Source organism: Streptomyces sp. NBC_01689, assembly GCF_036250675.1.
Lineage (GTDB): Bacteria > Actinomycetota > Actinomycetes > Streptomycetales > Streptomycetaceae > Streptomyces.
The window spans coordinates 8494931-8725616 of the sequence record NZ_CP109592.1 but is presented as its reverse complement, the minus strand read 5'-3'; the positions used below and the strand labels follow the sequence as shown (position 1 = coordinate 8725616).

The following is a 230686-nucleotide window of genomic DNA, read 5'->3' as shown; positions in this document are numbered from 1 at the left end:
GTCCAGGACGTCGGTGATCCGGAACTCGTCCCCCAACGCCTCCTGGACGACCCGGGTGAGAGCCGCGCGCTGCTCGGCGGACCCCGCTCTCGTCGGCTCGGCATGATCGACGACACGAAGGTCCACGACGGAAGCCATCAGACAGACGGTCCCCGTGCATGCCGCCCCCATCACGATCATGTGCCGCAGGCGCCACAGACCCCATGAAGGCGGTGATCCGGCGAGAGCGCGCATCGAGAACGCCCCGAGGACGACGCCCGAGGCGGCCCCCAGGACGTTGGCGACCAAGTCGCTCGTGTCGCAGTAGCGCCCGATTCCCGGCACGAGGGCCTGAAGGCCCTCCACACCGCAGCTGAGGAGGACAGGTGCAGCCAGCGCCGGGACCATGCGCCTGACGGCGAGCACACCGAAGAATCCTATGGGCACGAACATGAGGATGTTCATGCGTCCCTGGGTCACCCGCAGGGGTTCCCACAGGTCCCGGCTGACGATGCAGCTCATCTCGCCGGTAGCACCCGTCTTGACCCACAGCGTCAGAAGCAACGTGGCTGCGGTGGAGGCGGCCCAGGCCGCATAGATCCATGGACGGTCCGAGCGCCGGCGCAGCAGAGATCCGAGAGTGGTGAACACGGCCATGGAGAAGAAGGCAACAAATGAGACATATGGAATATGTCTCCCAAAAACGAGGTGGAGCAACTGGCTGCCTTTCAGAGGTGCCGTGGGACGCTCGCTATCTGAGCAGGACGACGGTGAGCGGGTGGTGAGCCGAAAACCTCACATTCCGCTCACGCATCGACCCGGGGCCGGGTGACGGGAGGCATCAGTTCGCAGGGAGGCGGCATGCCGACGTACAGGACTCGCCGCCCCCGTCGACCCACCGAGCCCGCGCGGAGACGACGGCACGTCCCCGGGCAGGTCCCACCGCACATGCGGAATCACCGCTCCTCGCTGAAGGCCCCCGCGTCCAGGCGATACCGGCGACGGCGGTCACCACCGCAATTCGACACCGGAGTCCGGGACGGATCAGCGGACCCGGCCCGCCACCCGTCGCGGACACCGCAGGCAGTTCGGGCACGCGTATCCGGGGAATCAGGCGCGTGAGCGGCGTCACCGCGCTCGTTCCTCACTTTCCCGTAGCCCGGAGATAGCGTTCTTGCGAACTGGTGGGTCCATGACGCCGTTGCCGGTGTCCGGCAGGAGACCGGTGCACAGCCCCCGGCTCCGAACGCTCACCTCCGGCTCACATCCGATCCGGATACTGAGGCACAACGACATCGGTGAGTGGAGGAAAGTGGACGGGACGCGTCCTGGGATCGCGGTGCGGAAGTTCGTCTCGGCCTGCTTCCTGCGTTCGGCATGCCCGAACCGGCTGATGTCCGTCCGTGGCGGCGGCGAAGCGTCGCGGGTGGCCACGAACCATCGGATCCGCGGTAGTCGATGGCGCCGGAGCCGGCGAGGGATGACCTCCCCCGGCCTCTGGACGGCCGCTCGGCGCGGCAGCCTGCGTCTGCGGCTGACTGCTGTCTTCGGCCTCATGTTCTTCCTCGCCGGCTCGGCCGTACTCGCGGCCACCGCTCTGCTTGTCGTCCGCTATCTGCACTGGGACCAACCGGCGGTTTCGCCCGAGGCCGCGTCGAGGCTCTATCCCGTGGTATCACCGGAGCACAGAGCTGCGCTGAAAGCACTTCTGAACGAGGACCGCGCCGTTGATCCGGTTCTCCTGCACGGTGACGTGTGGTGGCTGCTCAGGTGGGGGTCGGTGATCGTCATTAGCGTCGGGATAGCGGCGACAGCGGCCGGTTGGTGCGTGTCGGGACGGCTCCTTCGGCCGCTCAACGAGATCACGCGTACTGCGGAACAGGTGGCTGGGCGCACCCTGCACCAGCGCATCGCTCTCTCCGCCCCGCCCGGCGAGGTGAAGACTCTCGCGGATTCCTTCGACCGCATGCTGGAACGGCTCGACGAGTCGTTCGCCGGACAGGGGCGGTTCGTCGCCAATGCCGCGCACGAGCTCAAGACACCCCTCGCGCTCAACCGCACCCTCGTCGAAGTGGCCATGAACCGCCGTGACGCCACGGAATCCCTGCGTAACCTCGGTGAGAACCTGCTCAAGGTCAACGCTCGTCACGAACGCCTCATCGATGCCCTCCTCGCGCTCGCCCGTTCGGACAGCGGCACCATGGAGTGCCTGCCCACCGACCTCGGCCGCCTGGCCGAGACGGTCCTCGCCCACGCCGCGGAATCGGCCCGGGAAGCCGGTATCACCGTGTCCAGCGATCTCGATGCCGCACCACTGCAAGGGGACCCGACCCTGCTGGAACAGCTCACGCGGAATCTCGTCGACAACGCCATCCGCTACAACCACCACGGCGGCACCGTCCACGTCACCACCCGCCTCGGGCCCGACGCGGCAGTGCTGGTCGTCACCAACACAGGGCCGTCCATCGCTCCGAGCGAGGTGCCCACTCTCTTCCAGCCCTTCCGCCGACTCACCGACCGCGTCGATTCCGCCAAGGGAAGCGGCCTGGGCCTGTCCATCGTCCAGGCCATCGCCCATACCCACGGCGGTGAGGCCAGGGCCGACCCGCGCCCGAAGGGCGGTCTGGACCTCACCGTCACTCTCCCCCTTTCGCATCCCGGACCGGGAAGAGCGGCGCGCCCCCGTACCCCGGTTCGGCTCGCGGCACAGCGGCCGGGGTCAGACACTCGGCTCGTTCAATCAGGTGGGACAGACACGTGAGCCCGGAGCCGGCAAGCGGAGATCTACGCTGCGGTCACGCGGCCGTCAGCGTCTGCTCGGCCCAGATCGTCTTGCCCACGTCCTCATAGCGCATCCCCCAGCGATCGGCGAGGGAGGCGATGAGGAACACTCCGCGGCCGTCTTCATCTTGCAAGCGGGCGTGACGTAGACGCACGTGAAGTCCAGTGGGGGCGTGCCCCGAAGACATGCGCTTCCCGTCTGATGCTGAGCGCGGAAGACACCCGGGACATCACCACGACCCCGGACTCAGCGGATGCGGTAGCCCACTCCGCTGAGGGTCTCCACAACGCCCGGCTCGCCGAGCTTGCGCCGCAAGCTGCGGACAGTGACCCGCACGATCGTGGTGAAGGGGTCGATGTTCTCGTCCCACACGCGCTCCAGCAACTGCTCGGCCGAGACCGGGCCGCCTCGTGCCAGCAGCAGTTCCTCCAGGACCGCGAACTCCTTCCGCGACAACGGTACGTAGCGTCCGTCGCGGGAGGTCTCTCGCAGGTACGGGTCGAGACGGATTCCCGCGCGCTCGAGAACCGGCGGGGCCGACGGCCGCGCCCGGCGGCCCAGTGTCCTGATACGGGCCACCAGCTCAGCGAAAGCGAAGGGCTTGACCAGGTAGTCGTCCGCTCCCAGGCGGAGACCGGCAACGCGTTCGGCGACCGTCGTCGACACGGTCAGCATGAGAATCTTGATCTCGGCGCCCTCCGAAGCGGTGCGCTGGCACACTTCGTCACCGTGCAGTTTCGGAAGGTCCCGGTCCAGCACCATCACGTCGTAATCGTTGATCGCCAGCCGCTCCAGGGCCGCCTCACCGTCATGAACGACATCCACCGCGAACGCCTCCTGCCGCAGCCCCTCGGCTATGGCGCCCGCGAGCAGTTCCTCGTCCTCCACGACCAGCACCCGCACCCTGCATCTCTCCCATCAGCCGTTTCCGTGCAATCCGCTCGACAGCAGTCGCCGTACGCGTGTTCACCGACGACGGCACGAAGCCCTGCCCTCGCCCCTGCGGACCAGCCGGACGACGGTGCGGCCTGGGACGTACACGGATTTCCGCGAAGCGTCGGCTTCCGTGGAGCGTCCAAGTCCGCCGCTCGGCCGTCGCCAGGCCCAGTAGAGGGCATGGGCGTCCGGCTGCGGTTCCGACAGCTTCCTGACGGACACTATGCCTCGCCCGCCGTGAGGAGAATGTGAGCCCTGAAGCTCACCACCGCCTCACGGGGGCCGCTGTGTAGTTCGCAGCATGAGCATGAAGTACCGACGCAGCCGACGTCGCCGGGCAGGGAGGCGGCACGGAATGCCCGCCGTCCCCTGCCTCGCGATCATGGGACTGAGCCTCGCCGGGGTGTTCGCTGTCACCGCGGGGAACACATCAGAGCCGGATGGCACCCCGACACACGGTGTTCGGCTCACGCCGAACACGACCACCTCGACACGTTCACCTGAGCCGAGCCGATCGGTGCCACCACTCCCCCGCCGCGGAGCGGCGTCACCCAGGCCCCCGTGGATACCGCGGCACGGGGCCGGCACGTTCACGGCCGCCTCCGGCTCATCAGAGGTCGTCGGGCACGGCAGACCACTGAGGTACGTCGTACAGGCGGAGGCGGGCAGTGGACTCACCGCGGCCTCCGTGGCCACCGAGGTCGAACGCATACTCGCCGACCAGCGGGGCTGGACAACAAGTGGAGTCGCGTTCCAGCGCGTGGCACAGCCGCCGTACGACTTCCGGATACGGGCGGCGACCCCCGACACCGCGGATGCCGAGTGCGCCGCCTACGGTCTGGACACCCACGGTGAGCTGAACTGCAACGTCGCGCGGACCGTCGTGGTGAACATAAAGCGCTGGATCCTGCTCAGCCCGCAGTACAAGGGGCGGCCTGCCGATTATCACGCGTTGATCATCAACCACGAGGTCGGTCACTTCCTCGGGCGTGATCACCAGGGATGTCCGGGGCCGGGCATGCGGGCTCCCGTGATGATGCAGCAGATCAAGGGCCTGCATGGGTGTGTCGCCAACCCCTGGCCCTACGACGGCGAGGGAACCCTTGTCACCGGTCCGCCTGCTTCGCCCTGACTTCGAGGCCGCCGCAGGGCTGGCGCAGCGATGGCGTCGAACGCGCACGATCGGTGTGTCCGCCGGGCACAACTTTCGACTCGAGTCTCCCGGCGGGACCTCGGCACGCCCATCCCGTGACCGGCAAGGGTGCTCCGGCTCTCCGCCACCGCAGAGGCTGCCCGGGGTAGCTCGATGAAGCCCACGTTGCCCCCTCGACGCGCATGCAGGAGAGCAGGCGGGAGGGTCAAGTGGTGAGGGTCGCGAGGTCGGTGACGGTATAGGCGAGGTCGAAGTGGAAGCCCTTGCCGACCTGCTGGACGGGGAGATCAGCGAGTTCCTCGCCGTGAGCGGCGAGGAAGGCAAGATCGGCGGTACCGACCCAAGCATCGCTCACAGCGGGGTCGTCCAGCACGGCCATGACTAGTTCGTGGACGGCGGGCTTGTCGTGCCGGCCGGCTCTCAAGTCGGGGAAGTGCCGTAGGTTGACCAGCGGACGCGCCATGAGAGCGGTGGGGTCGGGGACGGGCTGCCGGAGGGTGACCGCGGCTTCGGCGATGCGCTGACCGGCCGACGAGGCAGTGGCCGCGAACTGCCCGCCGGGGCCGAGGACGGGGGTCCCGGGGCCGCCCACGGAGTAGGCGCGGGTCTGGTGGACCGCACCGAGCTTCTTGGGGAAACCCTGGACCCAGCCGCGGGCCATGGCGGAGTCGTTGTCGACATAGATGTAGGGGCACCAAGACACGGGGGTGCTCTCATGGTGGGCATCCAGGGTGACGAAGAACTCACGGTACTGGGAGCGCGCGGGGTCGAGGTACTCCAGATGGGTGGAGGAATACTGCCAGTCGATGAACATCGCGACGCCGCGCCCGCCGGAGACCGGGTCGGGGGTCAGGCCCTCGGGCAGAGTCGCCGCGGCCGCGTCCGGGCTGGTGAAGAACTCCACGGCGACCACGGTACCGGCGTAGTGCCAAGGCGGGGCGGGCGCCAGGTTCGCGATACCGCGGGGCGAGAGGGGGACGGTGTAGCCCTTCATGACACGCGCTCCTTCACGAGGGACGACAACAGTGCGGACGTCGACCGAGGCGGCACAACACGGACCGCTCTCCTCAGACCGCTCGCCCACCCTCCAGTTCGGCGAGCGATGGACCGTGGCCTGTCTCAAAGATCCTCTACGCGAGACGTCATGTCCTGTCGGCACAGAATCACTCGGCACCGACCTCCGGAAACGAGATTGCCGTCAATGATCCGCCGCGCAATACCTCCCGGCGGGCGGGACGCGCACCGGACGGGTCCCACTTGTTCACGTCCGCTCGTGGCGCGGGCTGCCCGGTGACCGTGTGCCTCACGAGACGTGCCCCCCGTACCGTCCACATGGAGCACTGCGGGCCTGTAGTCGTGGCCGAGCTGAGTACTGGACCGGAGGGCGGAGTTGCTGGTCCAGAGCGAGTCAGGTTGCGGCCGTCGGGTTCGCTGATGCGGCGGCGCGGCGGTGTTCGGCGTTGATGCGCTGTGCTTCTTCGAGCTGGTCTTGGAGGATGACGATGCGGCAGGCGGCCTCGATGGGTGTGCCCTGATCGACGAGTTCGCGGGCGCGGGCGGCGATGCGCAGCTGGTAGCGGGAGTAGCGGCGGTGGCCGCCGGCGGACCGCAGTGGGGTGATGAGGCGGGCTTCGCCGATGGCGCGGAGGAAGCCCTGGGTGGTGCCGAGCAGCTCGGCGGCCCGGCCCATCGTGTAGGCGGGGTAGTCGTCGTCATCGAGCCGGCCGAACGAATCGTCTGCTGTCATCGCACCTCTCTGTGGAACGCGTCGAGGGGCCCCGGCGCTCGTTGCGCCAGGGCCCCGAAGGAACTGCTACACCATCTGCCGGCCCTGATACTGCACCGGCCTTCTGTTTCCGCGAGCCCGACGGGACTGCTGTCGGGGGCGCGGGGATCGCGGTTGCTCGACCGGAGACCACCTCACTATCGATGTCCTGCGGTACCCGGGATCTACACTCACGCCCGGGCGATCCTGATGGCGCTCGGCCCCTCCGTTCTTTCCCTCTGGGATCGATCACTTACCGAACGGGACTGCGTACTGCTGGTGATGCGAACCGCACGGTGGCCTGTTACAGCGCCACTCTTCGGCAGCCAGCCCCGTCGCCCGTCCTGCATCTGCTCCGGCTCAGAACCCCACTGCCGAACCTCTCGGTGCGCGCGCCCGCAGCCGACGCCTTCACCGAGGTACTGCCTACCGACTTCACTGCTGGGTACCACGAACTGCACTTACGGGTGGTGCTAATGCGGTCCTGCTCACGGCGGCCCCTGATCACTGCGGCCACCCGGTCCGGTCGTCAGTCCCGTCGCCGTCGTGCAACAAACCTGGCTCCGAAACTCCACCACCGCACCGTCCTGCACCCGGCAGTTCATGTCTGCCGGGTCCTGCTGTCCTCTTGGCTACGAGAGAAACCATAGCCAAGCCACAACCCAATGTCTACTCTGGCCAACATAGATTTCCGTATGGCCCACGAGAAGGTAATCGAGCCCGAACGCCTCGGCTGTTCCCCCGGCGCCGCCGAGGCGCAACCCAGGGAGCAGTTCCAGCCGCGCCGAGTTCGGGTCGCCACCCTCACCAGCCGTCGTACCCCGTGGACGCGACAGGACGGGCTGCCGGGCGCCCGCGCGCCGGATGCCACCGTCCGATCCCGACGTTGCCGCGACGACGGTCGTCCTGACCCCGACGCAGGCGCTCGCCATCGCCACGCCCGTGCCCTCTGGCCACTGCCGCGACTGTGCCGACGCCCGTCGAGCTGTCGAGCTGTCGAGCTGTCGAGCTGTCGAGCTGCCGAAGGGGGCTCGGGCACTGAAACCGTCGCGGCAAGAGCCGAGGTCGGCAGCCCGGACAAACTGCGGCCGCGAGCGTGCGAGCGGATGGCGGGCCGGCGGTCGTCCTTTCTGCTGCGCGAGTTCCCGCACCGTGACGAGATCTGGGGCCCCGGCTCCCCGTGGACGCCCGCGCTGGCGCGAGAGCTTTTCGACCAGACAGGGTGGAACGGCATCCTGACCCTGTCCGACAGCCGTGCCTACTTCGAGCTCTGCTACGCGCTCGCCCTCGCCACGTCCGCGCTGTTCGCGCTGGGGTGGCGGACCCGCGTCCTGTCCGTGCTCTTCGCCGTCGTGGTGATCTCCTTCCACGCCCGGGCGATCTTCATGACGGACGGGGGCGACAACCTCCTCCTGCTGATGGCCATCTACCTCGCCTTCACCGCGTGTGGCCGGCGCTGGTCCCTGGACACACGCAGGGCCCGGCGGAAAGCAGCTCGTACCGGCACCCCGGCACGGCTCTCCACTTCGTCCTGAACCTCCGGCTCTTCCAGCCCTGGCCCGCGCCGTCCCACCTCGTGGACCAGCACACGATCCTGATCGCGGTCGCCGGCTACATGACGGTGCTCCTGCAAGTGGCCTTCCCGTTCGTGCTGTTCGGCAGGCTGAAGTACCCCGTTCTCGCCATGCTGCTGGGCATGCACCTCGGCATCGCGGTGCTCATGGGACTGCCCCTCTTCTCCGGCGCGATGATCATCGCGGACGCCGCGTTCCTCCCCGACCGCTTCTACACCTCCCTGCCGTACCTGTGGCAACGCGTGGCGAAGAGGCACGAGACCAGGGGTAGCCAGCGGCGGCCCGGCGGGTTGCGCCCAAGGAAGCCACTCTGCTCACGGCTGTTCCTTCGCGCGGCCTGCTGAGGCCTGCTGGGTGTCCGCGCCGGAGCTGACGCGCCGTTGGGTCACCTGAGGGCCGTGCCAGTCCAGGCACATGACGGTGGCATCGTCGTCGAGCCGACCCTCTGCAGCCTCCCGGACCGCGGATGTCAGCATCAACGCCGTCTCCCGTGGATGCAGCCCCCGAGTGCGCTCCAGCAGGGCGGGAACGTCGACCCTCTCCCCATGCCGTTCGACCATGCCGTCGGTGAACATGAGCAGACGGTCGCCAGGGCGCAGGTCGATCTCCTGAACACGGTAGGGAAGGGTGGCGAACTCGGACAGTCCGAAGGGGTGATCCACTTCGCAGGTGATCACCTCCACAGCTCCCTCGCGCATGCGCAGTGGCCAGGGGTGTCCGGCGTTGACGAGATGGGCCCGGCCGGTGTGGAGATCGATGCGCAGCAGTTGCCCAGTGGCGTGTCCGTGGTCGTGTTGGACGAGTGCCTGGTCGGCGCGGTGGGCTTGTTCGGCCAGGCCTGCTCCTGCACGACGGGCGCCGCGCAGGGCGCTGACCAGGACCGTGGCAGCGAGTGCGGCATTGAGGTTGTGACCCATCGGATCGGTCACCGACACGTGCAGTGTGTCCCGGTCCAGGGTGTAGTCGAAAGTGTCGCCGCTGAGGTCTTCGGAGGGCTCCAGGCTGCCGCACAGCGTGAACTGCGCGGCCTCGCACGACAGCGACGAAGGAAGCAGCTGATACTGGATCTCCGCTGCCAGGGTGGGTGGTCTGGAGCGTTTGCCCCAGGTGTAGAAGTCGGTGAAACGCCCGTTGGCGATCACGATGTAGGCCAGGACATGGGCCGCCTCCCGGACCTCGTCGAGGACGTCCTCGCCGGGATCGTCCGGCACGAGCAGTTCCAGCAGCCCGATCGCGTCCCCCCGGTTGGTGACCGGCACGATCACCCGCTGACTCTGTCCGGCCGCCTCCCGGTACAACCGCTGCGTACGGATCACCTCCTCGTAGACACTGCCGAACAAAGGAATCCGCTCCACCCCCCGCCCCTCCTCCGCAGGGGCGGTCGACAGCCGCGCCACCGCCCTCCCCGTCAGGTCCACGATGAGGAAACAGACCTTCGTGGCCTCGAAACGCCGCCGTAGGTCCTCCGCGATCACATCAACCGCGTCCACCGGCGCCGCCGTCTCCGCGGCCGTCAGCAACCGGGGAAGCCCACTCGGCCCACCACTCACGACCACAGTCCCACCCGTCCCGCCTGGCATCCCGAGAATCGCCGCACCGCGCGCCGGTACGCGAAAAGCAACCATAAGTGATGATAGAAGCGCTATGCGGCCAGAGAGGCGGGTTTGTTCCCCGCATCCGCACACAGACACGGCCCTCACGAATGGTCCCGTCAGGAACCCGACGACGCGCCGACCATCTGTCGTGGCGTGGGCCCCACTTCCTGTCCACGCGTCTGCGGCGTTTCAGGCGGCGGCAGGCTCGGGGCGGCGCAGTTCTGCCTGGCCGAAGAGGAGGGCGTAGCCGTCGGGAAGCTGGTGCAGGATGCGGGCGAGCAGGTCGGCTCCGGTGAGGCGGGCGACGGTGACGAGGACGGCGCCGGTGTCCCAGCGGGCTGTCGCCGGGGTGGCGCCGGTGCGGGCGGCCAGATCCTTGACGAAGCCCCAGCCCGTGAGCGGCTCGATGTCCGGCACGGAGGCGGCGAGAGCGAGGGCGGCCTCCACCGGCAGGCACTGTGCCAGGTCGACGCGTTCGTCGCCGGTCAGTTGGCGTCCGAGTGCGGCGAGGACGTGGTGGATGGTTTCTGCGGCGCGTTCGCGGGTGGGATAGGCGCCTTCGTAGCGTACGCGTTCCAGCATCTCCTCGAACGTCATGGACGCCTGAGAGGGGTTCGCTCGAGGCTGGTCGTACATGGCTGCGCGTGCCTTTCTGCGGTAAGGGTGCGGACGGGCGAGAGGTCAGGTGGCGTCGGTGGGGCCGAAGAGGAGGTCGTAGCCGGGGGGCAGCTGGAGGAGGACTTCGCGGGTGAGGTCATCGCCCGCGGTGGAGGCTGCTGTGGACAGGACGGCGCCGATGTCCCACAGGGCCGTCTTCTCGGTGGCGCCTTCGATCCAGGCGGCGGTCGCGCGGACGAATCGTTCGGGCGAGAGGGGTTCTGCGGCCTGGAGGGGGTTGAGGAGGATCAGGGCGTAGGTTTCCGGGAGGCGGGCAGCGAGCTCGGCGCGCACGGTTCCCACCAGGTGTGCGCCAAGCAGCGCCAGGATGACGCGGGCGACCCGGTCGGCTTCCTCCGTGGTCGCGTACTCGCCGCGTTCCTGGACGTTGGCCAGGAACGAATCCCTGCGTATCGGCATCACGTCACCTCCGGTGACGGGGCGAAGGGGTGCGGAGGGCAGGTGCCGGAAGGGGAAACTCGGCTCTCCCGCCCTCCGCGAGGCTGAGAAGGGTTCAGCCGGTGATCTGCTTGGTGCCGGATCCGGCGGTGATGCTGACCTTGCGGGGCTTGGCCCGCTCCGCGATCGGGATGCGCAGGGTCAGGACACCCGCGTCGTAGTCGGCCTGAATGCGCTCGGTGTCGAGGGTGTCCGCGAGGACGATCTGGCGGGAGAACACGCCCAGCGGCCTCTCGGACAGCTCCACCTTCACGGCGTCGGCCTTGGCGACCGGGCGGCGCTCTGCCTTCACGGTCAGCATGTTCCGCTCGACGTCGATGTCGATCGCCTCGGGGCTCACACCGGGCAGGTCGAAAGCGATCACGTATTCGTCGCCGTCGCGGTAGGCGTCCATCGGCATCACCGACGGCTTCGACCAGGTCCCGGACGTACCCGACAGCTGCTGGACGATGCGGTCCATCTCGCGGAACGGGTCGGTGCGCATCAACATCGCGAAACACCTCCAGTTGGTTCAGGCAGAAACTGCCAATGCGCTTCAACGTGCATCCGTTGTAACATGTCATCGAAACGATGACAAGCAGGGAGTCATCTGGAGGACGACAGATCGACGGAGAGCCCTCATGAGTGAAGCTGCTGCCACCCCGGCCGCATCCGTCTCCTTCCATGCCGCCGCAGCGGCACTGGAAGCCATCAACCAATCCGTGACGAACGCGCAGCGGTCATCCGCCCGGACGCCGGACGCCGCAGAGTCATCCACCGCCGACACCGGCCCGGAGCCGGCCCTTTCGGCGCTCCTGATGCTGCGGGAGATCCGCGAGCAACTCGCGGGCTGGGAAAGCGGACTGATCGAAACCGCCCGCGGACAGGGCGCCAGCTGGGCCGATCTCGCCGGCCCCCTCGGGGTCGCCAGCCGACAGGCCGCCGAACGCCGCTACCTGCGGCTACGCCCCGGCACACCCGGCTCCACCGGAGAAGAACGGGTCCAGGCCACCCGCGACACCCGCGCCGCCGAACGCACCGTCACCGCCTGGGCCCGCGACAACGCCGCAGACCTGCGCCGCCTCGCCGGACAGATCACCGCCCTCACCGACCTGCCCGCCAGCGCCGACCACGCACTCGGCGCACTGAACCAGGCCCTCGCCCACAACGACCCCGCCCGCCTCGTAGGCCCCCTCACCGCAACCCGAGCCCACCTGAAGCCCGAGACCGGCAACCTCGCAGAACGCATCGACGCCCTCACCCGACGCACCCAAGAACTCCGCCAGGACACACACGACCAGCGCAACACCTAGCCAGCGGGCGAAACGATCCGATGCCTGCCGACAACGGCACATGGGCTCAAGCCGGCGAGAGGAGAGGGGGCTTCGTCCAGCCGACAGGGGCCACTCAGAGGCACGACGCACGGAAATCTTTTCACCCGCGCCCGCACCAAGCGCCGACGCCGCACTGCAGCCCGCCGAAGGCATCCTCCGCCGCAACGCGGACAACGTTCAGCCATGGGCACCTCCGCGCCCCACCGATGAACGCCCAGCCGCAGGTGCGCTGCGGCGAGCCGAGGGCCCGAAGTCAGGGAGAGGTCCGGCCTCTCAGCTCCGCACCGCGGCCGATTCCGCGTCGCGCTCCGCGACACCGAGTACATCCAGACCCGCAGCTACTGCCGACCGGAAGACAGGCCGGGCACCACGACCGACTGAGAGCACTGCGCAGCCGGTGTTCCCCCGGCCGGCGCTGCGCGCGGGAGCGTGCCCTGCCGTCCCCGTCACCACGCCCACTGGGCCTGGTCGGGGGATCACCGTGTTCGGTTCCCAGGCGAGCCAGGAGGGTGCGGGCGGTGACGAGGACGCGGTCGAGGTCTTTCTGGGTCAGCGGCCGCCGCAAGGGGTGGGCGCAGGCGTTGCGGACTTCCTGGAGGTCGTCGATCCGCTGGACGCGGATGCGGGTCAGGGTGTGCGAGTAGGGACAGGTGCTCGACCCTTCGGCCGGATCAAGCCAGTCCAAGCAGCTACCGTCGGTAGGTGAAGAACAAGCTGAAGCCCGTTGCGGATTGCCGTGATCTGCAGGTCAGGGCGCGACTACGGCTTTTCCGGTCACGCGGCCATGGCGAGGGTGCGCATGTGGGCGACGGCCTGGACCGCGTGGGTGGAGGCCATCGCCGTGCCGCCGGCAATGCGGTTGCTGATCAGCTCGCTCAACGGGCCTCCCCGCCACCCCAAACCGACATGCGCGGTGCCGGGTCAGGACCCACGGCCACCGCATGATCTCCCGGGGCACAGCCCTCGGCGACCAAGCGGTGGCCGTTTCGCCATCTGCCTGCCCGGCTTCGGCTACGACCTATGGGGTCGGAGCCTCAGAAGGTCAGGCTCCAGCGCCGGAGATGGCCCGGGTCCCAGGAGCTGTAGATGCCCGGGGTGCCGTCGGTGACACGCAGCTTCCAGGTGCCGACCTTCGTGACCGCCGAGGCGTCGACCGTGTAGGTCTCGTGCAGCTCGGGCACGGGCTCCCAGCCCGGTCCCCAGGGCTTGACGGGAATGACGGTGCCGTCCGGGCCGATCAGGTCGATGATCATGAAGTTGCTGAACGGGTGGTCGAGGTCGACCGCGACCTTGAGGTCACTCGGGGCATGGCCTGGCTTCCCCTGGACGATCAGCGGGGACTCTGCCTTGCTCTCGAAGGGGATCAGATAGGTGCTGGGGTTGACGAAGAAGCGCCCGCCGGATTCAAGAGAGGTCCAGGTGAACGAGAGCTTCCGGGTGTCCCCGACCGCGTTCCTGACGACGATGACCGTCTTGTAGTCGCCGGCCTTCTTGGGCGTGCCGGTGATCAGGCCGGTGGTGTGGTTGATCGACAGGCCGAGGGGGAGCTTCTTGGCGGAGTAGGTCAGCGGCCCCGGCCGGGTGCTGGAGGCGCTGAACTGGCGGCTGACCGGCTGGCCGACAGCCACCGGCTCGGTCGGCGGCGGCTCCACGGCGATGTGGTTGACGAAACGGTTTCCGACGTTGACCGCCGCCCAGGCGTTGGCAACGGCCTCGTAGGCGTCGCTTTGCGAGCCGTAGAGGTCGGCGGCGGCCTGGAGCGTCGCGGTCCGGGCGCCCGCGTAGTCGCTGGTGCTGGTCATGTAGACGGTGAGAGCGCGGTACATCACGTCGGCTGCGGCGGTCCGTCCTATCCCCGCCACCGGCAGCTTGTCGTATGTGGGGCTGTCGTAGTCCACACCGTTGATGGTCTTCTGCCCACTGCCCTCGGCAAGCAGGTAGAAGAAATGGTCGCCCACCCCCGCCACCATGTGTGGTTCTTGCGACTTCGCCTGCGGCGTCCAGTAGTCCAGCGGCGCGTAGCCGACGGAGCTGATGCCGGCCTTGGAGGGACGGTCCATGTAGCGGATGGGCTTGCCGTCGCCGTGCAGGTTGTCGAGCTCGGCCATCGTGTAGTCGGGCACGTCGTTCGGGTTGCCGGCGTAGAACTCGACGGCGGCGGCCATCATGTCGCTGATCGCCTCGTTGAGGCCCGGAGATTCACCGAAGTCGCCCAGACCGGCTGTGGAGGAGGTGACTCCATGCGTCATCTCGTGCGCGGCGATGTCCAGGGACGTCACCGGATGCTGGCCGTCCGCGCCGTCACCGTAGCTCATGCAGAAGCAGCCGTCCTGCCAGTTGGCGTTGGCGAGGGGGACCCCTTGCTGCGATTCGTAGTGGACTCGGGAGGAGCTGCCGCGGCCGTCGTCGGCTATGCCCTTGCGGCCGAAGCGGTCGTTGTAGAAGTCCCACGTCGTTTGCGCGCCGTATGCCGCGTCCACCGCCGCGGTCTGGGGATTCGCCACCGTCCCGTCGCCCCAGACATCGTTGTCAGCAGTGAACAGAACCCCGTTGGAGTTGACGCTCGAGTCGAGTGTCCGATGGCCACCGTGCTCCGGGTCGATCAGGGCGTAGGTGCCGTCATCCTGGCGAGTGGAACCGATCGTGACCTGCCCGCTGTAGAGGCTGTTGCCCTGTGCGGACTCGACGTGTTCGGAGTTCTCAAGGGTGGTTCCGTTCACGGCGTCGGTCACGACGTGACGTTCGCTCGGGGATCCGTCCTGCTGCACGCCGGTGACGACGGTCTCCCAGGCCAGCTTCGGCCGGCCGTCCATCATCCAGACGACCTGTCTGGGGGCCGTATGCGAACCCGCTCTGCGGGTGCCCTTCGAAGTCGCCTTGCTCAGAGCCGACTTCTTCGCCGTGGCGGCGGGCACCTTGGCCGTGGTCGTCGGCAGGGTCAGGCTCGTCTTGGTTGCGTAGGTGACGGTGTGGGTCCCTTGCCTCTGATGGACCACCAGGTCACCGCCGATCACGGGCAGACCGGCGTAGGTTCGCTCGTAGCGGGTGTGAACCGTCCCGTCGGCGTCCCGGATCACGTCCTTCGGGATCAGTTTCTCGTGGGGGCCGAGATTCAGTGAACGGGCGGTGTCCGGTGCCGCGTCGGCCGCCGCGTCGAGCAGTTGCCGACGCTGTCCGGGCGACAGGTGAACATTCCTGGCCTCAGGCCTGGTTGTCGCTCTGATCTGCGGGAGCGCTCCCACTTTCCGAGTGTTCCCGGATGCGTTGGGAGTGGACTCGGTGCCTGCCGAGGCGGGCAGGGCCGAGAACGCGAGTGCTGCGGTCGTGATCACCACGGTCGCGGCCAGACGCCGTCTGCGTCGGTGCGAACCCTGTGGGGACGCAGCCCTGTTGCTGGAGGAATTCAATCCCGGGTCCTTCCGTTCGGCCGTCTGTCGACGTCGACGGCCGTCGATACAAGGAGGCCGGAGGCCACGGTGCCTCCGACTGCGGTTGCAGCGGGAGTGATCGTGACAGCAGGAACTGCCTCTACAAAAGATTCGTATGGATCATGAACAGATCTTTACCTAGCGGGCTTCGATCATTTTCGATCAGTTTCAGATGTGATGTCAGTCCTGTCTGACGTCTTGTCCGACGTCCTGTCCGTCAGGCGACGGCTCGAACTGCCGCTTCCCTCGAGCCATGCACGAGCCCTCTCAAGGTCTGCCCGTAATTGCTGGTCAGGGGCAAGGTGCTCGTGCCGTGGCAGGAGTCGTCAGGATGTCGGGCCACCCCGAAAACACCCCCAGCGGCCTCTCTGTCCGAGGGTCTCCACTGCGCGTACGCCGCCGGGGCGTGGCAGTGCGACACCTACAAGATCCACAAGCACGCCGTCCGCGCCATCGCCGCCGGGCACCGGATGACACCGACGTTCATGGCCGCCCCGCGGACCGGCATCGGCTCCGGCCTCCACTTCCCCAACTCCCTCTGGCACGACAACCAGCCCTCCTACCAGACAGACGTCGGCGCAGACCTCCCCGACGTCCTCCAACAGTCCCTCGACGCACTCCCCGAGATGGCACCCCTCTACGCCCCTATCCCAACTCCTGCAAGCGCCACACCCCGCACTCCTTCGCCCCCGTCAACTGGCCAACAGCGGCTCCCTCAGCGACTTCACCGGGCAGACCAAGGCGCGCATCGAACCGTGGGACTCCGGCAACCCCGAAGTTCCCGTCCGACGCGCGTCGTCCGCCTACGACGACGTCAGCCTCGGCGGAACGAGCATCTCCTACAGCTCACAGGGCACGACGCCCTCCCTCGCCGTGGGCAGCAGTGTCGCAGCCGCAGGTGGCACCAACCACGCGCATGGACGGACGTCCATGCGGTGATCGGGACCTGCTCGCGGGCCATCTACCGGCGACCGGCGGTAGGGATCTCGCGGGTGTCGCCCGTGCCGGAGCTCTTCGTGGGGCGGCCACGAGGGCCGTTGTCAGAGGCGATTGGCAAGATTGCGGCCATGGATGTCACTCCTGTCACTCCGCCACGCCCGATCGACGTTGTCGCGGTCTTTCCCCAACTGGCCCCGCTGGCCCGCACGGCGACCCGCCTGCACCCCCGTCCTGGGGCGCCGACGTGGCACGACAGCTCGGTCGGCGGGCCGCTGCTGTGGCCCGCCCAGGAGCCGTGGCCGTACTGCGAGGAACCGCATGTGGCGGACGGCGTCAACCCGGCCCGGTCCCCGGCGGATCTGCGGCTGGAACGACGGATCTTCGCCGCCTCGCACGGCCGGGACCTGACCTCGGAGGAACGGGAGACTCTCGAGCGGATCCGGCCTCCTCAGACGTATCCGGTGAGGCCGGCGGTCCAGTCGTACGACGGCCCCATGGCAATGCTGCCCGTCGCGCAACTGTACGCACGGGATGTGCCCGATCTGAGCCCACCGGAGGGCAAGGACCTGCTGCAGGTTCTGTGGTGCCCCTTCGATCACCCGATCATGCCCAGGACCCTGCTCTTCTGGCGTTCGGCAGCCGCCGTCACCGACATCCTCGACACGCCCCCCGAGCCGCCCGCAGTGCAGTTCGACGGCTATCTACCGGAACCGTGCGTGCTCGAACCGGAGCGGATCACCGAGTACCCCGACCATCTGGAGCTGAGCGAAGAACTGCAGGAGCAGCTCAAGCAGTGGAGTGTGCCGCAGGCAGCAGACGAAGACATGGACCCGGACACGTACTACGACTGTGTGCTGTCCAACGCACCCGGCTGGAAGGTCGGCGGCTGGCCCGCTTGGAACTCCACCGACCCCAGCCCGCAGCCCTGCTCCGAGTGCGGCACCGGCCTGGAGGTCCTGATGACCGTCGCCACGTTCGAGGAAGGGGACGACACCGGGAACAGCTGGTCTCCGTACCCCCACCCAGGTGCTGGACCGTACCCCGGCCACCGCGGCTACAACGCGACCGGGGTCCAGATAGGCAGCGGCTACCGGCAGCATCTGTTCGTCTGCCCGGCGAAGCCCGAGCATCCGCACGTCGAGTTGATGACGTAGGCCGTCCGCAATGTGCAGCCGGGGTTCACGGTGCGGGCATGCCGTGACACGGGGTGGCCGCGAGGCTACGGGTCGCGGCCAACCGACGGATTTCGTCGACCTGCTAGAACGTGGCCTCCACCGCGTGGATATCCCGCGCAGGTGAGCCCGCGTTCGCTTCCACGAGGGTCGGTGGACGAACGCAGGCACTGCATACGGCGGGTTGCCGCGCCCGACCGGGTGGTGACAGCTTCAGATTCCCAAGGGTGCCGCTGCCTCTCAAGAGGGCCTCTGTGCACGGCATTTGGACGGCCAGCGGCTGGGATTCAGCCGCTGTACACCCTGATTCAACGTTGCGACAGGAGAGTTCGACCTTGTGTCTACTTCTCATTCGCGTGTCGGCCTCGCGTCCGTATGCGCTGCGTCTTTGACGTTCTCGGGACTTGTTTTCACGGGGGTGCTCGCCGCGCAGCCGGCGGCCGCCGCGGACCCCGCCGGCTATCAGAACGTTCGGATCAACGAGGTCACCTCGTCGAACAACGACACGGTGGAGCTGTTCAACGCCGGATCAGCCACGGTGAGCATCAGCGGCTGGAAGATGTCCGACGACAGCTTCTCCGCGCAGTCCTTCAGCCCGTCCTCGACCACGATCCCTGCCGGGGGTTTCGTCACCTTCAACTCGCCCAAGGGACTCGGTGACTCGGACAAGCTGGTCCTCTACACGTCCGACGGCACGGTGGTCGACCGTGTCGAGTGGGCCACCGACAAGGCGAAGCCCGCGATGGCACGGTGCGGCGGCGACGGGACCGGGGCGTGGGTGACCACGACGGCGGCGTCGTTCGGGTCTGCGAACGCTGCGGGGTGCCCGTCGTCGGTGCCGGCGGCCAGTCAGGTGCGGATCAATGAGGTCACCTCGAACGGCTCGGATACCGTCGAGCTGCACAACGGCGGCGCCGGCGCAGTCAGTATCGGGTCGTGGAAGTATGTCGACGGCGACACCGGCCACTCCGCGGCGAGCGTCTCGTCGTCCTCGCCGAGCGCGACCAGCATCCCCGCGGGCGGCTACGCCACGTTCAACTCCAGCCTGGGCCTGGGTGACAACGACTCGCTGTTCCTGCTGGACAACAACGGCAACACGATCGACTCGGTGGCTTGGGCGACCGACGGCGCCAAGCCGTCCACCGAACGGTGCGCCGATGCCACCGGATGGTTCCAGACCGCCACGACTGCCACCCTCGGCAGCGTCAACTCCTGCTCCGGCTCCGGTGGGAACCCCGGCGACCCCGGTAACCCGGGTGGCGGCGGGGGCCACCTGCTGGGCGGCGGCGGCTCTCTCACCAAGAACTGCGCCCCCGAGGCTCCCTCCGGTTCGGGTTCGAAACCGTCGGGCACTCTGACGTGGCCGGGCGGTCTGGACGTCACGATCGCCGACAACGTCTGCGCGTTCACCACGTCCACCGGCCCCGAGGGCCGTGACCTGAGCGGGCTGGCGTTCGACCCGGCCAACCCGTCCGTGCTGTGGGCGGCGAAGAACAAGAACTGGCTGTACAAGCTGGTCAAGAGCAACGGCAAGTGGATACCGGACCCGTCGTGGAGCGCGACCGGCAAGCAGATCCGCTTCCTGGGCGGCTCCGGCGAGCCGGACTCCGAGGGCCTCACCGTCGGCGCGAACGGCCACATCTACGTCACCTCCGAGCGCGACAACGCCAAGAACACGGTCCCCAAGGACACGATCATGGAGTTCGACCCGGCCGCGTCCGGTTCGACCCTCATCCCGGTCCGCCAGTGGGACATGACCTCGCAGTTCCCCCAGCTCGACACCGGGAACAAGGACGACGCCAACCTGGGCTTCGAGGGCGTCGGTTACGTCCCGGACAGCTGGCTGACGGCGAACAGCTGGATCGACCCGCTCACCCACGCCGCCTACAACCCGGCGAACTACCCATCGCACGGCTCGGGCCTGTTCTTCGCCGGCCTGGAGTGGGACGGCACGCTGCACGTCTACGGCCTCAACTCCGACGGCTCGTTCACCACGTTCGGCACGATCACCACCGGTCAGCGCTCCGTGATGGACGTGTCCTTCGACGCCGCAACCCAGCGCATCGTCGCCAGCTGCGACAACACCTGCGGTGAGACGCACACCCTCATGAAGATCAACGCCAGTGGCGCGATCGTTCCCGACGTCACTTACACCAACCCCGCCGTCATGCCGACTGACAACCTGGAGGGCTTCGCCCTCGCCCCGGCCTCCACCTGCGTCAACGGCTTCCGTGAAGCCGTCTGGAGCGACGACGGCATCTACGGCTTCGGCTCCGGAAGCTCCTCCTACGGACACGCCGTCTACAGCGGCACCTTCCCCTGCTGACCCAGATCGGTCCGCACCCCCGCTGACACGGCTCCCGGAACGCAGACCGGGCAGGGTCCACGCCGCGCAGTGAGCGCACCAAGGCCACCCCCGCGGCCACAGAACGGGGCGGCCTCCACCCGGAGGCCGCCCCGTTCCGCGCTCTCGTCCTGCTACGGGGCGCAGGATCCTGCCGGGCGCCGTGTTCGGGCCGATCCTGGCCACCAGCACCATCGGCTCGGCCGGCATCATCCAGCAGATGCTCACCGGCACCATGCCCGGCGTCCCCCGCATCGACCTGGAGATCGTCGACGTCCGCGACCTCGCCGACATCCACTTCCGCGCCATGACCTCCCCCAAGGCCGCGGGTGAACACTTCCTCGTCACAGGTGAGTTCGCCTGGATGCTGGACATGGCCCGCGCCCTGAAGGAGGAGCTGGGCGAGGGCGGCGAACGGGTCTCCACCCAGGAGATCCCCGACGACGTGGTGTGCGCCATTCCCGCCATGGGTGAGATCGCCCCCGCCCTGGGGCGCCGTGACCGGCACAGCGGACGGCCTCGACTTGGGCGTCGGTGATGCGGGGGACGCCTGCCACTACGCGATCGGTACCTCATCCGCAGGCGTCACCGAGACTCACCGCACCCGCATCACCCGCGACTGCGCGCTCGCGGCGGCGCACACCCTGCCGGATGCGGGCACCCAGCCCGCCTTCATCTGCGTCTCCGGACGCAAGGCCGACAGCACCGAGCGGGGCTTCGTGATGTGGGCACGGGTCAGGGGCGCAGCTCACAACGCATTTCTCGCCCTTCCGATGCGCGCCCATGTGCTGCGGCCCGGCTACATCCGACTCCTCGACGACGCCCGCGCCTCCTCCGCGCCGGCGCGGGCCTTCTACGCGGCGACGAGCCCGCTCTTTCCGGTACTGCGCCGGGCCCTCCCCGACCGGGCCACCTCCACCACGGCCATCGAACGCGCGGCGATCGTCCTCGGCCGGCCCGAGAACATGGAGTCCACCATCGCGAGCAGCCGCGACATCAACCGGCTTGCCGGGATGTGACTTCGCGGCTGCTCGCGATGGTGGACTCCATGTTGCCTCGACAGCGGCGATGAGCGGCTTGTGCACCCTGGGCCCGGGTCGGTCCGGCGAGCCTCCGGTCGGCCACGACGGACACACCGTCGGTCAGAGGCCCGGCCGGACACAACGACGGCGACATGCCTGCCCTGCGACTCCTCCATGCCGGGGCCTCGCGGCGTTCACCCTCCTTGTGGCAGTGCTGCCGTCGGCAGCACTGCCACAAGGACCTCTATGTCAGATCGTGTCCGCGTCGACGACGAAGCGGTAACGCACGTCGCCTTGCAGCAGGCGCTCGTACGCCTCGTTGATCTGCTCGGCACGGATCAGCTCGATCTCGGCACCGAAGCCGTGCTGGGCACAGAAGTCCAGCATCTCCTGAGTCTCCGCGATGCCGCCGATCGCTGAACCGGCGAGGGACTTTCGGCCGATGATCACGGAGAAGAGGTTGAGGGAGATCGGCTCCTCGGGGATGCCCACGTTCACCAGGGCGCCGTCGGTCTTCAGCAGGGACAGGTAGGCGCCGAAGTCGAGTGGCGCCGAGACAGTGGAGAGGACAAGGTCGAAGGTGCCCTTCAGATCCTCGAAGGTCCGCGGGTCGCTGGTGGCGCGGTAGTGGTCCGCTCCCAGCTTCAGGCCGTCGTCCTGCTTGCGCAGGGACTGCGAGAGGACGGTCACTTCGGCGCCGAGGGAATGGGCGATTTTCACGGCCAGGTGGCCGAGGCCGCCCATGCCCAGGACTGCCACCTTCACGCCGGGGCCGGCTCCGAAGTGCCGCAGTGGTGAGTAGGTGGTGATACCGGCGCACAGCAGCGGTGCGGCGATGTCGAGGGAGAGTGCGTCGGGGATGCGGACCACGTAGTTCTCGTCGACGACAATGGCCCGGGAGTAGCCGCCGTAGGTGGGTCGGCCGTCCTTCCCGATCGCGTTGTACGTGCCGACCATCCCGCCACCCGTGCAGTACTGCTCGTTGCCGGCCTTGCAGTTCTCGCAGGTGCGGCAGGAGTCGACCATGCAGCCGACGCCCACTCGGTCGCCCGCCCGGAACTTGGTGACGCCGGGGCCGACCTCGGAGACGATGCCGGCGATCTCGTGGCCCGGCACCATCGGGAAGATGGACTTGCCCCAGCCCTCGTCGACCTGGTGGATGTCGGAGTGGCAGATGCCGACGTACTTGACAGCGATCTGTATGTCGAACTCGCCCACTGCACGACGTTCGATGGTGGTGCGCTCCAGCCGAGACTTGGGAGCGAGCGCGGCATAGGCCGTTGTGGTGGTAGTCATCTGAGATTCCCTGGATTTTAGAGGTTGCCGACAGCCGAATGGCGCGAGATCTGGTCACGGCTACGCCGATCCGGCGGCCGGGTGGAACAGAGCAATGGAGAAGCGGCAGCACGTGGCACCTCGGCCGGGCCCGGAGCCGTACGTGCGCTCGATACGTTTTCAGTGCCGCTCTTGCGAAGCTTCCGCTTACAGGTCCGTTGCGGCGAGTGACAGTTCCCACAGCCGCTCGGCGGCCTCCGGGTCGACCGCATACGGGGCCACGCCGCCGGGAGACTTCCCCACGGCCTCGGCCGACAGCTTCTCCCCCTCGTTGTTGTCCTCGAAATAGCGGCCGCCGATTCCGTCCAGCTGGGGTGAGGTCGCGACCAGGACGCTCGTGGCGGCGCCCTGAGCGACCGACTTGAACCGGAACGGCGCGCCCTGGAAGGTGCCGAATTCCCCGGCCGCCGCGGCTTCGCGCAGTTGTGCAAGTTGTTCCGGCTCCATGTGGCGAGTCAGGTTCGTCCCCAGGATGACGCCGGGGTGGACGGCGTTGGCGGTGATCCCCTCGGCTGCCCAGCGGTTCGTCGCCCCGACCGCGAAGAGGACGTTGGCCGTCTTGGACTGTCCGTAACCGAGTCGCGGGTCGTAGGGGCGGGAGGTGAAGTTGATGTCGTCGAACTCGACGGGTGAGGCATGGTGGCCTCGGGAGCTCAGCGACACGATGCGCGCGTCGCCGGCTGCCGCAAGCCCGTCGTGAAGGCCGAGCGCCAGCGCGAAGTGGCCGAGATGGTTGGCCGCGAACTGCAGCTCCCAGCCATCCGGCGTGCGATCGAGGGTAGGCAGCTGCATCACGCCGGCGTTGTTGACGAGGATGTGCAGGGGCCCCGTCCAGGCGCTCGTGAAGGCGGCGATCGACTCCTTGTCGGTGAGGTCGACGCGGCCGACATGGACGGCGTCGTTGCCGGTGGCCTCACGTATGCCGGCCGCCGCCCGCTCCCCGGCGTCCGTGTCGCGGACCGCGAGGGTCACCGACGCGCCGGCACCCGCGAGAGCGCGCGCGGTCTCGGTGCCGAGACCCGACGCGGCGCCGGTGACGACGGCGCGCTTGCCGGAAAGGTCAATACCTGCGACGACCTCGGCGGCCGTCGACTCTTCCCCGAAGGGGGTGCGGATGTACTGGGGTACTGGGTGAATGTCATGACCTCACGTCCTAGTCAGTCGGGTAATCAGGGAGGTGAATCTCGGCAGATTCGGGTTCGGATTGCCTCTCGGCGGCTCTGGCAGAGGGATGCCAATTCGCCGGAGGGACGAGGGCTTAAGCCAGCGACCGAAGAGTTCTAATCCCACCGATCGGATCCGTTACGCGACCGTAATTCCGGCCGGCTATCGAGTCCGGTCATCGCCGGATCCACGTGGCGAACGGTGCGCCACACGTGGCGTGAGTTTGTTTTGGCCCCAGTAGGAGGCCATACCTAATACACATGAGGAAACGGGTCTTACCCGTTTATCCGCCGACAGAAGAAAATGCTTTCGGAGCAACTTCCTGACGCACACAATTGGAGAATTTCCGCGCTCGGAGGTCGGCTGCCGATCAGTCGGGGCCCGGGGCTGCGTCGGTCACCCCCGGCAGGGGATCCGTCTGAAGGCCGGCATGGACACGCACAACGTCCCGGACATCTCCGAAGCATCCACGTGGCGCACGCTCGGGCCTGCCTGAAGTGGGTCGAGCGCATGGGCCGGAGCCGTCGCGGCGACGTCATGACCGCCGGGCACCGGCGAGAACATCGCGGCGGCCGCCGGAGGCGGTGGTCGGAGCACCATGCGGTGACTCGGGTACGAGGAAGAAGGTGAGCGCCATCGAGAGCAGGCCGATTCCGGCCGAGCCGAAGAACAGGAGCCGAGCCGAAGAACAAGAGGTGCCAGTCGGCGTGCTGGGCGACCAGGGCCGCGGCGGGCAGTCCGAGTGCGCTGCCCAAGCCGGTGGAGGAGCTCATGAGTACCGTGGCCGTTCCGAGCTTCTCGCGCGGCAGCCTGTCGCGCATGATGCCGATACCGAGGGAACGGCGCTGGTGGCGAAGCCCTGGAGGGCCCTGCCCGCGATCATGGTGACCAGGTCGTCGGTGAAGGCGCACAGCAGTGAGGCGGCCGTCGCGACGCGCTCGCGCAGAGCGGGCGTTCCGGGCGCCGCTACGGCCTTTCGGTCCCGTCCCCCGCGGCCGGCCCTGCCGGACACGTCCCGGACCGGGGCGGCCGGGCCGGTTGGCCTGGTGGGCCCGGTTGGAGGGTTACCGCTCCGGGGTCGGTTCCCGGGGTCCGGCAGGCTGTGCAGGACGTCGAGACCCTCCCCGTCCGCCTCACCGGCCCGCGCCGCGAAGTGGGATTCGACCGGCGTCTCCAGCCCGAGGTGTCGCTCGACGGGGAGTGAGGAGCAACTGCCCCGGACAGAGCCGTGGTACGTGCCGGTGGGTGATCAGGCGGACGGCGGGAGCGGGCCCCCGGTGAGCCGGTCTCACCCGGTTTTCGGACGGAGCCGTGCCGCGACGCCGGCGCCCGCGAGGGAGAGCGCCGCCAGCGGGAGGAGGACGGCCGTGAAGGCGCCCTTCGCGCCGCCGAGGGCGGCGAAGGCGGTGCCCGCGGCGGCGACGAGGACGACGCTGGACAGGGCGTCGGAGACCTGGAGCGCGGCGGAGTTGGCACCGGCCTCGGAGGGCGGCGAGAGCTTGAAGAGGATGACACTCAGGGAGGAGATGACCAGGCCCGCGCCCAGGCCGCCCACCGCCCACGCGGCGGCCGCGCTCCAGGCGGGGGCGGAGTCCAGGAGCGGCAGGGCGGCACCGGCGATCGCGGCGGCCATGAGGAAGGTGCCGAGGACGACCATGCGCTCGCGGTGGGCCTCGAAGCGGGGGCGACCCTGGATCCAGGAGCCGATGCCCCAGGTGACGCCGCCGCCTGCCAGGGAGAGCCCGGCGAGCGTCGGGGACATGTGCCGCTGCGTGACGAGCATCAGCGGGACGAAGCTCTCCGCGCCCAGGAACGTGCCGGAGGCCACACCGCGCAGCAGCACCACGGACGGCAGTCCACGGGCCGCGCGGAAGGTGCCGGGGGGCAGCAGTCTCAGCGCGGCCGGGACGACGAGCGCGGCGCCCGCCGCCGCGAAGAGCAGCGACAGCGGACGCAGGTCCTGTCCGGCGTACTGGAGCAGTCCGGCGCCGGCGGAGACGGCGAGAGCCAGGCCCAGCCGACGGCGGTCGGGGGCCGCGCGGTCGTCCGGAGGCCGCTGCAGGGACGCGCGGCGCAGCGCGGGCAGGCCGACGAGCAGGGGGAGCACGACGAGCACGGGGATGGCGAGGAAGACCCAGCGCCAGCCGAACTGCTCGGTGACCGTGCCGGCCACGAGCGGGCCGATTATGGAGGGCAGCACCCAGGACGCGGCGAAGGCGGCCATCACGGCGGGCCGCAGGCGTTCGGGGTAGGCGAGGCCGACGACGACGTACAGGGCGACGATGACGAGCCCGCCGCCGATGCCCTGCACGGCGCGTCCCAGCACGAACGGCCACATGGACTGGGCGGTGCCGGAGACGACCAGTCCGGCGGCGAAGGCGCCGATGCCGGTGACCAGCGGCGCCAGTGGGCCGGTGCGGTCTGACCACTGGCCGCTGACGACCATCGCGAACAGCGAGGTGGTGAAGTACCCGGAGAAGGCGAAGGCGTACAGCGGCAGCCCGTCCAGCTCACGCGCGGCGACGGGCATCGCCGTGCCGACGGCGGTGGCTTCGAAGGCGATGAGCAGGACGACCGAGACCATCGCGAGGGTCAGCGCGCGGTAGCGGCCGCCCAGAACGGTGTCGGTGCCGGTGTCCTGGGCGGCGAGGGGCATGCCTGCACGGCCGGATACCGGCTCGGTTTCTACGGTGGTCACCACGAAAGGGTAAGGGGTCAATCGGGCCCTTACTCCTGGCAGGCCGGTCGGCCTCCCGGCCGGAAGACCGCACTTCACGGCCTGTGGGCCCCCTTCTTTGCGGGGTGATCCCCGTCACGCGGCAGACGGGTGGCCCAGCGCCGACTCGGGATCGCGGTACGGGCACCGGGAGCGCGGCGAGAGGCCTGTCGGGCAGGGCCTCGCTCCCGCCCCGACCGCCCTGCCCAGGAGGGCGGACGGGGACGAGAACGCCGAACGGACGCCTGCACCCGGACCGCGCTCCTGCACGCGGCCCGATCGGCCACACGTGTCCACCGGCGACGTCGCCGGACCCGTGAAGGGATCAGGAGCGGTTGGTCCAGTCCCAGTTGCGACGGGAGTACTGCAGGGTGAAACCGGCCCGGAGCAGGTTCTGGTACGACGAGTTGTGCGTGCCCGGCGGCTCGTCGAACGTCTCCACGACGAGCGTCCGGCAGCCCGCGTCCTTCGCCGCGCGCACCCTGGCCGCGATCAGGGCGGACTGGGCGCCGCGTCCACGGGCCGCGGGCATGGTGCAGCCCGCGAAGAGGCTCCCCACCTCACCGGCGACGCGCAGGGTCGCCATCGCGACGACGGTGCCGGCCTCACGGACCGCGAAGGTGTGCCAACCGGGTCGGCCGACCGAGGCGGCCGCCATCTCCTGCGTGCCCTGAGCGGGCATGCCCATGGCCGGCGGCAGTACCGCGGCCCATTCGGCGGCATCGGACCGGTCCACCGGTCCCACCGTGAGGCCTTCGTCCAGCTCCGCACGCGCGGCGGCGACCAGAGCCGACTCGACGTCGACGGCGAGCTTGCGGATGGAATGGCTGCCCTCGATGCCGAGCTTCTCGCAGATGAACGGCCAGTCCTCGGGGATCACCGAAGGGGCCAGCTGGATCGTGGCGCGCGGGACGTCACGCTCGCGGTAGAAGGCGATGACCTGTTCCATGAGGTCGAGGGTCACGGGTTCGTCGAAGCCGAACCCGAGGGCCTTGTTCCAGTAGTTGCTGGGGTCGTCGCGCATGGCCAGCACGACTCCGCCGCCCAGCCTTGTCGCGGCCAGTCCCCAGGTGGAACGGGCGGGTTCGGCGACCCCCGCCTCGTACTCGTACATCTCCTCGGCCTCGGTCTTCTCGAGGATTTCGGGGGAGATCTCCGACGTCATGGCGTGTCCTTCGCGTCGTGGGTGGGTGGGGAGGTCCGGCGATGCCGCCGGGCGGGTCCCCCGGTGGTGTGCGTCGACCGGGGCGGCATCGCGGGCTGCCCGCCCGCGTACCGCCTCCTGACCGTGCACGAAGTCGAGGACGGCCGTGGCGAACAGGGCCGGTTCCTCGATGTGCCCGAAGTGACCGCTGCCGCTCAGTTCGCACAAGCGGGCGTCCGGGAGCGCGTCGTGCATCTGCCGCGCCCACTTCGGCGGGCAGATGAAGTCGTGGGCGCCGACGATCACGAGCGCCGGGGTGCCGATCGCGCCGAGTCTGTCGCGTACGTCCCAGTCGGCCGGGAGCCGGTTCGGGTCGTGGGTACCGCGCAGTCGCGGGCTCCCACCCGTCCGGCCCGCCGTCTCACAGTGGTCGGCGAAGTAGGCGGGCAGGATCGCGCGCAGGTAGGCGGCATAGCCGTCGTGGTCGGTGACCTTCCGTGTCCTGGTCACGTTGACCTCGTCCCAGACCCGACGGGCCTCGGCCGCCTCCGGGCGGTCCGCCCGGCGCCGCGCGAAGGCCGCCATCTCCCGGGTGGCGGTCTCCCTCAGTTCGCGGCCGTTCAGGGGTGCGGTGTCGTAGAGGACCAGGCCGTCGAGACGCTCCGGGTGATCCAGAGCGAACTGGAGGCCGACGAAGCCGCCGTGCGAATGGCCCAGGAAGTACGCTGTCGGAGCGCCGAGGTCGTCCAGGACGGCCGCCGCGAAGCCCGCGTACCGGGACATCGAGTAGTCGCCGTCGGGCAGCAGGTCGCTGTCACCGGAGCCGACGGGGTCGATGTGGACCATCGTCATCCGGCTTTCGAGATCGGGCATACGGAGGTACTCAGGGTGCACTCCGGGGCCGCCCGAGTGCACGAGACACACGGGCCCGGCGCCGGCGACCCGGTACACCTGGCGCACCCCGTCGACGACGAGTGTGCGCGGGGCGGCCCTGCCGGTCTGTGCCGGCGTCTCACGTGGGGAGCGGTGGTTCGGTGCGTTCGGTGCTTTCACACCCACGAGATGCGGCGGGTTCCGGGAAAGTTCGAAGGAGGAGGAAAATTTCTTCAGCGGCCGCGCGGATGGTGCAGGCGGATCCTTCCGAACCGGCCCTTCTCCATGAAGTGCACCCAGACCACGCCCGGCGGGCAGTGGAACGGATCCTCCGGAGGGCTGATCAGGGCCGCCTCCCAGATCACCACGTCCCGGCTCGCCACCACGTTCAGCAGCTCGTGGCGGACGCCGTCGGACAGGTCCCGGTCCATGGAGCCGGGGAGGTAGTCGATGCCCGTGCGCTTGCCGGTCGGCCAGGCGATGTCGGTGCGAGGCGACCACCACTCCGCGAGGGCCGAGGCGAGCCGGCCGTCGTGGGCCGACGCCATGGTCGTCTCGGCGATCCTGCGGTGCAACGCCGTCAGCGCGGCGGCATCGTCGTAGGTACGCTCCGCCTGGGCCAGCAGCGCCTCGGCCAGCTTCTTCCGTGCCTGGCTGAGCCGACTGCGCACGGTTCCGACGGGCGTGCCGCACAGCGCCGCGATGTCCTCGTAGGACGTGGCGGAGGTGAAGTACCGCAACATCGCGACCAGTCGCAACGGGGGCGAAAGATCCTCCAACGCGGTCCAGACCCAGTCTCGCAGCGCATGCCGCTCAAGGACTTCGGCGGGGTCCGGCGGACCGTCCTGCCGGCGCTCGGCGAGCACGGTCGCGGGGTCGGCCACCAGGAGGTCCGACCCGGTGCGCAGCCGGGCGCGGCACAGGTTGCGCACCACCGTCCGCAGCCACGGGCCGACGGCGTCGGGGTCCCGTACGTCGCCTATGCGTCGCAGCGCGACGAGCGCCGCTTCCTGTACGGCGTCCTCGGCGTCCGGGCCATGGCCCAGCACCGCGAGCGCCACCGCGTACATGCCGGCCCGGTGCCTGGCGAGCAGGAGACCGAGGGACCCCGCGTCTCCCGCGCACGCCGCGTGCACCAGTTCGGAGTCGCGCGGCCCCGCGTCGGCCAGAAGATCGGTCATGGTCCGACGTCAGCCCTGCGCCCGCGGGCACGGTGAGGGCCGATGCATCGCCCGTGTCCGAATCACACGCAAATAATACCCGGGGCCGCGCCCTGGCCCTCAGGGCCCCGACGGGACCGCGGAGGGCAGGGGGGCCGGGCCGGTGGGGGCGGGGGTGGGGGTGGGGCTGGAGTGCTGGGCGGGGGGTGCCGGGTGGGGGCGGTGCGGGGTGGTGGAGGACAGGAGGAGGGCGAAGGCGGCCGCGGCCGCCGCGGCGGCGGTGACGGCGGTGCCGATGGTCAGCATCCGCCGGACCCGGCGTGTGCCCCAGGTTCTTCCGGCGGGCGGGCGGGCCGGTGACAGGTCGTGGCTGCTGATGAGCTGCCCGCGCGCTTCCAACGCGGCGCGCAGCCGTTCCTCGATCGGTGCGGGAGTGTTCATCGGTCCACCTCCAAGAGCTTTTCCAGGGTGGCGAGCGCACGGCTCGCGGTGGACTTGACGGTGCCGCGGGAGATGCCGAGGGTCTCGGCGATCTGCGCCTCGGTCAGGTCGGACCAGTAACGCAGGACCAGGACTTCGCGCTGGCGGGCGGTGAGCCGGGCCAGGGCGTCGAAGACCTGCCGGTGTTCCTCGGCGAGCAGCAGCGGTTCGTCGACCGGTGCCCCTGGTCCCTGGTGGGGCGGGGTGTACGTGCGCGCGGTGCGCCGGCGGCGCAGGACCGAGCGGGCGGCGTTGACCACCGCGGTGTGGAGGTAGGCGTGCGCGTCCTGGAGGTCGTCCAGGCGTTCGCCGTGCCGGCGGCAGACGGCGGCGAAGGCGTCCTGGACGACGTCCTCGGCGGTGTGCAGGTCGTCCACCAGGAAGGTCGCCAGGCGGACCATGTCGAGCCGACGCGTCCGGTACAGGTCGGCGAGTGTGGGGGCATCGTCCTCGCCGTCCCGGCCGGCCACCGGACGCGGGTGTCCGAATCGTCGGCCGGTGTACGGCGTGCCCGCTGCCGGGGACGGGGTGGTCCGGGCGCGGCGCAGTAACCGGGCCCACCAGGGCAGGGCAAGGGTGAGCTGCATCGTCCTCGTTCGGATCAGGGGTACGGCGGGGCCGGCACTGGTACGGCCCCGCCGTCCTCGTGGTCGGTGGCTCAGCGGCCGGTGGTACCCGGGTAGGGCTTGCCGTTCTCGTCACCGGGAACGGGGACCGGGTTCCCGTGGCCGGAGCCGTGCGTGCCCGGGGTGGAGGGGACCGGCTTCGGGTAGGGCTTGCCGTTCTCGTCACCGGGAACCGGGACCGGGTCACCGTGGCCGGAGCCGTGCGTGCCCGGGGTGGAGGGGACCGGCTTCGGGTAGGCCGGTGCCGACTTGGCCGGGTGCGCGTGGGCGGCGGTGGCCGCCTGGGCGGCGAAACCGCCGCCCACCACGAGGGCGAGGCCGGCGGCCGGTCCCCACACCCAGGCGCGCAGGGGCTGGTTCGGCTTCTTCACGCGGGCATGCCGCATACAGACCACTCCAAGGAGTTCTTGAGACACGTTGACAGGCCGGGCAGCTCCGGGACCGCAACTGCCGTCCCGGAAACCGCCCTTCACCCCACCAGACGTGCGGCCCTCACCGAGGTTGTCGCCACCCGTGAGGAAAGTTCGGGACCCGTCACGGGCGGACGGTCGCGGGGTGCTGCCGCCTGGCTTGCCGGAGCGCCACCGCGGCCGGCCCTGATCGGTACGGGACGAGCCTCAGAGGGTGTGGGGCGGTGTGCGTCCGTCGGCGAGCGCCTGCTCGGTGCGCCGGGACGCGTACATCTGCGGGAAGAGCTGCCGGACTCCGGTGGTGTTCAGGATGCGTTCCAGGAACGGGGGCGGGTTGTCGAGGTGCAGCCGTATGTGTCGCGCGGTGGTCTTGCGGTGGATCGTCAGCAGGGTGGAGAGGCCCATGGAGTCGCAGAACCGGAGTTCCGCGCAGTCGAGGTGCAGGTCGGTCAAGTCCGGCTGCCCCGCGAGGCATCGGTCGGTGTGCTGGAGGAGTTCGTCGCTGGTCTCGTAGTCGAGTTCACCGACGAGGTGGAGGTGTGCGGTGCCCGGGCCGGCTTCAGCGGTGAGGGTGAAGGAGGGGTGGGGCAGGGCGGTCATGCGGGTGCTCCGGGGTGTGTGCCGGCTGGTGCGGGTGCGTTGTCCAGGGCCCGGCGGGCCTGGTCGATCAGCCGGGTGGATCGGGGGAAGTCCTTGAGTTCGGTTGCCAGGGTGTTCAGGGCGGGGTGCAGGGACCGGGCGGGGACGTGGCGTGCGCTGAGGATGCCTGCGGTCCAGGTGATGAACGTGGTGAAGAGGTCGTCGTCATCGGTGTAGAGGGCGACGGTCAGGAACTCGACGATGTGCGCGATGTCCTCAGCGGTGCGTTCGCGCTGGTGCGCGGTGTAGGCGGCCATCGCGGGGAAGCCGGCCTCGAGCTGTGTGAGGACTTCCTTGACCAGTTGTCCCTGGGACCGGGCCACGAGGGTGTACTCCTGGTCGGCCAGGTGGGGCAGGTCGTCGATCTGCTGCCGGCCGGTGGCGAGGTCGGGGGCGGGGATGCCGTCGGCGAGTCGCCGGGCCGCGGCGCGTGCGTCCGGGGCCCAGGCGTTGGCCCCGAGCAGACGGGCGTAGCGGCCGTCGGTCCCGAAGGCGGCCCCGCCCACGAGAACGGGTACGCCGATGGCCTGGCAGGCGGTGATCGCGGCGTGGGCGGCGGGCAGTCGGCTGGGTATCGAGGAGGAGAGCGCGACCGCGTCCGCACCGCTGTTGTGGAGGTGGGCGATGAGGTGGGGAGTGGGTACCTGGGCGCCGAGGAAGTCGACCTGCCAGCCGCGCAGGGTGAGGACCTCGGCGAGGAGGCGGGCGGGCAGGGCGTGCCATTCCTGGTCCACGCAGGCCACGGTGACGCGGCTCCGGGTGGGCGGGGTGCGGGTGGCGGGGTGGTGGGCGAGGGCGGCGATGATGCGTTCGGTGATGGCGCTCGCCGCGTGTTCCTGCGCCACGCTCATACGGTTGGCCGCCCACTCCGTGCCGACTCTCGCCTGTACGGGGGCGATGACGTCCAGCAGGATCGCTTCCGCGCTCAGGCCGTCCTCCAGGGCGGCGAAGACGACGTCCGCGGCCCGGTATTCGTCACGGCCGGTCACGGCGGTCCAGAGCAGGCCTCGCAGGGCCTGGGTGCCGACGGTGTCGGGGCCGTGCCCTGTCACGCGGTGTACCTGCCTCGGGTGTGGCCGTCCACGGCGCTGAGCCGGGTCGTGCGGGGGGCGCTGATCGCGACGACGGCCATGTCGTCGTGGCCGGCGTCGCGCAGCCACTGGGAGGCGAGCATCTGGATGTGCTCGACGACGGCCTCCGCGGGCATGTCGGCGCACTCCGAGAGGGCTCGTTTCAGGCGCTCTTCGCCGAACAGCTCGTCGCCGCGCGGTCCGCCGCGGGCCTCGGTGAATCCATCGGTGTAGAGCAGGCAGGTCTCGCCCGGTCGCAGGACGACGTCGGCGGAGTGCACCGCGATCGTCCGGAGGGCTCCGATCAGGGTCCCGTGGGTGGGAACCTCCTCGACGCCGCCCCCCGCACGGACCACCAGGGGCACGGGGTGGCCCGCCGAGGTGAGGCGCAGCCGCACGTGGTCGTCGGTGCGTTGCACCGAGGCCATCACCATGGTCGCGAAGCGGGCGTGGTGGGAGGTCAGGAGCGCGCCGTTGAGGAGCTCGAGCATCCGCCCGTGATCGTCGGCCATCGGCAGGAGCGCCTGCAGGGTGTTGCGGATCTTGCCGGTCAGGACCGCCGCGTCCAGGCCCTTGCCGCACACGTCGCCCAGGACCACCAGCGACGCGTCGGCCGGGGTGCTGCCGGGGTGGACGTCGTAGAAGTCGCCGCCCACCCGCTCCCTGGCTCCGGCCGGCCGGTAGCCGCCGGCGATCTCCACCCCGTTGAGCCGTCGCAGTCGCGGGGGCAGCAGATCGCGCATCAGGGTCTGCGTTATGGCGCTCTGCTCGCTGTAGAGGAGGGCCGCGGACAGGGCCGCGCCGGCGCGGGCGGCGAACAGCCGGGCGAAGATCTCCTCGTTCTCGCTGAACGCGGCGTGGTCCGCCACGCGCAGCAGGATCAGCGCCCCGGCGGGCACGCCGTGGCCGGGCAGAGGGGTCACGACGACGGACCCGATCGTTCCGCCGAAACCGTCCGGGACGATCCAGTCGGGCAGTGTCGTGGGGTCGATCCAGCGTGAGGCCACCGGGGGGAACCCCTGCAGCGCCTCGCTGAGGCCCGGGACGAGGGACGGGTCGGCCGTGATCAGGGCGCGGGTGACGTCCTGGCCCGCGATCGCGGTCGCGACGGGCATCTTCCTGCGGGACGACGGGGTGACGACGATCGCCACGTCCGCGAGATGTTCGGCGGCCAGCTGCGCGGTGGCGGCCATGCACCGCTCGGTGTTCAACGAGGCGAGCAGGACATTGGACGCCTCCGCGAGGAATCGGGTGCGTTCGCGCTCGGTGGCGAGCGCGTCCTCGGCGAGCCGCCGGTCGGTGTCGTCGACCAGCCACCACACCACGTTTCCGCCCTGGTCCCGGGTGGGGTGCGCCACGAAGCTGCGCTCCGCGATCCGCCCCGACACCGGGGCGAGGACCTCGACGTCCTGGTGGCCGCGGGCCGCCCGCGCGGGTACGAGCACGTCCTGGTGGGCGTCCGCCAGCCACCTCGGAGCCGCGTCCGACATGCCGGCTCCCGGTACCGCGCCGTCCAGCAGGAGGGAGGCGGCGGGGTTGACTTCCACGACGCCGCCCGCCGCGTCGGCCACGATCACGGGGCAGGGGGCCAGAGCCCACAGGCCGGACGTACGGTGCTGCTCGGTTCCGGTCACGCGGATGCCCTCGGTAGAGGCCATGAAGAGGGCCCGCCCGGGGCGAACCGCACCACCTTTCCCACTGGAGAAATACTTGCCTTGCGGCAAGCATCGACCAGGCACGTCATCGATGGCAACCCACCCCCGCGGGCGACCTGCCCCGGGGGGTGTGCAGCGAGGCGTCACTCACAGCGCGGATTCGAAACCTTCACAGGACGGTCATAGGTCCGGCGTCCGGGAGTGAGCGGGCCGGCCGTGCCAGTCCAGGCACATCACCAGGGAGTCGTCCACGGCCGGGCTGGAGCCGCGGTACCCGAGCAGCTCCTCCAGCATCGCTCGGGGCACCTGCGAGGCGGGCAGCAGACGGGTATGGGTGATGGACGCGGCCAGCGCGCGCAGGCTGTACTTCTCACCACCCGGAGACAGTGCGTCGTAGACGCCGTCGCTGATGAACAGCAGACGGTCCCCCGGTTCGACGTGGAAGTGCTGGGCGACGTAGACGGTGTCCTCGAACATGCCCAGCGGCAACTGCGCTTCCAGCTCGATGGCCTCGATCGTTCCTCTGCGCACCCGCCATACGCGCGGTGAACCCGCGTCGATGATCTCCACGTCCCCGGTCGGGAGGTGGAACCGGAGCAGCAGCGTCGACAGGTACTGGCTTCCCCGGTGCTGCCCGTAGACGGCCTGGTCGGCCAGATAGGCCTGATCGGCCAGGTCCAGGCCGGCTCTGCGGGCATTGCGCAGGGCGTTGATCCCGAGGTTCGTCAGCAGCGCGGCGTCGATTCCCTCGCCCATGCCGTTGCTGACGGTCACATACAGGTCATCGGTCGAGGCCGACCAGTCGAAACTGTCGCCGAAGATCGCGTACGCGGGTTCCAGCTGGGCGCCGAGGCTGTACTCGGGCCGGGCGCACGAACGTCCCGGCAGCAGCTGCCACTGCATCTCGGCGGCCAGGGTCAGCCGCTCCGCCCGGCGCGCCTGCAGGAACAGATCGGTGTCCCGCTCGGCGACGACCACCTCGTGCGCCAGCGCGTCGGCGCACTCCTGGAGATCCTCCATGACGTCCTTCGCGATGCCGTCCTCGCCCTCCCCCGTGACCGGCAGGGTGACGCTCAGGATTCCCAGCCGGTCCCCCCGGACGCTGACCGGCAGGTGAGCCGTCACCGTGGACGCCGGTCCGTCGTACACGCAGTACGGTTCCTGGGCGCCGAACGCGCGGCCCGGAGCACCGGCGTGAGCGGAGACCGGTGGGCGGGTGGTGGGCAGTATCCCCACGGGCTGCAGCTTCGTCATGGCGTAGTCGGCCATCAACAGCTCCACCCTCCGGGCTTGATGGCGGCGCTCGATCAGGCGGCGGATCACGTCAAAAATCTCATGGGGCGCGGCCTCGCGCAGGGAACGCTCGACCGTGCTGGGTCTGTCCACCGGTGCCGGTCCTTCTTTCCTTGACATATCTTCATCTGTGCGACTGTCCGTATCGACCAGCCGGAACGAGCACAAGAGGCTCACGCGGGAGTGTCACATGCGCAAGGCCCCCAGCTCCCTCCACCAGCACGCCTCCCCCGCCCTGCCCGAGATCGGCCTTGTCCTCGAACTGCTCGAGATCGCCTGGGAGCGTGGCCGCGGCACGCTCAGCACCGCGCCGCTCTCCACCGCTCAGACCCGCGTGATGTACATCATCGAGCGCGAACCCGGCATCAATCTGAGCACGCTGGGCCGCCACCTCTCGGCAGCCGCGCCGTCCGTCACCCGCCTCTGCGACCGCCTCCAGGCAGCCGGATATCTCCGCCGGACCCCACGCCCCGAGGACCGCCGCGAGATGCAGCTGGAACTCACCGACAGCGGTGTCGCGCACCTGCGCAAGCTGAGGCTCCGCCGGGAACAGGTGCTCCACCAGGCCATGAACCGCATGACCCCCGACGCGCAGCACGCCCTCGTCACCGGACTGAGCGCACTGTGCGACGCCGTCGGCGAACCCGCCCTCACGATCGACCGCGAGGAATCCGCCTGAGCCGCGGCCGTCAAGACCGCGGCCGTCGAACCGGCCTTACGGCTGAGACGACGGGCCCTACGGATTCGGTCGGGGAAATCCGGATGCGCTCGGGTCCGGAATGAACTCACCACCGAATGACGCCTGAGCGCATGCCTTCAAGTCACGGGCGTCGGCGAGTCGTTGTCGCTCGTGCCGATCTCGACTCGGCCCAGGATTCACTGCGCCCGGCCTCGGTCGGTTCTCGCCGGTTCCACGTCCGCCGGGCCCGCGGGCCCGGCGGACGGCCCTCCCTCTCACGCAGGCGACGCGGACCCGTCGCCGGGCGCCACCGGCCCGTCGCGCGGGGCACCCTGCTGTGACCATCCGAAGAGTCACTCGTTTGACGGATCGGCGTGACAGGGCGCCAGCTCCTTCGGAAGGCATTCGTTCCATGCCCCTCCTACCGTTTCCCCGTACCGTCCGCCGCGGCAGGACCACCGGACTCGACCGGGCCGAGGCAGCCCTGGTCGAGGAGTACAGCGACCTGGTGCGGCTCGCGTATCTGACGCTGCCGTCGTCGCTGAGCCGGCACCGGCGCATTCTCGTGGCGCACTCCCTGGTGCAGCGGTCGCTGCCGGGCGCCGTGCGCGGACGTCCCGGCACCGTGGTCCCGGCGCCGCGTGGGGCGGCGCGCCAGTCCGTCGCGGAGAAGGACCGCCTGCGCGGCCGCGTCGTGCGCTCCGCCCTGGCGCACGGCCGGTCGCCGCGCGGCTGGCCCCGCGGGATGCCCCCGCCCCGTACGGTCCTTCCCACGCTGCCCGTCGTCTGGGGGCTGCGGCTCTTCCCGCGCGCGGGCGGGGTCGAGGAGATCGCCCTGAGCCAGGCCCTGGCGGGTACGACGGCCGCGGGCCGCGCGGCGTTCGTGCTGCGCCGGGTGGACGGGCTCGCCGACGCGGCGGTGGAGGACCTGTTGCGCGCTGCGGGCGTCCCCGACCCCGAGGGCGCCCTGCGGTCGGCGAACCGCCTGGACGAGTCGGCGGGCGCGGCGGCGCGGGCCCTGCTCACCTCGCGGGAGTTCGACGCCTGCTCGGTACAGACCCGGCCCACCGACCTGCTGCGCCGCCGACGCCGGGTGCGGTTCCTGTGGGCCGCGCTGACCGCCGCCGCGATCACCGGGACGATGCTGACGGTGACCGGCCGGATGGCGTCGCCGTCCCGGCCGGTCACCGACTCCCGTACCGTTGCGGGACTTCCCCGCCCCGACGACCTGGTGCGCACCGCCGGGGACGTCTGGGCCGACACCTCCCGGGTCGACCTCACCGCGTGGCCCGCGCGGGGCGCCCGCGCGGACGACCGGGAACTGCTGGGCAGGGCCCTGTCCTCATGGGCGCGCCCCGGACGCGCGCTGCGGGTCACCTTGACGCCCGGCACCCCCACGGACCCTCCGCCGCGCTCACCCCAGCTCCTCTACGCCGGGAACGTCGACGGCGACGCCGTGGTGCTCCTGTACGACGGCCGGCGGGTGGTGCGCTACAGCGAGCCGCTCACCGGCCCCGGGCACGGTGCGCTCGCCCTGTCCCGTGCCGACGACGCGGACGTGACGACCGGCGCCGCGCTGGTCGTCCACCGGGGTGCCCGTGGCGCGCGGTATCTCCTCGCGCCCTGGGTCGCCGAGGCGGACACCCGGGACCTGGCGCGCCCCGACTCCCCCGCACGGCCGGTCGGCGTGGCCCGGGACGGGGTCACCGTGCCCGTGCCCACCCCCACGGGGAAGGCGGCCTGTGGCACCCGTCCCGTGCTCCAACTGCGGTCCTCCGCACGGATCGTGGAGAAGCACGCGTTCCTGCTGACCGACCTGGGCGAGTTGTCACCGGTGCATCTCACGTACACCCCGCTGCCGGGGCACGGGAGCCCTCCCGCCCGGCAGCCCCGCGAGGCGACCGGCGGCCCTGCGCTGCTCGCCTGGGCCCATCTGGCCTGCGGGCTGGAGGAGTTGCGGGGCACGGGTGTCCGGGCGGTGAACGCCTGGGACTTCGCCGAGCAGGAGCTGCCGGAGCGGGGCGGACACGCGGTGTGGACCTGCGCGCGGGCGTCGACCTGGCGCGGGCCCGGTGACGTGCGGCTGGTGCTGCGCGCTCCGGCCGCCTCCCCCTCGGCCCCCGCCGAGGTGGTCGGCACGGCACGGTCCACCGCGGCCTGCAGCCGGTTCGGCCAGCATGTGGTGGCCGACGTCCACTGGCGTGCGCGCAGCGGTCACTGGTACGTGCTGGCGGCCGGCAGCCGGGCGGTCACGCGGATCGACGTGACCGGCGAGGTGACGGCCCGGCAGCGGGGCCGGACCCTCGCCGTCCGCGCGCCGAGGGACTCCCGGCTCCGGGTGTCGGCCCGTCTGGACAACGGCACTTCGCTCGACCCCGTCGGCGACGCCGGCCGCTGACGCCGACCGACGACAGGGGCCGCACCCCGAGCATGACGCTGTCTGCTGTCTGCTGTCTGCTGTCTGCCGTCCGCGGACGGCAGACAGCAGACAGCAGGAGCGTCGGCGGCAGACAGGGGGAAGCGAGGGCGGCGGAAACCTGGTCCGCCGGCCCGCCTTCCGCGTCGCTCAGTCCTCCTCCGCGGAGGGGACGACCACGAGGAAGGCGTCCGACTTCAGGTCCATCACCACGGTGGCCGGCTGGCCCTCGGTACGGCGTCGGGCGGCGTACTCCTCCGCCGTCCAGGATCCGCGGGGGGATCCTGCGGGAAATCGCTCCAGCACCTTCGCGCTCATGACGGCGGACACCTCCTGCTCCGGCTTCCGACTCGGACCGCCGAGTCGCCTGGAATTCACTTGCCCGTGATTTCCGCGCACATGTCCGCGAAGAACGGGGCGAGTTCGGCGGGACGGGGACGGACGTGCCGGGTGCGGCGGCCCCGTCTCACACGCCGACACGCTCCTCGGCCCTGGGCAGCGGGTCGGTCTCGCGGCTCAGCCGCCCCGGCCACCAGGCACGTCGTCCGATGTCCCGGACGAGCGCCGGCACCAGCAGCGAGCGGACGACCAGCGTGTCCAGCAGGACGCCGAAGGCGACGATGAAGGCGATCTGCACCAGGAAGGCCAGCGGGATGACGCCGAGGGCGGCGAAGGTCGCGGCGAGCACCACGCCCGCCGAGGTGATCACCCCGCCCGTGCTGACGAGCCCGCGCAGCACCCCCTGACGCACACCGTGCCGCAGCGACTCCTCCCTCACCCGGGACATGAGGAAGATGTTGTAATCCACGCCGAGGGCCACCAGGAACACGAAGCCGTACAGCGGGACGGACGCGTCGGTGCCCGTGAAGCCGAAGACATGACGGAAGACGAGCGAGGAGATCCCCAGGGTGGCGAGGAAGTTGAGCGCGACGGTGGCCACGAGCAGCACCGGCATCACCAGCGAGCGCAGCAGGCCGACCAGGATCACCAGGATGATGGCGAGCACCACGGGCACGATGAGCGTGCGGTCGTGTTCGGCGGTCCGCCGGGTGTCGTACTGCTGCGCCGTGTAGCCCCCGACGAGCGCGTCGGCGCCCGCCACCGCGTGCACGGCGTCGCGCAGTCGCGCCACGGTGTCCGCGGCCGCGGCACTGTCGGCGGGGGCCCGCAGGGTGGCGTCGACGCGTACCCGGCCGTCGACGACCTGGGCCGCTCCCCCGCCCGGGCGCCCGGACGCCGTGACCGCGACGGCGGAGGCGATCCCGTCGGTGGCGCGTGCCGCCGCGGTGACCTGGGCGACGCGGTCCGCGTTCGCGATGATCACGGCGGGGTTCCCGGAGCCGCCCGGGAAATGCCGTCCGAGGGTCTCCTGCGCGGTGACGGACGGCGCGTCGTCGACGAAGATCTCGTCGAGCGGAACGCCCTTCGCGTTGAGCGTGGGTGCCAAGGCCGCGCAGGCGATGAGCGCCGCCAGGGCGATCGCCCACACCTTGCGCGGCGCGCGGTCGACCAGGTCCGCGACCCGGTTCCAGACGCCGCCGGCCCGCGCGCCCTCCGAGGTCCGGGGCCCGGCCGGCCAGTAGGCGGCGCGCCCTAGCAGGACCAGGACGGCCGGCAGGAACGTCAGGGAGCTCAGTACGGCGCACACGACGCCGATGGCGCCCACCGGTCCGAGCGCCCGGTTGTTCGTCAGGTCGCTGAGCAGCAGGGCCAGCAGGCCGAGGGCGACGGTTCCCGCGCTGGCGACGATGGCGCCCCAAGACCGCCGCAGGGCCGCCAGGACGGCCGTGAACCGGTCGGTGTGCAGGGCGAGTTCCTCGCGGTAGCGGGCGGTCAGCAGCAGCGCGTAGTCGGTGGCGGCGCCGATCACCAGGATGGAGAGGATGCCCTGCACCTGGCCGTCGACGCGCACGACCTCGTGGTCGGCGAGCGCGTAGACGACGGCGCAGGCGAGGCCGAGCGCGAAGACCGCGCCGAGGATGATGACGAAGGGCAGCAGCACGCTGCGGTAGACGAGGAGCAGGATCACCAGCACGGTGACGAGGGCCACCGCGAGCAGCAGTCCGTCGATCCCGGCGAACGCGTCGGCGAGGTCCGCCTGGCTGGCCGCGGGCCCCGCCGTCCGGACGGTCGTGCCCGGCACGCGCTCGGCGGCCGAACGGATCCGGTCGAGGGCGTCGGGCAGCCGCTCGCCCAGGTCGGGCCTCAGCTGGACGACACCCTCCAGCGCCTCGCCGTCCCGTGACGAAAGTGCGGGGGACGGCTCGCCGACCACCCCCGGGGCACCGGTGAGCGAGGCGAGCGCCCTGGTCGCGGCGTCCCGCCGGGCGTCGGTGACCGGGCCGCCGCCGTCCACGGTCCAGACGACGATCGCGGGCAGCGTCTCGGCCTGCCGGAAGGCGCGCTGCCGGGCGACCACCTCGGTGGACTCGGCGCTGCGCGGCAGGAAGGCGGCCTGGTCGTTGGTGGAGACCTCGCCGAGGCGGCCGGCGTAGGGACCGAGGGTTCCTCCGATGCCGAGCCAGGCGACGAGCAGGACGACGGGGATCAGCCACAGGGCCCGTCGTGGGGTGAGGGACATCGCTCTCCAGGTGTCACGGTGTCTCGTGAGGTAGTTATCTCAACAAACAAGAATCTCAATCATTGAAATACATGAGCCGGATGGTAGACCATCCGGCCCCGGCTGCCCTTCCCGTCCCGGCGCCCGGCCGGATGCACCGAGGTACGAGGCGGGACACGGGCCGGGCACGGCCCGGCCTCGGGACACGCCCTCCCGGCCCGGGCTCAGCGGCCCGGTGACCGCACGGTGGAGAGTTCCTCGTTCAACTCGCAGAGGAAGCGGAGCACCACGGACAGCTCCTCCTCGCCGAAACGGTCGCGCACCCGCTCGGTGACCTCGGCGAGCGGCCGGAAGTGGGCGCGTGCCACCGTCCTGGCCTCGGCGACGTAGTGGAGGTGGACCACCCGGCGGTCCGGGCTCTCCCTGACCCGCCGGATGTGGCCCGCGCGTTCGAGCCGGTCGAGGCAGGCCGTGACGGCCCCCGAGGTGAGCCCGAGATGGTCGCGCAGCCGGCCCGGGGTGAGCGGCTGCGGCGCGTCGAGGATCGCGGCCAGCGCCTGCACGTCGGTCGCGTGCAGACCGTGTTCACCGGCGAAGGCGTGGACCAGACGGTTGATCTCCCCGTTCATCCGGCGCAGCTGTACCGCGAAGGCCTGGAGTCCGGTCGCGTCGGCGCGCCCGCTTCCCGCGCCGCCCCCGGGCCGCGGGTCACCCGCTCGGTCGTCACCGTCGTCTCGTCTGGCCACGCGATCAGCCTATAGAAGTGCGCCGTCCGCCCCCTCCCGCATCCCCGGTCGCCGGAAAGACCGTTTCCGCGCATCCGCCGTCACCGCCCGCGTGGAAGGCATGACGAGGGGAGTACGGAAAGGGGGGCGACGCGGCGAACGACGGAGGGACCCATGAGCGAGAGCGACACCGGCCTGCGATGTCTGGTGACCGGTGCCACGGGCTACATCGGCGGGCGGCTGGTCTCCGAGCTGCTGGCGGAGGGGCACCGGGTGCGGTGCCTCGCCCGTTCCCCCGCCAAGCTGCGCGACTACCCGTGGGCGGGCGAGGCGGAGGTCGTGCAGGGTGACGTCCTGGACGCCGACTCGGTGGCGGAGGCGCTGCGGGACATGGACGTCGCGTACTACCTCGTCCACGCCCTCGGCACGGGCCACGACTTCGAGGCGACCGACCGGCGGGCGGCGCGCATCTTCGGTGAGCGGGCCCGCGCGGCCGGCGTCCGGCGGATCGTCTACCTGGGCGGGCTCACCCCGCGGCACGTACCGGAGCGGGAACTCTCCCCGCATCTCAGGTCGCGTACCGAGGTCGGCCGCATCCTGCTGCACTCCGGTGTCCCGACCACGGTGTTGCGCGCCGCGGTGATCATCGGCTCCGGTTCGGCCTCCTTCGAGATGCTGCGCTATCTCACGGAGCGGTTGCCGGTGATGGTGACCCCCAGCTGGGTGCACACCCGTATCCAGCCGATGGGAGTACGGGACGTGCTGCGCACCCTGGTCGGCAGCGCCCGGATGCCCGCGGAGGTCAACCGCACCTTCGACATCGGCGGTCCCGAGATCCTGACGTACCTGGAGATGATGCGGCGGTACGCCACCATCGCCGGGCTGCCCCGCCGGCTCATCTTCCCGGTGCCGGTGCTCACCCCCCGGCTGTCCAGTCACTGGGTCGGCCTGGTCACCCCGGTCCCCGCGTCCATCGCGCGCCCCCTCACCGAGTCGCTGCGGCACGAGGTCGTGTGCCACGAAAACGACATCGTCCGGTACGTGCCCGATCCGCCCGGCCGTCCGATCGGCTTCGACGACGCGGTCGCCCTGGCGCTGCAACGCGTCCGGGACGCCCAGGTCACCACTCGGTGGTCGTCGGCCTCGGTGCCCGGCGCGCCGAGCGATCCGCTCCCCACCGACCCCGACTGGGCGGGCGGCAGTCTCTACACCGACCATCGCGAACTGGCCGTGGACGCGCCGCGCGAGGCGCTGTGGCGGGTGATCGAGGGCATCGGCGGCGACAACGGCTGGTACTCCTTCCCGCTCGCCTGGGCCGTCCGCGGCTGGCTGGACCGCATGGTGGGCGGTGTCGGCCTGCGGCGCGGACGACGCGACGCGACCCGGCTGCGGGCGGGCGACTCGCTCGACTTCTGGCGGGTCGAGGAGATCGAGCCGGGTCATCTGCTGCGGCTGCGCGCGGAGATGCGGCTGCCGGGCCTGGCCTGGCTGGAGATGTACGCCGAAGAGGGCCGCGACGGCGGCTCGCGGTACCGGCAGCGGGCCATGTTCCATCCGCACGGGCTGCTGGGACACGCCTACTGGTGGACCGTCTCGCCGTTCCACGCCGTCGTCTTCGGCGGAATGGCCCGCAACATCGCCAAGGCCGCCGTCAAACACGCGGCCGAGAGTGTCCCCGCGAAGAAGCCGGAATCCGCCTCCACCCTCTGACCCCGCCCACGTCCGCCCCGGACCGCTCCCGCGGTGCCCGGAACCGGTCGCTCCCGCGGTCGGCGCATCCGCGGGAGCCCGCCGGGCGGAAGCGGGAGTCGCCGTACCCCTCGCGGCCGTCGCCCCAGTGGCCGCCCGCACCCGTCAGTCCAGCCGATCCCGGAGCCACACCATGAACGTCTCGGTCGTCCTGTTCACCTCGGACCTGCGTCTGCACGATCATCCGGCGCTGCGCGCGGCCCACGAAGGATCGGCCGCGCTCGTGCCGCTGTTCGTGCGCGACGACGCCGTCGCGGCGGCCGGGTTCACCGCTCCCAACCGGATGGCCTTCCTCGCGGACTGTCTGGCGGACCTCGACGCCGGGCTGCGGGAGCGGGGCGGCCGGCTGGTGGTGCGCTCCGGCGACGTGGCCGCCGAGGTGTGCAAGGTGGTCGCCGAGGCGGACGCCGACGAGGTGCACATGGCCGCGGGCGTCAGCGCCTACGCGCGCCGCCGTGAGGACCGGCTGCGCGCGGCCCTGGAGGCCGAGGGATGCCGGCTGCACGTCCACGACACCGTGATCACCGCGCTGGCGCCGGGTGCCGTCACCCCGGCCTCGTCGGACCACTTCGCGGTCTTCACCCCGTACTTCCGCCAGTGGTCGGGGCAGTCGCTGCGCGCCGCGGTCGGCGCGCCGCGGACGATCCGGGTGCCGGACGGGGTCGGTTCGGAGCCGCTCCCCTCCCGCGAGGCCCTGTCCGGGGTCTCCGGGGGACTGGCCCGGGGCGGCGAGACGGAGGCCCGCAAGAGACTCGACTCCTGGCTGCGGAGCGGTATCGCGTCGTACGAGGACCGGCACGACGACCTGCCCGGCGACGCCACCTCCCGGTTCTCGCCGCACCTGCACTTCGGCTCGCTCTCCCCGGTCGAGCTGGTGCACCGCGCCCGCGGTGCGGGCGGCGCGGGCGCCGAGGCCTTCGTACGGCAGCTGGCCTGGCGGGACTTCCACCACCAGGTGCTCGCCGCGCGGCCGGACGCGGCGGTGGCCGACTACCGCACCCGGCACGACCACTGGCGCCCGGAGAGCGAGGCACGGGAGGACATCGCCGCGTGGAAGGAGGGTCGCACCGGCTATCCCGTGGTCGACGCGGCGATGCGGCAACTGCGCCACGAGGGCTGGATGCACAACCGGGGACGGCTGCTGACGGCGAGCTTCCTCACCAAGACCCTGTACGTGGACTGGCGGGTCGGGGCCCGGCACTTCCTGGACCTGCTGGTGGACGGCGACGTCGCCAACAACCAGCTCAACTGGCAGTGGATGGCCGGGACGGGCACGGACACCCGGCCCAACCGGGTCCTCAACCCCGTGATCCAGGCGAAGCGTTACGATCCGGACGGATCGTACGTCCGGCGGTGGGTGCCCGAACTGGAGGGGCTCGCGGGCGCCGCCGTGCACGAGCCGTGGAAGCTGCGGGGGCTGGACCGCGCCGCCTACGACTACCCTGACCCGGTGGTCGAACTTCCGGACGGGCTGGCCCGCTTCAAGGAGGCCCGGGGCCGTGGCTGAAGGAAGTCACCAGGGATTTTACAATCCATAGAGATTTCTTCCACGAACGCGTGCGTACTGGTGGGCGTCAGAATCACTCGTCACCGGATCCACTCGCACCGGATTCACCAGGCGGCCCGACGGAGCTCCCCCGCTCCGCGCCGCCGCCCCGCCAGGAGGCTCGATGCGCATTGCACGGAACGCAGGAACGCTCTTCGTGGCGGGTGCGTTGACCTTGACGCTCGCCGCGCTCGCGTATCCTGCCGTGATCGGTGTGCAGACCACGTCCAGCGCCCCGAACCGCGTGATCGCCAACACGTCGACGGGCCCGCTCACCGAGGCGGACCGGGACTTCGTCGTCAAGGTGCGGGCGGCGGGACTCTGGGAGTACCCGGTCGGGCAGCTCGCGCTCCAGAAGGGCACCATCCCCGCGGTCAGAACCGCCGGCCAGCACCTGATCAAGGGCCACGCCGCACTGGACGACACCGACCGCAAGGTCGCCGCCCAGCTCGGCATCACCATCCCCAACAAGCCGTCTCCGCAGCAGCAGGGCTTCGTCGCGACCCTCAGCGGTGACACCGGCAAGAAGTTCGACACGGACTTCGCCAACATCCTGCGGCTGACCCACGGAACGATCTTCCTGACCGTCGCAAAGATCAGGTCCACCACGGAGAACTCTCTGGTGCGTCAGCTGGCGGACCAGGCCAACGACACCGTGCTCGACCACATCACGGTGATGGAGAAGACCGGACTGGTCGACTTCGGCCAGCTGGTGTTCCAGGAGACCACCCCGCCGAAGCTGCCCGCCCAGAACGTCACGCCGCCCCCTCCCGCGCCGGGCGAGCCGACCGTCGTCCTCACCCCGCCCGCGGGGAGTGCGGTGTCCCCCTCACCCACGGTGGGGTGAACCGGCCCGGTCGCCCCGGCCCCGGAGGTCAGCCTCCCGGGACCGGGGCGCCCTCGTCGTAGAGGCCCCCGAGGCAGCCGAGGGCGTCCCGCAGCCCCGAAGGACGGAGCATCCCGCGCAGCGGGCGCCCGGCCCAGCCGGGGCCGCCCAGCACGACGGCCGGATGATTACGGGCGCCCTTGACGCCCCAGTGGGTGCCGGCCACGTGCCGGGCGAGCGGGACATCGGCGGTCGAGCGGGTCTGGGCCCACAGCACGACGGCCGTGGGGCCCAGTCGCCGGACCGCCGCGGTCAGCGCCTCGGTGGGCACCGCCGCCCCGAACATCCTGGCGGGCAGCCCCAGTTCGGCCAGGCCCGCGTGCAGCGCCTGCAACGGCAGGCTGTGCTGCTCGCCGGGGACGCAGGCCAGCACCACCGGACCCGGGCCACTGGCGGGGGCGTCGGGCCGCGCGGGCATCGTCGCCCGGTGGAGGGTCCGGGAGATGTGCCAGGACAGCAGATGCTCCACCTCCACGTAACGGTCGCCGGAGGACTCCCACTTGCGTCCCACCGCGTGCAGGGTGGGCACCATCACCTCGTCCCACGCGACGACCAGGCCGTGCCGTTCCACGAGCGAGGCAAGCTGGTCGTCCATCGCGGGCGCGTCGAGGCGCACGGCGGCGCGCGCGAGTCCTCTGCACTCCTGCCGGACGTCCCCGAGCGGGAGCGCGCCGGCCGCCCGCGAACGCTGCCGGCCGAGCACGCGCCCGGTCCCGACGGACGGGTCGGGCACGTACGGTATCCGTTCCACGCCCTTCCGCGCGGTCCTGGCCGCCTCGGCCGGCGGCACCCCGGCGGAGGTCAGCCGGCACATCTCCTCCAGCATCGCCACGTCCTGCGGCGTCCAGCGGCGGTGCCGCCCGTCGGAGCGGACCGCGGGACCCACCCCGTACCGCCGGTCCCAGGAGCGCAGCGTGGTGGGCGACACCCCGAGCCGACGCGCCAGCGCCCCCGTGGTGACACCCGCCGCGGCGGGCCGCGCGGCCGGTGGTGACGACTCTGTCGGTCGGTCCTCGCCCATGCCGCGACTATACGACGCAGAAACGATGCAAGTTGTCCCGGAAGTTCCGCGGTTCCCACGATGGAGGCCACGGCGCGCCGCACCGGTCGCGCCCCGTGACCCCCGACCGACCCGAGGAGCCGAGGTCATGGCCGCAGAACCGCTCGCCGCGGGGCGCCCCTCGGCGTGGGAGGCCGGGTCCGGACCGCTCACCGACGCCGAGATCGCGCGGGGGCTCGCGGCAGGTGACGAGCGCTGTCTGACCGCCGCGTACCACCGCTGGGGAAAGCTGGTGCACACCATGGCCCGGCGTTCCCTGGGTGACTCCCGGGAGGCCGAGGACGTCACCCAGCAGGTGTTCCTGGCCGCCTGGCAGGGCGCGCCCGGCTACCGTCCGGAGCGCGGCGCCCTGGCCGGCTGGCTGGTCGGCATCAGCCGCCGCAAGATCGCCGACGCGCTGTCCGCACGTACCCGCCGCGGCGAGCTGGTCGCGGCCGCCGGAGGCCTGCTCGGTCCGGCCGACGACACCCGCGCCCGCCCCGAGGCCGCCGCGCTCGACCGCGTCCTCGTCCGGCACGGACTCGCCGGACTGCCGGCGCCCCAGCGCCGGGTGCTGCATCTCGCGTTCTACGAGGACCTCACCCAGACCCAGATCGCGCAGCGCACCGGCTGGCCGCTGGGCACGGTCAAGAGCCACTGCCGGCGCGGTCTGCACCAGCTGCGCCGCTGTCTGCGGACACGGGCCGACGGATGAGGGCGGGCGGCCGCCGCCCGCCCCTGGACCCCGCCGGCCCCCGTCCCGAGCGGACACCCGGCCGCCGCACCGCGGATTTTCCCGCCGCGGGCCAATCCGCCGCCGGACCTGATCCGGATCAGTCCCGTACCGATCACCCCGCTTGGAGGACGAACCCGTGAAGGAAGCCGTGGAAATCGGCAGGAACCCGGCGACGGAACCCGGTCTGCCGGACCTGATGGCCGACGTCGCCCGAGGCGACCAGGAGGCTTTCGCCGCGGTCTACGACATCGTGGCGGGGCCGGTGCTCGGCATCGTGCGCAGGGTGCTGCGCGACCGGGCCCAGTCGGAGGAGGTGGCCCAGGAGGTCCTGGTCGAGGTGTGGCGGACCGCCGCCCGCTACCGGCCCGAACGCGGGTCGGTGATGAACTGGGTGCTCACCCTCGCCCACCAGCGGGCGGTCGACCGGGTGCGCTCGGCCGAGGCCTCGGCGGCGCGTGAGCACAAGGCGGCCCTCCTCGACCGGACGCCCGAGTTCGACGAGGTGACCGAACAGGTCGAGGCACGGCTGGAGAGGGAACAGGTACGGCGCTGCCTGCGGACGCTGACGGAGCTGCAGCGTCAGTCCGTCACCCTCGCCTACTACCGCGGCCTGACCTACCGGGAGGTGGCGGAGCTGCTGACGCTTCCGCTCGGCACGGTCAAGACCCGTCTGCGCGACGGTCTGATCCGCCTCCGTGACTGCTTGGGGGTCACCGCATGACCACGTCCGACCTGCACACCCTGACGGGTGCGTACGCGCTGCACGCCCTCGACGCGGACGAGCGCGGCCGGTTCGAGCGGCACGCCGCCGACTGCGAGGCCTGCGCCCAGGAGGTCCGTGAACTGACCGCCACGGCGGCACGGCTGGGCCTGGCCGAGACCGTCGTCACCGCACCCGAGCTCAAGACCCGGGTCATGCGGCACATCACCACGGTCCGGCAGGAGGCCCCCCGCACCGCGGCCCCTGCGCCCCCCGTTCCGGTGCTGCGGCGCGTACGCCGTCCCCGTGGGCTGTCGCGCTGGGCGCTGGCCGCCTGTGTGGCCGCCGCGGCGGCGTTCGGCGGCACGGCGGTGTGGCAGCACGACCGGGCGCAGGAGGCCCGCGGCCAGGCGAGGGAGGCCGAGCGGCGCACCGCCGACCTGACCGCGGTGCTGGGTGCCCCGGACGCGAAGAGCCGCACCGCGAAACTGGCGGGCGGCGCCACCGGCACGGTGGTCGTCTCCGCCGGCCGCGACGAGGCCGTCTTCCTCTCCTCGGGGATGGCGAAGCCGCCGCGCGGCAAGGTCTACCAGCTGTGGTTCGACGACGCGGGCACCATGCGTTCCGCCGGTCTGATGGACCCGCACCGCACCAGCGAGGTGGTCCTGCTGGACGGAAAGCTGGCCGAGGCGTCGGGGATGGGCATCACGGTGGAACCGGCGGGCGGTTCGCCCCGGCCGACCTCGGCCCCGCTGGCGGTGCTGGCCTTCCCCGCCTGACGGGTCCGGCCTTCCCTGGTCGTGTCCGCAAGGTCTCGTCTGACCGGCGGGCGGATGAGACCTTGTGGACACGGCCTGGGGCCGCTCCGCACGGCGCGAAGGACGGGTGGTCCGCTCCCGGGGGAGCGGACCACCCGTCCTTCGCCGGCCCCGGGAGCCTGCCGCGCGCCTACGCGCCATCCCCGGGCCCTTGTCCCCCGTCCCCGTCGCGCCCGTCCATGACGCCGACGCCCGGGTGGGCCCGTACCGCCCGGGCGGCCCCGTACCGCCCGGGCGCGCTCTTGTCAGCCCTGCCGCTTGGGTGGCAGCGGGAAGAAACCGCTGGTCCGCGCCGTGTACTCGGCGAACCCCGGGCGCCCCGACAGATGCTTCTCGAGCAGTGGCTTCCCGCTGCCGTTGATCAGCAGGTAGCTCATCACCAGCGGCGAGACGACCGACACCGCGGCCGCCGCGCCCGAGTCGCAGGCGAGCAGGAACAGGCCCCACCACACACAGAAGTCGCCGAAATAGTTGGGATGCCGGGTCCAGCTCCACAGGCCCCGGTCCATCACCCGGCCGCGGTTCGCGGGATCGGCCTTGAACCGGGCCAGCTGGGCGTCGCCCACCGCCTCGAAGAACAGCCCCACCGCCCACAGCGCGGCGCCCGCAAGGGTGAGGCCCGTCGGTCCGGCGGAGACGTACTGCGCCGCCTGCACGGGCAACGACACCAGCCACACCAGGGCCCCTTGCAGGAGGTAGACCATGCGCAGGGCGTACAGGTTGCGGTTGCCGGGTGCTCTGCCGAGCATCGCCTCGTACCGCGGGTCCTCGCCGTGCCCACGGCCCCGCCGTGCGATGTGCAGGGCCAGCCGCAGCCCCCACAGCGAGGTCAGTACCGTCACCAGGATCCGCCGGCTCTCGTCGCCCTCGCCCGCGGAGGCCAGGAAGGACACCACGGCGACCGCCGTGAACCCGATCCCCCAGGCGACGTCGACGATCCGGTGCACGCCCTTGCGCACGGCGACCGCGAAGGTGACGAGCATGACGGCGAACGCCGCGGCCGCCGCCAGGCCGAGGTTCTGGGCGAACGCTCCCCACGGGAAGCCGCTCATCGTCCGTCCACCCCCGTGTACCAGTGGCCGGGCACCGCGGGCATGCCGCTGCTGCCGCCGGGAGCGGGCCGCACGCACAGGATCTGGTCCACGCCCATGCGCCGCTCCTCGAAGGCGAGCGCCCCGCCGACCAGGTACAGCCGCCACACCCTGGCCGTCTCGGCGCCCACCAGCCGCACGAAGTCGTCCCAGCGGTCCTCCAGCGTGCGGTGCCAGGCCGCGACGGTACGGACGTAGTGTTCCCGCAGCGACTCCACGGACCGCACCTCCAGACCCGCGCTCTCAAGCAGCCCGACGGTGTCGCCGAGCGGCCTCATGTGCATGTCCGGGGCGATGTACGCCTCGATGAAGGCACCGCCGCCGGGGGCCACCGGCCCGCGCGACATCTGCTGGACGAGGACGCGCCCCCGCGGACGGACGAAACGGTGCAGGGACGCGGCGAACGCCGGGTACTCGGCGTCCCCCACGTGCTCGCCCATCTCGATCGCGGTGACGGCCTCGTACGCGCCGCCCGCGATGTCCCGGTAGTCCTGGCAGACCACGTCGACCTGGTGTTCGAGACCTCGCTCGCGCACCTGCTCCCGTACGTACGCGGCCTGTTCCCGGGCCAATGTGACCGCCGTGACCTGGGCCTTGTACTGCTCCGCCGCGTACAGCGTGAGCGAGCCCCAGCCGCAGCCGATGTCGAGGAGCCGGGCACCCGGGACGAGACCGAGCTTGCGGCAGATCAGCTCCAGCTTGGCCCGCTGTGCGTCGGCGGGACCGAAGTCCGGCTCCTCACCGGTCCAGTAGCCGCACGAGTAGGCCATGGTCTCGTCGAGGAGCAGCCGGTAGAACGCGTTCGACAGGTCGTAGTGGTGGCTGATGGCGGCCCGGTCCCGGGCCCTGCTGTGCAGCCCGCCGCGCAGCCGCGCCTGCGAGGCGGGGGCCGGGGGCCTCGGACCCACGGCCCCGAGGCGCAGCGCGGTGCCTGCGGCGCGGACCCGGTCGGCGGCGGTGAGCCGGGGCGCGTGCAGGCTGCGCTCCCGGACGGCGCCCCACATGGCGCGCAGACCCGCGGCGAGGTCGCCCTCGACGTCGATCTCCCCGGTGACATAGGCCTGGGCCACGCCCAGTTCGCCGGGCTGCCAGAGGAGCCGCCGCAGCGCGCGGCGTGTGCGGACGACGACCACCGGGCCGTCCTCGGGGCCGGTCTCGCTGCCGTCCCACGCGCGCAGCCGCAACGGCAGGGGGCCGCCGAGCGCCTCCTCGGCCAGCGCGGCGAGCTGGTGGGCGGCACCGGTACGGGCGGGGCGGGCGGGGGTCACGGGGGTCACGGGGCGGAGTCCTCCTTCGTGAACAGATACTGCTGGACGTCCAGGTAGCCGGAGCGGAATCCCGCTTCGGAGTAGGCGAGGTAGAAGGTCCACATACGGCGGAAGGTCGCGTCGAAACCGAGCGCCCCGACCTCGTCGGCACGCTCGGTGAAGCGTTCGCGCCACAGCCGCAGGGTCTCCGCGTAGTGCGCGCCGAAGGGGTCACGGCGGGTGGTCCGCAGCCGGGTGTGCTCGCGGGTCACCTGCTCGACGGCCTCCACGGAGGGCAGCAGGCCGCCGGGGAAGACGTACTTCTGGATCCAGGTGAAGGTGTCGCGGCTGGCCAGCATCCGGTCGTGCGGCATGGTGATCGCCTGCAGCGCCGCGCGTCCGCCGGGGGCGAGCCGCGCGTCGAGCGTCGCGAAGTAGACCGGCCAGAACTCCGCTCCGACCGCCTCCACCATCTCGACGCTCACCACCGCGTCATAGGTGCCCTCGGCCTCGCGGTAGTCGCACAGCCGGATGGAGACCCGGTCCTCCAGACCCGCTTCGCGCACCCGTCGGCGGGCCAGGTCCCGTTGTTCCCCGGAGAGGGTCAGTGACGTGACCTGGGCGCCGCGGGCGGCCGCGCGTATCGCCAACTCGCCCCATCCGGTGCCGATCTCGAGCAGCCGGGTGCCGGGGCCGACCTCGGCGAGGTCCAGCAGCCGGTCGATCTTGCGGTGTTGGGCGGAGGCCAGCAGGGGCCAGGAGGCGGGGAAACCGCGGAAGAGGGCCGCCGAGTAGCTCAGGGTCTCGTCGAGGAAGAGCGCGAACAGGTCGTTGGAGAGGTCGTAGTGGCGGCTGATGTTGTCGCGGGCACCGGCGGGTGTGTTGCGCTGCGCCTCCGGGCGGCGCGGCGCCCAGAGGCCGCGCAGCCGCTGGAGCGGCTCGGGGATCAGCCGCGCCGCATGGTCGGCGAGCACGGTGAGCGCGGCGACGAGGTCCGGCGCGTCCCATTCGCCCGCCATGTAGGACTCGCCGAAGCCGACCAGTCCCCCGGTGCCGATACGGCGGTGGAAGGCGTCCGGATCGTGGATCTCGATCACCGGGCCGCCGGTGCCGAGACGGCCTCCGTCGGCGAACCGCGCCTGCAGGGGCAGTCGCCGCAGTGCTCTGGCCAGCACGGCACGGGTGACGGCGGTCCGGGCGCGCGAGGCCTCCGGCGGCGTCACCACGTCCGGCCAGCGGGCGGGATCCACGTCCCGGCGCTGCGCGGTGGCGGAGCGGGGCTCGGCTGTCCTCATGTGTCACTCTCCTGGTTCCGGTGGCGTGGACGGGGCTGGACGGGCAGTCCCCGCAGATAGAGGCGGATGCCGTGGACGCGGATGGCGGCCGAGACGGCGACGGTGGACCACGGGTGGCGCAGCGCGGCCCGCAGCAGCGTCCCGGCGGTCGCCTCCCGGCGGGTTCCGCGCACGGTCGCGGTGAAGGGCCGGGTACCCGCGCGCTCCAGACGTACCGTCAGGTCCAGGTGGTCGTCCGGGAGCGGGAGGCGCATGCGGTAGGCGCCGTCGACGGGGAAGAAGGGCGAGACGTAGAACCACTTCTCCGTGCGGTAGACGGGGTTCCCGGTCCGGCGGCCGTCCGCCTGTGCCCGCGTGCCGGCCCGTGTCGTCGTGGTGCCCTGATCCTCGCGGGCGCCGCGGGGCTCTAGCGCCGATCCGGGCTCCGGCACCGGGACGGACTCCCGCACCGGGCCGGATACGCGCGCCGTCCCCGTGTCCTCGGGGAGCAGCAGATAGCAGTGCCGCTCGCCGTACGTGTTGTGCACCTCGGCGACGACGCAGCGCGGTGTGCCGTCGGGGTCGTGGCACCAGTAGAGGGTGAGCGGGTTGAAGACGTGGCCGAGGACCCGCGCGTGGGCGAGCATCGTGACCGGACCGCCGTGCAGATCGATGCCGTGCGAGGCGAGGAAACGGTCGAGCCCGGCGCGAATCGTCGGCTGGTCGCCGTCGAAGTGGTCACGGGCGTCGAAGCCGGCCAACGGGCGGAGCGGGAACGGCAGTCGGGGCGGCCGGTCGGGATCGGTCAGCCACATGTACGTGCGGTGGCGCAGCGCGTACCGGGTCGGCACGGTCCGTACGTGCGAGACCGTGCAGGGGTAGAGGGCGGGGGTGGCGGTCACCATGTCACCCCGAGGGCCGCGGCGGCCGCCACGCCGGAGCGGCAGCCGTCCTCGTGGAATCCCCAGCCGTGGTAGGCGCCGGCGTACGCGGTCACCGGGCCGGCCAGTTCCGGGAGTCGGGCCTGCGCGGCCACGGACTCCGGCGTGTAGACGGGGTGTTCGTACACCATGCGGGCCAGGACGCGGTCCGGGTCGACACGGTCCTCGCCTCCGAGGGTGACGACGTAGGGGTCGGACGCGTCGAGGCGTTGGAGCCGGTTCATGTCGTAACTGACCCGGACGCGGTCCGCTCCGGCGTCGCACGCGGGCATCAGATAGTTCCAGGAGGCCCTCGCGCCCCGGGCGCGCGGCAGAAGCGTGGTGTCCGTGTGCAGCAGGGTGGTGTTGCGGGAGTAGCGGAAGGCGCCGAGCACCTCCCGCTCCCGCTCGGTGGGGTCGGCGAGCAGTCTCAGGGCCTGGTCGGGGTGGACCGCGATCACCACGGAGTCGTACGCGGCGGTGGTGCCGTCCTCGGTGGTGACGTCCACCCCGTCGGCGTGCCGGCGCACGGCCCGGACGGGCGCGGAGGTGTGCACGGCGTCGAGCTGCTTGGCCACCCGGTCGACGTAGGAGCGGGAACCCCCGGTCACCGTGCGCCACACCGGGGAGTCGGTCACCGACAGCATGCCGTGGTGGTCCAGGAATCGGAACAGGTAGGCGGCCGGGTAGCGGCCCGCCGTGACGGCGTCGCAGGACCAGACCGCCGACACCAGGGGGGTCGCGAAGTGCTGGACGAAGTACGGCGAGAAGCGCTCTCGGGTCAGGAATCCGGCCAGTGTCAGGTTCTCCTCACCGCCCGCCGCGAGCAGTCGCCGGGCCGCGCGATGGAAAGCCGGCACTTCGGTGAGCATCCGGAGGTAGGGGCCACGCAGCGCGTTCCGCGGCCGTGCGAACAGTCCGGCCGGGCCGCGCGCGCCCGCGTACTCGAGGCCGCAGCCCTCGCACCGCACCGACATGCTCATCTCCGACTCCTGGGTGGCGACACCGAGTTCGTCGAAGAGCCGCAGGAGGTTCGGGTACGTACGGCGGTTGTGCACGATGAAGCCCGAATCGACGCGGTGCAGTCCTCCGTCGGAGGAGGCGAGGTCGTGGGTGTGCGCGTGGCCGCCCAGCCGGTCGTCCGCCTCGTACAGGACCACCTGCCGCGCGCGGCCCAGCACGTGGGCGGCGGTCAGTCCCGACACGCCCCCGCCGATGACGGCCGTCCGCCGCCCGGGACCGCTCCGGCCGCCCCGCCGGCGGTCCCCGGTCCCCTCGTCCGTACCCGAGGCGTCCCCTGACGCTTGCCGCACCATGTCTCCTCCCACCCGGCTCGCCTGTTTCGGCTTCAGAGCTCTCGGCCCTATTCCGAAGCTGCGGCCCTGATGGATTGGCCGGAAGGTGCTCTTCCTCCGATCGGGTGAGAGAGCGGTGCGCGCGCGGGGTCTGCGAGGGGTGTGCGCCCGGTGCGGCGCGGTGGCGGACCTCGCGGACCGTCGCCACGGACGGTGTCCCGGCGGTCACCGCGGGACACGGCTCCCGCGCCGCGGACCCGGCGGTTCAGGCACGCGGCCCCCGGCGCGGACACGGCCTTCCGGGACGATGCGCGAGGGCTCCCGAGTGCCGGGACGGCGGCCGGTCCGTCACTTGGCCCCGTGGCGCGGCCGTTTGAAGCCGAGCAGGGTGCGGTACCGCTCGCGCCTCGCGAACTCCCCCAGCGGCCAGATCACCGGACGCCCCACCTCGGCGCAGAGGTGAAGGACCCCGCCCTCCCCCACGACCACTCCGACGTGGGCGCCCCAGGCCTGTTCGCCGGAGTTGAAGAGCGCGAGGTCGAGCGGCCGGGGTTCCCCGACCCGCTCCGTCAGCAGGGTGTCGTCCCACAGGTCGCTCGATCGCCAGGCGGGCAGGCGCGGGCCGAAGTGGCGCAGCACCTCGTAGGCGAAGTACTGGCAATTGGCGCCGTCGGCGAGGCCCGGTCTCTCGGCGACGGACCGCGATCCGGGAAAGCGCCGCCCCACGTACGGCGTCGCCCAGATCCCCTCCGGCAGGTGGGCCGCCGGCTCCCCCTCGCCCGGTGTGCGCACCCGCGACTCCCTCCGTACGACCGCGCCGGGTCCCAGGGTGGCCCACACGGACGGTGGTCCGCGAGGCCCGCGCCGGCGCGGGCCCGGAGTACCGTACGGCCGCTCCCCGCCACCCGCGCGGGCGGCGGCCACCTCTACACATAAAGAAGAAATAAGCGCACAATGGGGACAAGTGGCGCTTGCCGCATACCACACCGGAAGCGGTCAGGCACGCCCAGATCGAAGGAGTCGACCCATGGCCAACGTCTCGCACCCCAGAAACGACATCACGACCCATCCGGACGTGACCGAAATGCGTGACCGGTATGCCCGCGTGATGGGTGGCCGTGATGTGGCGCTCGTCGACGGACCCGTGTTCCTGCTCGGTCTGTACTGTGCCGTGTCCCCGTGGATACTCCACTACACGGCCAGTCAGCCCGCCCTGATGACCCACAACCTCGTCATGGGCATCGCGATCGCCGTGCTGGCCCTCGGATTCACCGTCATGCCGGAGAGGATGTACGGCCTGAGCTGGGCCATCTGCGCGATGGGCGTGTGGATGATCATCTCGCCGTGGGTGGTCGGCACCAGCCCGGACACCGGTGTGGTGATCAACAACATCGTCATCGGCGCGCTGGCCGTGGTGCTGGGGGCGGTCTGCGCGTTCGCGGCGACGAAGAACACCTCCCGGGCGTAGACCCGGCCGTCGCGGGAGGACGGTGATCCGTACGCGGGAGAGGAAGCCGCGGACACCCGCAGGCCGGTCCGCCCGTGCGGGCCGGCCGCACCGCGCCCGCCGGCACCCCCTCGGTAGCACGGCCCGGCCGCATCACGTCCCCCACTCCCTCGGCCGCGCGGAGCGCCGCCCTCAGCGCGTCCCGCCGCCGCCGGTCGCGCGGACCGCCGGGCCCCGGGGCACGGTCAGGCGCCGAGCGACCATCGCGGAACACTGCCCGCGAGACGGCAGGCCAGGAAGTAGAGCGGGATCGGCGGTGTGTACGGCGACTCGCCCGCGGGCCGGTGGATCAGACGCGGGCGGCCCTGGCGAGGGCGCCGCAGGGCCCGCGTCCACGACGGCTCGGCCAGCCGGGCGCCGATCGCGTAGCGCGTGGTGGACGGCCAGGCCACACCTATCTGGGAACCGGACGGGACGATCCACCACCACCGCCCCTCGGCGGCGAAGACACAGCCGACGCGGGGCAGACAGTCCATGATCCGTTCGCCGTGCTCCCGGGAGGTGCCCACCGCGTCGTACCCCAGGCTCGGGGACAGTTCGGCGGGGATCACCAGCCGCGAGGGGTCCTCCGAGGAGGGCGCCGCGGGCAGGTGCGGGCGCGGTTCGGGGGCGAAGGCGTGACCGCGCGGGTCGGCGCCGGGGGCATGCGCGCGATGGACGAGGGCGGTGCCGTGGTCGTGCGGGTCGAGGGGGGCGCCGGACTCACGGGCACCGAGGCCTGTGCCGTGGTCGTGCGGGTCGCGCGTCGAGGTGTGCTCACACAGGTCAGGAGTGTGCTGTCGTTCCATCAGACGGAGATCCTTCGGCCGAGTGGGGGATGGGCCGGGCGGTGTTCGTGGTCGGTGGACGGTCGGTCGGGGCGGGGTCGACGTCGCGCGACGGGAGGACGGCCCAGACGACGCGGCCCGACCCGTCGGCGGTGTCTCTGACACCCCAGTCGCTGCTCAGCGCGCCGACCAGCAGGAGTCCGCGTCCGCACTGGTCCTCGGGACCCGGCCGACGCCGGGACGGGAGGGTCCAGCCGCGCTTCTGGTCCTCGACCTCGATATGGAGCGGCCCCTGGGCGATATGGAGTCTGCACACGATCCACTCGCTCGCCGTGTGCGTCAGGGCGTTGGTGACGAGCTCGGAGACGAGCAGGACAGCGTTGTCATACGTCTCGGGATCGACGCCCCACTCACTCAGCAGGTCGCCCACGTGTCTTCGGGCCACACCCACTGATGCGGGGGCCGCGCGCAGGGCGAAGACTCCGGCCCGATGGGGATATTCGTCCCCCGGCAGTCGGACCACAGGCTGGGGGAGGGAGGGCGGGGTCATCGCCGTTCGCCTTTCGTCTGCCTGCGCCACAGGCGGTGCCAGTGCCGCCCCGGAGGCCCGGTACCGCCACGAGAGGCGTTCAACTCGTCGCGCAAGGTGTCCTGCCACAGCCCCGCCTCCCCCAACTGGGCTGTGTCATCTCTCCCTTGACCGTGCCGGGGACGATAGGACCACTGTGGCAGCTGCCAACAGCAGCTCGCAACCGACAAGTTGAAATTTGCAGAGTGCCGGGTGCATGCTTCCCCGGTCGACGGATGATCGTGACAGACTGCGACCTCGAAGCCCGCTGTGAGGGGGTAACGCGTGTCCACGGAATCCGACTGGGGTGGCGCGCCGTCGGTCCTGCGCATGATCCTGGGCAGACAGCTGGAGGAACTCCGGACCCGGGCCGACCTGACGTATGAGCAGGCCGGCGAGGCGATCGGGGTCAGCCACTCCACCATCCGCCGGATGGAGGCGGCCAAGGTGGCCCGGCTGCGCCTGGCGGACGCCGAGAAACTGCTGCAGATCTACGGCGTGACGGACCAGCAGGAGATCGACACCTTCCTGAAGTCGGTCCGCGAGGCCAACAAGCACGGCTGGTGGCACACCTACCGCGACGTGCTGCCGGACTGGTTCGCCGCGTATCTGAGCCTGGAACAGGCCGCGCTCCAGATCCGCGCGTACGAGGCGGAGTTCGTCCACGGGCTGCTGCAGACGGAGGAGTACGCGCGTGCCCTGCTGGGCGCGGGCAACCCGCACGCCCCGGCCGAGGCCACCGAGCGGCGGGTCGCCCTGCGCATGCGCCGCCAGGAGCTGCTGACCCGGCCGGCGCCGCCACGCGTCTGGGTCGTGATGGACGAGACCGTGCTGCGCTGGCCGGTCGGCGGCCCCGAGGTGATGCGCGCCCAGGTCGACCATCTGATCGCGATGAACGCGCTCCCGAACGTCACCGTGCAGATCATGCCCTTCGGGAACGGTCCGCACCCGGCCATGCGGGCCGGCGCGTTCCACCTCTTCCGGTTCAGGGCCCGCGAGTTGCCGGACATCGTCTATTCGAGCGGCCTGGTGGGCGCCGTCTATCTCGACAAGGCGGACGACGTCCTGGTCTACCGCGAGGCGCTGGACCGGCTGGGCGCGCAGGCGGCGCCCGCCACGAAGACCGAGACCCTGCTCGGCTCGATCCGCAAGGAGTTGTGAGTGCACCACCACATAGGCAAGTCCCCGCTGGGGAGCCCGCGCATGGGGAGTCCTCGCACGGGTGATCCGTCGATACGCAATGGCATGCCCTCCCGCGATCTCGGCGCGCAGGGCTGGCACAAGCCGTGGAGCGACGACGCGGGCGGCGCCTGCATCGAGGTGAAGAAGCTGCTCGACGGGCGGATCGCGCTGCGCCAGTCCACCGATCCCGACGGGCCCGCGCTGGTCTTCACCCCCCACGAGATGACGAGCTTCCTGACCGGCGTCAAGGCGGGGGCGGCCGACTTCCTTCTCTGACAACCTTGTCTTCTTGCTTATGCCCTGTGTGTCCTGCTCACCACCTACCGCACTCGACACCCGCTGTGAACCGACGACTTGATGGGAGGGGCGGCGTTGCCCGACAACGGATGGCCGGCCGACCGTATCGACACCGAGAGCGCGCACTCCGCGCGCATCTACGACTACATCCTGGGCGGCAAGGACTTCTACCCCGCCGACCAGGAGGCGGGCGACGCCATGGCGCGGGAGTGGCCCGCGCTGCCGATCCACATGAAGGCCAACCGCGACTGGATGAACCGCGCGGTGGCCTACCTCGCCGAGGAGGCGGGGGTACGCCAGTTCCTGGACGTCGGCACCGGCATCCCCACCTCACCCAATCTCCATGAGATCGCCCAGTCGGTGGCCCCGGACTCGCGGGTCGTCTACGTCGACAACGATCCCATCGTGCTGACCCTCTCGCAGGGGCTGCTGTCCAGCACCCCCGAGGGCAGGACGGCCTACGTCGAGGCCGACATGCTGGACCCGGCGACGATCCTGAGCGCCCCGGAGCTGCGGGACACGCTCGACCTCACCCGGCCCGTGGCCCTCACCGTGATAGCGATCGTCCACTTCGTGCTGGACGAGGCCGACGCGGTCGGCATCGTCCGCCGGCTGCTGGAGCCGCTGCCCTCGGGAAGCTATCTGGCGATGTCCATCGGAACCGCCGAGTTCGCGCCCCAGGAGGTGGGCCGCGTCGCCCGTGAGTACGCGGCGCGCAACATGCCGATGCGGCTGCGGACCCACGCGGAGGCGGAGGAGTTCTTCGAAGGTCTCGAACTCGTCGAGCCCGGCATCGTCCAGGTCCACAAGTGGCACCCGGACGGCACGGAGACCGAGCCGATCCGCGACGAGGACATCGCGATGTACGGGGCGGTGGCCCGCAAACCCTGAGTGCCACGACGCCGGTTCACCCCCTTGTCCGCCGGGTGCCCGTCCGTGGCCCCGGCGGGCGGGGCCGGTGGCCGGCGGAGGCCGACGGCGACCGCCCCCGCCGGGGGGCTCAGGCGTCGGCCGTGGAGTCGAGCAGGGTCGCGCACTCATCCGCGAGCGCCGTCATCCCGTAGGCCTCCGCCACGCGCAGCGCCTCCCGCAGGAGCCCGGAGGCGCGGGCGGCGGCGCCGGGGCGGCCGGTCCTGCGCAGCGCGCGGGCACGGGCCACCCGCAGACGGGCCAGTTGGGGCTGCGAGGAGCGGACCGGCTCCGCGGCCAGGTCGAACGCGGCGAGCGCGGCGTCCGGCTCCCCCGCGGCCAGCGCGAGCAGGCCACGGGCCCGGGCGACCGGGCCGACCAGCACGGTGGGCCAGCCCGCGAGGGCGATCTCCTCCCCGTCATGGGCGGCGAGGCGGTCGCGCAGTCCCGGTACGACCTCGCGCAGTTGGCTCTCGAACCCGCCCCGCGCGTCCAGTGCGGCGCTCACCTCGGCGAGCAGGACCAGCGTGGGCACCGCCCACCCCGAGGGCGGGAACCGGGTGAAGTCGGCGGTCTCGTGGGCGAACCCCACGAGCCGGTCGGCCCCTTCGGCGTACTGGCCCGTCTCGCACAGGGCCAGGGCCAGTCCGGCCCGCCAGACCGGGAAGTAGCCGTGCCGTTCGACGGTGTCGGCCAGACCTGAGCCGAACAGGTCGGCCATCCGCCCCTGTTCCCTCAGCAGCCAGTAGGCCTGTCCCAGACGGGTCTGCTGGAGGTTGTCCGCGGGGACGGCCAGGTCGGCGGATAATCGCTCGACGAACGTCAGCGACTCACCGAAGATCCAGCCCGCCGCCTGCTCGAACCGGCCGTGCCACAGGTCGAGCAGGGCGTCCAGGGTCCGCTGCTGCCAGACGGCGAGGGTGCTGCGGGTGTCCGCCGCGTGCTTGCGGTACTGGTTCGCCGTGGCCAGCGCGCTGTAGACCTTGCCGGCACGCAACTGGTCGAGGGCCAGGGCCATCAGTGCCTCACCGCGGAAGTACGCCGAGTCGTGCCCGGCCGCCGCGTCGCGCAGCCGTTCGGCGAGCGCCAGGGATTCGGCGGTGGGGACGAAGTCGTAGAGGCCCCACCGGCATTCGGTGAGGACCTCGCAGCGCACCTCGTCGTCCTTGCCGTCCACGGCCAGCCGGCGCAGTGTGCCGCGGGCCAGGCGGGCGCCCTGCTCGGGCCCCGCCCGGCCCGCCGCGGTGTCCTCACTGACCGCCATCGACAGCTTCTTCGCCAGGTGCGCGTTGAGCCGCAGACGCAGTCCGGCGGCCTCGGCTCCCCCGTCCTGTGCCAGCGCGGCGAGGCTCTCCCTGATCCGCTGCAGCAGTTCGTGGTCGACCTGGCCGGGGTCCGACCAGCGGCGGGCCATCCTGATCACGGCCTCCGCCTGGGCCGACGGGTCGCCTTCCGCGTTCGCGTACGCCGCCCGGTAGAGACGCTCCGCCTCCCGCATGTCCCCGGTGGCGTGGCTGAGGTCACCGCGTCTGAGCAGGCGGTCGAACTCGTCCCGCCGCCGGGCCACGGCCGAACCGCCCTGTCCGGGAGCGGGGTTCACCAGTTTTCCGGCCCGTTCCAGCGGACCGGCGGCGACCGTCTTCGAGATGCGCTCGAAGGAGGGGTCGGGAACCAGGGCCAGCAGCGCGCCCCTGGCGTCCAGCCGTTCGTCGCAGAGCTGGGCGAGTTCGCGTGTCACGCGCCGCTGGCCCGTCTCGATCCGGCTGAGGAAGCTTCGGCTGCAGTGCACCTCCTCGGCCAGCCGGCCGAGCGACTTCCCGGCCGCCGTCCGACGCCGGCGCAGTTCCGCGCCGAACGCGTTCTCTTCGATCGTCATCCCTCCAACGGCTCGCGCCCTGGCACCTGTTGCCAGAAAGCGTTGGCAACAGCCGACCGCTCCGCGTTGGCGCGGAAACCCACCAGTCTGTGTGGGGCGAGCTTACAGGGAGCGAGCGCGCGGACACCGGCAGACAGGAGCCTCGGGCATGGGTGCGGACGGTCCCAAAGTGGTGGCGGCGGTCGACTTCGGCACCCATGGCACCGGCTTCGCCTGGGCGGTGCGGACACCGCAGAACGACGATCCGCGCACCAGGCGGGTGCAGTTCTTCACGCGGTTCCCCGGCGGACGGCTGGACTACCCGAAGAACCTGACCGCGATCCTGCTGTCCGCGGCGGGCGAGACGGTCGCCTGGGGCCACCGTGCCCACGGCGCGTGGGCGGACGCTCTCGCCAACGGGCGGGCGGACGGCCTCGGTTACGCCTACGCCTTCAAGACGGCCTGGAAGAGCGGCGGCTCGATGTCGGACATGCCGACGGTGGGCGGCTTCGTCGACCTCGGCGACCGGGGCCGGGTGCGGGAGCTGACCACCGCCTACCTCAGGGAGATCCGCGAGCTGGCGATGGCGGAGATCGGGGCGATGAAGTACGCGGAACGGGAGGTCCGTTGGTGCATCACGGTCCCCGCCATCTGGGACGACGAGGGCAGGGCCGTGATGCGGCGGGCGGCCGTCGACGCCGGCTTCCCCGACGATCCGGAGCGTCTGCTGCTGGCCATCGAGCCCGAGGCCGCCGCGCTGTACTGCTACCTGCGGATGACGGACACGGACCCCGGCCCGCACACCCGCCCCGGCGCGGACGCGGCTCCGACCGGACCCGCCCGGCTGCCCCTGCATCTCGACGGCTTCCGTTTCGTGGTGATCGACTGCGGCGGCGGCACCGTCGACATCACGGCCTACGAGTCGGAGAGCGGTGCCGGTCCGTCGATCGCGCTGCGCGAGATCGGCCTCGCCACCGGCGGCCATCTGGGTTCCGAGTACGTCAACCAGGCGTTCCGGGACACGACCCTGGGCGAGCGCTTCGGGCCCGCGGTCCTCAAACGCATCGAACGCGACCACCCGGCCGAGCTGTTGAGGATGTCCCGGCAGTGGGAGCACGCCAAGCGCACGGTGGAGGTGGAGCGGGACGCCACCTCGGTCGCTCATGTACTCGATCCGGTCCGCATCGAGGTGCCGGCCGTCGTGTGGGCCCTCCTCGAAGAGCCGGTGCGGGCGCGGCTGACCGCGGACGCCGGCGGACTGCCCCGCCAGCTCGTCCTCCCGCCCGACGAGGTGGAGGCACTGCTCGACGAGACGGTGGACGGCATCCTGGACAAGGTCACCGAGCAGCTGGCGACCGTCGCGCGGACCGCCGACGCGGGCTCCGGGCCCGAGACCCTGCTCCTGGTCGGCGGTTTCGCCCGCTCCGAGTGGCTGCGGGAGCGGATGCGCGCCCGCTTCGGCGGGCGGCACCGCATCCTGGTCCCGCCGGACCCGGCCCTCGCCGTCCTGGAGGGCGCCGTCCACTTCGCCTACCGGCCCGACGTGTTCGTCTCCCGGCAGGCCCGGTACACCTACGGGTTCGAGACGGCCAAACCCTTCGAGGAGGGTGTCGACTCGGCGATGCGCATGTACCGGGACGACGAGGGCGACGTGCTGTGCGTCGGCCGGTTCGGTATCGCCGTGCGCCGTATGGACGGCGTGCGGGTGAAGGACGCCTACCCCTTCCGCATCGTGCCGGTCCGGGAGGACCAGCACCAGTTGGACGTGGACCTGTACCGCACGGTCCGGCCCGATCCCCGGTACGTCGACGAGGACGGCTGCGAGGAGATCGGCCGGCTGACCGTGGACCTGAGCGGCACCGTCGGCAGGCCGCTGCGCGAACGCGCCGTGATGCTGCTGTTCTACTTCGGCGCCAGTGAACTCCGGGTCGAGGTGTTCGACCCTGCCACCGAGGAGACCAGCCGGGTCTCCGTCGACTTCGACCGGATGTAGCCATGACCGGACACCCCGAGGGAGGAATCGTGTTCTTCAGCCGCCACAAGGCCGGACCCCCGCAGGACGGCGGGGGCGGGTCCGGTGACCGGGCCGCCGTGGTCGTACCGCGCCCTGTGGAGGAGGAGACGGCCTTCCTGATCCCGCAGACCGAGTGGAAACAACTGGTCGTGAGGCTGGACGGGCTGGAGGCATTGGAGGCCCGGGTACGGAGGCTGGAGGCCGACGCGGACGCGGAGCGGGCCGCGGTACGGGCGCAGACGCGGTCCGAGATGGGCGAGTGGGCCGACCGGGTCGAGCGCCGCATGCGGGGAATCGAGACCCGGCTGCGGGACACCCTGGCCGGGTTCGGCCCGCTGGGCGAGCGGGTCACAGAACTGACGGCCCGTCATGAGCAGGCCGACGAGCGGGTGCTGGCACTGGAGGGTGGCGCCGCCGAGACCCGCCGTCTTCTCGACGAGCTGGGCGAGGTCCTCGACCTCGTGCGGGGTGCCCAGGTGGAGGAACGCACCGATCTCACCCGGGAGGACTTCCTCGTCCACTACGAACTCGCCGGACGGCTCAAGGCCCTCTACACGCAGCGCCTGCCCGATCTGATCCAGCCCCGGCTGGCGGCCGAGCGCCCGCGCGACGCCGTGCGCCGTCAGGCCGAGTTGATCCGCCGGCTGTGCCTGGCGCTCTTCGGTCCGGCGGAGGACGGCGGGGTGGGGGATCCGGATCTCGACGAGCTGACCCGCGTCACCACCGACACCGGGCGGGTGGGGCTCGACCAGCAGCACCAGAGGCTGCTGGAACGGGTCGGCGCGGAGGCCTCGAACCTGTCCCGGGCCATGAACGAGAGCGGTTACGCCAGCCGTTTCGACTTCTCGGTGGCGCCCGGCACCGTGGCGGACCCTCGGGAGCACGCCCTGTGGCTCTCCTGCGAGGCCGGCCGCCCTGTCGCCTTCGTGGTGTGTCCGGCCTATCGGGCGGCGGACCGCAGGCTCCTGGAGCCGCTCGTCTTCACCGAGTCCGGCGGGGAGGGCTGAGGGCCGTGCGGGAGCTGCCGCGGTCGGACGAACAGTGGCTGGACGCGGCTGAGCCGGCGGCCGGTGTCCAATCCGCCACGGGGGCCGGCGCACCGGTGACGTCCGACGTGACCCGGGCTCCGACCCGGCACGGCAAGGTTTCGGTCCGGGGCGCGCGGGGGGCGCTCCGGCCCGGAGATCCGTACGCCCGCGGCTGGGCCGCCTCACCGGCGACGCGCCGGCCCATGGCCGGGACCGGCTCGCGCGGCGGCGGATGACGAAGGGGGCTCGGTGCGGCTCGCCGTGGACAGGATCCACGGCCTGCCGCACCGGGACCGAAAGGAACCACCCGGCCCGGGGGGCGGGGGAAGGAGGGGGAGCGGAGTGCCCGGTGTACGTCCGACGGGGGAGAATCGGACCTGCGGTGACGGGCCGCGGCCATCGGCTCCGCTCCCCCTCCCGCATACGCGGACCCGGCCCGATATTCACTCGCCGGAGCCGCCCGGCCCGCCCACACTGTCGCCGTGACGAGAACGGTGAGCGCGTGGGTGAGCGCGGGTGACGACATGCTCGGGGCCATCGGCCCGTTCCCGGTGGACATCCCCTGGTGGTCCGAGGCGGCGCCGGTCGTCGACCGGCTGGAGAAGCTGCTCGGCGTGCCCGTCCTGGTGCTGCGCCTGCTCGCCGTCGACGGCGGTGAGGGCGGACGGGACGGCCATGTGACCTATCACGTCGAGGCGTTGGGCCGTCCGGCGTCCGGTGTCCTGGAGCGCCGGTCCGCCGGTCCGGGCCCGCTCGACGGCGAAGAGGTCCTCCGGTCGTCGTGGGCGCGGTCGGCCGGGCTGCGCGAGCTGCTCGACTGGGCCGAGGAGACGCTGGTCGCGGCGGGCCGGCCGATGACCGGTCCGGTGGAGCAGCGTCGTACGTGGAACCTGTCCGGTCTCTTCCGGCTGCCCACCGCGCGGGGCCCGGTCTGGCTCAAGGCGACCCCGCGCTTCGCCGCCGACGAGACGGCCGTCATCGCCGCGTTCGCGCGGGTGGACCCCGGAATGGTGCCGGTGGTGCTGGGTGCGGGCGAGCGGCGCGTCCTGATGGAGCACATCCCCGGCGTGGACTGCTGGCAGCCGTCCGAGGAGACGCTCGGGGCGGCCATGCGACGCATCGTGACCGCGCAGGCGGCGCTCGCGGACCTGGGCCCCACCCGGGTCCGGGACGGCTCGTCGCCGCGGGCCCGGACGGACCGCCCGGACCGCCCGGACCGCCCGGACCGCCCGGACCGCCCGGACCGCCGAGACGGTACAGACAGCGCGGACGGCATGAACCCACCGAACGGCACGGCTCTCCCGCGTCCCGGGGACGGGCCTCCGCCCTCCGGCGCCGGGGACCGGCGACCGGCTCCGTCCGGCGTCGCGGACCGGCGTGCAGCGCGGCTGGTCGACGCGGTGCACGCCCTGCTCGACGGACCGGCCGGGAAGGAGCTGTCCGGGCAGGAGCTGGCCGCGGCACGGGAGTTGACGCGACGCTGGGAGGCGCTCGCCGACTGCGGTCTGCCCGACACGCTGGTGCACGGAGACTTCCACCCGGGCAACTGGCGCAGCGACGGCGGGCCGCCGGTCGTCGTGGACTTCGCCGACGCGCACTGGGGTCATCCCGTACTGGACGGTCTGCGGGTGCACCACTTCCTCCACGGGCCGGCCCGCGCGACCGCCGCCCGCGCCTGGGTGGAGGCCTGGAAGGCGTGTCGGCCCGCGAGCGACCCGGCGCGCGCCCTGGTCCTCGCCGAACCCCTCGCCCAACTCGCGTACGCCGTCCGGTACCAGGAGTTCCTGGACGGCATCGAGACGTCCGAGCGGGTCTACCACGAGGGTGACCCGGTGGACGCGATCCGCGCGGCGCTGCGGTCCGCCCGGAGCCCGAGCCCGTACCTGGCGTCCGCCGGCATTCCCCCTGGGACGAGGTGACCGCGGAGGGGCAATCGGCCGGGCGCCGTGAGCACACGGTCCGGTGCGTGGGCACACGGCCGGGCGCCGTGGACACACGGCCGGGCGCCGTGGACACACGGCCGGGCGCCGTGGACACACGGCCGGGCGCCGTGGGCACGCGGTCCGGTGCCTTGACGCGCGGGCGAACACCCGTCCCCCGCGGCCGGACGCCGGCGGGCCCGCCCGTCGGTGATGTCCCGCACCTGGACGGTCGCACCCGGCCGGCCGCGTCCCGTCGTCCGGCCGGTGGTGGCCGGTCACGGGGGCGCGGCGGGCCGGGGTGCCCGCGTCAGGTGGCGGCCGGCTCCACGTCCGGTGCCGGCCCGGTCAGGTACTCCTCCGAGACCTCCTTCGGTCCGAAGGGCCACACCTTCTCCAGCCGTGCCCAGACCACGAAGGCGACGCAGCCGAGCGCGAGCCAGGCCAGTGACCATTCGATGGGGTGCCGGCCCGGAGAGTTCTTGTCCGCGTAGCCGTAGATGGTGAGCCAGCCGATCAGCGCGACGAGACTGGGCACCGGATACAGCCACATCCGGTACGGGCGCCGCAGCCCCGGCTGACGTCGGCGGAGCACGGACAGCGCGACGATCTGGGCGAGCGCCTGGACGATCACCATGACCGTGGTGAGGAGCTGGATCAGGGTCGCCAGGTCGGTGTGGCGCCCGATCAGGAAGCCGATCGCGGTGATGACGCCCATGGTCGCGAGGCCCAGCATCGGGAAGCGGTGCCTGGGGTGCAGTTTGGCGTAGGGGCGGAAGAAGACGCGTTCGCGGGCGGCGTCGTAGGGGACCCGCGAGCCGCCCAGCAGTCCGGTGAAGACCGAGGCGAACGCGGTGATGAGGATGAGGACGGTGACCGTGTCGGCGGCGCCCTTGCCCCAGGTCTCCTCCAGGACGGCCGAGGCCACGGAGGTCGACGCGATGTCTCCGGGATCGCTCATCCGGTGCCAGTCGACGACGCCGAGCGTGCCGATCTGGAGGAGGAGGTAGATGGCCATGATGCCGAGGATGGAGAAGATGATGGAACGGGGCAGGGTGCGGCCGGGGTCCTTGATCTCGGCGCCCATGTACGCGGTGGTGTTGTAACCGAGGTAGTCGTAGATGCCGATGGTCAGGCCGGCGGCGAATCCGACCCAGAAGTGGCTGCTGGTCAGCTGGAAGGCGTGGGCCGGGTAGGTGAAGGCCAGGTGGGCGCTGAAGTCGGTGGCCGCGGCGACGATCACCAGGAGCACCGAGGTGATCATGACGGCCCACATGACGGCGGTGATGCGCGCGATGTGCTCGACCCCGCGCCACAGGAGCGCCACGACCAGGACGATGACACCGAGGCCGATCAGGTCGCCGGTGGTCCGGCCCATGTCGGGGGCCAGGTATCCGAGGTACTGGACGAAGCCGACCACGCCGGTGGACATGATCAGCGGGATGAAGAGCATGGCCGTCCAGACGAACAGGAACGGCATCAGGCGTCCCGAGCGGTACTGGAAGGCCTGGCGGAGATACACGTAGCTGCCGCCGGAACCCGGCATGGCGGCGCCGAGTTCGGCCCAGATCAGGCCGTCCGCGAGGGCCAGCACCGCGCCCGCGACGAATCCCATGATCGCCTGGGGACCGCCGAACGCGGCGACCATCAGCGGGATCGTCACGAACGGACCGATCCCGCACATCTGGCTCATGTTGATGGCGGTGGCCTGGAACAGGCCGACGCGGCGGACGAAACCGCCGGTGGGTGGCGGACTGCCGGACATGGGGCCTCCTGTGATCGGGACGAGGGGAAGAGGGACGACGTACGGGTACGGCCCGGATGGCGGCCGACGGATCAGGGGCGGCGGGTGACCGGCCGGCGCTGGGCTCCCCTCGGCTCGCCCGGCGAGGCTGACTGGGCGATAAAGTTAAGGAGCCTTACTAGATGCGTCAAGGGGGTGTCATGAATGCGTGAGAATGGAGCGATGCCCGCCCGCGACGCCAACGAGCAGCCCGAACAGCCCTGGAACCGCCGACGGCTGCGCAGCACCAACGAGCGACTGCTCCTCGACCGGATGCGTACCGGCGGTCCGGCGTCACGAGCCCAACTCGCCCGCGAGACGGGGCTGTCGAAGCCGACGGTCTCCAGCGCGCTCGCCGCGCTGGAGGAGGCCGGACTCGTCCACGAGGTCGGCACGCACGCTCCGGAACGCGGCCGGGTGGCGGTCCTCTACGCCCCGGACCCCGCGGCCGGGCACGCGCTCGGCATCGACATCGGCCGCGGCTGGCTACGGGTGGCGCTCGCCGATCTGGACGGCTCCGTGGTCGCTCGCGCCGACGTCCGCAACCGGGCCCGCAGTTCGGGGGCGATGGCCGACCTGGTGGTCGCCACCGCCCGCCAGGTCGTCGCCGGCTCGGGTCTCGGCACCGACGAGGTGGCCCACGCCGTGGTGGGCACACCGGGCGTGTACAACGAGCGGGAGCGCCGGGTGCGGTACGCCATGCATCTCCCGGGCTGGGGCCGGGCGGGCCTGTTCGACCGGATGCGGGAGATGCTGGGCTTCCCGCTGGAGGTGCACAACGACGCCAATCTCGCGGCGCTCGGCGAGTACACGTACGGCGTCGGCGCGGGCAGCCGGCTGTTCGCGTACATCATGATCGGCACCGGGCTGGGCATGGGCGTGGTCAGCGAAGGGCGGCTGTTCACCGGGGCGCACGGCGGGGCCGGGGAGATCGGGTTCCTGCCCTGGCCGGGCCGGCAGAAGCCGGAGACGCTGGAGGACGCGGTGTCGGGTGTGGCCGTCGTCGAGGCGGCGCGGCACTTCGGCATGACCGGACAGCTCACCGCGAAGGCCGTGTTCGACGCGGCGCGCGAGGAACATCCCGCCGCCGTGCGGGCCGTGCGCCTGGAGGGTGAGCGGATCGCGCACACGGTGGCGGCAGCGGCGGCGGTGCTCGACCCCGATCTCGTGGTGCTCGGCGGCGGGGTGGGGCACAGCATCGACCTCCTGCTGCGGCCCGTGCGCGAGACGCTGCGGACGCTCACGCCGCTGCGGCCGAAGATCGTACCGAGCCGGCTCGGGGAGGACGCGGTGCTGCTCGGCGCGGTGGCCACGGCGCTGGGGACGGCGCGTGACGTGGTGTTCGACCGGCGGTCGGGCTCCTGAACACCGGGGCCGGCAAACCTCGTTGATTGACAGCGCGGACGCGGCTGCCTAGCTTGTGGGCCCGTTAGTAAAGTTTCCTAACTTGCGGCCCCTCAGGCGGGTGACCCGAAGGAGACCACGATGGCCGACTCGAAGGCAGGCCCGTGCCGCCCGCGCGGCAGGTGACGGTCCGGCATCCTGTCGGCCGGCGGCCCGGTGAGCCGATGGCCTCGACCGCCACCCGGCGGGCCGGGGACCCGCGCGGCTCCGCCCCGGGGACCCGGGGCGCCGGGTGGAGCACGCCGGAGACGACCGTGCAGAGGGCCCGAGGACGGGTGAGAGGGCGGGCCGCCGACGGACCCGCCCCTTCTTCGGCCCGCCCGCGGTCAGCTCACGTCGAGCGCCATGTCGTCGAGGACGAACGACGTCTGCAGCGTCGACCCCTCGGTGCCGGTGAACTTGACCGTGACGGTCTGGCCCGCGTACGCGGACAGGTTGAGGCTGCGCAGCGTGTAGCCCGACGCGGCGTTCAGGTTCGAGTACGTGGCGAGGGTCGACAGGACCGTGCCGGAGCTGTTGAGGACCTGCGCCTTGAGGGTGTCGTACGCGGTGCTGGTGGTCGTCTCGGCGGTGTCCACGTGGAGATAGAAGTTCAACGTGGCCGCGCAGCCGGACGGTACGGTGACCGTCTGGGCGAGCGTGTCGGTGTGGGCGGAGCCGTAGCCGTCCATCCAGGCCTTGTAGGAGCCGGTGCGGGCCGCCTCGCCGCTGCTGTTGGTGATCACACCGCTGCTGGCGGTCCAGGAGCTGCTGCCCGACTCGAAGCCCGGGTTGGCGAGCAGTTGGGCCGCCGTGCAGGTGCCGCCGCCTCCTCCCCCGCCGCCGCTGCCGCCGGTGCCGGCGAGCCACGCCGTGGCGTTCAGGGCGAGGGCGGCGTTGGTGGCACCGGTGTCGTTCCAGCCGTCGTAGAGGGTGTTGCCGGACTGGCCGGTGCCGTCGTCGATCGGTGAACTGTCGCCCCAGAACGCGACTCTGCCGCTGCCGAAGGTGCTGGTGGCGAAGAACGCGCCGGTGTTTCCGGAGTAACCGCTGCGGTAGACGAGCCCCTTGACGGCGGAGTTGTCGGACGGTTTGAGGGTGGCGGTGGTGCCGTCCGCGATCAGGCTCTTCGTGACGGTTCCGAACGAGCCGTGCAGGACCGGGTTCGTGCTGTCACTGATGGCCGCCGGGTATCCGGCGCCGACGTCCAGCGTGTCGATCGAGAACCCGAACGGGTCGGTCGAGTCGACGCTGTTGCCGGTCATCAGGTCGTTGAAGATCTCTACCGCGTCGTAGCCGTCGTTGTTGCGGTCGGCACCGGTGTGGTCGGAGATCATGAAGAGGCCGCCGCCGTTCTTCACGAACGTCATGATGGCGGTCTTCTCGGCGGTGGTGAAGAGCGTGTTGGGCTCGGGCAGGACCAGTTCGTCGAAGTGCGACAGATCGGTCGCGGCGGAACCCCCGTAGGTGAGGGCGGAACCCGAGGGCAGTGTCTTGAGGCTGTATTCGCCGGTCCTCTGCAGGGCGACGCCCCAGGAGGAGAGCGCGCCGGTCCAGTCCGTCTCGGACGACGGTGTGGAGTCCTGGCCCAACGGGTCGGGCTGGCTCGTGGAGACGATCCAGTCGGCGCTGCCCGCGGTCTCGGCGTGACCGTTGTCGAACAGGACGCGGTGCGGGGTCGCCGCGGCGGCCGGCGTGGACGCCTGGACGGTCGCGCCTGCGGCGACCAGTCCGAACACGGCCAGCGCCGAGGCGAGTCTGTGGCGGGACGTTCTGAATCCAAGCATCCGTCGAACCTCCGTGGGGGTGGGGAGAGGCGGTGCGGGCGCCCAAGTCTCCGCGCGTAGAACGGAGATGGGCCGTCTTCCGCGCGAAGAATTATTGAACGGTACATGGCAATCACCTCGACGGGACAGGAGTCCGCCGGATCCGGTCGAGGACGACCGGAAAAGTGGAACGGACTGCCTCCGCCCGCAGGGGGAACACCCCTAACTGCGGGGTTCACACGCGAAGGGGCGGACATGGAGATCTCAGGCATCCTCAGTGCCATCATCATCGGCATCATCATCGGTGTACTCGGCCGGCTCGTCGTCCCGGGACGCCAGCACATCGGCATCCTGTGGACCATCGTCGTCGGTATCGTCGCCGCGTTCATCGGCGCGGGAATCGCCTCGGCGTTCGGCGTCGCCGACACCAAGGGCCCCGACTGGATCGAGTGGTTCATCCAGATCGCCGTCGCGGCGGTGGGCGTCGCGGCCCTCGACCGGGTGAAGGTGCGCCGCTGACGCGCGGGCCGAGCACCCACCGGCGCGCTGCCCCGAACCGGTAGACCCGCCCGACTCCCCTGCGGGGGCCGGAGCGTGGCACCAGGGTTCCGCGGATCTCACCCCGCCCCGCGGAACCCGAACCCGACCGGGACCACGCCCCGCCCGTCCGGCCGTCGGCGGCCTTCGATACCGCCTCGTCGCATCCGCGGCGCGGCGGTATCGGCCGTACGGGCCCGGAGGCACCGGGCGTGGTCCGGCGAACCGGCCGCGGTAGGACCGCCGAACCGGGTGGCCGGCCGGACGGCCGCCCACCCGTCCCGGAACGGGTGTCACCCGTAGACGTAGGGAGTCGTCGTGGTCAGCGGCTGGAATCCCAGACGGGCGAGGACGGGACGGCTCTGGGAGGACGCGTCGACCTGGACGTAGCGGTAGCCTCGGTCGGCGGCCACCCGGGCCCGGTGGGCGACGAGAGCGCGGTAGATGCCGCGGCCGCGCCAGGACTCGACGGTGCCGCCTCCCCACAGGCCCGCGAACCGGGCGCCCGGCGCCATCTCCATGCGGGCCGCGCTGACCGGCTCGTCGCCCGCGAGGGCGACGACCGCCACGACGTTGTCCTCCTCGCCGGTGAGCTGGGCCAGTAGTTGACGGCGCATACGGCCGCTGTCCGTACCGAAGGCCTGCCGGTGCACGTCCGCGACGAGATCCACGCCCGCGCTGTCGGTGACGGGCAGGAGCCGTACGCCCTCCGGCGGTTGGGCGTCGAGCGCCAGATCACCCAGCTCGGCGATCATCAGCGTCTCCTCGGGCTGTGCGACGAACCCCGCGTCCCGCAGGCGCTGTCCGAGGTTCTCCGGTTTGTCGTGTCCGTACACCTTCCACTCGAACTCCCGGCCCAGCCCGGTGAAGTACCGCACCTGGTCGGCTATGGCCGCGTCGGCGCCCGCGCCGTCCAGATCCGACCAGACCACCCCGTTCCAGCCGTGCTCCGCACCGACCTGGCGCACCACCTTGTCGACGCGCTCGACCCGGGCCCCCGGGCCGTCGGGCCGCGCGTCCTCCCGCATGTCCCGGTCGAACAGGGCCAGTACCGCAACGTGATCCATGGGCTCACTCCAGCATCCTGCGGCGCGTACGGCAATGGCATTCCGGTGAGGGCGTCGGTCACCCGGCCCGGCCCACGACATCACCGCAGCTCGCGGTCGGTGCGGTGGAAGCCTGTCGAGCGTGTGCCGCCCGCCGTTTTCCACCGTCGCACGAGCGGAGGTCGATCACCTGGTCCGCGCGGACTCCGGAGCCGCAGGCCGGGAAAGAGGCGTGGGCGAGGGGCGTCGGCGGCGGGCGTGAACGAGGTCGGTACGGGAGGCCCGTCCGCGCCGTGAACGGAACCGGCCCCACTCGCCGACGCCGTGCACGGAACCGGCCCGAATGCACTCGCCGACGCCGTGCACCGCGCACCTCCGGCGGCCGTACGGGACGTACGACGGCCGAGGTCACCGCGGGTGCCCGGGGCGCCGATCACGCTCCGGACCGCGCGCGATACCTTCGCCCTGACACGGTCCCGTCCGGCGCAGCCGGGCCGGGATGGGATCTCAAGCATCGGGATGGTCATGCGCGAGGACGCGATCGTCGAGGTAGCCGCCGGAGTTCACCTGGTCCACGGCAGCAACACCAACTGGGTGATCCTCAGCGAGGGGGACGCCGTCACCCTGATCGACACGGGGTACCCCGGCGACCGTCCGGACGTCCTCGCCTCCCTGGACGCGCTCGGCCACTCCCCCAAGGCGATCGGGGCCGTCCTCATCACCCACGCGCACAACGACCACCTCGGGTCGGCCGAGTACCTGAGCAGCGCCTTCGGGGTCCCGGTCCATCTGCACGAGGAGGAACTCCCGCACGCGCGCCGGGAGTTCCTCCAGCAGGTGAGCGTCGGGACGGTGATGCGCCAGGCCTGGCGCCCCGGCGTCCTGCCATGGGCCGTGCACGCCCTCAGGTCCGGGGGCACGGCGGACGTCCGGATGACCCGCCCCGAGTCGTTCCCCGGGGAGGGCCCGCTGGACCTGCCCGGCCGTCCCGTACCGGTGCACACGCCCGGTCACACCGCCGGACACTGCGTCTACCACCTGCCGGAGGCCGGGGTGGTGATCTCCGGCGACGCGCTGGTCAGCGGTCACCCCACCTCACGCACCCGCGGCCCTCAGCTGCTGCCGAACATGTTCCACGCCGAGCGCGCGATGGCCATCTCGTCACTCGCCCGCATCGAGACCCTGGCGGCGGACGTCCTCCTGCCCGGCCACGGTCCGGTCCACCACGGCTCCGTCGGCGACGCGGCGCGCCGGGCCCTGGAACTCGCCAACTGACGTCGCCGCGGTACCGGCCCCCGAGGGCGCGGGGGCCGTCAGCCCAGTTCTAGCGTGGTGACGCCGTAGACCCGTTCCCGGGCGAAGGGCCTGACCGGTCCGGTGTACATACGGGCCGTCTCGAAGGAGGGCGTGAGGCCGAACTCGTCGGCGAGCGCCACGCCCGCCGTGTTCGACCCCGGGATGTCGACGGTGATCCCGCCCCCCGGAGTCCACGCGGCCACCGCCAGCAGCAGGGCCCGCGCGTCCCCGGCGGTGTCGGCGAACAGCGGACCGACGCGGGGGCTGTCGAGGGCCGGCCGGACGACCGTGTAGCCGGTGAGCCTGTCCTCCGCGACGCGGACGAACGCACGGTGTCCCGGTGTGTCCAGCCAGCGGGCGAGGAAGCGGGGGCGGTCGGCCGGGCAGCAGGCGCTGTCGTAGGCCGCGATGTCCTGGAGGTCGGCCGCTTCGGCCGGGCGCACCCCCGACGGGGCGGGCGCCGTCGGTACGGTGCCGGTGAACCGTACGGTGCGGTGGGCGAGTTCGAAGCCGGACCGGCGGTAGTTGTCCTGCTGCGCGACCACTCCGTCGAGCCCGACGGTCCGGCCGCCCGCGTGGGCCAGGGCCGTCTCCCACGTGGTGAGCCCGTAGCCGCGGCCGCGCAGGTCCGGTCGTACGAGATAGAAGCCCAGGAAGGCGTAGTCGGCGTCGTACCGGACGACCGAGACGGCCGAGACCGGCTCCGCGCCGATCCTGCCCAGGAAGAAGCCGTCCGGGTCCTGGGCGAAGAAGCTCCGGGCGTCGGACAGCCCGGGGTTCCATCCCTCGTCGGCCGCCCACCCGGCGACCACGGCCCAGTCGTCGAGCGAGGCCCGGGTGACGACGAGGTCCTCGGAACCGGGAAAGGTCATCTGTGCGCTCCATTCGCTTCGCCGGACGGCGGCGGGTGCCGGACGCGGAGCCGGTCACGGGCCGCGGGGGCTTCGGGCGGGGCGTGACGGGACCGCCCGCACATCCTCCCGGATCTCCCCGGTGAGGTCGGCGCCCGCCGCCCGGACGGCGCACGGTCGGCCGGAACCGCTCGGTCCCACCGCGGGGCCGTACTGCGCGCACGCCTTCCGACCCCGTCTCCGTCGCTGTCCGCGTTCCCCGCTGCCCACCTGTCGCTTCCCGTCCCTGCCCCCGTCCGCCCGCCGCCGGCCGGTCGCGAGCCGAGGCCCAGCAAGGTCCCGCGCGCCCCGGACCGTACGAGGCCCCACCGGTCACGCGCCCGGTGGGGCCTTCCGTCGTCGCCGGACCGCCGGGTCAGCGGCGCGCGGCGGGCCTGAACCGCCGGAAGAGCACCGCTCCCCCCAGCAGCAGCGCCGCGCTCGCGGCGATCGCGGGCACCGTCTCGTCCGCGCCCGTGTGCGCGAGGGAGGCCATGGGCTCTTCGGCTGCCCGGTACGGCGCCTTCCCGGGCACGGCCGCCTTCGTCGGGGGCTTCGGCGCGGGGGTGGGCGCCGCGGGCCGGTCGGGCAGCTCGCCCGAGGTGTTCACGGCCGTGTTGCCCACCGACGCGTTGCCGAGGCCCACCACACTGACGGAGTTGCCGCTGACGTTCACCGGCAGGTCGACCGGCAGCTGCAGACCGTTGCCGGACAGCACCCCGGGAGAATTCGTTCCGGTTCCCTGTGCGAGCGCGCCGCCCGCCGTCACGCCCGAGGCCCTGCCGGTGTGCGCGCCCCCGTTGCCGGAGTGCGTGCCGGGCGCGCCGTGGCCGTGACCACCGGTACGGCTCGCGCCGCGCACCGCGCCGCCGTCGCTCACGTTGGCGCAGCGGTTGCCCGCCGCGGGATTGAGGAGACCGACGACGTTCACGGTGTTCCCGCACACGTTCACGGGGACGTGCACCGGGAGCTGGATGGTGTTGCCGGAGATCAGTCCGGGTGAGCCCGCCGTACCGCCCTGCGCCGCGGAGTCGGCGTGCGCCGGCATCGTCACGGCCAGCGCGCCCGATGCGGCGGCTGCGGCGATCAATCCATTCCGGGTAACCCGTTTCACAGGTTCCCTCCCTTCCAGACTTGGTCGCGGGTACTCACCCGCATCGCGTAAAACGCGAGAGAACCATCCGAGTTATGGCTTATCGGGCTTTCACTCCATCGAGCGGCCCGCTTATCGAACTGATCCGGGCCGGTCCCGGCCGGGGTGTCCCCCGCCTGACCTCCGCCGTCCCCGGGCACCGGGGGTCGTCCGCCGTGCCCGGAGCGTGTCGCCGACCGGGAGGCGGTCGGCCGATACGGCCGTCCGCCCGGAGGCAGGCTCCCGGGCCCCCGCCTATCGTGATGCGTGTCGCGGCCGGCAGGGCATCCCGGTCCGGCTCCCGCTGTCCCTGGAGGTCCGCATGCCGTCCGTGCACCACCGCTGGACCTACGTCGGAGCCCGCGCGGCGGCACTGGCTCTGCTGACGGCGGGACTGCCCTCGGCGGCCGTGGCCGCCGACGCACCCGACCTGTCCCGCTTCTACCATCAGAAGATCACCTGGGGAGCCTGCGTGGGCGACGGGATGCCCGCCGACCTCCAGTGCGGGAAGGTGACCGTCCCGCTGGACTACGCGCACCCGCAGAGCGGGACCCTCGACGTCGCGATCGCGCGGTACCGCGCGACCGGACCGTCGAGGGGGTCCGTGCTGCTGAACTTCGGCGGCCCCGGCGGGGCCGGGGTCCCGGAGCTCGCGCAGGACGGCGGCAAGGACTTCATGGACCTCACCAACGGCTACGACGTGGTGACCTTCGACCCCCGGGGCGTCGGCCGGTCCTCGCCGGTCAGCTGCGGCAACGGGGCCGGCACGACCGGGGCCGTCGGCGACGGCGGTGACGCGCAGGCCATGCTCAAGGCCCTGCGCAAGGTCGCCTCCGAGTGCACCGCGCACTCCGGCCCGGTACTGACCCACATGGGCACGGTCAACGCGTCCCGGGACATGGACGTCATGCGGCAGGCGCTCGGCGACAAGAAGCTCAACTACCTCGGCTTCTCGTACGGGACCCGGCTGGGCGCGGTGTACGCGGCCCAGTTCCCGAAGAAGACCGGCCGCATGGTGCTCGACGGTGTGGACACGCTCACCGAGTCGATGGCCGAGCAGGGACTGGTGGGCGCCGAGGGGCAGCAGACCGCGCTGGACGACTTCCTCACCTGGTGCACCGAGGACGTGTCCTGCCCCTTCGGGGAGGACTCGCGCGAGGCCCGGGAGGACGTCGTCCGGCTCGTCGCCTCGCTGGACCGGGACCCGGTCCCGACCAGCCTCGGGCAGATGTTCTCGGGCCAGGATCTCGCGGCCGCGGTCGGCCAGGCACTGTACAGCCGCCGGATGTGGCCGGCGCTGGAGCGGGCCCTCGCCTCGCTCGTCCAGGACGGTGACACCCAGGGGCTCGCGCAGCTGTCGGGCGGCGGCGCCTCGCTGCCCGCCTCCCGTACGACCCCCGGCTCCGGCGCGACGGGCGCCCCGCACGCCGGGCTCGCCGGCCCTGGGGACATCCCGGTGGACAACCTGCCCGCCGCGTTCATGGCGATCAACTGCGCGGACGACCCGGACCGGCCCAGCGCCGAGCAGGCCGCCAAGGACCTCGACAAGCTGCGCGCCGCCTACGACCAGGCCTCGCCGGTCTTCGGCCGGTACCGGCTCACCCAGGTGCTGCTGTGCCACGGCCGCCCCAAGGGCACCGACTACATCCGCGACGACGTACACAATGTCCGTACCCCGAAGATGCTGCTCGTGGGCACCCGCGGGGACCCGGCGACCCCGTACCGCTGGACCGAGGAGACCGCCGCGAGGCTCGGCTCGGCCGCGGTGGTGCTCGACAACCGGAGCGAGGGCCACACGGGGTACGCCTCCTCCAAGTGCGTGCACCAGAAGGTCGACAACTTCCTGCTGTACGGCGCGCTGCCCAAGAACGGCAGTTCCTGCGGCCCGGAGAGCGGCAGGGACGAACCCTGACGGACGTCACGGAATCCGCGCGTCCCGGCGACACCGACAAGTCGGATACAACCCCTTGTGCCCCTCGGTCGTCACACTGTGCAGGCGCCGCGCCACGCGCGGCGCACCATACGTGACCGACCGCCGTGACCGAAACAGGGGAACCCACCGATGCGCCTCCGCTCCGCTCTCGTCCTCCCGGCCGCCGCCGCGGCACTGTTCCTCGCCGTGCCGCAGGCCGGTGCGGCCGCCACCGGCTCCGCCCGGCCGGCCGTCCCCAAGCCCGCCAAGTGCGCCGACAGGGCCACCGTCGTCCGCGCCCATCTGGCCGCCGACCCCCGGCTGGTGCACATCAGCGTCACCAACCTGTCCCCGCGGACCTGCACCGTCGACCGCATCCCGACGGTCGTCTTCGGGGACCTCGACGGCGCCGCCCTGCCGGTGCCCGCCGGTGACAGCGGTCCGTACCCCGTCGGCGCGGGCCGGACGGTGTACGCGGCGGTGCGGACGATCGCCGATGTGACGGACCCCGAGGCCCGACGGGTGGACTCGATCAGCGTCTCGGCGGACCCCGCGCGGTTCGGGCGGTCCTTCACGGCGCGTGAGCTGGGCGCGGGGGACGCCGTTCTCGTGTGGGAGCCGGTCACCACGTGGTGGCAGCCCTCCCAGGCCGCCGCGGACCGTCAGGTCAGCTGAAGGACACCTCGGGGGCGTAGAGGTCCAGCCACACCGCGAGGTCCAGGGTCCGTTCCAGGCCCCGCCGCGACGCCTGCGTGATCTGCGGGGTGTCGCGGTGGGCGGCGCGGTGCAGCCGTTCCGGGTCGACGAGGTCGAAGACCGGGTGCGTCGGCCGGGCCAGCAGGTCCTTCGCGTGGTCCTGCAGGGCGATCGCGTACTTGGGGTCCTGGGTGGACGGATAGGGGCTCTTGACCCGGTCGTACACGGACTTGGGGATCACGTCGGCGGTCGCCTCCCGCAGCAGGCTCTTCTCCCGGCCGTCGAAGGACTTCAGGGACCACGGCGTGTTGTACACGTACTCGACGAGCCGGTGGTCGCAGTACGGCACCCGCACCTCCAGGCCGACCGCCATGCTCGTGCGGTCCTTGCGGTCGAGCAGGACACGGACGAACCGGGTGAGGTGGAGGTAGCAGATCCGCCGCATCCGGTACTCGAAGTCGCTCTCCCCTTCGAGGCGCCGGATCCCGGCGACGGCCGTGCGGTAGCCGTCGGCGACGTACGCGTCCAGGTTCATCGCCTCGGTGAGCTCGGGGCGCAGGATGCCGGCGTCGTCGCCGAAGTCGCGCTGGAACCGCAGGAGCCACGGGAAGGTGTCGGCGCGACGGGCCTCCTCGTCGAAGAACTGCAGATAGCCGCCGAAGACCTCGTCGGCGGACTCCCCGGAGAGCGCGACGGTGGAGTGCTCGCGGACGGCCTGGAACAGCAGGTACAGCGAGGTGTCCATGTCCCCGAAGCCCATCGGGAGGTCCCGCGCCCTGATCACCTTGGCGCGGACCTCCGGATCGGCCAGGGCCTGCACGTCCAGGACGATGTCGCGGTGGTCGGTGCCGGAGGCGTCGGCCACGTCGTGGACGAAGGGGGTGTCCGGGGTGCCGCGGAGTTCGTCGGCGACGAAGTGGTCGGTCTGGCCCACGAAGTCGACGGCGAAACTGCGGACCCGCTCCCCGTGCTCGGCGAGCTGCCGGGCGGCGAGCGCCGTCATGGCGGAGGAGTCGAGGCCGCCGGAGAGCAGGGTGCAGCGCGGCACGTCCGCGACGAGCTGGCGGCGCACGATGTCGTCGAGGAGCGTGCGCACGGTGGCGATCGAGGTGTCGCGGTCGTCGGTCTGCGGCCGGGTCTCCAGCTCCCAGTAGACGTGCCGGCGCAGCCCGGAGCGGTCGACGGTGACGACGGTGCCGGGCTCGACCTCGTGCATGCCGTCCCAGATCGCGTGCCCGGGTGTCTTGACGAAGGTGAAGAGCTCGCGCAGGCCGTCGAGGCGGACCCGTGCGGGGGCGAGCGGGTTGGCCAGGATCGCCTTGGGCTCGGAGCCGAACAGGACGCCGTCGGGGGTCCGGAAGTAGTAGAAGGGCTTGATGCCCATGCGGTCGCGGATCATCACGAGCTGGTCGCGGCGGCCGTCCCAGATCGCGAAGGCGTACATGCCGTTGAGCCGGCCGGCGAGTTCCGCGCCCCATTCCAGGTAGCCGCGCAGCACGACCTCCGTGTCGGAGTCGGTCGAGAAGCGGTGACCGCGGCCGGTCAGCTCACGGCGCAGCTCGGTGAAGTTGTACGCCTCCCCCGAGTAGACCAGTGCCACCGTGCCTTCGGGGGTCTCGGCGGTCATGGGCTGCCGTCCGCCGGGCAGGTCGATGATCGCGAGCCTGCGGTGACCGAGGGCCGCGGGGCCCTCGGTCCAGGTGCCGCGGTCGTCGGGGCCGCGGCAGGACATCGTCTCCGTCATTGCATCCAATGTCTCGCCCTCGGCACGCAGATCGCGGTCGAAGGAGACCCATCCGGTGATGCCGCACATGCGTTACCTCCTGCGTCCGGTGTACCGGGAGCACCGGTCTCACCTGCGTATACAGGGTCCCTCCGGCCCCTCCGGAAAACCAGTTGTATCCGGCAGCTATCCATCGAGGCTCTGCCCCGCGGGAAGGGGTCGTCAACAGGGACGTAACCCGGACGGCCCAGCGACCCCGTCGGTTCCGGCCGCGTTTTGCCCGCCGTGGACCCGTCGGGCCGCCCGCCATCGGGCCTCTCCCGGCCGGAATCGGCCATGGGTAAAGACATGGGTAAAAAATTGCCCAACACGTCACGAACCCACCTGAACGCTCGTCCACTCACCTGCTCGCCTCCGCCTGCTCCCGTCCGCTCGTCCGCGGGTCCTCGCGCCCGCTCGTCCGTTCGCCCCACCGCCCGCTTTCGCCCCATTCCGTCCGGTGCGCTTCACTCGTGGTGTGCGCCGGATGCTCTCGCTGCTGCTCGTGGTCCTCGCTCTGGCCGGGGCCCTGGTCCTGGCGTGCGCCGTGTCCGCCTGGTGGTGGTGCGCGACGGGCGTCCTGCTGGCGCTGACGGCGGTCGGAGCCCGGGACCTGGCGCAGACCCGCCGCTCGGAGCTGCGCGACCTCCCCCTCCTGGGCCATCTGCGCCTGCCCCTGGAAGCCCTGCGCCCGCACCTGCAGCGCCATGTCCTGGAGCGCGACCACGACGGGCGTCCGTACGACCGTGCGGTGCGCGGTCTCGTGTCCGCGCGGGCCGACGGCGCCGAGCCGGTGGAGCCGTTCGGCACCGGCCGGGACGTGTACGGCGCGGGGCACGAATTCCTGGTGCCGTCGATGAGCCCGGTCGAGGTGGCGCGGGAGACGCCCGTGATCCGCGTCGGAGGACCGGACTGCACCCAGCCGTACGACATGGCGCTGCTGAACGTTTCGGCGATGAGCTTCGGAGCGCTGTCCGCGAACGCGGTGCTCGCGCTCAACCGGGCCGCGGCGCTCGGCGGTTTCGCCCACGACACCGGCGAGGGCGGCCTGTCGGACCATCATCTGCGCGGCGGCGGGGATCTCGTCTGGGAGATCGGCACCGGGTACTTCGGCTGCCGGACCGCCGAAGGCGGCTTCGACGAGCGGGAGTTCGCGGACAAGGCCGCGCTGCCGGAGGTCAGGTGCGTGTCGCTCAAGCTCTCCCAGGGCGCGCACCCGGGTGTCGGCGGGGTGCTGCCCGGCGTGAAGGTGAGCGCCGAGATCGCCCGGACGCGAGGCGTGGCACAGGGGCGCACCGTGTTCTCGCCGCCGCACCACCAGGTCTTCTCCACCCCCCGTGAACTCGTGGCGTTCCTCGCCGGGATGCGGCGGGCGGCGGGCGGCAAGCCGACCGGTCTCAAGCTCTGCGTCGGGTCGCGCCGGCAGTTCCTCGCCCTGTGCAAGGCGATGCTCGCGGAAGGGATCACCCCCGACTTCATCGTGGTCGACGGCGCGGAGGGCGGCAGCGGGGCCGCGCCCGCGGAGTTCTCCGGCCGGCTCGGAACGCCGCTCACCGAGGGGCTGATCACGGTGCACAACGCGCTGGTCGGGACCGGCCTGCGCGAGCGGGTGCGGGTCGGCGCGAGCGGCAGGATCGCGACCGGCACGGACCTCGTCAGACGGCTGCTCCAAGGGGCCGACTACACGAACGCGGCCCGCGCGATGCTGTTCGCCCTCGGATGCCGCCAGGCGCAGCGCTGTCACACCAACACCTGCCCGTCCGGTGTCGCGACCCAGGATCCACGCCGCGTCCGCGTCCTGGACGTGGCCGACAAGTCCGTACGGGTGCACCGGTACCAGCGGGCCACGGTCCGCAGCGCCACCCGGATCATGGCCGCGATGGGAGTGCGGCATCCCGGCGAACTCACCCCGGGCCAGCTGCTGCGCCGCACGGATCCGACGACCGTGCGCTCGTACGCGGAGCTCTACACGTGGCTGGAGCCCGGGGTCCTGCTCGCCGAGGCGCCCGCGGACTGGGAGCGGGACTGGGCGGCGGCGGACCCGGACTCCTTCTGACCTCGGAACTCCACCGGCCGCCCCCAGCACTCCGCCGGGTCCCCCACGATCGGGCAGGCCGTACGGTGTCCCCCACCGCGCCCCGGCCGGCCGGCCGGTCTCGGGGCGTACGCCGTGGGCCGGGCCGTTCCTGGTGTCCTCACCGGTCACTGTGTGCCTCTCTGCGGCGGGGGCGTCGGCCCGGAGGTGGTCCGGCCGGACGGGGCCCCAGGAACCCTCCCCGGGCGCGCCCGGCGAGCGGGACGGGCGACGGGCGCGCACCGACGCCCGCCCCGCGCCGACGATCCCGCGGGCGGACGCGGGCGGAGCCGTTCACCGGGGTCGGCAGCGGTGCCGTTCCGGTGGCGAGGGGTGCGCGGGCGCCTCCGCCGACGGCGCCCGCGCTCCCGCGCCCTCACGGGCGCGTCCCGAGCCGTGCGTCCGCCCCCCCGGGGGCGTCTCCGGCGGTGCCACGGAAGTCGTGCGGCCGCGCCCGGAGCGGGCCGGCCGGACTCGAGCGACACTAGCAACCAATTAGCCCAAATGCCCGATAGGCGAATCGGTTCTATGGTGCTCGTATGGAGCATGCGCTGAGTCCCGCAACCCTCTCCGAACTGCGCCGGCCGCGGCCCTACCCCGCGGTGTCCGTGCTGACGCCGACGCACCGCCGCGAACCGGACAATGCCCAGGATCCGGTCCGGCTGCGCAACGTCGTGGCCGAGGCGAAGAAGCAGATCGAGTCCGATCCGGCGGTCACCCGCGAGCGGCGCGCCGAACTGGTCCAGCAGCTCGACCAGGCGATGGCCGAGGTCGACCTGGCGCACGCCGAGGACGGGCTGGCGATCTTCGCGGCGCCGGGCGAGCACCAGGTGTGGTCGCTGGCCCGCCGGGTCCCCGAGCGCGTCGTGCTCTCGGACACCTTCCTGACCCGCAACCTGGTCGCCGCCCAGTCCGCCGAGCGCCCGTTCTGGGTGCTGTCCGTCTCGGCCGACCGGGTGACCCTGTGGGACGGCGGCGGTGACCGGGTCATCGAGGAGCGCGGCGACGGCTTCCCGCTGACCCGCAGCCTGGAGGACCCGGACGCGGAGCGCCAGGAGCGCGTCGGCGACCTGGCCAGCACCTTCCGCGCCGAGCGGACCCGGACGTTCCTCCGCGAGGCCGACAGCGCGATGAGCGCCGTGCTCCGGGAGCACGACCGCCCCCTGTACGTCACCGGTGACACGGCCGCGCTCTCCCTCCTGGACGAGGTCGGCACGGTCACCAGGGACGCGTGGCACCTCCAGCACGGGGGTCTCGCGCACGGCACGCCGGAGGCGGTGTGGCAGGCGGTCCGTCCGCTGATCGGCGCCGAGGAGCGGCGCAACGCCGACGTGGTGGCCCACGAGCTCGAAGCCGCCCGCGGCCGCAAGGAGTTCGCCGCCGGGGTCGACGAGGTGTGGCAGCACGCGTCGCAGGGACGGATCCGGCTGCTCGCCGTGGAGGAGAACTACCGCGAGACGGTCCGCGACGGCGGCGACCATCTCGTACCCGCCGAGAGCGGGGACCTGGACGCCCGGGAGGACATCGTCGACGAGATCGTCGAACAGTGTCTGGAGACCGGCGCCGAGGTCCGTTTCGTCCCCGACGGCAGCCTGGGTGACGCGAAAGGCATCGCCGGGGTGCTGCGTTACTGATCTCTCCGGCCGACAATCTCCTGGAGAGCTGTCGGTCCGAGAGGTGAGCACGTGAGCGAGTTGTTGGGTGTGGCGGTCCTCGGGGCGGGCCACATGGGAGCCGACCACATACGACGGATCGACCGGGTGGTGAACGGCGCACGGGTCGCGGCGGTGGCCGATCCCGACAGCGGGCGGGCCGAGGACGCCGTCGCCGGGATCGACGCCGTCTCGGTGCACACCGAGGTGGCGGCGGCCCTGGACGCGCCCGGCGTGCGGGCCGTCCTGATCGCCTCCCCCGGCCCCGCCCACGAGGAGGCGCTGCTGGCGGCCTTCGCGCGCGGGCTGCCGGTCCTGTGCGAGAAGCCGATGGTGCCGGATTCGGCCGGGGCGCTGCGGGTGGTGGAGGCCGAGGCACGGCTCGGACGGCGGCTGGCGCAGATCGGCTTCATGCGCCGCTACGACACCGAGTACATGCGTCTGAAGGCCCTCCTGGACAGCGGGCGGCTGGGCCGCCCGCTGATGCTCCACTGCACGCACCGCAACGTCTCCTCGCCGGCCGGCTTCACCTCGGCGATGGTGGTGAACAGTTCGGTCTCCCATGAGATCGACGCGGCGCGCTGGCTGCTGGGCCAGGAGCTCACGGCCGTGACGGTGCTGCGGCCGCGGCCGTCGTCGCACGCGCCCGAGGGTCTTCTCGACCCCCAGCTCCTGCTGTTCGAGACGGCGGAGGGCGCCCTCGTCGACGTGGAGGTCTTCGTCAACACCGGCTTCGGCTATCAGGTGCGCTGCGAGGCCGTCTGCGAGTCGGGGAGCGCGCGGATCGGGGACGAGCACGCGATGCGGGTGACGACGGCGGACGGTGTCGGTCAGGAGGTGACGCAGGACTACCTCGTACGCTTCGCCGACGCCTACGACCGCGAGGTGCAGGCCTGGGTGGACGCCACCCGCGCGGGCCGCGTCACGGGCCCCGGCGTCTGGGACGGGTACGCCGCGTCGGCGGTGGCCGAGGCGGGTGTCCGGGCGCTGGAGGACGGCGGCCGGGTGACCGTCGAACTCGCCGCGCGCCCGGACCTCTACGCGTGATCAGCCGCTGACGCTCGGGGCGCCCGTCTCGATGTGCCCGGTGAACCGGCGTGACCAGCCGGCGTCCGAGTCGACGGTGACCGTGAAGTCGTACCAGCCGTCCTGGTGGGCGACGGCGTTGAAGTAGTCCTCGGCCGAGCCCCCCGCGACGACGGAGTACGTCCAGGGTCCGTCGCCGCGGTACTGGTTCGAGGTGATGGTGAACTTCACGGGCGTGGAACCGGAGTTGGCCATCCTGAAGAAGACGGCCGTCTTCCCGGTCCCGGGCTCGGTTGCGTAACGGGAGCTCACCTCGGCCGACTTGCCCGGCTTGGTCGCGTCACCCCGGAACCGGCGCAGGAAGCGGTTGGGGCCCGTCATGGTGAAGTCGTACTTCCCGTCGCCGTACCCCGCGCCGATGTTGAAGTAGTCGGAGGCGGTGCCGCCCGCGTCGACCGTGTACTGCCAGGGCGTGGTGTCGCGGTAGGCGTTCGGGTGGATCGAGAAGTGCGCGGCACGGGCGGCCGGAGCCCCCTGGTTGGCCATGGCGAACCAGGCGAGGACCGTGCCGCCGGCCCCGAACTCCAGGTGGTCCAGGTAGCCGTTCGGCTGGTACGGCAGCGCGCGGGCGGGCCGGGTGCCGGGCTCCTGGACGGGCAGGGCGTTGGTGGTGGGGACCGGGTTGGGCAGCGGACCGCAGGTGGCCAGGCCGATGACGCCGGTGGCGGGCAGCGTCACGGCGCCGTACACGGGGTGCGCGAAGTCGAAGACTCCGGTCAGGTCGCCGGTGACCTTGCGACGCCAGGCGCTGATGTTCGGACAGGCGGCGGGGGTGCCCAGCGAGGTCGTCCAGGCCTCCAGGAACCGCAGCACGGACGTGTGGTCGAAGACCTCGGACGAGACCCAGCCGCCGCGTGTCCAGGGCGAGACGACCACCATCGGCACGCGGAACCCGAGGCCGTACGGAGTGCTCCCGAGGAACTCCCCCGCCGTGTTCGCGGGGGGCACCGGCGGCGGCACGTGGTCGAAGAAGCCGTCGTTCTCGTCGTAGTTGAGGAAGAGGACGGTGGAGTCGAAGACGTCCGGATCCGCGGCGAGGGCCTTGTACACCAGGCCGACGAAGTGCGCGCCGTCCCCGGGCGGGGCGTACGGGTGTTCGGACGAGGCTTGGTCGGCGACCACCCAGGACACCTGGGGCAACGTGCCGGCGAGGACGTCGGCCTTGATGGCGGCGGCGATGTCGTCGGGGGTCGAGCCGGTGACCCGGGGCACCGAGGCCATGCCCCGGTCGTACAGCGGGTCGCCGGCCCTGGCCGCGGCGAACTTCTTGAAGTAGGCGCAGCCGTTGTCGCCGTAGTTGTCCTGCGCGTTCTGGTAGACCTTCCAGGTCACTCCGGCCGTCTGCAGTGCCTCCGCGTAGTTCTGCCAGGTCAGGCCCGACTCGTCGCCTCCGTCGTAGCTGGAGCCGTCGACCTTGCCGGACCAGAGGTAGGTGCGGTTGGGTCCGGTGGCGCTGAGCGCGGAACAGAAGTAGGCGTCACAGATCGTGTAGGCGTCGGCGAGCGCGTAGTGGAAGGGGAGGTCGGAGCGGTCCAGGTGGCCGAGCGACCGGACGTTGCCGACGCCCGAGACCCAGTTGTCCAGGCGTCCCTTGTTCCACGCGGAGTGCTGCGAGGTCCAGGAGTGCGGAAGGTCGCCGCTGCACTGCGCGAGGGTCTCACCGTCCTTGCCGCCCGCGGCCGGTGTGGCGCTCAGCTTCCAGGGGTACTGACGGCCGCCCCCGTTGGCCTGGTTGAACACCGGGTACCCGCCGGAGAGCGTGATCCCGCTGCGGTCGCCGAATCCGCGGACGCCTCTGAGGCGGCCGAAGTAGTGGTCGAAACTGCGGTTCTCCTGCATGAGGACGACGACATGGCGTACGTCCCTGAGGGTGCCGCTCGCCGTGCCGGCGGCCAGCGCCTGACGGGAGCCGAGGCCCAGCGCGGTGCCGGCCACCACGGATGCCCCGAGCCCCACGAATCCTCTTCGGCTGATCGGTGTCATGGACTCGCCCTCCTCACCGGAGTGCCCCTGCGGCACACCCGCGGTAGCGTGCCCACGGCGATCGCCGACTTCCCTCCCCGCGCGGTGAGTTACGGGTGAACAGCGGCGGAAGGGTGCCGGTTCCGCGCCGGGCCAGGGCGGACGTGCCTGCCGACCCCGGCGGGCCCCCGGGCCCGTCACCCACGGGCCGCCACCCCTGCCTCCGACCGGGCCCGCCCCGTCACCGGCGGGCGCCACCCCCTGCCTCCGACCGACGTCGGCCTCCGGCCGCGGAGGCGGGCGGGGGGAGGCACGCGGCGGGCGCCACGCCGCGCGCGGACCGCGCGGTCACGTGACCCGCCGCGGGCGGCCCCGCCTCCCTCACGCCCGTGGAGCGGTCCCGGCGTCCGGGACGAGGACGACCTTGCCGGTGACGGTGCCGGACTCCGCCAGGCCGACGGCCTCCGCGGCGCGGCCGAGCGGGATGCGGGCGGCGACCTGCGCGGTGATGGCGCCCTCGGCGAGCAGCGCGAACACCTGCCCGAGGTCGGTGCGCAGCCGCTCCTGGAACGCGGCGGCACGCCGCTTGCCCGCCCAGATGTTGTAGAAGTGCGTACGCCGGCCGTTGGGGAGCAGCTTCCAGAGCAGGAGCCGGCCGACGAGCTTGAGCACCGGCAGCCTGGAGGAGCCGGCGACGTCACGCGTCGCGGCGGTGCCGTACGACACGAGCGTGCCGCCTCGGGCCAGCAGCCGGAAGGAGTCGACGATGCCGTCGCCCCCGACGTGGTCGAAGACCGCGTCGACGCCACCGGGCGCCAACTCCCGCACACGGGCGGGCAGATCGGCGGAACGGTAGTCGAGCGGCGTGGCACCGAGCGCACGCACCGCGTCATGGTGGCGGGGCGACGCGGTGCCGATGACGCGGATCCCGGCGTGGGCGGCGAGCTGGACGAGGGTGGAGCCGACTCCGCCGTTCGCCCCGAGCACGAGCACGGTGCCACCGGCCCGGACCCGGGCGACGCGGTGCAGCATCTGCCAGGCGGTGATGCCGTTGACGACGACCGTCTCGGCGTCGGCGGGGTCGATGCCGGCCGGCACCTCGACCAGGTCGGTGACGGGCAGCACGACCCGGCTGGCCCAGCCGCCCACCTTCGTCAGGGCCGCGAAGCGGCGGCCGGTCAGCGACGGGTCGACGCCCGCGCCGGTCCGGAGCACCACGCCGACCAGGTCGTAGCCCGGCACGAAGGGGAACGGGGGCTGGTCGTAGTACTTGCCGCGGCGCATCTGCTGCTCGGCGAACGAGACGCCGGAGGCCTCCAGCGCGAGGAGGACCTCACCGGCCGCCGGCTCCGGCGCGGGGCGTGTCCGGATCTGCAGGCCGGAGGGCTCCACGACTCCCGGCAGCACGACTTCGGTCACCAGGTTCGCGGCGGTGTGGGTGTCCATGACGGTCGGCTCCTCTGCTCACGGCTTCGTTATAGATTCACGCTTGCGTTATAGGTTCTAACTAAAGCTTGCCCCTCTACACTGGGTACGTCAAGCCCCATTCCGACGAGCGACAGAAGAGGCGATGACGTGACCACGGAGAGCCGGACGGGTCCGGGCCCGCGCGATCGGTTCCGCGCACAGGTGCGCGAGGAGGTGAAGGCGGCGGCACTGCGCCAGCTGGCCGACGGCGGCCCGGAGGCGCTGTCGCTCAACGCCGTCGCCAAACAGCTGGGCATGACCGGCCCCGCGCTCTACCGCTACTTCGCCGGCCGGGACACCCTGCTCACCGAGCTGGTCGCCGACGCCTACGACACCCTGGCGGGAGCCCTCGCCCACGCCGCCGGCACCCCCGCGCCGGACGGGACGGCGCGCCTCACGGCCGTGGTCCGGGCCTACCGCGACTGGGCCCGGTCCGAACCGCACCGCTACCGGCTCCTGTTCCGGGCCCCCTTCAAGGGCTACGACGCCCACTCCGCCCGCCTGGTCGACGCGGCCCAGCGCTCGATGAACGTCGTGCTGAACGTGGCGAGCGCACTGGTGACGCCGGACGCGGCCGTACCGGAGGGCGCGCGGAGTCAGGTCGAGGAGTGGATGAGACGGCGCGGCATCGACGACGTCCCGCCGGCGGTCGCCTCGCGGGCGATGATGCTCTGGGCCCATCTGCACGGCCTGGTGAGCCTGGAGATCGAGGACAACTTCGCCTCGATGGGCATCGATCCGGGCCCGCTCTACGAGGCGGAAGTCGGAGAGTTCACCCGGGGACTCCGAATCCGAACACACCCTGGAGGCGACCCGCACACCTGACCCTCGAACACACGAATGAGAGAGGACTCCGGCCACCCCCGCAAGCCGTCAAGTCACGTATGCGCTCTACGACTTGGGGGATTGCCGTACGTACCTCATCGAGCCCGGTCGACCTCTCCGAATGGACTGCGGCATATGCCAGAAGCACCACCGGATCGTGTGTTGCCAAATCCCTTACGGGGCGTCGCGGGCTGTGCAACAGTCGTAACGGTCCTTCCGCCCAGCTCTGGTCGTACCGTCCCCTCATCGGAGTGCGTCATGCCGTCCCCTCTCTCCGCGGACCGCCCCGCCGCGCAACCGCCCCGGCGCGGCGACGTCGAGGCGTTGATCTCGCAGACGCGGCGGCTGCGCGGAGAGATGGACGCCGTGCGACGGGACGCACCCGTCGACGGCGCGGACGCCCGAGGACGCTGGCAGCGCGCCCTGTGCGACCTGGCGATGCACCAGCTCGACGACTTGGACCAGCACCTGGCGCAGCTGCGTGAGGGCCCCCCGCAGGCGCCCGCGGAACCGGCCGACGAGCCTGATCCGCACGGAGAGGGCTCCCTGCTCACCCGGGTCGGCAGCGCGGAGTGGAACCTGCTGACGGACGCCGCCAGTTGGTCCCCCGAGCTCTACCAGATCCTCGGCCGCGACCCCGCCACCGCCCCGCTCACCCTCGACGAACTGCCGTCCCTGGTACTGGAGGAGGACCGGCCGATGCTGACGGCCATGGTCACCGACTGCCTGGTGGACGCCAAGCCCATCGACAGGGAGTTCCGCGTCGTGCGCCCGGACGGCCAGCTGCGCACGGTACACATCATGGGTGAGCCCGTCCTCGACACCGACGGCAGCACAGCCGCGATGTGGGCGGTCCTGCGCGACGTCAGCGAACTGCGGCGCAGTCAGCGGGCGGTGAGTGAGACCCGTGCCTCGCTACGGCACGACCGGAACCTCGCGCAGAACGAGCACCGGCTCGCCGCCGCACTGCAGAAGGCCGTCCTGCGGCCGTGCCCCGACAGCCGGCGGACCGCTCCACCCGGCGCCGGCACTCTGGACCTCGCGGCCCGCCACCTCCCTTCCCCGGCCACCGCGCCGACCGGCGGCCGCTGGCACGACGCCCTGGAACTCCCGGACGGCGAGACCGTGTTGAGCGTCGGGGACCTGACGGGGCACGGCGTCACCGTGGCGTCCGGCATGGCGATGCTGCTGGGCGCCCTGCGCGGCATGGCCATGGCGGGCACCCGGCCGGGACAGCTCATGTCCTGGCTCGACCGCCTGGTCGACAGCTCGGCACAACCGGTGCTCGGCAGCGCCGTCTGCTGCCGCTACGCACCGGAATCCCGCATCCTCACCTGGGCGCAGGCAGGACACCCCGCCCCCCTGCTGTTCCGCAACGGGACGGGGCGCATGCTGACACCACCGCACGGCGTCCTGCTCGGCGCCACCTCGGGTGCCGCGTACGGGCAGGCCGAAGAGCCCCTGGAGGACGGCGACCTGCTGCTCCTGCACACCGACGGACTGGTCCCCCGGTGCCACGGTGCGGCTGCCGTCCAGAGGCTGCTCGATCTGGCCCCGCGCTTCGGCGGAGCCGGTTCGGCCCAGGACTGTGTACGGATACTGGTCGAGGAGTTCGGCGACAGCCGACGTGAGGACGACGCCTGCGTGCTCGTCGCCAGGATCGGCTGAGCGCCCGGCCGAACACACCGGACACCGGACCCGGCCCGTGAGGCCGAATCACCGGGTCTCCTCGTGGATCTCCTGGTGCCGGCGGTCTCAGACCTGCGCGTCTCCTTCGCGCCTCGGCCGCACCACCGGCTTGGGGAGGGCGAGCTGGATCTCCTCACGCAGTTCATGGATCTTCGGATAGCCGGAGTACTGAGCGGTGAGCCGGTACATCTCGCGCAGCCGGTCCCAGGTGCGGTGGGAGGAGTTCGCCCCCATCGACACCAGGGCCAGCCGGGCGTAGCGGTCCGCCTGTTCGGGATCGTCGGCGATGAAGCAGGCGGAGGCCAGGGAGAGCCAGTCGAAGATCTGCGACCGCTGCCGCCCGTTCTCCCGCAGATGCAGCGCCTCCTTGGCATGGCGCTGCGCCGTGGCCGCCGCGGCCGCGTCGTGCTCCGCTAGCGTCCGGTAGGCCAGGGCCTGCATCCCGTGCATGTCCGCCTCGTCGAACATCTGCATCCAGCTCGGCGGTGGCACGTCGCCCCGGTCGGAGACGAAGAGGTCCTCGGCCTCCCCCAGGGTGCGCCGCATGGCCTGCCCCTTGCCCATCGACGCCTGTGCCCAGGCCTCGATGGTGGAGAGCATGGCCCGCGTGCGCGGCAGCATCTCGGATCCCGAGCCCGACTTGGCGAGCTTCATCAGGTCCAGGGCGTCGTCCGGACGGCCCAGGTGCACCATCTGGCGCGCGGCACGGGAGAGCGCCTCCCCGGCACGCGGCCGGTCACCGCCTTCCCGGGCCGCGTGGGCGGCGATGACGAAGTACTTCTGTGCCGTGGGCTCCAGGCCGACGTCGTGCGACATCCAGCCCGCGAGGACGGCGAGGTTGGCGGCGACGCCCCACAGGCGCCGCTGCAGATGGTCGGGGTGCCGGTAGGAGAGGATGCCTCCCACCTCGTTGAGCTGGCCCACCACGGCCTTGCGTTGCAGCCCGCCGCCGCGGGCCGCGTCCCAGGCCCGGAACACCTCGACCGAGCGCTCCAGTTCCTCGATCTCCTGCGACCCGATGGGGGCGGCCTCGTAGCGGTCGAACCCGGCGGGGTCGGCGTGCAGGGGATTGTCGAGGTCAGGGGCGTCGGCCGTGAGGGCCGGATCGGTGTGCAGCCAATCGTGCATGGCACTGCTGAGTGCGGATCCCGCGGCGAGCGCGGCACCCGCGCCCACCAAGCCGCGTCGGTTGAGCATGAGGTCCATTCCCGTGAATTCGGTGAGGACCGCAGCAGTCCGCTCGGGCGCCCACGGCACTCCGTCGGGATGTTCCGCATTCCCGCCGCCCGGCCGTTTCCCCACACGCCCGTGCCGGACCAGACCGAGGTCCTCGATGGTCACGACACGGCCGAGACGCTCGGTGAACAGAACCGCCAGCACGCGGGGAACCGGATCACGCGGGATCTCTCCCACGTCGATCCAGCGCCGCACCCGTGAGGTGTCGGTCGCCAGCTGGGGGTGGCCCATGGCCGCCGCCTGCTTGTTGACCAGCCTCGCGAGTTCGCCCTTGGACCAGCCGGCCAGGCCGAACAGGTCCGACAGACGAGCGTTGGGTTGTCCGTTCACATCAAGCCCCCAGGTTCTCGGCTGAGTTGACAGTAACCCTCTGTCAGTTGCTGAGCGACTATTCGCCAGGGTTCGCCAGGGTGCGCCAGATGGTGTGCCACTGGGCATCCGGTGTCAGGTAGGAATGCGCCACCCCGACCGGTTGCCGGGGACATTCCCCCAGGGTGTATCCGGAGTTCCGGGACGGGCGGCGCGGCAACTTGCAGGCACACGAAGGGATCTGTTTCGCCCATGTACACAGCATCGTCCTCCGTGTCCGCCCCGCCCCGGCCGCTGCATCCCCGTCCGGCGGGCAGCGGTCCCTACCTCGACCCCGCGCGGCCGGCGGGCACCTTGCTCGGAGCCGCCAGGACACGGCGTGTTCCGGGGATCGGCACCCAACCCCTCAGCGGGAGACTCGACTTGTCCGGCCCCCAGGGCGCGCAGCTGCGCACGGCGATCGCGGCGGTGCACCGGATCTGTCCCGAGTTCGCCCCGGTCCAGGTCCTGCGCCGCAGCGGGCGGTCCGTGCTCCTGGTCGGCACGACCGGACGCAGTACGGCCGTCGCCAAGTGTTTACTGGACCACTCTCCCGTCTGGGCCGAGCGGATCAGGCACGAAATAGCCGCGTATCGCTCGTTCGTGCGGCACCGGCCGCCGGTCCGGGTGCCTCGGCTGATCGCGGCGGACCCCGACAACTGCACCCTGGTGATCGAGCGGATGCCGGGCCGGGTGGCAGCGCTCCAGCGGCACCCGGCCGAGTCGCCGCCCCGCGCGGACATCCGCGCGGCGCTGGGGGCGATCTGCCGGCTGAACGCGTGGCGGCCGCCGGCGGGGACGTTCGACGCCCCGCTGGACTACGCGGAGCGGATCTCCCGGTTCCATGAGCTGGGTCTGCTCACCGACCGGGACATGGGCGACCTGCAGAAGCTGCTGCACGGCATCGCCCACTCGTCGGGCCGTCAGGGCATGGGCCAGTTCTGCCACGGAGACGCGCTGCTCTCGAACATGCTCCTCTCACCGGCCGGTCCAGTGCTGGTGGACTGGGAGCACGCGGGCTGGTACCTGCCGGGCTACGACCTGGCGACGCTGTGGGCGGTCCTCGGTGACGCACCCGTGGCGCGCCGCCAGATCAGCCAGCTCGCGCAGTCCGCGGGTCCCGCGGCGCGTGACGCCTTCCTGGTGAACCTGATGCTCGTACTGACGCGGGAGATCCGCACGTACGAGACCGCGGTGCAGCGCTCGATGCACGACGCGGCGCCCTCGACGCCGGGACCGGCCCACCCGGGCGCCCTGCCGTCCGGCGAGGAACAGCGGCTGCTGCTGCGGCGGCTGCACGACGACTGCCAGATGGCCCGCCGGGCCGTACGGGCGGCGGTCGGCACCCGCTGAGGGAGCGGCGGTCGGCACCCGAGGGGGCGAGGGGGGACGAAGGCCCGCGGTGCGCGCCAGGGCGGCGCGCCGCGGGCCTTCGCCGTGCGCGCAGCAACCGCAGTACGTCGTGCACCACGCACCACGCACCACGCACCACGCACCACGCACCACGCACCACGCACCACGCACCACGCACCACGCACCACGCACCACGCACCACGCACCACGCACCACGCACCAGCGGGCGCATACCTCCCGGGCCACGCAGCGGGGGCCATAGCCGCTGAGCCGCGCTCGGGCGGACGCGTCTCCACGCCGTGTCCGCCGGTGGTTCCGGCGCGCGCCGGACACGCGCCCCCGGGCCGGTCGACGCGGGCGCGTCGAGAACTTCACCCGATCGAGCCACTGGTCCACTCCACTGACGCCTCGCAGGCCGCCGGGCCGTCGCCACGAAAGGCCTTTCGACCCGCGCTGACATGGGAAATCACCGACCCCTGGGCATGATTGACGGATCGTCGGAGAGCCGATACGACTGACCTCGTTCGGCCCCGCACGCCCCACCGCGCCCGACCGTCCCAGGAGGCTGCATTGCGAGGATCTCCCATCGACCCCGAGGCCACCGCCGGGCACAGACGCGCGCGCACCGCCGCGGGCGTCGTCGTCTCGGCCGCACTGATGTTCCCGCTGCTCGGCGCCGCCCCCGCGGCCGGCGTCGACCCCGCCCCCGCGACAGGGCTGCAGCGGGCCTTCACGGCCGCGGCCGCCGAGTACCACGTACCGTCGAGCGTCCTGCTCGGCGTCTCCTATCTGCAGTCGCGCTGGGACGCGCACGCCGGCGCGCCGAGCGTCAGCGGCGGCTACGGCCCCATGCACCTCACCGACGCCCGCACGGCGATCGCCGGGGCCCCGCACCACAGCGAGGGCACCGAGGACGCACGGGGGGACAGTTCCCGCGCGCCCCTCGTCCCCACGACCAAGGTCCCGGAGAACTCCCAGCTCCCGGCGCGGCTCAAGACCCTGACGAAAGCCGCCGAGCTCACCGGGATCCCCGCCGCGCGGCTGCGCACGGACGCGGCCGCGAACATCGAGGGCGGCGCCGCGCTGCTGGCCGCCGCGCAGAAGGACCTCGGCGAGCCGCTGAGCGAGAACGCGGGCGACTGGTACGCCGCGGTGGCCCGCTTCTCCGGCGCGGACGACACCGCGACCGCGGCGGCGTACGCCAACGACGTCTACGGGGTGATCCGCGCGGGCGCCGAGCGCACCACGGACTCCGGCCAGCAGGTCGCGCTCGCCGCCCAGCCCCGTGTCGGACCCGCCACGGCGCAGCTCGGCCGGGCCGGACTGCGCACGGTCTCCGCCGCCGGCACGGAGTGCCCCACCACCGTGTCCTGCGAGTGGATCCCTGCTCCCTACGCGGAGTTCGGCGACGGCGACTACGGAAACCACGACCTCGGGAACCGGCCCACGTCCCAGGGCATCAAGTACATCGTCATCCACGACACGGAGGGCGCCTGGGACGGTGTGCTCAACCTCGTCCAGGACCCGACCTATGTGTCGTGGAACTACACCCTGCGCTCGACCGACGGGCACATCGCACAGCACGTGAAGGCCAAGGACGTGGCCTGGCACGCGGGCAACTGGTACGTCAACGCCAAGTCGATCGGTCTGGAGCACGAGGGCTTCCTCGCCTCGCCGGACGCCTGGTACACCGAGGAGATGTACCGGGCCTCGGCGCGGCTGGTGAAGTACCTCGCCGGGAAGTACGGCGTGCCCCTGGACCGCCAGCACATCCTGGGACACGACAACGTCCCCGGCCCGACGACGTCCACGATCCCGGGGATGCACACGGACCCGGGTCCCTACTGGGACTGGGAGCACTACTTCGCCCTGCTGGACCACCCCCTGTACCACCGGACGAAGGTGACCGGCGGCGTGCTCATGGTGCTGCCGGACTTCGCGGCGAACAAGCCGCAGTACACCGGGTGCGTCAGCAGCGGCCAGGCGTGCGCCGCCCACGGGTCCAGCGAGGTGCGGCTGCACACCCTGCCGTCCGACAGCGCGCCGCTGGTCAAGGACGTCGGGCTGCGGCCGGGCGGCGGCGACTCCACCATCGACGTGAACGACGTGGGCTCGCGTGTCTCGACCGGCCAGCAGTACGTGGTGGCCGGTGCCCAAGGGGACTGGACGGCGATCTGGTACCTGGGCCAGAAGGCCTGGTTCAAGAACCCCAAGGCCCACCCGACGGCCGTGACCGGGTCGGGACAGGTCGTCACTCCCAAGCCGGGCCGCACGGACATCCCCGTGTACGGGCGGGCCTACCCGGAGAAGGAGGCGTACCCGGCGGGCGTCCCGGTCCAGGCGGTGTCACCCTTGTCGTACAAGCTCCTCGCCGGACAGAAGTACGTGGTCGGCGACAAGGTGCCGGGCGAGTACTTCTACTCACCGACCTTCGACACGACGTCGCACAAGGTCGTGACCGGCAAGGACATGTACTACGAGATCCAGTTCGGGCACCGGATCGAGTTCGTACGGGCCGCGGACGTGGACGTGACGCGCTCGCGGTCCTAGTGCCGCCCCGGGCGACTTGCGCCCGCCAGGGGCCGGATCCGCGTACGGCGGACCCGGCCCCTTCGGCATCCCGTCCGGCCCACGGAATTCCTCACCACGGCACGCGTGTTGCCCTGATGATCGCCGAGCGCCCTCGCTGGGAACTGGCGTTCGACAGTGACGGTGTCGACGATGGAGGAGCCCCGTGCCACAGACCCCGAACCCCCTGCGGAAGCTGGGCTTCCTGACCATCGGGCTGTTCGACGGGGCCGATCCCCGGCGGGGCCACGAGTCGACGCTGGAGATCATCGAACTGGGTGAGCGGCTTGGCTTCGACAGCGCGTGGGTGCGTCACCGCCATCTGCAGTACGGCATCTCCTCCCCCGTCGCCGTCCTGGCCGCGGCCTCCCAGCGCACCAGCCGGATCGAGCTGGGCACCGCGGTCATCCCGGTGGGCTGGGAGAACCCGCTGCGGCTGGCGGAGGACCTCGCGACGGTCGATCTGCTGTCCGGCGGACGGCTCAATCCGGGCGTCAGCGTCGGCCCCCCGATGCACTTCGACACGGTCAAGCACGCGCTCTACCCCGACACGGCGGAGACGGAGGACTTCGGGTACGGCCGCGTGGAGCGACTGCTGGACTTCGTGCGCGGTACACGGGCCACCGACTTCAGCGGCGTCGAGGGCTTCGAGGTGTTCTCGGACCGCGTCCAGCCGCAGTCGCCCGGTCTGGGCCGCCGCATGTGGTACGGCGGCGGCAGCCTGCGGTCGGCGCGCTGGGCCGGGGAGCACGGGATGAACCTCCTGACCAGCAGCGTCGTCAAGGCCGAGGAGTCGGAGGACTTCGCCGAGGTGCAGCTGTCGCACATCCGGACCTTCCGTGCCCACCACCCCGACGGCGACCGGGCCCGCGTCTCCCAGGGTCTCGTCGTGATCCCCACCGACAGTGCCACGCCCGCGCAGCGAAAGAAGTACGAGGAGTACGCGCGGGCGCGCACCCCGCGCACCGCGACCCCACAGGGTCCGGCCCGGATGATGTTCGCGCCCGACCTCGTCGGCACCTCCGCCGAGATCGCCGAACGGCTCCACGCGCACGCCGCGTTCCGGGAGGTCGACGAGGTCGCGTTCGCGCTGCCCTTCACCTTCGCCCACGAGGACTACGTCCAGATCCTCACGGACATCGCCCAGGGGCTCGGCCCCGCGCTGGGCCGGCGGCCGGCCGGCTGATCGCGACGGCCGGAACCGCCGGAGGGGCGGTGGCTCAGCCCTGCTGGAAGAGCTCCGGCGGCAGGGGCTTGAGCAGCGCGTAGAGGTCGTCGGTGATCGGGCGGTCCCAGGCGGCGATGGTCACCAGCACGTTGTCGCTGCGGTCGAACTGCACGCAGGAGATCCGGGTCTCGGAGAGCTTGAGACGGCGCACGATGAGGAGGTTGTCACCCTGCATCACCGGCATGTCCTCGATCCCGGTGACGGTGACCTCCTCGTCGTTCTCCAGCGCCAGCAGCAGCTGGGCGACCTCGAACGGGATCTCTCCCTCCTGGACCTCCCGGGCCGGCGAACCCTCGGGCAGATTGCCGATGATCATCGCCGGGCCGCGCCCGCCGAAGAGGTCGTAGCGCAGGAAGACACCCTGGCAGCTGCCGTCGGGAGCGGGCAGCAGGCCCGCGCCGAGATTGCCCGGCCAGTCGCCCGGGTCCATGGCCAGGACGTCGAAGTCGGGACCGGCGGGCGTGGCGCTGCGGCGGCGGAGGAAGGACATGCCGCAATGGTACGTGTCCGGCCGCCTGCCGGGTCCCCGGGGCGCCGCGCGCGCGGGGCTACGCGTTCGCCTGTTCGCCCAGCGCCGCCGCCAGTCCCGCACGGTCCGTGCCGACCTTCCGGTAGACCGCCGAGAGCAGCCGGACGACGGCCTGCTCGTCCATGTCCAGCTCCTCGGCGACCTGCCCGGTGGTCCCGCCCCGGGCGGTGAGCACGGCGGCGGCGCGTTCCCGGGCCGTGAGGGTGTCGGTCTCGGTGCTGTGCAGCCGGCGCGGGCGCAGTCCGGCCGCCGCCAGCTCGTCGCGGGCCTCTTCGACCAGCCCGTCGGCGGCGCACTGCACGGCCGCGTCGAGCCCCCGGTAGAGGTGTTCGGCGGCTTCCTTGGGGCGGCCCGAACGGCGCAGCTCGGTCCCGAGGGCGACCAGCGCGCAGGCGAGTTCGTACGCGGCCGGGGAGCGCTCCAGGTGGCTGACGGACTCCTCGAGCAGTTTGACGCGGGTCGAGCCCGAGGAGACCTCGGCGGCGGCCCGCAGTGCCTGGCCGACGGCCGAGGGAGCACCGTACTGGCGGGCGCGCTGCACCGCTTCGAGGGCGGTGGCGACGGCGCGTTCCGGGGCGTCGTGGCTCTCGGCGCGGGCGAGGTGGAGCTGCCACGGGCACCAGGAGGGGTTGCGGATGCCGCGGGGGTCGAGGCGGCGGCCGGCCGCCGCCAGCTCGGTGGCCGCGTCTTTGGTGAGGCCGCGGGCGAGGAGCAGTTGTCCGTACACGATCTGGGCGTCGGGGAAGGTGACGGCGGCGGGGAAGGGTGCCCCGAACGCGTACTCCTCGGCGGTCCGGGCCGCCTCGTCGACCCGGCCGCGGGCCAGCAGGATCTCGACGAGGGTGGCGACGGCGTACCAGTGGACGGGGGTGCCCGGTCCGACCCGCTCGGCGAGCCGGAGGCCGGCGCGGACGAAGTCCTCGGCCTCGGCCAGCCGGCCGCGGCGGTAGCGGACGTACGCGAGGATCGTGTAGCCGAAGGAGAGGTGCGCGCCGTGCCAGCCCTGGCTCTCGAAGTCGGCGATGCCGGCGGCGAACAGTTCCTCGGTGCGGCCCGGACGGTCCGCGTACATGAAGGTGAGGGCGACCAGGATGGGCACTTCGAAGCCGCGGTCGGCCTCGGCCCAGCCCAGGCCGCCCGCCAGCGCGCGCTCGGCGTGCTCCAGCGCGACGGGGGCGGGTTCACCGCGCAGGGTGGCGTCCCAGGCGCGCAGGCCGATGACATAGCGCTCGGTGAGGTCGCGGCCGGTCAGCCGGTCGGCGAGTCGGGCCAGCCGGCGCGAGCGGGCGGGCGAGTCGGGTTCGTCGGCCCGGAAGGCGTCCCACATGAACTGCTCGGACTGCATGCGCAGCCGTACCCGGGCGTCCCCGGTCATCCGGCTCTCCCGGGCGAGCGCCTCGGAGGCCTCGGCGAGCCGGTCGCTGTGGGCGAGGACCTGGGAGAGCCGGATGACGATGCTGTGGCGCAGCTCGGGGTCGGTGATGGGTTCTTCGAGGGCGGCCCTGAGGTGGTTGACGGTGGTCGCCGGTTCGGTGAGCAGCGAGGCGCAGCCCAGCTCGTACAGGACGGCGGCGCGCTCCTCGAAGGGCGGCGGTTCGCGCAGGGCGCGGGCGAGGTAGCGGCGGGCCGCGTCGGGGGCGCCGGCCCGCTGGGTCTCGCGGGCGGCGGCGCGCAGTTGCTGGACGACCCAGACGTCGCCGTCCGGATGGCTCTCCATGAGGTGGCGGGCCGCGGCGGAGGGGCCGAGGCCCTCGTTGATCACGCACCACGCGGCCTGGCCGTGCAGGGCCACGCGGACGCCACCGGGGATGGCGCGGTAGACGGCGGTGGCGACCAGCGGGTGGACGAATTCGAGGGTGTCGGCGCCGGTGAGGATACGGGCGCCGCGCAGGGCGTCCGCGGCGTCGGCGGCCTCCTCGGAGCCGAGTCCGGCGACGGCCGCGGCGAGGGTCGGGGAGATCTCCGTGCCGAGCACGGCGCAGGCCCAAGCGAAGCGGACGGCGGAGGTGCCCAGGCGTTCGAGGCGGGTGATCAGGCCGCTGCCCTTGACGGCGGCGGCGAGATCGCGCAGCAGGTGCGCGCCGGCCTCGGTCGGGACCAGTCCGCGGTCGCGCACCTTCGCGGTCAGTTCGACGGCTTCGAAGGGGTTGCCCGCCGTGACCGCCCAGCACTCCCGGCAGAAGGCGTCGTCGGCCTGGGCGCCGAGGTCCTCGCGGACCAGTCGGGCGACGGCGGCGGCGCTGAGCGGTTCGAGATCGACGGGTCGCTGGCCCGCGCGCCCGGGCAGGACCCTGAACGACTCGGCGTGGTCGGGGAGTTCGTCGGGCCGGTAGCCGACGACGAGCAGCAGCGGGAGTTCCTCGGCGCGTGGCGCGAAGGCGGCCAGCCAGCTCAGCGACTCGGGGTCGGCCCAGTGCGCGTCGTCGAGGACGAGGACCATCGGGGCGCGCTGGACGGCGAGGTGGGTGAGGACCCAGTCGAGGCCGGCCCGCAGTCCCTGCTGGTCGGGCGGGGCTCCCTCGGAGGCCGCGCACAGGCCGAGCGCGGGGCCGACGATGGCGTACCAACTCCCGAGCGAAGCGCGCAGTTCGGCCTCCGAGAACCCGGCGAGATGCGGTTGCAGGAGCTGACGGGCGACGTGGAAGGCGACACGCTGCTCCTGTTCGCCGCCGCGAGCCGACAGGACGGTGCAGCCCTTGGCGGCGGAGCGCCGTCGCACCTCGCCGAGGAGGGTCGTCTTGCCGATCCCGGCCCGCCCGGCGAAGGCGAGGAGCGCGCCGCGGGGCCGCTCGGGTGCCTCGGACCCGTCCGTGCGCAGCCCGGTGAGCTCGCTCAACGCCTCCTCGACAGCGGCGAGTTCACTCTCCCGTTCGAAGAGAGTCCTTCTGCTGCGTACGCTGCGCTGTCCCATCCTCCACCCCCTGGTCACGGTGGTGCGTCCCGCGCGGGGAGCGGGTGCGCACCGTGACCTCCAGGCACCTCAGGGTACGCCGACAGCGCCTTCCGGGGAGCCCTTCCGGACGCTGACAAGCGGATCTTTCGGTCGATCCCGTACGGCGGGCGCGGATTTCGCGTGCCGTCGGGCGTGACGGGGCCGCGCGCACCGTTCCGGCACGCCGGAGCGCGTCTCTCCCGTCTCGGGTGCTCCCGACCGAAGGGCCTTGTGGGGAAGGGCCGTTCGCCGGTGGCACCCGTTCTCGGCCGGGGGCGCGGGCCGCGGTCGTCCCGCGGGTCCGGTGCGGTTCGGGCACCGGCCCGGGGACGGGGTCACCGCTCGCGTGACCGGTCGCCTCGTGCGCGGCGCCGGTTCAGGTCAGGTCGAACTCGCCCTCGCGGGCTCCCGACACGAACGCGCCCCACTCGGCGGGGGTGAAGATCAGGGAAGGGCTCTCGGCGCGGCCGCTGTTGCGCATCGCGATGAAGCCCTCGACAAAGGCGATCTGGACGTCACCTCGCCCTCGGCTGCTGGACTGCCAGTCTGCCTTGCTCAGGTCCAGCTCAGGCTTGTCCCAGCCCGCGAGCGGGTGTTGCTCGATGGTGCTCTCGGCCACGTCCGTGCTCCTCCCGGTTCGTCGTCCGCCGCCAGCCTAGCGATCGGTGCGGGTGGCGGACAGGCCACGTGAGGGGGACGGTTTCAGGAGCTGGGCGGCTCGGCCCCGACCAGCCACATCGCGAAGAACTGGGAACCGCCCCCGTAGGCGTGTCCCAGCGCCCTGCGAGCCCCTTCCACCTGGTGTTCTCCCGCGAGGCCGCGCACCTGCAGCGCCGCTTCCGCGAAGCGGATCATCCCGGAGGCGCCGATCGGATTGGTGGAGAGCACGCCGCCCGACATGTTGACGGGCAGGTCCCCGTCGAGTTCGGTCACCCCGGACTCCGTGAGTTTCCAGCCCTCGCCCTCGTCGGCGAAGCCGAGGTTCTCCAGCCACATGGGTTCGTACCAGGAGAACGGTACGTACATCTCCACGGCGTCGATGTCGCGGCGCGGGTCCGCGATGCCCGCCTGCCGGTAGACGTCGGCCGCGCAGTCCTTGCCGGCGCGCGGTGACACGCAGTCCTTGCCGGCGAACAGGGTGGGCTCGCTGCGCATCGCCCCGCCGTGCACCCACGCGGGCGGACGGGGTGAACGGGCCGCGCCCGCACGGTCGGTGAGGACCATGGCGCAGGCGCCGTCCGAGGAGGGGCAGGTCTCCGAGTAGCGGATCGGGTCCCAGAGCATCGGGGAGGCCTGGACCTTCTCCAGGGTGATGTCGTGCTCGTGGAGGTGCGCGTAGGGGTTCTTGAGCGCGTTGCGGCGGTCCTTGTACGCGACGAGGGAGCCGACGGTGTCGGGCGCGCCGGTGCGCCGCATGTACGCGCGGACGTGCGGCGCGAAGAAGCCGCCCGCCCCGGCCAGCAGCGGCTGCTGGAAGGGGATCGGCAGGGACAGCCCCCACATGGCGTTCGACTCGGACTGCTTCTCGAAGGCCAGGGTCAGGACGGTCCCGTGGACGCGGCCCGCGACGAGCTGGGTGGCGACCAGCGCGGTCGAGCCGCCGACGGAGCCGGCGGTGTGCACGCGGAGCATCGGCTTGCCGACGGCGCCGAGCGCGTCGGCGAGGTACAGCTCGGGCATCATGACGCCCTCGAAGAAGTCCGGCGCCTTGCCGATGACGACGGCGTCGATGTCGGCCCAGGTCAGTTCGGCGTCCGTGAGGGCGCGCAGGGCCGCCTCGCGGACCAGCCCGGCGATCGACACGTCCCGCCGCGCCGCCACGTGCTTGGTCTGGCCGACGCCGACGACGGCCACGGGTTCCTTGCTCATCGCGGATCCCCTTCGAGTACGGCGACCAGGTTCTGTTGGAGGCAGGGTCCCGAGGTGGCGTGGGCCAGGGCCCGGTCGGAGGCGCCCCGGTGGATGCGCGCGGCGGCCTCGCCGATGCGGACGAGTCCGGCGACCATGACCGGGTTGGCCGCGAGCGCCCCGCCGGAGGGGTTGACGTCCACGTCGTCCCCGAGCCGGAGGGCCTTGCGCAGGACGACCTCCTGCGAGGTGAAGGGGGCGTGCAGTTCGGCGGTGTCGACGGGCCGTTCGAAGGCCCCGGCCCGTTCGGCGGCGAGGCGGGTGGACGGGGAGTCGGTCAGGTCGCGGACGCCCAGGCTGTGGGCCTCGATGCGGTGGTCGATGCCGCGGATCCAGGCGGGTCGTCCGCACAGTTCGCGGGCCCGCTCGCCGGCCGCGAGGATCACCGCGGCGGCACCGTCGCCGACCGGCGGGCAGTCGCCGGTCCGCAGGGGGCGTACGAGGTAGTCGCCCTGGCCGACCGGACTCCGCAGCTGCGCGTGGGAGTTGGCGGCGGCCGAGGCGCGGCTGCGGGCGGCGACACCGGCGAGCGCGGGTTCGTCGGTGTCGCCCGCGTCGATGAGCGCCCGGGCCTGGAGCGCGGCGAGCGCGACCGAGTCGGGCCACAGGGGGGCGACGTAGTACGGGTCGAGCTGCCGGGTCAGGACGTCGCGGACCGATCCGGGGGACGACTTCCCGTACGCGTAGACGAGGGCGGTGTCTGCCTCGCCGGTCAGGAGCTTCGTCCAGGCCTCGTACAGCGCCCAGGCCCCGTCCATCTCGACGTGGGACTCGGAGATCGGCGGCCAGGCGCCCACTCCGTCGAGGGCCATGGTGAAGGAGAAGGCGCGGCCCGCGAGGTAGTCGCTCGAACCGGAGCAGGTGAAGTCGATGTCGCTGGTCCTCAGGCCGGTGCTGTCCAGGACCTCGTGCAGGACCGGCATGAGCATCTCCACCTCGGAGAGTTCGTCGCTGGTGCGCCGGTGGTCGGTCTGCCCGAAGGCGATCACGGCGACGTCCCTGATGGGCGGCATCTACAACAGCTCCTTGTACGTCTCGTACTCCGCGTCGGGTTCGCCGGCCGGCCGGTAGTGGTCCGGGTGACGGCCGTCCTCGGTCCACACGGGCTCCACCCGCAGGCCCATCCGCACCTGGTCGTAGGGGATGCCGCCGATCCGGCCGTGCAGCGCGAGGTCGGCGCCGTCGAGGGCGATGTGGGCGTAGACGTACGGCACTTCGATGTCGAGGTTCCTGGCCTTGATGTTGACGATGCAGTACGTGGTGACGGTGCCACGCGGTCCCACCTCGACCTGTTCCGTGGTGGCGACCCCGCAGGTGGGGCACGCGCCCCGCGGCGGGACGTACACCTTGCGGCAGGACGGGCAGCGCTCCCCCACCGTGCGCCGCTCGGAGAGTGCCTGGAGATGGGCGCTCTGGGCGCGGCCGGGTGAGTACACGTAGTCGAGGCGGGCGGGGGCGACGATGCCGGTCACCGGGTCGGTGAAGCTGCCGTCGTGGCCGGTGGGTCCGGCCGGTGTCCCGGGGCCGCCGTCGTACGGTTCGAAGCAGGCGATGTCCGTGATGGCTCCGGACCGTTCCCCGGCCCAGCGGACGCGCACCCGCATGCCGGTGCGGACGGAATCGGGGCCGGGGGCGTCGAGCGCGTGCAGCAGCGCGGTGTCGGCGCCGTCGAACCTGACCAGGACCCAGGCGAAGGGCGTGCCGAGGGGCTGGCCCCGGCGCGGCGCGTGGTTCCAGGCCCAGGTGGTGACGGTGCCGGTGGGGGCGACCTCGACCAGGTCGCGGAGTTCGTCGGCGGTGACGGGGTCGTACTCGACGGGCGGGACGAGCGTCCTGCCGTCGGTGGTCCGGACGCCGAGGACCACCCGTTCACGCAGACCGGTGAGGAACGCGCTCTGGACCGGGCCGAGCGAGCGGGTGAAGGGGAACTCGACGACGAGGGGGGCTTTGAGGACTTCGGGCATCCCGGATGTCTCCTTCGAAGGTCGGGCGCGTCCGGGCGGGGGCTCAGGCGCGCCGGTAGACGGGCGGGCGCTTCTCGGCGAAGGCGCGGGAGCCCTCGTTGGCGTCGGCGGTGTCGAAGACGGGCCAGCCTCGGGCGAGTTCGGCGGCGAGGCCCTCGGTCTCGGTCATCCCGGCGGTCTCGTACACGGACGCCTTGACGGCCTCGACGGCCAGCGGACCGCAGGCGTTGACCCGTTCGGCGATCTCCAGGGCCGCGTCGAGCGCCGTTCCGTCCGGCACGACCCTGCCGACGAGCCCGATGGCGGCGGCCTCCGCGGCCGAGTACGAGCGTCCCGTCAGGAGCATTTCCAGGGCGTGCGTGCGCGGGATCTGGCGGGGGAGCCGGACGGTGGAGCCGCCGATCGGGAACAGTCCGCGTCTGACCTCGAAGAGGCCGAAGAGCGCCGACTCGGCCGCGACCCGGATGTCGGTGCCCTGGAGGATCTCGGTGCCGCCCGCGACGCAGGGTCCCTCGACGGCGGCGATCACCGGTTTGCGGGGGCGGTGGTGGCGCAGCATCGCCTTCCAGTGCAGATCGGGATCGGCTTTCATCCGGTCCCGGTACCGCTCGCCCTCCATGCCCCGTCCGGCCAGCGCCTTGAGGTCCATGCCGGCGCAGAAGGCGCCGCCCGCGCCGGTGAGCACGACGGACCGGATCGCGTCGTCCGCGTCGGCCTCCGTCCAGCCGTCGTACAGGCCGACCAGCATCGGCAGCGAGAGCGCGTTCTTGGCCTCGGGCCTGTCGAGCGTGAGCACCAGCGTGGCGCCCTCGCGCCGCACGGTGAGGTGTTCCGTCCCACCCATTGCCGTCCTCCCGTCGCAGGAACGAGAACAGGTTGCAGGAGGCGCCGAGTCAGTACAAGGGTTTTCTGACAGACAGTCAGATTTCTTCTGCGCGGGCCCTTCCCAGTTGTGGCGGCCTTTGCTCTGATGACCGTCGAGCCGAGGGGCGGCCCCGGACGTTCGGCGTCAGGAGGAGCGGTGGAGTACAACCTTGCCGACCTGTTCGAGTCGGTCGTCGACGTGGTCCCCGACCGCGAGGCGCTGGTCCACCTCGACCATCCCGGCACGGGCGCGGAGCGCAGGCTGACGTACGCGGAGCTGGACGCGGCGGCGAACCGTCTCGCCCACCACCTGATCGACAGCGGGGTGAGCCCGGGCGAGCACCTGGGACTGCACCTGTACAACGGGATCGAGTACGTGCAGACGGTGCTGGCGTGCCTCAAGGCGCGGATCGTGCCGGTCAACGTCAACTACCGCTATGTGGAAGAGGAGCTGGCCTATCTCTATCAGGACGCCGACCTGGTGGCCCTGGTCTTCGACGCGGAGTTCGCCGACCGGGTGACGGCCGCGCTCCCGCGAGCCCGCGCCCTGCGTCATCTCCTGCGCGTGGGAACGCCCGCCCGCGGCTCCGCGTCAGCCCGCACGTCGACGGCCGCCGGCCCCCTCGCCGCCGGCACCGACCCCGGCTCCGCGCCGGCTCCGGACGTCCTGGACTTCGCGGACGCGGAGGCGGCAGGGTCTCCCGGCCGGGGATTCCCGGCGCGCTCGGCGGACGACCAGTTCATCATCTACACCGGTGGCACGACCGGCATGCCCAAGGGCGTCATGTGGCGGCAGGAGGACCTGTTCTTCGCCGGCCTCGGCGGCGGCGCCCCGACGGGTGAGCCGGTCGCGAAACCGGAGGAGCTCGCCGAGCGGGTCGCCGCGGGCGGCGCGGGCATCACGTTCTTCCCCACTCCCCCGCTGATGCACGGCACCTCGACCCTGACGGCCTTCATCGCCTTCAACTTCGGCCAACGGGTGGTGACCCACCGCAAGTTCGTGCCCGAGGAGGTGCTGCGGACGATAGAGCGGGAGAAGGTCACCAGCGTGTCCCTGGTCGGCGACGCGATGCTGCGGCCCCTGATCGACGCGTTGCGCGGCCCCATGAAGGGCACCGACTGCTCCTCCCTGTTCAGCGTGTCCTCCTCCGGGGCCATCATGTCGGAGACGGTGCGCGCGCAGTTCCAGGAACTGGTCCCGAACGTGATGCTGCTGAACAACTTCGGCTCGTCGGAGTCCGGGTTCAACGGCACCGCGACGGCCGACTCGGGCCCGGGCAGAGGCTTCCGGGTGCGCGTCAACTCCCGTACCCGGGTGGTGGATCCGGCGACCCACGAGCCGGCCGTCCCCGGCGAGCCCGGACGCATCGCGCAGTGCGGGCACGTCCCCCTCGGCTACTACAACGACTCCCGCAAGACCGCCGAGACCTTCTTCCACAAGGACGGCGAACGGTGGGTCCTGCTCGGCGACATGGCCACCGTCGACGAGGAGGGTGTCGTGACCGTCCTCGGTCGCGGCTCCCAGTGCATCAACACCGGCGGCGAGAAGGTCTACCCGGAGGAGGTCGAGCAGGCCCTCAAGTCCCATCCGGACGTGTACGACGCGCTGGTCGCCGGAGTACCGGACGAGAGATGGGGCAACCACGTGGCGGCGGTCGTACAACTGCGCCGCGGTGCGAGCAGGCCGTCCCTGGAGGACATCCAGGCCCATGTCCGGGACCATCTCGCGGGTTACAAGATCCCCCGCCAGCTGGTCATCGCGGACACCATCCAGCGTTCCCCGAGCGGCAAGGCCGACTACCGCTGGGCACGTTCGGTGGCCGCGGAGGCCGACGGCTGACCTCGTACCGCCGTCACGGCCCGGCACCACCCTCTCGCGAACGGTCGCGCCCGGCCGCACGGCCCGCACCTCCCGGCCCCGCACGCGGGCCCGGGAAGAAACTGGACGCCGACCCCTTGCACGAGACGCGACCGGACTGAATTACTGATCCCGAAGAGCACGACCGAATGATCGGTCGCCCGGATTGGTACGGTTGGTGAGGGAGGAGTCCCCATGGCGGATTCCGTGGTGTCGAAGGAGCTCCTGGACGCGGGAGAGCGGCTGGGCGCCGACGCGCTGCGGGCGCTGCAGGAGGAGCGGCTGCGCTCGACGTTGCGGCACGTCTACGAGAACGTGCCCTTCTACCGCGAGTCCTTCGACAAGGCGGGCGTCCGGCCGGAGGACTGCCGCACCCTGGCCGACCTGGCGCGTTTCCCGTTCACGACCAAGGCGGACCTGCGCGCGAACTATCCGTACGGGATGTTCGCCGTACCCCAGGACCAGATCCGCCGCCTTCACGCGTCGAGCGGGACCACCGGACGCCCCACGGTCGTCGGTTACACGGACGGCGACCTGTCCATGTGGGCCGACATGGTGGCGCGTTCGATCCGGGCGGCGGGCGGCAGGCCCGGCGACAAGGTCCATGTGGCGTACGGCTACGGACTGTTCACCGGTGGCCTCGGCGCGCACTACGGCGCCGAGCGGCTCGGCTGCACGGTGATCCCCGCGTCCGGAGGGATGACGGCCCGTCAGGTCCAGCTCATCCAGGACCTGCGCCCCGACATCATCATGGTGACCCCCTCGTACATGCTCACGCTGCTCGACGAGTTCGAGCGGCAGGGCGTCGACCCGCGTGGCACCTCGCTGCGGGTGGGTGTCTTCGGCGCGGAGCCGTGGACGCAGGAGATGCGCCGCGAGATCGAGGAGCGGTTCGCCATCGACGCCGTGGACATCTACGGCCTGTCCGAGGTGGTGGGCCCGGGCGTCGCCCAGGAGTGTGTGGAGACCAAGGACGGGCTGCACGTCTGGGAGGACCACTTCTACCCGGAGGTCGTCGACCCGATCACCGGCGAGGTGCTGCCGGACGGCTCCGAGGGCGAGCTGGTGTTCACCTCGCTCACCAAGGAGGCCATGCCCGTGATCCGGTACCGGACCCGGGACCTGACCCGGCTGCTGCCCGGCACCGCGCGCGTCTTCCGCCGGATGGAGAAGATCACCGGCCGCAGCGACGACATGGTGATCCTGCGGGGGGTCAATCTCTTCCCGACCCAGATCGAGGAGATCGTGCTGCGCACGCCGGGCGTCGCGCCGCACTTCCAGCTCCGGCTGACTCGCGAGGGCCGCCTCGACGCGCTCACCGTACGGGCCGAGGCGCGGCACGGCGCCACGCCCGAGGTCCGCGACGCGGCGGCACGTTCCATCATGACGGCCGTGAAGGACGGCATCGGGGTGTCGGTCGCCGTCGAGGTCGTCGAACCGGAATCGCTGGAGCGGTCCGTGGGGAAGATCAGGCGGATCGTCGACCTGCGGGAGCGCTGACACGCGCCCCCGCCCGGTCCGGGGCCACCTCGCGACCCGCTCGGAGACGAGCGTCGCCCGCCGGGGCGGAGGCCGTCACGCGCCCGCCCGGGCACCGGCGCCGTCACGCGTCCGCCCGGGGCGGGGCGCCGCGTGACCGCCCGGGGGCAGGGGCCGTTGCGTGTCCCCGACGACTGCCGCCGGTCCGCCGCCGGCCCCCGGCGCGGGCCGGCCCGCGTCCGGCACCGGGCACCGTCCGATCCCTCCGCACCCCGGGCGAGACGCGTCCGGTGCGGTCTACGACTCCGCCGCGAACCGGTCCCTCAGCTCCCGCTTGAGGATCTTCCCGCTCGCGTTGCGCGGCAGCTCGTCCACGAACAGCACCCGCTTGGGCGCCTTGAAGGCGGCGAGCTTCTCCCGCGCGTGGGCGACGAGTTCGTCCCCGCTGACCTCGCCGCGCGCGACCACGACCGCCGTCACCGCCTCGATCCACCGCTCGTCGGGCAGGCCGATCACCGCCACCTCGGCGACCGCCCCGTGCGTGTAGAGCGCGTCCTCGACCTGTCGCGAAGCCACCAGCACACCACCGGAGTTGATGACATCCTTCACCCGGTCCACGACGGTGAAGAAGCCGTCCTCGTCATGGACGGCCAGGTCCCCGGAGTGGAACCAGCCGTCGCGGAAGGCCTCGGCCGTCTCCTCCGGCTTGTCCCAGTAGCCCTCGCACAGCTGCGGTGACCGGTAGACGATCTCGCCCCGCTCCCCGTCGGCCACGTCCTCGCCGGACTCGTCGACCACCCGCGCCTCCACGAACAGCACCGGCCGTCCGCAGGAGTCCATCCGGCCCTTGTGCTCATGAGGGGCGAGGACCATCGCGAGCGGGCCGATCTCGCTCTGGCCGAAGCAGTTGTAGAACGCCAGCCTCGGGAGCCGTTCCCGCAGCCGTTCCAGGACCGGGACCGGCATGATCGACGCACCGTAGTACGCCTTGCGCAGCCCGCTCAGGTCCCGGGTCGCGAAGTCGGGCCGGTTGGCCAGGCCGATCCACACGGTGGGCGGGGCGAACAGACTGTCCGCGCGGCCCGCCTCCACCAGGTCGAGGATCGTCCCGGCGTCGGGCGCGTCGAGGATCACGTTCACGGCGCCGACGGCGAGATACGGCAGCAGGAACACATGCATCTGCGCCGAGTGGTAGAGCGGCAGCGCGTGCACGGGCAGGTCGCCGGCCTGCAGATCGAGGGCGGTGATCGCGCTCAGGTACTCGTGCACCAGCGCCCGGTGCGTCATCATCGCGCCCTTGGGCAGCGCGGTCGTGCCGGACGTGTACAGCAACTGCGTCAGGTCCTCGCCGCGCGGCTCCGGACCGTCGTACGGCGGGGTGCCGGCCAGCCGCGCGAGCAAGGAGTCACCGGCGTCGCGCAGGGGGAGCGTGCGCGTCCCCCGGGGCAGGTTTCCGGCCAGATCCGGATCGGCGAGGACGAGTGCGCAGCCCGCCTGGCCGACGATGTACGCGAGATCCTCACCCGTCAGGTTCTGGTTGACCGGCACGTGGACGAGTCCGCCCCGGGCGCAGGCGAGGAAACCGATCAGGTACGCGTCCGAGTTGTGGCCGTAGGCGCCGACGCGGTCACCGGGCGCGAGGCCCGCGGAGCGCAGCGCCTGGGCCGCGCGGGAGACCGCGTCGTCGAGTTCGGCGTAGGTCCACGAGCGGTCCCGGTAGTGGACCGCGACGCGCTCCGGGGTCCGCCGGGCGCTGCGCCGCAGCACCCCGTCCACCGTGACGCTTCGTCCCGCCGTCATGACCTGCTCCTTCGTCCGCTGCCCTGGCGTGATCCTCGTTCCGGTCCCCGAGCGGGGTCAAGCGTCCGGCGCTTCTGACGCGAACACGCCCCACCCGGCCGTGGGACACGGTGACACCCGGTGGAACGTCCGTGGCCGTTGTTACGCTCAACCGGCCCTTCCCTCGATGATGTCGGGAGGCACGATGCGCACCCGCCCAAGACGGTTCGCCGTCCTGGCCGCAGCCCTGCTCGTCGCCGCGGCCGCGCCGCCGGCCGCCGCCGCGGACCGTTCACCGCACGCTCCGTCCCGTCCGTCGGCGGGCGGCCTGTCCGCCGTGATCCGCTACACCGAGTACGGCGTTCCGCACATCCTCGCCGACGACTACGCCGACCTCGGCTTCGGCACCGGCTGGGCACAGGCCGCCGACCAGGTGTGCACACTCGCCGACGGCTTCGTGACCGTACGCGGCGAACGCTCCCGGTACTTCGGCGCCGACGCGGCGCCCGACGGCTCACTGTCCTCGGCGACCGGGAACCTCTCCAGCGACCTGTACTTCCACGGCGTGCGCGAGGCGGGCACGGTGGAGAGGCTGCTCGCCCAGCCCGCGCCGCGGGGCCCGAGCCGGCAGGTCGGGGACCTGATGCGCGGGTGGGCCACGGGCTACAACGCCTGGCTGGCGCAGAACCGCGTCACCGACCCGGCCTGCCGGGGCGCCGCCTGGGTCCGGCCGGTGACCCGGGCGGACGTGGCCACGCGCACCTTCGCGCTGGCGGTGCTCGGCGGCCAGGGCCGGGCGGTGGACGGCATCACCGCCGCACAGCCTCCGACGACGACCGCCACCACCGGTCGCGGGAACCCGGGCACGGTCGCGCCCTCGTCCTCACTCCCGTCCACCTCCTCGGCCGGCTCCCCGCCGCCCGCCGGTGTGTCCGCGCGAAGTTTCGCCCGCGCCGCGCGGCAGGCCTTCGACGGCGCCGACATGGGGTCCAACGCCGTCGCCTTCAGCGGTGCGACGACGGCGAACGGACGCGGTCTGCTGCTCGGCAACCCGCACTACCCCTGGCAGGGAGGCCGCCGCTTCTGGCAGTCGCAGCAGACGATCCCCGGCGAGCTCGACGTCTCGGGAGGTTCGCTGCTGGGCTCGGTGACGATGTCGATCGGGTACAACGCGCGGGTGGCGTGGAGCCACACGGTCGCGACGGGCGTCCCCCTCAGCCTCCATCAGCTGACGCTGGATCCGGCCGATCCGACAACGTATCTGGTGGACGGGGTCCGGGAGCCGATGACCAGACGGACCGTCACGGTCGGTGTGAAGGACGGCGCACCGGTCACCCGCGGCCAGTGGTGGACCCGTTACGGTCCCGTCGTCACCTCGCTCGGGCCCCAGCTCCCGCTCCCCTGGACCTCGACGACGGCGTACGCGCTCAACGACCCGAACGCGGCCAACCTGCGGATCTCGGACACCTCCCTCGGCTTCGGCAAGGCACGCAGCACCGCCGACATGCTCAGGGTCCTCAGGACCACCCAGGGGCTGCCCTGGGTCAACACGATCGCCGCCGACGCGGGCGGCCACTCGCTGTTCACCCAGTCGCAGGTGCTGCCCCGGATCACCGACGAGCTGGTGGCGCGCTGCTCGACGCCGCTGGGGAGCGTCACCTACCCCGCGTCCGGTGTCGCGGTCCTGGACGGTTCGCGCGGCGACTGCGCGCCGGGCAGGGACCGGGACGCCGTGCAGCCGGGCATCTTCGGGCCGGGGAGGATGCCCGTCCTGCGGGACGCGCCCTACGCGGAGAACTCCAACGACAGTGCCTGGCTGGCCAACGCGGACCGGCCGGTGACCGGTTACGAGCGAATCTTCGGGACGGTCGGCACCGCGCGCTCGATCCGCACGCGGGGCGCGATCGACGACGTCTCGGCGATGGCGGCGCACGGCGGCCTCACCGAACGGGACCTGCTGGCACAGCAGTTCACCAACCGAGCACCCATGGGTGACCTGGTCGCGGACGACGCGGCACGGGCCTGCGCCGCGCTGCCGGGCCGGCGGGCGACGGGCGGCGACGGCCGGTCCGTCGACGTGAGCGGGGCGTGCCGCGCGCTCGGGTCCTGGGACCACACCATGAACACGGGCAGCCGGGGCGCGCTGTTCTTCGACCGCTTCTGGCGCCGGCTGACCGCCCTGGTGCCGGCCGCGCGGCTCTGGAAGGTCCCGTTCTCCTCGGCCGATCCCGTGCACACCCCGAACACGCTCGACACCGGTGTCCCGGGGTTCGCCACCGCCCTCGCCGACACCGTGACGGAGCTGCGCGCGGCGGGCATCGCGCCCGGCGCCCCGCTCGGCGCCCACCAGTTCGTCGTACGGGGCGGCGAGCGCATCCCGGTGCCGGGCGGCACGGAGGGGCTGGGGGTGTGGGACAAGGTCGAGCCGGTGTGGGACCCGGCCGGCGGCGGATACACCGAGGTCACCACCGGGTCCTCGTACATCCAGGCGGTCGGCTGGGACGGGGGCCGCTGCCCGGTCGCCCGTACGCTCCTGACGTACTCCCAGTCCTCGAACCCCAACTCGCCGCACTCCAGCGACCAGACGCGGCTGTTCTCCGGCGGGCGCTGGGTCACCTCCCGGTTCTGCGAGAAGGACATCCTGTCCTCGCCCGGACTGCGGGTGGTCCGGGTGGGCGAACGGCACTGAGCCGCTCCCCGTGGTCCCCGCCCGGCCGGCGGGGACCAGGGGGAGCCGGACAGGACGGGTCGGGGGGTCAGACGGGTCGGGTGCGGCCCTCCCAATAGGGTTCGCGCAGCCGCCGTTTGTACAGTTTGCCGTTCGGGTCGCGTGGCATCGACTCGATGAAGTCGACGCTCCTCGGCCTCTTGTAGCCGGCGAGCCGCTCCGCGCAGTGGCGCAGTACGTCCGCGGCCAGGTCCGCTCCGGGCAGGTGTCCGGGCGCGGGTTCGACGACGGCCTTGACCTCCTCGCCCCAGTCGTCGTGCGGGATGCCGAAGGCCGCCGCGTCGGCGACGGCGGGGTGGGCGAGCAACGCGGCCTCGATCTCGGCCGGGTAGATGTTGACGCCGCCGGAGATGATCATGTCGATCTTGCGGTCGCGGAGGAAGAGATAGCCGTCCTCGTCGAGGCAGCCGAGGTCGCCGACGGTGAAGAAGTCGCCGATGCGGTTCTTCCGGGTCTTCCTCTCGTCCTTGTGGTACGAGAATCCGCCGGTGCTCATCTTCATGTAGACGGTGCCGAGTTCACCGGGAGGCAGCCGTCTGCCGTCGTCGTCGAAGACGGCCAGTTCGCTGATGGGCCAGGCCTTGCCGACGGTCCCCGGCTTCTTCAGCCAGTCCTCGGCGGTCGCGAAGGCGCCGCCGCCCTCGCTGGCCGCGTAGTACTCCTCGACGCTGTGGCCCCACCACTCGATCATGGCCCGTTTCACATGGTCGGGACAGGGGGCCGCGCCGTGGATGGCGTGCCGCATCGACGACACGTCGTAGCGGGCCCGCACCTCCTCGGGGAGCGCCAGCAGCCGGTGGAACTGGGTCGGGACCATATGGGTGTGGGTGCACCGGTGGGTGTCGACGGCCCGGAGCATCTCCTCGGGGGTCCACTTGTCCATCAGCACCAGCCGGTGGCCGATGTGCAGGGACGCGCCCGCGAACTGGAGCACGGCGGTGTGATAGAGCGGCGAGCAGACGAGGTGGACGTTGTCGTCGAAGGGCCTGATGCCGAAGATGCCGAGGAATCCCCCGAGGTAGGACTCCTCGGGGAGCTTGCCGGGCAGCGGCCGGCGGATTCCGCGCGGGCGGCCCGTGGTGCCCGAGGTGTAGTTCATGACCCAGCCGAGGGTGCGGTCGGCGGGTGCCGATCCGTCCTGCCCGTCGAGGAGTTCGGCGTACGGCCGGAAGCCCTCGGCCGCACCGACGGCGTAGCGCCTCGCGGACGGCAGGCCGGCCTCGTCGGCGGCACGGCGGGCCGCCTCGGCGAACCGTTCGTGGGCGATGAGCACCTTGGCGCCCGAGTCCGAGACGATCCAGGCGATCTCGGGGCCCACGAGGTGGTGGTTGACGGGGACGAGGTAGAGACCGGCCTGCGAGGCGGCGAGGTAGGCGACGAGGAACTCCACGCCGTTGGGCAGCACGACCGCGAACGCGTCGCCGCGTGCGAGGCCGGCCGCGCGCAGCCCGTGCACCAGGCGGTTGGCCGCCGTGTGCAGACGGCCGGCGGTCCACTCGTCCCCGTCCGGGGTGACGAGGACCGTCCGGCCGGGGTCGGCGGCGGCCTGGGCCCAGAAGCCGTTCGGTGAGGGCGGGGTGGTCGTGGTCACGGTCGGTGGCTCCTTCCGGCGATCCGGTCGAGGCGGTCGACGGCCTGCTCGAAACCGCGGGTCAGGTCGTCGAAGACGGCCTGGACGCTGCGCTCGCTGTTCATCCGGCCGACGATCTGCCCGACGGGCGTCCCGAGCAGCGGCTCGACCTCGTACTTCTGGATGCGGGAGACGGCCTCGGCCACCAGCAGCCCCTGCAGGGGCATGGGCAGGGTGCCGGGACCGTGCGGGTCGTCCCACGCGTCGGTCCACTCGGTGCGCAGCTGACGGGCCGGTTTCCCGGTCAGCGCGCGCGAACGGACGGTGTCGCCGGACCCGGCGGCCAGCAGCTTGCGGGTCACGGCCGGCGAGTGCAGGTCGGCCTCGGTGACGGTCAGCCACAGGGAGCCGAGCCACACGCCCTGGGCGCCGAGGCCGAGCGCGGCGGCCACCTGCTGTCCGCTGCCGATGCCGCCCGCCGCGAGGACGGGCAGCGGGTCGACGGCGTCCACGACCTCAGGGGTGAGCACCATGGAGGCGATCTCGCCGGTGTGGCCGCCCGCCTCGTAGCCCTGCGCGACGACGATGTCGATGCCGGCCTCGGCGTGCTTGCGGGCGTGCCGGGCGCTGCCCGCGAGCGCCGCGACGAGCACTCCCCGCTCGTGCGCGCGCCGTACGACATCGTCGGGGGGTGAGCCCAGCGCGTTGGCGAGCAGTCTGATCGGATAGTCGAAGGCGACGTCGAGCTGGGTGCGGGCGACCTGTTCCATCCAGCCCGTGATGCGCCAGCCGACCGCTTCCCCCTCGTCGAGGCCGGGCACGCCGTACTTGGCGAGGGTGTCCGCGACGAACCGGCGGTGCCCCTCGGGGATCATCGCCTCGACGTCCGCCTCGGAGACCCCCTCGACCTTCTTGGCCGGCATCACCACGTCCAGGCCGTAGGGCCTGCCGCCGACGTTCGCCTCGACCCAGTCCAAGTCGCGCTTGAGGTCGTCCGGGGCGGTGTAGCGGACCGCGCCGAGCACCCCGAGACCGCCCGCGCGACTGATGGCCGCGGCAACGGCGGGAAACGGCGTGAAGCCGAAGATGGCGTGCTCGACCCCCAGTTGCTTGCTCAGCTCCGTCTGCATGGCCGCAGGATGCCGCAGTCGTCCGGACGAGGGAAGAGGTTTACTGATACTCCGTCAGATCTCATCGGCCCCGCCCGGGAGATCGGCCCGCTCTCGGCCGACGGGAGATTTCTCGGAAGCGTCACGGTCCGACGGCGGTTGAACCGATTCCGGGCCGGCCCGGAATCGGTGGGGGCCGCCCGTCCACGGCGGCCGGGCGGACCCGGTCGTGCGGCGGCAGGCTGCCAGAGCCCGCCGCCACGCACGGGATCGCCCTCGGCAGGCCTCAGCCTCCCTGGCCCGGCGACTCCAGCACGGCCATGGCCGCGTTGTGCCCCGGCACCCCGCTCACCCCGCCGCCGCGGACCGCGCCCGCGCCGCACAGCAGGACGTTCGCGTGCGCCGTCTCCACGCCCCAGCGGCCCGTGCCCTCCTGGGCGTACGGGAAGGCGAGGTCGCGGTGGAAGATGTTGCCGCCGGGCAGCCGCAGGTCGCGTTCCAGGTCGAGCGGGGTCTTCGCCTCGATGCAGGGGCGGCCCTCCGCGTCGGTGGCCAGACAGTCCGTGAGCGGCTCGGCGAGCTGGGCGTCCAACTGCGCCAGGGTCGACTTCAGCAGTTCCTCGCGCACGGCGTCGTTGTCCCGCTCGAAGAGCCGGGCGGGGGTGTGCAGTCCGAAGAGCGTCAGGGTCTGGTAGCCCCGCGCGACCAGCTCCGGGCCGAGGATGGTGGGGTCCGTGAGGGAGTGACAGTAGATCTCCGACGGCGGCGCCGCGGGCAGCCGGCCGGCGGCCGCCTGCGCGTGGGCGGTCGCCAACTGCTCGTAGCCCTCGGCGACATGGAAGGTGCCGGAGAACGCCTCGCGCGGGTCGACGGAGCTGTCGCGCAGCTTCGGGAGCCGCTTGAGCAGCATGTTGACCTTGAGCTGCGCGCCCTCGGCCGGGGCCGGCGCCACTTCCCCCGTGAGGGTCGCCAGCTCCTGTGGCGACGCGTTCACCAGCACGTGCCGGGCCGCGACCACGCCCTCCCCGTCGGCGGTCCGGTAGGTCACCTCCGCGCTCCGGCCGTCGGTCTCGACACGGATCGCCTCGTGACCCGTGGCGATCACGGCGCCCGCCCCGCGCGCCGCACCGGCGATCGCGTCCGTCAGCGCCCCCATACCGCCGACCGGGACGTCCCAGGCGCCGGTGCCGCCGCCGATCACGTGATGGAGGAAACAGCGGTTCTGCCGCAGTGAGGGGTCGTGGGCGTCGGCGAAGGTGCCGATGAGGGCGTCGGTGAGGACGACGCCCCGCACGAGGTCGTCACTGAAGTTCTCCTCGACGGCGACGCCGACCGGCTCCTCGAAGAGCACCCGCCAGGCGTCCTCGTCGTCGATCCGGCCGCGCAGTTCGTCCCGGGTGGGCAGCGGTTCGGTGAGGGTCGGGAACACCCGCTGGGCGACCCGGCCGGTCATTCCGTAGAAGCGCTGCCAGGCCTCGTACTCGCGGTCCGATCCGGTCAGCCGCCGGAACGCCTCACGCGTGCGGCGCTCGCCGCCCCCGACGAGCAGTCCGGTGGCCCGTCCGTCGCGTTCCACGGGCGTGTACGAGGACACGGTGCGCCCGCGGACCCGGAAGTCGAGGCCGAGGTCACGGACGATCTTCCGGGGCAGCAGGCTGACCAGGTACGAGTAGCGCGACAGCCGCGCGTCCACCCCGGCGAACGGCCGGGTGGACACGGCGGCACCGCCGGTGTTCCCCAGTCGCTCCAGCACCAGGACGGAGCGTCCGGCCCGGGCCAGATAGGCGGCGGCGACGAGACCGTTGTGGCCCCCGCCGACGATCACGACGTCATATCCCTCGTCTACAGGCATGGTTCTTGGTAGCACGCGATGATCTAGGTCTGCCAGGGGTACGCGGCAGCCGGCGGGCGCCCGGACGGTCATCCGGCGAGGACGAGTCCGTGCCGGACGGCTACGCGTCGGGACGCTTCGGGGCGGACGGCTCGGTGGCGGGCGGCTCCGCGGCAGACGGTTCCGTTGCGGGCGGTTGCGCGGCAGACGGTTCCGCGCCCGGCGCTTCCGCATCGGACGGCGCCGTGTCGGTGCGGCCCGGGGCCGGAACCGGGCCCCGGTGAGTCGGAACCGGAACAGGGGCCGGAACCCGGGCCATGGGCCGGAACCCGGCCCAGGCAGGTCAGAACCCGGCCCGGGGCCCGGTGCCCCCGGCCTCCCCCGGCCGCCGCAGTGTCGCGACGCGGCGGTACAGGTCCACCGCCTCCTGGGCGCGTCCCAGCTGTTCCAGGCAGTGGGCCTCGTCGCCGCGGGCCGCCAGGGCGTCGGGGTGCCCCTCGCCCAGCACGTGCTCGCGTGCGACGGCGACGGCGCGGTATTCGGCCAGGGCGTCGGCCCAGCGCCCGAGCCAGCCGAGTCCGACGGCGACCTCGCGGCGGCTGACCAGGGTGTCCGGATGACCGGGGCCGAGGACGCGCTCACGGATCTCGCACACGTCGCGGGACTCGGCGAGCGCCTCCTCCCAGCGCTCCGTGCGGCCGAGGTTGACCCCGAGTCCGTGCCGGGCCCGCAGGGTCTCGGGGTGGGCGGGGCCGTGCACGCGGGTGCGGTCGTCGATCAGGTCGCGGTACAGCACCAGCGCCTCGGCGCTGCGACCGAGCCGGCCCAGACTGACACACACCTCGTAGCGGGCGGAGAGCGTGTCCGGGTGGTCGGGCCCGAGCGCCCGCGCCCGCGCACCCGCCACTTCCTCGTAGGTCCGCAGCGCCTCCGACAGCCGCCCCAACTGACCGAGCGTGTAGGCGACTTCGTACCGCGTGAGGAGGGTGTCGGGATGGGCCGGACCGAGCACCCGCGCACGGGCGTCCGCGACCTCGCTCGCCATCCGGTGGGAGTCCTCCAGCCGGCCCAGCCGGTTCAGGTTGAAGGCGAGGTTGTGCCGGCAGCGCAGGGTGTCGGGATGATCGGAGCCCATGGCCCGTTCGCGGGCGGCGAGTACGGACACATAGATCTGGTGCGCCTCGAAGTGACGGCCCAACTGTCCCAGTACGTAGGCGGATTCCTGCCGGGCGGCCAGCGTGTCGGGATGGTCGGGGCCGAGGACCCGTTCCCTCGCCTCCGCGACGTGCGCGTAGGCGTGCAGCGCGTCGGCGGGCCGCCCCGTACGGCTGAGGGTGAAGCCGACCTCGTACCGGCTGGCCAGTGTGTCGGCGTGGTCGGGCCCGAGGACCTGCTCCCGTTCGGCGGCGACCGCCCGGTGCACCTCGCCCGCCTCGGCCCACCGGCCGAGCCGACCCAGGCTCAGGCCCGCGTGGTGGCGCCCGGCGAGCATGGTGACCAACTCCGCCGACGGCGCGGGATGTTCGGCGAGGCGCTGCGCGGGACCGGTGTCCGTCGCCGCCGGGCGGACGGTCCACGCGCCGGTCAGTCCGGCCGCCGCGTCCGACGGTATGGGACGCGGACCGGTGCCGGTCGCCTTGAGACCGGTGGTCATGCCGCGCGTCCAGGAGGGCAGCGTAGGGTCCGGGGAAGCCGGTGGCGAGACCGCCAGGACGCGACGGGCGGGGGCCGTCCGTCCGAGGGGCGGGGAGACGACGGTCGGCACGTAGGCCGGTGTCGTACGGCCCTCGGTGATCCGGCGGCCGAGTTCGCACGCGTCCTGCGGGCGTCGGTCCGGCTCCTTGGCCAGCAGATCGAGGATGATCCGCTCCACGTACTCGGGCAGTTCGGCCCGGTGTCTGCGTGGCGGCTCGGGAGAGGTGTCCCGGTGGCTGAGGAGGACCGCCCACGCGTCGTCGAGGTCGAACGGCGGCGCCCCGGTGGCGATCTCGTAGAGCACACATCCGAAGGAGTACAGATCGCTGCGCCGGTCGACCTCCGCACCGTTGATCTGCTCCGGCGACATGTAGTGCGGGGTCCCCATCGCGATGCCGGTGCCGGTCAGCCGGGCGGTGAGGCCGATGTCCTGGCCCAGCCTGGCGATGCCGAAGTCGCAGATCTTCACGGTGCCGTCGGCGAGCCGCATGATGTTCGCCGGCTTCAGGTCGCGGTGCACGATGCCCTGCTGATGGGTGTAGGCGAGCGCGGCCGACACCTGGTCGGCGATGTCGACGACGTCCGCGACCGGCAGCGGATGCCGACGGTTGTGCGCCAGCACCTGGCCGAGGTCGTGGCCCTCCAGGAGTTCCATGACCAGGTACAGCACGCCGTCGGAATCGCCGAAGTCGTGCACCACGGTCACCCCGCGGTGCTGCAGCGCGGCGGCCACCCGCGCCTCGCGCCGGAACCTCTCCCGCAGGACGTCCGTCAGGGACGGATCCCGGTGCGGGCCGAGCGGTTTGAGGCACTTCACGGCGACGTGCCGCCCCAGCGACTCGTCGCGGGCGCGCCACACCTCGCCCATGCCTCCCCGCCCGATGAGATCGAGCAGCCGGTACCGGCTCTGGAGCAGCCTGGTCTCCGCCATCTCGTGCGATCGCCCCCGTCACTGCTCGCCGCACTCTCCCCTGGCACGTCCCAGTATGGCGAGTTATCTGCCGACTTGGTACAGCGCCGGGCGTGATCCGGGGACGTATCGCGCCTGCGTACGCGGAACGTGTCCGTACGGACGCCTCTCGGGCGGCGCGGACGGTGGCCTCCGGGGAGCGGGGCCCGCTCACCACCGAGTCCAGACCGACGCGACTGCCTCCGAACCCCGTTCACCGTGCGCGCCGCCGAAGCCCTTCCCCCGCCTGTGACTCCGAGGGCCGCCGCGGAGGTTCGGCCGTCATGTGCCCCGGACGTACCGGGAGGGCTGTCGGTCCCGGGTGCCAGAATCCGCGCTATGCCCCTGTGCGACTACTTCTCCGCCGCCGACGACGAAGCCGCTGTCGCGGCTGCCTCCTCCCCCGGGGAACCGGAGCGGCCCGCGCGCGACACGGTCTCCCTGAAGGGGATCGACCCGGTGGCCGCCCTCGCCCGGCTCGAAGCGATCGTGACGGGCTGCGGCCACGAGGAGGCCGGCCGAGACCCGCGCTCCGGGCTGTTGCTGTCCGAGGCGGACGTCGACGGCCCGCTCGTGTTCAGCGTGTCGGACACACTCGTGAACGCCCTCACCGCCGCGTCCGGGGACGACCTGCGGCGCTTCGCCCGGTCGTGGTCCGCCACGGCCGAACTGCGGCACAACCAGGTCGACGCGGAGACGGCGGCCGGCGCCCTGGAGGCCCTCACCGGCCTGGCACGACGCGCCCGGTCGGCGGGCCTGCGCCTGTACTGCCGCTGGTCGCTGTGAGGACCCGGGCCGCCGCACCGGCGGCTCAGCGCCGCACCCGCGGCATCCCCAGCCCGATCCACGAGATGATCTCGCGCTGGATCTCGTTGTTGCCGCCGCCGAAGGTGAAGATCACGGCCGACCGGTAGCCGCGTTCCAGTTCCCCGTGGAGGACCGCGCCCGCCGACCCCTCCTTCAGGACACCCGGCGCGGCGACGATCTCCATGAGCCAGGCGTACGCGTCCCGGCGCGCCTCGGAGCCGTACACCTTGACCGCGGACGCGTCCTGCGGGGTGAGCGTGCCCTCCTGGACGGCGTTGACCATCTGCCAGTTCAGGAGCTTCATGGCGTCGAGCCGGGCGTGGGTCAGCGCGAGCCGTCGGCGCACCCAGGGAAGGTCGACGACCCGGCGGCCGTCGGCGAGCTTGGTCTCCATGGCCCAGCGCTGGACGTCGTGCAGCGCGCGGATCGCCATGGTGCCGTGGGCGGCGAGGGTGACGCGCTCGTGGTTGAGCTGGTTGGTGATCAGCCGCCAGCCCTTGTTCTCCTCGCCGACCCGGCGGGAGACGGGCACCCGGATGTTCTCGTAGTAGCTGGCGGTGGTGTCGTGCGAGGCGAGGGTGTTGATGAGGGTGCAGGAGTAGCCGGGGTCGGAGGTCGGCACGAGGAGCATCGTGATGCCCTGGTGGGGCGGGGCGTCCGGGTCGGTGCGCACCGCGAGCCACACCCAGTCGGCGGTGTCCCCGTTCGTCGTCCAGATCTTCTGCCCGTCGACCCTGTAGTGGCCGGTGGTCTCGTCGCCCTCGCGCACGGCCCGGGTCTTCAGCGCGGCCAGATCGGTGCCCGCGTCCGGTTCGCTGTAGCCGATCGCGAAGTCGATCTCGCCGGAGAGGATCCGGGGCAGGAAGTATCCCTTCTGCTCCTCCGTGCCGTACCGCATGAGGGTCGGACCGACGGTGTTCAGCGCCATCAGGGGCAGCGGCACGCCCGCCTGGGCGGCCTCGTCGAAGAAGATGAACTGCTCCATGGGCGTGAGCCCGCTGCCGCCGTACTCCTTCGGCCAGCCCGCACCGAGCCGCCCGTCCGCGCCGAGGCGGCGGATCGTGTCACGGTAGAACCGCTTCTGCGCCGCCGGGTCGCCGTACCGGGCGTAGGCGTTGTCGGGCACCAGCTCGGCGAAGTAGTCGCGCAGTTCGGTCCGCAACCGCTGCTGGTCCGGCGTGTATTCGAGATGCACGGCGCCTCCTGGCTCCCCAAGGCGGGACCTGACGGCGCACACCGTAGAACGTGTTCCAGAAATAGGGAATGGCGGTGACATGCGCGAGGGGGCGCCCCGGTGGGGCGCCCCCTTCCGTGCGAGCCGTCAGTGGCAGGGGAATCCGAGGAGATGGCGGGCGTCGTGCACCCACTCGTGGACGTTCTCGCCGGACACGAGGGAGGTGGCGCCCTGTTCGGCGCCGACGAAGTAGAGCAGGACCAGCATCAGGATGCCGAAGAAGACCGCCCAGGGGGCGATCGCGCCGATCGGCAGCTTGCCGGGAACGGCGGCGGGGCCGACGGTCGGCCGGGCGACTGACTGCGCCATGGGGCGGTACCTCCTGGGGAACTCGCGTCCCGTCTCGGTGGTGCACGGGACGACGGCCACGGGTCTGACTCGCCCGGTCACCCTCGCCCCGGAAGGGACGGCGCGTGCCGGCATACAGTGGCGCGACCGTGCCGGACTCCCACCGGACTTCCGCCGAACCGTCGTCAATATCATCCAGACGGTACCGCGAAGCCGGGACCGGGCCAAGGGCGCACGACCGGACCGAGGTCGCGCCCCGCGGCCGGCGGAGGGTCGCCGGATTCCCCGCCCCGGCAGGGGACTTGGGCAGGGGCGACCACGACAGCGCACGAGGGTGGACGTATGACGAGCCGAGTGATCCTGATCTCCGCCGCGCACAGCGCGGCGCTGCGGGAGGCCCGTTTCGACGACGGGGCCGCGGTGGACGCGGCGGGACTGCGGCTCGCGCGCGCCGCGGCCGGCACCGTCCCCGGTGCCGAGCGGGTCTGGGTCTCCCCCAGCGTGCGGTGCCGCGGGACGGCCGACGCACTGGGCCTGGGACAGGCGGTGGACGCACCGGAGTTGGCCGGCCTCGACGTGGGCCGGTGGCGCGGGGCGACCCTGGAGGAGGTGAGCGCCGCGGAGCCGGAGGCGGTGGTCCGGTGGCTGGGCGACCCCGACGCGGCGCCGCACGGCGGGGAGTCGGTACGGGCCTTCTGCGACCGGATCGCGCACCACCTGGACACAGCCGCTCCGTCGACGGGCAGGACCGTCGCCGTGGTGGAACCGGAGGTCGTACGGGCGATGGTGGTACGGGTGCTGGGCGCGCCGGAGGCTTCGTTCTGGCGGGTCGACGTGCCGCCCCTGACCGCCACCGAGTTCAGCGGCCGGTCCGGACGCTGGAACGTCCGGGCGGGACGGCCGCTCACGCCGCCGACGGGCGCGGACGGATCAGGCCGGTAGCAGCGTGGCGAGGAAGTCGGTGCAGGCCTGGGCGCACATACGGCAGGCCCGCGCACCGGCCCGCGCGCCGGGACACCGGTCGAAGACGTCCGCGCACTCGCGGCAGACGGACCGGCACCACTCGACCTGCGCGCGGATGCCTGCCTCGCCGCGAGGGTGCTGCCCGTCCAGGACGAGGCAGGTCGCGTCGCACACCTCGGCGCACAGGAGACCCGTACGCCGGGCGAGTCGACGCACCGCGGACCCGTCGGGATCGAGGCAGCTGACGCGCAGCGCGCAGGCGCGGGCGCACTCCACGCAGGCCTGGGCGCAGTCGAAGCGGTCCTCCAGGAACCGGATCGGTTCCTGTCCGGGTGCCGGTGCGGCGGACCGCGCCGTGATGGCCGGCTCCGGGCCGGCCTGACGGTCCGGCCCCGCCTTCGTGGCCGGATTCGACCTCGGCTTCGTCTTCTTCGTCGGCTTCGTCTTCGTCGTGTTCGTCGTGTTCGTCTTCGTGTTCGTCGTGGTCACCCGGCGCGGGTAGCCCCCGGGGATCGCGTCAAACACCGCGCGGGGTGTCGGCCCCGGGGGCGCGGTTCAGCGGTTCCCGGCCTCCGCCGCCTCCCGCGAGATCCGCTCGAACTGCGCGCCCATCGCCTCGGAGAGCGCGTGGGCCGCCGAGAGCGGCCGCACCATGACCATCAGGTCGTCGATTCTGCCGTCCTCGTCGAAGTGCAGGAAGTCGCAGCCGTTGATCTCCTTGTCGCCGACCTTCGCGGTGAAGACCAGGGCGTGGTCACGGCCGTCCGCGCCCGCGATCTCCCGGACGTAGCGGAAGTCGGTGAAGACGCGGGTGACCCCGCGCAGGATGGCCGCGGTGATCGCCTTGCCGGGATAGGGCTTGAAGGCCACGGGGCTGGTGAACACGACGTCGTCGGCCAGCAGCTCCTCGACCGCGTCCAGGTCTCCGGCCTCCACGGCCTTGCGGAAAGGGTGCATCGGGGCCCCGCTCTCATAGTCAATTAATTGAATAGGTGCGTAACAGATTAGTCGCGGGGGTGTATGCCGTCTAGCCTTGGCCCATGGCATTGCGCAACGCGGTCCTCGCCGCGCTCCTGGAGGGTGAGGCGTCGGGATACGACCTGGCCAAGGGGTTCGACGCCTCCGTGGCCAACTTCTGGATGGCGACTCCCCAGCAGCTCTACCGGGAACTGGAGCGGATGGCGTCCGAAGGGCTGATCGAGGCCCGGCTGGTACGGCAGGAGCGGCGCCCGAACAAGCGGGTCTTCTCCCTCACCGCGGCGGGCCGCGCCGCCCTGCGCGAGTTCACCGCGGACCCTCCGAAGCCCACCGCCATCCGCGACGAACTGCTGGTCAAGGTCCAGTCCGTCGACGCGGGCGACGACACGGCGGTACGGGCGGCGATCGCCGAGCGGCTGGAGTGGGCGCGCGCCAAGCTGGCCCGCTACGAGCGACTGCGCGTACGGCTGCTGGACGGCCGCACCGAGGAGGAGTTCCTGGCCCACGCGGAACGGGTGGGCCCCTATCTCACGCTGATGCGCGGACGCTCCTTCGAGGAGGAGAACATCCGGTGGGCCGAACGGGCCCTGGCCGTCCTGGAGCGGCGGGCCGCGGTCCGCCGCTGAGGGCCGTCCCGTGATCCCCGGCGGGCTCCGGCCCGCCGGAGGCGAGCGGTTACGCTGAGGTCATGCCGTCCACACGTCGAACAGCGCGCCAGACAGACCTCCTCGAACGGCTCGTCGCCCTGCTGGCGGCGGAGGGGTTCGCGTCCTTCACGCTCGACGAGCTGACCGAGCGATTGCGCTGCTCGAAGACGACGTTGTACCAACTCGCGGGAAGCAAGCAGGAGTTGGTTCGGGAAGCGGTGAAGCACTACTTCCGGGAGGCGGCCGGCGCCATCGAGAAGCAGGTCGCGGACACCTCCGCGCCGGCCGACCGTGTGGTGGTCTACCTGAACGGGGTCGCGGAGCAGTTGCGGCCGCTGTCCCGGCGATTCCTCGACGACATGGCCCAGTTCGAGCCGGCCCGCGAGGTGTACGAGGCCAACACCCGCCTCGCCGCGGGCCGGCTGCGGCAGTTGATCGCCGACGGTGTCGCCGCGGGTGCTTTCCGTGACGTCCACGCCGCCTTCGTGGGCGAGGTCGTGGCCGCCACCATGCAGGAGATCCAGCGCGGCGAGGTGACCGCGCGCACCGGACTCAGCGACGCCGAGGCCTACGCGGAGCTGGCCTCCCTCATCGTGCACGCCGTCTCACCCTGACCGGACGGCCGGCGGCGCGGGAGCGACGCCCCAGTCCCTGAGCACCGACTCGGTGTCCGCGCCCGCCGCCCCGGGCGCCGAGGGCCGCCGGCCGGGGGTACGGGAGAAACGTGGCGCGGGGGCGGCCTGCAGGATGCCGTCGACCTCGACCAGGGTGCGCCGGGCCACCAGGTGCGGATGCGCTCCCGCCTCGGCGAAGGTGAGCACGGGCGTCACGCAGGCGTCCGTCCCCGCGAAGTGCTCCGCCCACTGGTCGCGCGGACGGGAGGCGAACCGGCCCTCGAAGCACGACCGCAGCACCGGCCACCCGTCTCGGTCGCCCTGCGCGGGCAGCTCGGCGGGGACGAGATCCAGCCCGTCCAGCAGGGCCGCGAAGAACTGGGGTTCGAGTGCGGCGACGGCCACGTACTTTCCGTCGCCGCACACGTAGGTGTCGTAGAAAGGCGCGGCGCCGTCGAGCAGGTTCGAGCACCGTTCGTCGGACCACTCCCCCATGCCGCGCAGCGCGTACGCCATCTGGCCCAGGAGCGCGGTCCCGTCGACCATGGCCGCGTCGACGACCTGCCCCGCACCGGAGCGCGTGCGCTCCCAGAGAGCGGCCAGGACACCCACGACCAGCAGCATGGAACCGCCGCCGAAGTCGCCCACGAGGTTCAGCGGCGGGGCCGGCGGCCCGTCCTCGCGGCCCATCGCGTGCAGGACGCCGGTGATGCCGATGTAGTTCAGATCGTGCCCGGGGTCCTGGGCGAGCGGGCCGTCCTGGCCCCAGCCGGTGATCCGGGCGTACACGAGTCCCGGGTTCGCACCGCGGCAGTCGTCCGGGCCGACCCCGAGCCGCTCGGCGACTCCCGGCCGCAGACCCTCGATGAGGACGTCGGCCCGTGCCGCCAGGCCACGCACCAGTGCGCGGCCCGCGGTTTTCTTGAGGTCGGCGAAGACCGACCGGCGTCCGCGCTGCACGGCGTCGGTGGCGCCGGCGGGGCCCAGGCTGAGCGCCCGGCCGCGTGGCCGCTCGACCCGTACGACGTCGGCGCCGAGGTCGGCCAGCACCATGGCCGCGTGCGGAGCCGGCCCGAGTCCCGCGAGTTCCAGGACGCGCAGACCCGCGAGCGGGCCGGCGGATCCATCTCTGGACTGCATGGCCTTACGGTACCAAAAACGATACTGTTGTATCGATCGCCGTATCATTAATTCCCCGAGCGACCGAGGAACCGCCATGCCAGCCACCCGCACGCTGCCCTCCCCGGAAGCCGTCGACCTGATCGGTCTGACCCGCGAACTCGCCGGGAAGGAGCTCGCCCCGCGCGTAGCCGAGGCCGAGGCCGAGGAGAAGTTCCCCCGCGAGGTCTTCCGCACCCTCGGCCGGGCCGGCCTGATGAGCCTGCCGTACGCCGAGGAGTACGGCGGCGGTGGCCAGCCGTACGAGGTCTACCTCCAGGTCGTGGAGGAGATCGCCGCGGTGTGGGCCAGCGTCGCGGTCGGCGTCTCGGTGCACGCGCTGTCCTGCTTCGGTCTCTCCGCGTTCGGCACCGAGGAGCAGAAGTCGAAGTGGCTGCCCGGCATGCTCGGCGGGGAGCTGCTGGGTGCCTACTGCCTGTCCGAGGCCCACGCCGGGTCCGACCCCGGGGCGATGCGTACCCGGGCCGTCCGGGACGGCGACCACTACGTGCTCGACGGTGCCAAGGCCTGGACCACGCACGGCGGACACGCGGACTTCTACACGGTCATGGCGCGGACCTCCGACGCGGGCTCGCGGGCCATCTCCTGCTTCCTCGTCCCGGCCGACACCCCCGGCGTCATCGCCGACCCGCCCGAGCACAAGATGGGACTGACCGGTTCCGCCACCGCCACCGTGCGCCTGGAGGGTGCCCGTGTTCCGGTGGAGCACCGCATCGGCGAGGAGGGCCAGGGGCTCGCGATCGCCTTCGCCGGGCTGGACTGCGGCCGGCTCGGCATCGCGGCGGTCGCCACGGGCCTCGCCCAGGGCGCGCTGGACCACGCGCTGCGCTACTCGCGCGAACGGGAGACCTTCGGCCGTCCGATCATCGAGCACCAGGGGCTGGCCTTCGTCCTCGCGGACATGGCGGCGGCCGTGCAGGCCTCCCGCGCCACCACGCTGGCCGCGGCGCGCCTCAAGGACCAGGGGCTGCCGTTCAGCTGCGAGGCCTCCGTGGCCAAGCTGATCGCCACCGACAACGCGATGAAGGTCACCACCGACGCCGTCCAGGTCCTGGGGGGCGCCGGCTACACCCGTGACTTCCCGGTCGAGCGCTACATGCGTGAGGCCAAGGTCATGCAGATCTTCGAGGGCACCAACCAGATCCAGCGTCTGATCATCGGCCGGGCGCTGCGGGAGAACGACCGGGGCACCCTCCGGGTCCACGACGAGCGCCCCTGATCGGCCGTTGCGCGGGTCAGCGCACGGGGAAACCGAAGGAGTACCCCCGCCGCTTCAGCCACGGCAGGATCTCGCGCAGGGCGTCGACCGTCTGGGAGCGGTCGCCGCCCGCGTCGTGGAAGAGCACGGTCGGGCCGTTGCGGATCTCCTGCTTGACGGTGGCGACCAGCGCGTCGGTGCCGGGCCGCTCGAAGTCCTTGGAGTCGACGTTCCAGCCGAGCGGCCGCATCCCGTGCGAGGCGGCCAGCTCGCGGCTGTACGGGGTGAAGGCGCCGCCCGGGGCCCGGTAGTACTGCGGCCGGACACCCCCGGACGCCTTGGTGATCATGCGTTCGGCGTCCAGGATCTGCCGGGACTGGTACGACTCGGACCGGGTGTCCATGGCGGTGTCGTGCGACACGGTGTGGTCGCACAGCCGGTGCCCGGCCGCGACCACCGCCCTGACCAGACCGGGGTGCGCCTCGGCCTGCGGTCCCACCATGCAGAACGTGGCCTTCACGCCGTACTCCCGCAGCACCGCCAGGATCCGCGGTGTCCAGACCGGGTCCGGGCCGTCGTCGACGGTGATGTTGACGCCGCGGGCCCCGCGGTCCGAGGCGTGCGCGATGGCCACCGGCACCGACTCCGGCGCCCGCGCGGGACCCTGGGCCTCCGGCACGGCGGCCCGGGCCGCTGCCGCCACGCGGCCCGGCCGGCTCCCGACCGGCCCGGCCTGCGCGCTCCACACCGAAGTGGTGACCGCGACCGCGGTCACGCCGACCGCCGCCGCCAGCACCCGGCCGTACCTGCCCCGCCAGCCACGCCACACCATGTCCGTCCCGCCCCTTGCCCTCTCATCGCTCCTCGTGCACCCGTCGGGACGAGGGAAATCCACTGCCCCACCGGTCAGTTGCCGACCGGACCCGGCTCCACGGCGGGCCGGCGACACGAACACGCGGGCCGGCCGGACCGGCCGACGGGCGACACGGGCCGACCCGGACCGACCCGAGCGTGTCGGTACACGTGACCATCGCCCTTCCAAGACCGATACTTCGCAGTGACGAGCCCTCGGCACCGCCGCTCCGCCGCAACCGAACACCCTCCGCACACCCAACGAACAGGCGGGAACGCAGGTCACGGGCTCCCCTGTTACGCACACCAGGAGGTACCCATGAAGATGCTGATCAACGTGGCGGAGACCGTGGTCGCGGACGCGCTGCGGGGCATGGCGGCCGCGCACCCGGACCTCACGGTGGATGTAGAGAACCGCGTGATCGTCCGGCGTGACGCCCCGGTGGCCGGGAAGGTGGGCCTCGTCTCCGGCGGCGGATCGGGCCACGAGCCCCTGCACGGCGGGTTCGTCGGCCCCGGGATGCTGTCGGCGGCCTGTCCGGGCGAGGTCTTCACGTCGCCCGTGCCGGACCAGATGGTGCGGGCCGCCGCCGCCGTGGACAGCGGCGAGGGCGTGCTGTTCATCGTGAAGAACTACACCGGTGACGTGCTGAACTTCGACATGGCCGCCGAACTCGCCGAGGACGAGGGCATCCGGATCGCCAAGGTGCTGGTCGACGACGACGTCGCGGTCACCGACAGCCTCTACACCGCCGGCCGGCGCGGCACGGGCGCGACACTGTTCGTGGAGAAGATCGCCGGCGCCGCGGCCGAGGAGGGCGCCCCGCTGGAGCGGGTGGAGTCGCTGGCCCGTCAGGTGAACGAGAACTCCCGGAGCTTCGGAGTCGCGCTCAGCGCGTGCACCACCCCGGCCAAGGGCAGCCCCACCTTCGACCTGCCCGCCGGGGAACTGGAGCTGGGCGTCGGCATCCACGGCGAGCCCGGCCGGGAGCGGCGCGCGATGATGACCTCGCGGGAGATCGCCGACTTCTCCGTGCACGCGATCCTGGAGGACATGAGCCCGCGCAACCCCGTCCTCGTCCTCGTCAACGGCATGGGCGCGACCCCGCTGCTGGAGCTGTACGGCTTCAACGCGGAGGTGCAGCGGGTGCTCGGCGAGCGCGGGATCCCCGTGGCGCGCACACTGGTCGGCAACTACGTCACCTCGCTGGACATGGCCGGCGCCTCGGTGACGCTGTGCCAGGTGGACGAGGAACTGCTGCGCCTGTGGGACGCGCCGGTACGGACACCGGGGCTGCGCTGGGGCGTGTGAACCGGCCGCCGCCAAGCGGACCGGGACCGCGGCCAGGCCCACCGACTCGGCCACGCCCAACTCTTCTCATCGGCCCCACGTAGGTACCACGCAAGGAGATTCTGTGCTCGACGCCGATTTCTTCCGCCGTTGGATGGCGGCCACCGCCACATCGGTGGACCGTGAGGCGCAGCGGCTCACGGCTCTGGACTCGCCGATCGGCGACGCCGACCACGGCAGCAACCTGCAGCGGGGGTTCACCGCGGTGGTGAACGTGCTGGAGAAGGACGCGCCGGACACCCCCGGCGCCGTCCTGACACTCGCCGGACGCCGGCTGATCTCCACGGTCGGCGGCGCGTCGGGACCTCTCTACGGCACCCTGCTGCGCCGGACCGGGAAGGCTCTCGGGGAGGCCGCCGAGGTCTCGGAGGAACAGTTCGCCGACGCGCTGCGGGCGGGCGTCGACGCGGTCATGGCGCTGGGCGGGGCCGCACCCGGCGACAAGACGATGATCGACGCGCTGGTGCCCGCCGTGGACGCGCTCTCCGACTCCTTCGCCGCGGCGGCCGCGGCCGCGGAGGAGGGTGCCGCCGCCACCATCCCGCTGCAGGCACGCAAGGGCAGGGCGAGTTATCTGGGCGAGCGCAGCATCGGGCACCAGGACCCCGGCGCCACCTCGTCGTCCCTGCTGATCGGCGCGCTCGTGGAGGCCTCCGGTGAGTGACTCGGGGAACAAAGCGGACCGGCTGGTCGGCATCGTGCTCGTCTCGCACAGCGCGGCCGTCGCCGCCTCGGTCGCCGAACTGGCCACCGGACTCGCGGGCGGTGGCACGACCGCGCCCGTCGCTCCGGCGGGCGGCACGGCGGACGGCGGCCTCGGCACCAGCGCCGAACTGATCTCGGCGGCTGCCGCGTCCGTGGACCGGGGCGCCGGGGTGGCCGTCCTGATGGACCTGGGCAGCGCGGTGCTCACGGTGAAGGCGCTGCTCGCGGAGGGCGACGAACTGCCCGACGGCACGCGCCTGGTGGACGCGCCGTTCGTCGAGGGCGCGGTGGCGGCGGTCGTCACGGCCTCGGCGGGAGCCGACCTCGCGGCCGTCGAGGCGGCGGCCGGGGAGGCGTACACCTACCGCAAGGGCTGAATCCACGCGCCGCGAGGCGGACACGACGGGACGGGACGGGCGGTGCGGGGGGACCGGGACCGAAGTCGGCTCGTCCCGCCGCGCCTCCGGCGGCACTCTCCCGGAGCCCGGTGGGCTCCGGGAGAGTGCCGCCGTTCAGCCGTCCCGCAGGAACAGCCTGGCCAGCCGGTCGCCCTCGGCCACGGCGGCCGCGTGGCTCTCGATGGGCTCGACACGGGAGTTCGTGAAGGCGATGTAGGTGACCCCGGTGGCCGTTCCGCCGTTCCGGGGGTCGGCGCTGATCCCGAGCGCCTTGGCGGTGGCGTACGAGGCCTCGCCGATGATGCGGCGCGGACCGGTGTCCCCGACGACCGCGTACTGGACCCGGTCCCGGTAGATCACGGCGACCACCGACCCGCCGCCGATGCCTTGGTCACGGTGGTCCCACACGTCGCTGGGCGCGGGCACCACGACGTACGGGAGGGTCTCGGCGCTCAGATAGCGCCCGTCCGTCTGCCGGAAGGCCGTGGCCGCGGAGAAGGTCGGGTCGTTCCGGCCGTTGCACAGGTCCCCGGGTCGCCCGTCGCAGTCGATGTCCATGTCCGCCTTCCAGAAGACCACCCCCGGCGCCCCGCAGACGGGGATCCGCGCGCGGGAGCCTTCGTCGGTGCGGTAGCGCCCCTTCGACACGGGAACGCAGTCGCGCACCTTGGCGAGGAGGTCGGCAGCCCGCACGGTTCCCTCCCCCACCGCGGGCGCGGTGGGGTCCGGGTCGGCGGCGGCGAACGTCGCGGGCAGGAGCACGGCGGCACCGGCCGCGACCAGCGTGAGCGACCGCAGACGCAGGGCATGCGAAGCACGCAGAGCACGCACGATGGGGACCCTCTCCCGGGAGACCTGCACGGGTTTTCACCCAATCTGGTGCGCGGCCCGGGGAACGGCCACCCGGGAGGGCCGGAAGGAGCACGGCAGACCGGCCGGTGCGTGCCGCGGCCGAGGGCCCGGGCCTCGGTGGGCCCGGGCCGCTCGGCCGCCCTCGCCGGCGCGGGGACAGCGACGACAGCGGTCCGCGCCATGAGCACGAACTCCCATGAACGGCAGGTGAGTTCGCGCCGCGTCAGGGATCAGCATACGTAGCCCGCGACGGTCCCACGAACACGCACCCGTCCTCTTGATGCGGCCGTCCCCGCCGTGTCTTATAGGTACAGACCAATCCCGTCGAGGGGAGGCAGACCCGTGCGACGCGTTGTCCCCGCCCTGGTGTGCGGCTCGCTGTTCGTCCTGACCGCGTGCGCCGGGGGTGCCGACGGCGCCGGCGTACCGCTGCCTCCGGCCCCGATGGGGGTCACCGCGGCGGCGGGCAGTTCGACCAGCGTGCACGTGATGTGGAACCGGCTCTCCGGAAAGCCGGAGGTCACCGCCTACGAGGTATATCGCGGCACCACGAAAGTGGACCGGGTGCCCGGTGCCGAGCACATGGTGGACGTCACCCGGCTCGCCCCGTCCACCACCTACGTCTTCACCGTCCGCGCCGTGGACGCCGAGGGCAATCCCGGGCCGCCGAGCGCCGAGGTCCGCGCGACCACACCGGCGGCGGTCGCCGCGGACCGTACCCCGCCGAGCCGTCCCCGCCGGCCGAGCGGCAAGGCGGTCGGGAGCCGGGCGGCGCAGTTGGAGTGGTCGCCGTCCAGCGACGCCCGCGGGGTGGCCTCGTACGACATCTACCAGGGCGGGTCGAAAATCCACAGCGTCGGCGGCGCGCAGACCGCGACAGTGGTCACCGGGCTGCGTCCCGGCACCGACTACTCCTTCACCGTCAGGGCCCGCGACGCGGCCGACAATCTCTCCCCCGCGAGCGCCGCCGTACGGCTGGCCACCGAACCGGGCACGGGGGACGGCCGCGGCACCGCGCCGACCGGCTTCCGCGTCACCTCCCACCGCAGGGACGGCGCGTACTACCTCGACCTCTCCTGGCTCCCGCCCCGCACGGACGGCGTGATCACGGAGTACCGGATCGACCTGGACGGACACCAGGCCACCTCGCTCGTCTGGGGCGGCACGCCTCCCCGGGGCAGGTCCACGTACAGCTTCTACGTCGGCCGGGACGCCGGGGTCTCGTACCGGGTGCGGCTGCGGCCGAAACTGCCGGACGGCACCTGGGGAGGGTTCTCGGCGGAACGGTCCGTGACGACGGGCGGGTGAGGCGGGCGGTGACCGCCGCACTTCCGCCGACCGTGGTCACGGCGGGTGCGACAGCCGTCGCGACCTCGGCGTCCGCCGCGCCCGCCGACCAACGCCCCTCCGGGGGCGACCGCCGTCCGGAGCAGACCGGCCGTCCCCGCGTCAGCCCGACGCGAGCCCGTTCCCCTCGGCCGCGTCCGGTGCGGACCCCGCGCTCCCCCCGCCCCGCGCGGACGTGCCCTCCAAGTGCTCGAACTCCTCCAGGGCATGACTCAACCACTGGGTCCAGAAGGTCTCCAGGTCGATGCCGGCCCGCAGCACCAGGTGCCGCAGACGGTCCTGGGGAGTGTCCCTGCCCGGCGGGAAGTCCCGTTCCTGGATCTCCTCGTACTCCGCCAACTGCCGCTGGTGAAGGGCAAGATGGCGGCGCAGATCGGGTTCGATGCCGACGGTCCCGACGACCGCCGAGGCCCGCAGCCGCAGCAGCATCGTGTCGCGCAGGGGCTTGGGCTCCTGACTCACCGCGGTCCAGCGGGCCAGTTCGTCGCGGCCCGCCGGAAGCACCTCGTAGCTCTTCTTCTGCCCCCGCGCGGGCTGCGCGGACGGCAGGGCGCGGATGTACCCCTCGGACTCCAGCCTGCCCAGCTCGCGGTAGATCTGCTGGTGCGTCGCCGACCAGAAGTAGCCGATCGACTTGTCGAACCGCCGGGTGAGTTCGAGTCCCGACGAGGGCCTTTCGAGCAGGGCGGTGAGGATCGCGTGCGGGAGAGACATGGCTTCATCCTAGGGAGGACCGCCCCCCGGGACGTCCCTCGCGCTCGTGCGTGCCCGGGGCGCTACAGCGCCGCGGCCAGCTCCGTGCCCTGCTTGATGGCCCGCTTGGCGTCCAGTTCGGCGGCCACGTCGGCGCCGCCGATCAGATGCACGCTGTGTCCCGCGGCGGACAGCTCCTCGTACAGGTCGCGGCGGGGCTCCTGCCCGGTGCACAGCACGATGGTGTCGACCTCCAGGACCTGGCCCGCGCCGTCGACGGTGACGTGCAGTCCCGCGTCGTCGATCCGGTCGTACCGGACGCCCGGAACCATGGTGACGCCCCGGTGCTTGAGCTCGGTGCGGTGGATCCAGCCCGTGGTCCTGCCGAGCCCGGCGCCGACCTTGGAGGCCTTGCGCTGCAGGAGATGGACGGTGCGCGGCGGCGCGGGCCGCTCGGGCGCGCCGAGGCCGCCGGGAGCGCGGTAGTCCATGTCGACGCCCCAGTTGCGGAAGTACGTCGCCGGGTCCTCGCTCGCCTTGTCGCCGCCGTCGGTCAGGAACTCGGCGACGTCGAAGCCGATGCCGCCGGCCCCGAGGATCGCTACCCGGTCGCCGACGGGGGCGCCGTCCCGCAGGACGTCGAGGTACCCGACGACACTGGGGTGGTCCACCCCGGGAATCTCGGGGGTGCGCGGACGCACGCCGGTGGCGACCACCACCTCGTCGTGGCCGGAGACGTCCGCGGCGGTGACGCGGGTGTTCAACCGCACGTCCACGCCGAGCCGTTCGAGCTGGGTCCGGAAGTACCGGATCGTCTCGTCGAACTCCTGCTTGCCGGGCACCTTGCGGGCCACGTTCAGCTGGCCGCCGATCTCGCCGGCGGCGTCGTAGAGCGTGACGTCGTGGCCGCGCCCGGCCGCCGAGACCGCGCAGGCCAGTCCGGCCGGGCCGGCGCCGACGACGGCGACCCGCTTGCGCAGCCGGGTCGGGGCGAGGACCAGCTCGGTCTCGTGGCAGGCCCGCGGGTTGACCAGGCACGAGGTGATCCGGCCGCTGAAGGTGTGGTCGAGGCAGGCCTGGTTGCAGCCGATGCAGGTGTTGATGGCCTCCGGCTGACCCGCCGCCGCCTTGGCGACGAAGTCGGGGTCGGCGAGCATCGGCCGGGCGAGCGACACCATGTCGGCGTGGCCGTCCGCGAGCAACTGCTCCGCGATCTCGGGGGTGTTGATGCGGTTGGTGGTCACGAGCGGCACCGAGACGGCGCCCATCACCTTCTTGGTCACCCAGGCGTAGGCGCCGCGCGGCACGGAGGTGGCGATCGTGGGGATACGGGCCTCGTGCCAGCCGATACCGGTGTTGATGATGGTGGCTCCGGCGGCCTCCACGGCCCGGGCGAGAGTGATCACCTCGTCCAGGGAGGAGCCGCCCGGCACCAGGTCCAGCATCGAGAGCCGGTAGATGATGATGAAGTTCGCTCCGACGGCCTCGCGCACCCGGCGCACGATCTCCACGGGGAAGCGCATCCGGTTCTCGTAGGAGCCGCCCCAGCGGTCCTCGCGCCGGTTGGCCTGCACGGCGATGAACTCGTTGATCAGATAGCCCTCGGAGCCCATGATCTCGACGCCGTCGTAGCCGGCCCGCTGTGCGAGGCGGGCGGTGCGCACATAGTCCTCGATCGTCTGCTCGACCTCGGCGTCGGTGAGCGCGTGCGGCGTGAAGGGGCTGATCGGCGCCTGCAGCGCGCTGGGCGCGACCAGGTCCTGGTGGTAGGCGTACCGCCCGAAGTGCAGGATCTGCAGGGCGATCCGCCCGCCCTCGCGGTGCACCGCGGCGGTGATCCCGGCGTGCTGGTCGGCCTCGGCCTCGGTGGTCAGCTTCGCGCCGCCCTCGTAGGGCCGCCCGGCGTCGTTGGGCGCGATGCCACCGGTGACCATGAGGCCGACGCCGCCGCGCGCCCGGGTGGCGTAGAACTCCGCCATCCGTTCGAAGCCTCGCTCGGCCTCCTCCAGACCCACGTGCATGGAGCCCATGAGGACGCGGTTCGGCAGCGTGGTGAATCCCAGGTCGAGCGGGTTCAGCAGGTGCGGGTAACGGCTCATCGGCCCCTCCGTGCGCGGTGTCGTACGTCTGTTGTAGACGACGGGCCACAGCTTATGCAACTAGTTGCACAATGGGGAAGGTCACTCGGCGCGCGACGGAACGTCGGTCCGGGCGGGAGCCTCTCGGGTCTGGGCCACCCGCGCGACGAACGGGTCCGCAAGCCGACGACGGACGGGAGACGGCGCACGGGAAACGACGGACGGGAAACGACGGACAGGCGAAGGCGGACAGGCAAAGGCGGACCGGTGACCGGACCCCGTCGTGCGGGATCCCGGTCACCGGGAGTCCGACCAGCCGGAACGCGACCGCCCGACATGCGACGGCCCGGAACGCGGCCATCCGCAACACGGCGCCCGGCGTACGCCCGCCCGGATCACGGCCTCGGACGGCCGCCGCTCAGGGCCTCGTGCCGATGACGACGTTGGCGTACATCTCGTCGGAGACGGCGAGCCGGGCGATCAGGCCGCTGCGCGCGAAGGTCTCCACGGCCAGGGGTGCCTGGATCTCACTCGTCTCGACCAGGACGCTGCCGCCGGGCGCCAGCCAGCGGGGCGCCTCCTCGGCTACCCGGCGCAGGATGTCGAGGCCGTCCGCGCCGCCGTCCAGGGCGGTGCGCGGCTCGTGGTCACGCGCCTCGGCCGGCAGCAGAGCGACCTCGTCCGTGGGGACGTACGGCACGTTGGCGGCGAGGACGTCGACGCGACCGCGCAGGGTCCCGGGCAGAGCGCCGTACAGGTCGCCCTGGTGGACCACACCCCCGAACGGCTCGACGTTGCGGCGGGCGCAGCGCACGGCGGCCGGGTCGATGTCGGCGGCGTGCAGTTCCGGCCGGCCGAGGGCCGCGGCGAGCGCGGCGCCGACCGCGCCCGAGCCGCAGCACAGATCGACGATCAGGGAGACCTCCCCCGCCAGGGCGACGGCCTGGTCGACGAGGAACTCGGTACGGCGGCGCGGCACGAACACACCGGGTTCCACCGAGACGCGCAGGCCGTGGAACCCGGCCCAGCCGAGGACGTGTTCGAGGGGAAGACCCGAGACGCGCCGGTCCACCATGGCGGTGACCTCGTCCGGGGTGCGGGCGGCGGAGAGTATCAACTCCGCCTCGTCCTCGGCGAAGACACAGCCTGCGGCGCGGAGGGCGGAGACGACGGAATCGGGATCGAGAAGAGGGGGCATGGAAGCCGAGGGCCTTTCGGTGAGCCGAAGGGCGCTCCCGCGGACACCTATCGGCGGTGGGCCGCGTCGATCCGGGGAGGGAGCACCCGTCCTGAACGTGCGGTGATGGGTCCCACCTCCTCGGTGATTCCTGGGCTGGGGCGTTCCACAGCCGGGACGTTCACCCTACAGGAACCGTCAGACGGCGACCGACTCCTCCAGTTCCTCCGCCGTCTCCCGCTCCTGCGCGGCCTCCCGCTGCCGCTCCCGCGCCGAGCCGTCGAGTTCCCCCTCCGCCGGCGGCCCGGTCACCGGTTCCGCGCGTACGGCCCCTCGGGCGCGGCGGCGCTCGACGGCACCGGCGACACACGTGGCCAGCACTCCGACGGCCAGCCAGCCGACCAATGTCCCCACGTCACCGGTGAGTCCGTCACGGTCGAAGTAGAGGAGGCTGCGGACGCCCTCGACGAAACCGGCACCGTTCCAGAAGGAGTGCAGCGCGCCGAAGAAGCCGTTCTGCAGCTCCGGCCGGAACAGGCCGCCGGAACTGGTGAAGTTGAGCATCACGAAGAGCACCATCATGGCGAGGGTGGTCCAGCGCCTGAGGAAGGTGTGGAGGCCCACACCGACGAAGAGGATGCCCGCGGAGTAGAGCCAGGCCATGCCCCAGACGCCCGCGAGGTCGTGGTGGGCGAGGTGGAACACGGGTCCGGCGAGCAGCGCGCCGATGGCGCTCACCACCGCCGAGACCCCGACCGCGAGCAGTGCCCGTATCCGCAGCGGCAGTTCCGCGCCGGCGGCGCCGAGTGCGGCGACGGACGCGTAGGACCCGATGCTCAGTGCGATCAGGAGGAAGAACAGGCCCTGGCCCGTGGGGTCGTCGGCGACCGGCGGGGCGACGTCGGTGACCTTCAGTACCGCGCCCTGCCGGGCGGCGACGGGGGTGAAGACCTTCTCCACGGCCGTGGCGCCCATGTCGGACGCGGCGGTCGCGACGACGAGTTCGGGCGACGTGGCCCGCGGCACGTAGGCGCCCGTGATGTCACGGGACCTGAGCAGGTCCACCGCCTGGGCGCGGGTCGCCACGGTCCGTACGTCGAGCTGGTTCCCGGCCGCGTCCTTGACGGTCTGGGCGAACACCTTCGTCTCGGCGCCGGTGCCCACGACGGCGACCGGAAGGTGGTGCGGTGCGGGCGTGACGAACGCGCCCATATAGGCCAGTCCCATACCGAGACACATCAGCAACGGGGTGACCAGGTGCGTGAGCACATGGCGCAGGGTCGGTGAGCGCAGTCCGGTGAGCACGGAGCCTCCTTTGATTGGCATATACAACCATCTATCAAGTTGTACTATACAACCAAGAGAGGGAGGGAGGTCCCATGAAGGCAGCCGAAGGGCCGGACGAGACCGTCGTCACCACCGCCGCCGGTGCCCGTACCGGTGCGGCCGTCGATGCGGCGGCCGGTGTCAGGACCGGTGCGGCGGCCGGTGTCAGGACCGGTGCGGCCGTCGAGACCATCCAGCGTGAGATGACGGCCTTCGCGCGGCGCGCCCGGGCCTCGGCCGGACGTATGCACCCGGAGCTGTCGCTCGTCTCGTACACCCTGCTCGGCCACCTGGAGGAGAGCGGCGGCTGTCGCGCCACCGACCTGGCCGCGCACTACGCGCTGGACAAGTCCACGGTGAGCCGTCAGGTGGCGGTGCTGGAGCGGACCGGCCTCATCGAGCGCCGGATCGACCCGGACGACCACCGGGTCCAGGTGCTGCAGCTGACGGAGGCGGGCACCCGCATCCTCGCCCAGGTCACGGAGAGCCGCCGAGTCGCCTTCCGCGAGCGTCTCGCGGACTGGCCGGCGGAGGACCTGGAGCGGTTCGCCGCCTATCTGGTGCGCTACAACACGGCGTCCACGACGCCCGGGGCGTCCGTCACGAGGACGCCGGAGAGCTGAGGAGTCCCCTTCCGGCGGAGGATCCGGCGGCGGGAAGTGCGCCCACGGCGCTCACCACCGGGAGGGACCCACCGTGGGAGGCGCCTCCTACGGCACCTCCCACGGGCCGTGCGGGGCGCCGGGCGGCCCCCGTGCGTCGCCCGGCGCCCGCGGTCCCGGGCGTCAGCGGGCTCCGACGGCCTGACCGTCCACCAGGTGTTCGGGTACCCGCGCGCCGAGGAAACGGGTCGTGCGGCGCAGCTCGAAGCCCAGGGACTCGTACAGCCGGATCGCGCCGGTGTTCCCGGCGGCGGTGTGCAGGAACGGCGTCTCGCCCCGCTCCCGTATGCCGTGGGCGACGGCGAGGATCAGCCGGGACGCCAGGCCCTCGCCCCGGAAGTCCGGGTCGGTGCAGACCGCGCTGATCTCGGTCCAGCCCGGCGGGCGCAGCCGCTCCCCCGCCATCGCGATCAGCGCGCCGTTCCGGCGGATGCCGAGGTAGGTGCCGAGCTCGACGGTGCGCGGCAGGAAGGGGCCGGGCCTGGTGCGCTCCACCAGGTCGAGCATCTCCGGTACGTCGGCGGGGCCGAGGCGTACCGCTTCCGCGTCCGGCGCCGCCGCGAGCCCGGCGTCGACGAGCTGGACCCCGTCGATGCTGAAGGTCAGCTCCCAGCCGTCCGGGGTCGGCCCGTCGAAGCCGGCCAGCGGGGCCTCGCCGCCGGGACCCACCAGGGCCGCGAGGTCCGCCCAGTCGTCCGCGTCGGGGGCATCGGGCAGCGCCAGCCACGGCGACACGTCGACGGGGTAGCGCAGGACGCGGCCCCGGCGTTCGGCGAAGTGGGCGTGCGGGCCGGTCAGCGCGCCGAGGGCGGGGTTGTCCAGCGGGTGCGCGGCCGCGTTCCGGAACTCGCTCATCGGGCGACCTCGATCACGATCTTGCCGCGGACATGACCTTCCTCGACCGTGCGCAGCGCCTCGGCCGCCCGGTCCAGCGGGTAGGTCCCGGTGACGAAGGGCCGCAGCCGGCCGTCGACCACGAGCCCTGCCACCGCGTCGAGGACGGCGGCCGTACGGGCACGTTCGATGCCCGCTCCGCCGAGCCGCGCGACCGTCTCCCGGTCGGCGCCGGTGATCAGCTTCGTCCGGTCGGACAGCAGCGTCGCCGCGGCCTCCAGCACCCCTCCCCCGACCAGGTCGAGGACACCGTCCACCCCGTCCGGTGCCACCGACCGCAACCGCTCGGCCAGCCCGGTACCGGACGGGACGTGCACCGCGTCGAGCGACTCGACGAAGTCCTTCTTGGCCTCGCTCGCGACCCCGATCACCCGCAGCCCGAGGACGTGCGCGATCTGCGTGGCCGCGACGCCCACGCCGCCGCCCGCGCCGGTGATCAGCAGGGTCGCGCCGGAGGGCAGGCCCAGCTGGTGGAGCGCGTCGTACGCGGTCGCCGCCGCGACGGGCAGCGTCGCCGCGTCCGTGAACGAGAGCGCGGCGGGCTTGTGGGCGGTCACCGTCGTGGGGAGCAGGACGTACTCGGCGTAGGCGCCGGCCACCGGACTGCCGAAGACCTCGTCCCCCACCGCGAAGCCGGTCACGCCGGGGCCGGTGCCCTCGACCACTCCGGCGACCTCGTTGCCGAACACGGCCGGCAGGTCGCGGGCCGCGGCTCCGGGACGGCGGTAGCCCGTCCGCTGCTTCCAGTCGACGGGGTTCACGCCCGCCGCGCGGACGGCGACGAGAACCTGACCGGGTCCCGGGCTGGGCCGGTCCTGTTCCACCAGGGCCTCGGCCTCGGGGCCGCCGTACCGGGTGAAGACGTACGCCTTGGGCATCCTGCTTCCTCGCTCTCCTCGCGGTCACCGGTGGCGGGCGCACCGGGGCCGCATGGGGGGCAAGGACGATCACCCCGCCACTATTCCCCGGCCTCCCCGGCGTTCACACGTCCGCAACGATCGGCGCCGCGACCGGGGACGGAGGGCGGCGCGCGGCCGCGTACCGTGGAGGGCGCATGCGTCCCAGACGTGTGCGGACCGATCAGGCTCGAACCGCGGGCCGCCGCTCCCGGCGGCCTGGAGGCGCCCCTCCCATGAACGTCACCCGAGGATTCACCGGCCGCCCCCGCGGCCACCGCACCGGGCTGCCACCCGGCCAGTACGACACCGGCGACGACTGGCCCGTGCTCTCCGCCGAGGTCACCCCTGCTCTCGCCGCCGCCGACTGGACGTTCCGGATCGACGGTCTCGTGGCGGAACCGCGCACCTGGGACTGGGAGCAGGCCCACGCGATGCCCGCCTCGGCGTACGAGGGCGACATCCACTGCGTGACGAGCTGGTCCAAGTTCGGGGTGCGCTTCGGCGGTGTCTCGCTCGACGCGTTCCTGGACCGGGTGCGCCCCCATGGAGGCGCCACCCATGTGGTGGCCTACTCGCACACCGGGTACACCACGAACCTCCCGCTCGCCGACCTCACCGGCGGCCGTGCCTGGATCGCCTGGGAGTACGAGGGGCAGCCACTGCCCGCCGAGCACGGCGGCCCGGCCCGGCTGATCGTGCCGCACCTCTACTTCTGGAAGAGCGCCAAGTGGATCGCGGGTCTGCGGCTCCTGGACCACGACGAGCCCGGCTTCTGGGAGCGGAACGGCTATCACGCACGCGGCAATCCCTGGGAGGAGCAGCGGTACTCCGGTGACTGACACGACCACGCCCCCGGACGGCCTCGTGCCCGCGAAGCCTCTCCCGCCCCGGACGGCCGGGGCCTTCGTCCCCGTCACGAGCTTCGCCGTGCCCGGACGCATCGCCGTGAGCGGCGGGGCCGCCGGAACCTGGCGCGACGCCACGCTCACCGGCATCCGCCGGGAGACACCGCACGCCGCCACCTTCCGGTTCGCGGTGCCGGGCTGGCCGGGACATCTGCCCGGCCAGCATCTGATGCTGCGGCTCACCGCCGCGGACGGCTATGTGGCACAGCGCCACTACTCCATCGCGTCGCCGCCCGACGACAGCGGGCACATCGAACTCACCCTCGACCATGTCGAGGACGGTGAGGTCTCCGGCTGGTTCCACACGGTGGCCGCGCCCGGGGACACGATCGAGGTCCGGGGCCCGCTCAGCGGGTTCTTCGCCTGGCCCGGCGATCGGCCGGCGCTGCTGGTCGGCGCCGGCTCCGGTGTCGTACCGCTGATGTCGATGCTGCGTCACCACCGGGCCCGGGGACTGGACGTGCCGCTGCGGCTGCTCGTCTCCGCGCGCAGCCCCGAGGAGCTGGTCTACGCGCGGGAGTACGGCGCGGAGACCACGACGGTCTTCACCCGTCGTGCCCCGGAGGGGGTGGCCGTCGGACGTCTGACGGCAGCACATGTGGCCCCGCTCGTGGCGGAGCAGCCCTCCGGTGGGTGGGAGGCCTATGTGTGCGGGTCCAACGGCTTCGCCGAACATGCCTCGCGGCTGCTGGTGGAGGCGGGGCAGCCCGTGGACCGGATCCGCATCGAGCGGTTCGGCTGAACAAGCCCGGTCTGCACGCCGGTTCCGGGCCGAGTACGCCTTTCGGGACAGCACGCCGGGTCCGACTCGGGGCCCGAGTCCGGGGCCGGGGTCGGGTCCGGGGCCGGGGCCGGGGCCGGGGCCGGGCACAGGTCCCCGCGAGCGTGGTCCGCGGCCCGGACGTGACCCCGCCGGTTCGCTGGGACCCCGATCCGGGCCCCGGCTCGACGTCCTGGTCCCCCGTCAGCCGTGCGGGACCACCGCCACCGCGCACGGCGCGTGCCGGATCAGCGTCCGGACGGCGCGGCCCGGCCCGGTGCCCGACCGGCGCCCCACGACCAGCAGACCGGCCCGGGCGGACGCCTTGAGGAGATGCGGTCCGGGAGGGCCCTGGACCACGTGCTCACGGACCGTCGTCCCGGGGAACCCGCGGCGCCACGGCCGCAGGGTACCGGCCAGGGCCCGGCGCTCGGCGTCCCCGTTCCCGTCCGTCCCCTCGGGCCGGGAGCCGTGGGCCGCGAGGGGGTACGCCTCGGACCGGGTCCACGCGTGCACCACGTGCAACGGCGCCGAACGGAAGGCGGCCGTGTCGAACGCGTAGCGGATCAGGTCGGCGGCCGGACGGTCCACGTCGAGGCCCAGCACCACCGGCGGGCAGGGAGCCGCCTCGGAAGGTGGCTCGTCGGTGCCGGGCGTCTCCCCGTCCTCGGGGAGTTCGCCCGCGCGCACCACGACGACCGGGCGTGCGGCACGGGCCGCGACGGCGAGGGCGACCGATCCGACCTGGAACCCCGGGCACCCGGCGGCACCGCGTGAACCGACGACCAGGGTCTCCGTGTCCGCGGCGGCTGCCAGCAGCGCCTGTACCGCGGGGGCCCGGGAACTGCGGGCGATGATGTCCAACGCCGGGTGCGCGTAGGAGAGTTGGATGGCTGCCCGGTCGAGTGCGGTGCGGGTGCGGCCGGCGGGCACGTCGACGTCCGGGACCCGGCCGGAGACCACGGGCCCGGTCCCCGCGTGCAGCAGCCGCAGGGGCAGCCGGCGGCGCCTGGCCTCCCGGGCCGCCCAGTCGGCGGCGTCGAGACCGGTCGGCGAGCCGTCGATGCCGACGGTGATGGAACGTGTGCCGGTGCTCATCACCTCCCCCTCTCCCGTGCACGGGAGTTGGTCACACGCCAGTGGGCGTCGAGTGCTTCTGGACGGGCATGCGTCATGGTGGCTCCTGTTCCGCCGAGCGAAGTGTTTCGCGGGTTCCACAGGGGGTGCGGATCATTCGTGCGGCGGCAGAATCTCCGTACGGGTTCTCCGTGGGCGCTCGCGGCCGTACGCGGTACGCCGTGGCAGGAGCGGGGCTTGGAGGTGGCGATGCGTACCCGGGTACGCGGCTGGCGCTGGCGGCGCAGTGCGTTGCGCCGGCGCTCGGACGTCGTGGAGGCGTGGGCACTGCTGGCCGTCGTCGTGCTGCTGCTCGTCGGCGCGCCGCTGGCCGGGGTGACCGTGGGATGCAGGGTGTACGACGACGCGCGGGCGCGGGCCGCCGCACAGCGGGCCGAACGGCACCGGGTGGCCGCGGTGCTCGTCGAGGACGCGCCCGCCGCGGTGACCTCACCCACCGGACGGCAGCCCTCGTACCAGGTGAGGGTGGGCTGGACGGACCCGGGCGGGGGGGCGCACACCGGCCTGGCCAGGGTCGCGGCGGGCGCCCGGCGGGGTGAGCACACCCATGTCTGGCTCGACGCCGACGGCCGTCGGGTCGGCCCCCCGGAGAACGTGTCCGCCGTCTGGCAACACACGTTGATGGCAGGGATGTCCACCGCCGGAGCGGTGGTGGCCGTGGTCGTCGGCGTCCACTTCGCCGGGCGGCGGGTCGCCGCACGCCGCCGCCTCGCCGAGTGGGAGCGGGCCTGGGAGCGCACCGGTCCGGAGTGGCGGCCGCACACGCCCTGACGTGCGCGTCCACCTCCGGCATGGGCGACGGGACGCGGGGCGGGAGGCCCGGTGTCCGGTGACCGGCAGGGGCGCGGGCGGACACGGCATCGGGCCTGGCGACCCTGGGGCGGCCCACGTACGGTGTGATCATCCGTAGCCTCGACGTCTTCAAAGGTGGTCCTCGATGGCCCTGTTCGACCTCCCCCTCGACGAGCTCCGCGCGTACCGCAGCGCTTCCGCGGAGCCCGAGGACTTCGACGCCTTCTGGGCCGAGACCCTCCGGGAGACGCGCGAACACGGCCTGGACGCCCGCTTCGAGCCCGTGGAGACCCGCCTCAGGACCGTCGAGGTGTACGACGTCACGTTCGCCGGGTTCGGCGGACACCCCGTCAAGGGCTGGCTCACCCTGCCGGCCGGTGCCGACGCGCCGCTGCCCGCCGTCGTCGAGTTCGTCGGGTACGGCGGCGGCCGGGGGCTCCCCCACACCCATCTCCTGTGGGCGTCCGCGGGCTTCGCGCATTTCGTGATGGACACCCGGGGCCAGGGCAGCGCGTGGGGCGGCGGTGAGACCCCGGACCCGGTGGGCAGCGCGCCCGCGTATCCGGGCTACATGACACGCGGCATCGACGCGCCCGTGAACTACTACTACCGCCGGGTGTTCACCGACGGGGTGCGCGCGGTGGAGGCGGCCCGTTCGCACCCGCTGGTCGACCCGGCGCGCACCGCGGCCGTCGGCGCCAGCCAGGGCGGCGGCATCACGATCGCGGTGGGCGGTCTCGTCCCCGACCTGGCCGCGGTCGCTCCCGATGTGCCGTTCCTGTGCGACTTCCCGCGCGCGACGACGCTGACCGACCGGCATCCGTACCGGGAGATCGGCAGCTATCTCAAGACGCACCGCGGCCGCACCGACGACGTCCGCCGCACCCTCTCCTACTTCGACGGAGTCCACTTCGCGGCACGCGGCAGCGCGCCCGCGCTCTTCTCGGCCGGCCTGGAGGACCAGACCTGCCCGCCGTCCACGGTCTTCGCCGCGTTCAACGCCTGGGCGCACGAGGAGAAGACCATCGAGGTCTACGACTTCAACGACCACGAGGGCGGCGGCCCCTACCAGGAGGCGACCCAGCTGGACTGGGTCGCCTCCCGCCTCTAGGTCGTGATCAGCCCGCCGAGCCGCGCGGCACGACCGTGGCGAGCACGGCGGGCAGCGGGTACCAGTCCGCCGACACCACGCTGGCGTGCCGTGCGGCGAGGAGGGCGACGCGCTCCAGTGCCTGGGCCTGGGTGGGGTTGGTGCCGTCGATGGCGGGGGCCACGTTCTGGGCGTCGGTCATCACGACGAGGTAGTGCCGGTCGTCGTACCAGGCGGTGTCGATCGTGCCGCCCGCGTAGGCGGCGGCGTCACCGTCGTACATCACGAACCAGGGGCGGATGGTCGGGTCGGTGTAGCGGGTGCGGGGGTCGCCCGCGGCGGCGCCGTGCACGGCGGGGAAGGCGGACGCCTCGCGCAGCCGGCCGGCGGCGGCGAGGTCGCGGAGGTGGGTGGCGTACTCGCGGTCCGTCCAGAGCGAGTCGAAGGGGTTGCTCTCCTCGACGGTGCCGGGAATCAGTTCGACGACGAACTTGCCCGCGAGTGCCGAACGGGCGGGCCAGCCGTCCGCCCGGACGGCCGAGTCGAGATCGGGATGCGACCCGGTGACGTCGGCCGGGCGCAGCAGCGCGTCGCCGAGCTTCGATGTCAGCAGAGCGTCCAACTGGGTCGGTCCGCGGCCGATGTTGGCCGCGAAGCCGTCCTTCATCTCGATCTTCAGCTGGACCGGCCGGTGCCCCGGGTGCGCGTCGTGCCACGCCCTGATGTCGGAGAGGCAGCCGGCGAGGTCGCGGTCGCGCGATCCGGTGCGCAGCGCGGAGGCGTTCGCCGCGTTGACGCAGTTGTTGTCGTTGCCGATCGGGTTGTCGTGCGAGACGCGCCAGGAGCCGCCGAACACGTTGGTCCAGACGTCGAGTTCCAGCATCCCGGCGCCGGAGTCCAGCGCGTCCGCGAAGTACGGGTACTTCGCCTTGTCGTAGGAGTTGTGGACGCCCACCGAGGTACTGGCGGAGTACGAGAGGTCCGCGGCAGCCGCCCCCGGGGACGTGGTCAGGACGGCGGCGCCCGCCATGGCCACCGCGATCCCCGTACGTGTCAACACCCTCACATGTCTGCGCATGTTCCCCCTGCCTCTCCCGCATCGGTGGTCAACCGACGTGCAGCGTAGGGGTGTTGGGTGACATCCGGAAGAGCCCGTGATGACGGGACGGCGGACACCGCACCACGTGGGAGCACGTGCGGCGCGGACCGGCGGAGGACAGGTGGCGCGTGGCTGTTTCCACATGGTCCGACCAGTCGGTATGTTCGGCTGCGGTGTCCCTGCGACTGACGGAGGTCTCCATGTCCGAGCCCGTGCCCGTGCCCGACGTTCACGGCCACTGCGACGCGCGTTTCTCCGCGGTCCGCACGGCGTTCGAGGAGAACTTCCGCGACCGCGGTGAGCTGGGCGCGGCGGTGTCCGTCACCCTCGGCGGGGAGACGGTGGTGGACCTCTGGGGCGGCTGGGCCGACGCGGGAGGGACCCGCCCCTGGGAGCGCGAGACCCTCGTCAACGTGTGGTCGACGTCGAAGGGCCCCACCGCGCTGTGCGCGCACATCCTGGCCGACCGCGGGCTGCTCGACCTCGACGCACCGGTGGCAGCGTACTGGCCGGAGTTCGCGGCGGCCGGCAAGGAGGCCGTCCTCGTGCGACATCTGCTGTCGCACCGGGCAGGACTGGCCGGGTTGCGCGAGCCGCACACCTTCGAGCAGCTCTGCGACTGGGAGCTGACCGTCGACCGGCTCGCCGCCCAGGAACCGTGGTGGGAGCCGGGGACACGGTCCGGCTATCACGCGCTCACGTTCGGGCATCTGGTGGGCGAGGTGGTGCGGCGGGTGTCCGGGCTGCTGCCGGGCGCGTTCCTGGAGCGGGAGGTGACCGGCCCGCTCGGGATCGACTTCACCGTCGGGTTGCCCGCGAAGGAGGCCGGGCGAACGGCCGAACTGGTGCATCCGGTGGCCGCGTCGGACAGCGAACAGGCGGCGGTCTTCGCCCAGTTGGCACCCGCGGCGGTCGCCGCCCTGACCAATCCGCCGGTCGGCGCGGCCGAGGCGAACACCCCGCGCTGGCGAGCGGCGGAGATCCCGGCCGCGAACGGTCACGGCACGGCGCGGGGGATCGCCGCGCTGTACGGGATCTTCGCCGGGCGCGGGTCGTACGGCTCCCGGCAGATCCTCTCGCCGGAGGCCGCGGAGCGGGTGCGTGAGGGACAGGGCAGTTGCCGGGACCTGGTGCTGGGCGCCGGGTTCGCGCACGAGACGGAGGCCGGGCTCGGGCTGTGGCTGAGCGGCGCCAACGCGTCCTACGGACCCAACCCGAGGGCTTTCGGACACGACGGCTTCGGTGGCTCCTGCGGTCTCGCCGACCCCGAGGCGGCCGTCTCCCTGGGGTACGTCATGAACCGCATGGGGCCGCACATCGCCGACGACCCAAGGAAGACGGCGCTCGTGGCGGCCCTCTACAGCGCGCTGTGAGCGGCACGGGAACGCGGGGAGGGCGCGGTCTGAAATCGGCCGAACCTCCCGCCCGCCCTTCCCTCGTGGTTTAGACCAATGCTAGATCTGGTCGCGCAACGAGCCCGCACGGCTACGTCTAGTCACCACGCAGGAGGCGCGGACATGGCCCGCACCAGCCACCCGTCCGACATCCGTCCGTCCGACGCACCCGCGCAGGACACCCACCCCTCCGACCACGAACCCCGGTACTCGCGGATCGCCGGCCGGCTTCTCGGTGAGCTGCGCGACGGCACCGTTCCGCCCGGCGAACGACTGCCCGGAGAGCGGGAGTTGGCCACCCGGTTCGGCGTCAGCCGGGAGACCGTACGCCAGGCGCTGCAGCAACTGCGGCTGGCCGGGCTGGTCTCCACCGACCGGCGCGGCAGCCACGCGACGCTGCCCGGCAGCCACGCCGAGCACATCCCGTCGCTGGACTTCCCCGTGGGCGCGCACACCCGGGAGCCCGGTGGCGTCCGGCACGCGAGCGTGACCTGGGAGGCGCCGTCGTCCGAGCACGCCGAGGCGCTGGGGCTCGCGCCGCACCGCCCGACCCTCGTGCACCGCTACGAGTCGGCCGCGGCGGACGGCAGCGGACTGCGCACGGCCGTCACCTCGTTCTCCGCCGTCGCGGTGACGGAGGTCGAGGAACTCGCCCGCTACCGCGACCGCGCGGACGGCACCGCCTCGGCGCAGCTGCGCCGTGCCTACGACTGGATGCGCAGTGCCGGGCTGACCCTGCACCACAGGGACGCGATCACCCGGCTCCCCCAGTCGGTCCTGGTCACCCGCCGCGTACACGACCAGTACGACCGGCCCCTGGAGATCACCGACCTTGTCGTGGAAGCCCAACAGGACGCGCTCGTCTACGAGTTCACCCTGCCGGCGGCCGGTTGAACCGGCGGGCGGTTGAACCGGCGGCCGGTTGAACCGGCGGGCGGTTGAACCGGCGGGCGCCGGCAGGCACCGGACAGCCGCCCCCGGCGCTCCCACGACTGCCTCCCGGCCGCACGGGACGGGCCGGCGGGGCGTCGCACGCCGACCGGCCGTGCCACACGCCGGCGGGCCCGCACCGGGCCGGTGTCCGGGCCGGTGTCCGGGCCGGTGTCCGGGCCGGTCCCTTCAGTCCGCGGGGTCCGGCGCGGTGGGCCCGTCCGACCTGAGGGCGACATGGACGCCGTCCACCTCGACCCGCGCCGAGGTGGCGCGCAGGCCGAGCGGGTAGTCGGCCGGCCCGGCCCGCCCGGCGACCGCGTCGCGGACCCGTCGCGCCACGGCCTCCGGGGCGGCCCTGCCCATGATCTCGACCGAGGTGACCGTCATCCGGACGCGTCCGCCCGTGATGCCGGGCCGGACGGTCACGCTTCCGAGGCCGCCCTGCCCGAACAGCAGGGTGACGGTGTCCCGTCGGGGGTCGGTGCGCGCCCCGGTGACCGGCAGGCCGCCGGAGTCCCCGGTCGGTCCGGCCAGGGCGCCGGGCGGGACCAGGATCGTCACCCGCGCCGAGGCCACCTCGGCGCGCCGGTCGCCGCCGGTCAGCCGTACGCCCTCCAGCCGGGCGTGGAACGAGGCGTCGGGAATCCGGCCGACCCGTGCGTGTGTGGCGTCCAGTTCGACGAACGGCAGGCGTCTGTCGGTCAGTTGCAGCAGAGCCGGCCGGGAGGAGAGACCGATCGCGAGGCTCCCGGCCGGCACCCGGGAGGCCACCGCGGTGCGGATCCGGTGCTGCAGCTCGGCACGGGCGACCAGTTCGCCGGCCACCGGAAGGGCGACCAGCGCGCCCGCGCACGCCAGGGCGGTCACGGTACGGCGCCTCATGAGACCGTCTCCGGACCACGGACCGCCATCGATTCCGGCCGCCGGGTCAGGTCCGGCCCCTCGGGATCCAGCCGCGGCAGGATCCGGTCGAGCGGGCGCGGGAGCCACCAGTTGGCCCTGCCGAACAGGTACATGGTGGCGGGCACGAGCAGCAGGCGCACAAGGGTGGCGTCGATGACCACGCTCACCCCGAGCCCCAGCGCCATCATCTTGATCACCACGTTGGTGGAGAGCAGGAAGGCGAGGAACACACTGGTCATGACGATCGCCGCGCAGGTGATGACCCGCGCGGTCGCGGCCAGCCCGCCGGCCACGCTCGCGTCGTTGTCGCCGGTCTCCAGCCACACCTCTCGGATGCGTGAGAGGAGGAAGATCTCGTAGTCCATGGAGAGCCCGAAGACGATGGCGAACATCATGGTCGGCACGAACGACTCGACGGGCACGGGCTCGGTCACGCCGAACAGGGAGCCGCCCCAGCCCCATTGGAAGACCGCGACCACGACACCGTAGGCCGCGCCGATCGACAACAGGTTGAGCACGGCGGCCTTGAGGGCCACGAGCAGACTGCGGAAGACGCAGAGCAGCAGGACGAACGCGGCGCCGACGACCACGCCGACGACCCAGGGCAGCCGCTCCACCAGGGTGTCGCGGAAGGCGATCTGGACGGCGGTGGTGCCGGTGACGTGGCCGTGTGCCCCGGTCCCTTCGAGCGCCCGCGGCAGCACCTGGTCCTCCAGCCGGTGCACCAGGGCCGTGGTGGACGCGTCCCCGGGCCCGTGGCGTGGCACGACCGTGGCGGTGAGCAGACCGCCGTCCGGGGTGGCGGCCGGCCCGGTGACCGAGGCCACGTCGGGGGTCCGGGAGAGCGCGGTGCGCACGGTGGCCGCGACCGGGTCCGGGTCCGCGCCGGTTGCGTCCAGGGCGACGACCACGGTGAGCGGGCCGTTGGTGCCCGCGCCGAACCCGGCCGAGATCAGGTCGTACGCCCGGCGTTCGGTGTAGTCCCGGGGGCCGGCGCCCGCGTCGATGTGGCCGAGCCGCAGCGAGGCGGCGGGGACCGTGAGGACTCCGAGGACCAGCAGGCCCGCGGTGAGGAAGAGCCAGGGCCTGCGCCCGACGGTGGCGGCCCAGCGGTGCCAGGTGTCGTCATGCCCCTCGGACTCGGCCACCGGCCGGCGCACGCTCCACCGGTCGACACGTCCGCCCGCCAGCCCGAGCAGGGCCGGTGTCAGGGTGAGCGAGGCGAGCGCGGCGACGAGCACCGCGATCCCGGCGGCGGCCCCCAGGCCGCCGATGAACGACACGCCGGAGGCGTACAGTCCGGCCAGCGCCAGGGCGACCGTCGCCGCCGCGACCAGGACGGCCCGGCCGCTGGTGGCGAGGGTGCGGCCGGCCGCCTCCTCCGGACCGGCCCCGGACGCGAGCAGGCCCCGGTGGCGGGTGGTGAGGAACAGCGCGTAGTCGAGACCGACGCCCAGCCCCATCATCGTGGCGAGAGTGGGCGCGGTGGCACCGAAGGTGACGGCCGCGGCCACGAGTCCGAGCACGGCCACCCCGCCGGCGAGTCCGGCCACCGCCGTGACCAGGGGCAGACCGGCCGCCGCGACGCTGCCGAAACCGAACAGCAGCACGACCACTGCGGTCACGAGACCGATCGCCTCCGACCGCCCGTCGGCGGCTGCGGGACGGGCCAGCTGACCGAGGGGTCCGCCGTAGTCCACGCTCACCCGCTCGGCGCGCAGACCCGCCACGGCCCGGTCGACCCCCGCCAGGTACGAACGGTCGAAGGTCGCCGGGTTGGCGGCGAACCGGACCGTGGCGTAGCCGGTCCCGCCGTCCGCGGAGACCGCGCCCGGTGTGCTGAGCGGACCGGAGACCGTGAGCACCCCGGGCAGTCGGCCGAGCCTCGCCGTCGCGGCGTCGAGGGCGGTCCGGTGGGCGGCGAGGCCGTCGTCCGCCCGCAGGACGATCTGCGCGCCGACGCCCTTGAGATCGCTGCCGTGCCCCTCCAGCAGATCGGCGCCCCGCTGCGCGGACGTGCCCGGCAGCGAGAACTCGTCCTCGTAGCCGCCGCCCCAGGCCCGGTCCGCCGCGAACGCGGCGACCAGGACGAGCAGCCAGACGACGATCACCCGGCGGGCGTGCCGGGCGCACCAGCGGCCCAGACGGTGCAGCAGGCCGGGCGGCCCGGCCGGGGGCCGGCCGGGACATGGGATGTCGGGAGGTGCGGAGGCAGTCATGACGGGATCATGGAAGCCGCAGGTGAGCGGTGGGTCAGCGGAATGTTCGAGGAATGTCAGGGCGCACGGGCGGGGGTCCTGGGCGCGACCGCTCCGGGCTAGCATCGGATGCCCGTACGGTCACCCGTACGGTCACCCGTACGGGATGACCACCGAGCCACCGGTCGTGACGCAGGGGGACCCCGCACCGCCCGCCTGCGCACGGCACCTCCCGTGCGACCCGTCGGCCCCGCCCGCGTGCGGAGTCCCCCGGGCCGCGCGGAAGCCGCGCCGCCCGGCACGGACCGGTCCGACCCAGGACGACCCCGTACGCGACACCCCGCACGAGTCCCGCACGGATACCGGTGCGCGGAGGACGAGGAGCAGCACCGCATGCCGGACAGCAAGGGCCTCGTGCTGGTCGTCGAGGACGAACGGCACATCGCCGACCTGCAGCGGCTGTATCTGAGCCGCGAGGGCTTCGGCGTGCACGTCGAGACCGACGGCCGGGCGGGACTCGCGGCGGCTCGCCGGCTGCGTCCCGCGGCGATCGTCCTGGACATCGCGCTGCCGGGTCTCGACGGGGTCGAGGTGTGCCGCCGACTGCGCGAGGACGGCGACTGGACGCCCGTGCTGCTCGTCACGGCGCGCGACGACGAGGCCGATCGCGTGCTCGGGCTGGAACTCGGCGCGGACGACTACGTCACCAAACCCTTCTCGCCCCGGGAACTGGTCGCCCGCGTCAAGACGGTGCTGCGCCGCGCCGCCGGACCGCCCGAGGCGACGGCCCGGCGCGTCGGCCGGGTCGCGGTCGACCCGGTCCGCCGGACCGCCGAGGCCGACGGACGGCCCGTGGACCTCACGGCCACCGAGTTCGACCTGCTCGCCCATCTGCTGCGCCACCCCGGCCGGGTCTTCCCCCGTGAGCAGCTTCTCTCCCAGGTGTGGGGGCAGGCCGACTACCGGGGCAGCCGCACCGTGGACGTCCATGTCGCGCAACTGCGGGCCAAGCTCGGCGACGCCAGTCCCATCCGGACCGTGCGGGGCGTCGGCTACAGCGCGACGGACCCGGCACGGTGAGGGTTCCCAGGCCCGGCCGCGTCCGGCCGTGGCGGCGGCCCGGCCCGATCACCCGCGACATCACCCTGGTCACGACTGCGGTCGCGCTGGTCGCCGTGGTGCTCACGGGTGTCACCGCCTGGTACCTCGTCCGTACCGGTGCCGAGGCCCAGCAGCGCGATCAACTCGGGCGCCAGGCCGAGGTGCTGAGCCGGACGCCCGCCCTCTCGGAGCTCCTGCTCGACCGCGAACAGCGGCTCGCGGGCTCCAACGGACAGCAGGTCGCGGTCGTCGCTCCGGGCGGGCGGACCGTGGGTCCGGCGACCGCCGCCGTGGACGACCGGACCCGGGCGAGGCTGCTCGACGGGAAGGCGGTGTCCGCGGAGGCGTCCCTCGACGGCACGCGGGTGCTGGTCGAGGGACGCCCCACGCCCGGCGGCGGTGCCGTCGTACTCACCCAGCCGTACCTCGTCGTCCACGACAGCGTGGCCCGGATGCGCAGGGCGCTGCCGGTCCCGCTCGCGGTGGGTCTGCTCGGCGGCGGCCTCGCCGGACTGCTGCTGGCCCGGCGCCTGTCCCGCCCGCTCAGGACGGCCGCGACGACGGCGCGGAGGCTGGCCGAGGGGGAGCGCGGGCTGCGGGCCGCGCCCGGCGGACCCCGGGAACTGACGGATCTCACCGGTGCGTTGAACGTCCTCGACGAGGCACTGGCGCACAGCGAGAACCGGCAGCGGGAGTTCCTCCTCTCGGTCTCGCACGAGCTGCGCACCCCGCTCACCGCGACCATGGGCTACGCGGAGGCGCTCGCCGACGGGGTGATCGGGCCCGAGGAACTCCCCGCGGTGGGCGAGACGCTGCTCGGCGAGACCCGGCGCCTCGAACGCTTCGTACGGGACCTGCTGGATCTGGCCCATCTGGAGACCGACGACTTCCGTGTCGAGACCCGGCCCGTGGACCTGGACGCGCTGGTCGGGAAGGCGGGCACGGTCTGGGCGGGCCGCTGCGCGCGGCACGGGGTGATCTTCCGTGTCGAGCGGCCGGACGGACCCCTGACCGTCGAGACGGACGGCGTACGGGTCCGCCAGATCATCGACGGCCTCGCCGAGAACGCCCTGCGGGTGACCCCGGCGGGCGCGCCCCTGGTGCTGGCCCTCGCCCGGGACGGCGACGGTGCGCGGATCCAGGTCCGCGACGGCGGTCCCGGGCTGACGGCCGAGGACGCCGCGGTCGCCTTCGAACGCGGCACCCTGCACGCCCGGTACCAGGGGGTCCGGCCGGTCGGGACCGGCCTCGGCCTCGCCATCGTCCACCGCCTCGCGCAGCGCCTGGGAGGGTCGGTGACGGCGCGGGGGCACGGACCGGAGGGCGGCGCGTGCTTCACGGTACGGGTTCCGGGACGGCCGGGGGCGGCCGTCTGACGGGACGATCGGCCGGCCGCCTTCGACGCCCGCGCCACGTTTCGGGTGCGAGCGCTTTCGGGCCCGGTCGGACGCGGCCGGGCCCGCGTCGTCGCTTCGCCACCTTCCCGCATTCCTCCCTCCCACTTCTCACTTCGGCCAGGGCGCGTCCATGATCCGCTCGACCATGGTCGTGCGACGGAAACCGGGGACGAAGTGTTCCAGCACGTCGGAGTTCACGGTTCCGTACGTGGTGTCGGGGCGATTCCTGAGGCCGTCGACGAATGCCCGCAGGAATTCCGTCTTGAATTCCCCGCGCGGGTGGGCCGCGACGATCTCCTCCACCTCTCCGCCGTCGAGTCCGTCCAGCCCCCAGCCGAGCACGTCGGTGAGCACGCCGAAGTTCATGGAAGCCGTCTCCGGGCCCATCCGGCCGGGAATCCCCGGTGTCGTGTGCAGGGCGATCGTGGTCCAGACGATCTCGGCCGCACCGGCGGAGAACCCACGGTCGAGCAGGAACTTCCGCGCGTGGTCGGCGCCGTCCAGTTCGAAACGCTGTTCCTCGTCGGAGAAGGGGGTCGAAAGGCCCGTGTCGTGAAACATCGCGGAGATGTAGAGGAGTTCCGGATCGGGCTGGAGGCCGAGCTTCCGCGCGTGCAGGGAGGCGAAGAGAAAGACCCGCCGGGAGTGATGGAAAAGGAGCGGCCCCGTCGTCTCCCGGAGGAATCGGGTGGCTTCGGCGACCGCCGCGGTCTCGGGAATTTCCACCTCTGCGATGATGTCGTTCATGATGTCCACGCTTTCCGATGTGGTGAGTGACGAGGAGCGGGTTTCTCCGCTCCCCACGGTGCCGACCACATGACCTCGGCCGCCGCATCGGGACGGCCATGAACCACTCGATTCCAGACACCTGAGGAACGGGACCGTGAGCCTCGCCCCGCACCGCGTCGTGATCCTCGTCTACGACGGGGTCAAACTGCTGGACGTCGCCGGCCCCGCGGAGGTGTTCGCGGAAGCGAACAGACTGGGGACCGACTACCGGATCACCCTGCTGTCGACGACCGGTGCCGACGTCGCGTCCTCGATCGGGATCCGGGTCGCCGTCGACGGGGACCCCACCTCCGAGCCTGCCCCCGACACGTTCGTGATGCCAGGCGGGGACATCTATCCGCGCACGCCCGTCACCCGGGATCTGGTCCGGGCCGCGGGGGATCTGGCGGGCCGGTCCGGGCGGGTGGCGTCCGTCTGCACGGGCGCGTTCGTCCTCGGTGCCGCCGGTCTCCTGGACGGCAAGCGCGCGACCACCCATTGGAAGGTCGCGGGGGAACTGGCCGCCCGGCACCCGAAGGCCCGCGTCGAACCCGACTCCATCCACGTCCGCGACGGCACCACGTACACCTCGGCGGGCGTCAGCGCCGGCATCGACCTGGCGCTCGCCCTCGTCGAGGAGGACCACGGCCCGGACCTGAGCCGGGACGTCGCCCGCGCCCTGGTGGTGTATCTGCAGCGAGCCGGCGGCCAGTCACAGTTCTCCGCACCCCTCCAGGGCCCGCCTCCCCGGTCCCCGGCCCTGCGGGGCGTCGTCGACCGGGTGAAGGGGGATCCCGCCGGGAACCACTCCCCCGACGAACTCGCCCGGCACCTCCATCTCAGCCCCCGTCATCTGACCCGGCTGTTCCGTGAGGAGATGTCCACGACACCGGCCCGGTACGTCGAGTCGATCCGGTTCGACATCGCGAAGGCGCTGCTCGACCAGGGGCACACCGCGACGCGGGCCGCGGCACTGGCCGGATTCCCCAGCTACGAGAGTCTGCGGCGGGTGTTCGCCCGGGAGTTGTCCATCAGCCCCGCCGCCTACCAGCGCCGCTTCGGCTCCGCCCGCCGTCCGTGACCGGCGGTGTCCGGGGCCGCCCGGACGGTTCCGGGCACGCGCGTGGAGCCCCGGAACGCACCTGCCTCGTCCGGGGCCGTGGGTCCAGTTCGGATCACCGTGGGGCAGCGCGCGGCCGGGAGGCTGACCTAAGGTCCCCTTCATGACTTCGTTCCGTCCCGCCCCCGGCTGGCTGGCCGACGCCGTCTTCTACCAGATCGACCCGCAGTCCTTCGCCGACTCGAACGGCGACGGCATCGGTGACTTCGACGGGATCACCGAGCGCCTCGACCACCTCGCGTGGCTGGGCGTCAACACCGTGTGGCTCAACCCCTGCTTCGTGTCGCCGTTCCGTGACGCCGGATACGACGTCTCCGACTACCTGGCCGTGGCCCCTCGCCACGGCTCCGCCGAGGACCTCGCCCGACTGGTGGACGAGGCGGGCCGCCGCGGCATCCGGGTCCTGCTGGACCTGGTGGCCGGTCACACCTCCGACGCGCACCCGTGGTTCACGGCCTCCGCCGACGACCCGGCCGACGACCGTTACATCTGGGCTCCCGAGGGCCACCCGGACGGCTTCGTCCCCTCCCCCGGCACCCGCCCGGGCGCGTACCTCCCCAACTTCTTCGCCTTCCAGCCCGCCCTCAACTTCGGCTACGCGCGCGACGATCCGGCGGAGCCCTGGCGCGGCCCGGTCGATGCCGAGGGCCCGCGCGCCAACCGCGCGGCCCTGCGCGCGATCATGGACCACTGGCTGGGCCTCGGTCTGTCCGGCTTCCGGGTGGACATGGCCGCCTCGCTCGTCAAGGACGATCCCGGGAAGCGCGAGACCGCCGCCGTCTGGGGCGAGTTGCGCCACTGGCTGGACGGCGCGCATCCGGACGCCGTGCTGCTCTCGGAGTGGGGTGAGCCGGAGGTGTCCGTCCCGGCGGGCTTCCACGCGGACTTCTTCCTGCAGTTCGGCGGCGACACGGACGGTCTCGCGCTGCGGTCACTGTGGAGCAACGACTCCGGGACGGTCAACACGGCCTGGGATCCGCTCGACTGCTTCTTCGACCCCAGCGGTCTGGGGTCGCCCGAGCCCTTCGTCGACGCCTGGCGGCGGGCGTCCGGCGCGCTCGGCGCGAACGGATTCATCTCGCTGCCGACCGCCAATCACGACTTCTCCCGCCTCAACTGCGGTCCCCGCACGGCGGAGCAGCTTCCGGTCGCCTTCGCCTTCCAGCTCACCTGGCCGACCCTCCCCGCGATCTACTACGGCGACGAGATCGGTATGCGCTACATCCCGGATCTGCCCGACAAGGAGGGGAGTGTGCTCGGCCCGCGCTACAACCGCGCGGGTTCACGCACCCCGATGCAGTGGGACGACGGCCCCAACTCCGGCTTCTCCAAGGCTCCGGCGGACCGTCTCTACCTCCCCCTCGATCCGTCGCCGAACCGCCCCACCGTCGCCGCGCAGCGCGCCGACGAGACCTCGCTCCTGCACCTGGTACGCCGTCTCGTCGCCCTGCGTGCCGCCACACCGGAACTCGGTCCTGGCGGCTCCGTGGAGGTGCTGCACTCCGGATATCCCTTCGTCCATCTGCGCGGCGGCCGCTACCTCGTCGTCCTCAACCCTTCGCGCGGCGGGGCGCGTTGCCGGATCGACGGCGTCCGGGGCGCACGCCCGCTGGAATCGGCGGGCGTCCGCCTCGACGGCTCTGCGGTCACCGCCGACGGGTTCGGGTACGGGATCTTCGCACTCGACGGCTGAGCCGCGGACGGCCCGGCCGGGACCCGAGGCGGGGTGACCCGGCCGGGCTCGGGTCGGCGCCCGCCGTCCTCCCGCGGCGGCGGGCCGCGCCTACGCTGAACGGCACTCCGCGAGGCGCTTCTCCAGGAAGCGGCGCTCGGCCGCGTTCGCGACCAGCTCCAGCGCCCTGCCGTACGCCTCGGCCGCCTCCGCCGCGCGTCCCGTCCTGCGCAGCAGATCCGCGCGGGTGGCGGCGAGCAGATGGTAGCCGTCCAGCTCGCCGGTCCCCTCCAGTTCCGCCACCAGCGCCAGCCCCGCCGCCGGGCCCTCGGCCATGCCCACCGCCACCGCGCGGTTGAGCCGTACCACCGCAGAGGGCACCAGCCGCGCCAACTCCCCGTACAGTCCGGCGATGTCGGCCCAGTCCGTCTCCGCGGCCGTCGCCGCGGTGGTGTGGCACGCGGCGATGGCGGCCTGGATCTGATAGGGCCCCGGCCGTCCGCGGCGCAGAGCGGTCTCCAGCAGGGCGGCTCCCTCGTCGATCGCGGCCCGGTCCCACGCCGTGCGGTCCTGGTCCTCCAGTGTCACCAGCTCGCCGGCCGTGTCCACCCGGGTCGCCCGGCGGGAGTCGTGCAGCAGCAACAGGGCGAGCAGTCCGAGCACTTCGGGTTCGTCGGGCATCAGCAGGGCCAGCACCCGGGCGAGCCGGATCGCCTCCGCGCACAGGCGGGTACGCACCAGGTCCGCGCCGGACGTGGCGGCGTACCCCTCGTTGAAGAGCAGGTAGACCACGCCGAGGACGCCGGTGGTGCGCTCGGGCAGCAGATGGGCGGGCGGGACGCGGTACGGGATACCGGCGTTGCGGATCTTCCGCTTGGCCCGCACCAGCCGCTGCGCCATCGTCGCCTCGGGGACGAGGAAGGAGCGGGCGATCTCGGATGTGGTCAGCCCGGCCAGCGTCCGCAGGGTGAGGGCCACCCGCGCCTCGATCGGCAGCGCGGGGTGGCAGCAGGTGAAGATCAGCCGCAGCCGGTCGTCCGCCACCCCGCCGTCCTCTTCGTGGTCCGGGTCGTACGGTCCCTCGTCGCGCGCGAGCACGGCCACCTCCCGAAACTTCTCCGCCCCCACCGCCTCCCGGCGCAGCACGTCCAGGGCGCGGTGGCGCGCGGTCGTGGTCAGCCAGGCCCCGGGGCGGCGCGGAATCCCGTCGCGCCGCCACCGGTCCAGGGCCTGGGCGAAGGCGTCCTGCGCGCACTCCTCGGCGAGGTCCCAGTCGCCGGTCACCCGGATCAGGGTGGCGACGACCTGGCCCCATTCCTCGCGGAAGGCGGTGGCGACCGCCTCCTCCACGCCTCCCGTCGCCGGGTTCCGGTTCCCGTTCACTCCCAGACCGGCCGTACCTCCACCGATCCGCCGGCCAGCGCCGCCGGATGACGGGACGCGAGCGCGATGGCCTCGTCGAGGTCGGCCACCTCGATGATGTCGATGCCCGCGACGTACTCCTTCGACTCGATGAACGGCCCGTCGCTGAGCAGGACCTCGTCGCCCTGGACGCGGACGGTGGTGGCGTCGGTGGAGGGCCGCAGCCGCGCTCCGCCCTTGACCAGGTCGCGGCGGCGCACCTCCTCGATGTACGAGGTGAAGCGGGGGTCGTCGGCGATCTCCTCGGGGCTCAGCTCCTCACCACCGACGGGGGTGCAGATGAACAGGACGTACTTCATGACCGGCCCTCCTCGTTCCTGGTGACGGCGGACGCGTCGTTCGCGGCCGACGTGTGCTGGTGGACGATCAGCCAGCGGTCGCCGGCCAGCCGGTAGCCGGTGGTCACCCGCTCCGTGGTGTCCAGTTTCCCGCCGTCGGTGAGCGCGGCGCGCGTCCGGACGAGCGCGTGGCCGAACGCGATGCTCTCGTCGACCCTGAGGCGCAGGTCGAGCACCTCCCGCTCGACCGGTCCGGCCGCCGCCGAGCAGCGCAGCTCCGCGGCCTTGCGCAGGGCCGCGACACCACGCTGTCCGGCGCCTCCGGCGGGCGGGAACACCTCGGCGTCCGGCGCGTAGCAGGCCATCGCCCGGTCGACGTCGTGGTCCCGGACGGCGGCGGTCAGTTCCGCTTCGAGCCGGCGGATCCCGCCCTCGGCGTCCTCGTCCTCCCAGAACGCGCGGACCTCCATCGCCCCGACGGACGCGACGGGGTGCCTGGCGGCCGCTTCGACGGCCTCCTCCAGGGTGGCGCATTCGAGGATGTCGTACCCGGCGACGTACTCCTTGGTCTCCGCGAAGGGTCCGTCGGTGCGCAGCACCTCGCCGTCGCGTACCCGTACGGTGACCGCGTCCGCGGGCAGCCGCAGGCGGTGGCCGTGGAGTCGTACGCCGCGTTCGGCGCTCAGCTCCTCGACCCAGGGTTCGACAGGGGCCATCGCGGAGGCGTCGGCGGTGTCGTCACCGCAGACCAGCAGCATGTACTTCATGGTTCCTCCCGGTGCTCAAGAGCTTCCTACACCCCACCGACGAACGGGAGCGCGCCGGATCGACAGACTCCGCACGGTGACTTTCTCGGGGCGGGCCGTTCTCGTCGTACGGGGGCGGCGCGCGCCGGTGGCCCGACCGGCCGCGGGAGGGCCGCCCGGTCAGCCGCGGGAGTCCGTGAGCCGCACCGGGAGTTCCCGCACGCTGTTGCCGACGAAGCTGTCGTGGCGGACGAGGTCGTCCTCGGCGAGAACCGTGTCGAGGTCCGGGAAGCGGGTGAACAGCCGTTCCAGGGCGATGGTCGCCTCCATGCGGGCGAGCGGGGCGCCCAGGCAGTAGTGGGCGCCGTGCCCGAGGGAGAGATGACGGACGGCGTCCGGCCGGGCGGGCCGGGTGACGTCGAAGCGGTGGGCGTCCGGACCGTGCACCGCCCGGTCCCGGCCCGCCGCCGAGTACCCGGCGAGCACGGGGGTGCCCCGGGGGATCACCGTGCCGTCGACGGTGAGGTCCCGGACCGGATACCGGAAGGGGAAGAAGCTGACCGGCGCGTCCCAGCGCAGGGTCTCCTCGACCACGTCGGCCCAGCTCGCCCCGCCCCCGAGGACCGTCCGCAGCTGGTCCCGGTGGGCGCACAGCGCGCGTACGGCGTTGGTGAGGAGGTTGAGCGTGGTCTCGTGCCCGGCGATGATCATCAGCAGCAGGGTGCCGATGAGTTCCTCCTGGCCGAGCCGGTCGCCGTCCTCGTCGCGGGCCGCGATCAGCGCGCTGGTGAGGTCGTCGCCCGGCCGCTCGACCCGGGCGGCGGCCACGGCCGTGAGCACGGCGACCAGTTCACGGTTGGCGGCGAGTGCCTTCTCGGGGCCGATGTCGGTGGCGACGACCTGGTTGGACAGGTGGTGCAGCCGTTCGCGGTACTCGGCGTCGACGCCCAGCAGTTCACCGATGACGCCCATCGGCAGCGGCATCGCGAAGTGCCCGCGCAGATCGGCGACACCGCCGTCCCGGCCCGCCGCGCGGGCCAGACCGTCCAGTAGTTCGTCCGTCAGCTCTTCGATTCCGGGCCGCAGTTCGGCCACCCGGCGGGCGGTGAACGCCTTGCTCACCAGGGACCGCAGCCGCCGGTGGTCGGCCCCGTCCGCGGTCGTCATGCCGCGTACGGTGGCGAAGGTCGTGAGCGGCCAGCCCGGTGCGATCCTGCCCTCCCGCAGGGCGGTGAAGTGCGCGGGCCCCTTGGCGACTTCGGGGTGCGCGAGGAAGTCCTTCAGTGCCTCGTGCCCGAGCACCGCCATGCCGTCCACCTCGCCGGGCAGCACGACGGCCGCGACGGAACCCTCTTCCAGGAGCCGCGCGTTGTCGGCGTGCGGGCAACCGCCCGCCGGGTACATGCGGTGCGGCGTGCGGGGCGGGATGTCCACCGGTTCTCCTGACCACGACGGGGGAACGGATCTCGTACGGCGTGCTGCTCCTCGCCGATCGTACGGTCGGCGCGGGGCGCCCGAGGGCCGGTCGCGCGGCTCGCGCCGCGGGACGGGTCCCACACCTCCGCCGCCCGCCCGGCAGCCCGGCACCGGAAGCCGGGCCGACCCGCGGCAGGGCGCCCCGGGACATGTCTCACGGTGCCGTTCGGCGGTCAGGTGGTACAGTGCATGCAGCACCTGTGTACGCCCCGTCTCGGGCGCCGGTGCCGAATCTCCTTCTTCTCGCTGACCCGCCCGTCGTGCGCGACCGGCCGTCGGCTCCCCGGTACCACCTTCGGAGCACACCCAGACATGGCGCTCCGGTGGTCTCCTCCGCCGTACGGAGGCGTGAGCACGCCGCCTCCCCCGGCACCTCCCCCTTCCTCACGACCTCATGGACCCGTCCTCGAAAGGACCCCCACACATGACCACCACACTCGAACACCCTCCCGTACGGCAGCAACAGCCCGTCCGCGTCCTCGGTGTCCTCGACATCACGCCGGGAGGCCAGGGACACCTGCGGGCCGCCGGCAGCTGCCTGCCCACGTCGGCCGACATCCAGGTGTCCGCCGCGCTGATCCGCCGTCACGGCCTGCGCAGGGGCGACACCGTCGAAGGCGTACGCGGCGGCTCCCGCGCCCTCACCGAGATCGAACGGATCAACGGCCGGGCGCCCGGGGAACTCCACCGCCGCCCCCGCTTCCACGACCTCACCCCGCTGCACCCCCGCGACCGGCTCCGGCTGGAACACCCGGCCGCCGGCCTGGCCGGACGCCTCATGGACCTCGTCTCGCCGGTCGGCAAGGGGCAGCGCGGGCTGATCGTCGCCCCGCCGAAGACCGGCAAGACGGTGCTGCTCCAGCAGATCGCCGCCGCCGTCGCGGGCAACCATCCCGAATGCCGCCTGATGGTGCTCCTGCTCGACGAGCGGCCCGAGGAAGTGACCGACATGCGGCGCTCGGTCCGCGGCGAGGTCTACGCCTCGACCTTCGACCAGACACCGAAACAGCACATCGCGCTCGCGGAGCTGGTCGTCGAACGCGCCAAACGGCTCGTCGAACAGGGCGAGGACGTCGTCATCCTGATGGACTCCCTCACCCGGCTGTGCCGGGCCCACAACAACGCGGCCGCCGCCGGGGGCCGCACCCTCAGCGGAGGCGTCGACGCGGCCGCCCTGCACGGTCCCAAGAAGCTCTTCGGCGCCGCGCGCCTCGCCGAGGAGGGCGGTTCGCTCACCATCCTGGCCACCGCGCTGGTCGAGACCGGCTCCCGCGCCGACGACTTCTTCTTCGAGGAGCTCAAGGGCACGGGCAACATGGAGCTCCGTCTCGACCGCCTGACGGCCTCCCGGCGCGTCTTCCCCGCCGTCGACGTCACCCCGTCCGGCACCCGCCGCGAGGAACTCCTGCTGACCGAGGAGGAGTTGTCAGCCGTCCGCGGACTGCGACGCGCCCTGGGGACCCGGGACCCGCAGGCCGCCCTGGAGACCCTTCTGGAGCGGATGCGCGCCACCCCGGACAACGCGGCCTTCCTGCGCCGGATCCAGCCCACGCTGCGCACGGCCTGACCCCCTTACGGACCCCTCCGCTTGCGGCATCCGGGTACTCGATCCGGCCGCTCGGGCCCGGCGTCCCCGCACGGAGCGACTCCGTTCCTACGTTTGCGATATGACTATCGGATACGCACCCTGGGCTGCGGTTTCTCGCGCCGCCATCTCCTGCTCCGTCGTGTGCGTGGTCGGCGCGCTGGCCCTCGCCCCGAGCCCCGCCCTGGCACGCTCGGACTCCGGCCAGAGCCCCGCCCCGGTCTCTCTGCGCCCCAGTCCCGCCACACCGCAGACGCTCCAGGACCCCGGCACCCGCGTACTGCCACGGGCCGGGGCGCCCGCGGTCCCCGACGTCTCCGCGCTCTCGTGGCTGGTGGCCGACGCCCGGACCGGTGACGTGCTCGCGGCTCACGACGCGCATCGCAAGCTCGCCCCCGCCAGCACCCTCAAGACCCTGTTCGCGCTCACCGTGCTCCCGTCCCTGCCCGGCACCGTCAAGCACACCGTCACCGGGGCGGAGTTGCAGGGCATCGGGGAGGGCAGCAGCGTGGTGGGCGTCACCGCCGGCCGCTCCTACCGGGTGGCCGACCTGTGGCGCGGCGTCTTCCTCCACTCCGGCAACGACGCCGTGCACGTGCTGGCCTCGATGAACGGCGGCTGGCGGAAGACCGCCGACCAGATGCAGGCCAAGGCCCGCGAACTGGGCGCCCTCGACACCCATGTCGTCTCGCCCGACGGCTACGACACGCCCGGCCAGGTCTCGTCGGCGTACGACCTCGCGGTCTTCGGACGGGCCGGGCTCAACAACCCCGAGTTCGCCCGGTACTGCTCCACCGCCGAGGCGACCTTCCCCGGCGCCGACTTCCCGTACCGGATCGAGAACACCAACCGGCTGCTGACCGGCGCCGACGGCGTCGAGCCGTACCCGGGGCTGATCGGGGTCAAGAACGGCTACACCACCCAGGCGGGCAACACGCTCGTCGCCGCCGCGCGCCACGGCGGCCGCACCCTCGTGGTGACCCTGATGAACCCTCAGGCGGGCGGCGGGTTGACGGTGTACGAGGAGGCGCGGGCGCTGCTCGACTGGGGGTTCGCCTCCGCCGGGCACGTCGATCCCGTCGGGACGATCCTGGCGGCCCGGTCGGGTCCGGTCCCGGGGCCCAGTTCCGTGCCCAAGTCCCCGATCCTGCCGGAGAACGACGGCGCCGACGTCGGCTGGCCGGAGACCGCCGGGATCATGGCCGCGGCCGGACTGGGCGCGGGCGGCCTGGCCCTGGCCCTGCGGCTCAAGAACGGGCGGACCGGCCGCGGCTGACCCACCGGCAGCCACAGCAGCAGTCCCAGCGTGATCCACGTGTAGGCGTTGCTGCCGAGGAACCCGTCGAGTCCGGAGGCGTCGTCGAACCACAGCCACACCACGCTGCTGCACAGCACCGCGTAGAGCACGGCCGCAAGCCGCGTACGGTGCCGGTGCAGCAGCACGGCGAAGGACGGCAGCAGCCAGACGAGATGGTGCACCCAGGTGATCGGGCTGACCAGGCAGGCGGCGAGTCCGGTGAGGGCGAACGCGCCCGACCAGTCCTCGTCCGCCACGGCCCGCACACTCCGCCACGCCCACACGCTCAGGGCCAGCAGGACGGCCGTCGCCCAGGCGGCGCGGTTCGGTTCGCCCGGAGCCGCGAGCCGGGCCAGGACGCCCTGGAGCGACTGGTTGGAGACGTAGTCGAGCCGTCCGATGCGGCCGGTGTTCCACAGCGCCTCGGTCCAGTACACGCGCGACGGCCCCGGCGCCGCCCACACCGCCAGGGCGGTGGCGCCCGCGGTGACCGCCGTCGCCACGCCCGCCGCCCGCCAGCGCCGCGCGAGCAGCAGCAGACCGATGAAGATCGCGGGGGTGAGCTTGACGGCCGCGGCCAGTCCGATGCCCACGCCCGCCCGGCGGCCCCGGCCGGTGGACAGCAGCCAGGCGTCGCTCAGCACGAGGGCCAGCAGCAGCAGGTTCACCTGCCCGAAGCTGAAGGTGTCGCGGACGGGCTCGAACAGGGCGAGCGCGCAGGCGGCGAGGGCGAAGCCGAACCAGCCGTGACGGCGCAGCGACGGCCCCACGAGGATCCACACCACGGCGCCGAGCGCCACGAGGTTGAGCAGCAGGGCGAGCGCGATCGCCGTGCTCTCGCCCACCAGCGCCATCGGCAGCATGGCGAGGGCCGCGAACGGCGGATATGTGAAGCCGTACGTCGTCCCGGGGAGCAGGTAGTCGTAGATGCCGCCGCCGTGGTGGGTCCAGGCGTCGACGGTGCCGTAGTACACCCGCAGGTCGAACCAGTCCCTGAGCAACGGCACGGTGGCGGTGAACACGGCCACGGCGACGGCGAGTGCGCCGACGAGGACCAGCCGTCGGCCGCGGGTTCGCGGCGCTCTCACGCGGTTCCTCCCAGCATCGGGGGCCGCGGCTCCGTGACGGCCGCCTGCCGGGCCTGCCAGAGGACGACGAGCGCCAGCGCGCCGCCGGAGACGGCCAGGACCACCTGACCGACGTCCGCGGGCGCACCGCTCGGCAGCACGGCGAGCGCGAGCACTCCGCTGACGGCGGCGACACGGTGGCGCACCGAACCGCTCGGCGCCGCCGCGGCGATGAGGAACAGGCCCCACAGGGCGTACCAGGGGCGGATCGCCGGGCCGAACACGGCGACCGCGCCCAGGCTGAGCCCCAGCGCGTAGATGGGGCCCGGTCGCAGGCGCAGCCAGATGAACAGCACGACGAGCACGGTCACGACCAGTCCGGTCGCGTGCCAGACGGGCAGGGCGAGCGGCGCGAGGCCGCTGCCGAGATCCTTGAGCACGGCGGCGGTGCCCCGGCCGAGCAGGCTGGTGAGCGACCAGTTGTGCGGGGAGACCGGGGTCTTCAGGGCCGCTATCCACCCGTAGCCGGTCCCCGCCACGGCGGTGGCCGCGACGGTGGTGGCGAGCGCGACGCCCGCGGTGGTCAGGACGGTCCGTACCGCGCCGGGTCGGCCCCGCAACGCCACGACCGCCAGCAGGCCTAGCGCGGCGGGCGCCTTGACCAGGGCGGCGAGGGTGATGAGGACGATGCCCGCGATGTGCCACCGGCCGCGCGCGGCGACCAGGCCCACCCCGAGCAGCCCGAGCATGATGGCGTCGTTGTGCGCGCCGGCCACCAGATGCAGCAGGACGAGCGGGTTGAGCGCGCCGAGCCACAGCGCCGCGGCCGGATCTGCACCGCTGTGCCGGGCCAGCCGGGGCAGCGCCGCCGCCATCAGCGCGACGCCGAGCAGCGCGACCAGGCGCATGCCGAGCAGCCCGGCCGGTATCTCGCCGCGGGTCAGGCCGGACAGCGCGGAGGCGACGGCGAGGAAGACCGGCCCGTACGGGGTGGTGGTCTGCTGCCAGACCGGTGCCACCTCGTCGGCGAGCGGGCCGCCGAGCTGTGCGGGTCCGTGGGCGTAGACGTCGATGTGCGCGTCGACCATGGCGCCCTGGGCGAGATAGCTGTACACGTCCCGGCTGAACAGCGGCGGGGCGAGCAGCAGGGGGGCCGCCCAGGCGGCCAGCACCATCAACAGGGCGCGTGGGGTGGGTGGTTCGGGCCCTCGTACGACCGTGCCGAGCAGGGCCCACGCGGCGATCAGCAGGACGACGCCGAAGTACACGCCCACCAGCCCGAGCACCGCGCGGCTCGAACCGGGGGCGAGGAGATCGTGGGCGGGCAGGGCGCCGGCCGTCTCACCGCCCAGGGCGAGGAAGGCGGTGCCGGCCAGGCCGAGAGCCTGGCAGCGGCGGAGATCGACGGGGTAAGCCTTGGCCAACACTTGGAAAGCGTGTCAAGGACGGGTGGCCGGAAAGCGACGTGGTGCCCTCCGAGCGGGGGCGGTCGAGTTACCTCCGCGTGGCGTGCGGGGGCGTCGGCGCTCGTCGCGGGCCTCCCGGGGCTCTCGGGGCTCTCGGGGCGTGCCCGGCGTGCCGTGTCGCGTGGGACGGTGCCCCGGGACGTGTCGCGTGGGACGGTGCCCCGGGACTCAGAACACCGAGAGGCCGGTCAGGGTGGTGAAGCGGTCCAGGGCCGCGACCCCGGCGACCGAGTTCCCCCGCTCGTCCAGGCCGGGGCTCCAGACGCACAGCGTGCAGCGGCCCGGGACCACGGCGATGATGCCGCCGCCGACGCCGCTCTTGCCGGGCAGCCCGACCCGGTAGGCGAAGTCGCCGGCCGCGTCGTAGGTGCCGCAGGTGAGCATCACCGCGTTCACCTGCTTGGCCTGACTGCGCGTCAGCAGCCGGGTTCCGTCGGCCCGGACGCCGTGCCGGGCCAGGAAGCCGGTGGCGAGCGCGAGGTCGGCGCAGGACGCCTCGATGGAGCACTGGCGGAAGTACTGGTCGAGGAGGACCGGCACCGGGTTGTCGATGTTGCCGTACGACGCCATGAAATGGCCGAGGGCCGCGTTGCGGTCGCCGTTGCGGGCCTCCGAGGCGGCCACTTCCTGGTCGAAGGTGACGGCGGCGTTGCCGCTCTCGGCACGCAGGAACCCGACCAGGGCGGCCGCGGCGTCGCCGGTACGGGTCTGCAGCCGGTCGGTGACGACGAGGGCCCCGGCGTTGATGAAGGGGTTGCGCGGGATGCCGTTCTCGTACTCCAGCTGCACCAGCGAGTTGAAGGGGTTGCCCGAGGGCTCCCGTCCCACGTGCTCCCACAGCTCGTCGCCCTCGCGGGCCAGGTCGAGGGCGAGGGTGAAGACCTTGGTGATGGACTGGGTGGAGAACGGCCGGCGCCAGTCGCCGACGCCGTACACCGTGCCGTCGAGTTCCGCGAGGGCCATACCGAAGTGTCGGGGGTCGCAGGCGGCCAGCGCCGGGATGTAGTCCGCGGGCCGGCCGCGGCCGGGGGTCTGGGCGATCTCGGTGGCGATGCGTTCCAGGACCGGCAGGAACGTCGGGGACGACAGCGACGCGGACATGATCACCATTGTGCCGTCCGGGCGGTCCGGGTGCGCGCCGGTCCCGTCCGCACGGCGGGCCGCCGGCCGGTCGTGAGTCCGCCCTGACCGGGGGGGCGTCGGGCGGCCGTGGGCCCGGACCACCGGGGGCCGCCGGCCGGTCGTGAGCCCGTACTGACCAGGGGCCGCTGGGCGTGAGCGTTCCCGTCCCCCCGGGGGCCGCGCGCGGCCGGTCGGGCGATCGGGCGATCGGGCGATCGGGAGGCACCGACCTCTTCCGCGGGCCGGGGCGGGTGTCGCCCGGGCCCGGCCGCCGGGGGCGGGGTCACGGACGCGACGCGTGACCTCACGGCCCCCGGCGGTCGACCGCCGGGATCAGCTGTTGAGCGTGCCCGTCGCGAGCAGCCCGAGCAGCGCCACCCCGATCACGATCCGGTAGATCACGAAGGCGTTGAAGGAGTGCTTGGCGACGAACTTCAGCAGCCAGGCGATCGAGCCGTAGGCGACCACGAACGACACGAGCGTGCCGACGGCCAGCGGCGCGGCGCCGACCCCGGTGCCCAGGGCGTCCTTCAGCTCGTAGATTCCGGCTCCGGTCAGGGCCGGGATGCCGAGGAAGAACGAGAGCCGGGTGGCGGCCACCCGGTCCAGGTCGAGGATGAGCGCGGTCGACATCGTGGCGCCGGAGCGCGAGAAACCGGGGAAGAGCAGTGCGAGGATCTGCGAACTGCCCACCAGCATCGCGTCCTTGAACGAGGTGTCGTCCTCACCGCGCTTGTGCCGGCCCATCTGGTCGGCCGCCCACATCACGCCGCTGCCGACGATCAGGGAGCCCGCGACCACCCACAGCGAGGCCAGCGGCCCCTCGATGAGCGGCTTCGCGGCCAGGCCGACGATCACGATCGGGATCGTCGCGTAGATCACCCACCAGGCGAACTTGTAGTCGTGGTGGTGGCGCTCCTCCTTGTCGCGCAGTCCCCGCCCCCAGGCGGAGACGATCCGCACGATGTCCTTGAAGAAGTACACGAGCACGGCGGCGATGGCGCCGACCTGGATGACCGCGGAGAACCCGACGACGGCGTCGTCGTCGACGGGGATGTTCAGCAGCCCCTCAGTGATCTTGAGATGACCGGTGGAGGAGACGGGGAGGAATTCGGTCACTCCCTCGACGACCCCGAGGACGACGGCCTGACCGACGTTGATGACGCTCATGGAATCCAGTTCTGAGGAGTTGGTCGACAGTGCTGTAGACAGTCTTACTATGCCCGGGCGACCCGCAAGACCTAGGCCCACACGGTGTGCGCGAACGAAACCCCCGCGAATGCCGCGCCGAGCCCGGCCGCCACGCTCACGACCACGTTCACCACGGCGTAGAAGCCCGCTCCGGTCTCGGTCAGCCGTAGTGTCTCGTACGAGAAGGTGGAGTACGTGGTCAGTGCCCCGCACAGGCCGGTCCCGAGGAACAGCTGGAGGTGCGGGCCCGCGGCGCCGACGGCCACCGCGCCGGTCAGCAGACCGAGGACCAGACAGCCGACCACGTTGACCGTGAAGGTACCCCAGGGGAAGACGGTGTCGTGCCGGGTCTGCACCGCCCGGTCGGTCAGATAGCGCAGAGGCGCGCCGAGCAGTCCGCCGACGATCACCAGCAGCCAGTTCACAACTACTTCTTACCTTCCCTGCCCGTATTGCCGGACTCGGCGTCGCGGCCCGCGTACCGGACGACCTCGCAGTCGTCGAGGATCACCAGCCCTTCGCCGACGAGTTCGTCGAGCTGGGGGAGGAACGCGCGGATCCGTTCCTCGGTGTCCACGACGACGATCGCCACCGGGAGGTCCTCGCTCAGCGACAGCAGCCGTGAGGTGTGGATCAGCGAGGAGGCGCCGAACCCCTCGATACCGCGGAAGACGCTGGCGCCGGCCAGTCCGGCCGCGTGGGCGCGGTGCACGATCTCCGAGTACAGCGGCCTGTGGTGCCAGACGTCGTTCTCGCCGATGAAGATCGTCACACGGAGGGCGCTGCCCGTGAGCCTGGTCATCGCCGCCTCCCCGCCAGTGCGCGCCGGGTCACCGTGACCGCGAGCCACACCGCCGCGAGCGCCGCGCACAGGGTCGCCGCGAGATAGGCGAACCCGGTCGCGGGACGCCCCCCGTCGAGCAGTCTCTGGATGTCGACGGCGTAGGTCGAGAAGGTGGTGAACCCGCCGAGCACCCCGGTGCCGAAGAAGGGCCGCACCAGCCGGTGGGCGGCCCACACGTCGGTGATGACGACCATGAAGACGCCGATCACGGCGCAGCCGACGACGTTCACCCAGAACGTGGTCCAGGGGAAACCGCCGGTCTCCACCGGCCACAGCAGGCTCGCCCCGTACCGCGCGGAGGCGCCGATCGCGCCGCCGAGCGCGACCATCGCCACCACCGGCGCCTGACCGTCCCAGGGGGACGCACGGCGGGAGGGCGGGGACACGGGAGCGTCGGGTGTGCCGACTCGCTCGGGGTGCGGGACTGTCATGGACACACTTCTCCTACTCGCCGGGCCCCGGAGGGCGCACTCCGTCGCAAGTAGGGACCGTTGGCGGCGCGGACGCCGCGGTTCGGGTACGGCGGGCCCCACCGCCGCGCCGCGACGCAAGATCGCGGCCGCTGAACAGCCTACCGCCGGGGACGGCGGCCTCGCACACCCGGACGGGTCACGCTCCCCCGGCGCCCGGCGGCAGGTCGCACACGGCGACCCCCCGCTCCCAGATGCTTCCCAGCACCAGACGGCCGTCGGCCACGCACCCGCTGGTGACCATGCGGAACCGTGCGCGGCGGCCCTCCAGGCGGTGGACGACACGGGCCTCGTCGTCGACCGCGAGGACCCCTGTGGTGGCCGGCGGCCGGAACGGCGCGCGCACCGCGACGCGGGCCGCCGCGCACCGCAGGGCGGGACCGCGGCGGTGCAGGATCTCCAGGGCGGGGACGCGGGGTCCGGCCAGGGCCACCCAGACCGGACCGCCGGGTTCGCGCCAGAGGTTGTCCGGTTGTCCCGGCAGATCCTCGGCGAAGGTGTCGGCGCGGCCGGCCGCCGGTCCGGTGAGCCGGACCCTGGTCAGCCGCCGGGCCCCGGTCTCCGCGACGATCAGGAAGGATTCGTCGGCCGAGGGCGCCAGGCCGTTGGCGAACCGCAGCCCGTCCAGGACCACGTCGGGTTCGCTCGCGCCGGGCGCGAGACGCAACAGCATCCCGGTACCGGTGTCCTCGACCAGGTCCCCGATCCACCGTTCGAGCGGGTATCTGCGGCTGGAGACGGTGAAGTAGACGGTGCCGTCCGCGAGCGCGATCACGTTGCTGCAGAAGCGCAGCGGGGCGCCCGCCACCGAGTCCGCGAGGACGCGGACCGCTCCGTCGCGGACCTGGACCCCGAGCAGCCCGCGACGTGCGTCGCAGACCAACAGGTCGCCGTCGGGGAGGAGTTCGAGTCCGAGGGGCCGGCCGCCGGTCCGCGCGATCTCCTGGACCCGGGCGCGGGCCGGGTCACCGAGCCCCTCGACGCGCAGGATGCGGCCGTCCTCGACGCCGGTCAGGACCCGGCCGCGCGGGTCGGCCACCACGTCCTCGGGGCCGTGACCGCCCAGGGACACGAGGTGGCGCGGTACGAGTGCCGTGGGGCGGCCGGAGTGCGGAGAGTGCGTCATGCCCGCCTCCGTACCCCTCCCGACGCCTCTCGAACAGAAGTCGGCCGTCGAGGGGCCGGGAGGGCGGCTCGACGACGGACGGGGTGCGGGCCTCGGTGAAGGGACGGGGCGTCTCCCGGCCTGGGGCCGGGCGCCTCCCGGTCGCGGAGTGACAGGTCGTCGCGGGTCGCCCGACGGCTGTCCGGTGATCCTCGGTGGATCAGCGCGCGGTACCGGATGCGGTGCATCGCAAGGCGCGGAGGATCGTCGCCGTACCGGGCATGTGCGGGCGGTCCGACGACGCGGCGAGGTGCGTGGCTGTCGTCGTGCGCCCGCCGGGGAGCACGGGACGGCCCTCGGTGCCGTCGGGAACGGCGGGCGCGTCCGGGCGCGAGGTGGCCGGCCGTCCCCGACCGACACCGGAGGCGCCGGGCTCCGTCCACCGCCCGCGCGGCGATCCGGTCAGGATTCGAGAAGCCACCGTGCCCGGCCCCGGCCTAGCGTGGAGGAGCCGGCACAGCCCGTCGGCCGGACACCATCACACGCAACGACACGCGTCAGCAGGGAGTCGCCATGACCGCCGGTCTGAAGACCATCATCTATCCCGTGAAGGACCTCGCACGGGCCAAGGCCATGTTCGGCCGCCTGCTCGGGGCGGAACCGTACGCCGACACCCCGTACTACGTCGGGTTCAAGGACGCCGGGCAGGACGTGGGGCTCGACCCCAACGGCCACGCCAAGGGCATGACCGGACCGGTTCCGTTCTGGCACGTCGACGACATCCGGGCCTCGCTCGCCGGGCTCCTGGAGGACGGCGCCGAGACGCTCCAGGACGTCCAGGACGTCGGCGGCGGCAGGCTGATCGCCTCCGTCAAGGACCCGGACGGCAACCTCGTCGGGCTTCTCCAGGACGCCCCCGGCGCGTAGGCCCCGGCGGCCGGCGGCCGTCCTGATGCACCTGCACTGGTTGCACGCTCAATGAACGGCGTTTCCTCTGTTACCGTGCAGACATGGCAGCGAACACGGCGGACGGGGCCCGGCTCGAGGACCGGTGGCGGGACATCCTGTCGGTGCACGCGCGCACCATGTGCGAGATCGACCGCGCGCTGCACCCCCACGGTCTGGGCGCCAGCGACTTCGAGGTGCTGGACATCCTCGCCTCCGGCGAGCTGTCGCACGCGGGCGAGCTCTGCCGGGTGCAGAACATCGCCGACCGCGTGCATCTGAGCCAGAGCGCCCTGTCCCGTCTGATCGGCCGGCTGGAGAAGGACGGGCTGGTGGAACGCACGGTCTGCGTGGAGGACCGGCGCGGGGTGTGGGTCGCGCTCACCCGCAAGGGCCGTGACCTGCACGCCGAGGTGCGCCCGCTGCAGCGTTCCGTCCTCGCCCGCATGCTGGCCGGCTGAGCGCCGGCCCCGCGCGGACTCCCGGGCGGGGCCCGTACCGCGTCCCGGGCTACGGGGCGGGGCGGGACGGTGCCGGGTCGCCGCCGGGCGGGCGGCGGTCCAGCGGCCGGGCGGGCGGGACGGGCACGGCGGCGAAGTCCCGCGGTCCGGTCCACAGCGCGGGGACCGCGTCGCCACGGCGGCACAACTCGTAGGCGATCGCCTCGTAGTTCACCCGCCAGCCGTGGAAGTGCGGCCAGGCCTCCGACGCGGTCCGCCCGGCGGGGAAGCCCGCCGCCCGCACCATGGACACCGCCGCGTCGAACTCCTCGAAGGTGAGCTGGATCGGACTGTCCGGGGCGGGATCGGCGTCGTACGCGAAGCGCAGCGAGCGGGCGATGTCGCGCAGCGCCGTGAAGCCCGCGCGCAGGACGAGCCGGGCTTCCGGCGGTGCGCTGCCCGGGGTGAGGGCGAGGTGCAGGGCGGCCGCGTCCATCACGGAGACCAGGCCGACGATCCAGCTCCGGTACGGCCGTGGTGAGCGGAACGCCAGCAGGACCGGGTACGTGGAGTGGCTCTCGCCGATGTCCGAGGCGAGCCGCTCCCAGGAGCGGTACAGCTCGGGCAGCGCGGTCTCGGTGTCGACCAGCCACTGCCGGGCCAGGATCTCCGGTCCCCATGCGGGCTCGCCCGCGCGCGACTGAAGCAGGGTCACCTCCAGTTCACGGCGGTTGTAAGCCGCGTACAGGGTCGGCAGATAGGCGATCTGGAGGGCGATCACGACCGGTCCGGTGGCCGCCGCGAGGAAGTCCACGGCGGACAGGTGCAGCCGGTCGCCGCTGGCGAATCCGAGCGTGAACAGGCTGGACCCGGCCTCCCGCACGGACTGCGCCCAGGTGAGCGCGGAGAGGGAGTGCAGCAGCAGTCCGAAGCCGAGCAGCGCGCCACCGAGCCAGCTCGCCAGCATGCCGACCAGCATGAGCGGGGCCAGCCAGGTCTGCGCACGGTCGATGGCGTCGTAGCCACCGCCCGGGGCGGCCAGCCGCAGCAGCTGACGGAGCCCTCGCCACCAGCGGGTCACCAGAGCGGAGTAAAGCCCCCGCGGCACCACGAGGGTGCGCAGGATGCTGGCGAGCACCAGGACGAGGATCAGCCCGCCGGCGACGCCCGAGATCCAGTTCATGCGGCCATTGTCACGCCCGGCGGGAGGCGCTCCGCGCGGCGGATCGGGTCCGGTGCCCGGGCTTGTGGACCTTGAGGACGTCCTGGTGGCTGCGCCGGTCGGCGTCGGGAAAGTCGCGGTGCCCGGGCCGGTCGGCGTCGGGGCCGGCCCGTCGTCGCGCGTCGCGACGACGGGCGGGCCCTCGCCGGCGCGAGCCACTGCCGGCGGCTCGCCCGTCGAGGGCCCGTCGCGGCGCCGCTCCGGTTCAGGCCGGGCGGGCCAGGAGGGTGCGGACGCCCTCGGAGGTCAGGGTCAGACCGTGCGGCGAACTCGCGTCGATGGTGAGCGCCAGATCACCGGCCGGCCACTGCGAGGCCAGCGCGCCGAGGGGGACCATCCGGTAGCGGGAGACGAAGGGCAGCAGCCCCGCCATCTCCAGCTCCGAGGTGAAGACCGGCACCACCTGCTCCCCGCCCGGCTGGTCGAGGACCGGCAGCGCCACGGCCGCCGGATCGCTGGCGTCCTGTTCGCTCGCGTCGTCCGGGACCGGGACCAGCACCTCGCTGCCGGCCAGCGTGTCCAGTGCCACCGCGTCGCGGGTGTTCTCCGCGAGGGTGTCCAGGGCCCGCTGGGCCGGGGTGGCGGGCGTGGGCCGGTGGTGGTCGTTCGAGGGTGTGTCCATGGCAGATCCCCAGGAGTAGCGGACGGACCGCCCGGAACGTGATCCGTCCCGGGCGCGGTTCCCGTCGCGCGTACCCGTCCACGGCCGGGACATTCCGGGTCAGGACGACGGAATCATGATCGCCCGGCTGGCGAGGAAGGTGAACGGCACGGCGACCGCCGAGGCGAGCAGCGCGGCGGTCCGCGACCCGCAGTGGCCCACCTCGACCAGGAAGTGCAGGGCGAGCGTGGAGACGACGAGGTTCGTGGCGGTGGCCAGCGGGAACCGTACGAACTTCCGCAGGGTGGGACGCGTCCGGTAGGTGAAGCGCGCGTTGAGGAAGAACGAGACGACCGTGGCCCCGGCGAACGCCACGACGTGGGCGACCAGGTAGGGAAGGACCGTCAGGAGCGCGAGGTAGAACGCGTAGTACACCGCGGTGTTGACCACGCCGACCACCGCGAACCTGAGGAACTGGCCGCCCATCAGGCGCCGCCGGAGGCACGCCGGGACCGCGCGGGCCGGGGCCACCGGTCGAGACGTCGCGAGGAAAGTCCGATCATGTCCTCATCATTGAAGCAGAGCCGAGGACCCGCCGAGACCACTGCCCTCTCCCCCGCCGCTCCCGTCACCCCCGGGTCCCCCGTCCCCCGCCGTGACGGCACGGCCTGGAAAACCAGGGGCCGCCGGGAGCCCGGACGATTACAGTCGGCGCTCTCATTTCCGGACCCGTCTCGTGATCGGGGCCGTACCGCTTCACCGGGGGACGAGAGCCATGGGGTCCGGACGACCTGCCCTGACCGACAGGGGGGCACGCGTGCACTATCCGCGCACCCCGCACCTGCCCTGGTCGCCGGGGGCGACCTCGGACGACGTACGGGTGACGGATCTGGCGGGCCTGCGGGATCTGGAGGTCGTGGTCACCGAGAAGCTCGACGGCGAGAACACCACCCTGTACGCGGACGGGCTGCACGCCCGGTCGCTCGACTCGGCGCACCATCCGTCGCGGGCGTGGGTGAAGGCGCTGCAGGCCCGGGTCGGCGCGGCTCTCCCACCCGGATGGCGGGTGTGCGGCGAGAACCTGTACGCGCGGCACTCGATCGCGTACACCGCCCTCGACAGCTTCTTCTACGGGTTCTCCGTCTGGGACGGCGAGCGGTGCCTGGGCTGGGACCGGACGGTGCGGTTCCTGCGGAGCCTCGGCGTTCCCGTGCCGCGCGTGCTGTGGCGGGGCGTCCTCGACGACCGGGCCCTGCGGTCCCTGCGGGTCCTGCGGCTCGATCCCGCCCGCACCGAGGGGTACGTCGTACGGACCGTCGAGGGATTCCGGTACGAGGAGTTCGGCCGCCGGGTGGCCAAGTGGGTGCGGCCCGGCCACGTACGGACCGACACGCACTGGATGCACGCCGAGGTGGTGGCCAACGGGCGGGGCACCGCCGCCGCCCTGTGGGACGTGCGGTCCGGCGCGTCCCCGGACGTACGGGCCCTCCTGACCGCCACCGGCACGGGTCCGGAGGCAGGGGCCGAGAGCGCGATCGGGTCGGGGACGGAGCCGGGGACCGGAGCGGGTGCGGGCGGCGAGCCGGCGGCGGTGCGGTCCGAGCGGGCGGTCGCCGGTGAGGCCGTCGTCGCGGAGGTGGCCGACCGGCTCGACGCACTGGGACGGACCGGGGACGCACGGCTGACGGGGGTGATCGCCGCCCTGCTGCACGGGGGGCGCCGAGCCGGGCTGGCACCCCGGCTGGCCGGACCGCTCGGCATGCCCTCGGCACGGCGGGTCGCGGACCTGGTCGGTCTGCAGTCCCTGCTGCGCCGTCCGCACCCCGACGAGGAACGGCGCGCCGGGCTGGGGCGCATGGCGCTCGCCGCCGACCTGGGGGTGCTCCACGCGGTCGCCGCGGCCGTCGCCGTCACCGAGGGTGCCGCGGCGCGCGAGCAGGTCGACTGGTCCGCACTGCACGCGGAGGAGGCGGGCCTGCTCGGCGAGGACCCGTTCGGGGGTCTTCGCGCGGGCCTGCTCGGTGCCCTCGGCGGCCTCGGTGACACCGACGCGGCCGACCGCTGCTGGGCCTGGGCACGGGCGTCGTACGCCGCGGGGAAGGTGGCCACCGCCGAGGCGGCCGTGGCCGCGACGTGGCGGCTGCGCGACGGCGCGTTCCCCCGGCTGATCCATCTCGTGGGTCCCTCGGGCAGCGGCAAGAGCACGTTCGCCGCCGGGCTTCCCGGCATCGACAGCCGCGTCTGCCTCGACGACCTGCGCTCGGCGCGCGGCGCACGCTCCGACCAGCGCGCCAACGCCGCGGTGCTGCGCGAGGGCCTGCGCCGGCTCGACTCCGCGCTCGCGGCCGGCCCCGCCACCGTGGTGTGGGACGCCACGTCGCTCGGCCGGCACCAGCGCTCCCTGGTGGACGCGGTGGCGCACCGGCGGGACGCGCTGATCACCCACGTGGTCGTCCTGGCCGCCGACGAGGAACTGACCGGGCGCAACGCCGGACGGGCCCATCCGGTGCCGCCCGGGGTGCTCCAGGCCCAGCTGCGCCGCTTCGACCCGCCCTGTCCCGGTGAGGCCCACCGGATCTGGTACGTCGGCACGGGCGGAACCGTGGACGACGTCGACGGCACCCTGGACGGAGGCGAGCGGTGATGCGTACCAGCGACGAGATCTACCACCGGGTCCGCTGGGACCCGCGCTTCGACCCGGCCCGGTTCGTGCTCGGTGTCAACCAGCGCGGGGCCGCCCCCGCGCGCGTCCCCCTGGCCGCCTTTGTGCCCGGGGGCGACATCCCCTGGCACCGCGTGCTGTTCGTCGAGGCGGACGGCGAGGTGGTGTGGGACCGGACGACGGGTGTCGACCGGATCGACGTGACCTCCGCCGGCCGGGTGCGCGTCCCACGCCTGCTGCGGGCCCCGTTCTTCACGGCCGACACGCCGTCCGTGTGGGACGACGCGTCGGCACGGTGGCGCGCCGCCGGCCGGCCGGAGGCGACGACGCGCCCGGGCGCGGACGCACGGGTGCCGCCCGCCCGGGTGCGGGTGCTGACCTGGAACACGCTGTGGGACCGGTACGACAGCGACCGCATCGACACCGACCGCCGCAGGCCCCTGCTGCTCGCGGCCCTGGAGGACGCCGACGCCGACGTGATCGCGCTCCAGGAGGTCGAGGCCGGGCTGCTCGCGCTGTTGCTGCGGACACCCTGGATCCGCGCCGGCTACACGGTGGGCGCCGACCCCCGGGGGAAACGGGTGGACGACAACGGACTGCTGCTGCTCAGCCGGTTGCCCGTCAGGGAGGCCGGCCATCACGCGCTCGGCCCGCACAAGGGCGTCACCGCTCTCGCCCTGGAGACGTCGTCCGGCCCGCTCGTGGTCGCCGCCACGCACCTCAGCAGCGACCACTCCGACGACGGCGCGGCCCGCCGAGCGGCCGAACTCGCGCGCATCGCCGAGGGACTCGCCGACCTCGACGGCCCCCTGGTGCTGCTCGGCGACTTCAACGACGGCGGCGACGGGCCGACCGGACCCGCCGGCGTCCTCGGCATGCGGGACGCCTGGACGGAGGTGCGCGGCGCCTTCGACCGGACTCCCACCTTCGACCCCGCCGTCAATCCCCTGGCCGCCGTCTCCTCGCTGTCCGGCCGTTCCTCCCGGCTCGACCGCGTGCTGCTCCGGGGCGCCGCCCTCCGCCCGCTGGAGGCGGCCCTGCGGGGCGACTCCCCCGGCCCCGGAGGGCTGTACGTCTCCGACCACTTCGGCGTGGAGGCGGTGGTGAGCCTGGACGGAGTCGTGGCGGGCCCGGACGGAGCGGACGTCGTCACGGCCCGTGACACCGGACCCGCCGGGACCTCGTCGAGCCGCGGCGCCCTCGGCGACCACTCCGACGACGTCCTCGCCGCCCCTGACCCCCACGGCACCCTCGGCCTCGCCCCGACCGCGCGCACGGCGGTGGCGTGGCTGCCCTCCGGGGAACCGTGGCCGGTGATCCAGGAGCTCCGGCGGACCTACGACCCGCAGGTCCGGCGTTGGCCGCCGCACGTCAACCTGCTCTTCGGCTTCGTCCCCGAGTCCGCGTTCGACCGGGCCGTCCCGCTGCTGTCCCTGGCGGCGGCCACGACACCGCCGTTCGACGTCCGCCTCGACGGCGTGCACACCTTCGGGCACCGTGACGACGCCACGGTGTGGCTCGACCCGGCCGCGTCGGACCCGGATCCCTGGGCACGGCTGCGGGCGGCGCTGGAACAGCGGTTCCCGCGCTGCCGGGGCCGGGACGCGGGATTCACCCCGCATCTGACCCTGGGCCGGGTCCCGGACCCGGGCCCGGTCGCCGCCGACTGCGCCGCCCGGCTCGGCCCCGCCGTGCGGGCCCGGGTCGGACACCTCGTCCTGCTCTCCCGCCGCGGTGACGAACCGATGCGTCCGCGGGCGACGGTCGCGCTGGGCACCGGTGAGGTGCGGTGGCTGCCCGACCCGGCCGACACCGCCGCGGACCTCACGGACACCACCGCCGGGACCACGGGAACCACTGGCACCACCGGGACCACCGGCACCATCTCCGGCAAGGTGACCTCGGTCGGCGGGGCGGCCTCGCCCCGCACCGCCGCCGCGCCCGTCACCACGCCCCCGGACGACCGCGCCGCCGAGCACACCGCGCGTCGCGTCGCCGACGCGCTCGCCGACGGAGCCGTGCACGTCGTCGGGTCCCGGCGCATGGGCGGCGCGCTGCCCGGAGCGGATCTGGACCTGGTCGCCGCGCTGCCCGGTGTCGTCGACATGGCCGACGTCCTGGCGCGGGTGACCCGGGCGCTGCCGGCGGCCACCCGGGTACGGCGGGTGACCGGCGCGCGGGTTCCGGGGCTGCGGCTGAGCGTCGGCGGACTCGACGTCGACCTGAGCGTCGTCGCCACCGGTCCGCTCCCGCCCTCCGATGCCGTGGTACACCGTGCCCGGCTGGGCGCGCGGGCCGCGACCGCTCTGAGCGCGGTCGACGACGCGGCCGCGGTACGGAGCGCCGTCGACGGCCGGCACCGCGCGTTCGCCCGGCTGGCCGCGGAGGTCAAGGCATGGGCGAAGGCGCGCGGTCTCGACTCGGCGCCGTTCGGCGGACTGCCGGGGCTCGCCTGGTCCGTCCTGGCGGCGCGTACGACCCGCGAGGCGGAGGTGCCGTCCCCGGACGGACTGCTCCGGCACTTCTTCGGGACCTGGGCCGCGTGGGACTGGCGCGAACCGGTCACGCTCCGGCCCGGCGGGCACCGGCCGGGCGGCCCGGGCCGGCCGGGCCGCGGACCCGGCGGGCATGTGGACCCCCTCGCACCGCCACCGTCCGCGGTGTCGGTCCTGACGCCGACCGCTCCGGTACGCCTCTGCACGGCCCAGGTCGGCGCCGGCTTCCGCGACCTCCTGACAGACGAGCTGTACCGCGCCTGGGACATCCTGGAGTCGGCCGCGCTCACCGGCGTCGATCCGCTGCCCGAACTGGTGTCTCCCCCGGCCCTGCACCGCCGGCACGCCGCATGGCTGGTGGTGGAGGTACGGGCGGCGGACACGGCCGGGTTCGAGGAGACCCGGGGACGCCTGCGCGGGCGCGTACGGGCCCTGCTCACCGCGCTGGGGGAGGCCGGGACGGCCGACGCGCACGCCTGGCCCCACCCCTTCGAGGAGGGTCCCGCGTCAGCGTCGTACGCGATCGGGCTCGGCCGCGACCCGCTCGGCACGGACCGGCTCACCGGCCTGTCGCGCGGGTGGGTCGAAGGGCTGCCCGGAGTCGTGACCAGGCGGGTGGAGTGCGGCGGGGTGCCCACCCTGCGTTCCCCCGGGCCGGTTTTTCCCGCTCACCGTGCATGACCCGCCGCTTCGAGGAATGACCCGGCTTTTCGCGGGAAACGGCCGTCATTTCGCGGCGGGCGGGTTTGGGACGGTTCTCTCAGGTCAGCCGTAGTAGTGGATCGCACAGTCAATGCGGTGAGGACGTGATCTGCGGTGACCAAGAACCAGAAGGCACAGGCGAAGACGGAGCAGGCCAAAGGCAAGGCCAAGGAGACCGTCGGTCGCACCGTCGGCAACGAGCGTATGACCTCCGAGGGCAGGGCGGAGAAGGCGAAGGGTGACACCCGCCAGGCCAAGGAGAAGATGAAGGACATTTTCCGGCACTGAGGGTCACGCGCTGAATCGGGCCCGCCGCGCGCTCATGCGGCGGGCCCGTTTCCTTTGACGGGTCACCACATGTTCGAAGGGTTTCTCCGAGTTTCGAGTTTCGAGTTTTCGAGGAAAGGGCGAGGAAATGTGCGGAGAGTACCGGGCGCACTCCACCGGCGCGCCGACCGGACCGCCCGCGTCGGACTCCTCCGGACCGCGCAACCCGGCCGAGGTGCGCGAGGCCGTACGGCAGGCGCTCGACAGCTCCCGACGGTCCCGCGGACCCGGGGCCACGACCGATGCGACGGCGGTCGGTGACGTGCTGCTCGTCGCCTCCGAGCTCACGACCAACGCGATGCTGCACGGCGGCGGGGTCACGGCGTTCGAGGTGATACCCGGCGAGCGTGAGGTGCGCCTGTCGGTGAGCGACCGCAGCGACGAACTGCCCAAGCCGGTACGGCGCGCCGACGGTTCGGCGCCCCTGCAGATCGGTGGGCACGGCTGGCCGATCGTGTGCCGGCTGGCCCGCGACATCATCGTCTCGTATCTCCAAGCGGGCGGAAAGCGCATCACGGCCGTCGTGCCGCTCTCCCCCGGGTAGACGATCCCGGTAGAAAGCCATGTCGCGAGAAATCCATGGCGCGGCGGGTACGCCGGAGACGAGCGGGCGCGCCTTTCTTCGAGGTGTTCGAGGACACGGAATCCCGGAAGCACGGGATCCACCGAAACCACCGCCCGGGCATCCGGGGTCTGCCGGGAGGAAGAATTGTCGGAGTCGGCACATGACGAAGCGCGCGGCGACGCGGTCCGGGCCCGCCACGACGCCGGGCGGGCCCGGAGCGACTCCGGACGTCACGAGACGGAGGAGGAGAGGGCGGACCGCAAATGGGGTGACCTCCTCCAGGAGATCCGGGTCGCGCAGACCGGCGTGCAGATCCTGTTCGGCTTCCTGCTCACGGTCGTCTTCACACCCAGGTACGCGCAGCTGGAACAGGCGGACAGGACGATCTACATCGTCACGGTCGTTCTCGGCGCCTCCGCCACGGGCGCGCTGATCGGACCGGTGTCCCTGCACCGGATCGTCGCCGGGCGGAGGGTGAAGGAACAGGCGGTCGTATGGGCGTCACGGCTGACGCTCGCGGGGCTCGTCCTGCTGCTCGCGACGATGACGGCGTCGCTGCTGCTGGTCCTGCGGGTCGCCACCCACGACGACTACGTGCCCTGGCTCGTCACGGGGATCGTCGCCTGGTACCTGTTCTGCTGGTTCGCCGTGCCGATGTGGGTGCGCGGCCGTCACACGGCCCCGTGAGCCCCGCGCGGACCCTCACGCGGTGAGAGCCTGCCGGGGCGCGGCGGTCGGGGCGGACGCCTCCCGCGCGGCGGGGCGTACCGGATACGTGGTCTTGCCGGGGTCGACCACCGGGTCCCCCAGCACGATCCGGCCCGCCGCGTGCAGCGCGTCGCAGGCGGCGGTGGGCAGGGCGACGTAACACCCGCCGCGCCCGGCGCCGGCGTCCATGGACTGCCAGTAGCCGTACCGGCGGCGTCCGCTGGCCTGCACGGTGAGGCAGACGGGAGCACGCTGCACGGTGATGAGACGCAGCACCTCGGCACCGTCGGGGCCGAGCGGAGCGGTGGGACGCGGGAGGGCTCGCAGCATCGTCAGCGGTCTCCGTTCAGGGCTCGCGGCACGGCGCGGCGGCGATGGGTGGGCGTCATGTGCGGGCGGCCTCTCGACGGACGGATCCGATCGCGCACCGCCGGGAGCGGAAACGATCTTCGTTGCTGCTCCGCATTGTCGCGGACGGCACTGACAACACGAAGGCGGCGCTCGCGGAACCGGTTCACCGGGGCGGCGCCGCCTTGTCCGTCCCCGTCCGGTGTGCGCGAGCGGTCCGCTCGCCCTGGACGAAGGGGTCGTGGTCGGGGTCGTACGTCCCCGCGTGGTCGGCGAGGGCGTCGGTGATCCGCTCCCACTCGTCGGCCTCCGCGCGCGCGACCTGCGCCTCCTGCCGCGTGAGCGCGTCACCGCGGGCGGCCTCCCTGGCCGTCTCCAGAGCTTCCTTCGCCTCGTGGTGCCGCATGCCGGTGGCCGAACGGCACACCCGCGCCCAGGCGGCGCGTTCCTCCTGCGAGGGCTCGCGCACCTCGTCGCCCACCTGCTCGACGGGTCCTGACGCTCGGTCCTGCTCCAGGCTCACTCCTCCACCCCTTTCGGACGCACGGAACTGACAGGTCCTACAGCAGTCCCGTGTGCCCCCGCCCCGTGGACCGACACCTCCCGGCACCGACGAGTCGGTACGGGGTCCGGTCGCGGGGCATCCGGACGTCCGGGGAAGGGCCCGCGCACCACCGGAGAGGGTCCGCGCGACACCGGGGAATGGCCGCGCGCCACCGGGGAGTGGCCGCCCGGTCACCACGGCAGCAGGGCGTGGACGTCCTTGCCGTCGGGCCGGACGACGACGTTCACCCGGTGACAGAGCGCGTGGACGAGGTGCCAGCCGATGCCGCCCGCGCCCCGGGCCGGGTTCATGCGGCGGGGCGTGGGCGGTGTGGTGCTGCTGTCGCGCAGTGTGACCTGCACACCGTCACCGGTGGGCCGTACCCGCAGCTCGAAGGGGCCGGGGGCGTACTGGATCGTGTTGGCGGCCAGTTCCGTCACCACCAGCAGGACGTCGTCCCAGTACTCGGGCGACGAGGGCGGTGACGCCCGCGCGAGGACCCGTAGATAGCCCTCCGCCGAGAGGCGCGCGTCGGTCACGTCGCACAGCTCGCCGGGGAAGACGACGGCGAGGCTCTCGACCTCCTCGTCCGACGGCCGCTTGTCCCCGCTCGGATCACTTTCCATCACGCCTGCCCCGGACTCGTCGCGGGATCTCTCCCGCTGCCCCGCACCACGCGGACGCCATCGCTCCCGCGCCCTTCCTGCCCACCTGCCGGCCCGCTCGCCTAGGTCCCGGCATCCCTGGCCGCCCGGCCGACCGTGCGCCGCCTCAGGGCGCGGCGTTCGTTCTCGCTCGTACCGCCCCAGACGCCGATGGTCTGCCCCGTGTCCAGCGCCCAGCGCAGGCACTCGTCACGGACGGGGCACCGCCGGCAGACGGCCTTGGCCTCCTCGACCTGCGGAAGCGCGGGGCCCGTGCTGCCGATGGGGAAGAAGAGGTCGGGGTCGACGGTGCGGCATGCCGCCGATTCGCGCCAGTTGTCCATGGGAACCTCCTGCGATCACCGTGGTGTCGTTCGTCGAACTTCGGTCCTCCTTCGGGTCACCGTTGATCCACGGGTGAAACACGGGGACTCGCCGGGACGGTGTCGTCCCGGCGGGAGGGGACCGCGGCGGGCGGGCGCCGCCGAGCCGTCCGGGGGCTCCCGCGGGGCGCGACGGGGAAGCGCGGGTGGCAAGATGGAAGCCTTGGTGGGCGACGAGGCGGCTTCGACGGCAGAGCAGGTGGCACATGTCCCATGAGCCCGGCGAGGTCTGGGAGCAGTTCGCCGTCGCCCTGGCGGAGATGGCGCGCGATCTGCTGGCCCAGGACTCCGTGCAGGGCACCCTGGACCGCATCGTGGAGCACGCGACGGTGCTGATCAAGGACTGCGACGACGCCGGCATCCTCACCGTGCGACGGGGTGAGGTGCGTGCCCTGGCGGCCACGGGCGACGTGGTGCGCCGTGCGGACCGGATCCAGCAGGAACTGCGGGAGGGCCCCTGCTTCGACGCGGTGACCGACCGTCAGCAGGTCTACGTCATCGAGGACCTGAACCGGCCGCACGAACGCTGGAGCCGCTTCGCCCCCGAGCTGAGGAAGCTGGGCATGGGGAGCGTGATGGGCTTCCTCCTCTTCACCGAGGACGACGAACTGGGCGCCCTCAACCTCTACTCGCACCGGCCGCGCGCCTTCGACGACGCCGCCCGGCAGGCGGGCTGGATCCTCGCCTCGCACGCGGCCGTGGCCTTCTCCGCCGCCCGGACGCACCAGCAGCTCGGTGACGCCCTGGAGACCCGCCACGAGATCGGCGAGGCGATGGGCATCCTGATGGAGCGCTACGGGCTGCCCGAGAACGCGGCCTTCGGGGTGCTCAAGAAGGCCTCCCAGGACCGCAACGTCAAACTGCGTGAGATCGCCCGCCAGGTCTGCGAGACCGGCGAGAAGCCGGGCTGAGCCGCCTCGGCGGCTCGGCGAGAGCGGCGCGGGGACAGGCGGGGACAGGCGGGGACAGGCGGCCTCGCGGGTCCGCGGGACCCGCGACAGGCCCGGCCGCGGCGCCCCACCGGCTCCACGGAACGCGCGCGAGGCCCCGGCGGGACAGCGGCCCCGCGGGACACCGCCACCTGCGCGAAGCCCCGGCGAAGGCGGCAGGAGGCCGGAGCTCGGGTCGGCCGACGTCCTGGCCGGTGACGGGCCGGGGGCCGGTGGGAGACCGTGCGACCCGTCCGGCCGGCGGTGCGGCCCTCGCCGTCGGCCGGACGGACCGCCGCACCCCGCTCGCGGGTGCGGGCCCGGCCGGGCCCTCGGCCCCTCCGGCGGCCGGGGCGCGGGCGTTCCGTGCCCTCCCCGACCGCGCGCGGCCCTCAGTGGCTCCGGCTGCGGGGCGGCGCGTCCGGTGTGTCAGGGGTGTCCGGCGTGGTCTGTGCCTGGTGCCCGCCGACCGGCACCTGATCGTCGAGGACGTGCTCGCCGTAGAGGTCGTGCAGCCAGTTGGTCTGGTAGATGGTGTCGAGGTAGCGCTCGCCCAGGTCGGGTGCCACGGCCACCGCGGTGATGCCGGGTATGTCATGCCGGCTGAGCCACTCCATCGCACCGCTGACCACCGTCCCGGTGGAGCCGCCGAACAGGAAGCCGCGCCGCGCCATCCGGTGGCATGTACGGATGGTCTCCGCCTCCTCGACCCGGATCACCTCGTCCACGAAGGACTCGTCGAGCAGCGGCGGCCGCATGCTCATGCCCAGGCCCGGGATCATCCGGCGGCCGGGTGCGCCGCCGAACGCCACCGAGCCCACGCTGTCGACGGCGACGATCCGCACCGGCCGGTGCCAGGTCCGGAAGTACCGGGCGCAGCCCATCAGGGTCCCGGTGGTGCCCGCGCCGACGAACAGGACGTCCAGACCCGGGAAGTAGCTGGCGATCTCGGGCGCCGTCGTGCGGAAGTGCGCGCGCCAGTTGCCCGGGTTGGTGTACTGGCTGAGCCACACGTAGCGGTCGTCGGACGCGCACAGCGCGCGGACGTAGTCGAGCCGCGCGCCGAGGAAACCCGCGTTGGCGTCCAGTTCGGAGATGACGTGCACCTCGCTGCCGAGTGCCTCCATCAGCAGGCGGGTCGAGAGGTTGCACCGGGAGTCCGTGACGCACAGGAACCGGTAGCCCTTGCTCGCGGCTATCGTGCTCAGCGCCACACCCAGGTTCCCGGACGACGACTCCACCAGGATCGAGTCCGGCCGCAGGACTCCCTCGCGCTCGGCGGTCTCCACCATCTCGTTCGCGGCCTTCACCTTGATGGAGCCGGCGAAGTTGAAGCCTTCGCACTTCAGATACAGCGAACGCCCGAAGATCGACCGGAGGTCGACGTAGAGCTGGCTTTCGTTGAAGGCGTGGGGTGTGGAGATGACGGGCACGGTGGGCCTCCTGTTGCCAGAGCTGAGGTGGTCGCGCTCAGCCGTACCGACGCAGTTCGTGGAAGAAGTCGTCGACGAGCCGCAGGTCCCCCCTGCGGGCCACTTCGTCGTAGACGTACTTGCCGACGGCGAGGTCGAGAACGCCGAGTCCGAACGGCGAGAAGATGACGGTCCGGTCGGCCGGCGGGGTCACCCGTCCGGTCAGGACGTCGTCGAGGGTGCCGTCCAGGAAGTCCCGGCTCCCGGTGAGCTGTTCGGCCAGGTGGGGTGAGGTGTCGGCCTTCAGGCAGTGCTCGACGTCGTCCACGATGTTGGCGGCGGCGAGCAGGACCTCGGGGGCGAGGTCGCGCAGCGAGACGTTCAGCACGACGGGGTGGTGGGAGAACCAGTCCGGGTCCGTGACATGGGGTGCACCGGCGACGGTGGCGAAGACCACCAGGTCGCAGGCGCGGATCAGCTCCTCGGCGCTGTCGTGGACGGTGACCTTGGGACCCCGGCCGTTGGTCCCGGCTTCCCGCAGGTAGCCGGAGAAGCCCGCCGCGCTGTCGGCCGACAGGTCGTGGACCCCGACGGAGTCGAAGGTCCAGCCGGTGCCGGCCAGGAAGGTGTGGATGTAGCGGGCGATGAGCCCGGTGCCGACGAACCCGACCCGGGTGGGGCGCGGGCGGCCGCGGCTGAGCCGGTCGGCCGCCAGCGCGGCGGACGCCGCGGTCCTGGTGGCGCTGATGACCGAGCTCTCCAGGCAGGCGAAGGGATAGCCGGTGTCGTGGTCGTTGAGGACGAGGACCGCGGAGGCCCGGGGGATGCCAGCCTGGACGTTGCCCGGGAAGCTGGAGATCCACTTCATGCCGTCCACGCGGATCGGGCCGCCGATGGACGCGGGCAGGGCGATGATCCGGTCCGCCGGGCGGTCGGGGAAGCGCAGGAAGTACGACGGCGGGTTGACCGAGTCCCCCGCGCCGTGCAGCCGGTAGGCGGCCTCGACGAGTTCCACGAGCCCGCGCTCGCGTCCGCTGAGCGCCTGGTGCACCTGTGCGCCGGAGATCACCGCGAAGGTGGGCGCGGGGGTCGCCGGGGGCGCGGTGTCCTCGGCGAGCGGGGTGGGCAGAACGGTCATCGGGCACCCCCGTCGGAGGCCGTCCGGTGGTCGGCGGACCGCCGCGGCTCGGCCATGGCGACCAGCACCTCGCGCTCCCCGGTGAAGGCCTCCCTGCTGTGCGCGGTGCGCACGTTGTCGACCAGCAGCAGGTCGCCGGCCCGCCAGGGCTCGCGCCGGGTGTGCTCCTCGTAGGTGGCGTTGACGAGTTTCACGACGTCCTCGCCGATCGGGGAACCGTCACCGAAGCGGGTGTTGAACGGCAGCCCGTCCTCGCCGTAGACGTCCACCAGGTACTCGCGGACCTCGGGGGCGAGCGTCCACTCGTTGAGGAAGGCGATCTGGTTGAACCAGCAGGCCCTTCCGGTGACCGGGTGCCGCACCACGGCGTCGCGGCGCTGCCGGGTCCGCAGGGTCCCGTCGGGCTCCCAGGTGAAGTCGATGGCGTGGTCGCGGCAGTAGCGCTCGACGGCGGTGCGGTCGTCGGTGCCGAACGACTCGGTCAGGGACGCCCCGATCTCGTCGTTGTAGCTGCGGGTGAGCAGCCATCCCTCGCGCTCGAAGCGCTCGGTCAGCGCGGCGGGCAGCGCCTGGAGCACCCGCTCCGCGTCGGCCACCGCGGTCGCCCCGCCCTGGCCGGGCGCGGTCAGGCAGGCGAACAGCATCAGGCCGGGGAACTCCTGCCGGTAGCTCAGCTCGTGGTGCATGCACATCGGCTGGTTGGCGGGCCAGACGGAGGAGGAGTACAGGCCGGGGCCGCGGATCTCCCGGGGCGCGAAGGCCTCCCGGTCCTCCAGCAGATCGCCGCCGAGCCCCCTGAAGACGGACCCGACCTGGTCGGGCGCCCGCAGCTCCAGACCGCGGACCAGCAGCGCGCCGTGCTCCGTGACCTGGCCGCGCAGCGCCTCGCGGTTCTCGGCCGCCCAGGCGGGCGCGTCCGCGGGGGCGTCGACCCACAGGATCGGGGGCTTGCCGGGGTGCAGTTCCACCTCGGGCAGGGCTGCCAGGAACGAGGACGACATCGGGTTTCCTTTCGGTTGCCGCACGCGGCGGTGAGGTCCGTCCGGGCGGGGGATCCGCTGGGGAGCGGGGATCCGCTGGGGTCTGGAGGGCCGCTGGGGTCTGGAGGGCCGCCGGGGTCTGGGGGCGCTGGGGATGTGGGGGGTGCGCTGGGATGTGGAGGGCCGCTCAGCCGGGTGAGGGGGTGGCGAGCAGTTCGGTGGCGAGCAGTTCGGTGGCGTCCAGGACCGCCTGGGCTGCCGCGTCCGGCCGGGTACGGGGGAAGTAGTGGCCACCGTCCGCGAGTTGGTGCAGCTCCACCTGTTCGGCCAGGAGCTGCCAGTCCCGGTACCGGTCGGCGGAACCGGCCGTGTGCGGGTCGTCGGCGGCGACGACCACCGTGACCGGCACGGCGAGCTTGGCCGCCGGAGGGTTCTCCAGCGCGTCGGTGAGATAACGGTGCGCGGCCACGCAGTCGTTGCGGTAGGCGGCGCCGACCCGTTCGGTGTGGGGGGTGTTCAGCTCGCCGAGCCCGGTGTACCCGCCGTCCGAGCCCAGGGCGGCGGCGATCTCGGCGTTGCCGCGCTCCGCGAGGGCGATGACGGCCGCGCGTCGTTCGTCGGCGGTGCCGAGGAGCTGGGCGCCCAGGAACACCCGGGGTACGTCCACTCCGTGTGCGCGCAGCAGTCTCGCCGTCGCCAGGGCCGGGGCGGCGCCCGAGGAGTGACCCCAGAGCGCGACCCGGGTCAGGCCGCGCGCGGCGATCTCGGCGACGACCCGCGCCACCAGGTCCGCCAGGGGCACGAACGGCTCGTCGTGCACGGCCGGGTCGTGACCGGGCGGGTCGACGGCGTAGACCGTGGGCCCGTGGCCCGTGGCCGCCAGGGCGGCGGCCATCGGCCGGAAGTTGACCGCGTTGCCGCCCGCGTGCGGGAAGCACACCAGGGCGTACTCCGCGGGTCCGTCCGACTCCGCCAGCCGCTGGAGCAGTTCGTGGCGCCGGGGCGCGGCGCCGTCGAGGAGGGCGGCGAGGTCGGCGAGCACCGGGTGGGTGGTGATGTCCTTGAGCGACACCGCCCGGTCCAGCGCGACGGTCAGTTTCACGGCCGTCAGCGAGGTGCCGCCGGAGTCGAAGAAGTGGTCCCGCCGGCCGACACCGTGCTCGGGCACGCCCAGCAACTCGGCCCACACGCGCGCGAGTCGCTTCTCCGCCGGGGTGTGCGGGGCGCCCCCGGGCTCCGTGGCGCGGTCGTCGGCGCCACCGTCCGTGGCCTGTCGGGCGAGGGCGGTCAGGGCCTTCGTGTCGATCTTCCCGTTGGCGGTCAGGGGCAGGCTCGGCTGCCAGTGGAAGGCGGCGGGGATCATGTAGTCGGGCAGTACGGCGCCCAGTGCCTCCCGCAGGGTGTCGGCGCTCAGGGACCGGCCGCTGTAGTAGGCGATCAGACGGGAGCCGCCGCCCGCCGACTCCGCGGCCACCACCGCGCCGTCCCGGACGCCGGGCACCCGCAGCAGGGTGTTCTCCACCTCGCCGATCTCGATGCGGAAGCCGCGGATCTTGACCTGATTGTCCCGGCGCCCGAGGAACTCCAGCGAGCCGCCCGGATGCCAGCGCCCCCGGTCGCCGCCCAGATAGAGCCGCTCCCCGGAACGGTAGGGGTCCGTCCGGTAGGCCTCCCTGGTCCGCTCGGGGTCGTTCACGTACCCGCGGCCCACGCAGACCCCGGAGAAGGCGATCAGGCCCGGGGCGCCGAGCGGTACCAGGGACAGGTGGTCGTCGACGACGTAGACGTGCACGTTGCTGACCGCGCGCCCGAGCAGGACGCGGTCCGGCACGGCCTCGATGATCTCGTGGTTGGTGTCGTCCGACGTCTCGGTCAGCCCGTAGGCGTTGACGAGTCCGATCGCGGGCTGGATCGCGAACCAGCGCTGGACCAGCTCCCGCTTCAGCGCCTCTCCGGTCACCGACACCCGGGTCAGATCGGGCAGTTCGCGGGGGTGCTGTTCCAGGTACGACACCACCACCTCCAGGTAGGAGGGCACGAGTTGTGCCACCCCCACCCGGCCCTCGACCAGGGTGTCGACGAACCGCTCCACGTCGACGATCACCTTCTGTCCGACGATCAGCGTCCGCCCGCCGACGAGCAGCGCGGCGAGCAGCTGCCACAGGGAGATGTCGAAGCACTGGGGTGCCGTCTGCGCCACCACCCGGTCCTGGTCGATCCCGAGGTCGTCGATCTTGGCGTAGAGGTGGTTGAGCAGGCCCGCGTGCTCGCACATCGCGCCCTTGGGCTCGCCGGTGGAGCCGGAGGTGAAGTAGATGTAGGCCAGTTGACCGGCCGTCACGCGCACGCCGACGTCGCCGTCGTCGTGCCGTTCCGCGTAGGCGGTCTCCATCAGCAGCCGTTCGACGCCCGGCAGCGCGTCCAGCGCCCGGTCGAGGCTGTCGGTGCTGCCGGACTCGGTGAGCACGAGCCGGCACCCGGCGCGTGACAGGGTCGCCTCCACGCGTCCCGCGGGGAAGTGGGGCTCGATCGGCAGATAGACGCCGCCGGCCTTGAACACCGCGAGGACGGCGGCCAGCCAGTCGAGGTTGCGTTCGGTGACGACGCCGACCGGCTCCTCGCGGCCGAGTCCGCGGGCGAGCAGGGCGCGCGCGAGCCGGTTCGCGTGGGCGTTGAGTTCGCCGTACGTCCACGCCTGTTCGCCGTGGACGGCCGCCACCGTCTCCGGATGCATCCGCACCCGCTGCTCGAACAGCTCGTGCGCCCGGCCTTCCGGCAGCGGACGCCGCGGTCCGTCCAGTGCCTGGAGCTGGTACCGCACCTCCTCGGGCGACAGCAGACTCCGCGACGCGTGATCGGCGTCCGGGTCGGCCGTCATCAGCGCGAGCGCGGTGAGGTGGTACCCGGCGATCCGCGCGGCGCACCCGGCGTCCAGTGTCTCGGTGCGGTACCGCAGCCGCAGCACCGGCTCCCCGGCGCCCTCGCACCAGCCCACGTCGAGCATCACGTCCTCGGCCAGGGCGTCCGCGGTCCCGGCCGGGTCGAACGTGATCTCGTACGCGGGTCCGGCCGCCCCGGTCTCCCGGCGCAGCTCCTCCACGGGGAAGTCACGGTGGGCCAGCAGGTCGTTCTCGGCCCCGCGGACACTCACCAGGAGTTGGCGCCAGGACCGCGGGGTGACGGTGAGCCGGCAGGGCAGTGGACGCGTGCCCGTCCCGGCGGCGGCGTATCCGGTCACCACCTCCGGCTCGCCGGACAGCACGGCCAGCACCTTGGCGTGCGCGGCCAGCAGCACCGAGGTCACCGGCGCGCCCACGTCGCGGGCCAGGCGGCGCACCGCCTCCGTCACGTCGGCCGGTACCGCGGCCTCGTACCCGGCCACGCCCGCGACCGGCTCCGCCGTCCACCTCGGGGCCGGGGTGAATCCCCCGGCGGCCAGCACACGGCCCCAGTACTCCCGGTCCGCCTCCACGTTCGCTCCCATCGAATGGCCTTCCTCAACTCGCCGTGGCCGCGGTGTCGCCGGCCGGGCACGTTCCCGCTGCCGCCGTCGCGTCGGTCCTGTCGGGGGCCGCCGGGGCGGCGGCGGTCTCCACGGCGGGGTTTCCTCCCCAGTGCGCCCGGGAGGGGACCTCCTCGCCCTTCATGAGGAAGGAGTCGGGTGCCAGCACGGCGCCGTCGCCCATCGTCACGCCGTAGTGCACATGGGCGCCGACCCCGAGGGTGCAGCCGGCACCGAGGGTGGTCCGGTCGGACTTGAAGGTGCCGTCCTCCTGCGAGTGGCACTGGATCTTGCTGCCGGCGCTGAGGGTGCAGTCGTCGCCGATCGCGGCGAGCGTCCGCTCCGTCAGATAGCAGCCGTCGTCGAAGACCCGGCGGCCGATGCGGACGCCCAGCATCCGCCAGATCAGGCTCTTGAAGGGCGTCCCGTTGAAGATGTCGAGGTAGTGGTCCGGCACCTTCCACAGGCGCTCGTGCCACCAGAAGTACGGGTCGTAGATGGAGCACAGCCGCGGGCTCAGCGGACGGAACCGGGCGACGCAGCGCTCCACGAGGACGAAGTACAGGGCGGTGAACGTCAGCGTGACCGCCACGTACGCGCCGATCACGACCTGCCCGAGTGCTCCGTACAGTCCGGCGGTGGCGAGCGCGAACGCCGTGAGCACCAGGGTGTGCAGCCAGCGCAGGAACAGGAAGAGCGCCATCGAGCGGAGGTTGTAGCGGTTCTTCGCGGCGAGGCTGCGCTTGAGTTCCGCACCGGTCCTGAGGTGGTCGAAGCGCGAGTCGCGCTCCACCGAGCGGGGGATCTCGAAGCACGGTGAGCCGAGCAGCCCGACCCCCGTACGGATCTCGCCGTCCAGGGGGACCATCACCTTCGTGGCGAGGAGGCAGTTCTCCCCCGTCCGGCCTCCGGCGGGATAGGCGATGTTGTTGCCGAGGAAGTTGCGCGGCCCGATCGTCGCCCGGGAGACCCGGAAGGACGTGCTCGAGTAGTCCGCGTTGACGACCGAGAGGCCGTCCGCGATCATCGTCCCGCTTCCGACGCTCACCAGGAACGGCGTCTCGTGCTGCACCTCCGAGCCGAAGTTCGACCCGGTCTGCTCGACCTCCGACAGGTCGTAGCCGAGGCCGCGCAGATAGGGCACGACGTACGAGCTGTCGCCGAAGAGCCAGGCGAAGAACCTGAGGTTCGTCATCGTCGTCATCGCCCGGTGGAGCGCGTAGTGGAAGCCGTACAGCGGATAGACCCGGTCGGGTTCGACGACGAGGTTCAGCAGCCGTGGCACGGTGAACAGGGCGACGAGACCCAGGACCACGAAGCCGAGGAACAGCACGAGGGACAGGATCAGCGAGTCGATCAGGAAGTCCGACGACGTGAGCGCGGGGGTGGCCGCCTCCAGCCGTCGGCCGAGCGCCGGAACCTGCGTGAAGACCATGTACGTCCCGCCGACGGCCAGCGGGAGGTAGAGGAGGAACAGCTGGAGCAGGGTGGCGATCCCGAACCAGGCGCGGCGCGGCGTCCCGCAGGCCGCCGGCCCGACCCGTACGTGGTCGATCGGCGTGGGTTCCGCCGGGGAGCCGTGCCGTCGCTCACCGGCCGGGACGGCCTGGCCGGGGTGGAGGGCCGAGGAGTGTCCGAGCTGGGCGCCGTCGCCCATCGCCGTGTCGATGTCGAGGACGGTCTTCTCGCCCACGAACACGTCCCGGCCGAGGGTGACCGGACCGGTCTGGATCCGGCCCGCGTGCGCCCGGTAGCAGAGGAAGAACGAGTCCTTGCGGACGACCGACCCGGAGCCGATCGTGAGCAGGTCGGTGCAGACGGGGACCGACCGGGAGAGGATCGTGACCTCGGCGCCGATCCGCGCGCCGAGGGCGCGCAGATACAGCACGTACAGGGGATTGCCGACGAAGAAGATCATCGGATTGGCGTGGAGCAGTACCTTGACGAGCCAGAAACGCAGATAGGCCAGGCTCCAGACGGGGAATTCACACGCTTTCCAGCGTCCGACCAGAATCCATTTGGCGACGACGGGAAATCCGCACAGAGTGACGAATCCGAGGCCTCCGAAGAGGACCGAGCGCGTGTAGACGTCGGCGAGGCCCGAACCTGCGGCGATCCATTCGTAGCCGCGGGCGGCGCCCAGTCCGGTGGCGAAGGAGTACCCGAGGAACAGCAGCAGTTGGGCGGTGCCGCACAGGACGTAGCGCGAGGTGCTCGGCCGGGGCGCCGGGATCGGCGAGGGCGCGGCCACCGACGGCGCGGCGGGGAGCGACGCGTCTGGGATGGCGGGCAGGGCCTCCGTGAGGGCCGCCGCCAGGGTCCGGATCGTGGGGTACCGGTAGATGTCCTTCATCGACGCGGACGGCAGGTCCGGCCGCTTCCTGACCCGTGCGCAGAACTGCGCCATGACCAGCGAGTTGGCGCCGAGGTCGTCGAAGAAGTGGCTGTCGACCGGAACGTGTTCGGCGGACACGACGCCCGCCAGCACCTCGGCGAGTCCCGTCTCGGTCTCCGCCGTCGTCGGCTGTGCGCCGGTCGGCCTGACGGCGGCTGGTGCGTCCGCTCCGACTATGAAGACCTCGGAGGACTGCTCCACCATTCGACCTCCTGAGAAGACGTTTCGGCTCCCGATTGCCGCGGGCGGCCGGTCCGGCGTCCTCAACGCTCCGGCGAATGGCCCGACCGAGCCGTATTCCGAGCCACGAGTCCGTGCGCTTCCACGTGATCACGAAATCGTGCACCTCAGTCTCATTCGTCCCCCGGAAGGCTGCCACTCCGAAAGGTCCCCACGGAATGGGCGGAATCGCCCGTGGGGCCTCTGATCTGCTCCGCTGCTCCATCGGGGCAACGCGCGCTTCACTCGAATGGCGGGCCGTCGGGGCAGGGCACGGAGAGGGGACCCCGGCGACCGGCACCGGCGGGAACTCCTCGCGGGGGCCTTGGCCGGGAGCGCCGCGCCGACCGCGCCGGCGCCTTCCCCGCGTCCGCCAGGAACGCTTGCCCCACCGCCGGGAGGAGAACGTGCGGCAGGCGCCGGACGCGGTGGCCGACCCGCCCGGCACGCCGGCGTCCTGGCAGGATGGCGGCATGGAACGAGTGCTGGGAATCGGTGGGTACTTCATGCGGGCCGCGGACCCGGCGGCCCTGAGCGCCTGGTACCGCGACTGTCTGGGCCTGGACGCGGACGAGCACGGCCTGTGGCGTCAGGGGGACGGGCCGACGGTCTTCGCGACGTTCGAGTCCGGGACCGACTACTTCGGTTCCCCCGCCCAGCAGACCATGCTCAACTTCCGGGTCCGCGACCTCGACGCGATGCTCGCGCAGCTGCGGGCCGGGGGAGCGGACGTGGCGGAGGAGACGCAGGAGATGGAGGGGGTCGGCCGGTTCGGCTGGGTCACCGACCCCGAGGGCCGTCGCGTGGAACTGTGGCAGCCCGCCTGACCGCGGCCCCACACGGGCGGTGACGAACCGGCCGGCCGGGTCCTCGGGGGCACCGGGGCGCGGAGCCCCCGCGCGCACCGGCCCGGCTCGCGTGCATCCGTTACTGCTAATCTAGAAGTAACAGATCGGGGAGCGGTCTCCGCACTCCACAACGAGGACTCCCCGCGGAACCGCCCCCGAGCGCGTGGTCCGCGTACGCGGAGACAGGGAGCGTCACGTGCCGCTGGCCGAGGAACTGCTGGGATCGGCGGCGGTGGCCGGTCTCGCCGACTGTCTCGACCGGGCCGGCCGGCCGCGCGACGCGCGGGCCGTCCGCGAGGCCGGGACGAGGCTCGACGGACTCGCCCTGCGCGAACGCAGCGACCTGGTGCGGGACGTCCTGACGGCGCATCTGCCCGAGGGGTACGCCGCGACACAGACCGTCGTCCGCACGGCGCTCGGCGATCCCGGATTCACCGGATGGATGATCTGGCCGGTGACGGAGGCGGTCGTCACACGTGCGCTCGACGACGACGATCCGGACTCCTTCGAGGCGGCCCTGCGCCTGCTGGCGGAGCTGACCCCCCGGCTGACCGCCGAGTTCGCGATCCGCCGGATGCTCCGGGCCGACCTCATCCGCGCGCTCCGCGTCGTACGGGAGTGGACCGGCCACCCCGACGAGCACGTCCGGCGCCTGGCGAGCGAGGGGACACGGCCCCGGCTGCCCTGGGCGGTCCGGGTACCCGGGCTGCTGGACCGCCCCGAGCTGACCCGCCCCCTCCTGGACGCGCTCTACCGCGATCCGTCCGAGTACGTGAGGCGGTCCGTCGCCAACCACGTGAACGACATCAGCCACGCCGCCCCGGACCTGGCCGTCGAGATCGCCGCCGGGTGGAGCGCGGCACCGGACGCGCACACCCCCCGGGTCGTACGGCACGCGCTGCGTACGACCGTGAAGAAGGGGCACCCCGGTGCGCTGGCCCTGATGGGGTTCGAGCCGGCGACGGAGGTCGCCGTCTCCGCTCCCCGGCTCGGCGAGGACCGGGTGGCGGTGGGCGACGAGATCACCTTCGCGTTCGACGTCCACAACGAGGGGGCCGCGCCGGCCAAGCTGGTGATCGACTACGTGATCCACTACCGGAAGGCGAACGGCGCCACCGCGCCGAAGGTCTTCAAGCTCACCACCAGGACGCTCCGGGCGGGCGAACGCGTCTCGATCACCCGGCGGCACTCCTTCAGGAGGATCACCACCCGGGTCTTCCATCCGGGGGCGCACGCCCTGGAGCTCCAGGTCAACGGCGCGGTCCGCGGCCGCGCGGAGTTCACCCTGCTCGCACCGTCCTGACGCGGGCCCCGCAGGAACGGCCGGGGTGAGCGGCGGGAACCGTCAGGAGCCGTTCGCCGTGTCCGCGTACCGGGTCCGCATGGCGTCGCTCGCGGCCGGACCGGCGGTGAAGACGAACTCGTCCGTGTCGACACGCCGGCCCGTCGTCCGGTCGACGACCACGGGATCGGCCTCGGCGCCCGTCCGCGCGTCGACGAGGATCATGGACCGCTCGTCCGCGGCGAGCTGCGAGTTCCCCCACGCGGCGAGCGCGACGATGACCGACCGCAGCGAGCGGCCGTACTCGGTGAGGACGTACTCGTAGCGGTCGGGGCGGGTCTGGTAGCGGCGTCGCTCGAAGAGACCTTCGGCCACCAGGGACTTGAGCCTGCTCGTCAGCATGCTCGACGAGATGCCGAGGTTCTCCTGGAACTGGTCGAACCTGGTGAAGCCGTCGAAGGCGTCATGCAGGATCAGCAGCGTCCACCACTCGCCCACGTGCTGGACGGTCCTGGACAGCGGACACTCGCGGTCCTCCAGGCGAATGCGGGCCGGCATGAGTGCCCCCTTCCCTTCCGTCACCGACGGGATTCGAACGAGGTCCGAGCTTAGCAGTGGTTACTGCTACAGTCGAAGTGAGTCACTTTGGATTTAGAAGTGACTGCCCATGGGAGCGGTGTGCCCTGTCCGGAGGACGGCCCCCTCCCTCCGAATCCCCGCCCCAGCCCTAAGGAACAGCCCATGGCATCCGTCAGTCTCGACGCACTCCCCCAGGCCGTCACCCGCTATCTGGCGGCCCACCGTCTGCACGACACCGCGGCGGAGATCGCGAACTTCACGTCCGACGCCACGGTGACCGACGACGGGACGACCCACACCGGCATCGACGCCATCGAGCGGTGGACGGACCGCACCGCCGGCGAGTACAGCTACACGATCGAGCCCGTGGCGGTCCAGGAGACCTCCGACCGGGAGTACACGGTCACCCAGCGGCTCGAAGGTGACTTCCCCGGCGGGATCGTCGACCTGCACTTCCGGTTCACCCTGCGCGACGGACTCATCGAGCGGCTCGTCATCGAGGCCTGAGCCCCACGTCCCCGCCCGCGGCCCGTGGCCCATGGCCCGCAGGTCGAAACGCTCGCCCGTGCGGCGTGGCGTGACCTCGTCGGACGACCGCGCCGGGCGTTCCGGATCGCCGGCGGACGGCACGGACGGGATCCAGCAGAAGTATCGAAAAAACGAAGGAATCGAAGGGAAACGAACCATGAGGACCTGGTTCATCACCGGGGGCGGCCCCGGCGGATTCGGCATGGCCTACGCGGAAGCGGCGCTGGAACGGGGCGACAACGTCGTCCTCACCGCCCGCAGGCCCGAGCTGCTCGCGGAGTGGGCCGGAGCCCACGGCGACAGCGTGCTGGTCCTGCCGCTGGACGTCACCGACACCCGGCGGATCGAGGAGGCCGTCGCGGCGGCGGAGGCACGCTTCGGCGGCATCGACGTCCTGGTCAACAACGCCGGACGGGGCTGGTACGGCTCCGTCGAGGGCATGACGGACGACGCCGTGCGGCGCACTTTCGAGCTGAACTTCTTCGCCGTCGTGGCCGTCCTGCGTGCCGTTCTGCCCGGCATGCGCGCCCGGCGGAGCGGATGGATCGTCAACATGTCCTCGGTGGCGGGCCTGCGGGGAGTCACCGGCTTCGGCTACTACACGGCCGCCAAGTTCGCGCTCGAAGGGCTCACCGAGGTGCTGCGCGAGGAGGTGGCGCCGCTGGGCGTCCGGGTCCTCGCCGTGGAGCCGGGCGCCTTCCGCACCCGGGCCTACGCCGGTTTCGCGGACGAACCGGTGACCGAGACCGTGGACTCCTACCGGCCGCTCGTGGAGTCCGTACGGGACTTCATGGTCGCGCAGGACGGGAAGCAGCCCGGCGATCCGGTCCGTGCCGTCCGCGCCGTCGTCGAGGCCCTCGACCAGGAGGAACCGCCACGTCGGCTGGTCCTGGGCGGCGCGGGGTACGACGCCGTGGTCGGGCACCTGGACGCGGCCCTCGCGGAGATCCGCGCTCACGAGACCGTCTCGCGCGGAGCCGACTTCCCGGCTTCCGGATGAGAGCGAGGCCGTCCCGGGGCTCACCGGCGAACCACCGGCCGTCGCGGGCCGCCCGACCGGCGGCGGGCCGTCACGGGCTTCCCGGCGATCGGACGCGGGGAGGGTGTGCCGGCCCCCTCCGGACGGCCTGCCCGGCCTCCCGAGAGGCCGGGCAGGCCGTCCGTTCCACGGGTGCCGGCGCTCCCGCACCCCGGACCCGGAGCGGCCGACGGGACCTGACCGACGACGGACCCGGTTCCCGGCCCCGTTCGCTTTCCCGGCGCGGGGCCGCGGGGGCTACTGCTCGCGCTGCTCGGTGCGGTTGAGGCCCCGGGCGATCTCCTGGAGGATCTCCAGCTCCTGCTTCCCCGTCATCTCGGCCAGTTGGCGCAGCAGCAGGGCGCACAGCCCCGTCACACCGTCCGCGACCTGGTCGAGGTTCCCGTCCGACTCCACGCGTTCCATCATGTACTTCGTCATGAGGGTGTCGCCGGAGACGTAGGCGGTCATGGCCTCGATGCCGAGGCGCACACGGTCGTAGTCGTTCGTCGTCATCGCGCCACCGTCGCACGCTCCGCGCGATCATGCCACTGTCCGCCGGGGTTCGGTCCTCCCCCGCTTTATCGGAACGGACCCCGCGCGACCGAACGCACCCCCGCGGGGAGCGGGCAGCGGGCCCGCGGCCGGGAGGTACGCGGCTCCGGTCCGTCACCCGCGACAGCGTTCCGGGGGCTTCGGCACCCGGAACGAACTGGTTCCGCGTTCACCGCTGTTGAGGCTCCGGTGGCGCGTAGGGCGGCGCGGCGTGAGAATCCTGCGAGGCACGGTTTCGGGCGAAACGTGGACGATAGGGTTCCCGGCATGAACGCACGGCTGGCTCTGCTGCGTACAGTGGCCCCCGGAGTCACGGAGAGTGACATCTTCCGGCTGGCGCTGCAGCACGCGCTGGGAGAGCTGGGCGCCCTGGGCGGAGCGATCCATCTGCGCGGCCCCATGTCCATGCTGCGCATGGTGTCCACGGCCGGCCTCCCGCCCGCCCTGACCCGCACCTGGGAGATCGTCGACCAGGAGGGCCCGCTCGCCCCGGCCCGTGCCCTGCAGCAGGACACCGGCGTGTGGGTGCCGTTCACCGTCGCCCCGCCGCCCGCCGCTCCGCCCGAGCCCGGCGATCCCGCGACGGAGGCGGCCGAGGCCGTCTGGCCCGGCACCGGTCTGGCCGCCCTCCCGCTGTTCGGCAGGGACCGCGGCATCGGTGCCCTGACCGTGCTGACGGGCGACGACGGGGAGCCCACCGAAGAGCAGTGGGAGTTTCTCCGGGCCGTCGTCGCCTGGGCCGAGGACCGCATGGTCCAGGCGCCACCGCCCTCCCGTCCCTCGCACGCGGAGCCGGACCGGGAGCGCCTGCGGGAGGCGCTGAAGGAGGTGAGCGTCGGCGCGTGGGACTGGGACATCCGCACCGGTGAGCTGATCTGGGACAAGGAGGCCCTGGAGCTCTACGGCACCCTGCCCGCGGACTTCACCGGCCGGATCGAGAACTGGATGCGGATCGTCCACCCCGACGACCTGGCGCCGACCCTCGCGCTGGCGGAGCGGGCGATCCGGGAGCACGGTGTGTTCGAGGCCGAGTACCGGGTGCGCAAACGGGACGGCACCTGGGGCTGGACCCAGACCCGCGGCGGTGCCACGTACGACGAGAACGGCGAGCCGGTCCGGATGGGCGGCCTGGGCTGGAACAGCGACGAGTCCCGCTCCGCCCGGGACGCGCTCAGCCGGGCCCTTCGCCACATGAGCGACGGCTTCCTCGCGGTGGACGACGAGTGGCGGATCACCTTCGCCAACCTGGAGGCCGAGCGCACGCTGGGCTTCTCCGAGGAGGAGCTGTTCGACCGCGTCCTGTGGGACCTGCCCAGCGCACGGCAGATCCCCGAGCTGGAGAGCCAGTGCCGGCGGGCGGCCGCCGAGGAGAAGCCCGCCAGCTTCGACGTGCGCATGCGGGACAGCGGGCGCCGCTATCAGGTGCGCCTCGTGCCCGGACCCGACGGCCGCACCCTATACCTCACGGACGTCACCGAGAGACGGCGGGCGGAGGAGGAACGTGTCGCCGCCGAGCGCGCCGCCGTCGAGCGGTCGGCCCGGATCACCGAACTGACCGCCGCGCTCGCCAAGGCCACGACCTCCCGCGACGTGGTGGACGCCGTCGCGCGACGGGTGCTGCCCCCGTTCGCGGCCTCCGCGCTCCTGGTCCAGGCGGTCGAGGACGACCGGCTCTGCAACGTCGGCGCCGTCGGGTACTCGGCCGACTTCCTCGACCATCTCGACAACCGCCCCCGGGCCCCCGGCGACCCGGCCTGGGACGCCATCGCGACCGGCCGGCCCCTGTTCCTGGCCTCGGTGGGGGAGCTGACCGCGCACGCGCCCGCGCTGGCCCACCGGGCCGGCCGTACGGACATGAAGTCGTGGGCGTTCCTCCCGCTGACGGCGTCCGGCCACACGTTCGGCGTCTGTGTCCTGTCCTTCGACCGCCCGCGCACCCTCACCGACGAGGAGCGCACCCTGCTGGCCACCATCAGCGCCCTCGTCGCGCAGGCCCTGGAGCGGGCCCGGCTCTACGACGCCGAGCACACCCGCTCGCGCGAACTCCAGCGCAGCCTGCTCCCCCAGGTCCTGCCCAGCATGCCCGCCTGCACGGCCGCCGCCCGCTACCTCCCGGCGGGACAGGGCATGGACGTGGGCGGCGACTGGTACGACGTCATCCCGCTCTCCGGCGGTCAGGTCGCCCTCGTCGTCGGGGACGTCATGGGCCACGGGCTTCCCGAGGCGGCCACCATGGGACGCCTGCGCACGGCCGTGCACACCCTGGCCGACCTCGAACTGCCCCCCGACGAGATCATGAGCCGCCTCAACGACATCGTCGGCGGCATGGGTGAGGGCTCGTACGTCACCTGCCTGTACGCGCTCTACGACTCCACCACCCAGATCTGCTCCATCGCCCGGGCCGGGCACCCGCCGCCCGCGCTGGTCCATCCCGACGGCACCGTGCGCTTCCCGGAGCTCTCCACCGACCCGCCCCTGGGCGCGGCGGAACCCCCGTTCGAGACGGTCGAGGTGCCGGTGCCCGAGGGGAGTCTGCTCGTGCTCTACACCGACGGTCTGGTCGAGTCGGCGAAGCGGGAGATCGACGAGGGCATGGCGGAGCTCGCCGAACTTCTCCGTACGGTCCACCGGAAGGGCACCGACACGGATCTCGACCGCCTCTGCGACATCCTGACCGCCGGTCTGCTGCCCGCCGAGCACCAGGCGGCCGACGACGCGGCCGTGCTCGTGGCCCGCCTGCACGCCCTGACCGGTGACCAGATGGCCTCCTGGCCCCTCCCCGAGGACCCGCGGGCGGCCGGCCAGGCCCGGCGGCACGTCCGGGAGCAGCTCACCAGCTGGGGGCTGGACGGCCTGACCCCCACCACGGAACTCCTCGCCAGTGAGCTGGTGGGCAACGTCGTGCGCCACGCCAAGGGCCCGCTCCGGCTGCGTCTGCTGCGCAGCGCCGGTCTGATCTGCGAGGTCTTCGACGGCAGCCTCACGATGCCCCGCATCCGTCGCGCGGCCGACACCGACGAAGGGGGGCGCGGCCTGCAGCTGATCACCGCGCTCTCCCAGCGCTGGGGCACGCGCTACACGCCGACGGGCAAGTGCATCTGGACCGAACAGCCGCTGAACGGCTCCACGGGACAGAAGGACGTGCCGCCGGAGACCCTGGACCGGATGTTCCCGGACGCGGAGGGGTTCGAGGCGGACCTGGACGCCCTGCTGCCGGAGGAGCCCAGCACATAGCGGGGGGCCGGTGCGCGGGCGGTAGGGGCGGGTGGTGGGGGGAGCCGATGCGGCAGGTCCGGTGACCGCGGTGGGTCAGGTGGGGGCGGCGGCTCAGGTGGAGGCGGCGGGGCCGGTGGGTGTGGGGGTGACGGGTGCGGCCGGGCCGGTGGGTTCGCCGGCCGCGGCCGCGGCGCAGCGGCGGGCCAGGAGTGCGAAGGCGTTCCTGAGTTCGTCCGGGCCCACGACCTGGATGTCGGTGTCGAACCGGCCGAGGGTGGCGGCCAGTCCGGGCCACGACCACGCGCCCAGGACGAGCCGGCAGCGGTCGGGGCCGAGTTCCTCGACGGCTCCGTCCCGCGTGTAGGTGGACACGACGGAAGCGGGCAGGCCGAGGATCACCTCGCCGGTGCAGGGCCGGCCGCCGGTGCCGTCGGAGCCCTGGAAGCGGTCGGCGACAAAGGCGGCCACGTCCCCTCCGGGCAGTTCACGCGGGGTGAAGCGGGGACCCGTGGGGGTGCGCGGGGTGATCCGGTCGACGCGGAAGGTGCGCCAGTCGTCGCGGTCGAGGTCCCAGGCGACGAGGTAGCAGCGTCCGCCCCAGGTGACCAGATGGTGCGGCTCCGCCCGGCGCGGCCCGGCCGTGTCGGAGGCCGCCCGGGCGGTTTCGGGCGCGGACGGGCGGGCGTAGCCGAAGCGCAGCACCTCGCGGGCCTGGACGGCCGCGCCGAGCGCCACCAGCACCCGGGCGTCGGCCCCGGTGTCCGGCCCGGTGCGCGCGGGTTCGACGGCGGTGACCCGCAGGGCGTCCACGCGATGCCGCAGCCGGGCGGGCATGACCTGCCGGACGGTGTTCAGCGCACGGGCGGCGGCCTCCCCGACGCCCGCGCCGGTGGTGGTGACGGTCTGGAGGGCGACCGTGAGCGCGACGGCCTGGTCGTCGTCGAACAGCAGCGGCGGCAGCTCCGTACCGGCACCGAGGCGGTAGCCCCCGTCGGGCCCCTTCGTGGCCGCCACCGGGTAGCCGAGCTCGCGCAGACGGTCGACGTCGCGGCGCACGGTGCGGGGACTGACCTCCAGCCGTTCGGCCAGCAGCTGCCCGGGCCAGTCGCGGCGCGCCTGGAGCAGGGACAGCAGCGTCAGCAGTCGCGCGGAGGTCTTCGGCATGTCACCCATGGTGCATCGAGTAGCGGACACGACCTGACCTCTTCCACTGGCAGTGTGGCCCGTGCCGGACAACGAGACCCGACAGAAGGACCCGATCACCGTGACCGTCACGACCACCCCCTCCGCGGCCCCCGACGGCGAGCGGGCCGACCTGCTCGCCGAACTCGCGAGCGCGCGCTCCGCCCTGACCGCCACGACGCGCGGTCTCGACGACAAGCAGGCCGGCGAACGGCCGACCGTCAGCGCGCTGTGCCTGGGCGGCCTGATCAAGCACGTCGCGTCCACCGAGGACGCGTGGATGCGATTCGCGGCCGAGGGCCCCTCTGCGATGCGATACGACCTGCCCGAGGGTGTCACCTGGGCCGACCTCGCGGCCGGCACCGCCCGCGAGTTCCCGCAGTGGGCCGTGGACCGCCAGGACGAGTTCCGGATGCTGCCCGGCGAGACGCTGGCCGGCGTCCTCCGGAGCTACGAGGAGGTCGCCGCGCGGACCGAACGGGTCGTCGCCTCCGTCCCCGACCTGTCGGCGGCGCATCCGCTGCCGGAGGCGCCCTGGAACGAACCGGGAGCGGTGCGCAGTGTGCGCCGGGTGCTGCTGCACGTCATCGCCGAGACCGCGCAGCACGCCGGACACGCGGACATCCTGCGCGAGACGCTCGACGGACAGACGTCGACCTGACCGGACTCCCCGCCTGCCGCCGCTTCCTGGACCGACCGACCACCGGTCGGTGCGGGGACCGGCGGCGCCCGGACCGACCGGCAGTGGCCGGCGGCCCGGCACCGGGACACGGAACGCCCGCACACCGGACACCCGCACACCCGCACACGAAAGGAGCGGCGATGGCCGTTCTCGACAGCCGGGCGCTCAACCGGGCAACCCTCGCCCGGCAGTTGCTGCTCGACCGCGCCGACGTACCGGTCCTCGACGCCGTCGCGCATCTCTGCGGTCTCCAGGCGCAGGAACCACAGGAACCGTTCGTCGGGCTCTGGTCCCGGCTGCGGGCGTTCGACCCCACGGCGCTCTCGGACCTGCTGGTCCGGAGGAAGGTCGTTCGCACCCATCTGATGCGCCGCACCGTCCACCTCGTCACCGCCGACGACGCCCTGGCCTGGCGGGCCCGCCACGACGCCATGCTCCGTCAGCGGGTCCTCGGGAACTACCGTCGCGAACTCGACGGCACGGACCTCGACGAACTCGCCGCGGCGGGGCGGGCGGTGATGGCCGACGGCGAGCCCCGGTCGACGAGCGAGCTCGCGCGGTCGCTCGCCGGACGCTGGCCGGAACCGGGACCGCGGGCGCTCGGCGAGATGCTGGTCGCCGCGCTCGTCCCGATGGCGCAGACGCCGCCGCGCGGACTGTGGCGGACCAAGGCGGGGGTACGCAACGTCCCGCTCGCCTCCTGGCTGGGCCGGGAGATCGCCCCGCCCGCGTCCGACGGCTCCGATCCGGTCGGCCGCGCGCTGGTACGCCGCTATCTGGCAGCCTTCGGTCCGGCGGCCTCCGCCGACGTGCGCGCCTGGTGCGGTCTGGCCGGACTCCCGGCCGCGGTGGCCGCGATCCGCGAGGAACTGGTCGCCTTCCGCGACGAACAGGGCCGGGAACTGCTGGATCTCCCCGGTGCGCCCCGCCCCGACCCCGACACCCCCGCCCCGGTACGGTTCCTGCCCGCGTTCGACAACGCGCTCCTCGGCTACCACAACCGCGGCCGGATCGTCGACGACGCCCACCGCGGTCTGTCGGTCGCGGGTGAACGGGCCGTGCTCGTCGACGGGCGGGCCGCCGCGACCTGGTCCGTCGACGACGGCACCGTGGTCGTCGCACCGCTGCGCCGGTTGTCCCGCGCCGATCACGCGGACGTCATCCGGGAAGGGCGGGAACTGGCCCTGTTCCTCACCGGCGACGACAGCGATCGCGTACGGGTCGCGGCGTCGCCGGGCTGAGGGTCGCCTGACCGAGGGTCACCTGACCGAGGAGAGAAAGGTCCGGCCGAGGGCCGAACCGGTGACCCGTGACCGTTGACCCCGTGACCGATGGCCCCTTGACCGGCGACCCGTGACCGGTGGCCCGTGGCCCTGGCTGGTGACCACCGGAAAGAATCCTCGGCCGTGGCTCCCTTCGGCATGTGAAATGCGGCGTCTCCCGCCGGGTTCGGATTTCGACTCGGCCGAATTCCGTCTCCGACGTCGACTTCCGCTCCGCTTTCGTTTCCCTTTCGGCATCACCCTCGGCCCGGTCGGGCATTCGGCTCCGGACCGTCCGTCGGTCACGACCTGCCGGGTCGGTCCGGTCGCAGTAGCATGATCTGCATCAGCCCCGACGACGACGTCACGCCGTTTTCTCCGGTAGCGCACACCCCCTTCGTGTCACTGGCGAGCAGGGCAGGAAAGAAGGTCGTTCGCATGTCTCATGACGCAGGCGATCTGAGCAGGGACCCGACGCCGGATCCGGCGGAGGAGAACGCATTCTTCCCCTCACCCTATTCACTGAGCACGTACACGTCGCCGAAGACGAATTTCGACGGAGTGAAGCACAAGGGCGCCTACACCGGGGGAAAGTGGAAGGTGCTCATGATCGCCGCCGGGGAACGCTACGTCCTGGTGGAGAACGGGAAGATGTTCTCGACCGGAAACCACCCGGTGGAGATGCTCCTCCCGCTCCACCATCTGATGGAAGCGGGCTTCGACGTCGACGTGGCCACGGTGGAGGGCTACCCGGCGAAGCTCGAAATGTGGGCCATGCCACGCGAGGACGAAGCGGTGATGAGCACGTACGAGGCACTGAAGCCGCAGCTCAAGCAGCCCCGGAGACTGTCCGAGGTGATCGCCCACGGCCTCGGGGAGGACTCCGACTGCCTGGCCGTGTTCGTCCCGGGCGGGCACGGTGCGGTGGTCGGACTGCCGACGAGCACGGCGGTGGGCCGAACGCTCGACTGGGCCCTGGCGCACGACCGGTTCATCATCACCCTGTGCCACGGGCCGGCGGCCCTGCTCGCCGCCTCGCTGGGGAAGGACGAGTCTCCGTTCAAGGGTTACTCGGTCTGCGTCTTCCCCGACGCGCTCGACGAAGGGCCGAATCTGGAGATCGGCTATCTCCCCGGCCGCCTGCCGTGGCTCGTCGCCGATCTTCTGAGCGAGCAGGGCCTGGAGATCGTCAACGACGACATGACCGGCCGCACCCACCGGGACCGCGGACTCCTCACCGGCGACAGTCCTCTCGCCTCCCACAACCTGGGACTTCTCGCCGCGGAGACGCTCGTCGAAGCGGTCCGGTCGGCCGGCTGACGGCCCGGCACGGAACGCCGGGGAAGGTCGGGAAGGGCCGGGGGTGCTCGGGGTCCCGTCCGCCGAGAGGGGTCGGGACCTCGGCGCGTCCAGGTATCGGACCACGGCCGGAACGGCTCAGAGCATGGCATGAAATCGCTCCTTGAAAAGGAGACTTGGGGGAAACATGGCTTTATGAGCGTTCATTTCATGACCGGCGCGAATTCAGGTATCGGGGCGGCGACGGCCCGGCTGCTGGCGGCGCGCGGGGACCAGCTGTGGCTGCTGGCCAGGGATCCGGGACGGGCCGCCGACCTGCGTGCGGCCTTCCCCGGCTGCCGTACGCTGGTCGCCGACCTCGCGGTGCCCGGCGAACTGGCGGCCGCACTCGAACTCCAGGGACTGCCCGACGAGTTGGACTCGCTCCTGCACGTGGCCGGAATTCTGGAACACGGCGTGGTGGGCCAGTTGGGCGCCGGACCCTGGCAGGAGATCTGCGCGGTCAACCTGCTGGCACCGGCCGAGCTGACCCGGCTGCTGCTCCCGGCCCTGCGCGCCCGGCGGGGACATGTCGTGTTCCTCAACTCCGGTGCCGGACTGCACGCTCCGCCGGGCCTCGCGGCGTACGCGGCCTCCAAGTTCGCCCTCAAGGCACTCGCCGAGGCGCTCCGCGCGGAGGAGTACGAGCACGGCGTCCGCGTGACGTCCGTCTACCCCGGCGAGGTCGACACACCGATGCAGGCCGAGCTCCACGCCCGGCTCGGCATCGCCTACGACCCCGCCACCTGCCTCACCGTGGACTCCGTCGCCCAGGTGGTGGCGGGCGCGCTGGACCTGTCGCGGGACGGGACCGTCAGTGATCTGATGCTCCGTCCCGGCTGAGCGTACGGTGCCGGGCGGGCCGGAGTCCGGCCCGCCCGGCACCGTACGACGGACGACGGACGGCGGAGGGCGGAGGGCGGAGGGCGGACGGCGGGCGACCGTCGTCGCCCGAGGGCGGCGTCCCCGGACCGCCGAGGCCGACGCGGTCAGTCCATGGGGTCGGGACCCCCGTCATGGCCGCCGACCAGTTCCCGGTATCCGGGCGCGGTGGCCAGCAGTTCGCGGTGGGTTCCCACCAGGGCACGGTCCCCGTCGAGGAAGAGGACACGGTCGGCACGGCGTGCCGGACCGGGCCGGTGGGTGATCGAGACGACCGTACCGGGGCGGCCGCGGAAGGCCTCCTCCACCCGGAGCTCCGCCTGGGCGTCCAGGTGGCGGGTGGCCTCGTCGAGGATCACCAGCCGGGCCGGCGAGAGATGGGCACGGACCAGGGCGATGGTCTGACGCTCCCCCGCGGACAGCGCGGCCGGATCGACCGTGGCCTCCAGCCCGCCGAGTCGATCGACCAGAGTGGCCGCGCCGACCGCCCGTACGGCGGACAGGACGTCCCGCTCCGCCGCCCGGGGGCGCAGCCAGCGCAGGTTCTCCCCGAGCTCGCCCGCGAACACATACGCCTCCTGCGGCAACAGGACGCGCAGGTCGGCCAGTTCCCGCGGGGTGAGCCGGTCCGCCGGTGTGCCGCCGAGCACGACGTCGCCCCGGTCCGGCGGGACATCGCCCGCCAGGACGTCGGCGAGTGTGGACTTGCCGACCCCGGAGGGCCCGACGACGGCCAGGTGCTCCCCGTCGCGCAGGGTGAGGTCCAGGGCGTCGAAGACGGGTTCCGCGGCGGCTCCGTAGGAGTAGGAGACACCACGGAGGCGGACCGAACCGTCGGCGGCGCCCTTCTCCCCCAGCCGCCGGAGACTGTCCTTCTCCCCGTGCCGCACCCGCCCCGACTCCGGTTCCCGTTCGCCGTCCCCTCCGTCCCCTCCGTCCCCTCCGTCCCCTCCGTCTCCCCCGACGGGGGCGGGCGGAAGCCGGGAGGCGGCGGCGAGGCGCTCGGCGGCGACGGCGAGACGCAGCCAGGACGATCCCACGCCCTGTACGAGAAGGCGCAGGGCCGGTTCCAGCGTGCCGGTGAGATAGGCCAGTACGCCCATGACCTCGCCGGGGGTCAGCCCCCGGCGGACCAGGGCGGGGGCCGCCAGGACGACGAGCAGGAGCGGCAGATGCGCCCCCAGTGCGACGAGGACGCGCCGCAGCGCCGCCGTGGCCGCGAGCGAACGGTTCGCGCGGGCACTGGCGGCCACGGCGGCGAGGAGTTCCTCCTCCGCGGGCCGGCGGGCCCCGCAGGTGACGATGTCGCGCAGCGCGGTCAGGGTGTCGGCGCACAGGCGGGCGAGGTTCTCGTCGGCGGCGAACGCCCGGCGCTGGCGCCTCATCGTGACCGGGGTGGTCGCGGCGAACCCCGCCAGTGCGAGCAGCAGCGGGACGGCGATCAGCGGGGTGGCCGCCGGGGCGAGCAGTGCGGTGCCGGCGAGCACGGCGACCGCGGTGAGGGCGAAGTGCGAGACGACGAGCAGCTGTCCGGCGGTGGCGTCGCGAACGGCCTCGACCTGACGGGTCAGTTGGGCCACGGCGGTGGCGGCTGACGCGTCCGGGCGGCCTCGGGCCGCGACCGACCTGTGCAGCAGACCGGACACCAGACGGCGCACCAGCCGGTCGCGCATCGGCTCGACGACATGCGCGAGTTGGGGGTAGGTCTGCCGGGTCGCCCACGCGCCGGTCAGCGCGGCCCCCGCGAACAGGGCGAGCCAGCAGGCGGCCCGGTCCGGCCGGTGGTCGAGGAACCCGCGGTCGACGGCCAGCGCCATCGCCTTGCCGGACACCAGGGCCGGGAGTGCCGACACCAGGGTCCACGCGAGCAGCCTGAGCACCGCCGGCCTGCTGTCGGTGAAGACCGAGCGCACCACGTCGGCGGCGGCCCGGGCCGGTCGCGGCGGCTCCGGTCCCGTGGCCGGGAGCGGGGTCTCCCCGGCCGCCCGGTTGTCGAGGGACGACCGGTCTCCGGGGACCGGTCGGTCGGGAGCCGGGGTGGTCACCGACGACGGGCGACGGCCGCCGTGCGGGGAGACGGCTCGCGCGGTCGGTGTCGTGTCGTCAGTCATGGACGGCCGCCTTCGCCGGAGCCGGGCGCGGGCCGGGGATTCCGCCGTCCAGCACGTCGCGGTAGGCGGCCAGGGACAGGAGTTCGTCATGGGCCGCGACGGTGCGGACCCGGCCCTCGTGGAGCCAGGCGACCCGGTCGGCGGCGGCGGCCACGGTGGCGCGCCGGGTGATGTGCAGGACGGTGCGTCCCCGCGTCTCCGCGCGCAGCGCGTGCAGTGCCGCGGCCTCGGTGGCTCCGTCGAGGCCGCAGGTAGCGTCGTCGAGGACGATCAGGCGGCTGTCACGGGCGATCGCTCTGGCCAGACCGAGGCGCTGGCGTTCCCCGCCGGAGAGGACGAGTGAGGACATCGGGGTGCGGTAGCCGTCCGGGAGACGGCGGATGAACGTGTCGGCCTGAGCGGCGCGCGCCGCCCCGCGCAGCCGCGCCGGTGGCGGGGGCTCCGGGCCGAGGCCCAGCGCGTCCTGGACCGTGGCACCGGTCAGCACCGGGTCCGCGAAGGCGCACGCGACGGCGGTGGGCAGGTCGTCGGGGTGGATCGCGGTGAGCGGGACGCCGTCGAGGGCGACGGTTCCCTCGTCGGGTGCGGTCAGACCGACGGCGAGCGCGGCCACCAGGGAGGTCGCCGAGTCGGACGCGCCCACGAGGGCGGTCCAGGACCCGTCGGGCACCGTCAGGTCCAGCCCGTCCAGGGCGACGACGCCCTGACGGCGTACGACGACGCCCCGCAGCTCCAGTCGGCCCGGCCCGGCCGGCAGCGGACGGGAGACGGCGTCGGGGAGTGGCAGGGTGAGTACGTCGGTGAGCCGGGCGGCACCCGCCCGGGCCTGGGCCACGTCGAGCAGACTCTGCGCGGTGCCGAGGCCGCTGAGGCCGATCCCGGTGTAGCCGAGGGCGGCCAGCAGATCACCGACGCCGAGCCGGCCCGCGGCGACCTGGGTCCCCGCCACGGCGAGGACCGTGAGCTGCGTGGCCGGGGCGAGCAGGCCGGTGCACCACGCGGTGCGCCGCTGGGTGTCCCACAATTCGCGCCCCCGTCTCGACAGCTGCGGCAGGGGGCGCAGGACGCGTTCGATCTCCCGGGTGACGGTGGCGGAGGCGGCGATGCTGCGGCTGCCGCCGAGCGCGTCGAGCAGGCCGGACGCCAGCCGGGCCTGGGCCCGTTGGTATCCGTCACCGGCGTCGGTCGTACGGCGCAGCTGGCGTCGGATCACCGCGTAGCCGGTGGGCGCGGTGGCCAGGAACGCCACGGACAGCAGCGGGGAGAGCAGGGTGAGGGCGACGATCGCGACGACGGCCATCAGCAGTTGCGCGGCCGAGTAGACCAGGGCGGGCGCGGCCAGGGCGGCCTGCGGGGCGCTGGCGGTCAGACGGGCGACGAGATCACCGACCGGCATACGGGCGACGGCGGCGGGACCGGCGGCCAGCGTACGGCGGACCGCCAGGGCGCGGATGTGGGCCGCCGCGTCGGCGCCGGAGCGCGGGGCCGCGTACTGGGCGGCGGCCTCGGCCACCGTCAACAGAACGAGCAGCGCGACGAGTTGGCGACCGGTGACGGATCCGGTGCCGGCCAGGGCCTGGTTGACGGCGCGGGCGAGCAGGGCGGGGAGCAGCAGGGTCGCGGTGGTGCTCGCGGCTACGGCCAGGGCCAGGAACACCGCCCAGCGTCCCGCCGCGGCCGGGAGCAACAGCCGTGGTGGGCGGGCCGGTCCGGGCCGGTCGCCGTCGTCCGGACCGGTGGCGTCCGGGGTGGGGGGAACCGGTCGTGCGGGGGGCCGGTCCGGGGTGTCGGTCGCGGCGGGCTGCGGCGGAGCGGCGTCGGTCGGGTCGCTGTGCATGAAGCCCTCCGGGGAAAGGGGCCGGTCCGGGCGGCCGAGGCCGTCCGGACCGGTTCGTCGGGAGGGCCGGCCGCGCCGAGGTGGCGCGGCCGGCGGGTGGATCAGAGGCAGAGCAGGGTGCTCACCGTGCTGTTGGTGCAGTTGACGGCGCTCAGGGAGCTGAGGACCGAGCGGTACTCGAGGATCTCTTCGGGGGTCTCCAGGGCCTGCAGGCTGAGAATGGACATGATGGTCCCCTTCCGGGTGGTGGTGGGTGCTTCCGGCGGTCTGCCGGAACTCTGTGGGCGGCCTGTTCTCCCGGGCCGCGGGCGGGATGCGCCGGCGCGCTGTGGGACGGTCGGTGGTGTGTCGCCCGGTGCGCCGGCCCGGTTCAGCCGGTCGGTGTCCGGAGCACCTCGGACGATGGGCGCCGCCGAGGCGCCGGGACTCCGGGAGCGAGGAGGTCGGCCGGCTCGGTCGGGACGGTCAGGAAGGGCAGCGTCGGCGTGCCCGCGTACACCGTGCCGAGGGCGGTCATGATCCCCGCGTTCCCCGTGGCCAGGTCCATGGACAGGCGCAGCAACTGCTCCCCGGGGAAGGCCGGATGGCCCTCGTACGGCACGACGTGCCAGAGCAGTCGGCGTACGTGCCGCCGGATCACCTCGGCGTGCTCCGCACCGCCCGGGTCCAGCAGCGCCCGCAGTCCGATCAGTCCGGCGCGGCCGTTGAACAGCCCGGGCTGGACGATGAACTCCGGTACGGCGGCCCGGCTCATGCGCTCCAGTCGTTCCGCGAGCCTGGCGTCCGGCCGGTGTTCCAGATGGGCCCGCAGTACCGCGGCGATGCCCGCGCTGCCGGATTCCAGGTAGGGCAGGACACGGATGCCGTCGTCGACCTGGAGGGTCCCGTCCTCGGCCTCCACACACCGGCCGAGGTCGTGCTCCAGGGCTCGGCCGGCGAGGTCGAGGAGGTTGCTGTCCGCCGACACCTGGTGCAGGTGCAGCAGGAGCAGCGCGGTTCCGCTGGCTCCGTGGACGAGGCCGGCCCTGGATCCGTCCGGGGGCGTGGCCCGGTCGAGGTGCAGTCCGGCGAAGGCCCGTTCGGCGGCCTCCACGGCGGCGTCGTACAGGCTCCGGTCCCCGGTCGTCCGGGCGAAGGAGAGCAGGCACAGCCCGATGCCGGCGAGACCGCTCAGCAGATCGGGGCCGTATCCCTCGGAGTCGTCCTTCATCAGGCGGTCCAGCAGGTCGAGGGCCTGTTGCCGGTGTCCGAGCAGGTCGAGAACGTAGGCCACGCCGTGGCCTCCGACCAGCAGGCCGGGCCGGAGCGGTTGGCGGTCGACCGCCTTGAGCAGCCAGCCCACATGGGCCGGATCCACCCGGGCCCCGGTCGCGTGGCAGGCCCACAGGACGCCCGCGGCGCCGTACGCCAGTCCGAGGCCGTCGTGGGTGAACTGGCTCGGGTCGCCGGGGAACAGTCTGTCGGTCCGGTGCGGGGTGGCGCTGACCGTGATCGCCGCGGCGAGTTCGTCGCGCAACCGGGGCCACGCGGCCGCCTCACCGCTGAACAGCTCGGCGAACTCCTCGGTCTCGTGCGGTCGTTGACGGTTCCCGGGCCGGCCGTCGAGCTCCGGTGGGTCCGCCGGGGGCAGCGCGAACCTCTCCCGTGCGGCGGCCCGCAGGGTGTCGGCCTTGTGCGGGCTCAGTACCGTCAGGGGCAGCAGCGGCATGAAGATCCACAGCCGCAGGGCGGCGAGGGCGTGCTCGTCGACGGCGAACCCGGTCAGTTCGGGCGGCGCGGCGAATCCCGCGGCGCCCAGGGCGGGCCGGACGAACGCGTCGACGGGCGAGGAGAGTTCGAAGTCGATGAACACGACCCGGCCGTCGGGTCGCACGATCAGGTTGCGTGGGTGCAGATCGCCGAAGACGACGCCCCGGGCGTGGATGGAGCGCAGGCCCTCTTCGATGCTGTCGAGGATGCGCAGCGCCTTCACGCGGTACTCGGCGATGTCCTCGTCGGTCACCTCGGGGTGGACCAGAGGGTAGTTGCGGCCGAACCACCGGTGCAGGGGTTCGCCCTCGATGTACTCCTGGACCAGGAAGTGGTGTTCCCAGGCGGTGAGTCTGCCGAGCACCGCGGGCACGGAGTCCAGGCCGGCGAGTCTGCCGAGCGTCTCGTGCTCCAGTTCCAGGCGGGTGACCGCGTCGTCGCCGCGCTGGTCGAGGCCGGCGTGCGGTCTGGCCTCCTTGAGCACCACCTGCCGGTCGTCCGCCGTCCGCCGGGCGAGGTAGATGCCGCCGCCGTTGGAGAAGTGCAGGGCGCTCTCGACGGTGTACGGGAAGTCGTCGACGCTGGCCCGGGACGCGGAGGCGAGGGTCTCCGCGAGGACCGCCGGGACCGGGGCCCAGGGCGGGACCTCGAAGACCGCGGCGCGGACGTCCGGGCGCAGCCTGCCCGACGGCTCGCGGAAGGCGAGCACGAGCTCACCGGTCTCGGAGCGGCAGAACTGCTCGACGAAGCCGCCGTAGCGTAAGTACAGAGGGCCCTCGCGCCAGCGCAGGTCGCTGAGGATGTAGGGTCCGGGCGCGCCGTCGAGCGCGGCGTCCAGGGTGTTCAGGCAGTGTTCCAGCGCCGCGTCGTCGCGCGGGTAGAGGGTGAGGAACTTCCCGCTGGAGGCGCGGGCCGCGTACTTGGCGTTCTGCGTCTGTACGAGGCCGGGGCTGCGCAGGAACTTGTAGGCGACTCCGTGGTCGAAGCAGTACCGCCGGACCACGTCGAGGACGTGCTCGGCGTTGTCGAGGCGGGCGGCCACGTGAATCTTCCAGCCCTGTTCGGGGAGTTCGGGTGACACGGGCTGGAAACCCACCCACACCTCGCGGACGCTGCGTACCCATCCGGGGGGCGCGTCCTCGGTGGCGGCGGGGAATTCCTCGCGGGCGGCCCACTGCACGGGTGAGTCGTAGAACAGCCGGTCGGCGTAGGAATACGCCTCATAACGCATGTCCATTCGAACCCTCCCAGAATCACGACGGAAACTTCAGCATCACGCGCCCCGGCGAAGCCGGCACACGACGTCGGTCGACCGCTCGGGAAATCCGATCCCCCGACAGGCCGGCATTCCTCCAACAACCCTTGAGGAATAAGGCCCTTGCGTTTGTCGGGGATGTCATGACCCCGACGCCATCAAGGTAGGGTCCGGCCGCCACCTCGCATCAGAGCGCGTTCACGGCGCATCCACGTACAGAACACCGCGCGCTGCCGAACAGCGCACGCCCGGCCGGCCGGCACGCGCCGTCCACCCGCCGAGAAAAGGGAAACACGCCCGCACGTCATACTCGCGCTCTTCACAGCACGCCCATGGCAGCTCATAATTCCAGCCGACTTTCCGATTCCTGGGAACACATGTCGCACGGCGTTCGACGGCCATGGACACGAATGGAGTAATCCCTCGGCGGGTGACTCCACGGAAAGAGACCGTGGGCGAGTGTGCGGCCCTTGCCGTTCTCACCGCATACCAGCGGCTCTGACCTCGCTTTTCGACAGCTCTCCCGGGCCGCGGGGAAATCCGGCCGGGGCGCGTTCCGGCCGGCCGGGCGTCCGCCCCTGCCCGACACCGTGCCGTCCCGGTTCGAACGCCGTCGGGTCCCCGCGCACCGCCCTTTCTCCGCCGGAGTCCTCCGGACCCGACAGCGCCGACCGCTCCCGCGTCGCCGCCGTGGCGGACACGGCGGACGCGACGGAGACGGAAAGTCCGCCCGTCCTGGCCGAGGGCGCCCGTACCGCACCCAACTGCGCCCCCACTCCCCTCCGTTCGCCGTCGCCGGACGGACACCGGCCGCACGGGAGCCGGAACCGGGACGAGCCGCGGCGTCCGGATCTGGACATCAACACCGCCGCCGGGGCGGGCACTTGGATCCGAGCGGTCGGCCGTCCTCCAGAAGGGGCGGTCGGCGAGCGGCGCGCCCCTGTCCGCGCTTAATCCGAGTCGGGGCGAGTCGAGCTGAGCCAGGCCGAGCTGGGCCGAGTCGAGTTGAGCCGGGGGGGGCCGGGTCGGGCCGGCCAGGCCGAGTCGGACCGCCGTCGGCCGTCGCGAGACGGAAAGTCAGCCACTGGACCCACAGATTTAACGACACACCCCTTGATACGCCCTTTTCTACGCGCGTAACCTCAGCCGATCGCAGGGTTCCAGCCTGTCTGACCGCACCTCATGCGCCGTTCGTCCGGCGGACGTTGAAGGAGTCACCCCGTGCCGATGCACAGACCCAGCGCAGTGCGCGTAGCCGGCGCCGCGTTCGTGGCCGCGACCGCGACCGCGGCCGTCGTCATGGCGCCGCTGCCCGCCGCCTTTGCCACGCCGTCGACGAGTGTCGTGATCTCGGAGGCCTACGGCGGTGGCGGCAACTCCGGCGCCACGCTGAAGAACGACTTCGTCGAACTCGCCAACCGCTCGACGACCGCGTACCCGCTCGACGGGTACAGCGTCCAGTACCTCCCGGCCTCCCCCTCCGCCGGCTCCCTCTGGCAGGTCACCCCCCTCACCGGCGCGCTCGCCCCCGGTGGCGGCTACCTCGTCGGCGAGGGCGCGGGCAGCGGCGGCACCACCGCGCTGCCGACCGCCGACGCCACCGGCAACATCGCGATGGCCGCCGCCGGCGGCACGGTCGCCCTGGTCAGGTCGACCACGGCACTGACCTGCAAGACGGCCGCCGACTGCGCCGGCGACCCGAACATCGTGGACCTCGTCGGCTACGGCACCGCCGTCGTCCGCGAGGGCACCGCCGCGCCCGCCGCGAGCAACACCACCTCCGTGTCGCGCACCGCCTCGCTCGCCGACACGGACGACAACTCCGCCGACTTCACGGCCGGCACGCCCACCCCCACCAACAGCGCGGGCGAGACCGCGAACGGCGGCGGCGACGGCGGCGGGCCCGGCGGCCCCACCGCACCGGGCGCGTTCCGGATCCACGACATCCAGGGCACCACCCGTGTCTCGCCCCTCAAGAACCAGAACGTGGTGGGCGTCCCCGGCATCGTCACCGCCGTCCGCACGACGGGCAGCAAGGGCTACTGGATCCAGGACCCGACCCCGGACACCGACCCCGCCACCAGCGAGGGCCTGTTCGTCTACACCGGCTCCACCGCGCCCACCGTCGCCGTGGGCGACTCGGTCCTGGTGAGCGGCAAGGTCACGGAGTACTACCCGGGCACCGGCACCCAGTCGGTCACCGAACTCGGCAGCCCGGTCTCCACCACCCTCTCGGCCGGCAACCCGCTCCCGGCCGCGGTCGTCCTGAACGACTCGACCGTCCCGAACACGTACACGCCCACCGCCGGCGGCGGCAGCATCGACGACCTCCCCCTCGAGCCGGGCGTCTACTCCCAGGACTTCTACGAGTCCCTCGAGGGCATGCGCGCCTCGGTCCAGGACGCCCGGGTGACCGGCGCGACCAACTCGTACGGCGAGATGTTCGTGACCGCCAAGCCCCACGAGCGGCCCACCAGGCGCGGCGGCACCCTCTACGGCGCCTACGACCAGCAGAACACCGGCCGCATCGAGATCGTCGCGGCCGACGGTTCCACCCCGACCCTCAACGTCGGCGACGAGCTGTCCGGCACCACCACCGGCCCGGTCGACTACGCCTCCTTCGGCGGCTATCTGCTCGCTCCCTCCGCCGCCACCACCGGCAAGGCCGTCGACAACGGGCTCAAGCAGGAGGTGACGCGCAAGCAGAAGGGCAAGGAACTCGCCCTCGCCACCTACAACGTCGAGAACCTCGACCCGACCGACGGCGCCGACAAGTTCACCCGCCTCGCGAAGGGCGTCGTCACCAACCTCTCCTCCCCCGACATCGTCACGCTGGAGGAGATCCAGGACGACAACGGCGCCACCGACGACGGCACCGTCTCCGCCGAGGAGACGCTGACCCGGTTCACCGCCGCCATCAAGGCCGCGGGCGGCCCCGCGTACTCCTGGCGGTACATCAACCCGGTCGACGGCCAGGACGGCGGCGAGCCCGGCGGCAACATCCGCCAGGTGTTCCTCTTCAACCCCGAGCGCGTCTCCTTCGTGGACCGCGCCTCCGCGGGCGACCCGTCCACCACCGCCGTCTCCGTGGTCAAGGACAAGCGGAAGCACGAGACCCGGCTCTCCGCCTCGCCGGGCCGCATCGACCCCACGAGCGCCGCGTGGGCCAACAGCCGCAAGCCCCTCGTCGGCGAGTTCAGGTTCCAGGGCGACACGGTGTTCGTCATCGCGAACCACTTCAACTCCAAGGGTGGCGACGACCCGATGCACGGCCGGTTCCAGGAGCCGACCCGGTCCTCGGAGACCCAGCGGAAGCTCCAGGCCCAGGAGGAGAACGCCTTCGTGGACTCCCTCCTCGCCGCCGACCCCAAGGCGCGGATCGTGGCCCTCGGCGACCTCAACGACTACGAGTTCTCCGACGCGGTCAAGACCCTCACCGACAACGGCGACGTGCTCACCGACCTCATCAACACCCTTCCGGTGCGGGAGCGTTACAGCTACGTCTTCGACGGCAACAGCCAGACCCTCGACCACATCCTGACCAGCCCCGCCATCACCGACTACGACTACGACGTCGTCCACATCAACGCGGAGTTCGCCGACCAGGCGAGCGACCACGACCCCCAGGTCGTCCGCATCGACGTGAACGACTGCGGCTGGAAGGCCTACCGCCCCGGGCACGGCAAGGGGCACTGACCCCGGCGGTCTCCAGCGGTCCCCAGCGGTCCCCAGCGGTCCTCCGGCCGGCGCCGTCACGCCGGCCGGAGGACCCGGTCCGTTCCGGACCTCGAACGGCCCCCGCCCGAACGGCGCGCCGTGGACCGTCGTAGGCCGTCGCGGGCCTCAGGCGGCGGAGCGCAGCACGAGCAGGCTGATCTCGCTCGGCGCGAAGATCCGGAACGGCGGACCCCAGTAGCCCGCACCACGGCTGGTGTAGAGCTGAGTCCGCTCGCCGTGACGGCTGAGGCCCTGCACCACGGGCTGGTCGACCCGTACCAGGTAGTGGAACGGCCAGATCTGCCCGCCGTGGGTGTGCCCCGAGACCTGCAGGTCGACGCCGGCGGCCACCGCCTGGGCCACCTGCTTGGGCTGGTGGGCGACCAGGAGCACCGGCACATCGGGAGTGACCTCCGCGAGGGCCCGGGGAAGGTCGGCGCGGTGCCCGGCCAGACCGGACGAGGCGGCCGTACGGTCGTCCACTCCCGCGAGGACGAGCCGGTCGCCGCCGCGTTCGACGACGACATGACGGTTGTGCAGGGACTCCCAGCCGAGCCGGGCCATCTCGTCGAGCCAGCCCTGGGCCTCCCCCAGGTACTCGTGGTTGCCCGTGACGTAGACCCGTGCCAGGCGCGGGCGGACCCTCCCCAGCGGCGCGGCCTGCTCCCGGCGCTTGGCGATCGAGCCGTCGGCGATGTCGCCCGCGTGGCAGACGATGTCGGGCTCCAGCGCGTTGACCGCGTCCACGACCCGCGCCGACCAGCGCGCCCTGTCGATGGGCCCGTAGTGGGTGTCGGCCAGGACCACCACCCGGGTCCCGTCCAGCCCCGGGCCCAGCCGCGGAAGGGTGACCTCGACCCTGCGGACCCGGGGCAGCCGCATGGCCTCGGTGTATCCCCAGACCAGCAGGGCCACCGCGACGACCGCGACGGCGACCGCCACGCTCCTGGCCACGGTCGGCCCGCTCACCCCGGCGGCGGCCAGCGCGAGCCTCAGCACGCCGCCGATGGCCGACCACGCGAAGAGCACCCAGATCACACCGAGGATCGTGTCGCCCGTACGGGCCGCTGCGTCCCACTGGCGGCGGCCGTGCCCCAGCGCCATCGACACCGGGAACGCCACCAGCGCGGCCGCGAACAGGACACCGCCGGTGATCTCGACCGGCGACGGCCACGCCGTGCCCCCGGCCAGCAGCACCCACCAGGGCAGGAAGAACAGGAACACCAGCACGGCGAGGACCACGAGAGCGCCGGACAGCCGGCGCGCGATCACGCCGGGAGACCTCCGTGCGGGCCCGCTCCCGGCACGTCGCCCCCCGGCGGGTTCCACGGGCGGTGCCGAGGTGCCCAGGGCCCCGCTCTCCTGCCCTGCCGCGGTCTCCGCCGACTGTTCGTCCAGCACGGTCCCTACCCCCACATCCGGTGACGCCCAGGTGAACCTCTCCATCCTCGCACCGTGGCCGTCGGGCCGGAGCGTGCCGGAGGCGCGGTCCCGTCCGCCACCGAGCACAGTCTCGACGAGGCCCGCCGTTTCGTCCGCGAGCTCGCCGCCGGCGGACCTGGCCCGCGGCGAGGGCCTCGACCGGGCGCTGTACGCCCTGGCCGCGCGCGAGACCGGTGAGCGGCTCACCGTACGGGTCCATGTCGACGACGGCGCGGGCCGCGCGCCCGCGCTGCCGGAACGGGTCAGGTCCGCCCTGCTGCGCATCGCCCAGGGCGCGCTGGCGAACGTACGGGAGCGCTCCGGGACCCGTACGGCCACCCTCCTGGACGACCAGGTCGTCCTCGACATCGCCGACGACGGCCGTGGCTCCGTGCCCGGCGACCTGCCCGCGGCTCCGTCCGGGGTCCGGGGCACGGGATGCCCGCGATGCGGGCGCGGGCCCGCGGGCTCGGCGGCCGGCCGGCCGTCGAGTCCGCTCCCGGGGAGGGCGCCGTCCGGTCCGTCACGATCCCTCTGGAGCAGCCCCGATGAACTCCGTCACCGATGCGACCGCCGCGCCCCGAGCCGTCCGCGTCCTGCTGTGCGACCACCACGCCGTCGTACGGGCGGGCCTGCTCGCGCTGCTCGACAGCGCCCCCGGAGTCGAGGTCGTCGGTGAGGCCGGTACCGGGGAGGAGGCACTCGCCCTGAGCGCGAAGCTGCGGCCGGACGTGGTCCTGATGGACCTTCAGCTCGGTGACGGGATCGACGGCGTGGAGACCACCCGCCGTCTCGCCGCCGCGCCCGGCGAGGGCCCGCGCGTGCTGGTCCTCACGACGTACGACACCGACGCCGACGTCTCCCGTGCCATCGGGGCCGGGGCGACGGGCTACCTGCTGAAGGCGGAGCGTCCGGAGGAGCTGTTCGCCGCGATCCACGCCGCCGCCCAGGGCCGTACGACGCTCTCGGCACCCGTCGCCGGCCGGGTGCCGGCCGGCCTGCGCAGCCCGCGTCCCACGCTCACCGACCGCGAACGCGACATCCTCGCGCAGCTCTCCCGGGGTCCGGGCAACCGGGACATCGCGAGGGCCCTGCGCATCAGCGAGGCGACGGTGAAAACACACCTGGGCCGGATCTACGGGAAGCTCGGTGTCGACACGCGGTCCGGCGCGGTCGTGGTGGCGAAGGAACGGCGTCTGCTGCCGTGAGCGGGGTGGCGCGCCCGCCGTCCCGGCGTGCCGCACCGCGGGTTCGACGTCACGGGTGCTACCGGTGTGCCGCCCGGAAGTTCAGCGCCACAGGTGCTCCCGGTCCCCCATCACCACGACGGGACGGCTCAGCGGGTCGAGGGTGCGCAGCAGGGTTCTCATCGCGGCCTCGGGGACGGTGACGCAGCCCGACGTGCCGTCACCGTGGTCCAGGTGCAGCCAGATCCCGCCGCCCTTGTCCTCGCCGAGCGGCCGGGTCCAGTCGTACGGCGGGGTGCCCTCGACCCGGTTGTAGTCGACGGCGACGACGTAGTCGAAGTCGTGGCGGTGGGACGCGTCGGCGTCCGCCGGGGGCGCGAAGGCGTGGGCGTCCTGCCGGTACGGCAGCAGGCTCCCCGGGTCGTCGCGTGACCCGCCCGCGTCGGAGAGGGTGAAGACACCGACCGGGGTGCGCAGGTCGTCCATGCGGTGATCGGTCGTCCAGCCCAGCCTGCCGTTGTGCGCCGGCCAGTCCGCGATCCGTTCCCAGCTCCCGCCGCGCCGCTCGTAGAGCACGACGAGGCTGTCGGGCGAGTCCGCGTCGTCGCCGTAGACGGCCACCACCTGGCTGGTGGCGGCCGGCACCTGGTCCCACATCCGGTCCCCGATGCCGGGGACCCGGGAGGCGGCGGCCGGCCTGGGCGCCGGTGCCGGGCGGGCCGGCGCGGACACGGCCGCGCCGTCGGTCCCCCGCACCTTGCCCGGACCCGTCGTCCCGCTCAGGGCGCCGCACGCGGTCACGGCCGTCAGGAGGCCGCCGCAGGCGACGGTCACGGCCACCGCGGGCCGTAGGCCGCCGCGTTGCCGTGAACCGTCGCGCCGTACGGCCCGGTCGGGGTGCCGGGACCCGGAGGATCTCCACATGACCGGAATTCTGCGGCGGTCCGGGCGGCCGCCGCATCCGGACCCGGGCATCCGGCCCATCGGGATGCGCCGGCCGCGTCGGGACCGTACGGCCGTGACGGTCGTGCTCAGCCCTGGGCGACCGGCTCCAGTGCCTCCACGGCGGCCGCGGCCGCGGCCGAGTCCTGACCGTAGAAGATGTCGATGTCGACCTCCTCGCCGCCCATCGTGAGCGTGTCCCAGGCACCGCTGAGCACAAGCATGCGCAGGGTGCTGCTCTGCAGCGTCCCCAGTCGTTCGAGGATGGCCTCGTCGTCCGGCAGACCGGACATGCGCGCCTCCAGCCGGGACCGGATCCCCCGCATCCGCTCCAGCAGCGTCGCGATGTCCGCCTCGCGGTCCGGCTCCTCGGCGATCCCGTCGATGCCGTGGGCGATGATGTCCTTGATGGCCCAGGTGGCGCCCTGGTCGTCGGTGGTCACCATCGCCTTCCAGGCGCGGCTCTTGTGGCGGTACTGGAGCATCGACATGGCGGCTTCGTGGCGCAGGAAGTCCGCGTCCCGGAAGGGCTTCCCGTTCCAGGCTCCGTTGAGGGAGCGTGCCAGCGAGATCGCCGACGCCAGGCCGCTGTTGAGACCCCGTCCGGGCCAGAAGTGGATGGCGTTGGCGGCGTCGCCCAGCAGGAAGCCGTACGTGCCCGGGGAGTTGGCCGTGGAGGGCAGCAACTCCGCGGTGAAGCGCGGACGCTGCACCATGTCGAGGCGGAAGGAGGTGACCGCGCTCAGGTCGTCCTCCTCGACGCCGAACAGGCGCAGTCCTTCGTGCACCCGCTTCCACAGCGCCGAGCCCCTGATCAGGGCCGGCAGGAACAGGGTGCTGTGGGTGGAGCACTGGAAGTCTCCGTGCTCGTCGCGTCCCATCACGCACGGGCGTGAGGCGATGCACTCCTCGAAGACGCGGCGCACGGGGTCGATGCCGACCACTTCCGCCGTCTCGGCGTCCGTCAGACGCATGTTGAGGAAGCCCTCGCCGCGCAGCGAGTTGAGCAGGAACCGGTTCTGCGCGACGGTCAGCAGTACCGCCATGGGGTCGGTCAGGCCCGACTTCACCCGCAGGCCGAGCACCACGTCCTGCAGGTGGCGGCCGTCCACCGAGTAGATGGACTCGTCCGCCTTGCCGAACTTGGCGGCGAAGTGCTCGCGGGTGCGCGACCGCCCGCCGTCGCAGATCGCGAGGACGTGCTGGCCGGCCAGGGCCTCCTGCTGCTCGTCGATGCTGAAGCGGGTGGGGACCAGCTGGATCCGGCCCTTCTTCTCGTTGGCCACCTCCAGCAGACGGTCCTCGATGTAGGCGATGCGCATGTTGCGCGGGTGGTGGTCGCCGACGGAGTCGGGGCCCGAGGGCCACATCTCGGTGTAGTGGTCCGGTTCGAAGAGCCGGTCGCGCACCTCCTGGGGCAGGCTGAGGTACTGGCGGCTCTGCACGGTCACCACCTGCTGGCGGCGCACGTTGCCCTGGCTGGCGTCCTTCCAGACGATCTTGCGGCCCTGCTTGCGCCACCGGCCGTCGTACACGGTGATCTGCGCCTGGGCGCCGAGGAAGTGCTCCAGCAGCAGGGCGAGCGACAGGCCGACCGGGCCGCCGCCCGCGACGGTGACCCGCAGCACCGGACCCTGTGCGAGGTCCTCGCCGCCGTGCGTCATGGAGCGCGGCACCGAGAGCGCCATGATCGTCTCCATGGCGTCCGCGACCTCGAACCGGAACTCCTGGTCGCCGATGGTGATGGCGTCTCCCGGCTTGAGCAGCCGGGATTCGATGTCCTCGCCGTTCACCTGCGTTCCGTTGCTGCTGCCGCAGTCGTGCAGCACGTAGCCCTCGGTCTCGTCGAGGACGATCTCGGCGTGGAAGCGCGAAACGCTCAGGCTGGATATGACGACCGTGTTATCGGGATTGCGTCCGAAGGTGACCCGGGTGCCGATGACCGGTATCCGTTCTCCGGCCAACAAGCCTTCGTGTCCAACGAGCACCGGCGCCACGGCACTTCCTTCCAGGGTTGACGACATGCTGCTGCCGCGGTGCCACCGGGACGCACCTCTGCGCGGGTGTGACCGGACAGCGAGTGACGGGTAGGACGGAGCGACATCCGCTCAACGTACTTGAACGGTAAATGATTCACTTTTGACGACAGCATAGCGTCGCCTGACCGGTACTGATGACTCATCATGCCCTCTCCGGGAGCCGCGCGGGAGTACCTCGTCGGACGCCCGGAGGGCGCGCGCCGAGGACCTCACGCTTCCACTGCGCCCAGGCGTCACCCGGCGGACCGGAGGCACTGGAGTGGCGGTCCGCGCGGCCGGGCGACGACGGCCTTCCCGTCGCGCGCGAAGTGCCGGGGACGGCGCGGTTCAGCCGGTTCCCGACGCCTCGGAGGTGTCCGCGGCCGCGCCGGCCGCCCGGTCCGGCAGATAGCTCGCCAGGCCGCGCAGGATGATCTCCAGGCCGATGTCGAACCGCTCGTCGGAGGAGTCCGTGACCATCATCCCGGCCAGGGCGCGCAGATGGGGGAAGTCCGCCGCGGGCAGGGACGCGAAGTAGTCCTGCATCTCGTCGGCCATCTCACGCCAGTCCGGGCGGGCGGGCGAGGCGCTTCCCCTGCTCTGCTGTTCGGCGCGGTCCCGCCACATGCCCTCCTCCAGGGTGAACCCGTCGATGTACGTGGAGATGAGGTCGCCGGCCTCGGCCGCGATGCGGTCGGGCAGTCCGGCGGTGCGGAAGACCGCGAGCAACGCCTCCACGTGCGGCAGCAGTTCGGCGGTGAAGGGGACGTGGGCCATGGAGATCCTGGCCATGTCCCGGTGGGACAGCAGGCGCCGGCGACCGGACCGGGCGTACTCCCGCACCTCCTCGCGCCACCGCCCGGGGTCCGCCACGGGCGGCTCGAACCCGTCGAAGAGCCGGGTGTACATGAGCTCCAGGAGGTCGTCCTTCGAGCTGACATGGGCGTAGAGCGCGGAGACCGTGACGCCCAGTTCGGCCGCGACCTGGCGCATCGACAGACCGTCGAGCCCCTGGCGGTCCAGCACGGTGTAGGCGGCCTCGACGATGCGTTCGCGCGACAGCGGTGTGCGCGTGGGCGCGACACGGGCACGGGCGGGGCGCTCGCGCTCCCAGGGGGACGGCGGAGGAGGTACGGGGGTGCCGGGGGCCGCGTCGGTCATGACGTCAGTCTAGGCACGGGAGAGCACTGTTCTCCTTCGGTGAGCGGCGTTCACCTCGGCGAAACGCGATATATCTTGTCCCGGTCGCAGAGTTGCGCTATATCTTAATGAACGCCGTTCTCTCGGTGAGCACTGTTCTGTTAGGGTGAACACTGTTCACTGGCGTTCGGCCGCCCGTCCCCGGCTCCCGCCGGCGGATCGGGCCGTCCCATCCGTCCACGCCATCGCGCCCGGGTCCGCACCGCGGCGCGACCCTTCCCCGAGGAGTTCCGATGTCCACCACCGGTGTCGCGTCCGCCGAGACGCCCATCGACGCGCCAGAGCCCTACCGGTGGCGCTGGGCCGCCCTCTTCGTGATCCTCGCGGCCGAGGTGATGGACCTCCTCGACGCCGTGGTCACGAACATCGCCGGCCCCTCCATGCGGGCCGACCTCGGCGGCGGCGCCTCCACCCTGCAGTGGCTCGCCGCCGCGTACACCCTCTCGATGGCCGTCGGGCTCGTCACCGGAGGGCGGCTCGGGGACATCCACGGCCGCCGCCGGATGTTCCTGGTGGGCGCCGCCGGCTTCACCGTGGGCTCGCTGCTGTGCGCGGTGTCCGTGTCGCCCGCGATGCTCATCGGCGCACGGGTCGTCCAGGGCCTCTTCGGCGCGGTGATGCTGCCGCAGGGCCTCGGGATGATCAAGGAGATGTTCCCGCCGAAGGAGTCGCAGAAGGCCTTCGGTCTGTTCGGCCCGGTCATGGGGCTGTCCGCGGTCTGCGGACCGATCCTCGCGGGCTGGCTCGTGGACGCCGACTACTTCGGCACCGGCTGGCGGATGATCTTCCTGGTCAACCTGCCGCTGGGTGCCGCGGCGATCCTCGGCGCCGTGCGTTACCTGCCGCGGGGCCTGTCCGCCGCCAAGCCGCGCCTCGACGTCCCCGGCATGCTCCTGGTCTCGCTCGCCGCACTGCTCATCATCTTCCCGCTGGTGCAGGGCCGTGAGTACGACTGGCCCGTCTGGGCGTTCGTGATGATGGCCGGATCGGTGCTCGTCTTCGTCGTCTTCGCCCGGTACGAGTCGCGCCGCAGCAGGGCCGGACAGGACCCGCTGGTCGTCCCGAGCCTCTTCCGCAAGCGCGGCTTCAGCGGCGGCATGGTCCTCGGCCTGGTCTTCTTCTCGACCATGCAGGGGTTCATGCTGGTCTTCAACCTCTACACCCAGATCGGCCTCGGCTATTCGCCGCTCAAGGCGGGACTGGTGATGGTGCCCTGGTCGGGCGGCATGATCGTCGGTTTTGGCCTCGCCCAGGGCGTCGCCCGGTTCGGACGCACCGTGCTGCAGGCGGGCGCGCTGGTCATGGCGGTCGGCGTGTTCGGCGTCTGGCTGACCCTCGACCAGGTGGGCTCCGGTGTGGGCCCCTGGCAGCTCCTGCCGTCGCTGCTCGTCACCGGCATCGGGATGGGCCTGCTCATGGCGCCGTTCTTCGACATCGTGCTCGCCAGCGTCGAGCAGCACGAGACCGGCTCGGCCTCCGGCACGATGACCGCGGTGCAGCAGCTCGGCGGAGCCTTCGGCGTGGCCATCCTCGGCACCGTGTTCTTCGGTCTGCTGGGCGGCGGCATCGCCACCGCCGTCGACCACCGCTCGGACGGCCTGCGGGAACAGCTGGCGGCCGCGCACGTCGCGCCCGCGGCTCAGGAGCGCGTCGTGGCCGACCTGCGTGCGTGCGCCTCGGACCGCGCCGTCGCCAAGGACCCCGCCGCGACCCCGGCGTCCTGCGCCGGCCTGGAGAAGGACACCCGCACCGCCCTCACCTCGCCCGAGGCCGGCGCCCGGATACCCGCCGTACTGGAGTCGACCGCGTCGTCGGCCTTCCGGAGCGGTTTCGGCTCCGTCATGAAGACGGTGCTGTGGATCGTCGACGGCATGCTCGCCCTGACCTTCCTCCTCGCGTTCCTCCTCCCCCGCCACGCGCGTCCGGAGGAGTCCGCCGG

188 protein-coding genes and 5 pseudogenes (2 of these 193 cut by a window edge) are annotated in these 230686 nt (G+C 72.5%); 83 read left to right on the top strand and 110 right to left on the bottom strand.

Features of this window, described 5'->3' with window-relative positions:
* A protein-coding gene (locus OG776_RS37415) for a VanZ family protein (RefSeq protein WP_329323311.1) crosses the window boundary here: on the bottom strand, positions 1 to 636 show its 5' portion. Its footprint begins 474 nt before the window's first position; the window shows 636 of its 1110 coding nt (coding positions 1-636); it begins with the start codon at positions 634 to 636; its stop codon lies off the left edge, out of view.
* A gap of 898 nt (positions 637 to 1534) precedes the next feature.
* Between OG776_RS37415 and OG776_RS37410 the strand changes: the two genes are divergently transcribed.
* Complete coding sequence (locus OG776_RS37410; protein ID WP_329326597.1) at positions 1535 to 2740, top strand: sensor histidine kinase; 1206 nt, start codon at positions 1535 to 1537, stop codon at positions 2738 to 2740.
* Between the two features lie 34 nt (positions 2741 to 2774).
* Here the strand turns inward: OG776_RS37410 and OG776_RS37405 are convergent, their stop codons facing one another.
* Positions 2775 to 2894, bottom strand: coding sequence for an ATP-binding protein (locus tag OG776_RS37405; RefSeq protein ID WP_443077310.1), 120 nt, complete (start codon positions 2892 to 2894; stop codon positions 2775 to 2777).
* Positions 2895 to 3007: 113 nt separating this feature from the next.
* On the bottom strand, positions 3008 to 3664 hold the full coding sequence (locus tag OG776_RS37400) for a response regulator transcription factor (protein WP_148008355.1): 657 nt from the start codon (positions 3662 to 3664) through the stop codon (positions 3008 to 3010).
* Between the two features lie 334 nt (positions 3665 to 3998).
* Here OG776_RS37400 and OG776_RS37395 point away from each other — a divergent pair, with 334 nt between their 5' ends.
* Positions 3999 to 4829 carry a DUF3152 domain-containing protein gene (locus OG776_RS37395; protein WP_329323310.1) on the top strand — a complete coding sequence of 277 codons (831 nt, stop codon included), beginning with the start codon at positions 3999 to 4001 and terminating at the stop codon, positions 4827 to 4829.
* Between the two features lie 226 nt (positions 4830 to 5055).
* On the opposite strand, the gene OG776_RS37390 is transcribed toward OG776_RS37395, so the two are convergent.
* Both OG776_RS37390 and OG776_RS37385 read right to left on the bottom strand, forming a co-directional pair.
* Positions 5056 to 5844 carry an acetoacetate decarboxylase family protein gene (locus tag OG776_RS37390; RefSeq protein WP_329323309.1) on the bottom strand — a complete coding sequence of 263 codons (789 nt, stop codon included), beginning with the start codon at positions 5842 to 5844 and terminating at the stop codon, positions 5056 to 5058.
* Positions 5845 to 6258: 414 nt separating this feature from the next.
* Complete coding sequence (locus OG776_RS37385; protein WP_148008352.1) at positions 6259 to 6597, bottom strand: MerR family transcriptional regulator; 339 nt, start codon at positions 6595 to 6597, stop codon at positions 6259 to 6261.
* Between the two features lie 1145 nt (positions 6598 to 7742).
* Between OG776_RS37385 and OG776_RS37380 the strand changes: the two are divergent.
* Positions 7743 to 8533: pseudogene (locus OG776_RS37380) on the top strand (HTTM domain-containing protein); the annotation flags it as partial.
* On the opposite strand, the gene OG776_RS37375 reads toward OG776_RS37380, so the two are convergent.
* The 4 genes from OG776_RS37375 to OG776_RS37360 form a co-directional block, all read right to left on the bottom strand.
* The gene (locus OG776_RS37375; protein WP_329319335.1) at positions 8504 to 9679 is read right to left on the bottom strand and encodes a PP2C family protein-serine/threonine phosphatase; all 1176 of its coding nucleotides are present in this window, start codon (positions 9677 to 9679) and stop codon (positions 8504 to 8506) included. The pseudogene OG776_RS37380 and the gene OG776_RS37375 sit on opposite strands and share 30 nt — an antisense overlap.
* A gap of 294 nt (positions 9680 to 9973) precedes the next feature.
* Complete coding sequence (locus tag OG776_RS37370) at positions 9974 to 10420, bottom strand: DUF2267 domain-containing protein (protein ID WP_148009635.1); 447 nt, start codon at positions 10418 to 10420, stop codon at positions 9974 to 9976.
* Between the two features lie 45 nt (positions 10421 to 10465).
* The gene (locus OG776_RS37365) at positions 10466 to 10861 is read right to left on the bottom strand and encodes a DUF2267 domain-containing protein (protein WP_148009636.1); all 396 of its coding nucleotides are present in this window, start codon (positions 10859 to 10861) and stop codon (positions 10466 to 10468) included.
* Between the two features lie 94 nt (positions 10862 to 10955).
* On the bottom strand, positions 10956 to 11390 hold the full coding sequence (locus tag OG776_RS37360; RefSeq protein ID WP_187285647.1) for an Hsp20/alpha crystallin family protein: 435 nt from the start codon (positions 11388 to 11390) through the stop codon (positions 10956 to 10958).
* Between the two features lie 130 nt (positions 11391 to 11520).
* Between OG776_RS37360 and OG776_RS37355 the strand changes: the two genes are divergently transcribed.
* Positions 11521 to 12192, top strand: a complete 672-nt coding sequence (locus tag OG776_RS37355; protein ID WP_148009637.1) for an HSP18 transcriptional regulator — start codon at positions 11521 to 11523, stop codon at positions 12190 to 12192.
* A gap of 1055 nt (positions 12193 to 13247) precedes the next feature.
* Here the strand turns inward: OG776_RS37355 and OG776_RS37350 are convergent.
* Complete coding sequence (locus OG776_RS37350) at positions 13248 to 15548, bottom strand: M4 family metallopeptidase (RefSeq protein ID WP_443077309.1); 2301 nt, start codon at positions 15546 to 15548, stop codon at positions 13248 to 13250.
* 395 nt (positions 15549 to 15943) lie between these two features.
* Here OG776_RS37350 and OG776_RS42540 point away from each other — a divergent pair.
* The 5 genes and pseudogenes from OG776_RS42540 to OG776_RS37330 all read left to right on the top strand — a co-directional run.
* Positions 15944 to 16201 (top strand): annotated as a pseudogene (locus OG776_RS42540) (hypothetical protein); the annotation flags it as partial.
* A 507-nt stretch (positions 16202 to 16708) separates the two neighbouring features.
* Positions 16709 to 17734: a hypothetical protein gene (locus tag OG776_RS37345; protein WP_261994574.1), complete on the top strand. Its 1026-nt coding sequence runs from the start codon at positions 16709 to 16711 to the stop codon at positions 17732 to 17734.
* A 406-nt stretch (positions 17735 to 18140) separates the two neighbouring features.
* Positions 18141 to 20078 carry a lamin tail domain-containing protein gene (locus OG776_RS37340; protein ID WP_261994575.1) on the top strand — a complete coding sequence of 646 codons (1938 nt, stop codon included), beginning with the start codon at positions 18141 to 18143 and terminating at the stop codon, positions 20076 to 20078.
* A 181-nt stretch (positions 20079 to 20259) separates the two neighbouring features.
* Entirely contained in the window at positions 20260 to 20634 is a 375-nt protein-coding gene (locus tag OG776_RS37335; protein ID WP_261994576.1) for a hypothetical protein, read from the top strand.
* A complete protein-coding gene (locus OG776_RS37330) occupies positions 20594 to 21115 on the top strand; it encodes an epimerase (RefSeq protein ID WP_148009641.1) in 522 nt (173 codons plus the stop codon). Before OG776_RS37335 ends, OG776_RS37330 begins: the two co-directional genes overlap by 41 nt.
* A gap of 252 nt (positions 21116 to 21367) precedes the next feature.
* Here OG776_RS37330 and OG776_RS37325 read toward each other — a convergent pair whose 3' ends face one another.
* The 13 genes and pseudogenes from OG776_RS37325 to OG776_RS37265 form a co-directional block, all read right to left on the bottom strand.
* Positions 21368 to 22414 (bottom strand): NAD(P)-dependent alcohol dehydrogenase, encoded by a 1047-nt coding sequence (locus tag OG776_RS37325; RefSeq protein ID WP_148009642.1) that lies wholly within the window; start codon positions 22412 to 22414, stop codon positions 21368 to 21370.
* Positions 22415 to 22600: 186 nt separating this feature from the next.
* On the bottom strand, positions 22601 to 23569 hold the full coding sequence (locus tag OG776_RS37320; protein ID WP_148009643.1) for an SDR family NAD(P)-dependent oxidoreductase: 969 nt from the start codon (positions 23567 to 23569) through the stop codon (positions 22601 to 22603).
* Between the two features lie 637 nt (positions 23570 to 24206).
* A pseudogene (locus OG776_RS37315) lies at positions 24207 to 24551 on the bottom strand (MFS transporter); the annotation flags it as partial.
* A gap of 354 nt (positions 24552 to 24905) precedes the next feature.
* On the bottom strand, positions 24906 to 26273 hold the full coding sequence (locus OG776_RS37310) for an MFS transporter (protein ID WP_261994577.1): 1368 nt from the start codon (positions 26271 to 26273) through the stop codon (positions 24906 to 24908).
* 385 nt (positions 26274 to 26658) lie between these two features.
* Positions 26659 to 28392: an alpha/beta fold hydrolase gene (locus OG776_RS37305; protein WP_329323808.1), complete on the bottom strand. Its 1734-nt coding sequence runs from the start codon at positions 28390 to 28392 to the stop codon at positions 26659 to 26661.
* A 191-nt stretch (positions 28393 to 28583) separates the two neighbouring features.
* A complete protein-coding gene (locus OG776_RS37300) occupies positions 28584 to 29531 on the bottom strand; it encodes an RNA polymerase sigma factor (protein WP_148009645.1) in 948 nt (315 codons plus the stop codon).
* Positions 29532 to 29630: 99 nt separating this feature from the next.
* Complete coding sequence (locus tag OG776_RS37295; protein WP_329323306.1) at positions 29631 to 29951, bottom strand: hypothetical protein; 321 nt, start codon at positions 29949 to 29951, stop codon at positions 29631 to 29633.
* Entirely contained in the window at positions 29948 to 30577 is a 630-nt protein-coding gene (locus tag OG776_RS37290; protein ID WP_148015077.1) for a SigE family RNA polymerase sigma factor, read from the bottom strand. Before OG776_RS37290 ends, OG776_RS37295 begins: the two co-directional genes overlap by 4 nt.
* A gap of 71 nt (positions 30578 to 30648) precedes the next feature.
* Positions 30649 to 30987, bottom strand: coding sequence for a hypothetical protein (locus tag OG776_RS37285; RefSeq protein ID WP_148015078.1), 339 nt, complete (start codon positions 30985 to 30987; stop codon positions 30649 to 30651).
* A 246-nt stretch (positions 30988 to 31233) separates the two neighbouring features.
* A complete protein-coding gene (locus OG776_RS37280; protein WP_329323305.1) occupies positions 31234 to 31626 on the bottom strand; it encodes an STAS domain-containing protein in 393 nt (130 codons plus the stop codon).
* Positions 31623 to 32717 (bottom strand): cobalamin B12-binding domain-containing protein, encoded by a 1095-nt coding sequence (locus tag OG776_RS37275; protein ID WP_443077308.1) that lies wholly within the window; start codon positions 32715 to 32717, stop codon positions 31623 to 31625. The genes OG776_RS37280 and OG776_RS37275 overlap by 4 nt, the downstream gene beginning before the upstream one ends.
* Positions 32714 to 34393: a PP2C family protein-serine/threonine phosphatase gene (locus OG776_RS37270; protein WP_329323303.1), complete on the bottom strand. Its 1680-nt coding sequence runs from the start codon at positions 34391 to 34393 to the stop codon at positions 32714 to 32716. Before OG776_RS37270 ends, OG776_RS37275 begins: the two co-directional genes overlap by 4 nt.
* Positions 34394 to 34570: 177 nt before the next feature.
* Positions 34571 to 35776, bottom strand: a complete 1206-nt coding sequence (locus OG776_RS37265) for a PP2C family protein-serine/threonine phosphatase (RefSeq protein ID WP_148008349.1) — start codon at positions 35774 to 35776, stop codon at positions 34571 to 34573.
* Positions 35777 to 35873: 97 nt separating this feature from the next.
* Between OG776_RS37265 and OG776_RS37260 the strand changes: the two genes are divergently transcribed.
* Together OG776_RS37260 and OG776_RS37255 are read left to right on the top strand one after the other, a co-directional pair.
* On the top strand, positions 35874 to 36362 hold the full coding sequence (locus OG776_RS37260) for a MarR family transcriptional regulator (RefSeq protein WP_148008348.1): 489 nt from the start codon (positions 35874 to 35876) through the stop codon (positions 36360 to 36362).
* Positions 36363 to 36774: 412 nt separating this feature from the next.
* On the top strand, positions 36775 to 38760 hold the full coding sequence (locus OG776_RS37255; protein WP_148008347.1) for a hypothetical protein: 1986 nt from the start codon (positions 36775 to 36777) through the stop codon (positions 38758 to 38760).
* A gap of 168 nt (positions 38761 to 38928) precedes the next feature.
* Here the strand turns inward: OG776_RS37255 and OG776_RS37250 are convergent, their stop codons facing one another.
* The 3 genes from OG776_RS37250 to OG776_RS37240 all read right to left on the bottom strand — a co-directional run bounded on the left by OG776_RS37250 (position 38929) and on the right by OG776_RS37240 (position 42084).
* Complete coding sequence (locus OG776_RS37250; protein ID WP_187285543.1) at positions 38929 to 39096, bottom strand: hypothetical protein; 168 nt, start codon at positions 39094 to 39096, stop codon at positions 38929 to 38931.
* A gap of 148 nt (positions 39097 to 39244) precedes the next feature.
* Positions 39245 to 41359 (bottom strand): MMPL family transporter, encoded by a 2115-nt coding sequence (locus tag OG776_RS37245; protein ID WP_148008346.1) that lies wholly within the window; start codon positions 41357 to 41359, stop codon positions 39245 to 39247.
* A 203-nt stretch (positions 41360 to 41562) separates the two neighbouring features.
* Positions 41563 to 42084, bottom strand: coding sequence for a MarR family winged helix-turn-helix transcriptional regulator (locus OG776_RS37240; protein ID WP_261994458.1), 522 nt, complete (start codon positions 42082 to 42084; stop codon positions 41563 to 41565).
* Between the two features lie 153 nt (positions 42085 to 42237).
* Between OG776_RS37240 and OG776_RS37235 the strand changes: the two genes are divergently transcribed.
* From OG776_RS37235 to OG776_RS37225, 3 genes are all read left to right on the top strand, one after another.
* Positions 42238 to 43773 carry an SDR family oxidoreductase gene (locus tag OG776_RS37235; protein ID WP_148008345.1) on the top strand — a complete coding sequence of 512 codons (1536 nt, stop codon included), beginning with the start codon at positions 42238 to 42240 and terminating at the stop codon, positions 43771 to 43773.
* A gap of 172 nt (positions 43774 to 43945) precedes the next feature.
* The gene (locus OG776_RS37230; RefSeq protein ID WP_148008344.1) at positions 43946 to 45319 is read left to right on the top strand and encodes a cryptochrome/photolyase family protein; all 1374 of its coding nucleotides are present in this window, start codon (positions 43946 to 43948) and stop codon (positions 45317 to 45319) included.
* Between the two features lie 163 nt (positions 45320 to 45482).
* Positions 45483 to 46205 (top strand): DUF4142 domain-containing protein, encoded by a 723-nt coding sequence (locus tag OG776_RS37225; RefSeq protein ID WP_187285542.1) that lies wholly within the window; start codon positions 45483 to 45485, stop codon positions 46203 to 46205.
* 28 nt (positions 46206 to 46233) lie between these two features.
* Here the strand turns inward: OG776_RS37225 and OG776_RS37220 are convergent, their stop codons facing one another.
* Positions 46234 to 47265: a MerR family transcriptional regulator gene (locus tag OG776_RS37220; protein WP_148008343.1), complete on the bottom strand. Its 1032-nt coding sequence runs from the start codon at positions 47263 to 47265 to the stop codon at positions 46234 to 46236.
* Between the two features lie 127 nt (positions 47266 to 47392).
* On the opposite strand from OG776_RS37220, the gene OG776_RS37215 reads away from it, so the two are divergent.
* The 3 genes from OG776_RS37215 (at position 47393) to OG776_RS37205 (ending at position 49498) form a co-directional block, all read left to right on the top strand.
* Positions 47393 to 47998 carry a sigma-70 family RNA polymerase sigma factor gene (locus OG776_RS37215; protein WP_148008342.1) on the top strand — a complete coding sequence of 202 codons (606 nt, stop codon included), beginning with the start codon at positions 47393 to 47395 and terminating at the stop codon, positions 47996 to 47998.
* Between the two features lie 157 nt (positions 47999 to 48155).
* On the top strand, positions 48156 to 48740 hold the full coding sequence (locus OG776_RS37210; protein ID WP_148009579.1) for a sigma-70 family RNA polymerase sigma factor: 585 nt from the start codon (positions 48156 to 48158) through the stop codon (positions 48738 to 48740).
* The gene (locus OG776_RS37205; RefSeq protein WP_148009580.1) at positions 48737 to 49498 is read left to right on the top strand and encodes an anti-sigma factor; all 762 of its coding nucleotides are present in this window, start codon (positions 48737 to 48739) and stop codon (positions 49496 to 49498) included. Before OG776_RS37210 ends, OG776_RS37205 begins: the two co-directional genes overlap by 4 nt.
* Positions 49499 to 49782: 284 nt before the next feature.
* Here the strand turns inward: OG776_RS37205 and OG776_RS37200 are convergent, their stop codons facing one another.
* The 6 genes from OG776_RS37200 to OG776_RS37175 form a co-directional block, all read right to left on the bottom strand.
* A complete protein-coding gene (locus tag OG776_RS37200; protein WP_148009581.1) occupies positions 49783 to 50589 on the bottom strand; it encodes a DUF1295 domain-containing protein in 807 nt (268 codons plus the stop codon).
* Positions 50586 to 51896, bottom strand: coding sequence for a cyclopropane-fatty-acyl-phospholipid synthase family protein (locus tag OG776_RS37195; protein ID WP_329323806.1), 1311 nt, complete (start codon positions 51894 to 51896; stop codon positions 50586 to 50588). Before OG776_RS37195 ends, OG776_RS37200 begins: the two co-directional genes overlap by 4 nt.
* A gap of 5 nt (positions 51897 to 51901) precedes the next feature.
* Positions 51902 to 53170: an SAM-dependent methyltransferase gene (locus OG776_RS37190; protein ID WP_148009582.1), complete on the bottom strand. Its 1269-nt coding sequence runs from the start codon at positions 53168 to 53170 to the stop codon at positions 51902 to 51904.
* Positions 53167 to 54054 carry a DUF1365 domain-containing protein gene (locus tag OG776_RS37185; RefSeq protein WP_148009583.1) on the bottom strand — a complete coding sequence of 296 codons (888 nt, stop codon included), beginning with the start codon at positions 54052 to 54054 and terminating at the stop codon, positions 53167 to 53169. The genes OG776_RS37190 and OG776_RS37185 overlap by 4 nt, the downstream gene beginning before the upstream one ends.
* Positions 54048 to 55385, bottom strand: coding sequence for an NAD(P)/FAD-dependent oxidoreductase (locus OG776_RS37180; RefSeq protein ID WP_148009584.1), 1338 nt, complete (start codon positions 55383 to 55385; stop codon positions 54048 to 54050). The genes OG776_RS37185 and OG776_RS37180 overlap by 7 nt, the downstream gene beginning before the upstream one ends.
* A 327-nt stretch (positions 55386 to 55712) precedes the next feature.
* A complete protein-coding gene (locus OG776_RS37175) occupies positions 55713 to 56156 on the bottom strand; it encodes a hydrolase (protein ID WP_148009585.1) in 444 nt (147 codons plus the stop codon).
* A gap of 235 nt (positions 56157 to 56391) precedes the next feature.
* Here OG776_RS37175 and OG776_RS37170 point away from each other — a divergent pair, with 235 nt between their 5' ends.
* A complete protein-coding gene (locus OG776_RS37170) occupies positions 56392 to 56832 on the top strand; it encodes an SPW repeat protein (RefSeq protein WP_148009586.1) in 441 nt (146 codons plus the stop codon).
* 224 nt (positions 56833 to 57056) lie between these two features.
* Here OG776_RS37170 and OG776_RS37165 read toward each other — a convergent pair whose 3' ends face one another.
* The gene (locus tag OG776_RS37165) at positions 57057 to 57659 is read right to left on the bottom strand and encodes a hypothetical protein (protein WP_315986899.1); all 603 of its coding nucleotides are present in this window, start codon (positions 57657 to 57659) and stop codon (positions 57057 to 57059) included.
* A complete protein-coding gene (locus OG776_RS37160; protein ID WP_329326647.1) occupies positions 57637 to 58161 on the bottom strand; it encodes an ATP-binding protein in 525 nt (174 codons plus the stop codon). The genes OG776_RS37165 and OG776_RS37160 overlap by 23 nt, the downstream gene beginning before the upstream one ends.
* A 330-nt stretch (positions 58162 to 58491) precedes the next feature.
* Here OG776_RS37160 and OG776_RS37155 point away from each other — a divergent pair, with 330 nt between their 5' ends.
* The 3 genes from OG776_RS37155 (at position 58492) to OG776_RS37145 (ending at position 60576) form a co-directional block, all read left to right on the top strand.
* On the top strand, positions 58492 to 59367 hold the full coding sequence (locus OG776_RS37155; protein ID WP_329323302.1) for a helix-turn-helix domain-containing protein: 876 nt from the start codon (positions 58492 to 58494) through the stop codon (positions 59365 to 59367).
* A gap of 42 nt (positions 59368 to 59409) precedes the next feature.
* The gene (locus tag OG776_RS37150; RefSeq protein ID WP_148009595.1) at positions 59410 to 59664 is read left to right on the top strand and encodes a DUF397 domain-containing protein; all 255 of its coding nucleotides are present in this window, start codon (positions 59410 to 59412) and stop codon (positions 59662 to 59664) included.
* 96 nt (positions 59665 to 59760) lie between these two features.
* Positions 59761 to 60576: an SAM-dependent methyltransferase gene (locus OG776_RS37145; protein ID WP_148009589.1), complete on the top strand. Its 816-nt coding sequence runs from the start codon at positions 59761 to 59763 to the stop codon at positions 60574 to 60576.
* Positions 60577 to 60685: 109 nt separating this feature from the next.
* Here OG776_RS37145 and OG776_RS37140 read toward each other — a convergent pair whose 3' ends face one another.
* Positions 60686 to 62470 (bottom strand): helix-turn-helix domain-containing protein, encoded by a 1785-nt coding sequence (locus tag OG776_RS37140; RefSeq protein ID WP_148009590.1) that lies wholly within the window; start codon positions 62468 to 62470, stop codon positions 60686 to 60688.
* 148 nt (positions 62471 to 62618) lie between these two features.
* Between OG776_RS37140 and OG776_RS37135 the strand changes: the two genes are divergently transcribed.
* From OG776_RS37135 to OG776_RS37125, 3 genes are all read left to right on the top strand, one after another.
* Positions 62619 to 64442 carry an Hsp70 family protein gene (locus OG776_RS37135; RefSeq protein WP_148009591.1) on the top strand — a complete coding sequence of 608 codons (1824 nt, stop codon included), beginning with the start codon at positions 62619 to 62621 and terminating at the stop codon, positions 64440 to 64442.
* Between the two features lie 29 nt (positions 64443 to 64471).
* On the top strand, positions 64472 to 65470 hold the full coding sequence (locus OG776_RS37130; RefSeq protein WP_329323301.1) for a hypothetical protein: 999 nt from the start codon (positions 64472 to 64474) through the stop codon (positions 65468 to 65470).
* A 503-nt stretch (positions 65471 to 65973) separates the two neighbouring features.
* On the top strand, positions 65974 to 67410 hold the full coding sequence (locus OG776_RS37125; protein WP_329323300.1) for an aminoglycoside phosphotransferase family protein: 1437 nt from the start codon (positions 65974 to 65976) through the stop codon (positions 67408 to 67410).
* A gap of 310 nt (positions 67411 to 67720) precedes the next feature.
* Here OG776_RS37125 and OG776_RS37120 read toward each other — a convergent pair whose 3' ends face one another.
* Positions 67721 to 69175, bottom strand: a complete 1455-nt coding sequence (locus OG776_RS37120; protein ID WP_148008340.1) for an APC family permease — start codon at positions 69173 to 69175, stop codon at positions 67721 to 67723.
* A gap of 201 nt (positions 69176 to 69376) precedes the next feature.
* Here OG776_RS37120 and OG776_RS37115 point away from each other — a divergent pair, with 201 nt between their 5' ends.
* On the top strand, positions 69377 to 70558 hold the full coding sequence (locus OG776_RS37115; protein WP_148008478.1) for an ROK family transcriptional regulator: 1182 nt from the start codon (positions 69377 to 69379) through the stop codon (positions 70556 to 70558).
* A gap of 365 nt (positions 70559 to 70923) precedes the next feature.
* On the opposite strand, the gene OG776_RS37110 is transcribed toward OG776_RS37115, so the two are convergent.
* The gene (locus OG776_RS37110; protein ID WP_329323299.1) at positions 70924 to 72363 is read right to left on the bottom strand and encodes a hydrolase; all 1440 of its coding nucleotides are present in this window, start codon (positions 72361 to 72363) and stop codon (positions 70924 to 70926) included.
* Positions 72364 to 72597: 234 nt separating this feature from the next.
* Here OG776_RS37110 and OG776_RS37105 point away from each other — a divergent pair, with 234 nt between their 5' ends.
* On the top strand, positions 72598 to 72861 hold the full coding sequence (locus OG776_RS37105) for a GlsB/YeaQ/YmgE family stress response membrane protein (protein WP_148008338.1): 264 nt from the start codon (positions 72598 to 72600) through the stop codon (positions 72859 to 72861).
* A 311-nt stretch (positions 72862 to 73172) separates the two neighbouring features.
* Here OG776_RS37105 and OG776_RS37100 read toward each other — a convergent pair whose 3' ends face one another.
* Positions 73173 to 73946, bottom strand: a complete 774-nt coding sequence (locus OG776_RS37100; protein ID WP_148008337.1) for a GNAT family N-acetyltransferase — start codon at positions 73944 to 73946, stop codon at positions 73173 to 73175.
* A 504-nt stretch (positions 73947 to 74450) separates the two neighbouring features.
* On the opposite strand from OG776_RS37100, the gene OG776_RS37095 reads away from it, so the two are divergent.
* Positions 74451 to 75200: an MBL fold metallo-hydrolase gene (locus OG776_RS37095; protein WP_148008336.1), complete on the top strand. Its 750-nt coding sequence runs from the start codon at positions 74451 to 74453 to the stop codon at positions 75198 to 75200.
* Between the two features lie 38 nt (positions 75201 to 75238).
* On the opposite strand, the gene OG776_RS37090 is transcribed toward OG776_RS37095, so the two are convergent.
* Positions 75239 to 76093: a GNAT family N-acetyltransferase gene (locus OG776_RS37090; protein WP_329323298.1), complete on the bottom strand. Its 855-nt coding sequence runs from the start codon at positions 76091 to 76093 to the stop codon at positions 75239 to 75241.
* A 394-nt stretch (positions 76094 to 76487) separates the two neighbouring features.
* Entirely contained in the window at positions 76488 to 77201 is a 714-nt protein-coding gene (locus OG776_RS37085; RefSeq protein WP_410093161.1) for a chaplin, read from the bottom strand.
* A gap of 364 nt (positions 77202 to 77565) precedes the next feature.
* On the opposite strand from OG776_RS37085, the gene OG776_RS37080 reads away from it, so the two are divergent.
* A complete protein-coding gene (locus OG776_RS37080) occupies positions 77566 to 79155 on the top strand; it encodes an alpha/beta hydrolase (protein WP_329323296.1) in 1590 nt (529 codons plus the stop codon).
* 150 nt (positions 79156 to 79305) lie between these two features.
* Positions 79306 to 79830: a DUF4232 domain-containing protein gene (locus tag OG776_RS37075; RefSeq protein ID WP_148008332.1), complete on the top strand. Its 525-nt coding sequence runs from the start codon at positions 79306 to 79308 to the stop codon at positions 79828 to 79830.
* Here the strand turns inward: OG776_RS37075 and asnB are convergent.
* On the bottom strand, positions 79823 to 81664 hold the full coding sequence (gene asnB / locus OG776_RS37070) for an asparagine synthase (glutamine-hydrolyzing) (RefSeq protein WP_329323294.1): 1842 nt from the start codon (positions 81662 to 81664) through the stop codon (positions 79823 to 79825). The two genes, OG776_RS37075 and asnB, sit on opposite strands and share 8 nt — an antisense overlap.
* 436 nt (positions 81665 to 82100) lie before the next feature.
* On the opposite strand from asnB, the gene OG776_RS37065 reads away from it, so the two are divergent.
* From OG776_RS37065 to OG776_RS37055, 3 genes are all read left to right on the top strand, one after another.
* Positions 82101 to 83669, top strand: a complete 1569-nt coding sequence (locus tag OG776_RS37065; RefSeq protein WP_329323805.1) for an FMN-binding glutamate synthase family protein — start codon at positions 82101 to 82103, stop codon at positions 83667 to 83669.
* Between the two features lie 557 nt (positions 83670 to 84226).
* Positions 84227 to 85321 (top strand): baeRF3 domain-containing protein, encoded by a 1095-nt coding sequence (locus tag OG776_RS37060; protein ID WP_148008330.1) that lies wholly within the window; start codon positions 84227 to 84229, stop codon positions 85319 to 85321.
* A 51-nt stretch (positions 85322 to 85372) separates the two neighbouring features.
* Positions 85373 to 86386 carry a Gfo/Idh/MocA family protein gene (locus OG776_RS37055; protein ID WP_329323292.1) on the top strand — a complete coding sequence of 338 codons (1014 nt, stop codon included), beginning with the start codon at positions 85373 to 85375 and terminating at the stop codon, positions 86384 to 86386.
* Here the strand turns inward: OG776_RS37055 and OG776_RS37050 are convergent, their stop codons facing one another.
* Together OG776_RS37050 and OG776_RS37045 are read right to left on the bottom strand one after the other, a co-directional pair.
* On the bottom strand, positions 86387 to 88408 hold the full coding sequence (locus tag OG776_RS37050; protein WP_329323290.1) for a phosphocholine-specific phospholipase C: 2022 nt from the start codon (positions 88406 to 88408) through the stop codon (positions 86387 to 86389).
* 360 nt (positions 88409 to 88768) lie between these two features.
* Positions 88769 to 89833: a medium chain dehydrogenase/reductase family protein gene (locus OG776_RS37045; RefSeq protein WP_148008327.1), complete on the bottom strand. Its 1065-nt coding sequence runs from the start codon at positions 89831 to 89833 to the stop codon at positions 88769 to 88771.
* A gap of 129 nt (positions 89834 to 89962) precedes the next feature.
* Here OG776_RS37045 and OG776_RS37040 point away from each other — a divergent pair, with 129 nt between their 5' ends.
* Together OG776_RS37040 and OG776_RS37035 are read left to right on the top strand one after the other, a co-directional pair.
* Complete coding sequence (locus OG776_RS37040) at positions 89963 to 90679, top strand: TetR/AcrR family transcriptional regulator (protein ID WP_148008326.1); 717 nt, start codon at positions 89963 to 89965, stop codon at positions 90677 to 90679.
* A gap of 258 nt (positions 90680 to 90937) precedes the next feature.
* A complete protein-coding gene (locus tag OG776_RS37035; protein WP_148008325.1) occupies positions 90938 to 92347 on the top strand; it encodes a PP2C family protein-serine/threonine phosphatase in 1410 nt (469 codons plus the stop codon).
* An 87-nt stretch (positions 92348 to 92434) separates the two neighbouring features.
* Here OG776_RS37035 and OG776_RS37030 read toward each other — a convergent pair whose 3' ends face one another.
* Entirely contained in the window at positions 92435 to 93934 is a 1500-nt protein-coding gene (locus OG776_RS37030; RefSeq protein WP_148008324.1) for a DNA-binding protein NsdB, read from the bottom strand.
* Positions 93935 to 94165: 231 nt separating this feature from the next.
* Here OG776_RS37030 and OG776_RS37025 point away from each other — a divergent pair, with 231 nt between their 5' ends.
* The 3 genes from OG776_RS37025 (at position 94166) to OG776_RS37015 (ending at position 99059) form a co-directional block, all read left to right on the top strand.
* Positions 94166 to 95305 (top strand): aminoglycoside phosphotransferase family protein, encoded by a 1140-nt coding sequence (locus OG776_RS37025; RefSeq protein WP_329323287.1) that lies wholly within the window; start codon positions 94166 to 94168, stop codon positions 95303 to 95305.
* A 570-nt stretch (positions 95306 to 95875) separates the two neighbouring features.
* The gene (locus tag OG776_RS37020; RefSeq protein ID WP_148008322.1) at positions 95876 to 97855 is read left to right on the top strand and encodes an N-acetylmuramoyl-L-alanine amidase; all 1980 of its coding nucleotides are present in this window, start codon (positions 95876 to 95878) and stop codon (positions 97853 to 97855) included.
* 184 nt (positions 97856 to 98039) lie between these two features.
* The gene (locus OG776_RS37015; RefSeq protein WP_148008321.1) at positions 98040 to 99059 is read left to right on the top strand and encodes an LLM class flavin-dependent oxidoreductase; all 1020 of its coding nucleotides are present in this window, start codon (positions 98040 to 98042) and stop codon (positions 99057 to 99059) included.
* A 34-nt stretch (positions 99060 to 99093) separates the two neighbouring features.
* On the opposite strand, the gene OG776_RS37010 is transcribed toward OG776_RS37015, so the two are convergent.
* From OG776_RS37010 to OG776_RS36980, 7 genes are all read right to left on the bottom strand, one after another.
* Complete coding sequence (locus OG776_RS37010; RefSeq protein WP_148008320.1) at positions 99094 to 99591, bottom strand: hypothetical protein; 498 nt, start codon at positions 99589 to 99591, stop codon at positions 99094 to 99096.
* 58 nt (positions 99592 to 99649) lie between these two features.
* Positions 99650 to 102541 (bottom strand): ATP-binding protein, encoded by a 2892-nt coding sequence (locus OG776_RS37005; protein WP_148008319.1) that lies wholly within the window; start codon positions 102539 to 102541, stop codon positions 99650 to 99652.
* A gap of 397 nt (positions 102542 to 102938) precedes the next feature.
* Positions 102939 to 103181, bottom strand: a complete 243-nt coding sequence (locus OG776_RS37000; RefSeq protein ID WP_148008318.1) for a DUF397 domain-containing protein — start codon at positions 103179 to 103181, stop codon at positions 102939 to 102941.
* Positions 103182 to 103264: 83 nt separating this feature from the next.
* On the bottom strand, positions 103265 to 104431 hold the full coding sequence (locus OG776_RS36995; protein ID WP_148008317.1) for a thiolase domain-containing protein: 1167 nt from the start codon (positions 104429 to 104431) through the stop codon (positions 103265 to 103267).
* Complete coding sequence (locus tag OG776_RS36990) at positions 104428 to 105483, bottom strand: thiolase domain-containing protein (protein ID WP_148008316.1); 1056 nt, start codon at positions 105481 to 105483, stop codon at positions 104428 to 104430. The genes OG776_RS36995 and OG776_RS36990 overlap by 4 nt, the downstream gene beginning before the upstream one ends.
* On the bottom strand, positions 105484 to 106434 hold the full coding sequence (locus OG776_RS36985) for a Zn-ribbon domain-containing OB-fold protein (protein ID WP_148008315.1): 951 nt from the start codon (positions 106432 to 106434) through the stop codon (positions 105484 to 105486).
* 43 nt (positions 106435 to 106477) lie between these two features.
* A complete protein-coding gene (locus OG776_RS36980) occupies positions 106478 to 107278 on the bottom strand; it encodes a crotonase/enoyl-CoA hydratase family protein (RefSeq protein ID WP_148008314.1) in 801 nt (266 codons plus the stop codon).
* A gap of 177 nt (positions 107279 to 107455) precedes the next feature.
* Between OG776_RS36980 and OG776_RS36975 the strand changes: the two genes are divergently transcribed.
* Positions 107456 to 109138, top strand: a complete 1683-nt coding sequence (locus OG776_RS36975; RefSeq protein ID WP_148008313.1) for an acyl-CoA synthetase — start codon at positions 107456 to 107458, stop codon at positions 109136 to 109138.
* Between the two features lie 213 nt (positions 109139 to 109351).
* The gene (gene paaK / locus OG776_RS36970) at positions 109352 to 110656 is read left to right on the top strand and encodes a phenylacetate--CoA ligase PaaK (protein WP_148008312.1); all 1305 of its coding nucleotides are present in this window, start codon (positions 109352 to 109354) and stop codon (positions 110654 to 110656) included.
* A 276-nt stretch (positions 110657 to 110932) separates the two neighbouring features.
* Here paaK and OG776_RS36965 read toward each other — a convergent pair whose 3' ends face one another.
* On the bottom strand, positions 110933 to 112435 hold the full coding sequence (locus OG776_RS36965) for an acyl-CoA synthetase (RefSeq protein ID WP_329323281.1): 1503 nt from the start codon (positions 112433 to 112435) through the stop codon (positions 110933 to 110935).
* Between the two features lie 184 nt (positions 112436 to 112619).
* On the opposite strand from OG776_RS36965, the gene OG776_RS36960 reads away from it, so the two are divergent.
* Entirely contained in the window at positions 112620 to 115103 is a 2484-nt protein-coding gene (locus OG776_RS36960) for a penicillin acylase family protein (protein WP_329323278.1), read from the top strand.
* A 67-nt stretch (positions 115104 to 115170) separates the two neighbouring features.
* Here the strand turns inward: OG776_RS36960 and OG776_RS36955 are convergent, their stop codons facing one another.
* The 4 genes from OG776_RS36955 to OG776_RS36940 form a co-directional block, all read right to left on the bottom strand.
* The gene (locus OG776_RS36955; RefSeq protein ID WP_148008309.1) at positions 115171 to 116733 is read right to left on the bottom strand and encodes an acyl-CoA synthetase; all 1563 of its coding nucleotides are present in this window, start codon (positions 116731 to 116733) and stop codon (positions 115171 to 115173) included.
* Positions 116730 to 117842, bottom strand: coding sequence for an NAD(P)H-dependent flavin oxidoreductase (locus tag OG776_RS36950; RefSeq protein ID WP_148008308.1), 1113 nt, complete (start codon positions 117840 to 117842; stop codon positions 116730 to 116732). The genes OG776_RS36955 and OG776_RS36950 overlap by 4 nt, the downstream gene beginning before the upstream one ends.
* 265 nt (positions 117843 to 118107) lie before the next feature.
* Positions 118108 to 119673 carry a phytoene desaturase family protein gene (locus OG776_RS36945; protein ID WP_329323276.1) on the bottom strand — a complete coding sequence of 522 codons (1566 nt, stop codon included), beginning with the start codon at positions 119671 to 119673 and terminating at the stop codon, positions 118108 to 118110.
* A 322-nt stretch (positions 119674 to 119995) separates the two neighbouring features.
* The gene (locus tag OG776_RS36940) at positions 119996 to 122278 is read right to left on the bottom strand and encodes a serine/threonine-protein kinase (RefSeq protein ID WP_148008306.1); all 2283 of its coding nucleotides are present in this window, start codon (positions 122276 to 122278) and stop codon (positions 119996 to 119998) included.
* Positions 122279 to 122635: 357 nt separating this feature from the next.
* Here OG776_RS36940 and OG776_RS36935 point away from each other — a divergent pair, with 357 nt between their 5' ends.
* The gene (locus tag OG776_RS36935; protein WP_148008305.1) at positions 122636 to 123082 is read left to right on the top strand and encodes a hypothetical protein; all 447 of its coding nucleotides are present in this window, start codon (positions 122636 to 122638) and stop codon (positions 123080 to 123082) included.
* A 25-nt stretch (positions 123083 to 123107) separates the two neighbouring features.
* Here OG776_RS36935 and OG776_RS36930 read toward each other — a convergent pair whose 3' ends face one another.
* Together OG776_RS36930 and OG776_RS36925 are read right to left on the bottom strand one after the other, a co-directional pair.
* Positions 123108 to 124298: an acyl-CoA dehydrogenase family protein gene (locus OG776_RS36930; RefSeq protein ID WP_148008304.1), complete on the bottom strand. Its 1191-nt coding sequence runs from the start codon at positions 124296 to 124298 to the stop codon at positions 123108 to 123110.
* A 126-nt stretch (positions 124299 to 124424) separates the two neighbouring features.
* Positions 124425 to 124646, bottom strand: coding sequence for a CbtB domain-containing protein (locus tag OG776_RS36925; protein ID WP_148008303.1), 222 nt, complete (start codon positions 124644 to 124646; stop codon positions 124425 to 124427).
* 321 nt (positions 124647 to 124967) lie between these two features.
* Between OG776_RS36925 and OG776_RS36920 the strand changes: the two genes are divergently transcribed.
* The gene (locus OG776_RS36920; RefSeq protein ID WP_148008302.1) at positions 124968 to 125567 is read left to right on the top strand and encodes a histidine phosphatase family protein; all 600 of its coding nucleotides are present in this window, start codon (positions 124968 to 124970) and stop codon (positions 125565 to 125567) included.
* Here the strand turns inward: OG776_RS36920 and OG776_RS36915 are convergent.
* Both OG776_RS36915 and OG776_RS36910 read right to left on the bottom strand, forming a co-directional pair.
* A complete protein-coding gene (locus OG776_RS36915) occupies positions 125556 to 125948 on the bottom strand; it encodes a ferredoxin (protein WP_148008476.1) in 393 nt (130 codons plus the stop codon). The genes OG776_RS36920 and OG776_RS36915 overlap by 12 nt on opposite strands.
* Positions 125949 to 126143: 195 nt before the next feature.
* Positions 126144 to 126545 (bottom strand): nuclear transport factor 2 family protein, encoded by a 402-nt coding sequence (locus OG776_RS36910; protein WP_148008301.1) that lies wholly within the window; start codon positions 126543 to 126545, stop codon positions 126144 to 126146.
* Between the two features lie 83 nt (positions 126546 to 126628).
* Between OG776_RS36910 and OG776_RS36905 the strand changes: the two genes are divergently transcribed.
* Positions 126629 to 127192 (top strand): PadR family transcriptional regulator, encoded by a 564-nt coding sequence (locus OG776_RS36905; RefSeq protein WP_148008300.1) that lies wholly within the window; start codon positions 126629 to 126631, stop codon positions 127190 to 127192.
* Positions 127193 to 127254: 62 nt separating this feature from the next.
* Positions 127255 to 127827: a TetR/AcrR family transcriptional regulator gene (locus OG776_RS36900; RefSeq protein WP_148008299.1), complete on the top strand. Its 573-nt coding sequence runs from the start codon at positions 127255 to 127257 to the stop codon at positions 127825 to 127827.
* On the opposite strand, the gene OG776_RS36895 is transcribed toward OG776_RS36900, so the two are convergent.
* Positions 127819 to 128967: a CaiB/BaiF CoA transferase family protein gene (locus OG776_RS36895; RefSeq protein WP_148008298.1), complete on the bottom strand. Its 1149-nt coding sequence runs from the start codon at positions 128965 to 128967 to the stop codon at positions 127819 to 127821. The two genes, OG776_RS36900 and OG776_RS36895, sit on opposite strands and share 9 nt — an antisense overlap.
* Positions 128968 to 129043: 76 nt before the next feature.
* Between OG776_RS36895 and OG776_RS36890 the strand changes: the two genes are divergently transcribed.
* Positions 129044 to 130225: an acyl-CoA dehydrogenase family protein gene (locus OG776_RS36890; protein ID WP_148008297.1), complete on the top strand. Its 1182-nt coding sequence runs from the start codon at positions 129044 to 129046 to the stop codon at positions 130223 to 130225.
* Positions 130226 to 130241: 16 nt separating this feature from the next.
* Here OG776_RS36890 and OG776_RS36885 read toward each other — a convergent pair whose 3' ends face one another.
* Positions 130242 to 131036 carry a polysaccharide deacetylase family protein gene (locus OG776_RS36885; RefSeq protein WP_148008296.1) on the bottom strand — a complete coding sequence of 265 codons (795 nt, stop codon included), beginning with the start codon at positions 131034 to 131036 and terminating at the stop codon, positions 130242 to 130244.
* Between the two features lie 339 nt (positions 131037 to 131375).
* Here OG776_RS36885 and dhaK point away from each other — a divergent pair, with 339 nt between their 5' ends.
* From dhaK to OG776_RS36870, 3 genes are all read left to right on the top strand, one after another.
* A complete protein-coding gene (gene dhaK / locus OG776_RS36880; protein WP_329323268.1) occupies positions 131376 to 132368 on the top strand; it encodes a dihydroxyacetone kinase subunit DhaK in 993 nt (330 codons plus the stop codon).
* A 103-nt stretch (positions 132369 to 132471) separates the two neighbouring features.
* Positions 132472 to 133071, top strand: a complete 600-nt coding sequence (dhaL, locus tag OG776_RS36875) for a dihydroxyacetone kinase subunit DhaL (protein ID WP_148008294.1) — start codon at positions 132472 to 132474, stop codon at positions 133069 to 133071.
* Complete coding sequence (locus OG776_RS36870; protein ID WP_148008293.1) at positions 133064 to 133489, top strand: PTS-dependent dihydroxyacetone kinase phosphotransferase subunit DhaM; 426 nt, start codon at positions 133064 to 133066, stop codon at positions 133487 to 133489. The genes dhaL and OG776_RS36870 overlap by 8 nt, the downstream gene beginning before the upstream one ends.
* A 135-nt stretch (positions 133490 to 133624) precedes the next feature.
* Here OG776_RS36870 and OG776_RS36865 read toward each other — a convergent pair whose 3' ends face one another.
* On the bottom strand, positions 133625 to 134314 hold the full coding sequence (locus tag OG776_RS36865; protein ID WP_329323804.1) for a glycoside hydrolase family 75 protein: 690 nt from the start codon (positions 134312 to 134314) through the stop codon (positions 133625 to 133627).
* A 390-nt stretch (positions 134315 to 134704) separates the two neighbouring features.
* Between OG776_RS36865 and OG776_RS36860 the strand changes: the two genes are divergently transcribed.
* On the top strand, positions 134705 to 135670 hold the full coding sequence (locus OG776_RS36860; protein WP_261994456.1) for a fibronectin type III domain-containing protein: 966 nt from the start codon (positions 134705 to 134707) through the stop codon (positions 135668 to 135670).
* A gap of 141 nt (positions 135671 to 135811) precedes the next feature.
* Here the strand turns inward: OG776_RS36860 and OG776_RS36855 are convergent, their stop codons facing one another.
* The 4 genes from OG776_RS36855 to OG776_RS36840 all read right to left on the bottom strand — a co-directional run bounded on the left by OG776_RS36855 (position 135812) and on the right by OG776_RS36840 (position 140983).
* Positions 135812 to 136423 (bottom strand): PadR family transcriptional regulator, encoded by a 612-nt coding sequence (locus tag OG776_RS36855; RefSeq protein ID WP_329323264.1) that lies wholly within the window; start codon positions 136421 to 136423, stop codon positions 135812 to 135814.
* Positions 136424 to 136485: 62 nt separating this feature from the next.
* Positions 136486 to 138501: an NADPH-dependent 2,4-dienoyl-CoA reductase gene (locus OG776_RS36850; protein ID WP_148008291.1), complete on the bottom strand. Its 2016-nt coding sequence runs from the start codon at positions 138499 to 138501 to the stop codon at positions 136486 to 136488.
* Between the two features lie 397 nt (positions 138502 to 138898).
* Entirely contained in the window at positions 138899 to 139678 is a 780-nt protein-coding gene (locus OG776_RS36845; RefSeq protein ID WP_148008290.1) for a putative protein N(5)-glutamine methyltransferase, read from the bottom strand.
* A gap of 177 nt (positions 139679 to 139855) precedes the next feature.
* A complete protein-coding gene (locus OG776_RS36840) occupies positions 139856 to 140983 on the bottom strand; it encodes a hypothetical protein (protein WP_187285541.1) in 1128 nt (375 codons plus the stop codon).
* Positions 140984 to 141186: 203 nt separating this feature from the next.
* Here OG776_RS36840 and OG776_RS36835 point away from each other — a divergent pair, with 203 nt between their 5' ends.
* On the top strand, positions 141187 to 141606 hold the full coding sequence (locus OG776_RS36835; RefSeq protein WP_187285554.1) for a MarR family winged helix-turn-helix transcriptional regulator: 420 nt from the start codon (positions 141187 to 141189) through the stop codon (positions 141604 to 141606).
* A 162-nt stretch (positions 141607 to 141768) separates the two neighbouring features.
* Here the strand turns inward: OG776_RS36835 and OG776_RS36830 are convergent, their stop codons facing one another.
* Both OG776_RS36830 and OG776_RS36825 read right to left on the bottom strand, forming a co-directional pair.
* Entirely contained in the window at positions 141769 to 142500 is a 732-nt protein-coding gene (locus OG776_RS36830; protein ID WP_148008288.1) for a GNAT family N-acetyltransferase, read from the bottom strand.
* On the bottom strand, positions 142497 to 143417 hold the full coding sequence (locus OG776_RS36825) for an NADP-dependent oxidoreductase (protein ID WP_329323260.1): 921 nt from the start codon (positions 143415 to 143417) through the stop codon (positions 142497 to 142499). Before OG776_RS36825 ends, OG776_RS36830 begins: the two co-directional genes overlap by 4 nt.
* A gap of 254 nt (positions 143418 to 143671) precedes the next feature.
* Here OG776_RS36825 and OG776_RS36820 point away from each other — a divergent pair, with 254 nt between their 5' ends.
* Together OG776_RS36820 and OG776_RS36815 are read left to right on the top strand one after the other, a co-directional pair.
* The gene (locus OG776_RS36820; protein WP_148008286.1) at positions 143672 to 144277 is read left to right on the top strand and encodes a sulfite oxidase-like oxidoreductase; all 606 of its coding nucleotides are present in this window, start codon (positions 143672 to 143674) and stop codon (positions 144275 to 144277) included.
* Between the two features lie 25 nt (positions 144278 to 144302).
* Positions 144303 to 145085, top strand: a complete 783-nt coding sequence (locus OG776_RS36815) for a ferredoxin reductase (protein ID WP_148008472.1) — start codon at positions 144303 to 144305, stop codon at positions 145083 to 145085.
* Between the two features lie 222 nt (positions 145086 to 145307).
* Here OG776_RS36815 and OG776_RS36810 read toward each other — a convergent pair whose 3' ends face one another.
* Positions 145308 to 146201 (bottom strand): universal stress protein, encoded by an 894-nt coding sequence (locus OG776_RS36810; protein ID WP_329323258.1) that lies wholly within the window; start codon positions 146199 to 146201, stop codon positions 145308 to 145310.
* A 228-nt stretch (positions 146202 to 146429) separates the two neighbouring features.
* Between OG776_RS36810 and OG776_RS36805 the strand changes: the two genes are divergently transcribed.
* Together OG776_RS36805 and OG776_RS36800 are read left to right on the top strand one after the other, a co-directional pair.
* On the top strand, positions 146430 to 147011 hold the full coding sequence (locus OG776_RS36805; RefSeq protein WP_329323256.1) for an Rv1733c family protein: 582 nt from the start codon (positions 146430 to 146432) through the stop codon (positions 147009 to 147011).
* A 166-nt stretch (positions 147012 to 147177) separates the two neighbouring features.
* Entirely contained in the window at positions 147178 to 148143 is a 966-nt protein-coding gene (locus OG776_RS36800; RefSeq protein ID WP_148014406.1) for an acetylxylan esterase, read from the top strand.
* 7 nt (positions 148144 to 148150) lie between these two features.
* Here OG776_RS36800 and OG776_RS36795 read toward each other — a convergent pair whose 3' ends face one another.
* A complete protein-coding gene (locus tag OG776_RS36795) occupies positions 148151 to 149200 on the bottom strand; it encodes a phosphatidylinositol-specific phospholipase C domain-containing protein (protein WP_443077303.1) in 1050 nt (349 codons plus the stop codon).
* 221 nt (positions 149201 to 149421) lie between these two features.
* Between OG776_RS36795 and OG776_RS36790 the strand changes: the two genes are divergently transcribed.
* Together OG776_RS36790 and OG776_RS36785 are read left to right on the top strand one after the other, a co-directional pair.
* Positions 149422 to 150594: a serine hydrolase domain-containing protein gene (locus OG776_RS36790; protein WP_329323254.1), complete on the top strand. Its 1173-nt coding sequence runs from the start codon at positions 149422 to 149424 to the stop codon at positions 150592 to 150594.
* 144 nt (positions 150595 to 150738) lie between these two features.
* A complete protein-coding gene (locus tag OG776_RS36785) occupies positions 150739 to 151509 on the top strand; it encodes a GntR family transcriptional regulator (protein ID WP_148014409.1) in 771 nt (256 codons plus the stop codon).
* A 225-nt stretch (positions 151510 to 151734) separates the two neighbouring features.
* Here the strand turns inward: OG776_RS36785 and OG776_RS36780 are convergent, their stop codons facing one another.
* Together OG776_RS36780 and OG776_RS36775 are read right to left on the bottom strand one after the other, a co-directional pair.
* A complete protein-coding gene (locus OG776_RS36780) occupies positions 151735 to 152430 on the bottom strand; it encodes an LmeA family phospholipid-binding protein (protein ID WP_148014410.1) in 696 nt (231 codons plus the stop codon).
* Positions 152427 to 154562 carry an MMPL family transporter gene (locus tag OG776_RS36775; protein WP_329323251.1) on the bottom strand — a complete coding sequence of 712 codons (2136 nt, stop codon included), beginning with the start codon at positions 154560 to 154562 and terminating at the stop codon, positions 152427 to 152429. Before OG776_RS36775 ends, OG776_RS36780 begins: the two co-directional genes overlap by 4 nt.
* Positions 154563 to 155042: 480 nt before the next feature.
* On the opposite strand from OG776_RS36775, the gene OG776_RS36770 reads away from it, so the two are divergent.
* On the top strand, positions 155043 to 155729 hold the full coding sequence (locus tag OG776_RS36770; protein WP_148014412.1) for a response regulator transcription factor: 687 nt from the start codon (positions 155043 to 155045) through the stop codon (positions 155727 to 155729).
* Positions 155726 to 157126, top strand: coding sequence for a sensor histidine kinase (locus tag OG776_RS36765; protein ID WP_148014413.1), 1401 nt, complete (start codon positions 155726 to 155728; stop codon positions 157124 to 157126). The genes OG776_RS36770 and OG776_RS36765 overlap by 4 nt, the downstream gene beginning before the upstream one ends.
* Positions 157127 to 157255: 129 nt before the next feature.
* Here OG776_RS36765 and OG776_RS36760 read toward each other — a convergent pair whose 3' ends face one another.
* Positions 157256 to 157894 (bottom strand): HD domain-containing protein, encoded by a 639-nt coding sequence (locus OG776_RS36760; RefSeq protein ID WP_148014414.1) that lies wholly within the window; start codon positions 157892 to 157894, stop codon positions 157256 to 157258.
* Positions 157895 to 158030: 136 nt separating this feature from the next.
* On the opposite strand from OG776_RS36760, the gene OG776_RS36755 reads away from it, so the two are divergent.
* Both OG776_RS36755 and OG776_RS36750 read left to right on the top strand, forming a co-directional pair.
* Positions 158031 to 158996: a GlxA family transcriptional regulator gene (locus tag OG776_RS36755; RefSeq protein WP_148014415.1), complete on the top strand. Its 966-nt coding sequence runs from the start codon at positions 158031 to 158033 to the stop codon at positions 158994 to 158996.
* Positions 158997 to 159138: 142 nt separating this feature from the next.
* Positions 159139 to 160728: an alpha-amylase family glycosyl hydrolase gene (locus OG776_RS36750; RefSeq protein ID WP_329323248.1), complete on the top strand. Its 1590-nt coding sequence runs from the start codon at positions 159139 to 159141 to the stop codon at positions 160726 to 160728.
* Between the two features lie 90 nt (positions 160729 to 160818).
* Here OG776_RS36750 and OG776_RS36745 read toward each other — a convergent pair whose 3' ends face one another.
* The 4 genes from OG776_RS36745 to OG776_RS36730 all read right to left on the bottom strand — a co-directional run bounded on the left by OG776_RS36745 (position 160819) and on the right by OG776_RS36730 (position 164557).
* A complete protein-coding gene (locus tag OG776_RS36745) occupies positions 160819 to 162057 on the bottom strand; it encodes an RNA polymerase sigma factor (RefSeq protein WP_148014499.1) in 1239 nt (412 codons plus the stop codon).
* 29 nt (positions 162058 to 162086) lie between these two features.
* Positions 162087 to 162428 carry a YciI family protein gene (locus OG776_RS36740; RefSeq protein WP_148014417.1) on the bottom strand — a complete coding sequence of 114 codons (342 nt, stop codon included), beginning with the start codon at positions 162426 to 162428 and terminating at the stop codon, positions 162087 to 162089.
* Positions 162425 to 163174, bottom strand: a complete 750-nt coding sequence (locus OG776_RS36735) for a nuclear transport factor 2 family protein (protein ID WP_148014418.1) — start codon at positions 163172 to 163174, stop codon at positions 162425 to 162427. The genes OG776_RS36740 and OG776_RS36735 overlap by 4 nt, the downstream gene beginning before the upstream one ends.
* 159 nt (positions 163175 to 163333) lie before the next feature.
* Positions 163334 to 164557 (bottom strand): cytochrome P450 family protein, encoded by a 1224-nt coding sequence (locus OG776_RS36730; RefSeq protein WP_148014500.1) that lies wholly within the window; start codon positions 164555 to 164557, stop codon positions 163334 to 163336.
* A gap of 496 nt (positions 164558 to 165053) precedes the next feature.
* Between OG776_RS36730 and rho the strand changes: the two genes are divergently transcribed.
* The gene (gene rho, locus OG776_RS36725) at positions 165054 to 166196 is read left to right on the top strand and encodes a transcription termination factor Rho (protein WP_148014419.1); all 1143 of its coding nucleotides are present in this window, start codon (positions 165054 to 165056) and stop codon (positions 166194 to 166196) included.
* A gap of 100 nt (positions 166197 to 166296) precedes the next feature.
* A pseudogene (locus OG776_RS36720) lies at positions 166297 to 167145 on the top strand (D-alanyl-D-alanine carboxypeptidase family protein); the annotation flags it as partial.
* Between the two features lie 62 nt (positions 167146 to 167207).
* Here OG776_RS36720 and OG776_RS36715 read toward each other — a convergent pair.
* The 8 genes from OG776_RS36715 to OG776_RS36680 form a co-directional block, all read right to left on the bottom strand.
* Positions 167208 to 168599 carry a glycosyltransferase 87 family protein gene (locus tag OG776_RS36715; RefSeq protein ID WP_329323245.1) on the bottom strand — a complete coding sequence of 464 codons (1392 nt, stop codon included), beginning with the start codon at positions 168597 to 168599 and terminating at the stop codon, positions 167208 to 167210.
* The gene (gene mptB, locus OG776_RS36710; RefSeq protein ID WP_148014421.1) at positions 168596 to 170005 is read right to left on the bottom strand and encodes a polyprenol phosphomannose-dependent alpha 1,6 mannosyltransferase MptB; all 1410 of its coding nucleotides are present in this window, start codon (positions 170003 to 170005) and stop codon (positions 168596 to 168598) included. Before mptB ends, OG776_RS36715 begins: the two co-directional genes overlap by 4 nt.
* Positions 170006 to 170212: 207 nt before the next feature.
* A complete protein-coding gene (locus OG776_RS36705) occupies positions 170213 to 171154 on the bottom strand; it encodes a glutaminase (RefSeq protein ID WP_148014422.1) in 942 nt (313 codons plus the stop codon).
* A gap of 345 nt (positions 171155 to 171499) precedes the next feature.
* On the bottom strand, positions 171500 to 172336 hold the full coding sequence (locus OG776_RS36700) for an undecaprenyl-diphosphate phosphatase (protein WP_329323242.1): 837 nt from the start codon (positions 172334 to 172336) through the stop codon (positions 171500 to 171502).
* A gap of 71 nt (positions 172337 to 172407) precedes the next feature.
* Positions 172408 to 172782, bottom strand: a complete 375-nt coding sequence (crcB, locus tag OG776_RS36695) for a fluoride efflux transporter CrcB (RefSeq protein ID WP_148014424.1) — start codon at positions 172780 to 172782, stop codon at positions 172408 to 172410.
* Between the two features lie 2 nt (positions 172783 to 172784).
* The gene (locus OG776_RS36690; protein ID WP_148014425.1) at positions 172785 to 173159 is read right to left on the bottom strand and encodes a DUF190 domain-containing protein; all 375 of its coding nucleotides are present in this window, start codon (positions 173157 to 173159) and stop codon (positions 172785 to 172787) included.
* On the bottom strand, positions 173156 to 173632 hold the full coding sequence (crcB, locus tag OG776_RS36685; protein WP_329323239.1) for a fluoride efflux transporter CrcB: 477 nt from the start codon (positions 173630 to 173632) through the stop codon (positions 173156 to 173158). The genes OG776_RS36690 and crcB (OG776_RS36685) overlap by 4 nt, the downstream gene beginning before the upstream one ends.
* 178 nt (positions 173633 to 173810) lie before the next feature.
* Entirely contained in the window at positions 173811 to 174797 is a 987-nt protein-coding gene (locus tag OG776_RS36680) for an SMP-30/gluconolactonase/LRE family protein (protein WP_148014427.1), read from the bottom strand.
* A 552-nt stretch (positions 174798 to 175349) separates the two neighbouring features.
* On the opposite strand from OG776_RS36680, the gene OG776_RS36675 reads away from it, so the two are divergent.
* The gene (locus OG776_RS36675; protein ID WP_148014428.1) at positions 175350 to 175703 is read left to right on the top strand and encodes a VOC family protein; all 354 of its coding nucleotides are present in this window, start codon (positions 175350 to 175352) and stop codon (positions 175701 to 175703) included.
* 83 nt (positions 175704 to 175786) lie between these two features.
* On the top strand, positions 175787 to 176182 hold the full coding sequence (locus tag OG776_RS36670) for a MarR family winged helix-turn-helix transcriptional regulator (protein ID WP_148014429.1): 396 nt from the start codon (positions 175787 to 175789) through the stop codon (positions 176180 to 176182).
* A gap of 49 nt (positions 176183 to 176231) precedes the next feature.
* On the opposite strand, the gene OG776_RS36665 is transcribed toward OG776_RS36670, so the two are convergent.
* The 3 genes from OG776_RS36665 to OG776_RS36655 form a co-directional block, all read right to left on the bottom strand.
* On the bottom strand, positions 176232 to 177344 hold the full coding sequence (locus OG776_RS36665) for a hypothetical protein (RefSeq protein WP_329323234.1): 1113 nt from the start codon (positions 177342 to 177344) through the stop codon (positions 176232 to 176234).
* Between the two features lie 244 nt (positions 177345 to 177588).
* Entirely contained in the window at positions 177589 to 178005 is a 417-nt protein-coding gene (locus tag OG776_RS36660; protein WP_148014894.1) for an SseB family protein, read from the bottom strand.
* Between the two features lie 99 nt (positions 178006 to 178104).
* Positions 178105 to 178470 (bottom strand): GtrA family protein, encoded by a 366-nt coding sequence (locus OG776_RS36655; protein ID WP_148014893.1) that lies wholly within the window; start codon positions 178468 to 178470, stop codon positions 178105 to 178107.
* Positions 178471 to 178759: 289 nt separating this feature from the next.
* Between OG776_RS36655 and OG776_RS36650 the strand changes: the two genes are divergently transcribed.
* From OG776_RS36650 to OG776_RS36630, 5 genes are all read left to right on the top strand, one after another.
* Positions 178760 to 180628, top strand: a complete 1869-nt coding sequence (locus OG776_RS36650; RefSeq protein WP_148011707.1) for an RNA ligase family protein — start codon at positions 178760 to 178762, stop codon at positions 180626 to 180628.
* Positions 180628 to 183822 (top strand): poly(A) polymerase, encoded by a 3195-nt coding sequence (locus OG776_RS36645; RefSeq protein ID WP_329326594.1) that lies wholly within the window; start codon positions 180628 to 180630, stop codon positions 183820 to 183822. The genes OG776_RS36650 and OG776_RS36645 overlap by 1 nt, the downstream gene beginning before the upstream one ends.
* A 135-nt stretch (positions 183823 to 183957) precedes the next feature.
* Complete coding sequence (locus OG776_RS36640; RefSeq protein ID WP_148011705.1) at positions 183958 to 184131, top strand: CsbD family protein; 174 nt, start codon at positions 183958 to 183960, stop codon at positions 184129 to 184131.
* A 127-nt stretch (positions 184132 to 184258) separates the two neighbouring features.
* Positions 184259 to 184714, top strand: coding sequence for an ATP-binding protein (locus OG776_RS36635; protein ID WP_148011704.1), 456 nt, complete (start codon positions 184259 to 184261; stop codon positions 184712 to 184714).
* A 165-nt stretch (positions 184715 to 184879) separates the two neighbouring features.
* A complete protein-coding gene (locus OG776_RS36630) occupies positions 184880 to 185422 on the top strand; it encodes a DUF6328 family protein (protein WP_148011703.1) in 543 nt (180 codons plus the stop codon).
* Between the two features lie 15 nt (positions 185423 to 185437).
* Here the strand turns inward: OG776_RS36630 and OG776_RS36625 are convergent, their stop codons facing one another.
* The 4 genes from OG776_RS36625 to OG776_RS36610 all read right to left on the bottom strand — a co-directional run bounded on the left by OG776_RS36625 (position 185438) and on the right by OG776_RS36610 (position 187323).
* Complete coding sequence (locus OG776_RS36625; protein WP_148011702.1) at positions 185438 to 185773, bottom strand: hypothetical protein; 336 nt, start codon at positions 185771 to 185773, stop codon at positions 185438 to 185440.
* A gap of 184 nt (positions 185774 to 185957) precedes the next feature.
* Positions 185958 to 186314 (bottom strand): hypothetical protein, encoded by a 357-nt coding sequence (locus OG776_RS36620; protein ID WP_329326593.1) that lies wholly within the window; start codon positions 186312 to 186314, stop codon positions 185958 to 185960.
* Between the two features lie 212 nt (positions 186315 to 186526).
* Entirely contained in the window at positions 186527 to 186961 is a 435-nt protein-coding gene (locus OG776_RS36615) for an ATP-binding protein (RefSeq protein ID WP_329323224.1), read from the bottom strand.
* A gap of 101 nt (positions 186962 to 187062) precedes the next feature.
* Positions 187063 to 187323 (bottom strand): WhiB family transcriptional regulator, encoded by a 261-nt coding sequence (locus OG776_RS36610; protein ID WP_148011700.1) that lies wholly within the window; start codon positions 187321 to 187323, stop codon positions 187063 to 187065.
* 245 nt (positions 187324 to 187568) lie between these two features.
* Here OG776_RS36610 and OG776_RS36605 point away from each other — a divergent pair, with 245 nt between their 5' ends.
* A complete protein-coding gene (locus OG776_RS36605; protein ID WP_148011699.1) occupies positions 187569 to 188273 on the top strand; it encodes a GAF and ANTAR domain-containing protein in 705 nt (234 codons plus the stop codon).
* Between the two features lie 410 nt (positions 188274 to 188683).
* On the opposite strand, the gene sbnA is transcribed toward OG776_RS36605, so the two are convergent.
* The 5 genes from sbnA to OG776_RS36580 form a co-directional block, all read right to left on the bottom strand.
* Positions 188684 to 189724, bottom strand: coding sequence for a 2,3-diaminopropionate biosynthesis protein SbnA (gene sbnA, locus OG776_RS36600; protein WP_148011698.1), 1041 nt, complete (start codon positions 189722 to 189724; stop codon positions 188684 to 188686).
* A gap of 37 nt (positions 189725 to 189761) precedes the next feature.
* Positions 189762 to 190841, bottom strand: a complete 1080-nt coding sequence (gene sbnB, locus OG776_RS36595) for a 2,3-diaminopropionate biosynthesis protein SbnB (protein WP_148011697.1) — start codon at positions 190839 to 190841, stop codon at positions 189762 to 189764.
* Entirely contained in the window at positions 190838 to 191842 is a 1005-nt protein-coding gene (locus OG776_RS36590; protein WP_329323219.1) for a TauD/TfdA family dioxygenase, read from the bottom strand. The genes sbnB and OG776_RS36590 overlap by 4 nt, the downstream gene beginning before the upstream one ends.
* A gap of 166 nt (positions 191843 to 192008) precedes the next feature.
* Positions 192009 to 195305 carry a non-ribosomal peptide synthetase gene (locus OG776_RS36585; protein WP_329326591.1) on the bottom strand — a complete coding sequence of 1099 codons (3297 nt, stop codon included), beginning with the start codon at positions 195303 to 195305 and terminating at the stop codon, positions 192009 to 192011.
* A gap of 13 nt (positions 195306 to 195318) precedes the next feature.
* Positions 195319 to 197922 carry a Pls/PosA family non-ribosomal peptide synthetase gene (locus OG776_RS36580; protein WP_148007264.1) on the bottom strand — a complete coding sequence of 868 codons (2604 nt, stop codon included), beginning with the start codon at positions 197920 to 197922 and terminating at the stop codon, positions 195319 to 195321.
* Between the two features lie 488 nt (positions 197923 to 198410).
* Between OG776_RS36580 and OG776_RS36575 the strand changes: the two genes are divergently transcribed.
* Positions 198411 to 198764, top strand: a complete 354-nt coding sequence (locus OG776_RS36575; protein WP_148007265.1) for a VOC family protein — start codon at positions 198411 to 198413, stop codon at positions 198762 to 198764.
* A 217-nt stretch (positions 198765 to 198981) separates the two neighbouring features.
* The gene (locus tag OG776_RS36570; protein ID WP_329323213.1) at positions 198982 to 200088 is read left to right on the top strand and encodes a DNA alkylation repair protein; all 1107 of its coding nucleotides are present in this window, start codon (positions 198982 to 198984) and stop codon (positions 200086 to 200088) included.
* A gap of 42 nt (positions 200089 to 200130) precedes the next feature.
* Here the strand turns inward: OG776_RS36570 and OG776_RS36565 are convergent, their stop codons facing one another.
* On the bottom strand, positions 200131 to 200625 hold the full coding sequence (locus tag OG776_RS36565; protein ID WP_148007267.1) for a winged helix-turn-helix transcriptional regulator: 495 nt from the start codon (positions 200623 to 200625) through the stop codon (positions 200131 to 200133).
* Between the two features lie 183 nt (positions 200626 to 200808).
* Between OG776_RS36565 and OG776_RS36560 the strand changes: the two genes are divergently transcribed.
* Together OG776_RS36560 and OG776_RS36555 are read left to right on the top strand one after the other, a co-directional pair.
* Complete coding sequence (locus tag OG776_RS36560; RefSeq protein ID WP_148007268.1) at positions 200809 to 201153, top strand: nuclear transport factor 2 family protein; 345 nt, start codon at positions 200809 to 200811, stop codon at positions 201151 to 201153.
* Positions 201154 to 201331: 178 nt separating this feature from the next.
* Entirely contained in the window at positions 201332 to 202174 is an 843-nt protein-coding gene (locus tag OG776_RS36555; RefSeq protein WP_148007269.1) for an oxidoreductase, read from the top strand.
* Between the two features lie 276 nt (positions 202175 to 202450).
* Here the strand turns inward: OG776_RS36555 and OG776_RS36550 are convergent, their stop codons facing one another.
* Positions 202451 to 202708 (bottom strand): hypothetical protein, encoded by a 258-nt coding sequence (locus OG776_RS36550; protein WP_148007270.1) that lies wholly within the window; start codon positions 202706 to 202708, stop codon positions 202451 to 202453.
* 306 nt (positions 202709 to 203014) lie between these two features.
* Here OG776_RS36550 and OG776_RS36545 point away from each other — a divergent pair, with 306 nt between their 5' ends.
* Positions 203015 to 205981 (top strand): SpoIIE family protein phosphatase, encoded by a 2967-nt coding sequence (locus tag OG776_RS36545; RefSeq protein WP_329323210.1) that lies wholly within the window; start codon positions 203015 to 203017, stop codon positions 205979 to 205981.
* A 93-nt stretch (positions 205982 to 206074) separates the two neighbouring features.
* On the opposite strand, the gene OG776_RS36540 is transcribed toward OG776_RS36545, so the two are convergent.
* A complete protein-coding gene (locus OG776_RS36540) occupies positions 206075 to 207127 on the bottom strand; it encodes a helix-turn-helix transcriptional regulator (protein WP_329323209.1) in 1053 nt (350 codons plus the stop codon).
* 100 nt (positions 207128 to 207227) lie between these two features.
* Between OG776_RS36540 and OG776_RS36535 the strand changes: the two genes are divergently transcribed.
* The 4 genes from OG776_RS36535 (at position 207228) to OG776_RS36520 (ending at position 211270) form a co-directional block, all read left to right on the top strand.
* Positions 207228 to 207806 (top strand): DinB family protein, encoded by a 579-nt coding sequence (locus OG776_RS36535; RefSeq protein WP_148012220.1) that lies wholly within the window; start codon positions 207228 to 207230, stop codon positions 207804 to 207806.
* A 161-nt stretch (positions 207807 to 207967) separates the two neighbouring features.
* Positions 207968 to 209068 carry a winged helix DNA-binding domain-containing protein gene (locus tag OG776_RS36530; RefSeq protein ID WP_329323206.1) on the top strand — a complete coding sequence of 367 codons (1101 nt, stop codon included), beginning with the start codon at positions 207968 to 207970 and terminating at the stop codon, positions 209066 to 209068.
* Positions 209069 to 209527: 459 nt separating this feature from the next.
* Positions 209528 to 210409, top strand: coding sequence for a glyoxalase III HchA (hchA, locus tag OG776_RS36525; protein ID WP_329323204.1), 882 nt, complete (start codon positions 209528 to 209530; stop codon positions 210407 to 210409).
* A 174-nt stretch (positions 210410 to 210583) separates the two neighbouring features.
* Positions 210584 to 211270, top strand: coding sequence for an SDR family oxidoreductase (locus OG776_RS36520; protein ID WP_148014645.1), 687 nt, complete (start codon positions 210584 to 210586; stop codon positions 211268 to 211270).
* A gap of 146 nt (positions 211271 to 211416) precedes the next feature.
* Here OG776_RS36520 and OG776_RS36515 read toward each other — a convergent pair whose 3' ends face one another.
* From OG776_RS36515 to lanKC, 4 genes are all read right to left on the bottom strand, one after another.
* Positions 211417 to 213420: an ABC transporter ATP-binding protein gene (locus tag OG776_RS36515; protein ID WP_329323201.1), complete on the bottom strand. Its 2004-nt coding sequence runs from the start codon at positions 213418 to 213420 to the stop codon at positions 211417 to 211419.
* Complete coding sequence (locus OG776_RS36510) at positions 213413 to 215257, bottom strand: ATP-binding cassette domain-containing protein (protein ID WP_261995014.1); 1845 nt, start codon at positions 215255 to 215257, stop codon at positions 213413 to 213415. The genes OG776_RS36515 and OG776_RS36510 overlap by 8 nt, the downstream gene beginning before the upstream one ends.
* A 101-nt stretch (positions 215258 to 215358) precedes the next feature.
* Entirely contained in the window at positions 215359 to 215484 is a 126-nt protein-coding gene (locus tag OG776_RS36505; RefSeq protein WP_148014162.1) for a SapB/AmfS family lanthipeptide, read from the bottom strand.
* 143 nt (positions 215485 to 215627) lie between these two features.
* Positions 215628 to 218243: a class III lanthionine synthetase LanKC gene (gene lanKC, locus OG776_RS36500; RefSeq protein ID WP_329323199.1), complete on the bottom strand. Its 2616-nt coding sequence runs from the start codon at positions 218241 to 218243 to the stop codon at positions 215628 to 215630.
* A 1245-nt stretch (positions 218244 to 219488) separates the two neighbouring features.
* Between lanKC and OG776_RS36495 the strand changes: the two genes are divergently transcribed.
* Positions 219489 to 221957: a lamin tail domain-containing protein gene (locus tag OG776_RS36495; protein WP_148014161.1), complete on the top strand. Its 2469-nt coding sequence runs from the start codon at positions 219489 to 219491 to the stop codon at positions 221955 to 221957.
* 147 nt (positions 221958 to 222104) lie between these two features.
* Here OG776_RS36495 and OG776_RS36490 read toward each other — a convergent pair whose 3' ends face one another.
* Positions 222105 to 223307 carry a metallophosphoesterase gene (locus tag OG776_RS36490; protein ID WP_410093491.1) on the bottom strand — a complete coding sequence of 401 codons (1203 nt, stop codon included), beginning with the start codon at positions 223305 to 223307 and terminating at the stop codon, positions 222105 to 222107.
* Positions 223308 to 223472: 165 nt separating this feature from the next.
* On the opposite strand from OG776_RS36490, the pseudogene OG776_RS36485 reads away from it, so the two are divergent.
* Both OG776_RS36485 and OG776_RS36480 read left to right on the top strand, forming a co-directional pair.
* Positions 223473 to 223952 (top strand): annotated as a pseudogene (locus OG776_RS36485) (sensor histidine kinase); the annotation flags it as partial.
* Entirely contained in the window at positions 223949 to 224608 is a 660-nt protein-coding gene (locus OG776_RS36480) for a response regulator (RefSeq protein ID WP_148014159.1), read from the top strand. The pseudogene OG776_RS36485 and the gene OG776_RS36480, both read left to right, overlap by 4 nt.
* An 81-nt stretch (positions 224609 to 224689) precedes the next feature.
* Here OG776_RS36480 and OG776_RS36475 read toward each other — a convergent pair whose 3' ends face one another.
* From OG776_RS36475 to OG776_RS36465, 3 genes are all read right to left on the bottom strand, one after another.
* Positions 224690 to 225511, bottom strand: coding sequence for a L,D-transpeptidase family protein (locus OG776_RS36475; protein ID WP_148014158.1), 822 nt, complete (start codon positions 225509 to 225511; stop codon positions 224690 to 224692).
* A 107-nt stretch (positions 225512 to 225618) separates the two neighbouring features.
* Positions 225619 to 227493 (bottom strand): FHA domain-containing protein, encoded by a 1875-nt coding sequence (locus OG776_RS36470; protein ID WP_261995011.1) that lies wholly within the window; start codon positions 227491 to 227493, stop codon positions 225619 to 225621.
* 402 nt (positions 227494 to 227895) lie between these two features.
* On the bottom strand, positions 227896 to 228708 hold the full coding sequence (locus tag OG776_RS36465) for a TetR/AcrR family transcriptional regulator (protein WP_329323198.1): 813 nt from the start codon (positions 228706 to 228708) through the stop codon (positions 227896 to 227898).
* Between the two features lie 272 nt (positions 228709 to 228980).
* Between OG776_RS36465 and OG776_RS36460 the strand changes: the two genes are divergently transcribed.
* Positions 228981 to 230686, top strand: partial view of an MFS transporter gene (locus tag OG776_RS36460; protein WP_148011868.1) — the 5' portion only. It continues 7 nt past the right edge of the window; the window shows 1706 of its 1713 coding nt (coding positions 1-1706); its start codon is at positions 228981 to 228983; its stop codon lies beyond the right edge, outside the window.

Bases quoted from the DNA above. Each gene is read 5' to 3' on its own strand.
- sbnB (WP_148011697.1), bottom strand. From the start codon at position 190,841: ATGACCGTTCTGCCCACCCCGCTCGCCGAGGACACCGCGCCCCCGGCG.
- OG776_RS37180 (WP_148009584.1), bottom strand. From the start codon at position 55,385: ATGGTGCGGCAAGCGTCAGGGGACGCCTCGGGTACGGACGAGGGGACC.
- OG776_RS36985 (WP_148008315.1), bottom strand. From the start codon at position 106,434: ATGCCCGAAGTCCTCAAAGCCCCCCTCGTCGTCGAGTTCCCCTTCACC.
- OG776_RS36675 (WP_148014428.1), top strand. From the start codon at position 175,350: ATGACCGCCGGTCTGAAGACCATCATCTATCCCGTGAAGGACCTCGCA.
- OG776_RS37410 (WP_329326597.1), top strand. From the start codon at position 1,535: ATGTTCTTCCTCGCCGGCTCGGCCGTACTCGCGGCCACCGCTCTGCTT.
- OG776_RS36550 (WP_148007270.1), bottom strand. From the start codon at position 202,708: ATGACGACGAACGACTACGACCGTGTGCGCCTCGGCATCGAGGCCATG.
- OG776_RS37120 (WP_148008340.1), bottom strand. From the start codon at position 69,175: ATGTCCGGCAGTCCGCCACCCACCGGCGGTTTCGTCCGCCGCGTCGGC.
- OG776_RS37065 (WP_329323805.1), top strand. From the start codon at position 82,101: ATGCTCTCGCTGCTGCTCGTGGTCCTCGCTCTGGCCGGGGCCCTGGTC.
- OG776_RS37075 (WP_148008332.1), top strand. From the start codon at position 79,306: ATGCGCCTCCGCTCCGCTCTCGTCCTCCCGGCCGCCGCCGCGGCACTG.
- OG776_RS37110 (WP_329323299.1), bottom strand. From the start codon at position 72,363: ATGCTTGGATTCAGAACGTCCCGCCACAGACTCGCCTCGGCGCTGGCC.
- OG776_RS36740 (WP_148014417.1), bottom strand. From the start codon at position 162,428: ATGAAGTACGTCCTGTTCATCTGCACCCCCGTCGGTGGTGAGGAGCTG.
- OG776_RS37200 (WP_148009581.1), bottom strand. From the start codon at position 50,589: ATGAGCGGCTTCCCGTGGGGAGCGTTCGCCCAGAACCTCGGCCTGGCG.
- OG776_RS36565 (WP_148007267.1), bottom strand. From the start codon at position 200,625: ATGCCGGCCCGCATTCGCCTGGAGGACCGCGAGTGTCCGCTGTCCAGG.
- OG776_RS36545 (WP_329323210.1), top strand. From the start codon at position 203,015: ATGAACGCACGGCTGGCTCTGCTGCGTACAGTGGCCCCCGGAGTCACG.
- OG776_RS37255 (WP_148008347.1), top strand. From the start codon at position 36,775: ATGCCCCTCCTACCGTTTCCCCGTACCGTCCGCCGCGGCAGGACCACC.
- asnB (WP_329323294.1), bottom strand. From the start codon at position 81,664: ATGTGCGGCATCACCGGATGGGTCTCCTTCGACCGCGATCTGCGTGCC.
- OG776_RS36480 (WP_148014159.1), top strand. From the start codon at position 223,949: ATGAACTCCGTCACCGATGCGACCGCCGCGCCCCGAGCCGTCCGCGTC.
- OG776_RS36495 (WP_148014161.1), top strand. From the start codon at position 219,489: ATGCACAGACCCAGCGCAGTGCGCGTAGCCGGCGCCGCGTTCGTGGCC.
- OG776_RS37360 (WP_187285647.1), bottom strand. From the start codon at position 11,390: ATGTTGATGCGCACCGACCCGTTCCGCGAGATGGACCGCATCGTCCAG.
- OG776_RS37005 (WP_148008319.1), bottom strand. From the start codon at position 102,541: ATGGGACAGCGCAGCGTACGCAGCAGAAGGACTCTCTTCGAACGGGAG.
- OG776_RS36575 (WP_148007265.1), top strand. From the start codon at position 198,411: ATGGAACGAGTGCTGGGAATCGGTGGGTACTTCATGCGGGCCGCGGAC.
- OG776_RS37080 (WP_329323296.1), top strand. From the start codon at position 77,566: ATGCCGTCCGTGCACCACCGCTGGACCTACGTCGGAGCCCGCGCGGCG.
- OG776_RS37280 (WP_329323305.1), bottom strand. From the start codon at position 31,626: ATGACCGCCCTGCCCCACCCCTCCTTCACCCTCACCGCTGAAGCCGGC.
- OG776_RS36855 (WP_329323264.1), bottom strand. From the start codon at position 136,423: ATGTCTCTCCCGCACGCGATCCTCACCGCCCTGCTCGAAAGGCCCTCG.
- OG776_RS36555 (WP_148007269.1), top strand. From the start codon at position 201,332: ATGAGGACCTGGTTCATCACCGGGGGCGGCCCCGGCGGATTCGGCATG.
- OG776_RS37060 (WP_148008330.1), top strand. From the start codon at position 84,227: ATGGAGCATGCGCTGAGTCCCGCAACCCTCTCCGAACTGCGCCGGCCG.
- OG776_RS36580 (WP_148007264.1), bottom strand. From the start codon at position 197,922: ATGGTGGAGCAGTCCTCCGAGGTCTTCATAGTCGGAGCGGACGCACCA.
- OG776_RS36885 (WP_148008296.1), bottom strand. From the start codon at position 131,036: ATGGTGTGGCGTGGCTGGCGGGGCAGGTACGGCCGGGTGCTGGCGGCG.
- OG776_RS37385 (WP_148008352.1), bottom strand. From the start codon at position 6,597: ATGACAGCAGACGATTCGTTCGGCCGGCTCGATGACGACGACTACCCC.
- OG776_RS36835 (WP_187285554.1), top strand. From the start codon at position 141,187: ATGACGGCCTTCGCGCGGCGCGCCCGGGCCTCGGCCGGACGTATGCAC.
- OG776_RS37295 (WP_329323306.1), bottom strand. From the start codon at position 29,951: ATGAACACTCCCGCACCGATCGAGGAACGGCTGCGCGCCGCGTTGGAA.
- OG776_RS37190 (WP_148009582.1), bottom strand. From the start codon at position 53,170: ATGAGGACAGCCGAGCCCCGCTCCGCCACCGCGCAGCGCCGGGACGTG.
- OG776_RS37100 (WP_148008337.1), bottom strand. From the start codon at position 73,946: ATGGATCACGTTGCGGTACTGGCCCTGTTCGACCGGGACATGCGGGAG.
- OG776_RS36805 (WP_329323256.1), top strand. From the start codon at position 146,430: ATGCGTACCCGGGTACGCGGCTGGCGCTGGCGGCGCAGTGCGTTGCGC.
- OG776_RS37140 (WP_148009590.1), bottom strand. From the start codon at position 62,470: ATGACGATCGAAGAGAACGCGTTCGGCGCGGAACTGCGCCGGCGTCGG.
- OG776_RS36965 (WP_329323281.1), bottom strand. From the start codon at position 112,435: ATGACGGCGGGACGAAGCGTCACGGTGGACGGGGTGCTGCGGCGCAGC.
- OG776_RS37170 (WP_148009586.1), top strand. From the start codon at position 56,392: ATGGCCAACGTCTCGCACCCCAGAAACGACATCACGACCCATCCGGAC.
- OG776_RS36945 (WP_329323276.1), bottom strand. From the start codon at position 119,673: ATGCCTGTAGACGAGGGATATGACGTCGTGATCGTCGGCGGGGGCCAC.
- OG776_RS37225 (WP_187285542.1), top strand. From the start codon at position 45,483: ATGCGCATTGCACGGAACGCAGGAACGCTCTTCGTGGCGGGTGCGTTG.
- OG776_RS36795 (WP_443077303.1), bottom strand. From the start codon at position 149,200: ATGCGCAGACATGTGAGGGTGTTGACACGTACGGGGATCGCGGTGGCC.
- OG776_RS36615 (WP_329323224.1), bottom strand. From the start codon at position 186,961: ATGGAAAGTGATCCGAGCGGGGACAAGCGGCCGTCGGACGAGGAGGTC.
- OG776_RS36540 (WP_329323209.1), bottom strand. From the start codon at position 207,127: ATGCCGAAGACCTCCGCGCGACTGCTGACGCTGCTGTCCCTGCTCCAG.
- OG776_RS36890 (WP_148008297.1), top strand. From the start codon at position 129,044: ATGCCAGCCACCCGCACGCTGCCCTCCCCGGAAGCCGTCGACCTGATC.
- OG776_RS36980 (WP_148008314.1), bottom strand. From the start codon at position 107,278: ATGGGTGGGACGGAACACCTCACCGTGCGGCGCGAGGGCGCCACGCTG.
- OG776_RS36590 (WP_329323219.1), bottom strand. From the start codon at position 191,842: ATGTCGTCCTCGTTCCTGGCAGCCCTGCCCGAGGTGGAACTGCACCCC.
- OG776_RS37045 (WP_148008327.1), bottom strand. From the start codon at position 89,833: ATGGACACCCACACCGCCGCGAACCTGGTGACCGAAGTCGTGCTGCCG.
- OG776_RS37095 (WP_148008336.1), top strand. From the start codon at position 74,451: ATGCGCGAGGACGCGATCGTCGAGGTAGCCGCCGGAGTTCACCTGGTC.
- OG776_RS36950 (WP_148008308.1), bottom strand. From the start codon at position 117,842: ATGCAGACGGAGCTGAGCAAGCAACTGGGGGTCGAGCACGCCATCTTC.
- OG776_RS37035 (WP_148008325.1), top strand. From the start codon at position 90,938: ATGCCGTCCCCTCTCTCCGCGGACCGCCCCGCCGCGCAACCGCCCCGG.
- OG776_RS36800 (WP_148014406.1), top strand. From the start codon at position 147,178: ATGGCCCTGTTCGACCTCCCCCTCGACGAGCTCCGCGCGTACCGCAGC.
- OG776_RS36635 (WP_148011704.1), top strand. From the start codon at position 184,259: ATGTGCGGAGAGTACCGGGCGCACTCCACCGGCGCGCCGACCGGACCG.
- OG776_RS37090 (WP_329323298.1), bottom strand. From the start codon at position 76,093: ATGACCTTTCCCGGTTCCGAGGACCTCGTCGTCACCCGGGCCTCGCTC.
- OG776_RS36845 (WP_148008290.1), bottom strand. From the start codon at position 139,678: ATGCCCCCTCTTCTCGATCCCGATTCCGTCGTCTCCGCCCTCCGCGCC.
- OG776_RS37220 (WP_148008343.1), bottom strand. From the start codon at position 47,265: ATGGGCGAGGACCGACCGACAGAGTCGTCACCACCGGCCGCGCGGCCC.
- OG776_RS36515 (WP_329323201.1), bottom strand. From the start codon at position 213,420: ATGACTGACGACACGACACCGACCGCGCGAGCCGTCTCCCCGCACGGC.
- OG776_RS36700 (WP_329323242.1), bottom strand. From the start codon at position 172,336: ATGAGCGTCATCAACGTCGGTCAGGCCGTCGTCCTCGGGGTCGTCGAG.
- OG776_RS36995 (WP_148008317.1), bottom strand. From the start codon at position 104,431: ATGAGCAAGGAACCCGTGGCCGTCGTCGGCGTCGGCCAGACCAAGCAC.
- OG776_RS36825 (WP_329323260.1), bottom strand. From the start codon at position 143,417: ATGCCCAAGGCGTACGTCTTCACCCGGTACGGCGGCCCCGAGGCCGAG.
- OG776_RS37245 (WP_148008346.1), bottom strand. From the start codon at position 41,359: ATGTCCCTCACCCCACGACGGGCCCTGTGGCTGATCCCCGTCGTCCTG.
- OG776_RS37370 (WP_148009635.1), bottom strand. From the start codon at position 10,420: ATGTACGACCAGCCTCGAGCGAACCCCTCTCAGGCGTCCATGACGTTC.
- OG776_RS37010 (WP_148008320.1), bottom strand. From the start codon at position 99,591: ATGTCCTTCCTCCGCCGCCGCAGCGCCACGCCCGCCGGTCCCGACTTC.
- OG776_RS37235 (WP_148008345.1), top strand. From the start codon at position 42,238: ATGAGCGAGAGCGACACCGGCCTGCGATGTCTGGTGACCGGTGCCACG.
- OG776_RS36465 (WP_329323198.1), bottom strand. From the start codon at position 228,708: ATGACCGACGCGGCCCCCGGCACCCCCGTACCTCCTCCGCCGTCCCCC.
- OG776_RS37290 (WP_148015077.1), bottom strand. From the start codon at position 30,577: ATGCAGCTCACCCTTGCCCTGCCCTGGTGGGCCCGGTTACTGCGCCGC.
- OG776_RS36750 (WP_329323248.1), top strand. From the start codon at position 159,139: ATGACTTCGTTCCGTCCCGCCCCCGGCTGGCTGGCCGACGCCGTCTTC.
- OG776_RS36905 (WP_148008300.1), top strand. From the start codon at position 126,629: ATGGCATTGCGCAACGCGGTCCTCGCCGCGCTCCTGGAGGGTGAGGCG.
- hchA (WP_329323204.1), top strand. From the start codon at position 209,528: ATGTCTCATGACGCAGGCGATCTGAGCAGGGACCCGACGCCGGATCCG.
- OG776_RS36510 (WP_261995014.1), bottom strand. From the start codon at position 215,257: ATGCACAGCGACCCGACCGACGCCGCTCCGCCGCAGCCCGCCGCGACC.
- OG776_RS36840 (WP_187285541.1), bottom strand. From the start codon at position 140,983: ATGCCAATCAAAGGAGGCTCCGTGCTCACCGGACTGCGCTCACCGACC.
- OG776_RS36960 (WP_329323278.1), top strand. From the start codon at position 112,620: ATGCGCACCCGCCCAAGACGGTTCGCCGTCCTGGCCGCAGCCCTGCTC.
- OG776_RS36830 (WP_148008288.1), bottom strand. From the start codon at position 142,500: ATGAGCGAGTTCCGGAACGCGGCCGCGCACCCGCTGGACAACCCCGCC.
- OG776_RS36505 (WP_148014162.1), bottom strand. From the start codon at position 215,484: ATGTCCATTCTCAGCCTGCAGGCCCTGGAGACCCCCGAAGAGATCCTC.
- OG776_RS36560 (WP_148007268.1), top strand. From the start codon at position 200,809: ATGGCATCCGTCAGTCTCGACGCACTCCCCCAGGCCGTCACCCGCTAT.
- OG776_RS37325 (WP_148009642.1), bottom strand. From the start codon at position 22,414: ATGACTACCACCACAACGGCCTATGCCGCGCTCGCTCCCAAGTCTCGG.
- OG776_RS36605 (WP_148011699.1), top strand. From the start codon at position 187,569: ATGTCCCATGAGCCCGGCGAGGTCTGGGAGCAGTTCGCCGTCGCCCTG.
- OG776_RS36940 (WP_148008306.1), bottom strand. From the start codon at position 122,278: ATGGCGGAGACCAGGCTGCTCCAGAGCCGGTACCGGCTGCTCGATCTC.
- OG776_RS37390 (WP_329323309.1), bottom strand. From the start codon at position 5,844: ATGAAGGGCTACACCGTCCCCCTCTCGCCCCGCGGTATCGCGAACCTG.
- OG776_RS37185 (WP_148009583.1), bottom strand. From the start codon at position 54,054: ATGGTGACCGCCACCCCCGCCCTCTACCCCTGCACGGTCTCGCACGTA.
- OG776_RS37135 (WP_148009591.1), top strand. From the start codon at position 62,619: ATGGGTGCGGACGGTCCCAAAGTGGTGGCGGCGGTCGACTTCGGCACC.
- OG776_RS36935 (WP_148008305.1), top strand. From the start codon at position 122,636: ATGCCCCTGTGCGACTACTTCTCCGCCGCCGACGACGAAGCCGCTGTC.
- OG776_RS36900 (WP_148008299.1), top strand. From the start codon at position 127,255: ATGCCGTCCACACGTCGAACAGCGCGCCAGACAGACCTCCTCGAACGG.
- OG776_RS37115 (WP_148008478.1), top strand. From the start codon at position 69,377: ATGCCCGCCCGCGACGCCAACGAGCAGCCCGAACAGCCCTGGAACCGC.
- dhaK (WP_329323268.1), top strand. From the start codon at position 131,376: ATGAAGATGCTGATCAACGTGGCGGAGACCGTGGTCGCGGACGCGCTG.
- OG776_RS36910 (WP_148008301.1), bottom strand. From the start codon at position 126,545: ATGCACCCTTTCCGCAAGGCCGTGGAGGCCGGAGACCTGGACGCGGTC.
- OG776_RS36790 (WP_329323254.1), top strand. From the start codon at position 149,422: ATGTCCGAGCCCGTGCCCGTGCCCGACGTTCACGGCCACTGCGACGCG.
- OG776_RS37300 (WP_148009645.1), bottom strand. From the start codon at position 29,531: ATGACCGATCTTCTGGCCGACGCGGGGCCGCGCGACTCCGAACTGGTG.
- OG776_RS37105 (WP_148008338.1), top strand. From the start codon at position 72,598: ATGGAGATCTCAGGCATCCTCAGTGCCATCATCATCGGCATCATCATC.
- OG776_RS36735 (WP_148014418.1), bottom strand. From the start codon at position 163,174: ATGAAGTACATGCTGCTGGTCTGCGGTGACGACACCGCCGACGCCTCC.
- OG776_RS36650 (WP_148011707.1), top strand. From the start codon at position 178,760: ATGGGGTCCGGACGACCTGCCCTGACCGACAGGGGGGCACGCGTGCAC.
- OG776_RS37025 (WP_329323287.1), top strand. From the start codon at position 94,166: ATGTACACAGCATCGTCCTCCGTGTCCGCCCCGCCCCGGCCGCTGCAT.
- OG776_RS36705 (WP_148014422.1), bottom strand. From the start codon at position 171,154: ATGGTGATCATGTCCGCGTCGCTGTCGTCCCCGACGTTCCTGCCGGTC.
- OG776_RS36645 (WP_329326594.1), top strand. From the start codon at position 180,628: ATGCGTACCAGCGACGAGATCTACCACCGGGTCCGCTGGGACCCGCGC.
- OG776_RS37250 (WP_187285543.1), bottom strand. From the start codon at position 39,096: ATGAGCGCGAAGGTGCTGGAGCGATTTCCCGCAGGATCCCCCCGCGGA.
- OG776_RS36530 (WP_329323206.1), top strand. From the start codon at position 207,968: ATGGCCGTTCTCGACAGCCGGGCGCTCAACCGGGCAACCCTCGCCCGG.
- OG776_RS36895 (WP_148008298.1), bottom strand. From the start codon at position 128,967: ATGCAGTCCAGAGATGGATCCGCCGGCCCGCTCGCGGGTCTGCGCGTC.
- OG776_RS36660 (WP_148014894.1), bottom strand. From the start codon at position 178,005: ATGGACACACCCTCGAACGACCACCACCGGCCCACGCCCGCCACCCCG.
- OG776_RS36760 (WP_148014414.1), bottom strand. From the start codon at position 157,894: ATGAACGACATCATCGCAGAGGTGGAAATTCCCGAGACCGCGGCGGTC.
- lanKC (WP_329323199.1), bottom strand. From the start codon at position 218,243: ATGGACATGCGTTATGAGGCGTATTCCTACGCCGACCGGCTGTTCTAC.
- OG776_RS37230 (WP_148008344.1), top strand. From the start codon at position 43,946: ATGAACGTCTCGGTCGTCCTGTTCACCTCGGACCTGCGTCTGCACGAT.
- crcB (WP_329323239.1), bottom strand. From the start codon at position 173,632: ATGACAGTCCCGCACCCCGAGCGAGTCGGCACACCCGACGCTCCCGTG.
- rho (WP_148014419.1), top strand. From the start codon at position 165,054: ATGACCACCACACTCGAACACCCTCCCGTACGGCAGCAACAGCCCGTC.
- OG776_RS36990 (WP_148008316.1), bottom strand. From the start codon at position 105,483: ATGCCGCCCATCAGGGACGTCGCCGTGATCGCCTTCGGGCAGACCGAC.
- OG776_RS36925 (WP_148008303.1), bottom strand. From the start codon at position 124,646: ATGGCGCAGTCAGTCGCCCGGCCGACCGTCGGCCCCGCCGCCGTTCCC.
- OG776_RS36820 (WP_148008286.1), top strand. From the start codon at position 143,672: ATGAACGTCACCCGAGGATTCACCGGCCGCCCCCGCGGCCACCGCACC.
- OG776_RS37205 (WP_148009580.1), top strand. From the start codon at position 48,737: ATGACCACGTCCGACCTGCACACCCTGACGGGTGCGTACGCGCTGCAC.
- OG776_RS36785 (WP_148014409.1), top strand. From the start codon at position 150,739: ATGGCCCGCACCAGCCACCCGTCCGACATCCGTCCGTCCGACGCACCC.
- OG776_RS36475 (WP_148014158.1), bottom strand. From the start codon at position 225,511: ATGTGGAGATCCTCCGGGTCCCGGCACCCCGACCGGGCCGTACGGCGC.
- OG776_RS36610 (WP_148011700.1), bottom strand. From the start codon at position 187,323: ATGGACAACTGGCGCGAATCGGCGGCATGCCGCACCGTCGACCCCGAC.
- OG776_RS36520 (WP_148014645.1), top strand. From the start codon at position 210,584: ATGAGCGTTCATTTCATGACCGGCGCGAATTCAGGTATCGGGGCGGCG.
- OG776_RS36730 (WP_148014500.1), bottom strand. From the start codon at position 164,557: ATGTACCCGGCGGGCGGTTGCCCGCACGCCGACAACGCGCGGCTCCTG.
- OG776_RS36680 (WP_148014427.1), bottom strand. From the start codon at position 174,797: ATGACGCACTCTCCGCACTCCGGCCGCCCCACGGCACTCGTACCGCGC.
- OG776_RS36655 (WP_148014893.1), bottom strand. From the start codon at position 178,470: ATGGGCGGCCAGTTCCTCAGGTTCGCGGTGGTCGGCGTGGTCAACACC.
- OG776_RS37345 (WP_261994574.1), top strand. From the start codon at position 16,709: ATGGATGTCACTCCTGTCACTCCGCCACGCCCGATCGACGTTGTCGCG.
- OG776_RS36625 (WP_148011702.1), bottom strand. From the start codon at position 185,773: ATGCTGCGAGCCCTCCCGCGTCCCACCGCTCCGCTCGGCCCCGACGGT.
- OG776_RS37395 (WP_329323310.1), top strand. From the start codon at position 3,999: ATGAGCATGAAGTACCGACGCAGCCGACGTCGCCGGGCAGGGAGGCGG.
- paaK (WP_148008312.1), top strand. From the start codon at position 109,352: ATGGCGGATTCCGTGGTGTCGAAGGAGCTCCTGGACGCGGGAGAGCGG.
- OG776_RS37150 (WP_148009595.1), top strand. From the start codon at position 59,410: ATGGGGAGTCCTCGCACGGGTGATCCGTCGATACGCAATGGCATGCCC.
- OG776_RS36770 (WP_148014412.1), top strand. From the start codon at position 155,043: ATGCCGGACAGCAAGGGCCTCGTGCTGGTCGTCGAGGACGAACGGCAC.
- OG776_RS36850 (WP_148008291.1), bottom strand. From the start codon at position 138,501: ATGAGCCGTTACCCGCACCTGCTGAACCCGCTCGACCTGGGATTCACC.
- OG776_RS36780 (WP_148014410.1), bottom strand. From the start codon at position 152,430: ATGAGGCGCCGTACCGTGACCGCCCTGGCGTGCGCGGGCGCGCTGGTC.
- OG776_RS37310 (WP_261994577.1), bottom strand. From the start codon at position 26,273: ATGCCCCTCGCCGCCCAGGACACCGGCACCGACACCGTTCTGGGCGGC.
- OG776_RS37165 (WP_315986899.1), bottom strand. From the start codon at position 57,659: ATGGAACGACAGCACACTCCTGACCTGTGTGAGCACACCTCGACGCGC.
- OG776_RS37260 (WP_148008348.1), top strand. From the start codon at position 35,874: ATGCGCAAGGCCCCCAGCTCCCTCCACCAGCACGCCTCCCCCGCCCTG.
- OG776_RS36920 (WP_148008302.1), top strand. From the start codon at position 124,968: ATGACGAGCCGAGTGATCCTGATCTCCGCCGCGCACAGCGCGGCGCTG.
- OG776_RS37355 (WP_148009637.1), top strand. From the start codon at position 11,521: ATGAGTGAAGCTGCTGCCACCCCGGCCGCATCCGTCTCCTTCCATGCC.
- OG776_RS36670 (WP_148014429.1), top strand. From the start codon at position 175,787: ATGGCAGCGAACACGGCGGACGGGGCCCGGCTCGAGGACCGGTGGCGG.
- OG776_RS36585 (WP_329326591.1), bottom strand. From the start codon at position 195,305: ATGGGAGCGAACGTGGAGGCGGACCGGGAGTACTGGGGCCGTGTGCTG.
- OG776_RS36690 (WP_148014425.1), bottom strand. From the start codon at position 173,159: ATGACCAGGCTCACGGGCAGCGCCCTCCGTGTGACGATCTTCATCGGC.
- OG776_RS37050 (WP_329323290.1), bottom strand. From the start codon at position 88,408: ATGACACCGATCAGCCGAAGAGGATTCGTGGGGCTCGGGGCATCCGTG.
- OG776_RS37215 (WP_148008342.1), top strand. From the start codon at position 47,393: ATGGCCGCAGAACCGCTCGCCGCGGGGCGCCCCTCGGCGTGGGAGGCC.
- OG776_RS36665 (WP_329323234.1), bottom strand. From the start codon at position 177,344: ATGAACTGGATCTCGGGCGTCGCCGGCGGGCTGATCCTCGTCCTGGTG.
- OG776_RS36810 (WP_329323258.1), bottom strand. From the start codon at position 146,201: ATGAGCACCGGCACACGTTCCATCACCGTCGGCATCGACGGCTCGCCG.
- OG776_RS37270 (WP_329323303.1), bottom strand. From the start codon at position 34,393: ATGGCCTCTACCGAGGGCATCCGCGTGACCGGAACCGAGCAGCACCGT.
- OG776_RS37365 (WP_148009636.1), bottom strand. From the start codon at position 10,861: ATGCCGATACGCAGGGATTCGTTCCTGGCCAACGTCCAGGAACGCGGC.